Origin of the sequence: Fluviirhizobium alvei (genome assembly GCF_030551875.1) — a bacterium.
In the GTDB taxonomy this organism is placed as follows: domain Bacteria; phylum Pseudomonadota; class Alphaproteobacteria; order Rhizobiales; family Rhizobiaceae; genus Rhizobium_E; species Rhizobium_E alvei.
This window is the reverse complement of record NZ_JAUOZU010000008.1, coordinates 1-227,940: the sequence shown is the minus strand read 5'-3', so window position 1 is coordinate 227,940 and position 227,940 is coordinate 1. Positions and strand designations below refer to the sequence as shown.

At 59.0% G+C, this 227,940-nt stretch carries 215 protein-coding genes, 2 tRNA genes and 2 riboswitches (1 of these 219 only partly in view); of the genes, 107 read left to right on the top strand and 110 right to left on the bottom strand.

Annotation, left to right across the window (positions count from 1 at the left end; all coding sequences use genetic code 11):
- Positions 1-473: the 5' portion of an inorganic diphosphatase gene (gene ppa, locus Q4481_RS13010; RefSeq protein WP_304376806.1), read on the bottom strand. Its footprint begins 61 nt before the window's first position; the window shows 473 of its 534 coding nt (coding positions 1-473); the start codon lies at positions 471-473; its stop codon lies off the left edge, out of view.
- Between the two features lie 161 nt (positions 474-634).
- Here ppa and Q4481_RS13005 point away from each other — a divergent pair, with 161 nt between their 5' ends.
- Positions 635-1,267: a hypothetical protein gene (locus Q4481_RS13005; RefSeq protein WP_304376805.1), complete on the top strand. Its 633-nt coding sequence runs from the start codon at positions 635-637 to the stop codon at positions 1,265-1,267.
- 27 nt (positions 1,268-1,294) lie between these two features.
- On the opposite strand, the gene Q4481_RS13000 is transcribed toward Q4481_RS13005, so the two are convergent.
- From Q4481_RS13000 to Q4481_RS12960, 9 genes are all read right to left on the bottom strand, one after another.
- Positions 1,295-1,804: a GNAT family N-acetyltransferase gene (locus tag Q4481_RS13000; RefSeq protein ID WP_304376804.1), complete on the bottom strand. Its 510-nt coding sequence runs from the start codon at positions 1,802-1,804 to the stop codon at positions 1,295-1,297.
- Between the two features lie 237 nt (positions 1,805-2,041).
- Complete coding sequence (gene typA / locus Q4481_RS12995) at positions 2,042-3,877, bottom strand: translational GTPase TypA (RefSeq protein ID WP_304376803.1); 1,836 nt, start codon at positions 3,875-3,877, stop codon at positions 2,042-2,044.
- A gap of 154 nt (positions 3,878-4,031) precedes the next feature.
- Positions 4,032-5,504 (bottom strand): DHA2 family efflux MFS transporter permease subunit, encoded by a 1,473-nt coding sequence (locus tag Q4481_RS12990; RefSeq protein WP_304376802.1) that lies wholly within the window; start codon positions 5,502-5,504, stop codon positions 4,032-4,034.
- Between the two features lie 145 nt (positions 5,505-5,649).
- Positions 5,650-7,089, bottom strand: coding sequence for a radical SAM protein (locus Q4481_RS12985; RefSeq protein ID WP_304376801.1), 1,440 nt, complete (start codon positions 7,087-7,089; stop codon positions 5,650-5,652).
- Positions 7,090-7,106: 17 nt separating this feature from the next.
- Entirely contained in the window at positions 7,107-7,580 is a 474-nt protein-coding gene (locus Q4481_RS12980; RefSeq protein WP_304376800.1) for a hypothetical protein, read from the bottom strand.
- Positions 7,581-7,759: 179 nt separating this feature from the next.
- A complete protein-coding gene (locus tag Q4481_RS12975) occupies positions 7,760-8,476 on the bottom strand; it encodes a prolipoprotein diacylglyceryl transferase family protein (RefSeq protein ID WP_304376799.1) in 717 nt (238 codons plus the stop codon).
- 55 nt (positions 8,477-8,531) lie between these two features.
- Complete coding sequence (locus Q4481_RS12970; protein ID WP_304376798.1) at positions 8,532-9,020, bottom strand: hypothetical protein; 489 nt, start codon at positions 9,018-9,020, stop codon at positions 8,532-8,534.
- A 159-nt stretch (positions 9,021-9,179) separates the two neighbouring features.
- Positions 9,180-10,754: an alkaline phosphatase D family protein gene (locus Q4481_RS12965; protein ID WP_304376797.1), complete on the bottom strand. Its 1,575-nt coding sequence runs from the start codon at positions 10,752-10,754 to the stop codon at positions 9,180-9,182.
- Between the two features lie 106 nt (positions 10,755-10,860).
- The gene (locus Q4481_RS12960) at positions 10,861-12,924 is read right to left on the bottom strand and encodes a M3 family metallopeptidase (protein ID WP_304376796.1); all 2,064 of its coding nucleotides are present in this window, start codon (positions 12,922-12,924) and stop codon (positions 10,861-10,863) included.
- A 156-nt stretch (positions 12,925-13,080) separates the two neighbouring features.
- On the opposite strand from Q4481_RS12960, the gene Q4481_RS12955 reads away from it, so the two are divergent.
- Complete coding sequence (locus Q4481_RS12955; protein ID WP_304376795.1) at positions 13,081-13,566, top strand: MarR family winged helix-turn-helix transcriptional regulator; 486 nt, start codon at positions 13,081-13,083, stop codon at positions 13,564-13,566.
- Complete coding sequence (locus tag Q4481_RS12950; protein WP_304376794.1) at positions 13,563-14,798, top strand: multidrug effflux MFS transporter; 1,236 nt, start codon at positions 13,563-13,565, stop codon at positions 14,796-14,798. The genes Q4481_RS12955 and Q4481_RS12950 overlap by 4 nt, the downstream gene beginning before the upstream one ends.
- An 85-nt stretch (positions 14,799-14,883) precedes the next feature.
- Here Q4481_RS12950 and Q4481_RS12945 read toward each other — a convergent pair whose 3' ends face one another.
- Positions 14,884-16,107 (bottom strand): argininosuccinate synthase, encoded by a 1,224-nt coding sequence (locus tag Q4481_RS12945; RefSeq protein WP_304376793.1) that lies wholly within the window; start codon positions 16,105-16,107, stop codon positions 14,884-14,886.
- Between the two features lie 178 nt (positions 16,108-16,285).
- Here Q4481_RS12945 and Q4481_RS12940 point away from each other — a divergent pair, with 178 nt between their 5' ends.
- On the top strand, positions 16,286-17,149 hold the full coding sequence (locus Q4481_RS12940; RefSeq protein ID WP_304376792.1) for an SDR family NAD(P)-dependent oxidoreductase: 864 nt from the start codon (positions 16,286-16,288) through the stop codon (positions 17,147-17,149).
- Between the two features lie 4 nt (positions 17,150-17,153).
- A complete protein-coding gene (locus Q4481_RS12935; RefSeq protein ID WP_304376791.1) occupies positions 17,154-17,798 on the top strand; it encodes a LysE family translocator in 645 nt (214 codons plus the stop codon).
- On the opposite strand, the gene Q4481_RS12930 is transcribed toward Q4481_RS12935, so the two are convergent.
- From Q4481_RS12930 to Q4481_RS12880, 11 genes are all read right to left on the bottom strand, one after another.
- Positions 17,779-19,029, bottom strand: a complete 1,251-nt coding sequence (locus Q4481_RS12930) for an RNA polymerase sigma factor (protein WP_304376790.1) — start codon at positions 19,027-19,029, stop codon at positions 17,779-17,781. The genes Q4481_RS12935 and Q4481_RS12930 overlap by 20 nt on opposite strands.
- Before the next feature lie 8 nt (positions 19,030-19,037).
- Positions 19,038-19,391 carry a YciI family protein gene (locus Q4481_RS12925; protein ID WP_304376789.1) on the bottom strand — a complete coding sequence of 118 codons (354 nt, stop codon included), beginning with the start codon at positions 19,389-19,391 and terminating at the stop codon, positions 19,038-19,040.
- 120 nt (positions 19,392-19,511) lie between these two features.
- Positions 19,512-20,306, bottom strand: a complete 795-nt coding sequence (locus tag Q4481_RS12920) for an ABC transporter ATP-binding protein (RefSeq protein ID WP_304376788.1) — start codon at positions 20,304-20,306, stop codon at positions 19,512-19,514.
- The gene (locus Q4481_RS12915; protein ID WP_304376787.1) at positions 20,306-21,181 is read right to left on the bottom strand and encodes an ABC transporter permease; all 876 of its coding nucleotides are present in this window, start codon (positions 21,179-21,181) and stop codon (positions 20,306-20,308) included. The genes Q4481_RS12920 and Q4481_RS12915 overlap by 1 nt, the downstream gene beginning before the upstream one ends.
- Positions 21,182-21,267: 86 nt before the next feature.
- Positions 21,268-22,221: an ABC transporter substrate-binding protein gene (locus Q4481_RS12910; protein WP_304376786.1), complete on the bottom strand. Its 954-nt coding sequence runs from the start codon at positions 22,219-22,221 to the stop codon at positions 21,268-21,270.
- A 155-nt stretch (positions 22,222-22,376) separates the two neighbouring features.
- On the bottom strand, positions 22,377-23,975 hold the full coding sequence (locus Q4481_RS12905; RefSeq protein ID WP_304376785.1) for an MBL fold metallo-hydrolase: 1,599 nt from the start codon (positions 23,973-23,975) through the stop codon (positions 22,377-22,379).
- Between the two features lie 90 nt (positions 23,976-24,065).
- The gene (locus tag Q4481_RS12900) at positions 24,066-24,698 is read right to left on the bottom strand and encodes a DUF1287 domain-containing protein (RefSeq protein WP_304376784.1); all 633 of its coding nucleotides are present in this window, start codon (positions 24,696-24,698) and stop codon (positions 24,066-24,068) included.
- Positions 24,699-24,749: 51 nt separating this feature from the next.
- Positions 24,750-25,976, bottom strand: coding sequence for a dual-specificity RNA methyltransferase RlmN (rlmN, locus tag Q4481_RS12895; protein ID WP_304376783.1), 1,227 nt, complete (start codon positions 25,974-25,976; stop codon positions 24,750-24,752).
- Between the two features lie 131 nt (positions 25,977-26,107).
- Positions 26,108-26,611 carry an invasion associated locus B family protein gene (locus Q4481_RS12890; RefSeq protein WP_304376782.1) on the bottom strand — a complete coding sequence of 168 codons (504 nt, stop codon included), beginning with the start codon at positions 26,609-26,611 and terminating at the stop codon, positions 26,108-26,110.
- Positions 26,612-26,842: 231 nt separating this feature from the next.
- A complete protein-coding gene (locus Q4481_RS12885) occupies positions 26,843-27,217 on the bottom strand; it encodes a YkvA family protein (RefSeq protein ID WP_304376781.1) in 375 nt (124 codons plus the stop codon).
- 50 nt (positions 27,218-27,267) lie between these two features.
- The gene (locus Q4481_RS12880; protein ID WP_304376780.1) at positions 27,268-27,567 is read right to left on the bottom strand and encodes a 4a-hydroxytetrahydrobiopterin dehydratase; all 300 of its coding nucleotides are present in this window, start codon (positions 27,565-27,567) and stop codon (positions 27,268-27,270) included.
- Positions 27,568-27,595: 28 nt separating this feature from the next.
- On the opposite strand from Q4481_RS12880, the gene Q4481_RS12875 reads away from it, so the two are divergent.
- Positions 27,596-28,102, top strand: coding sequence for a low molecular weight protein-tyrosine-phosphatase (locus Q4481_RS12875; protein ID WP_304376779.1), 507 nt, complete (start codon positions 27,596-27,598; stop codon positions 28,100-28,102).
- Positions 28,103-28,124: 22 nt separating this feature from the next.
- Positions 28,125-29,003 (top strand): methyltransferase domain-containing protein, encoded by an 879-nt coding sequence (locus Q4481_RS12870; protein WP_304376778.1) that lies wholly within the window; start codon positions 28,125-28,127, stop codon positions 29,001-29,003.
- Between the two features lie 12 nt (positions 29,004-29,015).
- Here Q4481_RS12870 and Q4481_RS12865 read toward each other — a convergent pair whose 3' ends face one another.
- The 5 genes from Q4481_RS12865 to Q4481_RS12845 all read right to left on the bottom strand — a co-directional run bounded on the left by Q4481_RS12865 (position 29,016) and on the right by Q4481_RS12845 (position 32,771).
- Complete coding sequence (locus tag Q4481_RS12865; protein WP_304376777.1) at positions 29,016-29,333, bottom strand: hypothetical protein; 318 nt, start codon at positions 29,331-29,333, stop codon at positions 29,016-29,018.
- Positions 29,334-29,430: 97 nt separating this feature from the next.
- Entirely contained in the window at positions 29,431-29,847 is a 417-nt protein-coding gene (gene mutT, locus Q4481_RS12860) for an 8-oxo-dGTP diphosphatase MutT (protein WP_304376776.1), read from the bottom strand.
- Complete coding sequence (locus tag Q4481_RS12855; protein ID WP_304376775.1) at positions 29,847-30,626, bottom strand: GNAT family N-acetyltransferase; 780 nt, start codon at positions 30,624-30,626, stop codon at positions 29,847-29,849. The genes mutT and Q4481_RS12855 overlap by 1 nt, the downstream gene beginning before the upstream one ends.
- Positions 30,607-31,848 carry a bifunctional glutamate N-acetyltransferase/amino-acid acetyltransferase ArgJ gene (argJ, locus tag Q4481_RS12850; RefSeq protein WP_304376774.1) on the bottom strand — a complete coding sequence of 414 codons (1,242 nt, stop codon included), beginning with the start codon at positions 31,846-31,848 and terminating at the stop codon, positions 30,607-30,609. The genes Q4481_RS12855 and argJ overlap by 20 nt, the downstream gene beginning before the upstream one ends.
- Positions 31,849-31,916: 68 nt before the next feature.
- On the bottom strand, positions 31,917-32,771 hold the full coding sequence (locus Q4481_RS12845; RefSeq protein WP_304376773.1) for a peptidylprolyl isomerase: 855 nt from the start codon (positions 32,769-32,771) through the stop codon (positions 31,917-31,919).
- A gap of 227 nt (positions 32,772-32,998) precedes the next feature.
- On the opposite strand from Q4481_RS12845, the gene secA reads away from it, so the two are divergent.
- A complete protein-coding gene (secA, locus tag Q4481_RS12840) occupies positions 32,999-35,713 on the top strand; it encodes a preprotein translocase subunit SecA (RefSeq protein ID WP_304376772.1) in 2,715 nt (904 codons plus the stop codon).
- A gap of 68 nt (positions 35,714-35,781) precedes the next feature.
- On the top strand, positions 35,782-36,216 hold the full coding sequence (locus Q4481_RS12835) for a hypothetical protein (RefSeq protein ID WP_304376771.1): 435 nt from the start codon (positions 35,782-35,784) through the stop codon (positions 36,214-36,216).
- Positions 36,217-36,228: 12 nt separating this feature from the next.
- Here Q4481_RS12835 and ubiG read toward each other — a convergent pair whose 3' ends face one another.
- From ubiG to Q4481_RS12805, 6 genes are all read right to left on the bottom strand, one after another.
- Positions 36,229-36,972, bottom strand: a complete 744-nt coding sequence (gene ubiG, locus Q4481_RS12830) for a bifunctional 2-polyprenyl-6-hydroxyphenol methylase/3-demethylubiquinol 3-O-methyltransferase UbiG (RefSeq protein WP_304376770.1) — start codon at positions 36,970-36,972, stop codon at positions 36,229-36,231.
- A 44-nt stretch (positions 36,973-37,016) separates the two neighbouring features.
- On the bottom strand, positions 37,017-38,207 hold the full coding sequence (locus Q4481_RS12825; RefSeq protein WP_304376769.1) for a vWA domain-containing protein: 1,191 nt from the start codon (positions 38,205-38,207) through the stop codon (positions 37,017-37,019).
- Between the two features lies 1 nt (position 38,208).
- Positions 38,209-38,967, bottom strand: coding sequence for a hypothetical protein (locus Q4481_RS12820; RefSeq protein ID WP_304376768.1), 759 nt, complete (start codon positions 38,965-38,967; stop codon positions 38,209-38,211).
- Between the two features lie 15 nt (positions 38,968-38,982).
- Positions 38,983-39,924 carry a homoserine O-acetyltransferase MetA gene (metA, locus tag Q4481_RS12815; protein ID WP_304376767.1) on the bottom strand — a complete coding sequence of 314 codons (942 nt, stop codon included), beginning with the start codon at positions 39,922-39,924 and terminating at the stop codon, positions 38,983-38,985.
- Between the two features lie 44 nt (positions 39,925-39,968).
- A riboswitch (SAM riboswitch) is annotated at positions 39,969-40,046 on the bottom strand.
- Positions 40,047-40,123: 77 nt separating this feature from the next.
- Positions 40,124-40,966, bottom strand: a complete 843-nt coding sequence (locus Q4481_RS12810; protein WP_304376951.1) for an AAA family ATPase — start codon at positions 40,964-40,966, stop codon at positions 40,124-40,126.
- Positions 40,967-41,081: 115 nt separating this feature from the next.
- Positions 41,082-41,333 carry a hypothetical protein gene (locus tag Q4481_RS12805; RefSeq protein ID WP_304376766.1) on the bottom strand — a complete coding sequence of 84 codons (252 nt, stop codon included), beginning with the start codon at positions 41,331-41,333 and terminating at the stop codon, positions 41,082-41,084.
- A gap of 110 nt (positions 41,334-41,443) precedes the next feature.
- Between Q4481_RS12805 and Q4481_RS12800 the strand changes: the two genes are divergently transcribed.
- Together Q4481_RS12800 and Q4481_RS12795 are read left to right on the top strand one after the other, a co-directional pair.
- Positions 41,444-42,352: an HpcH/HpaI aldolase/citrate lyase family protein gene (locus Q4481_RS12800; RefSeq protein ID WP_304376765.1), complete on the top strand. Its 909-nt coding sequence runs from the start codon at positions 41,444-41,446 to the stop codon at positions 42,350-42,352.
- A complete protein-coding gene (locus tag Q4481_RS12795; protein ID WP_304376764.1) occupies positions 42,349-42,555 on the top strand; it encodes a DUF1737 domain-containing protein in 207 nt (68 codons plus the stop codon). The genes Q4481_RS12800 and Q4481_RS12795 overlap by 4 nt, the downstream gene beginning before the upstream one ends.
- Here the strand turns inward: Q4481_RS12795 and Q4481_RS12790 are convergent, their stop codons facing one another.
- The 4 genes from Q4481_RS12790 to Q4481_RS12775 form a co-directional block, all read right to left on the bottom strand.
- Positions 42,556-43,104 carry a GNAT family N-acetyltransferase gene (locus Q4481_RS12790; RefSeq protein ID WP_304376763.1) on the bottom strand — a complete coding sequence of 183 codons (549 nt, stop codon included), beginning with the start codon at positions 43,102-43,104 and terminating at the stop codon, positions 42,556-42,558.
- A gap of 64 nt (positions 43,105-43,168) precedes the next feature.
- Positions 43,169-43,915, bottom strand: a complete 747-nt coding sequence (locus Q4481_RS12785; protein WP_304376762.1) for a Bax inhibitor-1/YccA family protein — start codon at positions 43,913-43,915, stop codon at positions 43,169-43,171.
- Between the two features lie 198 nt (positions 43,916-44,113).
- Complete coding sequence (locus Q4481_RS12780; RefSeq protein ID WP_304376761.1) at positions 44,114-46,669, bottom strand: ABC transporter permease; 2,556 nt, start codon at positions 46,667-46,669, stop codon at positions 44,114-44,116.
- On the bottom strand, positions 46,669-47,349 hold the full coding sequence (locus tag Q4481_RS12775; RefSeq protein ID WP_304376760.1) for an ABC transporter ATP-binding protein: 681 nt from the start codon (positions 47,347-47,349) through the stop codon (positions 46,669-46,671). The genes Q4481_RS12780 and Q4481_RS12775 overlap by 1 nt, the downstream gene beginning before the upstream one ends.
- Positions 47,350-47,407: 58 nt before the next feature.
- On the opposite strand from Q4481_RS12775, the gene Q4481_RS12770 reads away from it, so the two are divergent.
- The 9 genes from Q4481_RS12770 to Q4481_RS12730 all read left to right on the top strand — a co-directional run bounded on the left by Q4481_RS12770 (position 47,408) and on the right by Q4481_RS12730 (position 54,358).
- Positions 47,408-48,034, top strand: coding sequence for an arylesterase (locus Q4481_RS12770; RefSeq protein ID WP_304376759.1), 627 nt, complete (start codon positions 47,408-47,410; stop codon positions 48,032-48,034).
- A gap of 96 nt (positions 48,035-48,130) precedes the next feature.
- Positions 48,131-48,706: an RNA 2',3'-cyclic phosphodiesterase gene (gene thpR / locus Q4481_RS12765; RefSeq protein WP_304376758.1), complete on the top strand. Its 576-nt coding sequence runs from the start codon at positions 48,131-48,133 to the stop codon at positions 48,704-48,706.
- A gap of 133 nt (positions 48,707-48,839) precedes the next feature.
- Positions 48,840-49,166, top strand: a complete 327-nt coding sequence (locus tag Q4481_RS12760; protein WP_304376757.1) for a hypothetical protein — start codon at positions 48,840-48,842, stop codon at positions 49,164-49,166.
- A gap of 9 nt (positions 49,167-49,175) precedes the next feature.
- A complete protein-coding gene (locus Q4481_RS12755) occupies positions 49,176-49,970 on the top strand; it encodes a ComF family protein (RefSeq protein WP_304376756.1) in 795 nt (264 codons plus the stop codon).
- 50 nt (positions 49,971-50,020) lie between these two features.
- A complete protein-coding gene (gene grxC / locus Q4481_RS12750) occupies positions 50,021-50,278 on the top strand; it encodes a glutaredoxin 3 (RefSeq protein WP_304376755.1) in 258 nt (85 codons plus the stop codon).
- On the top strand, positions 50,278-51,105 hold the full coding sequence (locus tag Q4481_RS12745) for a carbon-nitrogen hydrolase family protein (protein ID WP_304376950.1): 828 nt from the start codon (positions 50,278-50,280) through the stop codon (positions 51,103-51,105). Before grxC ends, Q4481_RS12745 begins: the two co-directional genes overlap by 1 nt.
- A gap of 18 nt (positions 51,106-51,123) precedes the next feature.
- Complete coding sequence (locus Q4481_RS12740) at positions 51,124-51,552, top strand: DUF1178 family protein (RefSeq protein ID WP_304376754.1); 429 nt, start codon at positions 51,124-51,126, stop codon at positions 51,550-51,552.
- Positions 51,553-51,665: 113 nt separating this feature from the next.
- Positions 51,666-53,078: an oligosaccharide flippase family protein gene (locus tag Q4481_RS12735; RefSeq protein ID WP_304376753.1), complete on the top strand. Its 1,413-nt coding sequence runs from the start codon at positions 51,666-51,668 to the stop codon at positions 53,076-53,078.
- A 5-nt stretch (positions 53,079-53,083) separates the two neighbouring features.
- The gene (locus Q4481_RS12730) at positions 53,084-54,358 is read left to right on the top strand and encodes a GNAT family N-acetyltransferase (RefSeq protein ID WP_304376752.1); all 1,275 of its coding nucleotides are present in this window, start codon (positions 53,084-53,086) and stop codon (positions 54,356-54,358) included.
- A gap of 27 nt (positions 54,359-54,385) precedes the next feature.
- Here the strand turns inward: Q4481_RS12730 and Q4481_RS12725 are convergent, their stop codons facing one another.
- Together Q4481_RS12725 and Q4481_RS12720 are read right to left on the bottom strand one after the other, a co-directional pair.
- Positions 54,386-55,312: a prephenate/arogenate dehydrogenase family protein gene (locus Q4481_RS12725; protein WP_304376751.1), complete on the bottom strand. Its 927-nt coding sequence runs from the start codon at positions 55,310-55,312 to the stop codon at positions 54,386-54,388.
- Between the two features lie 51 nt (positions 55,313-55,363).
- Entirely contained in the window at positions 55,364-56,125 is a 762-nt protein-coding gene (locus Q4481_RS12720) for a class I SAM-dependent methyltransferase (RefSeq protein WP_304376949.1), read from the bottom strand.
- Between the two features lie 103 nt (positions 56,126-56,228).
- On the opposite strand from Q4481_RS12720, the gene gloB reads away from it, so the two are divergent.
- The 3 genes from gloB (at position 56,229) to Q4481_RS12705 (ending at position 58,308) form a co-directional block, all read left to right on the top strand.
- Entirely contained in the window at positions 56,229-56,999 is a 771-nt protein-coding gene (gloB, locus tag Q4481_RS12715) for a hydroxyacylglutathione hydrolase (RefSeq protein WP_304376750.1), read from the top strand.
- On the top strand, positions 57,000-57,662 hold the full coding sequence (locus tag Q4481_RS12710; RefSeq protein ID WP_304376749.1) for a DNA-3-methyladenine glycosylase family protein: 663 nt from the start codon (positions 57,000-57,002) through the stop codon (positions 57,660-57,662).
- An 88-nt stretch (positions 57,663-57,750) separates the two neighbouring features.
- Positions 57,751-58,308, top strand: coding sequence for an HNH endonuclease (locus Q4481_RS12705; RefSeq protein WP_304376748.1), 558 nt, complete (start codon positions 57,751-57,753; stop codon positions 58,306-58,308).
- A 16-nt stretch (positions 58,309-58,324) separates the two neighbouring features.
- On the opposite strand, the gene Q4481_RS12700 is transcribed toward Q4481_RS12705, so the two are convergent.
- Together Q4481_RS12700 and Q4481_RS12695 are read right to left on the bottom strand one after the other, a co-directional pair.
- A complete protein-coding gene (locus Q4481_RS12700; protein ID WP_304376747.1) occupies positions 58,325-58,831 on the bottom strand; it encodes a disulfide bond formation protein B in 507 nt (168 codons plus the stop codon).
- A 9-nt stretch (positions 58,832-58,840) separates the two neighbouring features.
- Positions 58,841-59,431 carry a YqaA family protein gene (locus Q4481_RS12695; RefSeq protein ID WP_304376746.1) on the bottom strand — a complete coding sequence of 197 codons (591 nt, stop codon included), beginning with the start codon at positions 59,429-59,431 and terminating at the stop codon, positions 58,841-58,843.
- Between the two features lie 202 nt (positions 59,432-59,633).
- Here Q4481_RS12695 and Q4481_RS12690 point away from each other — a divergent pair.
- A tRNA-Leu gene (locus Q4481_RS12690) sits at positions 59,634-59,718 on the top strand.
- Positions 59,719-59,924: 206 nt separating this feature from the next.
- Here Q4481_RS12690 and Q4481_RS12685 read toward each other — a convergent pair.
- Positions 59,925-60,209, bottom strand: a complete 285-nt coding sequence (locus tag Q4481_RS12685) for a YMGG-like glycine zipper-containing protein (RefSeq protein ID WP_304376745.1) — start codon at positions 60,207-60,209, stop codon at positions 59,925-59,927.
- 294 nt (positions 60,210-60,503) lie between these two features.
- Between Q4481_RS12685 and Q4481_RS12680 the strand changes: the two genes are divergently transcribed.
- The 6 genes from Q4481_RS12680 to Q4481_RS12655 all read left to right on the top strand — a co-directional run bounded on the left by Q4481_RS12680 (position 60,504) and on the right by Q4481_RS12655 (position 68,686).
- Entirely contained in the window at positions 60,504-60,989 is a 486-nt protein-coding gene (locus Q4481_RS12680) for a (2Fe-2S)-binding protein (RefSeq protein ID WP_304376744.1), read from the top strand.
- Between the two features lie 102 nt (positions 60,990-61,091).
- The gene (locus tag Q4481_RS12675; RefSeq protein ID WP_304376743.1) at positions 61,092-63,431 is read left to right on the top strand and encodes a xanthine dehydrogenase family protein molybdopterin-binding subunit; all 2,340 of its coding nucleotides are present in this window, start codon (positions 61,092-61,094) and stop codon (positions 63,429-63,431) included.
- Between the two features lie 15 nt (positions 63,432-63,446).
- Positions 63,447-64,244, top strand: coding sequence for an FAD binding domain-containing protein (locus Q4481_RS12670; RefSeq protein ID WP_304376742.1), 798 nt, complete (start codon positions 63,447-63,449; stop codon positions 64,242-64,244).
- Between the two features lie 177 nt (positions 64,245-64,421).
- Complete coding sequence (locus tag Q4481_RS12665; RefSeq protein WP_377353746.1) at positions 64,422-66,080, top strand: methyl-accepting chemotaxis protein; 1,659 nt, start codon at positions 64,422-64,424, stop codon at positions 66,078-66,080.
- 201 nt (positions 66,081-66,281) lie between these two features.
- Positions 66,282-67,496, top strand: coding sequence for a 5-aminolevulinate synthase (gene hemA / locus Q4481_RS12660; protein ID WP_304376740.1), 1,215 nt, complete (start codon positions 66,282-66,284; stop codon positions 67,494-67,496).
- 74 nt (positions 67,497-67,570) lie between these two features.
- On the top strand, positions 67,571-68,686 hold the full coding sequence (locus Q4481_RS12655) for a serine hydrolase domain-containing protein (protein WP_304376739.1): 1,116 nt from the start codon (positions 67,571-67,573) through the stop codon (positions 68,684-68,686).
- Between the two features lie 280 nt (positions 68,687-68,966).
- Here the strand turns inward: Q4481_RS12655 and dxr are convergent, their stop codons facing one another.
- Both dxr and Q4481_RS12645 read right to left on the bottom strand, forming a co-directional pair.
- On the bottom strand, positions 68,967-70,142 hold the full coding sequence (dxr, locus tag Q4481_RS12650) for a 1-deoxy-D-xylulose-5-phosphate reductoisomerase (protein WP_304376738.1): 1,176 nt from the start codon (positions 70,140-70,142) through the stop codon (positions 68,967-68,969).
- Between the two features lie 93 nt (positions 70,143-70,235).
- Entirely contained in the window at positions 70,236-71,588 is a 1,353-nt protein-coding gene (locus Q4481_RS12645; RefSeq protein ID WP_304376737.1) for an MFS transporter, read from the bottom strand.
- A gap of 316 nt (positions 71,589-71,904) precedes the next feature.
- Here Q4481_RS12645 and Q4481_RS12640 point away from each other — a divergent pair, with 316 nt between their 5' ends.
- Both Q4481_RS12640 and Q4481_RS12635 read left to right on the top strand, forming a co-directional pair.
- Positions 71,905-73,740 (top strand): methyl-accepting chemotaxis protein, encoded by a 1,836-nt coding sequence (locus Q4481_RS12640; protein ID WP_304376736.1) that lies wholly within the window; start codon positions 71,905-71,907, stop codon positions 73,738-73,740.
- Positions 73,741-73,929: 189 nt separating this feature from the next.
- On the top strand, positions 73,930-74,178 hold the full coding sequence (locus Q4481_RS12635) for a hypothetical protein (RefSeq protein WP_304376735.1): 249 nt from the start codon (positions 73,930-73,932) through the stop codon (positions 74,176-74,178).
- A gap of 21 nt (positions 74,179-74,199) precedes the next feature.
- On the opposite strand, the gene Q4481_RS12630 is transcribed toward Q4481_RS12635, so the two are convergent.
- The 3 genes from Q4481_RS12630 to Q4481_RS12620 form a co-directional block, all read right to left on the bottom strand.
- Positions 74,200-74,276 (bottom strand) — tRNA-Arg (locus Q4481_RS12630).
- A gap of 200 nt (positions 74,277-74,476) precedes the next feature.
- Positions 74,477-76,300 (bottom strand): ABC-F family ATP-binding cassette domain-containing protein, encoded by a 1,824-nt coding sequence (locus Q4481_RS12625; protein ID WP_304376734.1) that lies wholly within the window; start codon positions 76,298-76,300, stop codon positions 74,477-74,479.
- 2 nt (positions 76,301-76,302) lie between these two features.
- A complete protein-coding gene (locus Q4481_RS12620) occupies positions 76,303-76,950 on the bottom strand; it encodes a thiamine diphosphokinase (RefSeq protein ID WP_304376733.1) in 648 nt (215 codons plus the stop codon).
- A gap of 438 nt (positions 76,951-77,388) precedes the next feature.
- On the opposite strand from Q4481_RS12620, the gene Q4481_RS12615 reads away from it, so the two are divergent.
- Positions 77,389-79,185, top strand: coding sequence for a methyl-accepting chemotaxis protein (locus tag Q4481_RS12615; protein WP_304376732.1), 1,797 nt, complete (start codon positions 77,389-77,391; stop codon positions 79,183-79,185).
- Between the two features lies 1 nt (position 79,186).
- Positions 79,187-79,660 carry a chemotaxis protein CheW gene (locus Q4481_RS12610; RefSeq protein WP_304376731.1) on the top strand — a complete coding sequence of 158 codons (474 nt, stop codon included), beginning with the start codon at positions 79,187-79,189 and terminating at the stop codon, positions 79,658-79,660.
- A gap of 80 nt (positions 79,661-79,740) precedes the next feature.
- Here Q4481_RS12610 and Q4481_RS12605 read toward each other — a convergent pair whose 3' ends face one another.
- The 7 genes from Q4481_RS12605 to Q4481_RS12575 form a co-directional block, all read right to left on the bottom strand.
- Positions 79,741-80,409, bottom strand: a complete 669-nt coding sequence (locus Q4481_RS12605; protein ID WP_304376730.1) for a DUF4167 domain-containing protein — start codon at positions 80,407-80,409, stop codon at positions 79,741-79,743.
- Positions 80,410-80,719: 310 nt separating this feature from the next.
- Positions 80,720-81,586, bottom strand: coding sequence for a peptide chain release factor N(5)-glutamine methyltransferase (gene prmC / locus Q4481_RS12600; RefSeq protein WP_304376729.1), 867 nt, complete (start codon positions 81,584-81,586; stop codon positions 80,720-80,722).
- Positions 81,583-82,668, bottom strand: coding sequence for a peptide chain release factor 1 (prfA, locus tag Q4481_RS12595; protein WP_304376728.1), 1,086 nt, complete (start codon positions 82,666-82,668; stop codon positions 81,583-81,585). Before prfA ends, prmC begins: the two co-directional genes overlap by 4 nt.
- 14 nt (positions 82,669-82,682) lie before the next feature.
- Entirely contained in the window at positions 82,683-84,950 is a 2,268-nt protein-coding gene (gene ptsP / locus Q4481_RS12590; RefSeq protein WP_304376727.1) for a phosphoenolpyruvate--protein phosphotransferase, read from the bottom strand.
- Between the two features lie 94 nt (positions 84,951-85,044).
- Positions 85,045-86,319: an aspartate kinase gene (locus Q4481_RS12585; RefSeq protein WP_304376726.1), complete on the bottom strand. Its 1,275-nt coding sequence runs from the start codon at positions 86,317-86,319 to the stop codon at positions 85,045-85,047.
- Positions 86,320-86,504: 185 nt separating this feature from the next.
- Complete coding sequence (locus tag Q4481_RS12580) at positions 86,505-87,851, bottom strand: GAF domain-containing protein (RefSeq protein ID WP_304376725.1); 1,347 nt, start codon at positions 87,849-87,851, stop codon at positions 86,505-86,507.
- On the bottom strand, positions 87,848-88,324 hold the full coding sequence (locus Q4481_RS12575; RefSeq protein ID WP_304376724.1) for a hypothetical protein: 477 nt from the start codon (positions 88,322-88,324) through the stop codon (positions 87,848-87,850). The genes Q4481_RS12580 and Q4481_RS12575 overlap by 4 nt, the downstream gene beginning before the upstream one ends.
- A 162-nt stretch (positions 88,325-88,486) precedes the next feature.
- Here Q4481_RS12575 and Q4481_RS12570 point away from each other — a divergent pair, with 162 nt between their 5' ends.
- Positions 88,487-89,194 (top strand): hemerythrin domain-containing protein, encoded by a 708-nt coding sequence (locus tag Q4481_RS12570; RefSeq protein WP_304376723.1) that lies wholly within the window; start codon positions 88,487-88,489, stop codon positions 89,192-89,194.
- A complete protein-coding gene (locus tag Q4481_RS12565; protein ID WP_304376722.1) occupies positions 89,191-89,835 on the top strand; it encodes a YceI family protein in 645 nt (214 codons plus the stop codon). Before Q4481_RS12570 ends, Q4481_RS12565 begins: the two co-directional genes overlap by 4 nt.
- A 45-nt stretch (positions 89,836-89,880) precedes the next feature.
- Here Q4481_RS12565 and Q4481_RS12560 read toward each other — a convergent pair whose 3' ends face one another.
- The gene (locus Q4481_RS12560) at positions 89,881-92,460 is read right to left on the bottom strand and encodes an Ig-like domain-containing protein (protein ID WP_304376721.1); all 2,580 of its coding nucleotides are present in this window, start codon (positions 92,458-92,460) and stop codon (positions 89,881-89,883) included.
- Positions 92,461-92,713: 253 nt separating this feature from the next.
- On the opposite strand from Q4481_RS12560, the gene Q4481_RS12555 reads away from it, so the two are divergent.
- The 3 genes from Q4481_RS12555 to Q4481_RS12545 are packed head-to-tail and all read left to right on the top strand — an operon-like array spanning position 92,714 to position 94,605.
- The gene (locus Q4481_RS12555; protein ID WP_304376720.1) at positions 92,714-93,463 is read left to right on the top strand and encodes an energy-coupling factor ABC transporter ATP-binding protein; all 750 of its coding nucleotides are present in this window, start codon (positions 92,714-92,716) and stop codon (positions 93,461-93,463) included.
- Entirely contained in the window at positions 93,438-94,043 is a 606-nt protein-coding gene (locus tag Q4481_RS12550) for an energy-coupling factor transporter transmembrane component T (protein WP_304376719.1), read from the top strand. The genes Q4481_RS12555 and Q4481_RS12550 overlap by 26 nt, the downstream gene beginning before the upstream one ends.
- A 10-nt stretch (positions 94,044-94,053) precedes the next feature.
- Entirely contained in the window at positions 94,054-94,605 is a 552-nt protein-coding gene (locus Q4481_RS12545; protein ID WP_304376718.1) for a biotin transporter BioY, read from the top strand.
- A 30-nt stretch (positions 94,606-94,635) separates the two neighbouring features.
- Here the strand turns inward: Q4481_RS12545 and tlpA are convergent, their stop codons facing one another.
- Positions 94,636-95,304 carry a thiol:disulfide interchange protein TlpA gene (tlpA, locus tag Q4481_RS12540; RefSeq protein ID WP_377353824.1) on the bottom strand — a complete coding sequence of 223 codons (669 nt, stop codon included), beginning with the start codon at positions 95,302-95,304 and terminating at the stop codon, positions 94,636-94,638.
- 32 nt (positions 95,305-95,336) lie between these two features.
- Between tlpA and argH the strand changes: the two genes are divergently transcribed.
- The 4 genes from argH to Q4481_RS12520 all read left to right on the top strand — a co-directional run bounded on the left by argH (position 95,337) and on the right by Q4481_RS12520 (position 101,065).
- Positions 95,337-96,737 carry an argininosuccinate lyase gene (argH, locus tag Q4481_RS12535; protein ID WP_304376716.1) on the top strand — a complete coding sequence of 467 codons (1,401 nt, stop codon included), beginning with the start codon at positions 95,337-95,339 and terminating at the stop codon, positions 96,735-96,737.
- Between the two features lie 135 nt (positions 96,738-96,872).
- Positions 96,873-97,073 carry an LPS translocon maturation chaperone LptM gene (gene lptM, locus Q4481_RS12530; protein WP_354542297.1) on the top strand — a complete coding sequence of 67 codons (201 nt, stop codon included), beginning with the start codon at positions 96,873-96,875 and terminating at the stop codon, positions 97,071-97,073.
- Positions 97,074-97,085: 12 nt separating this feature from the next.
- The gene (gene lysA, locus Q4481_RS12525) at positions 97,086-98,354 is read left to right on the top strand and encodes a diaminopimelate decarboxylase (RefSeq protein WP_304376715.1); all 1,269 of its coding nucleotides are present in this window, start codon (positions 97,086-97,088) and stop codon (positions 98,352-98,354) included.
- 152 nt (positions 98,355-98,506) lie between these two features.
- On the top strand, positions 98,507-101,065 hold the full coding sequence (locus tag Q4481_RS12520; RefSeq protein ID WP_304376714.1) for a TIGR02302 family protein: 2,559 nt from the start codon (positions 98,507-98,509) through the stop codon (positions 101,063-101,065).
- Positions 101,066-101,110: 45 nt separating this feature from the next.
- Here Q4481_RS12520 and Q4481_RS12515 read toward each other — a convergent pair whose 3' ends face one another.
- From Q4481_RS12515 to Q4481_RS12505, 3 genes are all read right to left on the bottom strand, one after another.
- Positions 101,111-101,470, bottom strand: coding sequence for a response regulator (locus Q4481_RS12515; protein ID WP_304376713.1), 360 nt, complete (start codon positions 101,468-101,470; stop codon positions 101,111-101,113).
- Positions 101,471-101,592: 122 nt separating this feature from the next.
- Positions 101,593-102,135, bottom strand: a complete 543-nt coding sequence (gene hpt / locus Q4481_RS12510) for a hypoxanthine phosphoribosyltransferase (RefSeq protein WP_304376712.1) — start codon at positions 102,133-102,135, stop codon at positions 101,593-101,595.
- A gap of 61 nt (positions 102,136-102,196) precedes the next feature.
- Complete coding sequence (locus tag Q4481_RS12505) at positions 102,197-102,832, bottom strand: hypothetical protein (RefSeq protein WP_304376711.1); 636 nt, start codon at positions 102,830-102,832, stop codon at positions 102,197-102,199.
- A gap of 140 nt (positions 102,833-102,972) precedes the next feature.
- Here Q4481_RS12505 and ftsE point away from each other — a divergent pair, with 140 nt between their 5' ends.
- The 4 genes from ftsE to Q4481_RS12485 all read left to right on the top strand — a co-directional run bounded on the left by ftsE (position 102,973) and on the right by Q4481_RS12485 (position 106,217).
- A complete protein-coding gene (gene ftsE, locus Q4481_RS12500; RefSeq protein WP_304376710.1) occupies positions 102,973-103,632 on the top strand; it encodes a cell division ATP-binding protein FtsE in 660 nt (219 codons plus the stop codon).
- Positions 103,625-104,626: a cell division protein FtsX gene (locus tag Q4481_RS12495; RefSeq protein WP_304376709.1), complete on the top strand. Its 1,002-nt coding sequence runs from the start codon at positions 103,625-103,627 to the stop codon at positions 104,624-104,626. The genes ftsE and Q4481_RS12495 overlap by 8 nt, the downstream gene beginning before the upstream one ends.
- A gap of 60 nt (positions 104,627-104,686) precedes the next feature.
- Positions 104,687-105,343, top strand: a complete 657-nt coding sequence (locus Q4481_RS12490) for a YdcF family protein (protein WP_304376708.1) — start codon at positions 104,687-104,689, stop codon at positions 105,341-105,343.
- A gap of 67 nt (positions 105,344-105,410) precedes the next feature.
- Positions 105,411-106,217, top strand: a complete 807-nt coding sequence (locus Q4481_RS12485; protein ID WP_304376707.1) for a lysophospholipid acyltransferase family protein — start codon at positions 105,411-105,413, stop codon at positions 106,215-106,217.
- Here the strand turns inward: Q4481_RS12485 and Q4481_RS12480 are convergent.
- The gene (locus Q4481_RS12480; protein WP_304376706.1) at positions 106,202-106,753 is read right to left on the bottom strand and encodes a gamma-glutamylcyclotransferase; all 552 of its coding nucleotides are present in this window, start codon (positions 106,751-106,753) and stop codon (positions 106,202-106,204) included. The genes Q4481_RS12485 and Q4481_RS12480 overlap by 16 nt on opposite strands.
- Before the next feature lie 37 nt (positions 106,754-106,790).
- Here Q4481_RS12480 and Q4481_RS12475 point away from each other — a divergent pair, with 37 nt between their 5' ends.
- Complete coding sequence (locus Q4481_RS12475; protein ID WP_304376705.1) at positions 106,791-107,795, top strand: DUF2125 domain-containing protein; 1,005 nt, start codon at positions 106,791-106,793, stop codon at positions 107,793-107,795.
- Positions 107,796-107,812: 17 nt separating this feature from the next.
- Here Q4481_RS12475 and Q4481_RS12470 read toward each other — a convergent pair whose 3' ends face one another.
- The 3 genes from Q4481_RS12470 to Q4481_RS12460 form a co-directional block, all read right to left on the bottom strand.
- Positions 107,813-109,498 carry an AMP-binding protein gene (locus Q4481_RS12470; protein WP_304376704.1) on the bottom strand — a complete coding sequence of 562 codons (1,686 nt, stop codon included), beginning with the start codon at positions 109,496-109,498 and terminating at the stop codon, positions 107,813-107,815.
- Positions 109,499-109,579: 81 nt separating this feature from the next.
- The gene (locus Q4481_RS12465; RefSeq protein ID WP_304376703.1) at positions 109,580-109,966 is read right to left on the bottom strand and encodes a DUF2794 domain-containing protein; all 387 of its coding nucleotides are present in this window, start codon (positions 109,964-109,966) and stop codon (positions 109,580-109,582) included.
- A gap of 108 nt (positions 109,967-110,074) precedes the next feature.
- On the bottom strand, positions 110,075-110,713 hold the full coding sequence (locus Q4481_RS12460) for a DUF1223 domain-containing protein (RefSeq protein WP_304376947.1): 639 nt from the start codon (positions 110,711-110,713) through the stop codon (positions 110,075-110,077).
- Between Q4481_RS12460 and Q4481_RS12455 the strand changes: the two genes are divergently transcribed.
- The 3 genes from Q4481_RS12455 to Q4481_RS12445 all read left to right on the top strand — a co-directional run bounded on the left by Q4481_RS12455 (position 110,619) and on the right by Q4481_RS12445 (position 112,731).
- Positions 110,619-110,870, top strand: coding sequence for a hypothetical protein (locus tag Q4481_RS12455; RefSeq protein ID WP_304376961.1), 252 nt, complete (start codon positions 110,619-110,621; stop codon positions 110,868-110,870). The genes Q4481_RS12460 and Q4481_RS12455 overlap by 95 nt on opposite strands.
- Positions 110,871-111,146: 276 nt before the next feature.
- Positions 111,147-111,602 (top strand): Lrp/AsnC family transcriptional regulator, encoded by a 456-nt coding sequence (locus Q4481_RS12450; RefSeq protein WP_304376702.1) that lies wholly within the window; start codon positions 111,147-111,149, stop codon positions 111,600-111,602.
- Positions 111,603-111,759: 157 nt separating this feature from the next.
- Complete coding sequence (locus tag Q4481_RS12445) at positions 111,760-112,731, top strand: calcium-binding protein (protein ID WP_304376701.1); 972 nt, start codon at positions 111,760-111,762, stop codon at positions 112,729-112,731.
- On the opposite strand, the gene acuI is transcribed toward Q4481_RS12445, so the two are convergent.
- The 3 genes from acuI to Q4481_RS12430 all read right to left on the bottom strand — a co-directional run bounded on the left by acuI (position 112,732) and on the right by Q4481_RS12430 (position 116,526).
- Positions 112,732-113,727: an acrylyl-CoA reductase (NADPH) gene (acuI, locus tag Q4481_RS12440; protein ID WP_304376700.1), complete on the bottom strand. Its 996-nt coding sequence runs from the start codon at positions 113,725-113,727 to the stop codon at positions 112,732-112,734.
- A gap of 61 nt (positions 113,728-113,788) precedes the next feature.
- A complete protein-coding gene (locus Q4481_RS12435; RefSeq protein ID WP_304376699.1) occupies positions 113,789-116,065 on the bottom strand; it encodes a xanthine dehydrogenase family protein molybdopterin-binding subunit in 2,277 nt (758 codons plus the stop codon).
- A 2-nt stretch (positions 116,066-116,067) separates the two neighbouring features.
- The gene (locus Q4481_RS12430; RefSeq protein WP_304376698.1) at positions 116,068-116,526 is read right to left on the bottom strand and encodes a (2Fe-2S)-binding protein; all 459 of its coding nucleotides are present in this window, start codon (positions 116,524-116,526) and stop codon (positions 116,068-116,070) included.
- Positions 116,527-116,584: 58 nt separating this feature from the next.
- On the opposite strand from Q4481_RS12430, the gene Q4481_RS12425 reads away from it, so the two are divergent.
- Together Q4481_RS12425 and ispG are read left to right on the top strand one after the other, a co-directional pair.
- The gene (locus Q4481_RS12425; protein WP_304376697.1) at positions 116,585-117,172 is read left to right on the top strand and encodes a TetR/AcrR family transcriptional regulator; all 588 of its coding nucleotides are present in this window, start codon (positions 116,585-116,587) and stop codon (positions 117,170-117,172) included.
- Positions 117,173-117,256: 84 nt separating this feature from the next.
- A complete protein-coding gene (ispG, locus tag Q4481_RS12420) occupies positions 117,257-118,510 on the top strand; it encodes a flavodoxin-dependent (E)-4-hydroxy-3-methylbut-2-enyl-diphosphate synthase (protein WP_304376696.1) in 1,254 nt (417 codons plus the stop codon).
- A 40-nt stretch (positions 118,511-118,550) separates the two neighbouring features.
- Here the strand turns inward: ispG and Q4481_RS12415 are convergent, their stop codons facing one another.
- Positions 118,551-119,189 carry a LysE family translocator gene (locus Q4481_RS12415; RefSeq protein ID WP_304376695.1) on the bottom strand — a complete coding sequence of 213 codons (639 nt, stop codon included), beginning with the start codon at positions 119,187-119,189 and terminating at the stop codon, positions 118,551-118,553.
- Between the two features lie 97 nt (positions 119,190-119,286).
- On the bottom strand, positions 119,287-120,021 hold the full coding sequence (locus tag Q4481_RS12410) for a helix-turn-helix transcriptional regulator (RefSeq protein ID WP_304376694.1): 735 nt from the start codon (positions 120,019-120,021) through the stop codon (positions 119,287-119,289).
- A gap of 65 nt (positions 120,022-120,086) precedes the next feature.
- Here Q4481_RS12410 and Q4481_RS12405 point away from each other — a divergent pair, with 65 nt between their 5' ends.
- Together Q4481_RS12405 and Q4481_RS12400 are read left to right on the top strand one after the other, a co-directional pair.
- Positions 120,087-120,413, top strand: coding sequence for an antibiotic biosynthesis monooxygenase family protein (locus tag Q4481_RS12405; protein WP_304376693.1), 327 nt, complete (start codon positions 120,087-120,089; stop codon positions 120,411-120,413).
- Position 120,414: 1 nt separating this feature from the next.
- Positions 120,415-121,536, top strand: a complete 1,122-nt coding sequence (locus tag Q4481_RS12400) for a DNA alkylation repair protein (RefSeq protein WP_304376692.1) — start codon at positions 120,415-120,417, stop codon at positions 121,534-121,536.
- A 3-nt stretch (positions 121,537-121,539) separates the two neighbouring features.
- Here Q4481_RS12400 and Q4481_RS12395 read toward each other — a convergent pair whose 3' ends face one another.
- From Q4481_RS12395 to Q4481_RS12370, 6 genes are all read right to left on the bottom strand, one after another.
- On the bottom strand, positions 121,540-123,102 hold the full coding sequence (locus tag Q4481_RS12395; RefSeq protein WP_377353726.1) for a M48 family metalloprotease: 1,563 nt from the start codon (positions 123,100-123,102) through the stop codon (positions 121,540-121,542).
- Positions 123,103-123,220: 118 nt separating this feature from the next.
- Positions 123,221-123,916, bottom strand: a complete 696-nt coding sequence (locus tag Q4481_RS12390) for a thiamine ABC transporter ATP-binding protein (protein ID WP_304376691.1) — start codon at positions 123,914-123,916, stop codon at positions 123,221-123,223.
- A complete protein-coding gene (gene thiP, locus Q4481_RS12385; RefSeq protein WP_304376690.1) occupies positions 123,913-125,502 on the bottom strand; it encodes a thiamine/thiamine pyrophosphate ABC transporter permease in 1,590 nt (529 codons plus the stop codon). The genes Q4481_RS12390 and thiP overlap by 4 nt, the downstream gene beginning before the upstream one ends.
- A 9-nt stretch (positions 125,503-125,511) precedes the next feature.
- Positions 125,512-126,519 (bottom strand): thiamine ABC transporter substrate binding subunit, encoded by a 1,008-nt coding sequence (gene thiB / locus Q4481_RS12380; protein WP_304376689.1) that lies wholly within the window; start codon positions 126,517-126,519, stop codon positions 125,512-125,514.
- A 44-nt stretch (positions 126,520-126,563) separates the two neighbouring features.
- Positions 126,564-126,677: riboswitch (TPP riboswitch) on the bottom strand.
- A gap of 94 nt (positions 126,678-126,771) precedes the next feature.
- Complete coding sequence (locus Q4481_RS12375; protein WP_304376688.1) at positions 126,772-127,128, bottom strand: ribonuclease E inhibitor RraB; 357 nt, start codon at positions 127,126-127,128, stop codon at positions 126,772-126,774.
- A complete protein-coding gene (locus Q4481_RS12370) occupies positions 127,128-128,105 on the bottom strand; it encodes a bifunctional helix-turn-helix transcriptional regulator/GNAT family N-acetyltransferase (protein WP_304376687.1) in 978 nt (325 codons plus the stop codon). The genes Q4481_RS12375 and Q4481_RS12370 overlap by 1 nt, the downstream gene beginning before the upstream one ends.
- 287 nt (positions 128,106-128,392) lie before the next feature.
- Between Q4481_RS12370 and leuB the strand changes: the two genes are divergently transcribed.
- Positions 128,393-129,505 carry a 3-isopropylmalate dehydrogenase gene (gene leuB, locus Q4481_RS12365; RefSeq protein WP_304376686.1) on the top strand — a complete coding sequence of 371 codons (1,113 nt, stop codon included), beginning with the start codon at positions 128,393-128,395 and terminating at the stop codon, positions 129,503-129,505.
- Between the two features lie 125 nt (positions 129,506-129,630).
- Here the strand turns inward: leuB and Q4481_RS12360 are convergent, their stop codons facing one another.
- The gene (locus tag Q4481_RS12360) at positions 129,631-131,511 is read right to left on the bottom strand and encodes an MFS transporter (RefSeq protein WP_304376685.1); all 1,881 of its coding nucleotides are present in this window, start codon (positions 131,509-131,511) and stop codon (positions 129,631-129,633) included.
- 466 nt (positions 131,512-131,977) lie between these two features.
- Between Q4481_RS12360 and Q4481_RS12355 the strand changes: the two genes are divergently transcribed.
- Positions 131,978-133,006, top strand: a complete 1,029-nt coding sequence (locus Q4481_RS12355; protein ID WP_304376684.1) for an aspartate-semialdehyde dehydrogenase — start codon at positions 131,978-131,980, stop codon at positions 133,004-133,006.
- Positions 133,007-133,200: 194 nt separating this feature from the next.
- A complete protein-coding gene (locus Q4481_RS12350) occupies positions 133,201-134,028 on the top strand; it encodes a lytic murein transglycosylase (protein WP_304376683.1) in 828 nt (275 codons plus the stop codon).
- A 115-nt stretch (positions 134,029-134,143) separates the two neighbouring features.
- Here the strand turns inward: Q4481_RS12350 and Q4481_RS12345 are convergent, their stop codons facing one another.
- Positions 134,144-134,812 carry a carbonic anhydrase gene (locus tag Q4481_RS12345; RefSeq protein ID WP_304376682.1) on the bottom strand — a complete coding sequence of 223 codons (669 nt, stop codon included), beginning with the start codon at positions 134,810-134,812 and terminating at the stop codon, positions 134,144-134,146.
- Positions 134,813-134,825: 13 nt separating this feature from the next.
- Entirely contained in the window at positions 134,826-135,701 is an 876-nt protein-coding gene (gene pdxY / locus Q4481_RS12340) for a pyridoxal kinase PdxY (RefSeq protein WP_304376681.1), read from the bottom strand.
- A gap of 163 nt (positions 135,702-135,864) precedes the next feature.
- On the opposite strand from pdxY, the gene Q4481_RS12335 reads away from it, so the two are divergent.
- Positions 135,865-137,229, top strand: coding sequence for an MFS transporter (locus Q4481_RS12335; protein WP_304376945.1), 1,365 nt, complete (start codon positions 135,865-135,867; stop codon positions 137,227-137,229).
- A 133-nt stretch (positions 137,230-137,362) separates the two neighbouring features.
- Here Q4481_RS12335 and purH read toward each other — a convergent pair whose 3' ends face one another.
- The 4 genes from purH to htpX form a co-directional block, all read right to left on the bottom strand.
- Positions 137,363-138,976, bottom strand: a complete 1,614-nt coding sequence (gene purH / locus Q4481_RS12330; RefSeq protein WP_304376680.1) for a bifunctional phosphoribosylaminoimidazolecarboxamide formyltransferase/IMP cyclohydrolase — start codon at positions 138,974-138,976, stop codon at positions 137,363-137,365.
- Positions 138,977-139,139: 163 nt separating this feature from the next.
- On the bottom strand, positions 139,140-140,774 hold the full coding sequence (locus tag Q4481_RS12325; protein ID WP_304376679.1) for a heparinase II/III family protein: 1,635 nt from the start codon (positions 140,772-140,774) through the stop codon (positions 139,140-139,142).
- A gap of 169 nt (positions 140,775-140,943) precedes the next feature.
- Positions 140,944-142,314 (bottom strand): RsmB/NOP family class I SAM-dependent RNA methyltransferase, encoded by a 1,371-nt coding sequence (locus Q4481_RS12320; protein ID WP_377353822.1) that lies wholly within the window; start codon positions 142,312-142,314, stop codon positions 140,944-140,946.
- Positions 142,305-143,339 carry a zinc metalloprotease HtpX gene (gene htpX, locus Q4481_RS12315; protein ID WP_304376677.1) on the bottom strand — a complete coding sequence of 345 codons (1,035 nt, stop codon included), beginning with the start codon at positions 143,337-143,339 and terminating at the stop codon, positions 142,305-142,307. Before htpX ends, Q4481_RS12320 begins: the two co-directional genes overlap by 10 nt.
- A gap of 95 nt (positions 143,340-143,434) precedes the next feature.
- Between htpX and Q4481_RS12310 the strand changes: the two genes are divergently transcribed.
- Genes Q4481_RS12310 through Q4481_RS12300 form a run of 3 tightly spaced genes read left to right on the top strand, consistent with a single transcriptional unit; the run spans position 143,435 to position 144,515 of the window.
- A complete protein-coding gene (locus Q4481_RS12310; RefSeq protein WP_304376676.1) occupies positions 143,435-143,641 on the top strand; it encodes a DUF1674 domain-containing protein in 207 nt (68 codons plus the stop codon).
- A 51-nt stretch (positions 143,642-143,692) separates the two neighbouring features.
- Entirely contained in the window at positions 143,693-144,163 is a 471-nt protein-coding gene (locus Q4481_RS12305) for a thermonuclease family protein (protein ID WP_304376675.1), read from the top strand.
- 55 nt (positions 144,164-144,218) lie between these two features.
- Complete coding sequence (locus Q4481_RS12300; RefSeq protein WP_304376674.1) at positions 144,219-144,515, top strand: excalibur calcium-binding domain-containing protein; 297 nt, start codon at positions 144,219-144,221, stop codon at positions 144,513-144,515.
- 44 nt (positions 144,516-144,559) lie between these two features.
- Here Q4481_RS12300 and acs read toward each other — a convergent pair whose 3' ends face one another.
- On the bottom strand, positions 144,560-146,515 hold the full coding sequence (gene acs / locus Q4481_RS12295) for an acetate--CoA ligase (protein ID WP_304376673.1): 1,956 nt from the start codon (positions 146,513-146,515) through the stop codon (positions 144,560-144,562).
- 220 nt (positions 146,516-146,735) lie between these two features.
- On the opposite strand from acs, the gene Q4481_RS12290 reads away from it, so the two are divergent.
- Positions 146,736-147,431, top strand: a complete 696-nt coding sequence (locus Q4481_RS12290; protein ID WP_304376672.1) for a DUF1013 domain-containing protein — start codon at positions 146,736-146,738, stop codon at positions 147,429-147,431.
- 202 nt (positions 147,432-147,633) lie between these two features.
- Positions 147,634-148,401 carry a TylF/MycF/NovP-related O-methyltransferase gene (locus tag Q4481_RS12285; RefSeq protein ID WP_304376671.1) on the top strand — a complete coding sequence of 256 codons (768 nt, stop codon included), beginning with the start codon at positions 147,634-147,636 and terminating at the stop codon, positions 148,399-148,401.
- A 303-nt stretch (positions 148,402-148,704) separates the two neighbouring features.
- On the opposite strand, the gene Q4481_RS12280 is transcribed toward Q4481_RS12285, so the two are convergent.
- Together Q4481_RS12280 and Q4481_RS12275 are read right to left on the bottom strand one after the other, a co-directional pair.
- On the bottom strand, positions 148,705-150,609 hold the full coding sequence (locus Q4481_RS12280; RefSeq protein WP_304376670.1) for a propionyl-CoA synthetase: 1,905 nt from the start codon (positions 150,607-150,609) through the stop codon (positions 148,705-148,707).
- Between the two features lie 124 nt (positions 150,610-150,733).
- Positions 150,734-151,393 carry a YggS family pyridoxal phosphate-dependent enzyme gene (locus tag Q4481_RS12275; RefSeq protein WP_304376669.1) on the bottom strand — a complete coding sequence of 220 codons (660 nt, stop codon included), beginning with the start codon at positions 151,391-151,393 and terminating at the stop codon, positions 150,734-150,736.
- Positions 151,394-151,542: 149 nt separating this feature from the next.
- Between Q4481_RS12275 and leuS the strand changes: the two genes are divergently transcribed.
- Genes leuS through holA form a run of 3 tightly spaced genes read left to right on the top strand, consistent with a single transcriptional unit; the run spans position 151,543 to position 155,726 of the window.
- The gene (gene leuS / locus Q4481_RS12270; RefSeq protein WP_304376668.1) at positions 151,543-154,173 is read left to right on the top strand and encodes a leucine--tRNA ligase; all 2,631 of its coding nucleotides are present in this window, start codon (positions 151,543-151,545) and stop codon (positions 154,171-154,173) included.
- Entirely contained in the window at positions 154,160-154,681 is a 522-nt protein-coding gene (lptE, locus tag Q4481_RS12265) for an LPS assembly lipoprotein LptE (protein WP_304376667.1), read from the top strand. Before leuS ends, lptE begins: the two co-directional genes overlap by 14 nt.
- A gap of 1 nt (position 154,682) precedes the next feature.
- Positions 154,683-155,726, top strand: a complete 1,044-nt coding sequence (holA, locus tag Q4481_RS12260; protein ID WP_304376666.1) for a DNA polymerase III subunit delta — start codon at positions 154,683-154,685, stop codon at positions 155,724-155,726.
- Between the two features lie 11 nt (positions 155,727-155,737).
- Here holA and Q4481_RS12255 read toward each other — a convergent pair whose 3' ends face one another.
- The 8 genes from Q4481_RS12255 to hemE all read right to left on the bottom strand — a co-directional run bounded on the left by Q4481_RS12255 (position 155,738) and on the right by hemE (position 164,475).
- Positions 155,738-156,619, bottom strand: coding sequence for a ParB/RepB/Spo0J family partition protein (locus tag Q4481_RS12255; RefSeq protein ID WP_304376665.1), 882 nt, complete (start codon positions 156,617-156,619; stop codon positions 155,738-155,740).
- Positions 156,620-156,650: 31 nt separating this feature from the next.
- Positions 156,651-157,445 carry a ParA family protein gene (locus tag Q4481_RS12250; RefSeq protein ID WP_304376664.1) on the bottom strand — a complete coding sequence of 265 codons (795 nt, stop codon included), beginning with the start codon at positions 157,443-157,445 and terminating at the stop codon, positions 156,651-156,653.
- Positions 157,446-157,449: 4 nt separating this feature from the next.
- The gene (rsmG, locus tag Q4481_RS12245; RefSeq protein ID WP_304376663.1) at positions 157,450-158,109 is read right to left on the bottom strand and encodes a 16S rRNA (guanine(527)-N(7))-methyltransferase RsmG; all 660 of its coding nucleotides are present in this window, start codon (positions 158,107-158,109) and stop codon (positions 157,450-157,452) included.
- A gap of 3 nt (positions 158,110-158,112) precedes the next feature.
- Positions 158,113-159,975 (bottom strand): tRNA uridine-5-carboxymethylaminomethyl(34) synthesis enzyme MnmG, encoded by a 1,863-nt coding sequence (mnmG, locus tag Q4481_RS12240; RefSeq protein ID WP_304376662.1) that lies wholly within the window; start codon positions 159,973-159,975, stop codon positions 158,113-158,115.
- A 79-nt stretch (positions 159,976-160,054) separates the two neighbouring features.
- The gene (gene mnmE, locus Q4481_RS12235) at positions 160,055-161,377 is read right to left on the bottom strand and encodes a tRNA uridine-5-carboxymethylaminomethyl(34) synthesis GTPase MnmE (RefSeq protein ID WP_304376661.1); all 1,323 of its coding nucleotides are present in this window, start codon (positions 161,375-161,377) and stop codon (positions 160,055-160,057) included.
- Between the two features lie 100 nt (positions 161,378-161,477).
- Positions 161,478-162,743, bottom strand: coding sequence for a transcription termination factor Rho (rho, locus tag Q4481_RS12230; protein WP_304376660.1), 1,266 nt, complete (start codon positions 162,741-162,743; stop codon positions 161,478-161,480).
- A 165-nt stretch (positions 162,744-162,908) separates the two neighbouring features.
- Positions 162,909-163,445: a protoporphyrinogen oxidase HemJ gene (gene hemJ / locus Q4481_RS12225; protein ID WP_304376659.1), complete on the bottom strand. Its 537-nt coding sequence runs from the start codon at positions 163,443-163,445 to the stop codon at positions 162,909-162,911.
- Position 163,446: 1 nt separating this feature from the next.
- A complete protein-coding gene (gene hemE / locus Q4481_RS12220) occupies positions 163,447-164,475 on the bottom strand; it encodes a uroporphyrinogen decarboxylase (protein ID WP_304376658.1) in 1,029 nt (342 codons plus the stop codon).
- 397 nt (positions 164,476-164,872) lie between these two features.
- Here hemE and Q4481_RS12215 point away from each other — a divergent pair, with 397 nt between their 5' ends.
- The 5 genes from Q4481_RS12215 to dnaQ are packed head-to-tail and all read left to right on the top strand — an operon-like array spanning position 164,873 to position 168,486.
- The gene (locus Q4481_RS12215) at positions 164,873-165,691 is read left to right on the top strand and encodes a pyruvate, water dikinase regulatory protein (protein WP_304376657.1); all 819 of its coding nucleotides are present in this window, start codon (positions 164,873-164,875) and stop codon (positions 165,689-165,691) included.
- Between the two features lie 29 nt (positions 165,692-165,720).
- Complete coding sequence (locus tag Q4481_RS12210; protein ID WP_304376656.1) at positions 165,721-166,320, top strand: Maf-like protein; 600 nt, start codon at positions 165,721-165,723, stop codon at positions 166,318-166,320.
- Positions 166,313-167,173 carry a shikimate dehydrogenase gene (locus tag Q4481_RS12205; RefSeq protein ID WP_304376655.1) on the top strand — a complete coding sequence of 287 codons (861 nt, stop codon included), beginning with the start codon at positions 166,313-166,315 and terminating at the stop codon, positions 167,171-167,173. The genes Q4481_RS12210 and Q4481_RS12205 overlap by 8 nt, the downstream gene beginning before the upstream one ends.
- A 1-nt stretch (position 167,174) precedes the next feature.
- On the top strand, positions 167,175-167,774 hold the full coding sequence (gene coaE / locus Q4481_RS12200) for a dephospho-CoA kinase (RefSeq protein WP_304376654.1): 600 nt from the start codon (positions 167,175-167,177) through the stop codon (positions 167,772-167,774).
- Positions 167,767-168,486, top strand: a complete 720-nt coding sequence (gene dnaQ / locus Q4481_RS12195) for a DNA polymerase III subunit epsilon (protein WP_304376653.1) — start codon at positions 167,767-167,769, stop codon at positions 168,484-168,486. Before coaE ends, dnaQ begins: the two co-directional genes overlap by 8 nt.
- Before the next feature lie 73 nt (positions 168,487-168,559).
- Here dnaQ and secB read toward each other — a convergent pair whose 3' ends face one another.
- A complete protein-coding gene (gene secB / locus Q4481_RS12190; protein ID WP_304376652.1) occupies positions 168,560-169,045 on the bottom strand; it encodes a protein-export chaperone SecB in 486 nt (161 codons plus the stop codon).
- Between the two features lie 166 nt (positions 169,046-169,211).
- Positions 169,212-169,730: an FxsA family protein gene (locus Q4481_RS12185; protein ID WP_304376651.1), complete on the bottom strand. Its 519-nt coding sequence runs from the start codon at positions 169,728-169,730 to the stop codon at positions 169,212-169,214.
- Between the two features lie 94 nt (positions 169,731-169,824).
- Here Q4481_RS12185 and Q4481_RS12180 point away from each other — a divergent pair, with 94 nt between their 5' ends.
- From Q4481_RS12180 to gyrB, 5 genes are all read left to right on the top strand, one after another.
- The gene (locus Q4481_RS12180) at positions 169,825-170,526 is read left to right on the top strand and encodes a Tim44/TimA family putative adaptor protein (protein ID WP_304376650.1); all 702 of its coding nucleotides are present in this window, start codon (positions 169,825-169,827) and stop codon (positions 170,524-170,526) included.
- Positions 170,527-170,531: 5 nt separating this feature from the next.
- A complete protein-coding gene (gene mltA, locus Q4481_RS12175) occupies positions 170,532-171,635 on the top strand; it encodes a murein transglycosylase A (RefSeq protein ID WP_304376649.1) in 1,104 nt (367 codons plus the stop codon).
- Positions 171,635-172,192, top strand: coding sequence for a Smr/MutS family protein (locus Q4481_RS12170; RefSeq protein ID WP_304376648.1), 558 nt, complete (start codon positions 171,635-171,637; stop codon positions 172,190-172,192). Before mltA ends, Q4481_RS12170 begins: the two co-directional genes overlap by 1 nt.
- Positions 172,189-172,569, top strand: a complete 381-nt coding sequence (locus tag Q4481_RS12165; RefSeq protein ID WP_304376647.1) for a helix-turn-helix domain-containing protein — start codon at positions 172,189-172,191, stop codon at positions 172,567-172,569. The genes Q4481_RS12170 and Q4481_RS12165 overlap by 4 nt, the downstream gene beginning before the upstream one ends.
- Positions 172,570-172,702: 133 nt before the next feature.
- The gene (gyrB, locus tag Q4481_RS12160; protein WP_304376646.1) at positions 172,703-175,138 is read left to right on the top strand and encodes a DNA topoisomerase (ATP-hydrolyzing) subunit B; all 2,436 of its coding nucleotides are present in this window, start codon (positions 172,703-172,705) and stop codon (positions 175,136-175,138) included.
- A gap of 64 nt (positions 175,139-175,202) precedes the next feature.
- Here the strand turns inward: gyrB and Q4481_RS12155 are convergent, their stop codons facing one another.
- Positions 175,203-175,802, bottom strand: a complete 600-nt coding sequence (locus Q4481_RS12155; protein WP_304376645.1) for a nitroreductase family protein — start codon at positions 175,800-175,802, stop codon at positions 175,203-175,205.
- 18 nt (positions 175,803-175,820) lie between these two features.
- Positions 175,821-176,108: a DUF2218 domain-containing protein gene (locus Q4481_RS12150; protein WP_304376644.1), complete on the bottom strand. Its 288-nt coding sequence runs from the start codon at positions 176,106-176,108 to the stop codon at positions 175,821-175,823.
- Between the two features lie 351 nt (positions 176,109-176,459).
- On the opposite strand from Q4481_RS12150, the gene Q4481_RS12145 reads away from it, so the two are divergent.
- The 8 genes from Q4481_RS12145 to Q4481_RS12110 all read left to right on the top strand — a co-directional run bounded on the left by Q4481_RS12145 (position 176,460) and on the right by Q4481_RS12110 (position 184,295).
- Positions 176,460-177,695: a polyhydroxyalkanoate depolymerase gene (locus Q4481_RS12145; protein WP_304376643.1), complete on the top strand. Its 1,236-nt coding sequence runs from the start codon at positions 176,460-176,462 to the stop codon at positions 177,693-177,695.
- Positions 177,696-177,903: 208 nt separating this feature from the next.
- Complete coding sequence (locus Q4481_RS12140; RefSeq protein WP_304376642.1) at positions 177,904-178,341, top strand: DUF2852 domain-containing protein; 438 nt, start codon at positions 177,904-177,906, stop codon at positions 178,339-178,341.
- Between the two features lie 93 nt (positions 178,342-178,434).
- Positions 178,435-179,196 carry a M48 family metallopeptidase gene (locus tag Q4481_RS12135; RefSeq protein WP_304376641.1) on the top strand — a complete coding sequence of 254 codons (762 nt, stop codon included), beginning with the start codon at positions 178,435-178,437 and terminating at the stop codon, positions 179,194-179,196.
- Between the two features lie 74 nt (positions 179,197-179,270).
- Positions 179,271-179,924, top strand: coding sequence for a phosphoribosylanthranilate isomerase (locus tag Q4481_RS12130; protein ID WP_304376944.1), 654 nt, complete (start codon positions 179,271-179,273; stop codon positions 179,922-179,924).
- 11 nt (positions 179,925-179,935) lie between these two features.
- Positions 179,936-181,156: a tryptophan synthase subunit beta gene (gene trpB / locus Q4481_RS12125; RefSeq protein WP_304376640.1), complete on the top strand. Its 1,221-nt coding sequence runs from the start codon at positions 179,936-179,938 to the stop codon at positions 181,154-181,156.
- A gap of 1 nt (position 181,157) precedes the next feature.
- Positions 181,158-181,997 (top strand): tryptophan synthase subunit alpha, encoded by an 840-nt coding sequence (gene trpA, locus Q4481_RS12120; protein WP_304376639.1) that lies wholly within the window; start codon positions 181,158-181,160, stop codon positions 181,995-181,997.
- Between the two features lie 38 nt (positions 181,998-182,035).
- Positions 182,036-182,914, top strand: a complete 879-nt coding sequence (accD, locus tag Q4481_RS12115; RefSeq protein ID WP_304376638.1) for an acetyl-CoA carboxylase, carboxyltransferase subunit beta — start codon at positions 182,036-182,038, stop codon at positions 182,912-182,914.
- A 37-nt stretch (positions 182,915-182,951) separates the two neighbouring features.
- Positions 182,952-184,295: a bifunctional folylpolyglutamate synthase/dihydrofolate synthase gene (locus tag Q4481_RS12110; protein ID WP_304376943.1), complete on the top strand. Its 1,344-nt coding sequence runs from the start codon at positions 182,952-182,954 to the stop codon at positions 184,293-184,295.
- A gap of 60 nt (positions 184,296-184,355) precedes the next feature.
- On the opposite strand, the gene Q4481_RS12105 is transcribed toward Q4481_RS12110, so the two are convergent.
- Positions 184,356-185,966, bottom strand: coding sequence for a phosphoenolpyruvate carboxykinase (locus tag Q4481_RS12105; protein WP_304376637.1), 1,611 nt, complete (start codon positions 185,964-185,966; stop codon positions 184,356-184,358).
- A 311-nt stretch (positions 185,967-186,277) separates the two neighbouring features.
- Between Q4481_RS12105 and Q4481_RS12100 the strand changes: the two genes are divergently transcribed.
- The 15 genes from Q4481_RS12100 to Q4481_RS12030 all read left to right on the top strand — a co-directional run bounded on the left by Q4481_RS12100 (position 186,278) and on the right by Q4481_RS12030 (position 206,559).
- Positions 186,278-187,006, top strand: a complete 729-nt coding sequence (locus tag Q4481_RS12100; protein ID WP_304376636.1) for a response regulator transcription factor — start codon at positions 186,278-186,280, stop codon at positions 187,004-187,006.
- Positions 187,007-187,047: 41 nt separating this feature from the next.
- Positions 187,048-188,838: a sensor histidine kinase gene (locus Q4481_RS12095; protein ID WP_304376635.1), complete on the top strand. Its 1,791-nt coding sequence runs from the start codon at positions 187,048-187,050 to the stop codon at positions 188,836-188,838.
- Positions 188,838-189,299, top strand: a complete 462-nt coding sequence (locus Q4481_RS12090; protein ID WP_304376634.1) for an HPr kinase/phosphorylase — start codon at positions 188,838-188,840, stop codon at positions 189,297-189,299. Before Q4481_RS12095 ends, Q4481_RS12090 begins: the two co-directional genes overlap by 1 nt.
- Before the next feature lie 148 nt (positions 189,300-189,447).
- Positions 189,448-189,849, top strand: coding sequence for a PTS sugar transporter subunit IIA (locus tag Q4481_RS12085; protein ID WP_304376633.1), 402 nt, complete (start codon positions 189,448-189,450; stop codon positions 189,847-189,849).
- Between the two features lie 8 nt (positions 189,850-189,857).
- The gene (locus Q4481_RS12080; RefSeq protein ID WP_304376632.1) at positions 189,858-190,130 is read left to right on the top strand and encodes an HPr family phosphocarrier protein; all 273 of its coding nucleotides are present in this window, start codon (positions 189,858-189,860) and stop codon (positions 190,128-190,130) included.
- Between the two features lie 276 nt (positions 190,131-190,406).
- Positions 190,407-191,807, top strand: coding sequence for an adenosylhomocysteinase (gene ahcY, locus Q4481_RS12075; protein ID WP_304376631.1), 1,401 nt, complete (start codon positions 190,407-190,409; stop codon positions 191,805-191,807).
- A 369-nt stretch (positions 191,808-192,176) separates the two neighbouring features.
- Positions 192,177-194,651: a sensor histidine kinase gene (locus Q4481_RS12070; RefSeq protein ID WP_377353819.1), complete on the top strand. Its 2,475-nt coding sequence runs from the start codon at positions 192,177-192,179 to the stop codon at positions 194,649-194,651.
- 7 nt (positions 194,652-194,658) lie between these two features.
- A complete protein-coding gene (gene tsaE, locus Q4481_RS12065; protein WP_304376630.1) occupies positions 194,659-196,176 on the top strand; it encodes a tRNA (adenosine(37)-N6)-threonylcarbamoyltransferase complex ATPase subunit type 1 TsaE in 1,518 nt (505 codons plus the stop codon).
- A 3-nt stretch (positions 196,177-196,179) separates the two neighbouring features.
- Positions 196,180-196,908 (top strand): nucleotidyltransferase family protein, encoded by a 729-nt coding sequence (locus Q4481_RS12060; protein ID WP_304376629.1) that lies wholly within the window; start codon positions 196,180-196,182, stop codon positions 196,906-196,908.
- The gene (gene addB / locus Q4481_RS12055) at positions 196,905-200,102 is read left to right on the top strand and encodes a double-strand break repair protein AddB (RefSeq protein WP_377353704.1); all 3,198 of its coding nucleotides are present in this window, start codon (positions 196,905-196,907) and stop codon (positions 200,100-200,102) included. The genes Q4481_RS12060 and addB overlap by 4 nt, the downstream gene beginning before the upstream one ends.
- Entirely contained in the window at positions 200,095-203,637 is a 3,543-nt protein-coding gene (addA, locus tag Q4481_RS12050; protein WP_304376627.1) for a double-strand break repair helicase AddA, read from the top strand. The genes addB and addA overlap by 8 nt, the downstream gene beginning before the upstream one ends.
- Positions 203,638-203,727: 90 nt before the next feature.
- Positions 203,728-204,048 carry a thioredoxin gene (gene trxA / locus Q4481_RS12045; protein ID WP_304376626.1) on the top strand — a complete coding sequence of 107 codons (321 nt, stop codon included), beginning with the start codon at positions 203,728-203,730 and terminating at the stop codon, positions 204,046-204,048.
- Positions 204,049-204,151: 103 nt separating this feature from the next.
- Positions 204,152-204,586, top strand: a complete 435-nt coding sequence (gene arfB, locus Q4481_RS12040; RefSeq protein ID WP_304376625.1) for an alternative ribosome rescue aminoacyl-tRNA hydrolase ArfB — start codon at positions 204,152-204,154, stop codon at positions 204,584-204,586.
- 92 nt (positions 204,587-204,678) lie between these two features.
- The gene (locus Q4481_RS12035) at positions 204,679-205,299 is read left to right on the top strand and encodes an alpha-ketoglutarate-dependent dioxygenase AlkB (RefSeq protein WP_304376624.1); all 621 of its coding nucleotides are present in this window, start codon (positions 204,679-204,681) and stop codon (positions 205,297-205,299) included.
- A 33-nt stretch (positions 205,300-205,332) separates the two neighbouring features.
- On the top strand, positions 205,333-206,559 hold the full coding sequence (locus tag Q4481_RS12030) for a glycosyltransferase family 87 protein (RefSeq protein ID WP_304376623.1): 1,227 nt from the start codon (positions 205,333-205,335) through the stop codon (positions 206,557-206,559).
- Here Q4481_RS12030 and coaA read toward each other — a convergent pair.
- The 7 genes from coaA to hisB are packed head-to-tail and all read right to left on the bottom strand — an operon-like array spanning position 206,545 to position 211,128.
- A complete protein-coding gene (coaA, locus tag Q4481_RS12025) occupies positions 206,545-207,540 on the bottom strand; it encodes a type I pantothenate kinase (protein WP_304376622.1) in 996 nt (331 codons plus the stop codon). The genes Q4481_RS12030 and coaA overlap by 15 nt on opposite strands.
- Complete coding sequence (locus Q4481_RS12020; protein ID WP_304376621.1) at positions 207,537-207,860, bottom strand: phosphoribosyl-ATP diphosphatase; 324 nt, start codon at positions 207,858-207,860, stop codon at positions 207,537-207,539. The genes coaA and Q4481_RS12020 overlap by 4 nt, the downstream gene beginning before the upstream one ends.
- Before the next feature lie 15 nt (positions 207,861-207,875).
- On the bottom strand, positions 207,876-208,652 hold the full coding sequence (hisF, locus tag Q4481_RS12015) for an imidazole glycerol phosphate synthase subunit HisF (protein ID WP_304376620.1): 777 nt from the start codon (positions 208,650-208,652) through the stop codon (positions 207,876-207,878).
- On the bottom strand, positions 208,649-209,383 hold the full coding sequence (hisA, locus tag Q4481_RS12010) for a 1-(5-phosphoribosyl)-5-[(5-phosphoribosylamino)methylideneamino]imidazole-4-carboxamide isomerase (RefSeq protein ID WP_304376619.1): 735 nt from the start codon (positions 209,381-209,383) through the stop codon (positions 208,649-208,651). The genes hisF and hisA overlap by 4 nt, the downstream gene beginning before the upstream one ends.
- A gap of 1 nt (position 209,384) precedes the next feature.
- The gene (gene hisH, locus Q4481_RS12005; RefSeq protein WP_304376618.1) at positions 209,385-210,035 is read right to left on the bottom strand and encodes an imidazole glycerol phosphate synthase subunit HisH; all 651 of its coding nucleotides are present in this window, start codon (positions 210,033-210,035) and stop codon (positions 209,385-209,387) included.
- 1 nt (position 210,036) lies between these two features.
- Complete coding sequence (locus tag Q4481_RS12000; RefSeq protein WP_304376617.1) at positions 210,037-210,513, bottom strand: DUF2628 domain-containing protein; 477 nt, start codon at positions 210,511-210,513, stop codon at positions 210,037-210,039.
- Between the two features lie 9 nt (positions 210,514-210,522).
- Entirely contained in the window at positions 210,523-211,128 is a 606-nt protein-coding gene (hisB, locus tag Q4481_RS11995; RefSeq protein WP_304376616.1) for an imidazoleglycerol-phosphate dehydratase HisB, read from the bottom strand.
- A gap of 190 nt (positions 211,129-211,318) precedes the next feature.
- Between hisB and hslV the strand changes: the two genes are divergently transcribed.
- The 4 genes from hslV (at position 211,319) to Q4481_RS11975 (ending at position 215,725) form a co-directional block, all read left to right on the top strand.
- The gene (gene hslV, locus Q4481_RS11990) at positions 211,319-211,879 is read left to right on the top strand and encodes an ATP-dependent protease subunit HslV (protein ID WP_304376615.1); all 561 of its coding nucleotides are present in this window, start codon (positions 211,319-211,321) and stop codon (positions 211,877-211,879) included.
- A gap of 28 nt (positions 211,880-211,907) precedes the next feature.
- On the top strand, positions 211,908-213,215 hold the full coding sequence (hslU, locus tag Q4481_RS11985; RefSeq protein WP_304376614.1) for an ATP-dependent protease ATPase subunit HslU: 1,308 nt from the start codon (positions 211,908-211,910) through the stop codon (positions 213,213-213,215).
- A 152-nt stretch (positions 213,216-213,367) separates the two neighbouring features.
- The gene (locus Q4481_RS11980) at positions 213,368-214,288 is read left to right on the top strand and encodes a DUF1402 family protein (RefSeq protein WP_304376941.1); all 921 of its coding nucleotides are present in this window, start codon (positions 213,368-213,370) and stop codon (positions 214,286-214,288) included.
- An 18-nt stretch (positions 214,289-214,306) separates the two neighbouring features.
- Positions 214,307-215,725 carry a cytochrome P450 gene (locus tag Q4481_RS11975; RefSeq protein WP_304376613.1) on the top strand — a complete coding sequence of 473 codons (1,419 nt, stop codon included), beginning with the start codon at positions 214,307-214,309 and terminating at the stop codon, positions 215,723-215,725.
- Here Q4481_RS11975 and Q4481_RS11970 read toward each other — a convergent pair.
- Positions 215,670-216,239, bottom strand: a complete 570-nt coding sequence (locus tag Q4481_RS11970; protein ID WP_304376612.1) for a hypothetical protein — start codon at positions 216,237-216,239, stop codon at positions 215,670-215,672. The genes Q4481_RS11975 and Q4481_RS11970 overlap by 56 nt on opposite strands.
- A gap of 114 nt (positions 216,240-216,353) precedes the next feature.
- On the opposite strand from Q4481_RS11970, the gene Q4481_RS11965 reads away from it, so the two are divergent.
- Together Q4481_RS11965 and Q4481_RS11960 are read left to right on the top strand one after the other, a co-directional pair.
- Positions 216,354-218,351, top strand: coding sequence for a hydantoinase/oxoprolinase N-terminal domain-containing protein (locus tag Q4481_RS11965; RefSeq protein WP_304376611.1), 1,998 nt, complete (start codon positions 216,354-216,356; stop codon positions 218,349-218,351).
- A gap of 108 nt (positions 218,352-218,459) precedes the next feature.
- The gene (locus Q4481_RS11960; RefSeq protein ID WP_304376610.1) at positions 218,460-220,613 is read left to right on the top strand and encodes a malate synthase G; all 2,154 of its coding nucleotides are present in this window, start codon (positions 218,460-218,462) and stop codon (positions 220,611-220,613) included.
- A gap of 120 nt (positions 220,614-220,733) precedes the next feature.
- On the opposite strand, the gene Q4481_RS11955 is transcribed toward Q4481_RS11960, so the two are convergent.
- The gene (locus tag Q4481_RS11955) at positions 220,734-221,396 is read right to left on the bottom strand and encodes a L,D-transpeptidase (RefSeq protein ID WP_304376609.1); all 663 of its coding nucleotides are present in this window, start codon (positions 221,394-221,396) and stop codon (positions 220,734-220,736) included.
- A 179-nt stretch (positions 221,397-221,575) separates the two neighbouring features.
- Between Q4481_RS11955 and Q4481_RS11950 the strand changes: the two genes are divergently transcribed.
- Complete coding sequence (locus Q4481_RS11950) at positions 221,576-222,076, top strand: MmcB family DNA repair protein (protein ID WP_304376608.1); 501 nt, start codon at positions 221,576-221,578, stop codon at positions 222,074-222,076.
- 32 nt (positions 222,077-222,108) lie between these two features.
- On the opposite strand, the gene Q4481_RS11945 is transcribed toward Q4481_RS11950, so the two are convergent.
- From Q4481_RS11945 to lhpI, 4 genes are all read right to left on the bottom strand, one after another.
- A complete protein-coding gene (locus Q4481_RS11945; RefSeq protein WP_304376607.1) occupies positions 222,109-222,678 on the bottom strand; it encodes an ActR/PrrA/RegA family redox response regulator transcription factor in 570 nt (189 codons plus the stop codon).
- A gap of 80 nt (positions 222,679-222,758) precedes the next feature.
- Positions 222,759-224,039 (bottom strand): ActS/PrrB/RegB family redox-sensitive histidine kinase, encoded by a 1,281-nt coding sequence (locus Q4481_RS11940; RefSeq protein WP_304376606.1) that lies wholly within the window; start codon positions 224,037-224,039, stop codon positions 222,759-222,761.
- Between the two features lie 13 nt (positions 224,040-224,052).
- On the bottom strand, positions 224,053-226,515 hold the full coding sequence (gene hrpB, locus Q4481_RS11935; protein ID WP_304376605.1) for an ATP-dependent helicase HrpB: 2,463 nt from the start codon (positions 226,513-226,515) through the stop codon (positions 224,053-224,055).
- 8 nt (positions 226,516-226,523) lie between these two features.
- Positions 226,524-227,483, bottom strand: coding sequence for a bifunctional Delta(1)-pyrroline-2-carboxylate/Delta(1)-piperideine-2-carboxylate reductase (lhpI, locus tag Q4481_RS11930; protein ID WP_304376604.1), 960 nt, complete (start codon positions 227,481-227,483; stop codon positions 226,524-226,526).
- Between the last annotated feature and the right edge of the window lie 457 nt (positions 227,484-227,940).

The following is a 227,940-nucleotide window of genomic DNA, read 5'->3' as shown; positions in this document are numbered from 1 at the left end:
TTCTGCCAGCCACCGATCTTGACCCACTTGCCGGGCTCAAGATCCTTGTAGTGCTCGAAGAAATGCTCGATCTGCTTGAGCGTGATCTCCGGCAGATCCGAATAGTTCTCGATCTTGTCGTAGCGACGGGTCAGCTTCGGAACCGGCACGGCGATGATCTTCTCATCCTTGCCGCCATCGTCTTCCATTATCATCACGCCGATCGGACGGACATTGATGACGCAGCCCGGCACCAGCGGACGGGTGTTGGCGATCAGAACGTCAATCGGATCACCATCTTCAGACAGGGTGTGCGGCACGAAACCGTAGTTCCCCGGATAGGTCATCGGGGTGTAAAGGAAACGGTCGACGATCAGGGCGCCGGCTTCCTTGTCCATTTCGTACTTGATGGGATGGCCGCCAACGGGAACTTCCACGATGACGTTGACATCTTCAGGGGGGTTCTTGCCGACGGAAATGGCGTCGATACGCATGCTGTGCCTCCGGGTGCATGATTTTGCACCGCAATAATCGAATTCACCCGCGCTGACAACCGATGTTTTCGAACTAGCCCTGCGCCCTTGGTCGAAGCTGCCGCGCAATGTAAGGAATAAGACCGAAGAGCCGAACGTTTCCGCATGAGGAGGACCTGACCATGATGCGATTGCGACCCGCCGTTCCCGCCTTGATACTGCTTCTGGCTTCCTTCGCTTCCACACAGGCAGCGGAAAGCACCTATACCGATCTCGATCTCGACAAATGCGAGACGCTGGCCCAGGGCTCACCGGACGAACCGGGTGGCGACTGGATTTCGCTCAAATGCGGCGGCTACAGGAACTATCCGGTCTATTTCGACGAGGGAGACCTGCGCCAGAGCGTCTATTTCGGCCATCTGAGCCAGAAGATCCTCGATGAGGCTAATGAAACCTTCGGTCCTTTCAATCATGTCGGCAAAAAGGTCGAGTGGCGCATCGGCGCCAACGGAAAGCCCTATGCTGCCATCCTTCGTTTCTTCATCGAGAATGTCGATGAAAACAGCGGCATGCCGACCAAGGCAAGCGAAGGTCAGGTTCTGGTGATCTCACGCGTCGGCCAGCCGGAGGACAAGACCGGTTGTGTGGTGGGCTATGTCGATGCGCTCGCCAATCCCGATGCCAATATTCTCGCCCGCGGCATCGCAGACGAGATGGCAGCGGGCTTTCGCTGCGGTCGCGACAAGCCGGATTATCATGGCGTGAAGGGCCCGAAAGCCGGCGAGCCGGCCTATGTGTTTCCGACGCAGGATTGAAACTGGAAATCGCAGCCGGCCAGGCTTTTAGCGCTGCCAGATAAAGCCGATCTTCTTCAGCGCGGTGCCGCCGAAATCTTCCATGCCTTCGGCGACATCGAGCCCGCCGGTAGCACGGAAGAACGTGGAGGCATTTTCGCTATCCTCCAGGCACCAGGCGGCAAGCCCCTGAAAGCCGAGACCGCTCAGCATTGCCCGGCACTGACGGAACATGTAGCTGCCTAGGCCGATACCCTGATATTCCGGCAGCAGATAGAGCTCATAGATCTCGCCATCGACCTTCAGGGCTTCCGTGCGGTTGAGCCCGATCGTGGCATAACCGGCAATCTTGGTACCGGTATCGAGAACCAGCAGCGTCGAGGTGCCATTGGCCGCCCTTCGCCACCAGTCTTCGCGACGACGCTCCAGCATGGTCAGAAGCGGCTTGTGTGGAATGAGGCCGCCGTAGGCATGGATCCAGGTCTTGCGGTGCACATCGGCAACAGCGTTGCAATCTTCGGGCTCAGCCCTCCGCACCTCTATCGACATCGTCTTCATGACGCGCATTACACCTGAGCCACTTTAAACTTCCAGACGAAATTCGGTTACGCTGCAGGTTTACCCACAGTTACATTCCGGCAGAACTAAGCCGAAGCGACAACTACGCTGACCGATTTCTCAGGGAGGTTAACGATTGTTAATGACTCATTGCAAGGGCAGTCTCAGTGTCATCCATAAAAAAAGCCGGCGCTTTGCAGCGCCGGCTTTGATATTCCCAAATCGGTACAGAACCGGTCAGCCGGCAACGGCAGCCTTGGCCTTTTCCATACGCTTGCGGTCGTTGGCATCGAGATACATCTTGCGCAGACGAATCGATTTCGGCGTCACTTCCACCAGTTCGTCGTCCTGAATCCAGCTGAGCGCGCGGTCGAGCGTCATGCGGATCGGCGGCGTCAACTTGACGGCTTCGTCCTTGTTGACCGAGCGGATGTTGGTCAACTGCTTGCCCTTGAGAACGTTGACCTCGAGGTCGTTGTCGCGGCTATGGATGCCGATGATCATGCCCATATAGACCTTCTCGCCCGGATCGATGATCATCGGGCCGCGGTCTTCGAGGTTGAACAGGGCATAGGCCACGGCTTCGCCCGGCGCATTGGCCAGCAGAACGCCGTTAACCCGGCCGCCGATCTGACCCTTGAAAGGCTGATAGTCGTGGAACAGGCGGTTCATGATCGCCGTGCCGCGGGTATCGGTCAGCAGCTCCGACTGGTAGCCGATCAGGCCGCGGGTCGGGGCAAAGAAGCGCAGGCGAACGCGACCGCCGCCGGAGGGGCGCAGCTCGACCATTTCGGCCTTGCGCTCGCTCATCTTCTGCACGACGACGCCCGAATGTTCTTCATCGACGTCGATGACGACTTCTTCGATCGGCTCCATCATGGCGCCGGTGGCTTCATCCTTGTGCATGACCACACGCGGACGCGACACGGCCAGTTCGAAGCCTTCACGGCGCATGGTCTCGATCAGCACGGCAAGCTGAAGTTCGCCGCGGCCGGAAACGTAGAAGGAATCCTTGCCCTCGGCTTCTTCGATCTTCAGCGCGACATTGCCTTCGGCTTCCTTGAACAGACGGTCGCGGATGACACGGCTGGTGACCTTGTCGCCTTCGGTGCCGGCGAGCGGGCTGTCGTTGACCAGGAAGGACATGGTCACGGTCGGCGGGTCGATCGGCTGGGCATGCAGCGCCTCGGTGACCGAGGGGTCGCAGAACGTGTCGGCGACGGTGCCCTTGGAGAGGCCGGCAATGGCGACGATATCGCCCGCATGCGCTTCCTCGATCGGCGTGCGCTCGATGCCGCGGAAGGCGAGGATCTTGGAGATACGACCGTTTTCGATCAGCTTGCCATCCTGGCCGAGCACCTTGACGGGCTGGTTCGGCTTGATCGAGCCCGAATGAATGCGACCGGTAATGATGCGGCCGAGGAAGGGGTTGGCTTCGAGGATGGTGCCGATCATGCGGAAGGCGCCATCTTCGTCGCCGACGCTCGGTGCCGGCACGTGCTTGAGCACGAGGTCGAGCAGCGGCGCCAAGCCTTCGTCGGTCGGGCCATCAGGATTGACGTTCATCCAGCCCGCGCGGCCCGAACCGTAGAGGATCGGGAAATCGAGCTGCTCGTCGGTGGCATCGAGATTGGCAAAGAGATCGAAGACCTCATTGACCACTTCTTCGTGGCGCGCATCCGGACGGTCGATCTTGTTGATCGCGACGATCGGCTTCAGGCCGACCTTCAGCGCCTTGCCGACAACGAACTTGGTCTGCGGCATCGGGCCTTCCGAGGAGTCGACGAGAACGATCGCGCCGTCCACCATCGAAAGGATGCGCTCGACTTCGCCGCCGAAATCGGCGTGGCCTGGCGTGTCGACGATGTTGATGCGGACGCCCTTCCATTCCACCGACGTTGCCTTGGCGAGAATGGTAATGCCGCGTTCCTTTTCGAGGTCGTTGGAATCCATGACGCGTTCGGCAACGCGCTGGTTTTCGCGGAACGAGCCGGACTGCTTGAGAAGTTCGTCGACAAGCGTGGTCTTGCCATGGTCAACGTGTGCGATGATCGCGATATTGCGAATGTCCATGTGATGATCTCTGAAGTTCTGGCGCGCAAGGAAAAAGGCGCGCTCATTTCTTTGCGCGCCTCATACCTGCTTTTTTGCAATTGCGAAAGGGGGAGGCCCGACAAAGTCGAAAATGTCAGGCTCTTGGTGAATCCCGGCCCGCTTTTGCGGCCAATCAGTGGCCAATTGCCCCATGCAACGCCGGACCATTGGGGCGCCGGACGAAGAAGGCGGCAATGATGGCGATGACGGATATCGCGGTGCAGTAGAGCATGGCCGTCGAGATACCACCCGACAAGGCTGTTACCGGTTCTGCGCCGTCGGCGGCAAACTTCGACGAGGAAAGCGTCATGATCGACACGAAAAGCGCAGTGCCTGCAGCCCCACCCACCTGCTGCACGGTGCCGATGACCGCCGAGCCATGGGAATAGAGGTGCGGCGGCAGCGAACCGAGGCTTGCCGAAAAGAGCGGCGTGAACAAAAGGCCCAAACCGCCCATGAACAGGAGATGCGATGCCAGAACGAGATACCATTGCGTCGTTGTTCCGAGGCTCGCGAGCGCCAGTGCCGAAAGCGTGAGCAGGATCGATCCAGCAATCACCAGACCGGTCGGACCATGACGATCGCTTGCCGCACCGACGAAGCGGGCCATCAGGCCCATGAGAAGTCCGCCGGGCAGAAGCAGAAGCCCCGTGGTCAGCGCATCGAAATGCAGCACATTCTGGGTATAGATCGGCAGAAGGATGATGACGCCGAACATGGCCATCATCGAGATCGCCATCATGATGGTTGCGACCGTAAACACCGGTGACAGGAAGGTCCTGAGATCGAGAAGCGCGCGGTTCTGTTTCTGCAATGCCACCTGGCGGAGCACGAAGAGGGTGACAAACGCAACTCCAACAATGATCGGCAGCCAGACGGGGTAAGCGCTTTCATGCCCGGCGACCGCACCTTCGCCAATTGTCGACAGGCCATAGACGAGTATGCCGAAGCCCGCTGCAGCCAGGGGCACGGAAATCAGATCGAGCGGGGCCGGACGCGGAGTCCCGACATTGCGGATCTTCGAAGCGCCCAGAGCAAGGGCTGCCAGCGCGATCGGCAACACGAGCCAGAACATCCAGCGCCAGTCGAACATTGACAGGATGAAGCCGGAAATCGTCGGACCGATGGCCGGTGCAACGGAAATGACGATGGTGATGTTGCCCATAGTGCGACCGCGCGTTTCCGGTGGCACGAGCGTCATCACGGTCGTCATCAGAAGCGGCATCATGATTGCGGTGCCGCTGGCCTGGACAATACGGCCGAGGATGAGCACTGTCAGACCCGGCGCGACGGCGCCAATCAGTGTGCCGATCGAGAAAAGTGACATCGCCAGGATGAAGACCGGCCGCGTGTTCAGCCTCTGGAGAAGGAACCCGGTGACGGGAATGACAACTGCCATCGTGAGCATGAAGGCTGTCGTCAGCCATTGGGCCTGACCAGCGGTCACGCCGAGATCCTTCATCAGATGCGGCATGGCAACGCCGATGATCGTCTCGTTGAGAATGACGACAAAGGCGGAGATGAGCAACAGACCGATGACGAGATTGTTGCGCGATTGCAGTTGGCGGGCATCAAGACCCGATGCGTCCTTACGGATTTCGCTCATAGGATAAATTCCCAGAAATGGATGCGCGCGAAAGCGCTGGCATTCGCGACGACGGCGAACGAAACTTGTGCGGTGCAGGATCAATCGGCTGTTCGCGAGGCCAAGTCAATTTAGAAAAATTGATGGCTGTCATTACGGTTGTCGATCAAACAACCGCCTCGCTGGTTTCGTTGCGGGCAGTTTTCGCGCGGAACGCCTCCACGGCCCCATTTCGATAGAGAAGATTATAGGTCTCGAACGGAATGATCTGACCGGCGGGTGTGACGAAATGAATGCAGGATCGCTTGACGTTACCGACGTCGAAATCGTGACGATCCATGAAATTGACGATCACAACCCGGAAGATGTTCTCGTAGGAAAGCCCTTCGGGCACCGGCACCTGCGGCAGACAGCACAAGAGATCGCCCAGCCGCCCGGCGACATTGGGCTCGATGGTCGAGAGCGAAAAAAGGTCAAAGATCTTCTGCTTGAGCGATGGATAGCGTTCGAAATTGACGGCGTTGGGCACGGCTTCGACGAGTTCATCCTTCGGGATCATCGACGTGACCGGCACCACGATCCGACCGTTGCGCAAACCATAGCCGATCGATATCGCAGTGGGATTGCAGGGGAGCGGAATCATGTCCGCTTCTCCGAAAATACCGGAATCTTCGACAATGCGTCGACGAATGTCCGAAAGCAACGCACGGTTGGTCCGCAGATCGTAATCCTCGTTGCGGCCTGTATCCTGGATCGGCTGGAAGGTGACGCCGCGGACGCAGGAAAAGCCGAGCGCATGATCGATGATGGCCGCCATCTCGTGATCGTTGACGCCCTTCTTGACGGTGGCGACCAGTGTCGTGGAAATGCCTCGCGCCTCCAGCGCTTCGAGTGCCTTACGCCTGACCTTGGAGAGATCGGCGCCGCGCAGGTTGCGGATTGCTTCCGGCTCGAGACTGTCGAACTGGAGATAGATCTCGAGCCCCTTGCGGCGCTCGGCCAGGGCATCGGCGAAGGCCGGGTCGGTCGCAATCCTGAGCCCGTTGGTATTGATCATCAGATGGCGGATCGGGCGTGCCTTCGCCATATCGATGATCGTCAGGATCTCTGGGTGGATCGTCGGCTCGCCGCCCGAAAGCTGCAACAGATCCGGTTCGCCCTCGCTCTTGACCAGAGCGTCCATCATCCGGCCGATCGTTTCGAGATCGCGATGGCTCGTCAGATCCTGTGACGACCCGGCAAAGCAGACCGGACAGGTAAGGTTACAGGCTTCATTGACCTCGATGATCGCAAGACAGGAATGCTGCTCATGGTCGGGGCAGAGGCCGCAATCATAGGGGCAGCCGTAATCGGTCCGGGTCTGGACATCGAGCGGCCGGTCACCGGGCTTCAGAAAGGAGAGTTCAGCCTTGTAGTAGGCGGCATCCGACGAAATGCGCACTTTCTGGACGCCATGCGTGCGACAGCGCTTTTCATAAAAGACGTCGTCACCTTCGATCAGGATCTTGGCCGGCACAACGGCAAGACATTTGGAACAGAGTGAACGGGTTTCGCCATAGAAGAGATAGGGCTTGGATTTGCGGACGGAATGGGCAGTCGCGGTCATGGATTCTATCGTCCGGATCAAAGTTCAGGCGGTTGGTGCGAAGAGCGGTTCGCCTGCCAATGCAGGAAAGGTGGCACGGCCGCGAGGCCGAGACCCGCAAGGCTGAATAACAGGAACATCAGAACATCGCCGACATTGCCGATTCCCAGTTCCGGGAGCAACGCAAGGCCGGCGACCGCGGTAACGGAAACCGCGATGATGGAAAGGACAAGGCTTGCCTGTGGCGCCGCTTTCCATGCGGCAAATCGCAGAAGAATGCCGAGGAGGAGGATGGAAAGCCAGATCGAGGGAACCGCGACGATCAGGAACGCGCCGGAATAGTTTTCATGTCCAGAATAGCTGAAACCACGACTGACCCAGTCCGCGAGCGAAGCCAGGTAGAAGAAACCGCCACAGAGACCGGGCAACAGGAAGATGAGAGCCAAAAGAATGCGCAAGGCAACCATGGCCTGATTGGGCTGCTGCTGGTTGCCGGCATTGTTATCGTACATTGGAACCTCCCACAAGAACCGCTTTACGGACCCTATATGTCACAGCAAAGCCAATGCCGTCCGCTTTGGCAAGGCGGAATGTTGAACCGATCACCAAACCGGTTCTCCGACAACATCTGTTCTCGGCACGCGAAGCATCAACTGTTCCATGTTCAGAAGCGACAGGCTTGCGCTACCACTCAGCGCCCAATGCTTTCGGCCGACCGGCTTTGCTTCCACGGGTTGCTCGCAATCATGGCCACGCCATAGGCCAATAACAGGATCGATAGATACTGGAAGACGCCGAGACCTGCCATCAGCGCCCCATAGGGCTTCAGGAATTCGAGCAGAAAGCGCTCAAAACCGTAGAAGCATACAAGAAGATAGAAACCGTTCTGGCGCCAATAGTCCGATCCCTGTCTGATCCGGTGGGCGTAGATCAGGGCAAAGGCAAACATCGCCACACTCTCATATAACGCGACAGGATGGCGATTTATTCCGTCACCAAAGTCCCAGCCCCAATTGGCACCGGTCGGAATGCCGTAGGTATTGTCCTCGAGCCCCGAGAGCAGGCAGCCGATGCGACCGACCGCAATACCGAGCGCGACCGGCAGCGCGTAGATAGCGCCGGTTCGGGCGCTGATGCCGTAGCTGCGCTTGTAGAGCTCGATCGACAGGATGGCACCCGCCAGGGCGCCCTCGATCGAGCGGCCGAATTCATGGATCCCCGAGACCCAGAGATTGAGCGTGCCGAACAGCCAGGCTCCTGTCGCGGCCCCAAACAGTACTGCGCCGAGATATCCGAACCGCAGCTTTTCGGACACCGGGCTGACAGGAAACCAGGTACGGCGGAGGATGAGGATCGTCGCCAGCGACGTCAGCCAGGCCAGGACGTCGAAGATCAGATGCAGCAGCATTCCGACCGGCCTTTCGACTTGGACGAAAACAGCAGCACCCTCGTTTCAGGCTTGGTCAAGATCCGGCCTCCGGTGCCTTCGTTTCTGCGGCGATTTTGAGCGCCGGGCGGCGGCCAGCTCTCAGCCAATGCAGGAAGGGCGGCAGCGGCATGACGAAGAGACAAATAAAGGCCAGCACCTGCACGACGAAGATTTCGATCGGCGCCAAGGCACCGTCAAGGCTGGTATAAACCTCGTATGTTGCCAGGATGAAAAGGGTCGAGATAATAGCCAGCACCAGGCTCAGCAGGGGCGCGCGCTCCCAACGGAGAAAGCGCAGGACGACGCCGATCACAATCATGCCCGATATCATGGCGCCGGCGCCGACCAGGCCAACGGTCCAGACAATCATCGCCAAACCCGAAAAGGAATAGGAGCCGTCGATCCATTGATCGATGCCCATAAAATAGAACATTCCGCCAATGACGATGGCGCCCGCAGCAAGGGCCGCGAACAGGGTCAAGATCACAATGCGGATCCAGCTGATTTCGGTTTTTTCGGTCAAGCGATCGGTCTCCCCTCCTGCTGACATAGCGGAGCTGGTTTTCTGTAGCATTTCCTTGCGGGAACGTGCAGCCGGGATCGCCTATTCACAGGGCTGTCAGAGGAGACAATATAAAGGCGCGCCGGGGCGCGCCTTTACCGAAGGTTGGGTGTCGAAAAATCAGGCCTGGCGGGTCGGGTCGAGCGTGACCTTCCAGAGTTCCTGATCGTCACGGTTCATGAGACGGACCGTCAGCTGCTCGGTCGAACCGTCGATATCGACAAGACCGAAGAACTGCAGACCGGCCGACGGTGGCAGGTTCTGACCCTGCTCCTTGGAGGGAGCCGCCACAAACTTCACTTCCGGGCCGAAGGTCATATCGAGATCGTTCGGGCCGAAGGTGCCGGCATGCAGCGGACCGGAAACGAACTCCCAGAACGGTGCGAAATCCTGGAACTGCGCCTTGGACGGATCGTAATAATGCGCGGCAGTGTAGTGCACGTCGGCGGTCAGCCAGACGGTGTTGGTGATGCCGGCATTCTTGATGTAGCGCAGAAGGTCCGTGACTTCGAGTTCGCGACCGCTGGCCGGACCGTTGTCGCCATTGGCAACGGCTTCCGAGCCCTTCATTTCCTTGTAGTTGTCCCAGACGATCAGGCCGATCGGCATGTCGCAGGCAATGATCTTCCAGGTGGCGCGGGAGTTGGCGAGTTCGCGCTTCAGCCAGTTGACCTGTTCGAGGCCGAAGATGCGGCTCTTTTCGCTCAGTTCCGGCTGCTTGTTGTCATCGTTCGGACCACGATAGGAACGCAGGTCGACGAAGAACACATCCACCAGAGGACCATAGGCGATCTTGCGGTAGACGCGGCCCGGCTCGGCAGGCGTATAGCGGATCGGCGTCATTTCATGGAAGGCGCGGGCGGCACGGGCCGATAGCATATGCACCGACTTTTCGGTGTAACGGTCATCCTTGGAGAGATCCTTGGAGTCGGACCAGTTGTTGACCACTTCATGGTCATCCCACTGGAAGAAGGTCGGACAGACGGCATTGAGCGCGCGGACATGCTCGTCCATCATGTTGTATTTCCACTGGCCGCGATATTCGGCAAGCGTCTCGGCAACCTTCATTTTTTCCGGCACCAGGACCTTGTTGACCCATTTGCTGCCGTCCTTGAAATCGACCTGTTCGACCAGCGGACCATCGGCATAGATTGTGTCGCCCGAATGGATGAAGAAATCCGGCTGGTGCTTGGCCATCGTGGCATAGGTCTTCATGCCGACCTCATCGATGCCCCAGCCCTGACCGGCCGTGTCACCCGACCAGGCGAAGCGGATATTGCGCTTGGAAGTCGGCGCCGTACGAAACCGACCGACGACCGGCTCGGACGTGACATTGATATCGGCAAGATCGGCGGCCACGAAACGGTAGAAGATTTCCTGGTCGGACGGCAGGTTCTCGAGCAGCATCTTGGCGGCGAGATCGCTTTCGGGAAGCGCGGTCATCGGCGGCAGCTTGACGGCATTCTTGAAGCTTTCGACGGTCGAATATTCGACCTGGATGCGCGAAGGGCGATCAACCCGCGTCCAGATCATCCCGGACGTGGAATCGACGTCGCCGGATTGCACGCCATGCGTGAAGGCCGGACGATTGGCCGCGCGGGCATAGAAGGGCATCGGCAAGACAGTGCTGGCAGCGAGGCCGGCAGTGCCGGCCAGCAGGCCACGGCGGCTGATGGTTGGCAATCGATAGGTCATGAATCTCTCCTGTTTATCCGGTGGCGATCGGTTCGCCGCCGCCGGAAATTTTCAGGGATTCATGTCAGGCTGATTGCGTGCCAATGACGGTTTGATGATGATGCCGTCAGGCAGCCAACCCCTTCTTGCGCAGCATCGCATCCGGGCTCGGCAGTTTGCCGCGGAAGGCCTTGTAGGCCTCTTCCGGATCGACCGAACCGCCCGAAGAATAGACGAACTGCTTCAGTTTTCCGGCCATGGAGGGATCGAACGCATTGCCGGTCTCCTCGAAGGCCTCGAACGCATCGGCATCGAGCACTTCCGACCACATGTAGGAATAGTAGCCTGCGGAATAGCCGTCGCCCGCGAAGACATGGCTGAAATGCGGGGTACGATGGCGCATGACGATGGACGCAGGCATACCGATCTCGGCCAGAACTTCCTTTTCGAGCACCAGCGGATCGCCGTCTGGCGTTCGTGTATGGAAAGCCATGTCGACCAGCGCCGACGAGGTGAATTCGACCGTCGCAAAACCGGTATTGAAGCTGCGCGCCGCCAGCACCTTGTCGAGCAGATCCTGCGGCATCGGCGCGCCGGTCTCGTAATGGACGGCATATTGCTTGAGAATTTCGGGAACCGTCAGCCAATGTTCGTAAAGCTGCGACGGGAGTTCGACGAAGTCGCGCGAGACACCGGTACCCGAAACAGACGGATAGGTGACGTTCGACAACATGCCGTGAAGCGCATGGCCGAATTCGTGGAACAAGGTACGCGCATCATCGAGCGATAGCAGCGCCGGCTTGCCATCCGCCGGTTTGGCGAAATTGCAGACATTGTAGATGATCGGGATTTCACCAACCGTACCATTCTTGAGCGGCAGCTTGTGCTGGCTCTGGAACGAACTCATCCAGGCACCCGAACGCTTGGAAGGCCGCGCGAAATAATCGCCCAGGAACAGGGCAACCAGCGCACCGGCGCCATCGCGGATCTCAAAGACGCGCACATCGGGATGATAGCCGGTCACGTCGGTGCGGCGCGTGGCGGTAATGCCAAACAGCTTGCCGGCGACGGCGAAGCAGGCCTCGATGATTTTCTCAAGCTGCAGGTAGGGCTTGAGCTCGCCTTCCGAGAAGTTGAACCGCACGGCCCGCAGCTTCTCGGCATAATGGCGCCAGTCCCAGGGCATGACCGGATGGTTCTTACCTTCGGCAGCGATCAGGCGCGCCAGTTCGCCCTCTTCCTCGAGCGCCTGCCGGCGGGCCTTTTCCCAGACCTGCATCAGAAGCGCGTTCACATTGGCCGGCGTCTTTGCCATCGTATCGTCGAGCTTGTAGGCCGCGTAGTTTTCATAACCGAGCAGCAGCGCCTTTTCATTTCTGAGCGACAGCGTCTCGCGAATGATTTCGCGATTGTCGGTCGCGCCGCCATTCTCACCGCGGGCGATCCAGGCCGAAAAGGCGGTTTCGCGCAGATCCCGACGATCGGAAAAGGTCAGGAACGGTTCAATGATCGAACGCGAAAGCGTAATGGCATATTTGCCATCCTCCCCGCGCGCGGTTGCTGCGCCCGCCATCGCATCGAGCAGAAAATCCGGCAGGCCAGCCAGTTCCTCGGGTTCTGAGAGATAGAGAACCCAGCCTTTTTCGTCGGCAAGCACATTCTGTCCGAAATTGGCACCGAGCCCGGCCAGTGCCTCGTTGATGCCGGCCAACCGCTGCTGCTGCTCCTTCGGCAACTTGGCGCCGGAGCGGACAAACCCTTTCCAGTGGCGCTCAAGCACACGCTTTTCCTCAAGCGTCAGGCCCAGCTTGTCCTTCTCGTCCCACAGCGTATCGATCCGCCGGAAGAGCACTTCGTTCTGGCCGATCTTCGAATAATGCCGTGACATTTTCGGCGAGATTTCACGCTCGAGTTTCTGGATATCCTCGTTGGTGTGGGCGCCGGCGCGGTTCCAGAACAGGGCAGAGACCCGCGAAAGATCATCGCCGGCAATTTCGAGCGCGATGATCGTGTTGGCGAAAGTCGGCGCCTCGGGATTGTTGGCGATCGCGTCAATCTCGCGCTCGTGTTCCGCCAGAGCCCAGTCGAAGGCCGGGGCAAAATCGCTGTCGGCAACGGTATCGAAACGCGGCAGACCGTGGGGCCCGTTCCAGTTGAAGATCGCGGAATTGAGGTCGGCGGGCAATGTCATTTCGGTTCCTGTCAGGCGAAAGCGAAGCAAAGAGTTCATTTGGCAATATAGGGTATGCGTCCATGGATGAAAGGGGCTCGACCGGAATTCCGATCGCCACGGTTGATTAATAAGTCAGGCTTATTATATACGGCACTTACTGAAAGGATGAAGCACATGTCTCTCAAGGTCGATCCGGACTCGCTCGGATTTTTGATTGCCGATATGGCCCGGATGATGCGTCTGGCGATGGAACGGCGGATTGCCGAAGCCGGGCTTGGCCTGACTGCGGGAGAAGCGCGCGCCCTGCTGCAGATTGCCGCTCACGAAGGTTCGAGACAGAACGTGATCGCAGAGCATATGGGCATCGAGCCCATGACCTTCTGTACCTATGTTGATCGCCTGGAGCGCGTGGGGCTTGCTGAACGGGTCGCCGATCCGGGTGACCGCCGCGCCAAGCTGATCCTCACGACAGCCAAGGCCGACGACATGATCGTGCTCATTCGCCAGCAAACCGGCGCCGTGCTCGAGGAAATCCAGGCCGGACTTTCCGCAGACGAACGCGTGATGCTGCTATCGATCATGAAAACCATGCGCGCTTCGATTTCCGCCATGGTGGGCAATGAAGCAACCGTTGCCGCACCGCAGGCTGCCAAGGCATGACAAAGCCGGTCATGTCCGAGCGCCGCACCAGCATGATCGGCGCGCTGCTGGTTGCGCTTGGCCCGGTGTCGATGGCGCTCTACACGCCGGCCATGCCGGAGCTCGCACATGTGTTCGCCACCACAGAACCACTGATCAAGATCACGCTGTCGCTCTATTTCGGCGGCTTTGCCTTCGCGCAACTGATCTCGGGACCGCTTTCTGATGCGCTCGGTCGACGTCGAGCGTCGATGATTTTCCTGTCGATCTTTCTCGCCGGCTCGCTCCTGTCGGCCCTCGCCCCGAATGTCTGGATTCTGATGGCGGGTCGCCTGATCCAGGGGATTGGCTCCTCGGTGGGCCTGACCGTTTCGCGCGCCATCGTCCGCGATCAGTATACCGGCCCGCAAAGCGCCAGCATCATGAACATGATCGGCATCATGCTGGCCATCGGGCCAGCCATTGCGCCGACAATCGGCGGCCTGTCGCTGGCGGCCTTCGGCTGGCAATCGATTTTCCTGATGATGATCGGGTTCGGCGCAGCCGCACTGGGCATCGTGCTTGCCTTCATGCCGGAGACGACGACACCCGATCCGGACCGCATGCATCTGAAACCGTTGCTATCGGCCTATCGCGATATCGTCACCAATGGTCATTTCGCATCAGCCGCGCTGACAATCGCCTGTTCGGTCGGAGCGCTTTACGCGCTTGCGACCATTCTGCCCTTCATCCTGATCCACACGGTGGGTCTGAGCCCTGCCGAATATGGCCTCGGAATGCTGGCACAGACCGGCTCCTATCTCGGCGGTTCGCTGGTCTTCCGGCAACTCCTCAAAAGTCATACCGCCGAAGCCCTCGTCCTTCCCGGGCTCGGCTTCATCGCGCTTGCAGCCGTCATGACCTTTCTTTCGGTGGCGCTGCTGCCATTCTCCTACCTGTCGATCATGATCCCGGTCGGTGTCTTCGCCTTCGGCATATCCTTCGTGCTACCGCATCTGACGACAGCGGCACTCGTGCCCTTTCCGCATATCGCCGGCTCGGCATCAGCGGCGATGGGCTTTGCCCAGATGGGGTCGGGCCTGGTGACCGGGTTGATCTCCGCTATCATCGGCGTTCCAAGCCTTGCCTTTCAGTATGTGATCCCCGGCATGGGCCTGATTGCAGTCCTGAGCTACGCCTGGCATCTCAGGATCGTGGCATCGACCAGACATGCGAGCGGCGACACCGCACCGATCGATCATCCTGGCGCATAGACCGAAAAACGCATTATCCCACATGCACATATGAAAACGGCGGACCCTGGGGCCCGCCGCTTTGACAGTCTGGATCAGGCCGCGCTCAGCCCTTGAGATTGCGCTTGGCGAGCGTGCGCAGACGCAGTGCGTTGAGCTTGATGAAGCCGGCCGCATCCTTTTGGTCGTAGGCACCCTGGTCGTCCTCGAACGTCACCAGCTGGTCGGAATAGAGCGACTTCGCCGATTCACGGCCAATGACCATGACATTGCCCTTGTAGAGCTTCAGCGTCACTTCGCCTTCGACATTCTTCTGGCTGAGGTCGATCGCGGCCTGCAGCATTTCGCGTTCCGGCGAGAACCAGAAGCCGTAATAGATCAGTTCGGCATAACGCGGCATCAGCTCATCCTTGAGGTGGGCTGCACCGCGGTCGAGCGTGATCGACTCGATCGCACGATGGGCGGCGAGCAGGATGGTGCCACCGGGCGTTTCATAGACGCCGCGGCTCTTCATGCCGACGAAGCGGTTCTCGACCAGGTCGAGACGGCCGATGCCATTGTCACGACCGAGATCATTGAGCTTGGCGAGAAGCGTTGCGGGCGATAGGCGCTCGCCATTGATCGAGACGGCATCGCCCTTTTCAAAACCGATCTTGATGATCGTAGCCTTGTCGGGGGCAGCTTCCGGCGAAATGGTGCGCATATGCACATATTCCGGGGCTTCCTGGCTCGGATCTTCCAGAACCTTGCCCTCGGACGAGGAGTGCAGCAGGTTGGCATCGACCGAGAAAGGAGCTTCGCCCTTCTTGTCCTTTGCGACCGGGATCTGGTTCTTCTCGGCGAAATCGAGCAGGTCCGTACGGCTCTTGAACGACCAGTCGCGCCAGGGAGCGATGATCTTGATATCCGGATTGAGTGCATAGGCCGACAGTTCGAAACGAACCTGGTCGTTGCCCTTGCCGGTGGCGCCATGGGCAATCGCATCCGCACCAGTCTTCTTGGCGATATCGATCAGATGCTTGGAGATCAGCGGGCGCGCAATCGAGGTGCCGAGCAGATAGACGCCTTCATAGACAGCATTGGCGCGGAACATCGGGAAAACGAAATCGCGAACGAATTCCTCGCGGACATCCTCGATGAAGATTTCCTTGATGCCCAGCATTTCGGCCTTCTTGCGGGCCGGCTCGAGTTCTTCACCCTGGCCGAGATCGGCGGTGAAGGTGACGACTTCGGCACCGAGTTCGGTCTGCAGCCATTTCAGGATGATCGAGGTGTCGAGACCGCCGGAATAGGCAAGCACGACCTTTTTAACGTCTTTGGGGAGCGCCATGGAATGTTCCAGTTCGTTGTAACCGTTGGGTTAGCGGTCTTTTAGCGCGATTGGCGACAGTTGCAAGTGCGCAAGATCAAACGGGTCCGCGATTGACGGCGAAATTGAAATCAGCCGACTGGATTGTCGCCGTCCGGAAGCGTAAAAGACCGCTCATAGTCGTATGGGAGAGGCAGACATGGCGAGTGACCAGATCCATCCGGTATTCAAGACAGGCAACACCGCTGTCATCACAGGTGCCGCCTCGGGCATCGGGCTGGCCGCTGCAGGCACATGTGCACGCCTCGGTATGAATGTCGTGCTGGCCGATCTGGCCGGCGAACGCCTGGATGAGGCGGCTCGATCGGTCGCATCCCTCAGCCCGCGCGGCGATGAGGCTGTGGCGGCCATTCCGACCGATGTCGGCCGGCTCGATGATATCGAAGTGCTGGCTGAAGATGCGGAAGCCCGCTTCGGCAAGATCCATTTCGTCATGAACAATGCCGGCATCCAGCCGGGAAGTGCGCTGTTCGGCCCCCGCGAAAACTGGGAGCGGGTGTTCGCCGTCAACCTCTGGGGCGTCATCGACGGGTCGCGGACCTTTGCGCCGAAAATGCTTGCGCATGGCGAACGTGCCGTGATCGTCAATACCGGCTCCAAGCAGGGCATCACCACACCGCCCGGCGATCCTGCCTACAACACGGCCAAATCCGGCGTGAAGGTGTTCACTGAGGCGCTTGAACATGAGCTGCGCAATGCACCGGGTTGCGCCGTCTCGGCCCATCTGCTCATTCCGGGCTTCGTCTTCACATCGCTGACCGCCAATGGTCGCAGCGAGAAGCCGGCTGCCGCCTGGACGCCGGAACAGACGGTGGATTTCATGATGGCGTCGCTGGCACGCGGTGATTTCTATATTCTCTGCCCGGACAATGATGTTCCCCGCGCGCTCGATGAGAAGCGGATTTTCTGGGCTGCCCACGACATTATCGAAAACCGCCCGCCCCTCAGCCGCTGGCATGCGGATTACGCCGACCGTTTCAAGTCATTCGTCGACAAGGATTGAGAGCATGTTCGAATTCCTGCCCAGCCTCGCCACGCTGATCACTTTCACGGGCATGTGCTGGATTCTCGCCATCACGCCCGGACCGGACATGACCATCTCGATCAGCCGTGCGCTTTCCGACGGCAAGGCTGGCGGCATCATGGTGGTGCTCGGCACCTCCTCAGGGATCGTCATTCACACGATGCTGGTTGCCTTCGGCATTTCCGCTCTCATCATCGCCTCACCGACTGCCTTCATGATCCTGAAAACCGGTGGCGCCGGCTATCTCGTCTGGCTCGCCATCCAGGCGATCCGCAACGGATCGAGCCTTTCGGTGAAGAAGGCCGATGGACCTGCCAAGTCGGGGCTCGCCAACTTCCTCTCGGGCTTCATGATCAACTTGATGAACCCGAAGGTCATCATCTTCTTCATGACCTTCCTGCCGCAATTCGTGAACGCGTCGGACCCGCATGTCACCGGCAAGCTGCTGTTCCTCGGCGGCTGGTTCATCCTGGTGGGCATGCCGGTCAATCTGATCATCGTGCTGACAGCGGAAAAGCTCGCGGTCTGGCTGGCGGCCAACCGCAAGGTCCTGCGTGGCATCGACTATACCTTTGCCGGTGTCTTTTCGCTCTTTGCCGTCAAGATCTTCATGACCCAGGCGCGGTGAGCGCGTCACGTTTGCGGCTGAGAAAGGCCTGCTCGGCCGGCGATGCGCTGAGCGCGATCGCCCGATCGTAGGCAGCGCGCGCTTCCTCCGGTTGGCCGGCGCGGCCGAAGAGGTCGGCCCTGACCGCATGATAGGGCTGATAGTCGGCAAGCGATTCTGCAAGCCCATTGAGCGCCTCGAGGACGAACCGGGGATCGAAGGCATAGGAGAGCGCCACGATGCGGTTGAGCCGGAAGACGGGGTTGGGCGAGAGTTCGAGCAACCGATCATAGATGAGCACGATCTGACGCCAGTCGGTCGAAGCGAAATCCGCCGCTTCAGCGTGAATGGCAATGATGGCGGCCTGAAGCTGATAGCTCCCGGCGCGGCCCCGGCGCAGCGCCTGTTCCAGCATCCGGATCGCTTCGGCAATCCTATCATGTTGCCATAGCGAACGGTCCTGTTCCTCAAGGGAGCGGAAGGCGCCATCGGCGCTCAGCCGGGCCGGGCGGCGCGCTTCGTGCAGCAGCATCAGCGCCAGCAATCCCTCGACTTCCGCTTCATCCGGACAAAGCGCCGCCAAAAGCTTGCCCAACCGGATCGCTTCGCTACAGAGTTCACCGCGAATGTAATTCTCTCCCGATGAAGCATAGCCTTCGTTAAAAAGGAGATAGATGACGCCGAGCACGCTTTCCAGCCGATCGGCCCAGCCCTCCGGACCGGGAACCGCATAGGTAATGCCGGCCTTGGCGATCTTGTGGCGAGCCCGGACCAGCCTCTGCGCCATCGCATCGGAACTGTCGAGAAAGGCATCGGCAATCTCATCCGTCGTCAGGCCGCAGACCGAACGCAAGGTCAGCGCCATGGCCGTCTTGCGGTCGATCGCAGGATGACAGCAGGTGAAGATCAGCTTCAGGCGCTCATCCTCGATCGGATCGGGATCGTCCCAGTCCGGCGCACTGTTTTCGATTTCAATCAGATGGGCGATCGCCGTCGTCTTCGACTGAAAGTTTGCAGCGCGCCGGAGACGGTCGATCGCCTTGCGCTTGGCCGTCTTCATCAGCCAGGCATGCGGTGCCACCGGAAGCCCGTTCCGGCTCCAGTGGCGCAAAGCTGATTCCAGGGCATCCTGGAGGCTGTCCTCGGCAAGCTGAAAATCACCGAGGCTGCCGACCAAACCTGAAAGCAGACGTCCCCAGTCATGGCGCGTGATGGATTCGATCGCCGCCTGTACAGAGGACGCCGCCGGCATAGCGTCACTCAACGGTCAAAGACCATCACCGGCCGGAGTTCGACAGCGCCCGATGCCGCACCCGGGATCAGCGACGCATAGCGGATCGCCTCATCGAGGTCCTTGCAGTCGAGAATATAGAAGCCCGCGAGCTGTTCCTTGCTTTCGGCAAACGGGCCATCCATGCTTTCGGTCTTGCCGTTGCGGACGCGAATGGTGGTGGCAGTGGAAGCCCCCTGCAGCGCATCACCGCTCACATAGACGCCGTCGCGATGGTAGGTCTCATTGGCAATGCGGTAACCCTCCATCATCTTGCCGAAATCCGGCGTGCCCGGAGGTGTCATGGTGGTGGGGTCGTTATAAATCAAAGCCATGAATTTCATGATCATTCCCTTCGTCAAGGCAATCGCGTGATTGCGATTGGTGACCGATAACGACCGGAATGCAAGCAGATCGACATGGTCCTCGAAAAAAAATGGCTCCCGACGGAGCCATTTTTCAAATCATCCGATCAGAAGCGCGTCATCATCGAGCGTCTGGCCGCGAATCTTGCGGAACATGGCAATCAGGTCTTCCACCTGCATGTCCTTGCGACTGTCGCCGGCAACATCAAGGACGATCTCGCCACCATGCAGCATGATCGTTCGGCTGCCGAAATCCAGCGCCTGCCGCATCGAATGGGTCACCATCATGGTCGTCATCTTGCGTTCGGCAACGATCGACTGCGTGAGTTCCATGATGAACTCGGCCATGCCGGGATCAAGCGCTGCCGTATGCTCGTCCAGCAACAGCACCTCGGATCCGGAAAGCGTTGCCATGACCAGCGACACGGCCTGACGCTGGCCGCCCGACAACAGATCCATCCGGTCCGCCATGCGGTTTTCGAGCCCGAGCTTGAGGGCTGCAATCCTGTCACGGAAATAATCGCGCCGTTTGCCGCCGAGCGACGGACCTAGCCCGCGCCGCTTTCCTCGCATATAAGCAAGCGCGAGGTTTTCCTCAATCGACAGCGGGCCGCAGCTGCCGGCGAGCGGATCCTGGAAAACGCGCGCCACGAGACCGGCGCGGCGAGCGGTCGGCTTGCGGGTCACATCCTGACCACCGATCGTCACCTTGCCTTCGCTCGGCAGGATATCGCCGGCTAGCACGCTGAGAAGCGTCGATTTTCCCGCACCGTTCGAACCGATCACAGTCACGAAGGAGCCGGTGTCGATGGTCAGGCCGACACCATTGAGAGCCGTCTTTTCGAGCGGTGTGCCGCGGCCGAAGACGACCTTGCATTTTTCGACGGAAATCATCAGGCACCTCCCCGACGCAGGCGCGGCAGAATGAGGGCGATCGCCACCAGAACCGCGGTCACGAGATTGAGATCGGAGGCTTCGAGACCGAGAATGTCGGTCGAAAGCGCCACCTGGATCGCGATACGGTAGAGGATCGAGCCCACCACACAGCCGATGAGCGCGACGAGCAGGCCGCGATTTCCAAACAGCGTTTCGCCGACGATCACCGCGGCAAGGCCGACCACGATCGTTCCGACGCCGGCCGTCACATCGGCAAAGCCATTGGTTTGGGCAAAGAGAGCGCCGCCGAGCGCCACCAGCGCATTGGAAAGCGCAATGCCTAGATAGATCTGGAAGCCGGTTTCGATTCCTTGCGCCCGCGCCATCCGCGCATTGGTGCCTGTGGCCCGCATCGCAAGCCCGGCATCGCTTTCCAGAAAACGCCAGATCACCAGCACAACGATAACGGCGAGAATGCCGATGAACAGCGGCCGCGTCAGATAATCGGGAATGCCCTGGCCATAGAAAGGCGTCAGCATGGTTTCCTGATTGAGAAGGGCCACATTCGGCTTGCCCATGACGCGGAGATTGACCGAGAAAAGCGCAATCATCGTCAGGATCGAGGCCAGAAGGTTGAGGATCTTGAATTTCACATTCAGCGTTGCCGTCACCAGCCCGGCCACCGAACCCGCGACCATGGCGATCGCAGTCGCAAGCCAGGGATTGAGCCCGGCGATGATCATGACGGCGGCCACAGCGGCGCCGAGCGGGAACGATCCATCGACCGTCAGATCGGGAAAATCGAGAACCCGGAATGCGAGATAGACGCCGATGGCGACAAAGGCGAAAACCAGCCCCAGTTCGACAGCGCCCCAGAAAGCGATTTGGCTCACGTCAGAATGTCCTATAGGTCTTTGCCGCATCCCGTTGAGAGATGCGGCAAGGGTCTGCCCCGGAGTTTAGAACCGGGCCATTCCGTTTATTCGATGGTGCTGGTGGCGCGCTTCAGCACGGCTTCCGGGAAGGTCACGCCCATCTTGGCAGCAGCCTTCTTGTTGATCACGAGATCGGTGCCTTCGGCAACGCGAACCGGGATCGAACCCGGAGCTTCGCCCTTGAGAACCCGCACCACGACGGCACCGGTCTGCTTGCCGATATCGAAATAGTTGAAGCCGAGGGCGGCAACCGCGCCACGCTTCACTGAATCCGTATCGCCGGCATAAAGCGGGATCTTTGCCTCTTCGGCAACGCCGACGGCAGCTTCGAGCGCCGAAACGATCGTGTTGTCGGTCGGGATATAGATGACATCGGCACGACCGACGAGCGAGCGCGTTGCTCCCTGCACTTCAGCCGATTTGGTCGCTACCGATTCGACCACCGTCAGGCCGGCCTTTTCTGCTGCCGCCTTGAAGGCAAGCAGGGTCGCAACCGAATTTGCTTCGGCGGAATTGTAGACAAAGCCCACCGACTTTGCGTTCGGGGTGATTTCCTTGATCAGCGCGACATGGCCGACGACCGGCGACATGTCCGACAGACCGGTGACATTGCCGCCCGGTTCTTCCATGCTCTTGACGAGCTGTGCGCCGACCGGATCGGACACTGCGGTGAAGACGACCGGAATGTCACGGGTGGCGGCAACGACGGCCTGGGCCGACGGCGTGGAAATCGGAACGATGACGCTCGGAGCCTCGCCGATGAACTGGCGAGCGATCTGCGCGGCGGTACCGGGGTTGCCCTGGGCCGATTCATAGACGAACTTCAGGTTTTCGCCTTCCTTGTACCCGGCTTCGGCAAGGGCTGCCTTGACACCGTCACGGGCGGCATCGAGCGCCGGATGTTCGACGATTGCCGTCACCGCAACGGTGACTTCCTCTGCCTTGGCCGGCATGATCAGTGCTGTCGCAGCGGCGAGAGCGATGAGCAAAGCGCGCATGTCAATTTCCTCCTGACGATTATTGCTTTGAATTCTTTACGGATGTCATAGGCAGGCGCACCGTCGAAAGCAATGCTCCGATCGATTGAACCACGCAGGCTGCGGCAATTTCGCCTGCCCTTTTCGCCCAACCCCCGTACGGTTGCCTGCGCTGGTCACTCCATCAAGGCCTTGCGGATCTTGCGGATGACTGCCGCCTTCGCCTTGTCGTCAGCGGCTCTTTTCAGCTGTTCCTGCAGATCGAGAAGCAGGTTCTGGTAATCGTTATGCCAATCGCGATGACCGGGCTGTCCGGGATCGAGGCGCGGCGGTGGCGCGAGTTCGGAAATGTCCCGGGCGCCGGTGTCGGTCAGTTCAAAAGCCGAATCGATACGGGGAATGAAGATGTGATCGGCCGGCAGGATCTCGGCAACGCGGGCGCGCATGGCCACAAGTGCCTCCTGTTCGCCATGGACGAGAAAGACACCCTTCCTGACCGGCATCCGTTGCCTGACCCATTGGGCCAGTTCGGGCCCATCGGCATGACCACTATAGAGTTCGAGCGTACGGATGCGGGCGCGGACCGTGATTTCATCGCCCTGGATGCGGACGGTTTCCGCACCCTGCTCGAGGATACGGCCAAGCGTGCCCTGCGCCTGGTAGCCGACCAGGAGCACCGTCCCCTCCTCACGCCACAGCCAGTTTTTGAGTCGATGCCGGATACGACCTGCCTCGCACATGCCGCTGGCGGCAATGACGATGTGGAAGCCCTTCATGAAATCGATCGCCTTCGACTGTTCGACAGATTCCGTGAAACGGACATTGCGGGAATTCATGGCGCGCTTGAGCAGACCGCCATCCTCAAGCTCGCCGGCATGGTTGAAGAAGATGCGGCTAGCCTTGGTCGCCAGGGGTGAATCGATGACGATCGGGCATTCGGGAATTTCATGCCGCTCCATCAGCCAGACGAGATCGGCAAGCAGTTCCTGCGTGCGTTCGACCGCAAAAGACGGAATGAGAAGCGCGCCGTTCGGTTTGAAGGCTTCGGAGATGACGGCCTTCAATGCGCGGCGGCGGCTGTCTTCGCTGGCATCGATGCGATCGGTATCGCCATAGGTGCTCTCGCAGATCAGATAGTCGATATCGGCGGGGGCTTCGGGATCGAGCTGAAGCAGTTTATGTTCCGGCCCGATATCGCCAGAGAACAGGAACCGCTTGCGGTTTTCGCCTTCTCCCAACTCGATCTCGACCGATGCCGAACCGAGAAGGTGCCCGGCATTCCAGAACCGGAAACGGAGACTGTCCGAGATCCGTGTCCAGCTTTTCAGTTCCGCCGGGCGGAAGAGAGTCAATGCCTCAACAGCATCATCGGCCGTATAGATCGGCTCCACCACATCGCGACCACGACGACGATTGCGACGGTTGAGCTGTTCGACTTCCATTTCCTGGATATGGCCGGAATCCGGCAGCATCACCGAGCAGAGATCGATCGTTGCCGGGGTCGCATAGATCGGTCCCGCATAGCCGGCTTTCGCGAGCTTGGGGATGAGTCCCGAATGATCGATATGGGCGTGGGTGAGGATGACCGCATCGAGTTCGGTCACATCATAGGGGAACTGGCGGTAATTCAGCTCCTTTTCCGTTTTCGAACCCTGAAACATTCCGCAATCGATCAGGATACGAAAACCGCCGCTCTCCAGCAGAAAGTTCGAGCCTGTCACAGTGCCGGAGGCGCCGTGGAAATGCAGTACGGTCTGGTTATTGTCGCTACCCATTGGACTGTCTCCTCACTCTTTCCACAAATCTAGCAGGCTTTGCGGAGGGGAAACAGAAAATCAGGCAGGTTCAGGCGCGACAAAGTTTCATTAGCCGGCGAACCGATAATGCCCCGTGATCGGAAAGGCTGGCAACACATCTTCGAGCCGAGCGCCCCAGCCGATATTGTGGATGGCGAGCGGGCCGGTTTCCTCGGCATTCATCTGATCCGAAACCAGAACGATATGGGTCTTGTTGCCGGGTAGCGACTGGGTGACGATATCGCCTGGGCGATAGTCCGGTCCCGGAGTTCCGGGCTTCACTTCCGCACCCTGCCGGGCAAGGAAAGTCCTCAGGTTAGGAACAAGTCGATGATCGATGTTAGGGTCTGGCGCTGCAAGACCCCAATTGCTCGGATAGGATTTGAAAGCGCGCCGCATATCGGCATGAACGAGCGCCTGCAGATCGATGCCGAGACCATCGCGATAGGCGCGGATGATCACATCGGTACAGACGCCTTTGATCCGCGGCACGTCGCCGCCGGGAAAAGCGATGCGCGTGTAGGCCGGATCATATTGGATTGTCACACCGATCTGGCTCTTGGCGGCATCCACCAGCTTTTGCGCCCAGGGTTCCGCCGCAAGCGTCGCGGCCGAAACCGGCTTTGCCAGTTTCGAAATGGAGACGCCACCGCCCGCCAGGGCAAGGGCTCCGATCAGGATCGCGCGCCGAGATACAACCATAAGAACAGTTTGCCCGAAATTGCGGCCAAATTTCGGGCGCTAGCGAGCCGATCAATCTTCGCCGTGATTGGCGATCATCATGGCTTCGAAAGCAAGTCGTTCGGTCTTGCGCATGCGTTCGGATTCCGATTTCAGCTGACCGCAGGCAGCAAGAATGTCACGGCCGCGCGGTGTGCGGATCGGAGAGGCATAACCGGCCTGATTGATGAAATCGGAGAAGGCTTCGATCGTCTCCCAATCCGAACATTCGTATTTCGAGCCCGGCCAGGGATTGAACGGAATGAGATTGATCTTGGCAGGCACGCCCTTGAGAAGCTTCACGAGATCGCGGGCATCGGCAAGCGAGTCGTTGACGCCTTTCAGCATCACATATTCGAAGGTGATCCGGCGTGCATTCGACAGGCCTGGATAGGCCTTGCAGGCTTCCATCAGTTCCTTGAGCGGGTACTTCTTGTTGATCGGCACCAGTTCGTCGCGCAGATCGTCGCGCACCGCATGCAGCGAAATTGCCAGCATGACGCCGATTTCCGAACCCGTCCGATAGATTTCCGGAACCACACCGGATGTCGACAAGGTCACACGACGGCGCGACAGCGACAGGCCGTCGCCGTCAGTTGCAATCAGAAGGGCGGCCTTCACGTTGTCGAAATTGTAGAGCGGCTCGCCCATGCCCATCATGACGATGTTGGAGACCTTGCGACCATCGAGCGGAACGATGGCACCCTGCGGCGTCTCCTTGTCCGGGAAGTCGCCCAGACGGTCGCGGGCCAGCAGCAGCTGCGAGAGAATTTCCTCCGCAGTCAGGTTGCGCACCAGGCGCTGCGTGCCGGTATGGCAGAAATCGCAAGTGAGCGAACAGCCGACCTGCGAGGAAATGCACAGCGTGCCGCGACCTTCTTCGGGAATATAGACCGTTTCGACCTCGACCGGCCGGCCGGCACCGCGCGGCGGAAAGCGGAGCAACCACTTGCGGGTTCCGTCATTGGAGATCTGCTCCTCGACCACTTCCGGTCGGGCGATCGTGAAATGCGCCTTGAGCAGCGCCCTGAGATCCTTCGAGACGTTGAGCATGTCGTCGAAATCGGAAATGCCGCGCACATAGAGCCAGTGCCAGATCTGCTGCACGCGCATCTTGGCCTGCCGCTCGGGCACGCCCTTTTCCACGAGCACCTTGGCCATGTCCTCCCGGCTCAACCCGATCAGGGAAGGCCGGTTCTCGAACGCCAGGTTCGGCGGCGTCGGTCTCGTCTCAATGGCGATGGCTTCTGTTGCCGTCATGGCCCTATCCTTCAAAACGCAAAAATCCGGACGGATGAACCGCCCGGCTTGCGATCTCTACTGTTGTTGGGCTCCCATATCATCATCAGGAGCCAAAGTCACCACGAACGCTCGGTTTGCGGTTCTTACGGTTACTTGCAGCCTTCGATCTTTTTCAGCGCAGCCGAAATGCCCGACAGGCTATATTCGTAAGACGTACCGGTGCCACGCTTGGAGGTGGCTGAGACGACCATCTGCTTGCCGGACTTCATCGATGCGACGAGAGCCGGTTCTTCGGCCGCATTCTCCAGCCAGGCAGACTTGCCCTTGACGAACATCGAAAAGGCACGCTCGTCGATCTTGATCGTGACCTTGGAGTTTGCCTGCAACTCGTAGCTCATCATGGCCTGCGGCTCATAGGAAATGTTCTGGCCGGGACGCTGGGACACTAGGAAGAAGATGTCACCGTGATCGACCTTTTCCGGCAGCTTCTTCACCGGAACGGACAGCACATAGCAGACCTTTCCATTGGCGCCCTGGTAGAAATAGGAGCCCCAAGCCTTGAACTGTTCGATCCGCGTCGGAGACTGTGCCTGGGCGGATGTAGCAACAGCCATGACGGCCAGGAGGGCGGCGGTCAGTTTTGTCTTGAACATGTTTTCCTTCCGGTCTCGGTCTGGCCAGCGCGTTGGGAGGCGGCCGCATTGTTCCGTTCATTCTGCCTTAATTGCGGTTACCAAATCGTCAACATATCCACGCTTTTGCAGGAATAGTCTCGCTTCAGAACAGAGTGAACGCAGAGGCAGCGCCGTTCATCCATGACGATTCAGGCGAGAATTTGGCACACGACCCGTCGCGGCGTCTCGAATGTTAGATAAGCCCGAAGCTTACGAATCTTGTTCAGCCAGCGCCGTATCGGCCTTGTCGTAATGCTCGGCTTTCAGATGCGCTCGCACGGTACCGATCGCAGCGGCGAGCACGGCAATATCGTCAGAAAAACCGACGAGCGCCAGAATGTCCGGAACAGCATCGAAGGGAAGTACGAAATAGGCAAGCGCGGCCAGAAGAATGGCCTTGACGCGGGTGGGCGTTGCCGGATCGAAAGCGCAGTAGTAGCAGGCCACCACATCGCGCGAGAACGGGATCTGCCGGAAAGCCTTGCGGAAAACCGGCCAGAAGCGTGACTGCACCTTTCGGGCGCTTTTTTCACGGTCGAAGTCCTCGCCCGGAAGCAGGATCTCACCAATCTTGACGTCGTCCATCTGTCGTTCCCAACAATACCGATTTCGATATGGTATCGGCGTCCGCAGATTCAATGCCGCCGCGCCACCTCTTCCATGTATTTCGCAAGATCCCGGTCAAGTTCGGTGATTCCATGCGCCGAATGCGTGGTCAGGCGCACCTCGACGGTCTTGTAGACATTCTTCCATTCGGGATGATGATCGATCTTGTCGGCAAAGATCGCACATTCGGTCATGAAACCGATGGCTGATGCAAAGCTCTCGAACCGGTATGTTCTCAAGAGCCCGGTTCCCGCAGCATCGATGGACCAGTCCGGGAGAGCTTGAACAATCTCGGCGATCTCGCTACTGCTCAGCCTCTGTCTTGCCATGGATTCCTCCGCCGGATCTCAATCGCTCATGGATCAAACACGAATTCTGTTCGTTTGTCTCGGCAACATTTGCCGATCGCCGCTTGCCGAAGGTATTTTGCGCCACCGCGCTGCGGAAGGCGGCTTCGGTGATCGCTTGATCGTCGATTCGGCCGGAACCGGCGGCTGGCATCAGGGCGAAGGTCCGGACCCGCGTTCGGTGGCAGCGGCGAGAGATAACGGCATCGATATTTCGGGCTTGCGGGCCCGGCAGGTCAAGACCGCCGATTTCAGCCATTTTGACATGATCTTTGCGATGGACCGCGCCAATCTGCGCGACCTCGTGCGCCGCACGCCGCATGATTCGTCTGCCGACCTCCACCTGTTCATGGATTTTGTCGGATCCGAGCCACGCGACGTGCCCGATCCCTATTACGGTGACGCGCAGGATTTCGACCGGGTCTTCCGCATGCTGGACGAGGGCTGCACAAAGCTTCTCGCGACACTCTTCCGCCGTCAGGGACAAGCTGGCGCACGGCAGAGCGAAACCAAGTGACGATGATGGGCAAAGGTAACCGATGGAACCACTGATCGACATCGCACTGGCCGCGAGCCGTCGCAAGCGTGCAGCAGCAGGCTTCGATCCTGCCAACGGCTTCCTGCTTGATCTCGCGGCAGAAGAGCTGGCGCTCCGGCTTTCAGCTATGGAGCGCCATTTCGATCAGGGTGTCGAACTGTTTGGCGCCGATGGCAGCGTCGGGCGCCAGTGTCTGGCGACCGGTCGCATCGGTACGCTCGAACGTGTCGAGATTGCCGGCCGGTTTGCTCCCGACATTGCGGTTGAGAGCTATGAGGACGTTCCGCTGGAACCACACTCGAAAAACATCGTTCTCGCGCCGCTTTACATGCATCTCGTCAACGATCTCCCGGGCTGCCTGATCCAAATCCGGCGGGCGCTCAAGCCCGATGGCCTTCTGCTTGCCGCCATTCCGGGAGCGGGAACCTTGCAGGAACTCGGTGAAGTGCTGATTGAAACGGACATCGCCTTGAATGGCGGCATGAGCCCGCGCGTGATGCCATTTGCCGATATTCGCTCGGTGGGGAGCCTTCTTCAGCGGGCGGGATTTGCGCTGCCGGTCGTGGATGTCGAGACCTACACCGTCCGCTATGGATCGTTGTTCTCGCTGATGCGCGACCTGCGCGCCTTCGGCATGACCAACATGCTGATCGACCGCTCGCGCCGGCCGCTCGATCGTCGCTTTTTCATGGAAGCCGCACGCATCTACCAGGACCGGTTCGGCGATCCAGACGGCAAGATAAGAACGACATTCTCGGTGATTTATGTCTGTGGGTGGGCACCGCATGAGAGCCAGCAGAAGCCCCTGAAACCAGGCTCCGCGAAAATGCGGCTCGCCGATGCGCTGAAGGCAGCGATCGACGACAAGCCGGTCGAATGACCGGCTTTCCAATCAGCAGCCGTTGCGGCTGCCGTCCGGATTGATGATGCAGACTTCGCCGGGCTTGTCCTGCAGGATGCTGCGGCGGATCGTATAGCGCTTCACCTTGCCATCCGGAGTCGGAATGGAGCCGGTGGTGATATTGTCGTAGTCAATCGTGCTCGCCTGCATCTGCCCGTCATCTTCCGGCGCCAGAACCGGTGTCAGGATCAGCGTGAGCGCGATTGCGGCGGTACCGAACAGCAACGCCATGTTGAGCGCCCCGATACGGTTGCGCTTCGAATAGGTGGGGGCAGGTTCGCCGGCCTGATTCCAGAACTCATCGTCCATTTTCGCAGTCCTGCTTAATCTTTTATTTTTCGTTTATGCTTTGATACTTGCCACAGTACCCTAAACGAAATCTTAACAGGACGTTTTTCCACAGGCCTCAGGGCAGGAGATCGACCAGAAATGGCACAAGCGGCTCGTCGGCCGGTGGCATCGCATAGTTGCGGAGATCCTTGGCGCGGACCCATTTGATAGCCTGGCCCTCGCGGCCATGGGCAATGCCTTCATAACGGCGGCAGATGAAAAGCGGCATCAGGAGATGGAAATCATCATAGCTGTGGCTGGCAAACGTCAGCGGCGCCAGACAGGGAACGCGGGTCTTGATGCCGAGCTCTTCCTCAAGCTCGCGCACCAGCGTTTCTTCCGGCGTTTCGCCCTCTTCGACCTTGCCGCCCGGAAATTCCCACAATCCGGCCAGTGACTTTCCTTCCGGCCGCTGGGCGATCAGAATGCGATTGTCGGCATCCACGAGCGCGCAGGCAGAGACCAGCACCATTCGTTTCTTCTGCTCGGACATCATGCCTCCAGGCGCCAGTAGCTGTAGGCGTAAGCTGGTTTGAAACCCATTGTCTCATAGAGCGCCAGCGCCGCGTCATTATTGGCGAGAACCTGAAGCCAGGCCTGCCGGGCATTGCGCACCCGCGCCCAGCGCAGCGACGAACAGACGATTTCGCGCCCAAGCCCCCGGCGTCGCATCTCTTTCGAAACGACAATCTGCTGCAAGCCGGCAAGATCATTGTCCTGCACACAGATGCCGACGGCGCTGGGACCGTTTTCCCCTTCCATAAGGAAAAGGCCCGCTGTGGGCTGGATGCGTCCGATAATGGAAGCGATCGTTGCGGCATTTGCGTCGCGACCATCATCGATGCGCGCACAGGCTTCCGCAAATCGTTCGACATCGTGGATCGGCAGATGATCGATCGACGTCCCGAACTCGACCTTGTCGAGATCGAGAACCAGGACCAAGGTGCGGTCCGCTTCCGCAAACCCCTTGTCCTTCAGTACATCGGGCAGGCCGGGCGGGCAAAGCGGCGACTGTTTGACTGTCGGCCGGATGCCCCTGGCGCGAAAGGTCTCGATCGCATTGTCGATCCGTGCGCCCATATCCCGGGCATCATGCGGATCGAGCGGAACAAGACTGTTGAGCCGTCGCGACGGATGGCCTTGGGTCATCCGCAGGAGCCAGCTGCCATCATAAACAACGGTTTCTGCCGGCCAGGCCCGGAAGCCGGCAGCTTCGAGCCTGCGAACAAGCGGCAGGAAGGGAACCGGCATATCAGCTGCGGTAATCGCCATTGATCTCGACATATTCCTTGGTCAGGTCGCAGGTCCAGACGGTTGCCGATCCGGATCCGAGACCGAGATCGACACGGACCGGAATATCCTGCTTCTTCATAACGGTCGATGCCGCCTCTTCCGAGTAATCCGGATCGCGTGCGCCTTCGACCGCAACACGCACATCACCGAACCAGATCGCCAGCCGGTCCCGATCCGCGGGTTCGCCGGCCTTGCCGACGGCCATCACGACGCGACCCCAGTTGGCATCCTCCCCGGCCACAGCCGTCTTGACGAGCGGCGAATTGGCGATCGACAACGCGATCCGCTTGGCGCTTTCGTCGCTGTCGGCACCCGTGACAGTCACTTCCAGCATCTTGCGGGCGCCTTCGCCATCGCGGGCGACCTGCTTGGCAAGATCCTTGAGAAGATCATTGAGCGCGAGCGCGAAGGCCGCAACATCGGCAGCATCCGCATTTTCGATCCGCGCCTGTCCCCGCGCCGCTGCTGCACCGGTCGCGAACAGGAGAAGAGTATCCGACGTAGACGTATCACTGTCGACCGTGACCGAATTGAAGCTCGGGCCAACGCCGCGCGCCAGAAGCGTCTGCAAGGCGGACGGAGCGATATCGGCATCGGTAACGACGAAAGACAGCATCGTCGCCATATCGGGGGCAATCATACCCGCGCCCTTGGCAATGCCGTTGATCGTCACGGTCACGGCGCCGATCTTGGCCGTGCGGGTCGCCACCTTGGGATAGGTGTCGGTGGTCATGATGGCCTTGGCCGCCTCGACCCAGAAATCGCCGGTCACGCGGCTGGCGAGATCCGCCATCACCGCTTCGATCTTGTCGGCATTGAGCGGCTCGCCGATCACACCGGTGGAGGCGAGAAACACTTCGCTCTCCTTGGCGCCGATGGTGGCAGCGGCAGCACGTGCCGTCTTCGTGGTCGCCTCGACACCCTTGCGGCCGGTGAAAGCGTTCGCGTTACCGGAATTGACGACGACGGCGCGAGCCACGCCATGCGGGAGATTGGCGCGGCAGAAATCGACCGGAGCCGACGGGCATTTGGAGCGGGTGAAAACGCCGGCAACGCTCGCCGGCCGGTCGAACACCATCAAAAGCACATCGGTACGGTTCTTGTACTTGATGCCGGCTTCGGCAGTCGCCATGGCAACGCCGTCAATGACCGGCATGGCAGGATAGGATGTGGGAGCGAGCGGAGAAACGCCGTGCGACATGATCACCTCGCAAACGAAACAACTGCGGAAAAGTGAAAACCGGTGGTCGCCCACCGGTTTCGTTGGAATTACTGCTGCGCCTTGTTGGCCTCGTCATAGGCCTTCTTGAGAGCCTCGTCGGTGATCTCGACCTTGGCGCCGCCCTTGGACGACTTCAGAAGCTCCATATACTTGTCGCGCATGACCATCTGGCGGACCTGGTCCTTGACCTGGTCGAACGGCGGCGGCGGTGCATCGCGCTTGTCCTCGACCTTGATCACATGGAAGCCGAACTGCGTCTTGACCGGAACCTTGCTGACTTCGCCCTTTGCCATTGCGAAGGCTGCGGCTTCGAATTCCGGAACCATCTGGCCCTTGCGGAAATAGCCGAGATCACCACCATCCGACTTGTTCGGATCGGTGGACTTGGCCTTGGCGAGCTCGGCGAAATCCTTGCCGGCGGCCAGTTCGGCGATCACAGCCTTGGCCTCATCCTCGGTCTTGACGAGGATGTGACGGGCGTGAACCTCTTCCTGCTTCGGCAACGCGGCAACTTCCTTGTCGTAGCGAGCCTTCACTTCCGCATCCGTGACGGTGTCGACGATGTGCTTCTTGAAATAGGCGTTGTGCAGTTCGCGATCGGAAAGGAACTCCATCCGGTTCTTGAAATCGTCCGTGCTTTCAAGACCTTCGGCACGAGCCTTGGCCGCGATCAGCTTGGCATCGATGATGGCGGTCAGCGCGGCAAGACGACGCTGTTCCGGCGGCAGCTGGGCCAGCTGCGGATCGATGGAACCTTCGGAGAGATCAAGGTCGGACTTGTTGATCGTCACGCCGTCGATGGTGGCAATGACAGGGTCCTTGGCATCCTCGGCGGCCACCGGGCCAGCGAGGCCCACGATAGCAATAAGCGCCGTAGCAGCAAACAAACGCGAACGAAGCATGAGGATCACCAATTCTGTTGAGTGGTCGAAATTCGGATCGGGATTTGCATTTTTCAAGCCAAAAGGCAATCGGAAAAGCGAGACTTGCCGTGCCTCCGGTTGACATGCATCTGGCCCACTCTTATCTGTCTCGCAACTTGAGCGCATGTCCGAAGGCCTGCGCCCTAGCCGCTTGCCTGACGAGGACTGGCGGTCAAAACAGGTCAAAATTTGGAAAGGACCATTCGATGGTCAGTCTCGGCGGGATCGCCCGTAAACTGTTTGGCTCGGCGAATGAGCGCCGCATCCGTTCCTATGGCAAGCGCATCGCGCAGATCAATGCGCTCGAGGCGGAAACCAAGGCCCTGACCGACGAACAGCTGCGCGGCAAGACCGCCGAGTTCAAGGCCATGCTTGCCGATGGAAAGACCCTTGAGGACATTCTGCCACAGGCGTTCGCGGTGGCGCGGGAAGCCGCCCAGCGCGCGCTCGGCATGCGACCGTTCGATGTCCAGCTGATGGGCGGCATGATCCTCAACGAGAATGCCATTGCCGAAATGAAGACCGGTGAAGGCAAGACGCTTGTCGCCACGCTGCCGGTCTATCTCAACGCACTGTCCGGCAAGGGCGTCCATGTGGTGACGGTCAACGACTACCTTGCCAGTCGCGACTCGGCGCAGATGGGACGCATCTACAGCTTCCTCGGTCTGACCACCGGCGTGATCGTGCATGGCATGGATGACGATGAGCGCCGCGCTGCCTATGCCTGCGACGTGACCTACGCGACCAACAACGAACTCGGCTTCGATTATCTTCGTGACAACATGAAGTACGAGAAGGCGCAGATGGTCCAGCGCGGCCATAACTATGCGATCGTCGACGAAGTCGACTCGATCCTGGTCGACGAAGCCCGCACGCCGCTGATCATTTCGGGTCCGCTTGACGACCGTTCGGACCTCTACAACACCATCGATGCCTTCATCCCGATGCTCGACGAGGGCGATTACGAACTCGACGAGAAGCAGCGTTCGGTGAACTTCTCCGAAGGCGGCACCGAAAAGCTCGAGAACCTGTTGCGCTCTGCCGGCCTTCTCAAGGGTGAATCGCTTTACGATGTCGAAAACGTCGCCATCGTTCACCATGTCAACAATGCGCTCAAGGCGCACAAGATGTTCGCGCGCGACAAGGACTATATCGTCCGCAACGGCGAGATCGTCATCATCGACGAATTCACCGGTCGCATGATGCCGGGCCGCCGCTATTCGGAAGGCCTGCACCAAGCACTCGAAGCCAAGGAAAAGGTTCAGATCCAGCCGGAAAACCAGACGCTGGCCTCGATTACCTTCCAGAATTATTTCCGCATGTATTCCAAGCTGGCCGGCATGACCGGTACGGCTTCGACCGAAGCCGAGGAATTCGGCAATATCTACGGTCTCGAAGTGGTGGAAGTGCCCACCAACTTGCCGATCGCCCGCAAGGACGAGGATGACGAGGTCTACCGGACGGTCGAGGAGAAGTTCAAGGCGATCATTCAGGAGATCATCGAGTCGCACAAGAAGGGTCAGCCTGTTCTCGTCGGCACCACCTCGATCGAAAAGTCGGAATATCTGGCCGACCGGCTCAAGAAGGAAGGCTTCAACAATTTCCAGGTGCTGAATGCCCGCTATCACGAGCAGGAAGCCTATATCGTCGCCCAGGCCGGTGTGCCGGGTGCCGTGACGATCGCCACCAACATGGCCGGCCGCGGCACCGACATCCAGCTCGGCGGCAATCCGGACATGCGCATCAGCCAGGAACTGGGCGACATGCCCGCCGGTCCCGAGCGCGACGCAAGGGAAGCCGAGATCCGGGCCGAAGTGAAGGTGCTCAAGGAAAAGGCGCTTGCCGCCGGCGGACTTTACGTTCTTGCCACCGAACGCCATGAAAGCCGCCGCATCGACAACCAGCTGCGCGGCCGTTCCGGCCGTCAGGGCGACCCCGGTCGCTCGAAATTCTACCTGTCACTTCAGGATGATCTGATGCGCATCTTCGGCTCCGACCGCATGGATTCCATGCTGGTGAAGCTGGGTCTGAAGGAAGGCGAGGCAATCGTCCATCCCTGGATCAACAAGGCGCTCGAACGGGCGCAGAAGAAGGTCGAAGCCCGCAACTTCGACATCCGCAAGAACCTGCTCAAGTATGACGATGTGCTGAACGACCAGCGCAAGGTGATCTACGAGCAGCGCCTCGAACTGATGGAATCGGAATCCGTCAGCGAGATCATCGAAGACATGCGCATGGAAGTGATCCAGGCGATCACCGGCAAGCATATTCCCGAGAAGGCCTATGCCGAACAGTGGGATGTGAAGGGTCTTCGCGAAGAGGTGCGCCAGCATCTGGCACTCGACCTGCCGATCGAGGAATGGGCCGCGGAAGAAGGCATCGCCGAAGACGATATCGTCGAGCGCATTCGCGCTGCCTCCGATGCACTCGCCAAGGACAAGGCGGAACGCTTCGGCCCCGAACTGATGAATTACGTCGAGCGCTCGATCGTTCTGCAGACGCTCGACAATCTCTGGCGGGAACATATCGTCAATCTCGATCACCTGCGTTCCGTGGTCGGCTTCCGTGGCTATGCCCAGCGCGATCCGCTGCAGGAATACAAGCAGGAAGCCTTCGAACTATTCCAGGCCCTGCTCGCCAACCTGCGCAACACCGTAACCGGGCAGATGGCGCGGGTCGAACTGGCGCAGGGCAACCAGGAATCCGAAGATCTGCCGCCGATGGAAGGCCATCACATCGACGCCTCGACCGGCGAGGACGATTTTGGCGAGGGTTATCCTGTCTCGGCATTCGCCGCGCAGGAAACCACACGCGACCCGAACGATCCGTCGTCCTGGGGCGAAGTGGGCCGCAACGAACCCTGCCCCTGCGGTTCGGGCAAAAAGTACAAGCATTGCCACGGCGCCTATGAGACGGCGTAAGAGATGCGCTGGAGTTCAAGAAGCCGCATATTTTAGCGTGTGACTTGTTTAAATTGCTGAGGTCTGGGTTGCATTTCCACAACCGAAGCTTCATTGAATATGGACGGGCGCAACAGCGCCCGTTTTGTATTCAGTGCGCGGAAGGCAACCCGAAAATGAGATTTTGGAAGATCGTCGTATTGTCCACGATAGCCCTGACACTGTCGGGATGCGTCATCAATGAAAAGAACTTCTATGCCAGCCGGTCCTATCTCCGGAAACATCCGGGAGAGCACGCCAAGGCAATAGCACAATGTGAAAGCAAGCTCCGCTATATGCATATCGAAGCAAAGCGGATGATGAGCGGCTACATGCACACCAATTTGGAATCGATGCCAACAGCGGCTTGCCGCCGACTGTTCAAGGGATATATCAGCGGCAGCATGCAGTGGAGCGATGTCAAGGCACTTGTAGAGCGCAAGATGTTTACACCGCGCATGACTCAGATTCTGAGAGGTAACTGATTAAGGCGGCCTTCAGCCCCGCTTGGCCAGCAGCATGTAGTTCACATCCATATCCTTGGACAGGTTCCACTGGTTCTGGATCGGGTTGAAGAAGACACCCGTGCGTTCGATGACCTGCATGCCCGCCCGGCCGAGCGGCGTTTCGATCTCTTCCGGTCGCACCAGCTTTTCATACTGATGCGTGCCGCGCGGCAACCAGCGCAGAATGTTTTCCGCCGCCACGATCGCCAGCGCCGCCGCCTTGAAGGTGCGGTTGATGGTGGCGATGAACATCAGGCCGCCAGGCTTGACCATCGATGCACAGGTTTCGATGAAGAAGGGTACATCGGCCACATGCTCGACCACTTCCATGTTGAGCACGATGTCGAACATCTCGCCCTCGGCCGCAAGCTGCTCGGCCGTAACCGCACGATAGTCGACCGGAACCCCGGTCTGCGCCGCATGGGTCGAGGCAATGCCGATATTGCGTTCGGACGCATCGGCACCCAGCACATTGGCGCCCATACGCGCCATCGGCTCGGACAGGAGACCGCCGCCGCAGCCGATATCGAGCAGACGTAACCCTTCGAGCGGCCGGTGTGCTTTCGGGTCACGCCCGAAATGCGCCGATGCATGGTCGCGAATATATTGCAGCCTGACCGGGTTGAACTTGTGCAGCGGCCGGAACTTTCCGGTCGGGCTCCACCATTCCGCAGCCATGGCGGAAAAACGGTCGACTTCACTCTGGTCGATGGTGGTCTTGGCGGCTTCGGTCATGGTCATGCTCCGGCTGTGTTCCGCTTCTATATAGGATCATCGCTTCAGCGCGACAATTCTTTTGCCGCAGCCTCAAGCCCGCCGAGGGTGAGCGGATACATGTGGCCCGCCATCAGATCGCGCATGATCCCGACGGACTGGGTATAGCCCCAATGGGCCTCCGGTAGCGGATTGAGCCAGGCCGACTTGCGAAAATGACCGGTGACCCGGTTCATCCAGATCAGCCCCGGTTCGCGGTTCCAGTGCTCGACCGAACCACCCGCCATCATGATCTCATAGGGGCTCATCGCCGCGTCGCCGACAAAGATCACCTTGTAATCGGGCCCATAGGTGCGCAGCACGTCCTCGGTCGGCATCATCGAGGCTCTGCGGCGGAAATTGTCCTTCCAGACGCCCTCATAGATGCAATTGTGGAAGTAGAAATATTCGAGCTGGCGAAACTCCGATTTGGCAGCGGAGAACAGCTCTTCGGCGATCTTGATGTGATCGTCCATCGAGCCGCCAATATCAAAGAACATCAGGAGCTTGATCTTGTTGCGCCGTTCGGGCCGTGTCTGAATGTCAAGCCAGCCATGTTCGGCTGTTGCGCGGATCGTATTGTCGAGATCGAGCTCCTCGTCGGCACCATCGCGCACCCAGCGTCTCAGACGCTTCAGCGCAACCTTTATGTTGCGGGTACCGAGTTCGACGCTGTCATCGAGATTCTTGAAGGCCCGTTCGTCCCAGACCTTGACGGCGCGACGGTTGCGGCTTTCATTCTGGCCGATGCGCACCCCTTCGGGATTGTAGCCATAGGCGCCAAAAGGCGAGGTGCCGGCCGTGCCGATCCACTTGCTGCCGCCCTGGTGGCGCTCCTTCTGTTCGGCCAGACGCTGTTTGAGCGTCTCCATCAGCTTTTCGAAGCCGCCAAGGCTCTCGATCAGCTTCTTCTCGTCGTCGCTCAAGTGCTTGTCCGCAAGCCGCATCAGCCATTCGGTCGGAATCTCCGCCACATCGACCGGGGATCCCTCGTTGCCGCCGATGGCACCGACACCCTTGAAACAATGGGAAAAAACGCGGTCGAATCGATCGATGAAACGCTCATCCTTGACCAGCGCCGCGCGGGCAAGGAAATAGAAAGCCTCGAGATCATAATCGGCTATATGCTGGTCCATCCCCTCCATCAGCGTCAGGAACTCCCGCAATGTAACGGGAACCTTGGCTGCCTTGAGTTCGAGGAAGAAGGGGATGAACATGTCAGTAACTCCAAAGCTGTGGAGTGTGGCGGAACCAGAGAAGCGGCATATACAGCGGTGTAATCTCGGGTTGCTTGATTCCACGCGCCCTGATCAATGGCCTCAGATCACCATCGTCCTCCGTTAGAATATCACGCAAGGCATGCAGCCAAACAAGAGTTTCATGGGCTACATCGCTCAGATCGGGACCAATGGCTTCAGCAACGGCCACCAAGGCGCTGATAACCTCAGAAAACTCGTCGGGGGAGGCCAGAATAAAGCCTATATGGTCGAGTTCATGAAGCGCAAAGCCAATTGCTGCGCCTATTCGAGTAAGTTCAGCGAACTGGCAACGTGGATTGTTTGGCTCCAGCATAAAGGCAATATCGGAGCGCCATTCCAGTTGGCCATGAAGTGGGTAAAGCCAGGCGTTGACGTTTTTTGGCTCTCTTTGGCGCCACTCCTCGAACATCGGAGAGACCAACTTTTGCTCAATGTTGCCCGGAAATAGCCAACCGCGCCCCGCTGGCCACGAGTCCCAATAGGGTTCGGTGCACCGGAACAATTCCCAAAAGACCCTTTGCCTGATCTCGAATGGATCATTCTTGTAGAAACAGACAAACTTTTCTGCGGAAGCGAGAGCTTGTTTCCTCAACCCCCGACGCCTCAAATCAAGATAGTGTATGTAGTCAGAGAAAAGGTCGGCCTGGGCACTTTTGGCAAGGTTCTCGAGTACGATCTCCAGCCGATCGTAACTGTCCTTTCGCCAGTAGTCGTCCAAACCAACCAATTTTCCTTACGCCTCTTCCTGCGACTGGACCTTTATCCCAACCTTGTCGAGGTCGTACTCGGTCGTCTGATAGACCTGGTTGATCCAGTTGCCGAACAGGAGATGCGCATGGCTGCGCCAGCGGTTGAGCGGCACCTTGGACGGATCGTCATCCGGAAAATAATTGGCCGGAAGCTTGATGTCGACATCGGCCGCCTTGTCGCGAAAATACTCATCCGCAAGCGAGGTCGAGTCATATTCGACATGGTTGAACATGTAGAGGCGATTGCCGCGCTTCTCATGCACAAGGCATACGCCGGTCTCATGTGAGGTCATCAGCACCTCAAGGCCACTCGACGGAGTGATATCCTTGCGCAGGATTTCAGTCCAGCGGCTCACCGGCACGGCGAAATCATCGGAAAAACCGAGCAGATAAGGCGATGCCGGGTTGAGGTTCCGGTGACGATAGACGCCGAAGGCTTTTTCCGTCAGCGTATATTTCGGCACCTTGTGGAAGTGATAGATCGCCGCCATCGCCCCCCAGCAGATGTTGAGCGTCGAATGGACATTGGTTTCCGTCCAGTCGAAGATCGCCTTCATCTCGTCCCAGTAGGTCACGTCCTCATAATCGAGCAGTTCGACGGGAGCGCCGGTGATGATGAAACCGTCGAACTTGCGATCCTTCACCTCGTCCCAGGTGCTGTAGAAGGACAGGAGATGGTCCTCGGACGTGTTTTTCGACCGATGACCACCGATCCGGATCAGCGACAGTTCCACCTGTAGCGGCGAAGCGCCGACAAGACGCGCGATCTGGATCTCGGTCTTGATCTTGTTGGGCATGAGGTTGAGCAGTCCGATCTGCAGCGGACGGATATCCTGCCGGATCGCAACGGAATCCGTCATGACAGGAACGCCTTCCTGCAGAAGGGTCTGGAATGCGGGCAACTGGTCGGGAATCTTGATGGGCATCGGGTTACTCCAAGAATGCCGGCGTCAAACAGATCGCGACTGGTCCCCGGATGCGGTGGCCCTATTTAGCGATTTGTTTAACGTGGCTGCAAGCCGGCCGGCAAATCACCACGGTTCTTCTCTATACCGGGTGAAAGCGAATATCAATCTGGTGGAAGCAACGCGTTACGGGCGAAAAGCTTGCTCAGGGCTCCCCGCCCTAGCGCATCTCGCGCCGCGCCATGAAGGCCAGGCGTTCGAACAGATGCACATCCTGCTCGTTCTTCAGAAGCGCACCATGCAGTTTGGGCAGCGCATTCTTGTCGGAGGCGGCAAGGGTCTCGGGCTCGACATCGTCGGACACGAGCAGCCTGATCCAGTCGAGCGCTTCGGATGTCGACGGCTTCTTCTTCAGCCCCGGCGTTTCCCGGATCTCGAAAAAGCGGGTCAAGGCTTCACTCAACAGACGCTTCTTGATGCCCGGATAATGAACCTCGACGATCGCCGCCAAAGTGTCGGCATCCGGAAAGCGGATATAGTGGAAGAAACAGCGGCGCAGAAAGGCATCCGGCAGTTCCTTCTCGTTGTTGGATGTGATGATGACGATCGGACGCACATCGGCACGGATGGTTTCGCCGGTCTCATAGACATGGAACTCCATCCGGTCGAGTTCCTGCAACAGATCGTTGGGAAACTCGATGTCGGCCTTGTCGATCTCGTCGATCAGCAGGACCACCTTGCGACCGGCCGCAAATGCCTCCCAGAGCTTGCCGCGACGGATATAGTTGGAAATGTCGTGGACGCGCTCGTCCCCCAGCTGGCTGTCGCGCAGGCGCGAGACAGCATCATATTCATAGAGACCCTGATGCGCCTTGGTGGTGGATTTGATGTTCCATTCGATGAGTTCGAGACCAAGCCCCTCGGCGATCTGCCGTGCCAGCTCCGTCTTGCCGGTACCCGGCTCGCCCTTGACGAGCAACGGCCGCTCCAGCCGGATGGCGGCATTGACGGCAATCATCAGGTCCTTGTCGGCAATATAGTTGGCAGTCCCCTGAAAATGCATCGTCTCGTATCCGTTAAGCATGGTCTGTCTTAGATCGGCGGCAAACGCCGGGCAACAAAAAAGGCGGCCCAATGGCACCGCCTTTCATCGGCCTGGGCGCACCCGGCCATGTCAATCACATGTCGATGATCGTGCCCTTGCCATCGTTCCAGACGCGCATGTCATCGCGTTGTGTCCGGCGGCTGCGAGCGTAAACGCGCACGGGACGCGCATCTCCGCCTGTCAGCACCGTCGACAGCCATTGACCGAGGATCAGAACCGAAACGATGCCGGCGATCGCAAGACCAAGCGAGGCAGTAAAGAGCGCGGTGACGGCAACGAATGTCAGGCCCGCAAGTGTCAGCAAGAAAGAACGTATGCTTTTCATGGGATTCACCCTTTCCATGACCACAATGTGGGACAGGAACGGCTCTTTTGCAAGAGGCTTGCCGCTCACTTATCCTTGAAGTCGGTCGAAAATCCGGCCATAGAACGGTTATGGTGACTTTTTCAGACATGCATCCCGCACGCCCGCGCCGCTCCGTGCTTTGCCTGCCGGCCTCCAATCCGCGCGCCATCGCCAAGCTGACGAGCCTTGAGGCCGATGCCGTGATCCTCGATCTCGAGGATGCTGTGGCCGAAGACATGAAGGAAGAGGGCCGACGCAATATCCGCGACTACTTCAGCAACCGGCAGGATGGCGACCGGGAAGTGATCGTCAGGATCAACGATGCCGCCTCCCCCCACTATCGGGCTGATTGCGAGCTGATCCTCGAGGTGCGCCCCGATGCGGTGCTGCTGCCGAAAGTCCGCGCGCGGGACGATATTCTCGACATGGCATCCTATCTAGCGGAGAACGATGCTCCGGAGACGTTGCGGATCTGGGCGATGATGGAAACGCCGCTCGCGATACTCAATGCCGGTTCGATCGCAGAAGCCGGTCGGACGTCGGGCGGGCGGCTCGATTGCCTGGTCGTCGGTCTCAACGATCTGCGCAAGGATACCGGCGTCCTGCCGGATCCGGCCCGCACCTATCTGATCCCCTACCTGATGCAGGTGGTGTTGGCGGGCCGCGCATTCGGCCTGACGGTTATCGATTCCGTATCGAACGAATTCCGCGACCTCGGCCCCTTTGAAGCCGAGTGCCTGCAGGGCCGCGCGATGGGCTTTGATGGCAAGATGCTCATTCACCCGGCCCAGATTGCCGGTGCAAACCAGCATTTCCGCCCGTCGGACCGCGAAATCGCCGAAGCGGAATTGATCGTTGCAGCCTTCTCACAGCCGGGTAACGAGAAAAGCAATGCAATCAACATCAACGGCAGCATGGTCGAACGGCTGCATTTCGAACAGGCGCTGAGATTGCTCGCGCGTGTCAGGCAAATCAACAAGGGGATGAAATCGGAATGAAAGTCTATCGGTTCCTGACCGGCCCGGACGATTCAAGCTTCTGCCACCGCATCACGGCAGCCCTCAACAAGGGCTGGGAGCTTCATGGCTCGCCGAGCCTGACCTTCAACAGCGTGACCGGCCAGATGATCGCCGGTCAGGCCGTGGTGAAGGATGTTCCGGGCAAGGACTATGATCCCGAAATGAAGCTCGCAGACCAGTGATCAGTAACCCTTGAGATCGGGTTCTGCCGAAGGGATGGTGGACGCCCCCTCGCCGAGTTCGATCTGCATGATAACCGTATCGAGCCATTGGCCGAATTTCAGCCCGGTAGCCGGCATGCGGCCGCAATGCTTGAAACCCGCCTTTTCATGCAGGGCGACAGAGGCGGGGTTGGGTCCGCCGATCACGGCCACCATCTGCCGCAGGCCGAGTGCTGCCGAGCGGCTGAGCAGGGCGTCGAGCAATTGTCCGCCGACATTCATACCGCGCGCATCCGGCGCCACATAAATGGAATCTTCCGCCAGATAACGATAGGCAGGGCGGGTGCGGAATGGCGATGCATAGGCATAACCCATGACCACGCCCTGATCGTTTTCGGCGATCAGATAGGGAAAATTCTGCCCGGTGATCGAGGCGAAGCGCTTTGCCATTTCAGCCTCGTCGGGTGGATCGAGCTCGTAGGTCCCGACACCGTTGAGCACCGATTCGCGGTAGATTGCAGTAATCGTAGCCACATCCGTGGCAGCCGCATCGCGGATATTGATCTTCATTGATCTGTTCCCATGCAAAAGGGCGGCATCGCTGCCGCCCCTGTAAACCATATCTTGTCGTAGCTTATTCGCGGTCGCCGAGGAAGCGAAGCAGGAACAGGAACAGGTTGATGAAGTCCATGTAAAGCGTCAGTGCGCCCATGATGGCCTTCTTGCCCATCGTCTCGGAATCATCCGATTCGAGGTACATTTCCTTGATCTGCTGGGTATCCCAGGCGGTCAGGCCGGCAAACACCAGCACGCCGATCACCGATACGGCGAAGTTGAGTGCCGACGACTGCAGGAAGATGTTCACGACCGAGGCGATGATCAGACCGAACAGGCCCATCATCAGGAACGTGCCCATGCCCGACAGACTGCGCTTGGTGGTGTAGCCGTAAAGCGACAGGGCGCCGAAGGAGGCTGCGGTCACGGCAAAGGTCTGCACGATCGAGGCGTTTGTATAGACCAGGAAGATGCTCGACAGCGATGCGCCGACCAGCGCCGCATAGATCCAGTAGGTGATCTGGGCGGCAGCCTCACTCATCGCATGCAGGCGGAAGCCCATGAAGAAGGCAAGCCCAAGCGGCGCAAGCAGGATGACCCAGCGCAGCGGGCTCATGTAGATCGCCTGACCGAAGGCGGTAAGGTTCGTGGCCGTTCCTGCCATTTCGGCGAAGGCATAGGCGACGAGACCGGTGAGCGCGACGCCAAGCGCCATAAGGTTGTAAACCTTGAGCATATAGGCGCGCAGACCCTGATCGATCTCAGCGGCACTGCGAATATCGATGCCACTCGTCGTCCGGGTTTGGAAATCCCTGAAATCAGACATGTTTTCCTCTCTCAAAGCCCCGATTGAACGCACGGAACAGGATCAGTGACCCGGAATTGCGGTCAGCACCCGTGTTGCCGCTGCGGAGCTCCAGCTAGCATGGACCGAATATGGGTCTTTGCAAACACGGTGGCAAGGGCTTTTGCATGACAAATGCGAAAGCAATTGCATCCCTGAATTGCCGTTCGGAACACTACATCAAAGTTCCCGGAGCATCGGCGCCGCCTTCTGTCCGAGAACCGTCCATGTTCCGGCAAGCCCCGTCCCCGCCGTAACTGCAAGCGCGATCACAAGCGTTACAAGCGCTGTCGCCGGCAGGAAGGTGAAGGGCAGATCCATGATTTGCGTCACCACATACCAGGATGCAGCCGTGGCGGCACCGAGCGCGAAGACCGATGCGGCGAGCCCAAGCAGGACATATTCGATGAGATAGGCGCGAACCAGCATGGATCGGCGGGCTCCGAGCGTTTTCAGCACCACCGCATCGTGAATGCGCGCCCGGTTGCCGGCAGCGATCGCACCCGCCAGCACCAGAACCGAAACCACCAGCGCCACCGTCGAGGCAGCCCGGATCGCCACAGCCAGCTGCCCGACGATGGTCGCCGCCACATCCAGCGCATCCTTGACGCGGATGCTGGTGATGCCGGGATAGGCATTGGCGACCGCGCGCATGACTTTGGCATCCTCCGCAGCTGTCGCGCCTGGGGCGGTCAGCGTCGCCAACCACGCATGCGGCGCGCCGCGGAACGTATTGGGCGAAAACACCATGACGAAATTGATCGACATCGACCGCCATTCGACATGGCGGAAATTGGCAATGCGCGCCGTGATGTTGCGCCCGAGGACATTGACCGTCACGGTATCGCCGACCTTGAGCCCGAGTTCTCCGGCTTCCTGGGCCGCAAAGGAGACGAGCGGCTCACCGCTATAGTCGGGCGCCCACCATTTGCCCTCGGCCAGCGAGGAATTGACCGGCATTGTCTCTGCATATGTAATGCCACGGTCGCCCTGCAGCACCCAGCGCGCTTCCGGCGGCACATTGCGCTTCTGCACATCCTGGCCGTTGAAAGCGAGGATACGGCCACGCAACATCGGCACTTCGACAATGTTGCCTTTGGGCGCGTTTTCCCTGACGAGCGTTCGGAAACCGTCGACATCCTTGCTCTGGATATCGACGAAGAAGAAGTTCGGTGCCTTCTCGGCCAGCGCACCAGACAGATTGCCGCGGAGATTGCCTTCGATGAGGGCAAGTGCAGCAAGCAAAGTCAGGCCAAGCCCAAGCGAAAGCACGACCGGCGCCGTCAGGGCACCCGGCCGGTGGATGTTGCCGAGCGCCAGCCGGAGCGATGGCGAGCGGGTCCGTGGCGCCCGGCGCGCGAGCAATGCCACCAGCATCGCCACCAGCCGGAGAACGATGAAGGCGAGGGCCGTCGAACCGATGAAAACAAGCGCGATGAACCGGTCGCCGGAGGTTACGACGGCAAGGCCCGTGATCGCGAGAAAAGCCATCGCCGCGGCCACATAGTAGCGTAGCGGCACACTGCGCCAGCCTTCATAGCCTTGAGCGCGCAGAAGTTCGGTCGCGCGGATGAGACGGGCGCGGCCGAGCGGCAAGATTGAAAAGGCAATCGCTGTCAGATAGCCGAAGAGCGCCGCAGCACCCAGTGCCGAAGGATAGATGGCAAGCCCCGTATCGACCGGCAGGTAGGAAGCAAGGAAGTAGCCCGCGACCGGCGCGATCATTGCTCCAAGCACCAGACCGATGAGAATCGCGATCGTCGCAATGGCCAGGATCTGGATCATATAGATCGACAGGATCAGATGGCCCGGCGCGCCGAGGCTCTTGAAGGAGGCAATGACCTGGCGCTTGCGATCGAGAAAGGCGCTGACCGCATTGGCGACGCCGACACCGCCGGCAGCAAGCGCTGCCAGGCCGACGAGGGTCAGGAAATCCGAAAAGCGGTCGATATTCTGCGTCAGCGACGGCGCCGCATTCGCAGCCGAACGGATCGACCATCCGGCTTCGGGGAATTTCTGGTTGGCCTCCTGCCGGATCAGCCGTGCCGGCAAGGCGGGGCTGTCGAGCTTGATACGGTAATTGTTATCGACCAGGCTTCCGGTTCGCACAAGTCCGGTCTTGGCAAGTGCTTCACGTGAAACGAGAAGCCTCGGGGCAAATCCGAAACCATCGGAAAGCTGGTCAGGCTCGTTGACCACCGTGCCGCGGATGACGAGTTCGAGGTCGCCCAGCAGGATCCTGTCACCGATCTTGAGGTCCAGACGGTCGAGCAGCATCGGCTGTGCGAGGGCGCCGAACGTGCCGTCCTTCTCGCCGATCAGCTCCTTCAACGGCTGGTTCGGCTCTGCCGTGAATGTTCCATAAAGCGGATAGGCCCCGTCAACTGCCTTCACTTCCGCGAGAGCCTGGTTGGTCTTGTCGGAACGACGAACCATGGAGCGGAGGTTGGAGGCGACGGCAACCTGGCCGAGACTGTCGAGCCAGGCCCGTTCATCGGCCGATGCTTCGCGCTGCTTCAGTTCGAAACGGATATCGCCGGCCAGGATTTCGCGGCCCCGCGAATCGATCGAGCTGGTCATCGAACGCGCCACGGAATTGACGCCGGCAATCGCTGCCGTTCCCAGCACGATGCAGAGAATGAAGATATAAAAGCCGCTGACCCCGCCGCGCATTTCGCGCAGGGCCAGTCTGAGCGCCAGCGGCAAGCTCGCAATGATCCGGATAAGCTGCCGCATCAGACACCCGCATCCACGATCTGGCCGGAACGGATGCGAATCTGGCGTTGGCAGCGCGCGGCGAGTGCAGGGTCATGGGTGACAAGAACCAGCGTCATGCTGCGCTCCGCCTGTTTGGAGAAGATAAGATCGGCGATTTGCCGACCGGTTTCGCCATCGAGATTGCCGGTCGGCTCGTCGGCGATCAACAGGGTGGGCGACGGTGCGAGCGCGCGCGCAATAGCGACGCGTTGCTGTTCGCCACCCGAAAGCTGGCCCGGATAATGGTCCAGCCGCTCGCCAAGGCCAACGGCTTCCAGTTCCTTGCGCGCAATCGAAAAAGCATCCGGAACATTGGCAAGTTCAAGCGGAACAGCAACATTTTCGATCGCGGTCATGTTCGGAATGAGATGGAACGACTGAAAGACGATACCGATATTGCGGCCACGAAAGGCTGCGAGCGTATCCTCATCGGCATCATGCAATGCCTGTCCTGCAATATGAAGCTCACCGCGATCGAGCCGTTCGAGGCCGGCAAGCACCATCAGAAGCGTCGATTTTCCCGAACCGGAAGGACCTGTGATACCGTTTGATGTCCCCTTGCCGACCGAGAGATCGATGCCCTTCAAGACATGAACGGCACTTGCGGCTGTGCCGAGCGTCAGATCGGCAGCCTTCAGTTCAATGACGGTTTCATCCACGCAAAGTCGTCCTATATAACCGGAATATCGATGGTAGTGGGAAGGTAGGAGAACCGGCATGCGATTTAAAGTTCTAGCGGCAGCTATATTTTCGGCCTTGCTCACGATTGGAACCGCTGAAGCCCGGACGTTCAACCTCGTCGGCTTCGGGGATTCGCTGATGGCTGGCTACGAGTTGCCGCCCGAAGAAGCCTTTCCAGCCCGTCTCGAAACATTGCTCAAGCAGAAGGGTCACGATGTCGTGATCGCGAATGCCGGCGTTTCCGGTGACACCAGCGCCGATGGGCTTGCCCGGATCGACTGGTCGGTGCCGGACGGCACCGATGGCGTGATCCTGGAGCTGGGCGCCAACGATGCCCTGCGTGGCCTTTCACCGGAAGAGAGCCGAAAGAACATCGAGGCCATGATCCTCAGGTTGAAGGAGCGCGGCATTCCGGTGCTCCTGGCCGGAATTCTGGCGCCACCCAACATGGGCAGCGAATACGAAGCCCGCTTCAACCCGATCTTCAAAGAGCTTGCCGAAAAACATAACCTCACCTTCTACCCGTTCTTTCTCGATGGCGTGACGCTCAAGCCTGAGAACCAGCTCAAGGATCGCATGCATCCCAACGGGGCTGGAACAGCCGTGATGGCCGAAAAATTCCTGCCGACGGCGGAAAAATTCCTGGCGACGCTCAAACCCTGATCGCCCTGCTTGCAGTGCAAAATAAATTTCGGGGATTGCGCTGCAGCAGGATCAATGATTCGCTGAAGGCTCAAGAAGCGATTCGAGGAGCTCGTCATGCCGAGATTGTTCATCGCCCTCGAAATTCCGCAGAGCGTGGCCATGAGCCTTTCGCTGTTGCGGGGCGGCGTGCCGGGAGCCCGGTGGATCGATCGCGAGAATTACCATATCACTCTCCGCTTCATCGGCGACATCGATCATCGGACGGCAGACGAAGTCGCCGCCGCACTCGACAGGGTCAACCGGCGGCAATTTTCGCTGACCCTCAGCGGCACCGGCTTTTTCGGCTCCAAGAAACCGCACAGTATCTGGGCTGGTGTGATGTCCTCGCCGGACCTGATGGCACTGCAGGGCGAGATAGAACGGATCTGCCAGCGGCTGGGTCTGTCGGCTGATCCACGCAAGTTCACTCCGCATGTCACGCTTGCGCGCCTCAAGGGTGCCCGCGTTGATGATGTGGTTCATTATCTGACCGGACGGGGAAATTTTGCCGCAGGCCCCTTTGTCGTTCCGCGGTTCGTGCTGATGTCCTCCCGCGATTCGGTTGGCGGCGGACCCTACGTCATCGAGGAAGCCTATCCCCTGGCGCCACCGGCTGCGCCAAAACCCATCGCACTCGAATTACATCCCTGACGGTCGCGTTTCCTGGAACGGGCCACCAATCAATTGCCGATTGCCAATTGCAAATCCCGACAAGGCGTGAAAAATGATCTGAACGCCCCTGTCTGGCGTAAGATCCTCTGTTCAGAAATTCGAGTTCGTTCTCATGAAGAAAAGCTTTCTCCTCCTCGCCCTGCTGGCGGCCGGTTGCGCCAAGATGCCGGATGATATCCAGGCTGTGGCAGTTTCAGCCGATCCGTACATGGCTATGGAGTGCCCGCAACTGTCGTCCGAAAAGGTCGCCGCGGCTGCCGAACTCGCAAGAGTCGAGGAAGCGCAGTTGCGCGCCGCCCAGCAGGATCAGGCTGCGATGGCCGTGATCCACGTGCCGGTGGCCTCCATGCGCGGCAAGGATCAGGAAGCCGCGGTGGCCTCTGCCAAGGGCAAGGTTGACGCTATCAACCAGGCTTATGCGGCCAAGGGCTGCAGCTAAACAGGATAAATGCGGCTGGACGGAGAAACCAAACAGAGCCTCGGATCTGGCCTGGCGGATCGGTTCCGCAAGAGCATCTCCTTTGCCGCCCATCCAATTGCTGATTTTCTGTTTCCGCCCGCATGTCCCTCCTGCGGGCGCATGCAGGCCCAACATGGCGCACTGTGTCCAACCTGCTGGTCTGGCCTGACGCTGATCGAGCGACCCTTCTGCGATGTGTTGGGTACACCCTTTCCCTATGATTACGGCGGCGGTGCGCTGTCGCCGGAAGCGATCGCCAACCCTCCGGTTTTTAGCCGCTTGCGCTCGGCTTGCCTTTTCGAGGGTCCGGCGCGCGAACTGGTCCATGCACTGAAATATGGTGACCGGACCGAACTCGCGCCAATGATGGCGCGGTGGATGCAGCGCGCCGGTACCGACATTCTGGCCGATTGCGACGGGCTTGTGCCCGTGCCGCTGCATCGAATGCGGCGCCTTTCACGACGCTACAATCAGGCAGCCGAATTGAGCCGCGCCCTTTCCGCTCTCACCGCCATTCCCGCGCTCGATACGGTTCTTTATCGTTCCCGCTCCACCGAACGGCAGGTCGGCTTGCGCAAAACGGCACGGCAGCAGAATCTCAAAGGCGCATTTTCGGTTCCGGAGCAAGCACTCCCGAACATCATCGGTCGTCGCCTTGTTCTTGTCGATGACGTCTATACGACGGGAGCCACAGCCTCCGCCGCAACCAAGGTTCTGCTGCGCGCTGGTGCAGCAAATGTCTCGGTCCTGACCTTTGCAATGGTCGCACCAGGGATTATATGACAGGTCGTGACAGGCTAAGGCCCATTGTCGCGGTCAAACAGGAAGGTCCTATGGCACAGGTGATCATCTATACACGCCAGTTCTGCGGCTATTGCGCATCCGCCAAGGCTCTTCTGGCGGACAAGGGCGTGGATTTCGTCGAACATGATGCCACGGGACGCCCGGAAATCCGCTCCGAAATGATCGAAAAGGCCCATGGCCGCAACACCTTCCCGCAGATCTTCATCAATGGAGACCATGTCGGCGGTTGCGATGACCTGCATGCGCTTGATCGCGCCGGCAAGCTCGATCCGATGCTGGCGAGGTAATCATGGTCAAAGTTGCTGCCGTTCAGATGTGCTCGGGTGTTGATCCCGAGATCAATGCCGATCGCATGGAAGCGCTCGTGCGCCAGGCAAAGGCCGAGGGCGCCCTCTACGTCCAGACGCCAGAGATGACCGGTGCCGTCCAGAAGGACCGCAAGGGACTGCTCGCGGTTCTGCGGTCTGAAAAGGACGATCTTATCGTCGCCCGCGCAGTAAAGCTTGCTGGTGAACTCGGCATCTATCTCCATATCGGCTCGACAGCGATCGCGCTTGATGACGGCAAGATCGCCAATCGCGCCTTCCTGTTTGCGCCCGATGGATCCGTGCTTTGCCGTTACGACAAGATCCATATGTTCGATGTCGATCTCGACAATGGCGAGAGCTGGCGCGAAAGCGCCGTCTATCGTCCCGGCGAAAATGCGGTCAGCATTGGGCTTCCCTTTGCCCGTCTGGCGTTTGCGATCTGTTACGACCTGCGCTTTCCGCAACTGTTCCGCACCGAAGCACTCGCCGGCAGCCAGATTCTCACAGCCCCGGCCGCCTTCACCCGTCAGACCGGTGAAGCGCACTGGCACGTTCTGACCCGGGCCCGCGCCATTGAAAACGGTGCCTTCCTGATCTCTGCGGCCCAGGCGGGTCTGCACGAGGATGGGCGCGAAACCTATGGCCATTCGCTGATCGTCGATCCCTGGGGCCGCATCCTGGCTGAGGCTGGAGGCACGGGTGAAGCGGTGATCACGGCCGAGATCGATCTGGCCGAAACCGCCGATGCGCGCGCCAAGATCCCCAACCTCAAGAATGCCCGCGATTTCAGCCTGCAGTCGCTCTGATCTGAACGGTACAGAACGGTGATTCATTATTCGCTTCAATGTGATCGCGATCATAAGTTCGAAGGCTGGTTCGCCTCGAGCGCCGATTACGATTCCCAGACGGAGCGCGGGCTGATCACCTGCCCCGCTTGCGGCTCGGCCTCTGTCTCCAAGATGCTGATGGCGCCGAATGTCACCACGGGACGCCAGAAAGAGGCAACGCAGGCCCTTGTGATGGACAATGCTCACAAGGAAATGATCGGACGCCTGCGGGAGATCGTCAACGAGATCAAGGCCAATGCCGAAGATGTCGGCGAGCGGTTCCCTGAGGAAGCTCGAAAAATCCATTATGGCGAAGCCGAAGCCCGCGGGCTGATCGGCAAGGCGACACCGGAAGAAGCCGAAGCGCTGATCGAGGAAGGGGTCGAGATCGCGGCCCTTCCAATGTTGCCCGACGATATCAACTGACCAGGTTTTCCGTTCGGGAACTCGCCCGTGGCACGCTGTCGAACCGTTTCTTAACTTCGATGTGGCAGAAGGGGACAGTCCTTTTTGCGTCAACGAATCGAGTATCGCGTATCATGACCGTGGTCCAGGCATCCGAAGCGGATCTGCCGGAGAAGAGCATTCGGCGAACCTTCGCCCTTGCCTCACGTCTGCGTGCGCGACTGGGCGCGAAGGACGCCAATGGCGCCGCCAGCCGCATGGCGCTGATCGCCTTCGTGATCCGGGTCATTTCAGCAGCCATTGCCTTCGTTTCGCAGATCATCATGGCCCGCATGATGGGCGAGCATGAATATGGCATCTTCGTCTTCGTCTGGGTTCTCGTCATTCTCGTCGGCAACCTGTCCTGCCTGGGCTTCCATTCAGCCCAGATCCGCTTCCTGCCAGAATTCGTCACCAACAACGATATCGATCAGGTCCGCGGGCTGACAACGACGGCGCGGATCTTCGCGCTGGTTTCGTCCAGCACCGTCGCGCTTCTTGGCTATTTCGCCCTGTCGCTGTTTGGCGAAACAATCGAATCCTACTATCTCATTCCATTGACGATCGGCCTCTTCATCCTGCCGATGATCGCGCTTGGCGATACGATGGAGGGCACCGCCCGGGCCAACTCCTGGGCATTGATTGCACTCTCGCCGACCTACATCATCCGTCCACTGCTCATTCTCGTCTTCATGATCGGTTTTGTCCATTTCGGCGAACCGAAGACTGCCGTGACGGCCATGACCGCGGGGCTTGCCGCAACCTACCTGACGACGGTCGTGCAGTTCTTCAACATCGATCACCGGCTGAGGAAGACCTTTGAAACCGGCCCGAGACGGGTGGAATTTGGTGCCTGGGTGCGGGTGGCCCTGCCGATCTTCCTCATCGAAGGCTTCGGCTTCCTGCTTACCAATTCCGACACTGTTGTCACTGGCCTCTTCCTACCGCCCGGCGAAGTGGGCATCTATTTTGCCGCCTCCAAGACGATTGCCTTCGTCCAGTTCGTGATGTTCTCGGTCAAGGCGGCATCGGGACCGCAGTTCTCCGCTCTCTATGCTGCAGAAGACCGCTCCGGGCTCGCAAGATTCGCGCTCAGCAGCACGCGCTGGACCTTCTGGCCGGTCCTTGCGGTGGGGCTAACGGCCCTGCTGTTCGGCAAATTCCTGCTCTCCATGTTCGGATCGGGTTTCGTGAGCGGTTTCGATGTGATGGTGATCCTGTTCCTGGGCGTGCTCGGACGATCGCTGGTCGGGCCGGCGGAATCGCTTCTCACCATGGCCGGTGAACAGATCCTCTGCGTCAAGCTCTATGCCGTCGCCCTTGCCGCCAACATCATCCTCAACCTTCTTCTCGTTCCGATGCTCGGGATCGAAGGTGCGGCTCTCGCTGCAGCAGGTGCGATGTGGATCGAGGCAATCATGCTCCATCTTGCGGTGCGCAACCGGCTTTCCATTACCCTCTTTGCCTTTGCCCGGCATCCTGTCGCGGCAGACGGTTCGAAGGAATAGTGCTCATGGCTCACGCTCCCACCTTTCACGAAGAAGCGTTCAATGCTTCGCTCGAATTGGCTCATGGAGAGATCGGCCGCCCCGAACCGCGTCCGATACCGCTGCAGACCCTTGAAACGACCAAGGCAGGCCGCACGCTTTCGCTCTATCCCGCTACCGCCGGCTATGGCCTGCAGGAAGAGCTGGACTTTCTCTCCAATCGTGCGGTGGAACCGAACGTGTTCTTCACCAGCCGTTTCCTTGCCCCGGCCATGCCGCGGCTCGAGGACAAGGATATCAACCTCGCCATCATCCGTGATGAAGACGGCGCCCGCAGCCGGCTGCGTTTGCTGATGCCGTATTCGATCGAAAAGCCGGGCTTTTCCATTGGAACACCGATCATCCGGGCCTGGGCCAACCCGTTCGGCCCGATCGGAACCCCACTCGTTGATGCGGAAAATGCCGCCGAAACCCTCGACAACTTCTTCGATGCACTCGGCAAGGCCGGCAACCGGCTGCCCAGGGTATTGGTTCTACCGGATATCCGTTTGGGGGGCATGTTCGCACGCATTGCCAAGGCGATCGCGATTTCGCGCAACATGCCGATCACGGTGACCAACCAGCATTGGCGGCCGATGCTCGAAAGCCTCGCGGATGGCGAAACCTATCTCAAGCGCAATGTTCGCTCGTCCCACATGCGAGAAATGCGGCGCCAATGGTCCCATCTGGAGAAGCTGGGGCGCACCGAATATGTCGTGGCACGCCAGCCGCAGGAAATCCGGGCGCGCATGGAGGAGTTCCTGCTTCTGGAAGCATCCGGCTGGAAGGGCAAGAAGCGTTCCGCCATGCTGTCTGATCGTTATCGAGCCGCCTTTGCCCGTGAGGCGGTCAACAATCTTGCCGAAATCGATGCCGCCCGCATTCATACGATCGACCTCGAAGGTCAGGCGATCGCCTCCATGATCGTGCTGATGATGAACGGCGAAGCCTACACCTGGAAGACGGCCTATAACGAAGACTATGCCAAATACTCGCCCGGCAAGCTTCTGACGGCGCATCTGACCGAATGGCATCTCGACGACGCCAATATCGTCCGGACCGATTCCTGCGCCGTGCCCGATCATCCGATCATGAGCCGGCTATGGTCCGAGCGCGAGGAGATGGGAACGTTGGTGATCGGGCTGACGCCGAACTCCGACCGCGACACCCGTCAGGTCGCAACCCAGCTGCACCTCTACAGCAACACCCGCAACATGGCCCGCCTCATTCGCGAAAAGATCATGTCGCTCGGCCGGAAATAACAAGAAAGCCGAACGCGCCCGGCAAAGTCAATTGCCGCCTTTGATGTGACGGCCGAAATCGGGAGCGGCAGTATCCTGCCCGGCCTCGATGATCGAGCGGCGCACGGCGCGCGTCCGGGTGAAGAGATCGAACAATTTGTCGGCTTCGCCCCAGCGGATCGCACGCTGGAGATAGGCGAGATCTTCCGAGAACCGGGCCAGCATTTCCAGGATGGCGTCCTTGTTGTGCAGGCAGACGTCGCGCCACATGACCGGATCGGAAGCGGCAAGACGGGTGAAATCGCGAAAGCCCGACGCGGAATATTTGATGACTTCGGATTCGGTCACCGTTTCGAGATCCGCTGCCGTTCCGACAATATTGTAGGCGATGATGTGGGGCAGATGCGAAACGATCGCCAGCACCTTGTCGTGATGCTCGGGCTCCATCTCGTCTACTTTCGAACCCAGCGTTTCCCAGAACAGCCTCAGCCTAGCCAGGGGTTCGAGCGCAGTACCGGCAACCGGTGTCAAAATGCACCAGCGCCCCTGGAAAAGATCGGCAAACCCGGCATCAGGGCCCGAATGTTCGGTACCAGCGATCGGATGGCCCGGAATGAAATGGACGCCATCCGGCACGTGCGGAAGCATCTGCTGGATCACCGATGCCTTGGTCGAGCCGACATCGGTCAGGATCGCACCCGGCTTCAGGGCGACTGCGATTTCGGCAGCCACGGCACCCGATGCACCGACCGGAACCGAAACGATGACGAGATCGGCCTCTTCGGCAGCTTCGGCAGCACTTGTGTGATAGCTCGTACCGAGCCCCAGTTCCTCGGCCCGCTTCAGCGTCTCCGAGCTGCGGGTTGAAATGGCAACCTCGCGCGCAAGCCCTTTCTCGCGAATGGCCCGCGCGATGGACGATCCGATCAGGCCGATGCCGATCAGGGCGATCTTTTCGAATTGCATGTCAGTCATGGCGCTCTGTCCGAGGTTTTTCGGTTGGCAGAGCCAATAGACAAGGCCATGCTATTTGTCGAGTGCCCCAAGCCGGGCCGAAGGGATGCCTTGCGGCGACAGGACAGGTGCAAAGACGCGGCGCGATGCTCGCGCGAAGACCGGCAGTCCCTGATAGAGGCGCTTTTCAGCCTCCACCGCAATGACACCCGAGAAAAAGGGCATGATCCGGCGACCGATCCGCTCCATCCGGAAGAAGAGATCGGGAAAGGGACGCGTCCGGTAGGGCGGAAAGAAAAGCGCATCCGTAAAGGCGCCCGGCGTAAAGTTGGTTTCCCTGAGCAGCGTCACCAGCTGACCGCGCGAATAGGGCCGCCCCGCCCCGAAGGGCGTATGTTCGAAACGGGCCCAGACGCCGCGCCGGTTCGGCACGACGATGACCAACCGCCCGCCGGGCGCGAGTGTTCGCCAGATTTCCTTCAGCATCTCGCGCGGATTCTCGGCAAATTCCAGCGAATGGACGAGCAGGAAACGGTCGATAGAGGCATCCGGCAACGGCAGTTCCTCATCGAACACCAGCGCCGTTGCCGAAAGCGAACCGGGCGGCCAGTTGATGGCACCCTGACCTGCCGGCATGAAGGCGAAAGTGCGTTCTGCGCCTGCCTTGAAATGTTCGAGATAGGGCAGAGCATAACCGAGCCCCACCAGCCGCTCTTCCGGCAATCGCGTCCAGAGCCGGTCGAGTGCGGCATTGATCGACGCTTCGGCAAAGCGGCCGATCTGGGAATTGTAAAACTGCCTGAGGTCGACAATATCGGTATGCATGGGCGGAATGTAGCCGTCGCGGGCTGGACTTCAAGTCTCGGGCCACTACTTTCAGGCCCCAACAATGAATCAATGCCGCCCTGGCCCTACGAACATATCAAGGATCGGAACGATGACGGAGCTTGCAATTGAACTCTTCCGCTGCCGCAGCGACAATTACGGCGTTCTCATGCATGATCCCGTGAGCGGGCGGACGGCATCGATCGACGCACCGGAAGAAGCGCCCATTCTTGCCGCGCTCGAGCGCCGGGGCTGGCATCTGACCGATATCTTCACTACCCATCATCATCCCGACCATGTCGAGGCCAATCTGGCACTGAAAGCGGCGTTCGGTATCACCATCACCGGGCCGGTCAACGAGAAGGACCGGATTCCAGGTATCGACCGGACTGTCGGTGACGGCGACCGCTTCGATTTTGCCGGTCATCCGGTGGATGTGATCGAGACTCCCGGCCATACGGCCGGCCATGTCTGCTACCATCTGCCGCAGGACGGGCTCCTCTTCTCGGCCGATACCCTGTTCGCCCTCGGCTGCGGTCGTCTGTTTGAACGCCCTGCCCGTGACATGTGGACGTCACTTGCAAAACTCGCAGCGCTGCCGGATGAAACGAAGGTCTATTTCGGCCACGAGTATTCGCTGTCGAATGCCCGCTTCGCCCTGACGATCGAACCCGGCAACCAGGCCCTTGTCGACCGTGCTGCCGCTATCGAAAGCGCCGTTTCCCAGGGTAACTTCACTGCTCCGACCACGATCGGGCTCGAAAAGGCAACCAGCCCGTTCCTGCGGCCGCAATCAGGCGAAATCCGGACCCTGCTTGGGATGGAGACGGCTGAAGACTGGGAAGTGTTTGCAGAGGTCCGGGCGCGCAAGGACCGCTTCTGAGTGGGCTCGACACTGATCCTGAACGAGACCGATCTGGCCGATGCGATTGATCGGCTGATTGCAGCAGTGCCCGAATTCCGCCATGTCGCCAACCTCGCAGGCACTGTCCCGCTGCGCAGCGCGCCGTTTGATTATGAAGGTCTGGCCTATTCCATCGTCGCGCAGATGGTGTCGCGAGCTTCGGCCGATGCGATCTGGCGGCGGCTGGTGGCAGCGGTCGCTACAGTTGCTCCGGGCGACATCCTTGCCCTCGATGATGGAGCGATGCGGGCGATTGGCCTGTCCGGTGCCAAGGCACAGGCGTTGCGCGCCTTGGCGGAAGCCTGTTCCGGCGCGATCGATTTCGACGAATTGCGTCATCTCCCGTCCGAGGCAGCCATTGCAAGATTGAGCGCCGTGCGCGGCATTGGCGCCTGGACGGCGGAAGTCTTTCTTCTGTTTGCCGGCGGCCACCCCGACATCTTCCCCGCCGGCGACGTCGCACTTCAGGCCGCCTACGGCCATGCCTTCACGCTGGAGAACCGACCAAACACTGCGGCAATGCGGAAGATCTCGGCCGCATGGCAGCCGCATCGTTCGGCTGCGGCACGCCTGCTCTGGGCCTATTACGCGACTTGCGTCCGTTCCGACGCAAGCCCCGTTGCAGCGCGACAAAAAACTTGAAACTCCGTTAACGTTCAGGGCTTCACAATCTTGTTGCAATACGCCTAGTATGAAGGGGCAGGGAATTCGAATCGTTCAGGAGACTGACTTGACGATTGCAGTATCACCCCAGTCTCTTCCGGCGTTGGTTCTGAATGCTGACTACCGCCCTCTGAGTTATTATCCTTTGTCTCTATGGTCTTGGCAGGATGCAATCAAGGCCGTGTTCCTCGATCGCGTCAACATCATCGCCGAGTATGACCAGTCGGTCTCCTCGCCGAGTTTCACGATGCGACTGCCGAGCGTTGTCTGCCTGAAATCCTATGTGCAGCCATCGCGCTTTCCGGCCTTCACCCGTTTCAACGTCTTTCTGCGCGACCGGTTCGAATGCCAGTATTGCGGCTGCGAGGATGATCTGACCTTCGATCACGTGACACCGCGTGCGCTCGGAGGACAGACAACGTGGGAAAATGTCGTGACGGCCTGTGCACCCTGCAACCTGCGCAAGGGCTCGAAACTGCCACGCCAGGCGGGCATGATTCCGCGTCAGACCCCATATCGGCCGACCGTGCAGGACCTGCACAACAATGGCCGGCTGTTCCCGCCAAACTATCTGCACGAAAGCTGGATGGACTATCTCTACTGGGATACCGAGCTGCAGCCCTGACTTCGACCCGGGTTTGTCAGACCTTGCGCCGCGCCGTCACGAAGGCATAGGCGGCCAGCGCCAGCGATGTCAGCACGTTCCAGCCGGCGAAGGAGAGGCCGAGCACCCGAAGGCTCGCTTCCGTACAGGACGGACCATGCTGGCTGGAGAGATCATCAAGCAATCCGCCTGTATCCTTGGCAATGGCATTGACCGAGGTCGAGCAGGTCACTGGTCCTTCCCAGAAGCCCCACTCGACACCAGAATGGTAGACGCCGAGCCCGGCTGAAACCACCATTATGATGGCAATCAGGCCGATAAGGCCGCGCACCACCACCGGCGGCGCGTCGAGACCGGCGGCAAGCGCCGCCGCGAGCCCGATCGGCACGCCGATATAGTAGGGCCAACGCTGCAGCAGGCAGAGCGCACAGGGCACATAGCCGCCGATATGTTCAAACCCGAGCGCCGAAAGAACAACAACGGCAAGGCCGGCTGTCAGCAGGAGTGCGGGAAGAAGCAGGGGACGCGATGATAGGCCGGACATGGCAGGATCTCAGTTCTTGAGGGCGAGATAGAGGAGATAGGCGAGGATCAGCGCCATGGCAGCGCTACCGGCAAGCAGGTTGAGGCGTTTTTCGATGAAATCGCGGATCGGCGTGCCGAATTTGGCGAACAGCCACGCAAGCAGCATGAACTTGCCGCCACGGGCGATCACGGCCGCAATGAAGAACATCAGAAGATTGACATGCAGGACGCCGGAGAGAATCGTCACGATCTTGAGCGGCGGCAGATGCGCCACGCCGGACGTGAACAGAAAGAGGGCGATCAGCTCCTCCGACACGGCGGACTTCAACTGTTCGAATTCGCCGAGCTTTCCATAGAATTCGAGCACGGGCCGGGCAATCGCCTCGAAGGCGAAATAACCGATCATCCAGCCAGCCACCCCACCCAGGATCGAGCCGAGCGAGGCGATCAGGGCATAACGCCAGACTTTCCTCGGATTGGCGATCGCCATCGGCAGGAACAGCACTTCGGCGGGAACCAGAAACACCGAACTTTCGATGAAGGAGATGATGAAGAGCCAGATTTCGGCTGACGGGCGTTCCGCGAGCCGCATGGTCCAGTCATAGAGGCGTTTGAGCATGAAAGCGTCCGCAATTCTTTTGAGCGTGTTTAGGCCGGGCCATTTCGTTTTGCAAATAGGCGTTTGGCCGCGGTCAACACAAGCGCGTGAACGCCGCCTGGCGGGGCAGGATGCTTTTGTGTTTTGAGGGCGGCAATTGCGAAAAAGAAATTGACCACCGCACCATCATTCGTATAGTCCGCCGCATTGTCTATTGCTGCTGGCCCCATTGGCGGAATTGGTAGACGCGCTCGACTCAAAATCGAGTTCCGAAAGGAGTGCTGGTTCGAGTCCGGCATGGGGCACCATCTTGTTTGCGCGATGCCGTCCACAAACCCATCGCTCAGGCGCACCACAACTCTTCATCGAAACATTACCCGAGACGCTGCCATTCCGGCAGACCGGCATCGTCATGCCTGCGCTGGCCTTTGAACGTTCAAGGCTAGGTGCGGCTCAAAACACAAACGGCCGCAGGCGGCTGCCTCCGGCCGTTTATACTATGGGTCAGGATGGGTTACATCCGGACGACGACACGAGCGCGCGGATGGCGATAGCCACGCGGGCAGGAATCGATATAGCGGCGGCCGAAGCGGTCGCGATAGTAGCACTGGCCCGGCTGGGCAGCCACAGCGCCGAGAACACCGCCAACAACCGCACCGAGGGCTGCGCCACGGACATTGTTCGTGAGAACGCCACCAATCACGGCGCCGGATGCGGCACCGAGCGTTACGGACTTTTCGGTGCGGGTGCAGCCGGCAACGGCCAGGCCTGCAAGAAGAATAGCGACAGCTTTGTACATACGTTTGCCTCCGTTAGGGACCCTTTTGGGAAATTGGGATCCGAACAACATGCGTCACGGTGAGTGCCAGACTGGATGATCCCCCGGCCCCCTGTCAGCCCTTATGGCGCAATATGGTTTAAAATATGGAAAATCCGGAGAGCGCCAGCGGGAGCCGGTCGGGGCCGGTTTTCTGGCACTGTCTCATTCATGCGTCAGTTGCCACTTCGCAGAAAAATATTTTCGAAGAGCAGGCTTGGAAGCGCTTTAAAAACTGGGCAACATCGTCGCGGGTTCTACCCTAGGGAGGATATGATGACGAAAGTAACTCTTACGGTGAACGGCCGTCGCGTGAGCGGCGAGTGCGAGGACCGTACGCTGCTGGTCAATTTCATTCGCAACAATCTTGGATTGACGGGAACGCATGTCGGCTGCGACACGACGCAGTGCGGCGCCTGCACCATTCACATGGACGGCCGCTCGGTGAAGAGCTGTTCCATCCTCGCCGTTCAGGCCAACGGATCCGAGATCGTCACGATCGAGGGACTGGCCAAGGACGGCGAACTGCATCCGGTTCAGGCTGCCTTCAAGGAAAATCACGGCCTGCAATGCGGCTTCTGCACGCCGGGCATGGTCATGACCGCTGTCGACATGATCAATCGTCATGGCGGCGAACTCGACGAGACAACGGTTCGCCACGAGCTGGAAGGCAATATCTGTCGCTGCACCGGTTACCACAATATCGTCAAGTCGGTGCTGAGCGCAGCCGACTCCATGAAGGTCAAGCAAGCTGCCGAGTGATCTGGTGCGCCTCTGGATGCCCCCGCCCTTTTCGCATGACGAAACGGCTGGGATGATCCGGGCGCAGGATTGATTGTTCGCTATTTATCGGAGGAGGAACCGATGGGCGTTGAAGGCATTGGAGCGCGCGTTGCGCGCAAGGAAGACAAACGGTTTTTGACCGGCAAGGGCCGGTATACAGACGACATGACCGCACCAGGCATGCGATATGCGTTCTTCGTACGCAGCCCGCACGCGCATGCCAAGATCAAGAGCATCGATGTCAGCGAAGCCAAGGCAATGCCGGGCGTGATCGATGTTCTGACCGGAAAACAACTGCTGGATGACGGTATCGGCAACATTATCTGCGGCTGGATGATCCATTCCAAGGATGGCTCGCCGATGAAGATGGGCGCCTGGCGCCCGCTGGCTGTCGATACCGTTCGCTATGTCGGCGATGCTGTGGCGATCGTGGTCGCCGACAGTGTCGGCGAAGCCCGCGATGCGGCCGAACAGGTCTCCGTCGATTACGAGGTACTCGATGCGGTGATCGAAGCAGTTGACGCCCTGAAACCCGGCGCCCCGCAGCTTCACCCGGAAGCGCCCCACAACCAGATCTTCGACTGGGAAATCGGCGATTCGGCTGCAGCCGATGCCGCGATTGCCCGTGCCGCCCATGTCACGGAAATCAGGATCGTCAACAATCGTCTGTCGCCAAACCCGATGGAGCCGCGTGCCACACTCGGCATCTATGACGAGTCGGAAGACCATTACACCTGCTATACGACATCGCAGAATCCGCATGTCGCCCGTCTGGTGATGAGCGCCTTCTACAATGTCGCGCCGGAAAACAAGCTGCGCGTCATCGCACCCGATGTCGGTGGCGGCTTCGGCTCCAAGATCTACATCTATCCGGAAGAGATCGTCTGTCTCTGGGCGTCGAAAAAAACCGGCGTGCCGGTGAAATGGACCTCGGACCGCACGGAAGCCTTCCTCACCGATGCGCACGGTCGCGACCATGTCTCGACCGTCAAGATGGCCTTTGATGCCAACAACAACATCATCGGGCTCAAGGTCGACACGATCGCCAATCTCGGCGCCTACATGTCGCTGTTTTCGTCGTCGGTTCCGACCTATCTCTATGCGACGCTGCTGTCGGGCCAGTATGCGATCCCGGCAATCCACTGCAACGTCCGGACCGTTTATACCAACACGGTCCCGGTCGATGCCTATCGCGGCGCAGGCCGGCCGGAAGCGACCTATCTTCTCGAGCGGACGGTGGAAACCGCGGCTCGCGAACTGGGCGTGTCACCGGCAGAGCTGCGTCGGCAGAACTTCGTCCGCACCTTCCCCTACCAGACCCCGGTCATCATGAACTACGATGCCGGCGATTACGAAGCTTCGCTCAATGCGGCGATGACAGCAATCGACTGGAACGGCTTTCCGGCCCGCAAGGCGGAATCGAAGGCGCGCGGCAAACTGCGCGGCATCGGCATGAGCTGTTACATCGAAGCCTGCGGCATCGCGCCGTCGGCTGCAGTCGGTTCGCTCGGCGCCGGCGTCGGCCTGTGGGAATCGGCTGAAGTGCGCGTCAATGCCGTCGGAACGATCGAGGTCTTGACCGGCTCGCACAGCCATGGGCAGGGCCATGAAACCACCTTCGCGCAATTGGTGGCGGAGCGGCTCGGAGTTCCGATCGAGAATGTCAACATCGTCCATGGCGACACCGACAAGGTGCAGATGGGCATGGGCACCTATGGTTCCCGTTCCGGTGCCGTCGGCATGTCCGCCATCGTGAAGGCGATCGACAAGGTCGAAGCCAAGGCCAAGAAGATCGCCGCCCATCTGATGGAAGCCGACGAGAGCGACATCGTCATTGAAAATGGCGAACTGGTGGTGGCCGGTACCGACAAGAAGCTGCCCTGGTTCCAGGTGGCGTTGGCGGCCTACACCGCTCATAACCTGCCGGCCGGCATGGAGCCTGGCCTCAAGGAAAGCGCCTTCTACGATCCGTCCAACTTCACCTTCCCGGCCGGCTGCTATATCGCCGAAGTCGAGGTCGATCCCGAAACAGGAAAGACCGAGATCTGCCGCTTCGTGGCTGCCGACGATTTCGGCAATATCATCAACCCGATGATCGTTGAAGGTCAGGTGCATGGCGGTATCGCCCAGGGTATCGGCCAGGCACTTCTCGAAGGTGTGCGTTACGACGAAAATGGCCAGCTTCTGACGGCAAGTTACATGGATTACGCCATGCCACGCGCCGATGACCTGCCGAGTTTCGAAGTATCGCATCAGTGCACACCCTGCCCCGGCAATCCGCTCGGCATCAAGGGTTGCGGTGAAGCCGGTGCCATCGGTTCGCCGCCGGCACTCATCAATGCGATCACCGATGCGATCGGCAACAACAAGCTCGACATGCCCGCGACCCCTGAAAAGGTCTGGGCACTGGCGAACGCCTGATTGGGGGGAGAGACCATGTACAATACCAACTACCACCGCGCGTCTTCCGTGGCCGATGCCGCCAAGCTCTTCGAGCAGGGCGACGAAGCCAAGTATCTCTCGGGCGGCATGACTCTGATTGCGACCATGAAGCAGCGATTGGCCGCGCCTTCCGATCTCGTGGATCTGCGCCATGTTCCGGAAATGAAGGGCATTACCGTCTCGGGAACCAAGGTTCGGATCGGTGCAGCAACGCCGCATTTCGACGTCGCGACCTCGGCGGCGATCAATGCTGTCTGCCCGGCGCTCTGCCGTCTGGCGAGCATGATCGGCGATCCGCATGTCCGGCATATGGGAACGATCGGCGGCTCGGTAGCCAACAACGACCCGGCAGCCGATTATCCCTCTGCCGTTCTTGCCCTCAACGCGACGATCATCACCAACCAGCGTTCGATCGCGGCGGATGATTATTTCCAGGGCCTGTTCGATACCGCGCTCGAACCCGGCGAAATCATCGTCGCTTTCGAGTTCGAAGCTCCCGCCAAGGCCGGTTATGCGAAGTTCCCGAACCCGGCCTCGCGATATGCAATGGCCGGCGTCTTCGTGGCCAAAGGTCAGGACGGGTCGGTTCGCGTCGCGGTAACCGGGGCCGGCTCCGAAGGCGTGTTCCGCCATGAGGCGATGGAGGTAGCACTCTCTGCCAATTGGTCGCCTGACGCCGTTGCTTCGGTGGAAGTCGATTCTTCCGACCTGATGGCGGACCTGCATGGTTCGTCGGAATACCGGGCGAATCTGGTCCGCGTGATGGCCAAGAGGGCAGTCGCGGCATCTTAAACGCCTGCCTTCGATCTCATCTAAAAACTGAAACGGTACCCGCGTCTTTGAAATGAGGCGCGGGTATTTTTATTTAAATGGATTTAAATCAATGGTTTCAGCATCTTTTATTTTAGATAATTGAAATTGACATTTAATAAATATTCATTCTTCGCCGATAGGAAAAGAGGACTATCGATGACTCAAAAATTTTCATCGCATACCCTTTTACGAGAGGCCCAAAGAATGAATTCCCCCCAATCCGTGAACCAAGCTGACATCGAGCGCCGACTGGAGTTCATGCAACTCGATTCTGCGAGCAGAGCCAGGATTGCAGCGATAAAGCCGATCGTCGAAGCAGAGCTACCGGTGGCACTGGACCATTTTTACAATGCTGTCCGCAAAGCGCCGGAAGTCAGCCGGTTCTTTCAGTCCGACAACCATATCGCCGGCGCCAAGAAAGCGCAGGTGGGGCACTGGGCCAATATCTCCTCTGGCAATTTCAACCAGGATTATGGCCGTAAGGTCCAGGCGATCGGCGCCATGCATGCCAAGATCGGCCTTGAGCCTCAATGGTACATTGGCGGCTATGCCATGATCCTTGATCACCTGGTGAAGGAGGTTATCAAGGCCCATGTGCCGAAGGGCGGCTTGTTCTCGAAGAAAACCTGTGACGCCGATGCTCTGGGTGAAAGTCTCGGCAGCCTGATCAAGGCTGTGCTTCTGGACATGGACCTGGCGATTTCCGTCTATATCGACGAGAAGGAAAATGCGTTGCAGGCCTCGCAGGCGCAGGTCATGGAAGAAGCGCGCACGGTTTCCAGCGTCTTCGGCAAGGCGATCACCGCGCTTGCCGATCACCGACTTGATCACAGGATCACCGAGGACCTGCCGCCGGCCTACAGCGCCATGCGCGATGAATTCAATCGTGCCTCCGAACAGCTTGCCAACACGATCGCCAATCTGGAAGAATCGGCCCGCGCCATTCATGGTGAAGCCGAAGACATTCGTTCCAGCGCAGCAGACCTTTCCCGCCGCACCGAAGGCCAGGCTGCATCTGTCGAACAGACCGCAGCGGCCCTGGAGGAAATCACCACCACCGTCAAACAGTCGTCTCAACGTGCACAGGAAGCATCCGAACTCGTGTCGAGAACGCGCGAAGGTGCGGAAAAGTCCGGAGAAATCGTCAAGCTTGCTGTCAATGCAATGAGCGGCATCGAGCAGTCGTCACAGTCGATTTCCAACATCATCGGCGTGATCGACGAGATCGCTTTCCAGACCAATCTTCTGGCTCTCAATGCAGGCGTCGAGGCCGCTCGTGCCGGTGAAGCCGGCAAGGGTTTCGCCGTCGTTGCTCAGGAAGTGCGCGAACTCGCCCAGCGGTCGGCCAAAGCCGCAAAGGAAATCAAGGATCTGATTACCCGTTCCGGCGAGCAGGTGAAAAACGGGGTCTCGCTGGTTGACCAGACCGGCAAGGCGCTGGGTGCGATCGTCGAGGAAGTCGGCGAGATCAACCAGCATGTCCAGTCGATTTTCGAATCTTCGCGGGAACAGACGATGGCGCTCGCCGAGATCAACTCCGCCGTCAACAACATCGACAAAGGCACACAAGAAAACGCGCTCATGGTCGAGCAGACCAATGGCGCAAGCCGCAAGCTTGCCGATGAAGCTGCCCATATTGCCCAGCAGTTGGGCCAGTTTACCACCGGAAGGGCGCGACCAAGCACGATCAGCGCGCGGCCGGTGGCAAAAATCCAACCTCCTGCCAAGAACCCGGCGCCCGTCAGGGCGCAGCCCAAACTCCGCACTGCAGGCAATGCGGCCTTGGCTGTCGATGCAAGCTGGCAGGAATTCTGACGAAATCGTTCAGAGACCACGTCTTTTTGCCCGGCCTTGATTTGTGTCAAGGCCGGGCAAGCTTGTTCCGGTAGGACTCTTTTCGAAGATCACTGTAAGGTGATGCGTTCTAACGCCGCGGCAAGGGGCAAATTTACCTGCCGGGGGTTGACGATTGGAATGATTCAAAACAGAACAGTCGTCGAAAGTCTGGAGACCGGAATGAATTTCGAAGCTTTTTTCAAGGACGCGCTGGACGGCCTGCATCAGGAAGGCCGCTATCGGGTCTTCGCCGAGTTGGAACGCCAGGCCGGCAAGTTTCCGAAGGCCGTTCGCCACACCGAAAACGGTACGCAGGAAGTGACCGTCTGGTGCTCGAACGATTACCTTGGAATGGGCCAGCATCCCAAAGTCATCGCGGCAATGAAAGAGGCGCTTGATCACTGTGGCGCCGGTGCCGGTGGAACCCGCAACATCTCCGGAACCAACCATTATCACGTGCTTCTCGAGCGCGAACTCGCCGATCTGCACGGCAAGGAAGCCGCGCTTCTATTCAATTCCGGCTACATGTCCAACTGGGCATCGCTGACGACGCTCTGTTCCAAGATTCCCGGCATGATCGCCTTTTCCGATGCCGGGAATCACGCTTCCATGATCGAAGGCATCCGCCATTCCAAATGCGAACGCGTCATCTGGAAGCATAACGACCTGCAGGATCTCGAAGCAAAGCTCGCAGCAGCCGATCCTTCCGCCCCGAAGATGATTGCCTTCGAATCGGTCTATTCGATGGACGGCGATATCGCCCCGATCAAGGAGATCTGCGATCTCGCCGATAAATACGGCGCCATGACCTATCTCGATGAAGTGCATGCGGTTGGTCTTTACGGGCCGCGTGGCGGCGGTATCGCCGAGCGCGACGGCCAGATGCATCGCCTGACGGTGATTGAAGGTACGCTTGGCAAGGCCTTCGGCGTCATGGGCGGATATATCACTGGCTCGACCTATCTCGTCGACTTCATTCGCTCTTTTGCATCCGGTTTCATTTTCACGACCTCGCTGCCGCCCGCGATTGCCGCCGGCGCACTGGCTTCGATCCGGCATCTGAAGGAAAGCCAGCTGGAGCGGGCCCGCCACCAGGAACGCGTCCGCAAGCTGCGGGCTGCACTGGACGCCAATGGCATTCCGCACCTCAACAATCCGAGCCATATCGTGCCGGTGATGGTGAAGGATGCGGCCAAGTGCAAGTGGATCTCCGATCTGCTCCTCGACAATTTCGGCATCTATGTGCAGCCGATCAATTATCCTACGGTTCCGAAGAAGACCGAGCGCCTGCGCATCACGCCAGCGCCCTATCATTCGGATGGCGATATCGAACATCTGGTCAATTCGCTTCATTCGCTTTGGGCCCAATGCGCCCTGGCGCGCGCCGTCGCCTGATCGGCGCAAACACGCTTGCCTTCTCAATGCGGATCATGGACACATGGTCCGCATTTTGATTTTGGGCATCGACAATGACACTTGAAGACCGTTTGAACCGCATCATTGATACCGCAATCGAAGCCGGGCGGATCGTGGGGACGGCAATTCTGGTGCGCAAGAATGGCGCGCCTGTCTTTACCCGAGCTGCAGGCATGGCAGATCGTGAGGCTCAGATCCCCGTCGAACTGGATACGATCTTCCGGTTTGCCTCCGTCACCAAGCCTCTGGTGGCAGCAACGGCACTGGCGATGATCGAGAAGGGCCTCTTTTCACTCGACAGCCTCATATCAGACCATCTGAACTGGTTTCAGCCTCCCAACCCCGACGGGACCCCGGCCCAAGTGACCATTCGCCATCTGCTGACTCATACGTCAGGAATGGCTTACGATCCGGAACTGGAGCGACTGCCGCCCGACCTCGCCATCAATTGCGGCCTGTCGAACACCGATCTCGATTTCGACACCAATTTCAGTCGGTTCAACAAACGCGGACTGGCTTTCGAACCTGGAAGCCAATGGGCCTATTCCCCCTCGACGGATGTGCTCGGCGCCCTGATTGCCAAGGTGCATGGCGGAACGCTGGAGGAAGCGGTCTCGCACTATATTACCGCGCCGCTTGGCATGGTCGATACCCATTTCCACGTCACGGACATGAAGCGGCTGGCAACACCCTATGCGGATGGTGAAACAGCAGCCATTCGCATGCCCGATCCCTGGGTTGGCCGTGATCCCGACGGCTGGACATTGTCCTTTTCCCCCGCCCGCCTGTTCAACGCTCGCGCCTATCAGTCGGGCGGCGCCGGCATGGTTGGCACGGCCGGGGATTTCATGACTTTCCTTGAGTGCCTTCGTACCGGCGGAGCCCCTGTTCTGGGCAACGAGATCGTTTCGGCCGGCATGTCGAACCAGATCGGCCTTCTGCCCTACGACCCCGGCATGCGCTTCGGTTTCTTCGGCGCGGTTGTCACGGATTCAGCCCTGTCTGGCCAGCCCTCTTCGCCCGGAACGGTGCGATGGGGCGGCGTCTATGGTAATAGCTGGTTCGTGGATCCGGCCAACGGGCTCTCTATGGTGCTGATGTCGAACACGGCGCTTGAAGGGTGCACCGGCGCTTTCCCGGTCGACATCACCAACGCAATCTATGCCTGATCCCGAAAAGGGATCAGGAAGAGCGGTTATACCAAGCGTCGATGATAGGAACTGATTGCGCCGGAGCGATTTTGGTTTCCGGCGAGGAGAAAACCACAGACGGACCAGAAGGTCCGGCGCGGATTTTCGACGACGTCCGGAGGGCAAAAGCGCCCGGTCCTTCGGATGGGCCGGACATCCTTCCCCGACTTTGTCGCAATCCTTGACCGATGCCTAAGCATCGCTCTCCGGTCTGCTCCGCGTCGGATGAAGGTGTCGGGTCCCACGCAATCGGTTTCTATCATCGACGCTTGGTACTAGCAATCGTTTGCGCGGCAATCCGTCGTGCTTCGGCATCGGCGGCGAAAACGGCCTCAATGTCAGTCGCCGCCGACCAATCGACCATTGCATCCATTGTCTGTTCGGTGACAACGGCCATATCCAGAAATCCGATCCTGCCGTCGACGAAAGCGTGGAACGAGGTCTCCTCAGCCGCGTTGAGGATCGCGCCTTGCAGACCGCCCCGCGCAAGCGCCAACCTGGCAAGCCGCAGGGCCGGGAAGCGCTCTTCGTCCGGCGCCTCGAAATCAAGCCGCGCCAGACGCGCAAAATCCAGCCGCTCGACATTCAGGTCGGGCCGCACGGGATAAGTGAGCGCATAACCGATCGCGGTCCGCATATCCGGCGCGCCGAGCTGGGCGATTACCGAACCATCGCGATAGCCGACCATCGAATGAATGATCGATTGCGGATGCACCACCACCTCGATCTGATCCGGTTCGACATCGAACAGATGCTTCGCCTCGATGATTTCCAGCGCCTTATTGAACATGGTCGCGCTGCCGATCGAGATCTTGAGCCCCATCGACCAGTTCGGATGCACCCGCGCAATGTCGGCCGTAACGTTGGCCATCTCTTCGCGGCTCCAGGTCCGGAAAGGCCCGCCCGAAGCCGTCAGCACGATCCGCTCGAGGGCGGCCCGGTTCTGTTGCTCCAGGCACTGGAAGATCGCCGAATGTTCGCTGTCGACCGGCAGCAGGCGTCCGCCCGCGGTTCTGATCGCCTCAACGAACAACGAGCCTGCCGAAACCAGGCATTCCTTGTTGGCAAGCGCAATATCGGCACCACGCGAGGCGGCGCGCAGTGTCGGCGCAAGACCGGCCGTGCCAACGATGGCCGCCATAACCCAGTCAGCCTCGAGATCGGCGGCTTCAAGAAGACCGGATGGGCCAGCGGCAACGGCAATGCCCGTCCCGGCAAGCGCGTCCTTCAGTTCGCCGTAGCGGGTCTCATCAGCGGTTACCGCCATGCGGGCACCTGCCGCGCGCGCCTGCTTGGCGAGGCGTTCGATATTGCCGGCTCCGGTGAGGGCGAGAATCTCGTACTGATCTTGTTGACTGGCTTGCGATAGCACATCGAGCGTGTTCACACCGATCGATCCGGTGGAACCGAAAATGCTGATCTTGCGCTTGCTCATTGTCTGTCCTGCCTGGTGATCCTGCGATGCTCTACAGAAGCTTCCGCAGGCCGGCAAGGCTGGCCGGCAAGTTTGTGCCGGCCAGCCCCGTTGTCATGCTTCGATATCGATATGCTGGGTTTCTTCACCCAAAAGCAGGGCCAGAAACGTGATCAGCGCCATCACTGTGAGATAGACGCCGACATAGAAGGGGCTGCCGCCGCCATAGCTCCAGAGAGCGACCGCGATGAAGGGGGCGACAGCGGCGCCGAGGATCGAGGAGACATTGTAGGAAATGCCGGAACCGGTGTAGCGAAGCGCAGCCGGAAACAGTTCCGGCAACAGCGCACCCATCGGCCCGAAGGTCATGCCCATCAATGCAAAGCCGATCACCAGCCAGGCCATGACGCCGACTGTGCCGAGCGAGAGCAGCGGCACCCAGGCCAGACCAAAAAGTGCAATGCCGGCGGTGACCCAGAGCAGCGTCTTGCGTCGACCCCAGCTATCCGCCCAGGGACCGGAGAGGTAGGTGAAGATGCCGAAGAAGACCACGCCGCCAATCATCATCAGCACGAATGTCCGGTAGTCGTAACCCAGACCGGCAACCGGTGCATCGATCGCCGCTCGCCCATAGGAAAGCGAGAAGGTCGTCATCAGATAGAACAGAACATAGGTTGCCAGCATATAGAACGTGCCGAGCAGCAGCTGCTTCCAATGGGTTCGGAAAACGGTTGCGAGCGGCAGTCTCTGGACCTTGCCCTGCGTAACCGTCTTTTCGAAAGCTGCGCTCTCGACGAGATTCAGCCGCACCCAGAGACCGACGACCACCATCACTGCAGAAAACAGGAACGGAATGCGCCATCCCCAGCTGAGGAAGGCTTCGGACGGCATCGACGGATCACCCGATGGCATCAGGGCAGCGATGATCAGAAAGAGACCGTTGGCAATGATGAAGCCGATCGGAGCGCCAAGCTGGGGGAACGTGCCATAGACGGCACGCTTGCCCTCCGGCGCATTCTCTGTTGCGACGAGAGCCGCACCCGACCATTCGCCGCCGAGCGCGAAGCCCTGTGCCAGACGCAGGATCACCAGAAGCAGGGGGGCAAGCCAGCCAACCATGGGATAGGTTGGCAAGGCACCGATCAGAAAGGTGGCAATCCCCATGGTCAGCAAGGCGCCGACCAGTGTTGCCTTGCGGCCCTTTCGGTCACCCAGATGCCCGAAGACGATCGCGCCGAGCGGACGGGCCACCATGGCCGCGCCGAAGATTGCAAAAGATGCCAGCAGTGCCGTCGTCTCATTACCCTTGGGAAAGAACAAGTGCGGGAACACCAGAACAGCGGCGGTTGCGTAGACGTAAAAATCGTAAAACTCGATCGTCGTACCAACCAGGCTGGCAAGAATGACGCGTGCACGCGAATTGGAGGGGCGACCGGCAGACGCGCCGGCGGACACAGAATTGGACATGGGAACTCCGTTTTTCTTGTTGGCCGGAGGCCTACACCATCTGGTTCCGCTGCAAAAGAATGAAAATTATCAACTTATCAAAAAGTATGACGACACAGCGTTCATCATCGCCAGTGTATCCACTTGGCTGACGGGATCAATGGGCACAAACAATGCCGTGCGACCGCATGGCCGCCAAACGGAAGCGACAAAAGTCATAGGAAACCAGTTGCTTACATTTTTCATTAATTTTCTAATTTTATAAAAACCTTGACGAATATTCGTCGCCCTCCCCAAAGCCGCAACCGGCTCCCTCCTGCTACATCATGGGTCTGTCGTGCAAAAACTGAAAATCTCCTTCCGGCTTTATGGTCTTGTCGGCCTTGCGCTGATCATCCTCGCCGGTACACTGTTGGTAAGTTTGGACGCAACGAAATCGGAAATGATCGCCGAACGTAAGAGCCAGCTCAGCGCTGTCGATGATTCTGCCGCCGCAATCGCCGCACATTTTTACGAACTAGAACAGAACGGCGCCTTGAGCCGAGCGGATGCCCAGGCGCGTGCCATTGAGGCCATCAAGTCGGTTCGATATGCAGACAGTGGCTATGTCTGGATCAACGATCTCGATCATAAAATGATCATGCATCCGATGAAGCCGGAGCTGAATGGCAAGGATCTGACTGACATGAAGGATCCGGATGGCAAGCAGATCTTTGTCGAATTCGTCAGCGTGGCAAAGGCCAGCGGCAAGGGCTTCGTCGAATATCAATGGCCAAAACCTGGTGAAAAAGGTTCTAGCCCGAAGCTCTCCCATGTCACCCTTTTTGCACCCTGGGGCTGGGTCATCGGTAACGGCGTCTATATCGACGATATCGATGCGCGATTTGCCGATATCGCATTCAAGGAAACCGCCATTGTGGCGAGCGGCATTCTGCTGATGCTCATCTTCGCCTTCGGCATCATTCGTAGCGTCACGCGTCCGCTCGCGGCTCTCGGTCAGGCCATGCGCCGCATCGCCGAAGAGGATTTTACGGCCCCCATTCCCGGCACGGCCCGCGGCGATGAACTGGGCGATATTGCCAGACGGCTCGAAATGCTGCGCGATTCCGTCAGCGTGCGCGTCCAGGAGCGCCTGGGCATCTCAGCCCGCCAGAGGGAAGAACTGGACAACGAACGCAGCCAGAACGAAGCGGAACGCGCCCGTCAGGCCGACAACCTTGCAATCGTGGTGGCACAGCTTGGCGCAGGTCTGCAACGTCTGGCGGATTGCAACATTCGCATGACGATCGACGAGCCTTTTGCCGAGGATTTCGAACGCATGCGGCACGACTTCAACAATTCGATTGCCGCTTTCCAATCCGCACTCGAACAGGTTCTCGAGAGCACGGCTCGCCTTCGGGCCGATGGCCTGGAGATGCGGGAGGCTGCAGACAATATGGCCAAGCGGACCGAACAGCAGGCCGCAGCGCTCGAACAGACTGCGGCAGCGCTGGAGCAGGTGACAACAACGGTCTCGAACTCCTCCAAACGCACGCAGGAAACCCGCAAGCTCGTTCAGGATGCCCGCGAGAATGCCCAATCCTCGGGCAAGGTGACCCGGGAAGCCATTTCGGCAATGGAGCGGATCGAGCGCGCTTCTGGCGAAATCAGCCAGATCATCAACGTCATCGATGAAATCGCTTTCCAGACCAATCTTCTGGCCCTTAATGCCGGTGTTGAGGCGGCGCGAGCCGGAGAGGCCGGCAAGGGTTTTGCTGTCGTCGCCCAGGAGGTTCGCGAGCTCGCGCAACGTTCCGCCAATGCCGCAAAGGACATCAAGAGCCTGATCGTCAAATCGGGTGAGGAAGTCGCCACCGGTGTTACGCTCGTTGGACAAACCGGCACAGCCCTGGCCAGCATCGAAAACTTCATCCTGACGATCGATGCGAATGTAGATGCCATTGCGACTTCTGCACGCGAGCAATCGACCGGGCTGCTCGAGATCACCCGCGCCGTGCAGAGCATCGACCAGATGACCCAGCAGAATGCAGCTATGGCGGAAGAGACCAATGCCATCAGCCATCGCTTGACCGAAGGTTCGGAAGAACTTTCCCAGCTCGTCCAGCGTTTCAAGCTCAATCGTCGCAAGACCATTCGCGAACCGGGCCAGGTCTATTCGCACAAGGCAGCGTAAACTTCCAGAACCAGAGCCAAAAGCGGAGGCGGGGCGATCCCGCCTTTTGCGTTTCAATGAGGGTCGCGGACCGTATTTTTCAGGTGAACGGCAGCTGAACAGCCGGTTCAGCGCCGGTTCGAAGAGCGCATGCTTTAATCACCCCAGATTGGCACCCATGGGCGGGGGCCGAATGTGGGGGCTTCCGGAATGCGGCACTATTTCTTCGATCTCGTGATGGAAGATGAACGCGTCGTCGATGAAGACGGTATCGACTATTTCGACGAAGGCTCGGCGCTTTACTATGGCCAGATGGTCGCTGACCGCCTCGCCCGGGATGACGCTGCAACCGCAATCAAGGTCCATGTCCTCACCGATTCCGGCGCCCTGCTCGCCGTTCTTGACGCGCGACCAAGTCGTCCGATCCAGCGTAAGACGGTGCCGGCACGGCTTTATTGAAGACTATTCGCAAACGAAAAATGGTGATCCCGACTGGATTCGAACCAGTGGCCCCCAGATTAGGAATCTGGTGCTCTATCCTGCTGAGCTACGGGACCCTCGGTTTTTCCATACAGAATGACCGACCGTTCGCCAAGCGGTTTCTGACGCGTTGACGGGCTGTCCTTCCGCTGCAAACGCCAACGTCGAGAAGAGAGAAACCCGATCATTCCGGAATGCGGCCTTGCCTCTGATCGCGATGCCGGCTTAACCGGCGCTCGAGGACAAACGCGGGCGCAATGGCCGAACCGGCTTGTCTTTAGCCTTCCAGTTCTTCCCGCAGCATTTCGAGTTCCAGCCATTCCTCTTCCATGCGGCCAAGATCGGCGCGCAGCGATTCGAGCTTGGCGGCAGCCTTGGAGAAGCCGTCCGGGTCTTTGGTGAAAAACGCGGGATCAGCCATCCGCTTTTCGATTACAGCGATTTCCGCTTCTTTCGCGGCCATTTCCTTCGGTAGGTTTTCAATGGCGAATTTCTGTTTGTAGGATAGCTTTCCTTTACCCTTGCTCGCCTCACCTGCGCTATTGTTTCGTTCTGCAGGCTTTTCGCGGCTCTCGCTGCGACGCCGTTCCTCGACCGCCTCGCCCTTGCGCTGGGCCAGCATATCACTGTAGCCGCCGGCATATTCGATCCAGCGCCCATCCGGCGCATCGGGATTGGCCGGTGCGATCGTCGAGGTCACGGTGCGATCGAGAAAATCGCGGTCATGGCTGACGAGAATGACGGTGCCTTTGTAGGAGGCGACGATTTCCTGCAAGAGATCGAGCGTCTCGATATCGAGATCGTTGGTCGGCTCGTCGAGGATGAGCAGATTGGAGGGACGCGCTAGGATGCGCGCCAGCATCAGCCGAGCGCGCTCGCCGCCCGACAGGTCGCGGATTGGTGTTCTTGCCTGCTCGGGCTGGAATAGGAACTCTTTCATATAGCCGGTGACATGTCGCTGCACCCCATCGACAAGCAGGTTCTCGCCGCGGCCATCGGTCAGATAATGGGCAAGCGTGTCATCAAGATCGAGGTCTTCGCGCCGCTGATCAAGGGTTGCGATTTCGAGCTTGGTGCCGAGCTTGATCGTACCGCTATCCGGCTCCAGTTGGCCGGTCAGCATTTTCAGCAGGGTCGTTTTGCCCGCACCGTTCGGCCCGACAAGACCGATCCGGTCACCGCGATGGATGCGCATGGTGAAGGGCGCCACGATCGCGCGGTCACCAAAGGTCTTGGTGATCTTGTCCGCCTCGACCACGAGCTTGCCGGATTCTCGCGCTTCGGCAACGGTTGCCTGCGCCGAACCAAGCGCTCCCCGGTGACCGCGATGGCGCTGCCGCATGTCCTGCAACTCACCCAGCCGGCGCATATTGCGCTTGCGTCGGGCGGTAACGCCATAGCGCAGCCAATGTTCCTCGCGCTCGATCGCCTTGCCAAGCTTGTGCTGCTCCAGTTCCTCTTCTTCCAGCACGCGATCGCGCCAGGCCTCAAACTCGCCGAACCCGCGATCAAGTCTACGAGAGAAGCCACGATCAAGCCAGACTGTGGCCGTCGACACTTTTTCAAGAAAACGGCGATCGTGCGAAATGACGATAAGCGCGCTCTTGGAGCGCACAAGTTCGCCTTCGAGCCATTCGATCGTCGGCAGATCGAGATGGTTGGTCGGCTCGTCCAGCATCAGGATATCGGGCTCCGGTGCCATGACCTTAGCAAGTGCGGCACGCCGCGCTTCGCCACCCGAAAGCGTCGAAGGATCGGCGGAGCCATCGAGCCCGAGATGTTCCAGCAGATAGGTGACCCGATAGGGATCATCCGACGGGCCAAGGCCGGCTGCAGCATAGGCCTCGACGGTCTGGAATCCGTCGAAATCCGGCGCTTGCGGCAGATAGCGCAAGGTGGAAGACGGATGCCGGAACACTTCGCCCGACTGCGCTTCGGCAAGTCCGGCGGCAATCTTCATCAGCGTCGATTTGCCGGAGCCGTTGCGTCCGACGAGACAGATGCGATCACCCGGCTCCACCTGCAGGCCGGCGCCTGCAAGAAGCGGCGTACCGCCGAAGCTCAGATGGATATCGTCGAGTTTGAGAATGGGCGGTGCCAAGGTCACACTCCTGAAAAATCATAGGGTCTGGCAAGGATGATCGCGCGTCCGGATCCAAGACGGAACCGAACGGTTCCTCGAGCGACGTTCGAAATGGTGCGCGATGATCCGAAAGGCAGGCTGAAGTTCGTCAGCGGATAGCGGACATTCTCGATCGTCAGTCCTTCGAGATCGTCAAATCCGATGATCGAGAGCAACGAGCGATCCGGTAAATCGAGGCTCATCAGTCCAGGCAGCAGGGGGTAAGCCTCTTCGTCACCGGAGGTCAAGAAGATCGGCATGCCGGATCGGGCCAGGCTCAAGGCATGAACCAGATGCGCCAAACCATGATCGGTCCTTGCACCGCCCATGGCACCTGCCAGGATCAACCGATCTGCCCCCGCTTCGCGGCGGGCGGCCTCGATGGCGATCTCGCCATCCGTCAGCGCTTTCTCGGCCGGATAGACCTGTCGCGGAACGGAAGAATAGCGATCGAGCAAAGTTTGATCGGCGGAATCGAAATCGCCCACCCAGAGTTCGGGTGTAACACCGAGCAGGTCGGCATGACGAATGCCGCCATCCGCAGCGATGAAACGGGCTCCATCCAGCTGCGAAATCAGTCGGTCGGTGCGGCTCAAATGGCCACCGAGCAGGATCACGAATGAGGTCATGCGCAGGCTTTAGAACAAAGTCGGCCCGAAGGAAATGTCTGCATTGTCGATTTGCGGGGCGACGCGAACCTGAATCCAAGCACCAGGTATCAATTGCGCATCCGCGACAAAGAAGACGGCGATCGGGGAGGCATGCAGATCTCACCTCATGACCTTAACTTGGCATTTCAACACTGAAACCAGACAACCAAAAATCGAACTTTCGCAGATATCTGGCAATATTTCAATTTTCAAGCTCCATTTTCGCAATTTATCCGGATCGACAAGTTATTAAACCGTTCGTTAATACTAACGCAGTATTTTTATCGAGTAGTTTCTTTCGGGGGAACTTCAGAGCTTGTTCAAAAAAGTCATACCTGAGTTGAGGCGCGTAGAGAAGCGAATAACAAGCTTATCTTTTGTATTTCCTGATAATTGAAAAATTCCGGAGGGATTGAAATGGTCGCATTTTCGTGGTCTGGGAACAAGAATGCCGCCGCTATCATTGCGGCCCTGGATAAATCAAATGCAATAATAGAATTTAATCTGGACGGTCAGATCCTCAATGCGAATGAAAACTTTTGCAATGCGCTCGGTTACAGGCGCGAGGAGATTATTGGCAAGCATCACCGGATCTTTGTTGATCCCGCAGACGTGGCAAGTCCAAGCTATGCCGAATTCTGGGCGCGCCTCCGCGATGGCAAATTCGATCGCAACCAGTATCGGCGCATTGGCAAGGACGGTCGCGAAGTCTGGATCGAAGCATCCTATAATCCTGTATTTTCAGGCAACAAGCCTTTTAAGGTGGTGAAGATCGCCACCGATATAACCGCCCAGAAGATGAAGTCCGCCGAAGATGCCGGCAAGATCGATGCTCTCTCACGCGCTCAGGCGGTGATCGAATTTTCGCTCGACGGAACGATCCAGACCGCCAACAAGAACTTCCTCGATGTCATGGGCTATCAGCTCTCTGAAATCGTGGGCAAACATCACTCGATGTTCTGCGATCAGAAAATGATCGCATCGGAGCAATATCGCCAGTTCTGGAAAGATCTGGCCAGCGGCCAGTTCAAGGCCGACGAATTTCTGCGCATCGGCAAAGGTGGCAAGGAAGTCTATATTCAGGCCAGCTACAATCCGATTTTCGATCCGATGGGCCGCGTCTTCAAGGTCGTCAAATTTGCAACCGATGTCACCGCGCGTGTCATGGCCGTCAAGAGCCTTGCGACCGGCCTGACGGAACTCGCCCACGGCAATCTCGAGCAGCGGATCACGACCCCGTTCCCGGATAATCTCGAGCAACTCCGGAACGATTTCAACGAATCCATCGACAAGCTGCGCGCCGCCATGCAAAGTGTTGCGGAAAATGCTCGCGCAATCGCCGCTGGTGCTGCCGAGGTGCGGACGGCCTCAGACGACCTTTCCAAGAGAACGGAGCAACAGGCAGCCTCGGTGGAGGAAACAGCCGCAGCATTGGAAGAGATCACGACGACGGTGGCCGATTCAAGCCGCCGTGCCGAGGAGGCGGGCCAGCTCGTGGCGCGAACCAAGGATGGCGCCGAACAATCCGGCATGGTCGTGAAGTCGGCCATATCCGCCATGGGCGCGATCGAACAATCCTCGCACGAAATCTCCAATATCATCGGCGTGATCGACGAAATCGCCTTCCAGACCAATCTGCTGGCTCTGAATGCTGGTGTTGAAGCGGCACGAGCCGGCGAAGCTGGCAAGGGTTTTGCCGTCGTCGCGCAGGAAGTGCGGGAACTGGCCCAACGCTCGGCGGGCGCCGCCAAACAGATCAAATCGCTGATCAATACCTCTGCCGAACAGGTGAAAGTCGGTGTCGAGCTCGTCGCCAAGACTGGCACTTCGCTTGAGCGGATCGTCTCTCAGGTGCAGGAAATCGATATCAATGTCTCTGCCATCGTCGAGAGCGCGCGTGAACAGGCCGGCGGTTTAAAAGAAATTAACCAAGCAGTGATAACCATGGATCAGGGCACCCAGCAGAATGCCGCCATGGTCGAACAATCGACCGCCGCCAGCCACGGCCTAGCCAGTGAGGCGGAAAGCCTGAATCGTTTGCTCGCGACCTTCAAGACGGGCGCAGCGGTTCAGAAGCCGGTGGTGGCAATGCAGAGCGTATCCCGGCCGGCCGCGTCACCGGCGCCAAAACTGATGAAGAACACTGCAAGGGCATTGGTCTCGCGGGGCAATGCTGCAACAGCGCCGAGCGCCGACAACTGGGAAGAGTTTTGAGATGACAGCCCCCACCTCAACCGCCATTTTCGAGACGGATACGATCGAGATCATCGCGTTTCGCTTGCATGACCAGGAATTCTGCGTCCGGACCACCACGATCCGTGAGATCCGCGGTTGGGCGCCGTCCACCCCAATCCCGCACTCTCCGAAAGAAGTCGTCGGGGTAATGAACCTGCGCGGCACGGTGATCCCGATCATCGATCTCGCCTACAAGCTCGGCATGCCTGGAACCGCTGCCAACGAGCGTTCCGCCATCGTCGTCACCGAAGTCAAGAACATGATCATCGGCATGCTGGTCGATCGCGTCTCCGACATTCTCACGATCAAGAGTATCGAAGTTCAGCCGGCTCCGGAAATCACGACATCGTTCGATAAATCCTTCACGGAAGGTATCATTGCTCGCGAGAACGGCATGATCTGCTTTCTCAATCTTGCAAAGATGTTCCAGGACCAGGAAGCCCTGGCTGCCTGAGCTTGAAAACGAAATAAAAGCCAATAAAAAACCCTCGAAACTTTCGCTTCGAGGGTTTTTTCATTCTTATCGCGTAGCGCCTATTCAGCCGGCTCTTCGGCAGGCGCTGCAGATTCGGACACAGAAGCCTCAGCACTGTCACCGGATTTGCGCGGCGGACGACGCGACCGGCCGGAACTGCGGCGACGCGACGATGCCTTGCCCTGTTCGCCAGCGTCGCCAGACGCAGTTTCCTGCTCAAGCTGCACTTCCACCGGCGTACCTTCGATCACCGGCTGCGGTGTCGAGGAATCGATGACGGGCTGCGGAACCTCAGGCTGCGGCGCAATCTGCGCGACCATTGGCTGAGCGATCGTTTCCTGTTCGTCCTCGTCGCGATCGACCTGATCCTGACGATCATTGTAGTCATTGCGATCGTTGGGCTCGTTGCGATCATCGCGCTGATAACGCTCCTGATACATCGCCTGTGCAGCGGCAATGATCCGGTTGTAATGTTCGGCATGCTGCAGATAATTCTCTGCCATGACGCGGTCACCAGAGCTGGTGGCATCACGAGCAAGTGCCATGTATTTTTCAGCAATGGTTTGCGCGGTTCCGCGAATCTTCACGTCCGGGCCTGAGCTGTCATAGGTCCGTGTAAGCGGATTCTGGCCCTTGCGCTGGTTATTATTGTTATTGTTGTTGGGATTGCTGCCACCGCCGTTGCTGCTGCGTCCGCGGCTGCGCTGCTTCTGTTGTCCAGACCTCATTAAACATTCACCCGAAAACGACCGATCCCTTACCCGGCGGCCAGAGTCCTCATCGAGCCGGGCTTCGGCACACACCGAATCCCGGCACACTCGTTGCCGGACACCGCTGATCCCGGATCAAATCCAAAAATCCAGAGTCCTGCACCAGGGCTGTTAAAACCGGCGATTTGTCTTGAGAAATCAAAAAGCCCGACAGGTTAATCGCGAATCTACTCAATTCGGTGTCTGTCGCCCGGTGCTTGCCTCGGAAACTAGACTGCTTTGCTGGGGATTCCAAGAGCTTTCTTGCCACATGCAAAGAAAAATGCCGCTATTGCTTATCCATTGGGCGCTCGAAGACAAGAACACGGTCATTTCCACCGAAATCCTTGCGTTCAACACGAAAGATCCAGCCATTTTTCTCAAAAAGCGCTTTGACCGCAGCATTCTGGTCATAACCGATTTCCACCGCAAGAAGCCCACCGGGCGCCAGATGCTCTGCCGCATCTGTCGCCAGGATCCGGTAGGCATCGAGCCCGTCCGGACCGCCATCGAGAGCAAGAAGCGGATCATGCTCGCGCACCTCGCGATCGAGAGACGCGATGATCGCGGTGGCAATGTAGGGCGGGTTGGAGACGATGACGTCGAACCGACCCGAGACATGGTCAAACCAGTTGCTTTCAACGGTCTCGAAACGGTCCCCCAACCCATTCGTAACGGCATTGCGTCGCGCAGCGTCGAGCGCTCCTGCCGCCAAATCGACGCCGGTTCCGCGGGCGGCTGGCAGGGTAGACAGCAAAGCAAGGCAGATTGCGCCCGTTCCCGTACCAAGATCAAGCACCGAAAGCGGCTCCTTCCGCCGTTCCGCCAGAATGTCCAGAACCGTTTCGACCAGAATCTCGGTATCGGGACGCGGTTCGAGCGTATGGGGGTTGAGCGTCAGATCGAGACCGAAAAAGCTGCGCATACCGAGAATGCGGTGGGGCGGCTCACCCTGCAGGCGCCGGTCGACCGCAGCTTTGATCCGCTCCTCATCCTCTTCCGACAGGAAATCACCGTCGCGTGTCAGAAGCCCGGTGCGATCAAGCCCCAGCAATCCACCAACGAGAATGCGCGCTTCGGCCGCGGGGTCTTCGATGCCGCCCTTGCGAAGAGCATCCCGGACAGAGACCAGGACTGCGCCAACCGTCTTGGTCACAGGGCACCGTCTTCAGCCAGACGCGCGAGCTCGGCAGCCTGGTGGTCGGCAATCAGCGCATTGACCACCTCATCGAGCTCACCTTCGATGATGCGATCAAGCGAATAGAGCGTCAGATTGATCCGGTGATCGGTGAGCCGGCCCTGCGGAAAGTTATAGGTGCGAATGCGCTCGGACCGGTCGCCCGAGCCGACCTGGCTCCTGCGATCGGCAGAGCGGGAGCTTTCCGCCTTCTGCCGCTCGATGTCGTAAAGCCGGGCCCGCAACACCGCCATTGCCTTGGCGCGGTTCTGGTGCTGGCTCTTCTCTGAAGAGGTGACAACCAGCCCGGTCGGCAGATGGGTGATGCGAACGGCCGAGTCGGTTGTGTTGACATGCTGCCCGCCGGCGCCGGAAGCGCGCATCGTATCAATGCGGATATCCTCGGGGCGGATGTCGATGTCGATCTCTTCGGCTTCCGGCAGGACGGCGACGGTGGCAGCCGATGTATGAATGCGTCCCGAGGCTTCGGTTGCCGGCACGCGCTGGACCCGATGAACGCCCGATTCGAACTTGAGCTTGGAAAAGACGCCACGTCCGGTGACATTGGCGACAATTTCCTTGTAACCGCCCGCCTCGCCTTCGCTTTCGGACAGGATCTCGACTTTCCAGCCATGCTTGGAGGCAAACCTCTCATACATGCGGAAAAGATCGCCAGCGAACAGGGCAGCTTCGTTGCCGCCGGTGCCGGCGCGAATTTCCAGAATGGCGCTCTTTTCGTCGGCAGCATCCTTTGGCAGCAGCAGGATCAGCATATCCTGCTCCAGCGCTTCGATCCGTTCCTCGAGCTCCGGGATCTCAAGCGCGGCCAGATCCCGCATTTCCTTGTCGGTTGTGCTGTCGGCCAGAAGCAAGCGCAGGCCTTCGAGATCACTTTGCGCCCGCGCCAGATCGCGTATCTTGGTCACGACCGGCTGCAACTCGGCATATTCTGCAGCCAGGCGAACATAGACGTCCGCCGCCGGTCCTTCGGACATGCGCGCCTCGACCTCGCCGTAACGGCGTTCGAGTTCGCGCATCTTTTCAATGGGAAGCTTGGCCAAGATGAGTGTCCGTATCAGAGCGGGATATTGTGCGTTTCGGCGAAACGATTGAGGATTTCCCGCATCGGAACCTGCGACACCGTATCATCAAGCGCCTCGTCCATCACCTGGCGCAGCACACCGGTGTCGAGCCCGAGCAGCATCGCCTTGACCGGACCGATCGAGGCTGGCGACATCGATACGGACCGGAAACCGAGGCCGAGAAGCGCCATTGCCGACAGTGGCTTGCCCGCCATTTCGCCGCACAATGTCACCGGCGTTCCTGCCCTTTCGCCTGCGCGAACAATATCGCGCAGGATGCGCAGGAACGGGCGTCCAAGAATATCGAACCGATCAGACACCCGCGCATTGCCGCGATCCACCGCCATTGCGAACTGGAACAGATCGTTGGACCCGACCGAAACGAAATCCGTTTCCTCCATCAATTCGTCGAGCTGCCACATCAGTGACGGCACTTCCAGCATGGCGCCGAACTGCAGCTTATTGGGCAGGGAATGCCCGAACTTGGAAAGATGCTGAACCTCTTTGGTTAAAAGGGCGCGCACCTGCCGGAGTTCCGAAACCTCGGTGACCATCGGGATCATGATCTTCAATTCGGTGCCGGCGCAGGCCTTGAGCAGTGCCCGCAGCTGCGTGCGCAGCAAGCCCGGCCGGTCGAGCGCCAGGCGGATTGCCCGCCAGCCAAGGGCCGGATTCTCTTCCTTGATCGCCTGGAAATAGGGAACGACCTTGTCCGAGCCGATGTCGAGCGTCCGGAAGGTTACGGGCCGTCCACCAGCCTGCTTCATGACACTGCGGTAGAAGGCTTCCTGCTCCTCACCCTTCGGCATGGTCGAGGCGATCATGAATTGCAGTTCGGTGCGGAACAGGCCGATGCCCTCGGCGCCCGCTTCGGAAAGCTGCGGCAGATCGACGAGCAGGCCGGCATTCATGTTGAGGCTGATGCGGCGTCCGTCGCGGGTCACCGGCTCGACCGAGCGCAGGGCACGGAACTGCTCCTGCCGGCGCGCGCGGAAGCGAGCCTTTTCCTCATAGGCCTTCTGAACATCCTGGGCGGGCCGCAGATGCACTTTGCCGTCATCGCCATCGATGATGATGGCATCGCCCTTTTCCGCCAGCGAAACGGCACTTTCCGCCTGCCCGACCACCGGGATGCCCATCGCCTTGGCGACGATCACCACATGACTGGTCACGGCGCCTTCCTCGAGCACGAGGCCGCGCAGGTTGGCACGCGGATAATCGAGCAGTTCTGCCGCACCCATCGCACGCGCAATCACGATGGCGTCTGCAGGAAAGCCATCGCCTGCCGCATGGGCACCATATCCGGCCAGCTGGCGCAGAAGCCGGTTGGCGAGATCGTCGAAATCATGCATCCGCTCCCGCAGATAGGGATCGGTCAGACGCATCATGCGGGCGCGGGTTTCGCTTTGTACGCGTTCCACCGCCGCTTCTGCGGTCAGACCGTTGCGGATCGCTTCCTCGAGCTTGCGCACCCAGCCACGATCGTGGGCGAACATGCGATAGGCCTCGAGCACCGCGCGATGCTCGCCTTCCATCGACACTTCGCGGCGCGAGAGCATGTCATCGATATGGATGCGAAGGGAGCCGAGCGCCTCGCCGAGACGGTTAAGTTCGAGATCGGCATCGTCATTGAGCAGGTTGGTCACGACCACGCGCGGATCATGCAGCACGACATAACCGAGCCCGATCCCATCGCCATAGGGCTCGCCGGAGATCGTCACCGGTCGCGAAAGATCGAGTTCCTGGCCCGGTTTGGTGAGTTTCTTGAGTTCGCCCGAAGCCACCATCTCGGCAAGCAGCATGGCAACGGTTTCGAGCGCCTCGAGCTCGTCGTCAGAATAGTGGCGCTGGGCTCGGTTCTGCACGACGAGAACGCCGAGCGCGCGACCAGCGCGAAGGATCGGCACGCCCAGGAAGGAATGAAACAGTTCTTCGCCGGTTTCAGGCAGGTAAGCGAAGGCCGGATGGCTCTGGGCGTCGGAAAGATTGAGAGGCTGCGCGGAAGCCGCAATGGTACCGACGAGACCTTCGCCCATCTTCAGTTGGGCGAAGTGGACCGATTCCTTGTTCAGACCCTCGGTGGCATACAGCTCGAGAACACCGTCGGCACGCAACACGTAGACCGAGCAGACCTCGGCAACCATGTTGCGCGCAATCTGACCGACGATCCGGTCCAGCCGCTCTTGTGGTTCCAGCGGCTCGGCCGAGAGTTCTCTGAGCCGCCGCAGGAGAATGCGCGGTCCGGCAGCAATGTCTCTCACCACTTCGGCGCCCTTTCGACAAACCTATCCCGAAAGAAGAGCGTCCGCAGAATCGTCAGAGAATCACCGGGCCGCCAGCCCCTCCGGGCAATGATTATTTCTTATCCAGTCCGTAGGCGGAATGCAAAGTGCGAACTGCCAGTTCTCCATAGGCACCATCGATCAAAATAGAAATCTTGATTTCAGATGTCGTGATCGCCTTGATGTTGATGCCCTTGCCAGCCAGTGCCGAGAAGGCGGTTGCCGCAACGCCGGCATGGCTGCGCATGCCGATACCGATGACGGAAACCTTCACCAGACCCGATTCGGACTGGATCACGTCAAAGCCGACGGTCTGCTTTTCGCCTTCCAGCACCTTGAGTGCCTTGTCGAGATCGCCCGATGGAACCGTAAATGTCATGTCGGTGCGCGAACCATCTTCGGAGATGTTCTGCACGATCATGTCGACATTGATGTGGGAGGCCGCCAGCGGCCCGAAAATGGCTGCCGAAACACCAGGGCGGTCCGCCACACGGCGAAGAGAGATCTGCGCCTCATCCTTGGCGAAGGCGATGCCGGTTACGACTTCCTGTTCCACGATTTCTTCCTCATCACAAATCAATGTACCGGGCGGGTTCAAGAGGTCGCCCATGCCCGGCGCATCGGGATCCTCGAATGACGAACGAACGAAGGTGCGCACCTTGTGCACCATGGCGAGTTCCACCGAACGAACCTGCAGAACCTTGGAGCCAAGCGAGGCCATTTCGAGCATTTCCTCGAACACAACCTTCTTGAGGCGGCGTGCCTTCGGCTCGATGCGCGGATCGGTCGTATAGACGCCATCGACATCGGTATAGATATCGCAGCGATCGGCCTTCACCGCGGCAGCGATCGCCACGGCCGAGGTATCGGAACCGCCACGACCGAGCGTTGCAATGCGATTGTCCGGCCCGAGACCCTGGAAACCGGCGACCACGGCCACCTGACCCTCACCCATGCGGCGGATGATGTCTGACCCGTCGATTTCCATGATACGGGCAGCGCCATGGGCATTGTCGGTACGGATCGGGATCTGCCAGCCCTGCCAAGAGCGGGCATTGATGCCCATCGATTGCAGCGCGATCGCCAGCAGTCCGGAGGTCACCTGTTCGCCCGATGCCACTACCGCATCATATTCGCGCGCATCGTAGAACGGGCTCTCGGAACCATTCGCCTTCGGCGTGTCCTGAACCCAGGCGACGAGTTCGTTGGTCTTGCCCGACATGGCCGAGACGACGACCGCGACTTCGTGGCCGGCATCGACTTCACGTTTCACGTGGCGCGCGACATTATGAATGCGTTCAAGATTGGCGACCGAAGTGCCGCCGAATTTCATAACGATGCGTGCCATGCCAGTCTGTTCCGGTTGCAGCGGACGGCAGGAAAGCCAGCCCGCGTCATTGTTGCTTCCGCCGTCGGGACGACGGATTTTGGCGGTCTCTTAAAGGAAGTGGCGGATGGTTTCAATGGGGCGTTGCGAACAGGATCCATTCGCCGGAATCGAGACGCTCCGTCCGGCGCCAAACAGATGCCCGATCAACTCTGGACGACGTCGATCTGCGGAACGCCACGGATTTCAAGCCGGATACGGCCGCGCTCGGGTCTTTCGATCCTGATCGGCCCACCCTTTTCGTCCAGCCGCCGCTTGAGCAGGATCAGTCGTGTTTCGAGATTGTCCTTGAAATCGGGCAAGGCGATCGCCCTGTTGCGGCGGATTTCCCGGTTCGAGAAATCCTGCTGACCGTGAGCCAGGTAACATTCAAGGAAATGATGGAGCAGGCGCCCGGGCACACCGCGGATGACATAGTCATCGTCGATGAACAGGCTTCCGTCATGGGCAAAATAGCGCACGAGGAAGCGGCTGGCTGGCCGTTCGATCTCTGGCGGAGATGGAGGAACGACAGCGGGCTCGCCATCGTGGGAATCGCGTTCGGCAAGCAGCAAACCGGTCGCCAGTTGCGTCGCAATGATGGTCAGCGCCTCTTCATCGCGATAATCGAAGGCGAAATTCCGTTCAGACTCAACGAACAGAACCCCCATCAGACGCCCCCGCACCATCATCGGCACGGCAAGCTGGCTGAGCGGTGCAATGAGAAGCGGTAGCGGAATGACGGCATCCGGCATCGAGCCCGCAGTGGCCTGGACTGCCGTGACGTAGCGCAGTCCCCGACTGAAATCGGAAATCCTAACCGGTTGCCGCGAGACCGCAGCGACACCGATCGCCCCCTCGCCGAAGGGGATTTCAGAGCCGAAACCATAGTCTCGATAGCCCATGCTGGCGATGGTGACGAGCTTCTGTTCATCTTCGTTGGGAATGGAGACGAGCGCGTAGGGATAGCCAAAGCGCTGATTGAGACCTTCAAGCGCCGTGTCGAACATCCTTTCCGGATCCAGTTCTGCGCCGATGTCACGAACGATAAGGGCGGCGCGCGAAAGATGATCGCAACCGGGATCCTCTTTGGCCGGATCCGGCAATTCCAGGGGCGCAACCGGCGTCACCAGCCTACAATCCTCAACATGAAAGATATCGATGGCGCGCAAGCGCATCACCTCCTCCATGCCTGCGGCATGGCCCATGGCCTTCAGATGCGCCGACAGCCGGTCAAACAGCGGGCCTGCCTGCAGTGACTCTTTGAATGTGATGTCGAGAATGTGCTGGACACCCGTCCGGCCACTGACCACCATCGCACTCGCCCGGTTCGAGTTGCGGATATTCTCGGAGGTCTTGGAGAAGAACTGGTTGGAAAGGGCGACATGCCGCTCATCGATGTAATAGATGTGCGACAGATAGGAGATGTTGGGTTGTCCGGACGCATCCATCGTTGCGATGACGGACGGAATGACCCCTTCGAAACTGTCGCGGATGCTGCTGAGCCGGATCATCGCGGCTCTCCCATCGGCAGGCGCTGGCCCGCAAGTGGCCCCGGGGTCTGCGCGAACAGATCGGTAGGCCAGAAACGAATGCGCTGCAGATCGCGATCACAGAGCGTGCTGGAAAGCTGGATCCGGCTCACGCCCAGAGTGCGCATTTCTTCCAACATGTCTTCGACATAGCGGGTTCCCCGGGCGGCTTCTTCCGCATTGGCCGGGCAGACCTCGGCGATCACGCCCTTGATCTGGTAGGCGCGATAGTCCGAGGGGCGAACATAGGTGCTGGCGATCTTTCGTCCAGGCAATGCATAGCGAGAGACTTCCGGCCACTGGCTGGCCGAAACCAGGAGCTCGACCTGGCCGATTGCCGCGTTGAACCTGGCCCCGGTAGCGCGTCCGATCGTCGGGCGCGCGCCCATGCCCGGGGTTGAGACAAGTATCATCACCCGCGATTCAAGAATTGATGCGACTTCCTGTTCGATCATGGTTCCCTTCCGCCCCACCGTGACTTTTATGGCGTTAGGATATTCTTAGCAACGGGGTCGAAGGCTTAAGAGCCATTTAGGAAGCAATGGCCCAGCCGTGACGATACATGCCTCGCAAGCCGAAGGGAAACCGGCCGGCTCATCACAATCGAGGAAACCATCATGTCTCATCATATCGCTTTCGATCAGGTCCCACCGACCAACGGTCGTTATGATCTTTACGGCGCCGTTCACAAGGGGCTGCGTCGCGCGCAATGCGACCTTCTCGGTCGATTGGGCGCCGCCGATCGCAACAACGCCACAGAAATCGCCGATCTCATGTCCGAGCTTCGCGGTCTGCTCAGGCTTGCCGCTGCCCATGTCGTGCACGAGGATCGTGAAATTCACGGACGCCTCCAGAGCCTTTCCGTTTCGACCGCGACACTGGACGACCAGCACGAGGATCACCGCATCGCTTTCGGCAAACTCGAAGCCATGATCGTTGACGTCGAGAAGGCACCCGCTGAGCGCAAGCAGGAAAAGCTGCGACATCTCTATCTCGCTTTCGCTGCCTATGTCGCAGAAGATCTGGAACACATGCATGAAGAAGAAACCGTCACCGCACCGGCTCTATGGGCCAATCTCGATGACCAGGCGCTGGCCGAAATCGAAATGCGGATCGTTGGCTCCATGGCGCCGGACATGAACATGGCTTTCATGCGGATCATGATTCCGGCGATGAATCCGGACGAGAGGTTGGCGCTGCTTGCCGGCATTCGGAAAGTCGCGCCGCCGGAAGCTTTTCACGCCGTGCTCGAATTCGCCGCCCGTCCCAGCCTCAGCGTCGAAGCGTTTCGCAATCTCACCAATTCGCTGGAGCAGGCAGCATGAGCAATCAGAAGACCCCTTTCGGATTTCAGGCCGCCATCTCCACCCTTCGCAACAGCCTGCTTATCCTGACATTTCTGGCAACACCGACACTGGGCGCCGACAGACCCGAGCCGGCTCCCAGCGGCCACTATATCGCCGATATTGCCCATACGAGTGTGACCTGGAAGATTTCACATTTCGGCCTGTCCAACTATACGGCCCGCTTCGTGATGGCGAAAGCAGTCCTCGACTGGAACGCGGAAGAGCCAACCCAGTCGAAGCTGGAAGTCTCAATCGATCCATCCTCCGTCCGGACCGATTTCCCGGCGCCGCAGGAAGAGGATTTCGACCGCAAGATCGCGACCGACAAGGCTTTCCTCGCTGGCCAGCCGATCACCTTCGTCGCAACGTCGATTGAGAAGACCGACGATAGAAATGGCCGCGTCACCGGCGATCTCACGTTCCGAGGCCAGACCCACCCGGCCACGATGGAGGTGACCTTCAACGGCTCTTTTGCAAAGCATCCGATGGAGAAGGTTGCCAAACTCGGCTTTTCCGGCACGCTCGTGATCGACCGGACCAAATGGGGTCTCGATTTCGCCCTTCCGGCGCTCGGTCGCGATGTTTCGGTAACGATCGAAACCGAGTTTTCGCAGGAGTGATTTCTCGTGGCGACGGCCTTCCGTCGCCACGGCTCCAGGCGACGATCAAATCATGACGTCCGCCTTGTCCAGTGTCCGGATCCAGAGGTCCGAAAGCGTAATCGTCGCACCGGAGCCGGCATCGATCACCACATCGTCACCGACCTGCCGCATATGGTGGCTGGTGAGGTCATTCCAGCTGGTGATCGATTTGATGCTGCTGATGTCGAGAAGATCGTGGTCGGATCCGACCGCGTCAAAATCGGTAATCGTATCCTTGCCGAACGAGCCGGAGAAGACAAACCGATCGCTATCACCACCGCCGGAAAGCCGGTCATGGCCGGCCCCACCGTCGATCCTGTCCTTGCCGGCGCCACCTGAAACCCGGTCGGCGCTGTCAAGCCCCCTGATCACATCGGCCCCCATGGTTCCCGTTAAGCGATCGCTGGCCGAAGTTCCGATGAACCGGTCGACGCTGTCGGTCACATCGATCCGGAGTGTTGCCGAAGAAAGGCTGCGATTTTCACCATCGTGGCTGCGACCGCCGTCATCGATGACCTGGTAGGTGAAGGATGCAAGGTTTTTTCCGCAGGCATTGACGGCTGGCATGTAGATGAGTGATTCGAGATCCGCTACCGCCACTTTCTGACCAGCCGTAACTGCGGCACCGTCGAAGGTGAGACTGCCGGATGACGGCAGCGCCGAAATTACCACATAGGCCAACTGATCTCCGTCGGTATCGCTGAACCCGAAATCATCGGACGAGAAGGCCCTCGCCTGGTCTTCGCTGATCGTAATGGTCTTTCCAGTAGCAGAAGGTGCATCGTTGACATCCTCGACATCAAAGGAAAGCACATAGTCGGATGCAGAAACCGCGCCACTATCGTCGTGGACTGTAAATTTCAGCTGCGCGACATCCTCACCGCTGAGATCGGCATCAGGGGTCCAGACCATATGCGCGATATCTGCGGCGAGGATGTCGTCACCCTCCTGGATCGCAACCCCATTGAGGGTGAGGCTTCCAAGGGTAGGCAAGGCGGTGATCGTGATGGAAGAAAGGGCGTCACCATCGGCATCAGAAAAGCCGAAGTCCGCAATCGAAAAGCTGTAAGACAGGTCCTCGATCAGCGAGACAGTTCGGTCCGTCGCTTTCGGCGCATCAGCTTCGGCTGAGAGATCGAACGTGATCTTGTGGGTCTCGCTGGACGTGGTTCCATAACTGTCGGTCACGGAAAAGGCAAGGGATGCAGCGGCGACGCCGTTCTGATCCCGATCTGGCGTCCATTCGAGCCCTACTATATCCGCGGCCGCTATGGCCTGCCCCTTGCTCACCGAAACGCCGTTCAGCGTCAGGGATCCGCTTTCCGGAAGCGCCTCGATCGTAACGAAGGCGAGTGTGTCTCCATCGGCATCCGAAAAACCGAAATCGTCAACCGAGAAGGTATGGGTATGATCTTCAGCGAGGGCGACCGTTTCATTGGACGCTTCCGGCGCCGTGATCGAAACCTTTCCGCCATCGGCATTGTACCGCTGCATATACACATCGAAGGAAGAGCCGCCCTGGTAAGACCGCCAGGTAACCACCCACCCGCCATCGGCAAGAGCGGTGACCGTCGAGTAAGACTGCTCGCCCGTCTTTGTCGTGTTGACGAGCGTGGCTGCACCCATTGCTTCTCCGTCGGCATCGAACCGCCGCATGCGAACCCCGATCGACGTGTCTCCCGCGGCTCCGTCAGACCATGTCATGACAAACCCGCCATCCTCCAGAACCGCAATCGAGAGGTTCGCGGCGTCGCCAATGTCCGATGCGGCTGTCACCGTGCCGATAGCGACCCCATTGGCATCAAAACGACGAAACAGGTTTTTCCCGGACAGATAGTCCATGAAGCCGACGATGAAACCACCATCGTCGAGCGGCACGACAGTGCTCTTGATCTGTTGGGAGTCGGTATCGACATTGACCCGCGACGGGATGCTTCGTTCAGCACCGGAGGCATCATAGATCCGCATGTAGATGCCGAAGCCGTAGCCGTCCTGCCCATTGCTGGACCAGGTGACCACCCATCCCCCATCAGCAAGGCCCGTCACACTCGCATCGCTCTGGCCATTGGTCGTATAGTAGTTGACTTGGGTTTCGTTGCCGACAGTGTTACCGTACTTGTCGTAGCGCTGCTGGTAGACGCCGAAAGAACTGCCATCCTGCAGATAACTGGTCCAGGCAACCACGAAACCGCCATCTTCCAGCGCGGTCACTGCAGCACCCGATTGCTCTCCTGTCGTATAGCTGTTGACCCGAAACTCGTTGCCAACCTGAACGCCATCGGCATTGAAACGCATGCCGTAGATGCCGAAACCGCTGCCATCCTGGCCATCGCTCGCCCAGCAAATGATAAAGCCGCCATCGTCAAGCGCGGCGATGGTCGGTTCATACTGGTCCGAAGGAAGGTAGGAGTTGACCAGAAACTCGTCGTCCACGAGGCTTCCGTCAGCCGCATAGCGCTGGGCGAAGATGCCATAGCCATTGCCATCCTGATCGGCGCTCATCCATGTGATAACCCAACCGCCATCGGCTAGTGCTGCTATCGCCGGTAGATTCTGGTGATTGTTGGTCTGGGTATTGACGAGCGTTTCGGTATAGCTGGTCATCTCAGATCTCCTTTGCGTTTCGCCAATGGCTGCAGAGTGGCGATTGACTTGTAGCGATGCGGGGATCGGTGAAAACTGCAGAAATTTGGTTCACCTCGTCGAGTGTCGGCCATGCCGCCGACCGGATTTCGGCTTGGGCAGAGCCGGCAAAGCCGAAATCCGCTTCGAAATGCGATAGACGATGCATCGCTCTTGCGGCTAATGAGACAGAGAACCCGCTTGAAGTCTTGAACTAGAGGAGCACACTCCGTCCTTGTCGAACGAATTGCGCCATACGCCGAACCAGCAAGGCATCAGTCTCGACAGGGCCGCCTACGCGGTGGCGGGCAAATTGATCCTGTCGGACCTTTCCTTTGCGCTTTCGGAACGGCGGATCGCCATCATCGGACGCAACGGATCGGGCAAGACGACGCTGCTACGGCTGATGGCCGGGCTGGTTGCGCCGACATCCGGATCCGTCCTCGTCGACGGCATCGATCCGGCCAGGGATCGCAAGGCGATGCTCGATCGCATCGGCATCCTGTTCCAAAACCCGGACCACCAGATCATCTTTCCGACCGTTGCCGAGGAGCTCGCCTTCGGCCTTCAGCAGCAAGGCCGGACCAAGGCGGAAGCCGCTTCCATGGTGGAGGATTTGCTGGCCCGCCATGGACGCAGCCATTGGCTGACAGCAACCGTTCATTCGCTCTCGCAGGGCCAGCGCCATTTTCTCTGCCTGCTTTCTATCCTCGCCATGAAGCCGGATAGCATTCTGCTCGATGAGCCGTTTGCGAGTTTCGATCAGCCAACGGTCACGCGGATGGCACGCATTTTCGATCAGCTGCAGCAACGCCTCATTTTCATCACCCATGATGCGAGGACAGCATCAAGCGCACAAAGGGTTCTATGGCTGGAGGCGGGGCAGATTCGCGCCGACGGGCCACCGGCGAGGGTGCTGCCGGAATTCGAAGCCGAGATGCTACGGTTGGGTTCGATCGATGCTGACACTGACATCGCCTTTTAAAACGCGGTATCACGCCATTCAGGCCGGGGCGAAACTGGCGCTCCTTGCTGCAGCCACGCTTGTGGTCATGCCTCTGTCTGCGCCGGTTCCAATCCTCTGTGCCTTTGGAGCGGCGGCCGCACTTTATCTTGCGGAAGGGTGGCGCTTTGCCGTCCATGGGCTGAAACATCTGCGGCCGCTCTGGCCATTCGTTGTCGTCCTCCTTGTCTGGCATGGACTTTCCTCCGGCTGGCAAGGGCTCTGGGCAGGCATCGCCATCAGCGTCAAGATGCTGACGGCTGTGGCCCTGGCAAACCTCGTTACCATGACGACGCGGCTCGATGACATGATCGCGGTGATCGAGCGCCTTGCGGCGCCTTGCGCCCGGCTCGGCCTGTCGCCGCGCGTTCTCGCGATTTCGATAGCACTTGTCATCCGCTTCGTTCCCGTGCTTATGCAGCGGGCAAACCAGCTGGCGGAAGCCTGGCGGGCACGCAGTTTTCGACGGCAGAACTGGCACATCCTCGTACCGATGACGCTCGCCGCCATTGATGACGCTGAACAGATTGCCGAAGCGCTGCGGGCGCGCGGCGGCTTATAGGAGAGATCCCATGGAACGTAATGTTGCCCTGATCGCGCTTTTTGCGGCGCTGATTGCCCTTCTCGGACTGGTGCCGAAGATCGATCTCGTTTCTGGCGTTCCGATCACCGCCCAGTCGATGGGCGTGATGATGGCCGGAATCATTCTCGGCGCCAAGCGCGGCTTCCTGGCAGGCGCCTTGTTGCTGGCGTTGGTTGCCGTCGGCCTGCCGCTTTTGGCCGGCGGTCGTGGCGGCCTGGGTGTCTTCGTGGGTCCCACGGCCGGCTTTGCCATCGGCTTTCCCTTCGCTGCCTTTGCAGCCGGCTGGCTGATGGAGCGTATGAAAGCGCCGATTGCGATTTCCGCTTTCGTATCGGCCCTGTTCGGTGGCGTCGTGGTTCTCTATGCGATGGGCATCGTCGGCATGTCGCTGGTGCTCGGCAAAAGCCTGTCCGAAGCAGCGCTTCTTTCAACACCGTTCCTGATCGGTGACGTGATCAAGGCTGCAGTGACCGCACTCGTCACAGATCAGCTGGCGCGCCTGCGTCCAGGCGCGGTTCTGTCGCGCAACGCGAGCCGCTAACGTTCAGGATTGGGGGAGAGGCGCGGATATCTACGCGCCCTCTCCTATCGCGGCCTTGATCAGCGCCTGGGCATCGTCGCCCTCCCAGGCCGCCGGTCCATTGAGCGAACCGAGCATGCAACCTTTGCCGTCGAGCAAGACCGACGCCGGCAGGCCGAAGGCGACGCCAGCGGCCTTGAGGGCGTTGAAGCTCGATAATGTTGCGTCGTGATAGAGCGGCAATGCATCGATCTTCGTTTCTTCGAGAAATTCCTTCGGCTTTTCGTCACTGCCGGTATCGAGATTGATGGCGGTGACCTGGAACCTTTCGCCGCCGAGTGCCTTCTGCAGCCCGTTCAGGGCCGGCATTTCCTCACGGCAGGGCACGCACCAGGTGGCCCAGAGATTGACGAGCTGCACCTTGCCCGAAAAATCCTCGAGCCGCGCGTCTTTCCCGGTCGCCGTCTTGAAGGCTGGCAGCGACAGAGCCTGTGGATCCTTGTTGACGATGAAGGCCGCAACATCACCGCGGGCAAACGGTGTCAGCCGGGCTACGGTTGCCTTGGCGGGCGTGCAATCGACGGCCACCGTCTGCTCTTGCCCATTGCCTTTTGCCGCCTCTTTCAGGTAAACGGCCACTGCACCGGCAATGAGGCCCGCTCCGGCGGCAATTGCCACCAGCTTCATCGAGGGGAAGAGGGATCTTTTCTTTTCCTGCATCGTCTCACTCATTCACCGGTCAGGGCATGGTCATGGCAGAAGATTCTTCGAATTCCTCTTCGAACCAGATGTGGGGCGGCCGTTTCGCCGCCGGTCCCGCCGCGATCATGGAGGAGATCAACGCCTCGATCGGGTTCGACAAGAAGCTTTACGCCCAGGATATCGAAGGCTCGATTGCCCACGCCACCATGCTGGCAGCCAACGGCATCATTTCCGAGACCGATCGCGACCAGATCATCACTGGCTTGAAGCAGATCAGGCAGGAGATTGAAAGCGGCGCGTTCGAATTCTCACGCAAACTTGAAGACATTCACATGAATGTCGAGAGTCGTCTTGCCACGCTTATCGGCGCCGCCGCCGGCCGTCTGCACACGGCGCGTTCGCGCAACGATCAGGTGGCGCTCGATTTTCGCCTCTGGGTCAAAGCCGAACTCAAGAAGACGGAAGCCATGCTGACGGCCCTGATCGGCGCCTTCCTCGACAAGGCCGAAAAGCATGCCGATACGGTCATGCCGGGCTTCACGCATCTGCAGACTGCCCAGCCGGTGACCTTCGGCCACCATTGCATGGCCTATGTCGAAATGTTCGGCCGCGACCGGTCGCGCGTTCGCGATGCCATCGAGCGGCTCGATGAAAGCCCGATCGGTGCTGCGGCACTGGCCGGCACTCCCTATCCGATCGATCGCCACATGACGGCAGCCGCACTCGGCTTCCGCGAGCCGACCCGCAACTCGATCGACACCGTGTCGGATCGCGATTTTGCCCTCGAATTCCTGTCAATTGCCGCAATCTGCGCCGTTCATCTGTCGCGCTTTGCCGAGGAAATCGTCATCTGGACGACGCCGCAGTTCGGCTTTGTCCGGCTTTCGGATGCCTTCTCGACCGGCTCCTCGATCATGCCGCAGAAGAAGAACCCGGATGCCGCAGAACTGGTGCGCGCCAAGACCGGCCGCATCAATGGTTCGCTGATCGCACTCCTGACGGTAATGAAGGGCCTGCCGCTCGCCTACTCGAAGGACATGCAGGAAGACAAGGAACAGGTTTTCGATGCCGCCGAAAATCTCGAACTCGCCATTGCTGCCATGACCGGCATGGTGGCCGACATGACGGTCAATGTCGACAATATGAAGAAGGCCGCCGGTTCGGGCTATTCGACCGCGACCGATCTTGCCGACTGGCTGGTGCGCGAACTCGGCCTGCCCTTCCGTGAGGCCCATCACGTCACCGGTCGCGTCGTGGCGCTCGCCGAAAAGAATGCATGCGATCTTTCGGCCCTGCCGCTCGATCAACTGCAGGCTATCCATCCCGGAATCACCGACAAGGTCTATGATGTGGTGACCGTCGAAGCTTCTGTTGCCTCGCGCAAGAGCTACGGCGGCACGGCACCTGACCGGGTCCGCGAACAGATCGCGGCCTGGCGCAACCGGCTCTGATCACGGCGATTGATGCCGGCTTCACCAGAATCTGGGTGCACAAGCCGCAGGATTTTCGCTAAGAAGCGATAAAGAAGAGCATCGCCGTTGCAGATACGGCAGGGCGTTGCTGTCGATACTCAGGGAAAGATGACCGTGAACCTGTCGAAACAGCAGATCCTGCCCGTTGCTGCTCTCCTGGCAACCGCGCTCCTTGTCTCCGGCTGCGGTCGCAAGGGTGATTTCGATACGCCGAAACCGGCATCGACAGACGTGACCGTTAAGCCGGGCGATCCGGTCCAGCCGAAAAAGCGCACCGTCAGCGATCGCCCCTTCTTTCTCGACCCGCTGCTTTGACAGGATGATTCCGTGAACCATTTCGAATACAGGGATGGCGTTCTTTACGCCGAAGGCGTGGCAGTGCCGGAAATTGCCGAGAAGGTCGGCACACCTTTTTATTGCTATTCGACTGCCACGCTCGAGCGTCATGTGAAGGTTTTCCAGGAAGCCTTCTCCGATGTCGATTCGCTCGTCTGCTATGCGATGAAGGCCAACTCCAACCAGGCGGTTCTGAAAACGATCGGCCGTCTTGGTGCCGGCATCGACGTCGTTTCCGAAGGCGAGCTGCGCCGCGCGCTTGCGGCTGGCATCCCCGCCTCCCGCATCATGTTCTCCGGCGTCGGCAAGAAGCCGCGCGAGATGGACCTGGCTCTGGAAGCCGGCATCTATTGCTTCAATGTCGAAAGCGAGCCCGAGCTTGAAGTGCTCAACCAGCGCGCCCTCCTCAAGGGCAAGCGCGCGCCGGTCTCCTTCCGCATCAACCCCGATGTCGATGCCAAGACGCATGCCAAGATTTCGACCGGCAAGAAGGAAAACAAGTTCGGCATTTCCTACGAGCGGGCCCGTGCCGTCTATGCCCGTGCGGCCAAGCTGCCGGGCATCGAAGTAACCGGCATCGATATGCATATCGGCAGCCAGATCACCGATCTCCAGCCTTTCGACGATGCCTTCCGCCTGCTCGCCGAACTGGTCGAGACGCTGCGCAAGGACGGTCACCTGATCGAACATGTCGATATCGGGGGTGGTCTGGGCATTCCCTACAAGCTCGACAATGATCCGCCGCCGCATCCGGAAGAATATTCCCGCGTGGTGAAAAACCAGCTGCGCGGGCTCGACTGCAAGATCGTGACCGAACCGGGCCGCCTGATCGTCGGCAATGCCGGCATTCTGGTCACCGAAGTCATCTATGTGAAGGATGGCGGCGAAAAGACCTTCGTGATCGTCGATGCGGCGATGAACGATCTCATTCGCCCGACGCTTTATGAAGCCTGGCACGAGATCATGCCGGTGCGGATCTCTGCCGCCCACGAGCCGCGCATTCGCGCCGATGTCGTCGGCCCCGTTTGCGAAACCGGCGACTATCTGGCGCTCGACCGCGAAATGGCGATGCCGAAACCCGGCGATCTGATGGCGGTCGGCTCCGCCGGCGCCTATGGCGCCGTTCAGGCCGGCATGTACAATTCCCGCCCGCTTATTCCGGAAGTGCTGGTTCACGGCGATCGGTTCCATGTCATCCGCGCCCGCCCGACCTATGATGACATGATCGGCATGGACGACCTGCCGGATTGGCTTGACTGACCATCCGGCCAGTGCTTGCCTCAATCGATTGTGATGGGGCGGGGGCTTGCTTGCCTCGCCTTTGCCCAAAAGCATGCTAAGGTTCTGCTTCGATTTATCCGCAAAGGCAGGGTATGGACGATTCTGTGAGGCAGGACCCCGATCTGGAGAGATTGCGTCGGCGTATCGGACGGATGCGGGGCCTCGCATTCCTGGTGCTTTCGGCTGAGAGGCTGATCATCGCAGCGCTTCCGGCGCTCGCCGTGCTTGCCCTAACCGCGATTATTGCCTGGTTCGGCCTTGCCCGTGAACTCGGCACCTATGCCAGGATCGCGATGCTCGTCGTCCTTCTGGCAGCCTTTCTCGCAAGCCTCCTGCCGTTCCGTAAGTTCCGCTGGCCGGATGGGAACGAGATCAATCGCAGGCTTGAAAGCCGAAGCGGCGTCGCCCATCAGGCCATCGCTGTTCAGACCGAACGGCCCGCAGGTGACGATCCCTTTTCGCTGGCGCTCTGGCAATTGCACCGCAAGCGCATGGCTGCCGAGATCGGCATCCTGTCGGCGGGCCTGCCGGAACCGGATCTCGTGCGCCGTGATCCCTATGCCTTGCGGGCGCCGATCGTGCTGCTTTTGGTGATTGCGGCAAGTTTTTCGCTCTCCAACAATGGCGGCAGGCTTGGAGATCTCTGGTCCTTTTCCACGCCCCAGAATGGCGAAGAGCCGCTGCGCGTCGATGCCTGGGTGACGCCTCCTGCCTACACCGCCCTTGCACCGGTCTATCTGAAGACGGTCGATCCGGGCGCGACGATCCGGGTACCGCAAGGTTCGGAACTGACCATCCGCATGAGCGGAACCGATGCGGGCGATCGCGTGACCTTCAAGTCGGCAAGCGGCAACGAAACAATCGCGCTTGCCGCCGACAAGCCGGTTGAGCCGCAGAGCAATGCAGCCGATAAGGCCGCCAGTTTCCGCTTCAAACTTGTCGCCAACGGCACGATCACCATCGACGACCTTGCCTATGATTTTGACCTGATCGAGGACAAACCGCCGTCGATTGCCTTTTCCAAGGAACCGAGCCGGGCCGTCAATGGCGCCCTTGAGATCGCCTTCGAAATCAAGGACGATTATGGTGTCGGGGAAGCCAGTGCAGAGATCGTTCCGGTCGCCAAGGACGACAAGGCCATACCGCTCTTCGATCCACCAACCTTCAGGCTCGATCTTCCGGGAAGCGATGGCAAGTCGATCAAATCCACCGTCAGCCGGGATCTGACCGAACATCCCCTGTCGGGCAAGAAGGTCAAACTGACGCTGATTGCCAAGGATGCCGCCGGCCATGTCGGTCGCAGCGAGACGAAGGAAATCGTGCTGCCGCAGCGCTTCTTTTCCGAACCGCTTGCGGGCTCGATTGCCGAGCAACGCCAGGTCTTCGCGCTCGATGTCAACCGGATCCCGCATTCGCTGGCGCTCGCAGACGCAATATCCATGCGGCCGGAGGAACAGATCCCCAATCTCGCCCATTTCCTGATGCTGCAATCGGTCACCAACCGCTTGAAAATGGTGGGCAATTTTCAGGATCTCGAAGAGGTTGCCGCCTATTACTGGGATGTCGCCCGCTTCATCGAGGATGGCGATCTGTCCTCTGCGGAAAAACGCCTCAAGGATGCGCAGGACCGCCTTGCCAAGGCGCTCGATCGCAATGCATCGGACAAGGAAATTGCCGCACTGATGAAGGAATTGCGCGATGCCATGGACCAGTACATGGCCGAGCTTTCCAAGCGCATGCAAAATCCCGATGCGAACCGCATGGCCAACCAGAATATGCGGATGCTGCGCAGTCAGGATATCGAGAACATGCTGAGCCAGCTCGAAAATCTGGCGCGCTCCGGCAACAAGGATGAGGCTCGCCGACTGCTCTCCGAAATGCAGCGGATGATGAACAACCTGCAAACCGCGCGTCCGCGCAACAACCAGCAGCAACAGCCGAGCCCGATGCTCGAGCAGATCGACAAGCTCGGCGAGCTGATGCAGAAGCAGCAGAAGCTGATGGAAGAGACGCATAAGCTTGAACAGGCGCTGCGCGACCGCATGCAGCGCGGCGATCCGCTCGATGAGGATGGGCTGGCACCCGGTGAAGATCCGTTCGCGCAGGAAAACCCGCCGGTGACCGAGGATCCGGAACAGGGCCAGAAGCAGGACCAGCCCGGCAGCGAGCAGGACGAGATGACTGCCGACCAGTTGCGCGAAGCGCTGAAGGAACTGCGCAGCCGCCAGGACCAGTTGTCGAAGGATCTGCAGGCATTTGAGAAGGGTCTCAAGGATCTCGGCATGAAACCGGGGCCGGGTTTCGGCGATGCCGGCAAGGAAATGGGCGAATCATCGCAGGCGCTCGGCAAGGCGCAGGGACAACGGTCGGCGGATGCGCAAGGCCGCGCACTTGAAGCCCTGCGCAAGGGCGCCGGCGACATGATGCAGCAGATGATGCAGCAGGCAGGCCGCAACGGCCAGCAGGGCATGCCGATGCCGGGCGACATGCAGGCGCAGGGCAACGATCCGCTCGGCCGCCGCAGCGGCGAGGTTGGCAACGAGATCGACGAGCAGGTGAAGATCCCCGGCCAGATCGATATCCAGCGTGCCCGCGAAATCCTCGAACAGATCCGTCGCAAACTGGGTGACGGTCCGGCGAGCCTGATCGAGCGGCAATATCTGGAACGTCTGCTGGAGAATTTTCAGTAACGGAGTGAAGAGCGCCGTGACCGGCGCAAGCCCTTCATCGGCGGATCAAGCCGCCAGTGCCAGCGCCACCGCCTTGCGGATATCAGGTAGCGAGAAGGGTTTGGAGACGACGTCGACGATCTTTTCCATGAGGTCGTCGGCGCGCTCGCGCTGTTCGGCATAGCCCGTCATCAGCAGGATCTTGAGGTTGGGATGATTGGCCGAAGCGCGATGCGCAAGCTCGATCCCATCCATAACCGGCATACGGATATCGCTGAGAAGAAGATCGAAAACGCCTTCGCCGAGGGCTTCGAGCCCTTCGGCGCCATCCGCCGCCTCGACAGTGTCATGACCGTCCAGCCTGAGTGCGCGCGCCACGAAGGAGCGCAGCGAGTCCTCGTCTTCGGTAATGAGAATGCGAGCCATATTGTTTACCTCGAATTAATCCGTGTCCCACCTAACAACGGCGGCGGTTTTGGAAGGGTAAACAAGGCGGCAAGCAATAGCCCTATCTCGAACTATGCTTGCTCATTCCTTTACGGAGCGCGTCACGCCTCGCCGGTGACGACCCCCACGAAGGGTAGTTCGCGGAAGGCATAGGCCACGTCCATGCCATAGCCGACAACAAAGTGATCGGGACATTTGAAGCCGACGAAATCAGCCTCCAGCGCTGTCTGCCGCTTGTCGTGCTTGTCGAGCAGAACCGCGATGTTGACGTTGCGGGCACCGCGTTCGATCATCAGCTCCTTCGCATAGGTCAGCGTCCGTCCGGATTCGAGAATGTCGTCGATCAGGAGGATATCGCGATCCTTCACTTCGCTGTCGATGTCCTTGATGATTCGGACGCCCTGCGACACGGTGCCGGTACCGTAACTGGACAGCGTGATGAATTCCACTTCCGGCGCAAGCCCGACATGATGCAGAGACCGGATGAGGTCCGCGGCGAAGATGAACGATCCCTTGAGGACCGCGATCACCAGCAGGTCCTTGACCGGACCGGCAGCAATTTCCTTTGCCAGTTCGTCATTGCGCTTGGCAATCATGTCCGCCGTAAACAGGGGCTCGATGGTTTTTCCGCGAATGACATGCATGTCCGGACTCCGCTTTCAGTGGGTTGAGCGAGAGCCCTAGCACATGGTTTTTGGCCTTGCATCAGTCGCTTTGCGCCAGAACGGTGATTTTAGGGGTTTTCCCGCCTTCAAACCGCAAGCGTCCGGCAAAGCGCATGGCGCCGCCGGCTGGAACCTCGATACCGGCCAGTCGAACCGTTCCGATTGGCGCGCCGCCTTCGCGTGAGAGGACAACGAGATCGGGCGCAGGCAAGCTGTTTCGGGTGGCATTCTCAAGGCGCCCGCGCACCTCGAGAACGGACAGACCGTTGCTTTCCATCCGGCTCGCCGACACGTTCTCGATCCGGAAAGGTGTGGCCGGTTCCTGGACGGGACCTTTGGCAAACAGGCCGGACAGGCCGCCGAACATCCAGAGATTGAGAAAGAACAGAGCACCGACAAGCGTCATCAGAGCCTGGGGCGACAGCGCAGCGATCCATGCCAGTACCGGGCCCGGCGATTTCGACGCCGGCGCCTTGCGGTTGGGCCGGGTGCCAAAACTGTTGTTGTCATTGTCGCGCCGCAATCGGGTTGCTGGAATCTCTTCGAAAACGGCATCCTCTATGTCGGAGGAACGGGGCGCGCGATCGAAGGCAGACCCTCTACGGGCGCCGCGTTCAGGCAGGAGCAAGTCCTCGGCGTCATAGATACGATGTACGTTTCCGGCCTTACCCTGCATCGGTCCGCCTCTCGAATGCGGGCCGCATCTCGCGGCCATTGAACTTGCATCGGAGCAGAAGTAAACTGATATGGTTAATGCTTTGCAAATCAGTCAGGAACCGCTTTTCGTCAGAAGATCGCGCGAACCAGGACAAGCCCTTGATTCATTTTGAAAATGTTGGACTCCGATACGGAATGGGTCCGGAGATCCTGCGCGATTTGACCTTCGACATTCCCAAGAAGTCGTTCCAGTTCCTGACCGGCCCGTCTGGAGCGGGCAAGACCAGCCTGCTCAAGATGTTGTTCATGTCGCTGCGTCCCACGCGCGGCCTCATCCGCGTGTTCGGCCGTGAGATGGGCGATATTCCGCAGGCGGAATTGCCGATGCTGCGCCGGAGAATCGGTATTGTCTTTCAGGATTTCCGCCTCCTTGACCATCTGACGACCTATGAAAATGTCGCCCTGCCCTTACGCGTGCGCGGCAAGGAGGAAATCAGTTATCGCAATGACGTGATGGAACTGCTCAAATGGGTCGGGCTCGGTGATCGTATCAATGTCCTGCCACCAGTCCTCTCGGGCGGCGAAAAGCAGCGCGTGGCGATTGCGCGCGCGCTCATTGACCAGCCGGAACTGTTGCTCGCTGACGAGCCGACCGGCAATGTCGATCCACCCATGGCGCGCCGCATTCTCAAACTCTTCATGGAACTCAACCGCTTCGGCACGGCTGTCGTCATTGCCACCCATGACCTGACCCTGATGGATCAGGTCGAAGCGCGTCGCATGATCCTTACTTCCGGGCGGCTCGATCTCTATGACTGAGGGGCGCAAAGGAGCAAGAAAGCAGGCTTCGCCGCTCCGCCGCGGCCTGACGCTGCGCAAGACCGCATCCATCGTTCCGCAGCAAAGCGTGCAGGGCAGGGCGCTGCTTGCCGTCATCGTCATCATGTCTTTCCTCGCCTGCCTGACCATCGGCGCCGTCTCGATGATCCGCTCGACCGCCTCGGCTTGGGCCAGCCAGATCTCCCGCGAGATCACCATCCAGATCAAACCCGACGAAGCCATCGACATCGAGAAATCACTGCTGGAAGCCCGCCAGCTGGCCCTCAATTTTGTCGGCACCCGCAGCGGCAAGATTATGGACAAGGATGCGACGGCACGCCTGCTCGAACCGTGGCTGGGGCCGGGCCTCGATATCGATGAGCTGCCGGTGCCGCGACTGGTGATCATCACCATCGACGAACAGAATCCGCCCGATTTTGCCGCTATGCGCGCGGAATTGTCGAAGCGAATTCCTCAGGCCTATCTCGACGATCATCGCACCTGGGTCGATCGGTTGGTTTCAATGGCGCGCACCACCGTCGTCATCGGTTCGGCCGTTCTGGGCCTCGTCTTCTTCGCCATGGTGCTGACGGTGATTTTCGCCACCCGCGGTGCCCTTGCGGGTAACCGTCACATCGTGGAGGTGCTGCATTTCGTTGGCGCCGAATCGGCCTTCGTCGCACAGGAATTCCAGAAGCATTTCCTGATGATCAGCCTCAAGGGATCGCTCGCCGGCGCGGCCATGGCCGCCTTCTGCTTCGCAGGTGCTGCCTGGTGGCAATCGCGGACGCTTGCCACACCCGAGGCCGATCAGGCAGCAGCCCTCTTCGGCACCTTCTCGATCGACTGGACCGGCTATCTCGGCATCTTTCTGACCATGCTGGTGATTGCGGCGCTGACGACGTTGACAGCGCGCTTCACGGTGATGCGCACCATCAACGAAATCGACCATATCCGTTCGGATCCCGGTCGCATGGACCAGTTTCAGGCATGAAAAATCTGCGATCCTGGCCGCCCTTCGGCCAAAAAGCGCGGCTATGATACCGGAATGATGATGAGTGAAACGAGGATGAGCGAGGAGCTTGACGACGAAAAGCCGGCACGCGGTCGTCTGCGCCGCCTTGCGAGCTACGTCGCCCGGTTGCTCTTCATCATCATCGCCGCAGGTCTTTTGGCCTTTGGCGGTGGCTTCCTCGTCTTCTACCAGCATGTCGCCACAATGCCGGTACCTGACGCGCCGCAGGCGGATGGCATTGTCGCGCTTACGGGTGGTTACCAGCGCATCGACCAGGCTGTGCTTCTTCTCGGCAAGGGTGCAGGAAAGCGGCTGTTGATTTCCGGCGTCAACCCGGCGACCACAGGCAACCACATCCGCCTTCTGACGCGCAGCACCACCAATCTCTTCACCTGCTGCGTCGATATCGGTCACGACGCAGTGGACACGACCGGCAACGCGGTTGAAACCGCGCGCTGGATCGACCAGCAGGGTTTCGCGAGCGTCATTCTCGTTACCAACAATTACCATATGCCACGCAGTCTGGTGGAACTCGAACACGCTTCGCCATCCACCACCTTCATTCCCTATCCGGTGATGACGCCGCTGGATCTTTCCGCAATTGCGGCCAATCCGCTGGTGTTGCGAACGCTCGCCTCCGAATATGTGAAATTCCTGGCCGTTCATATTCGCAACTGGTGGGACCATCCGGCCTGATTCGCCGGCTTTCCTCCAGCCGGTCTTTGCTCTACAGAGAAGCGCTCACATCCTTGCGGACTTTCTGATGGCCTATCTTCGTTCCGGTCTTTTCCATATTGCCTTTTACACCAGCTTCATCGTTCAGATGCTGGTCTTCACGCCGATCTACTTTTTCCTGCCACGCAAGACAGCCTATTTCGTCCCGAAAAACTGGGCGCGGTCCAATCTCTGGATCGCCAAGACATTTCTGGGACTGACCTTCGAAATCGAAGGGCTTGAGAAGCTGCCGAAAAGCGGTTTCATCCTGTCACCGAAGCATCAGTCCTTCTGGGATACGTTTGCGCTCATTCCATCGCTGGATGATCCGGTCTACATTCTCAAACGGGAGCTTCTTTGGATTCCGCTCTTTGGCTGGTACGCCGCCAAGCAGAGGATGATCCCGATCAACCGCGCTGCGAAGAGCCGGGCCATTCCGGAAATGCTTGCCCGCGCGCGCGAGGAAATGGATGCCGGTCGTCAGCTGATCATCTACCCGGAGGGCACACGCAAGGCGCCCGGTGCACCGCCGGACTACAAGATCGGCATCGCGCGGCTATATAGCGATCTCAAGGTTCCGGTCGTTCCGGTGGTGATGCATCCCGGCCTGTTCTGGCCACGGCATGGCTTTCTTCGCTTCGGCGGCCACTTCAAGGTCCGTTTCCTCGATCCGATCGAACCCGGACTGTCGACGGATGCCTTCTTTCGCCAGCTGGTGGAAACGACAGAGCGGGAAAGCGACCGTCTTCTGCTTGAGACGGTGCGTGCCAACCCGCATGTACCTCTGTCGCGCGTCACCGCCCAAAAGGTAGCCGAGCTCGAACTGGCCGAACGACACGCTCAGTCGGCGGCCTGAAGCAGATCGATCCGCTCGGCGACAGCTTCCATCCAGCTGTCGCGGATGCCGAGTTCGCGAAGATGGGCAACGGTGTTGCGCAGATAGTCCGTATTGGGTCCGGATTTTCCCTGAGCGCCCACCACCGTTTCAGCCGCATGATCGACCGTCAGGCCCGACACATACTGATGATGGTGCCGATCAGCGGTATAGGTCAGTGCCGTTTTGCGGGAACCGTCAGAAAATCTCACGGGAATGAGACGTTCGACATAGACATTGGTGACAAGCTCGCGTTCGCGGAGATAGGCAACCACCCACTCCCACTTCTCCGGCGCAATGCGAAACGCAACACCGCGACAGGCGCCGCCACGATCCAGACCGAGAACGAGACCCGGTCTTTCCTGTGTTCCCCGATGCACCCAGGAGCGGATGCATAGCGCGCGATGGAAGCCATGGGCGGTCACGATCTGTCGTTCGAGATAATCGAAGCCCGGATTCCACATCAGCGATCCGTAGCCAAACACCCAAAATTCGTCCATATCCGCAGGCACTGGCATGTTCATGTTCGGTTTGATTCTCGAAAAGGATTCCTGAATGGCAGCCCCCGCAAGTGGAGCCACATCCACCGCGTCGCGCAAGATCAGACGGCTGGGAATCGGTGTGATCCTCGTCACCGCGCTCTACTCTGCCGGTTGGTATTACGCCGCAAACAGGATCGAATCAACGTTGCACGACATGCTCGGCAGAGGCGGCTTCGGCTCGCTCGATATCGCTTGCAGCAACCTCAAGACCGGGGGCTTTCCATTCCTGATCGGCTTCACCTGCGACAAGACTGCGGTCGAGGAGCCGGCGATGGGCCAGACGCTGGAAGCCGGCGCCCTCAATGTCGCTGCCCGGGTTTACAATCCCGGCACCGCCCTCATCGAACTCGAAGGGCCGAGCCGGCTCCAGCTCGAAGACGGCTCGACGATTGAAGCCAGCTGGAAACTGTTACGCGCGAAAATCGACGCAGGCTTTTCGGGCCTCAACAGCCTTTCCCTTTCCGGCAACGAGGTGAAGGCGGAAGCTGTCGTCGCGGCACTGTTCCAGTCATTTTCACTGCAGGCGAAGGCCGCCGAAGCTCATTTCCGCACGGATGGCGACGCACTCGATAGCGCCCTGCTTCTTCGCGAATTCCAGTGGCAGGAGACGGGCGGTGAGCCACTTCTCCCGCCGCTTTCTGCCAGTGTTGAAGCGGTTCTGAACGAGCGGGCGGGACTGCTGAAAGGACGGCCGCCAGTCGGAAAGGCGATGACCGGGATCATCACCAGCCTGAAGTTCGAAATGCCGGGCGGCCTCTTTGGCGAATTGTCCGGACCCTTCAGCATTAATGATGCCGGATACATGACCGGTACGTTCAAGACGAGGCTGGAGAAGCTTGGACTCTGGGAAGAAGTTCTCAACAAGGCCTTTCCCGAGGCGCAGTCGACCATTTCAGGCATGAAGGCGATGCTGCAGGGCTTGGCTTCGGGAGGCGATGCGGTCGATGTCCAGCTTCAGGTCACCGATGGGCTGATTACGCTTTCGATGATGCCGCTCGGCCATATTCCACCGATCTGACGGGTCAAATCTCTCGCCTAACCGACCAGTTGCGATCTCGGTTGATCCGGCAGGATTTCCTGGCGCGCCGCGTCGCGCAACTGCCGACGGATCACCTTTCCGGTCGTTGTCATCGGCAGATCGTCGACGAAAGCCACCTCGCGGGGATATTCGTGCATCGACAGCCGTTCCTTGACCCAGTCGCGGATTTCCGCAGCCAGTGCGTCCGAAGGGCTGAAGCCATCGGCCAGTACACAATAGGCCTTGACGATCTCGGTTCGTACCGGATCGGGCTTGCCGATGGCGGCTGCAAGCCGCACGGCCGGATGGGAGATAAGGCAATCCTCAATCTCTGCCGGACCGATCCGATAGCCGGATGAGGTGATGATATCGTCGTCGCGGCCGAAAAACTCGACAAAGCCCTCCTGGTCCATCACACCCTGGTCACCCGTCAGCATCCAGTCGCCGATGAACTTCTTCGCGGTCGCTTCCGGATTGTTCCAGTAACCGAGAAACATCACGGGATCCGGACGGCGAACGGCGATCTGTCCTGCGCGCCCGCGCGGTAGTTCGCGACCGTCCTCATCGATGATCGCGACCCGGTGGCCCGCCGTGACCTTGCCGATCGCACCGGCCCTGGTGACACCAAGACCGGCAATCGACCCCAGCACGATGTTGCATTCGGTCTGGCCGTAAAACTCATTGACCGTGATGCCCAGTTCCCGGCGCGCCCAGTCGTAGGCCTCGCGGCCGAGCGTTTCACCCGCAGAGCCGATCGCTCGCAACTTGAGGGCAAACCTGTCCCGCGGTCGAGCCACGGCCAGCATCAAACGCAACGCCGTCGGCGGAATGAAAGCATTTGTCACCCCGGTTTCCGCCATGATCCGGAAAGCGAGCAGGGGATCAAATTTCTGAGCCGGCGAACAAACGACCGGAACACCCATCATCAAGCCGGGCAGAAGACAGTTCAGGAGACCGCCGGCCCAGGCCCAATCTGAGGGCGTCCAGAACTTGTCACCCGGTTGCGGCATGAATTCCTGCGCCATTTGCACGCCCGGAACATGGCCGGCGAGAACGCGGTGCGCATGAAGCGCGCCCTTGGGCGGACCCGTGGTTCCCGACGTATAGATCATCAAGGCCGGATCGTCCTTGGAAGTGTCGGCTGCGACAAGAACAGGCGACGAGGCTTCCACGAGCGCATCGAAGACAAGCGCATCGTCAGTTCCGGAAGGCGTCGACGTATCGTTGCCATCCACCACGATGACATTGAGAAGGTCGGGAAGAGCAGATCGTAACGGAGCCAGCTTCGCCAGACCGAACCTGTTGGTTACGACGAGCCTGGAGCCCGAATCCCTGAGCCGGTATTCCAGCGCGTCCTCGCCGAACAGGAGTGCGAGTGGCAAGGCAATGGCGCCGATCTTGTAGATCGCAATATGGGCAATGACGGTTTCGAAAGATTGCGGCAGCAGCAACGCCACGCGGTCTCCGGCATGAATGCCGAGCGATATCAGTCCATTGGCAAAACGATTGGAACGGTCACGCAATTCGCCGTAACAGAGCTTTGCGTGATGTCCATCGGGCGAATAGGCTTGAAGTGCAATTCGATCCGGCTCTCGGTCGGCCCAGTCATCGGCAACCGCACGGCCCATGTTGAAACGATCCGGGATCGCCCATTCGAAATCACCGATCAGGGCTTCATAGTTGTCGCGGATGGGCAGAAACATCGATGAACCTCGAAACTTTCGCGCCGCAATAGCATTTTTCCGCAATGCGGAAAAGCACTTTGCTCGAAAGCGCCCTCATGGTCAGTCGTAGAGTTTCTGGATCTTGTCGAAGAACTTGAGGACCTGTGCGAGTTCATGGCCGCGTTTGAGGATGCGTCCCTGCGTGTTGACGATCGAAAAGGCACCCTGTTTGGCGGCCAACTTGGGGTTCTTTTCGATCTGGTAGAGGGGAAGATCGCCCGAACGCTTGAAGACGGAGAAGATCGCCTTGTCCTTGAAATGGCCGATCGCATAATCGCGCCATTCGCCCTCGCCGACCATGCGCCCATAAACTCTCAGGATCTGGTTGAGTTCAAGCCGGTGAAAGGTAATCGGCATGGCATCGCGCGGTTCGCGATAATCCTTGATGTCCACGACGATTCGGTTCGATTTCGTAGCCGTCTCGTTCTGTTCGATCTGATCCGACATGTGACCCCATTCGCCCACTGCGATGCTTCGTCGCGAAGCATGACGGTTCGATGACAGTGTGCCCGATCATCAAGGAATTGCAAGATGGCTTCGTCTCGCCTCTAGCGCTCAGAGGGCTGCAGCGCCGAGAATACGACCAGGATTTCCGGCCTTGTCATGGGTCTGGAGAAGGATAGCGCAGCCATCATAACCGCGTTTGGCGAGCATGGCCGATGGCAGTTTCACCGTCAGCGATTTTCCATCCCACATGCCCACAGTCTCGAGACTCGTGACTGCATTGCGGTAGGTGACCGTCCGCCCCTTGTTTTCACCGCGGTCGATATCGACGATCGTTTCGCGTCGGAAATAGGCAATCACCACATCGGCCTTGCCCTGCCCGGCACCGATCTTGATCGTCAGGTCGTCACTCGAAAGCGTGGCGTCGACGGGGACGGTAACGCCCTCTCCCTGGTTGCGCATGGTCTCCAGCCTGGAAACCAGCGATTCCTGATTGGAGAACTTGATGTCGCGAATGCCATTGAGAACAATCTGGGGCGTATAGACATTGCTGTTACCCAGCGAACGCGCGTAATTATACTGGCGATCGGTGTTTTCTTTCGCGCTCAACGTGTCTTGCCAGCCGAGATAGTTCCAGTAATCCACATGGTAGGCAATGGTGACCAAGTTGGGTTCCTCGGACAGCTTTTCGAAAGCGGCATCAACCTTCGGGCAATTCGAGCAGCCTTGGGATGTGAACAATTCGATCACGCCGACGGGCACGGACCTGCGCAGCTCTTCCGCCCAGGAAGAGCTTTTCATTGCAAAGGCCGCTGCGATAAAAGCCGCTCCAATGATCCAGGGTCTGATTGATCTCATGATCCATCCTGCATGGCTTGCAAGGGCGCGGAACAGCACCCCTTCATGATGCTTATAGTCGAAGGACCCTTCACATATAAATCAAAATCCGTTGAGCGGTACGATAACACCCATCCGGATCACTCAGCGATGGCGTCGTGTACCGAGGCTGAAAACTCCACGCCCATCCCTATGGTTTCATGAGTGAATCTTTATTTTATCTTAAGGTGCATTTTTCTCTGAATAAGTTTGAAAAGATGCCTTGAATTGTCAATATTCGCACTATCGATGTATGATTTTTATCATTAGACCTATGCAGATGCATGACACAGAGAAGCGGGGAAGAATGAGCATTTTGGACGAAACGGATCGCGGGCTCCTCGCCCTGCTTCAGAAAAATGACAGGCTTTCGCTTGCAGAAATCGGTCAGGAACTGAAGCTTGCACCTTCGACCGTGAATGACCGTATCAAGCGGCTCGTTCGCAACGAAATCATTTCAGGCTTTCACGCGAAGGTGAACCCCGAGAAGGTTGGCCTCGATCTGCTTGCCTTCGTCTTCGTCGGCTGGAACGAACCTCAGGTGGAAACGGCCTTTCTCCGAAAGGTTGCAGAAAGCGACGCGGTTCTGGAATGCCACCATGTCACGGGCGCCTGGAACTACCTGATCAAGGTGCGTCTGGCCAACACACGCGATCTCGAGAAATTCCTCGCACAGGAACTCAAGAGCATCGATGGGTTGATGCGGACGGAAACGCTGATCGTATTGTCCTCCGCGAAGGAAGTTTCATCACTCGGCGTCTGATCCCATTTGAAAAAAATGCGATCGCTTCGAATAATCTGCCGAGCTGAAGCGTTTTGACTTCGTAGGCCGTTTCTATGGGCTGTAACCTGGGGAACGGCAATGCTGCGCGCGGTGCCATAGAAGAAATCCATCGAAACACATTCCGACGGAGGCCGACATGGCAACGACGATCAGAGGCACGAACCGCAACGACACGCTCCAGCAGAACGGCCGGCCTGAGGTCCGCATTTTCGGGCTCGACGGCAATGACAAGATCGGACTGGATCGCGACGACGATCTTGGCGGCAACAATTTCGTCGATGCCGGCAGAGGCAGGGATCTGGTGGCAAATGCATTCGAAGGCGGCAACCGCATCCTTCTCGGCGCGGGCGATGACAAATATGTCGGCCTGGGTTTCGATTTCAATTTCGCCGACCGTGTCGAAGGCGGCGATGGGAATGATCAATTCTTTCTGACCACCAATATCAGCACTTATGTGGGTGGAAAGGGCAACGACATTTTCCACTCCGAAGGCCACAAGAACGATTTCATCGGCGGCACGGGCATCGACACCATCTCCTACAAGTTCCGCCATGAGAGCAGCGTTGTCGGCGACGAAGGCGTGACGATCAGCCTTGGGGAAAACGCGGCTCAGACCGGATCCAACTCACTTGAAGAGTTGATCTCGATCGAGAATGCCATCGGCTCTCTCAATAGCGATATCATCGGCGGATCCAATGGAGCCAACAAACTGTCGGGCCTGGCTGGTGATGACGATGTTTTTGGCTTCGGTGGAAACGATGTCCTCGATGGCGGCGCCGGTATCGACTTTCTGTTTGGCGGGGCCGGTGCGGATCGGTTCGTGTTCTCCAGCCTCTCGCACAGCCAGTTGAACCGCCCTGACGAAATCAAAGACTTCTCGCAGACCGAAGGCGACAGGATCGACCTCTCTGCCATCGATGCCAACCCGAACCTCGTGGGCAATCAGGCGTTCGAGTTCATCGGCTCTGATTTCTTCTCTGGCAACGGCGGCGAAGTGCGCTTTACCAAGGGCATGCTGCTGGTCGATATCAGTGGCGACGCTGATTCCGAAATGGCATTCAGGGTCTTTGGTGTCTCCGACCTGCAGCAATCGGATTTCATTCTGTGATCATCTCGAGGGATCGATCACCACCCGGCCTTTGACCTGGCCAGCCAGAATGGCGCGGCCGAGTTCGGGCAGCTCCGACAGGCCATGTTCGGTGACCATCGCTTCGAGCATGCCAAGTGGCAGGTCGGTGGTGATCCGGTTCCAGGCTGCCACGCGCTCCGAATAAGGCCGCATCACCGAATCGATCCCGAGAAGGCTGACGCCGCGCAGGAGAAACGGGATGACCGTAAAGGATGGAACCGCCGCGCTCGCTGCCAACCCGATCGAGGCAACCGCGCCATCATATTTCATCTGCTTGAGCACCCGGCCCAGCATTTCGCCGCCAACGGAATCAACGGCACCAGCCCAGCGCTCGCTTTCGAGCGGCTTGGGGCTCGGATCGGCAATGTCGGCGCGGGGAATGATGTCGGAGGCACCGAGCGAGCGGAGATAGTCAGCGGTTTCCGGCCGACCGGTGACGGCGGCCACCCGGTAGCCGAGCCTTGCCAGAATGGCGACCGCAACCGAGCCCACACCACCAGCAGCACCAGTGACCAGCACCTCACCCTTGTCGGGCGTCAGCCCCGCCTTCTCAAGCGCAATCACGGCCAGCATGGCGGTGAGGCCGGCAGTGCCCACGGCCATGGCCTGCCGTGCCGTCATGGCATCGGGCAGGGGCACAAGCCATTCGGCCTTGACGCGGGCGCGGGTCGCATAGCCGCCCCACCAGGCCTCACCGACGCGCCAGCCCGTCAGGACCACCCGGTCGCCGGGCTTGTAGCGACTGTCGGCAGAGCTTTCGACCGTGCCGGAGAAATCGATCCCCGGCACATGCGGATAGGTGCGGACCAGACCACCCTGGCCGGTGAGGCAAAGGCCGTCCTTGTAATTGAGCGTCGAATAGTCGACGCGGACCGTGACGTCGCCATCGGGCAGGCGCGAATCATCCAGCTCCTGAATGCTTTGCGAAATCGCGCCCTCGGCCGATTTCTCGACCAGCAATGCCCTGAATGTCATGTCCTGCCTCCCAATGCCGTGTTTATGTGCCGACTTTAGGGATTCGGAACGACCGAAGCAATCAGACGAAGGTCACTTCATCCGCCAGCGGCATCCGCCTTACCCGTTTCCCGGTCAAGGCGAAGACCGCATTGGCAAGCGCCGGCATGACTGGCGGCGTACCCGGTTCACCCGCCCCACCCATATGTTCGGAATTCGCGAGAAAGGCGATCTCGATCGCCGGAGTCTGGTACATGCGCAGTCCGTCGTGATCGGAGAAATTCATCTGCTCCACCATTCCATCGGCAAAGGTGATTTTCTGCCCGACGGCGGCGGAAAGGCCAAACACGATGCCTGACATCAGCTGGGCACTGAAATTCCGCTCGTCAAGCACAAGGCCGGCATCGGCTGCACAGAACACTTTCTCGATGCGGATGCCGGCTTCTTCCTGCGCCACCTGCACGACCTGGGCAACCCAGGTTCCGAAAGCCACCGTGAAGGCAATGCCGCGCGCCTTGCCTTGCGGTAGCGGCGTCGACCAGCCGGACATGTCCGCCACCTTGTCGAGCAGCGCGGTTGCCACGGGGTAGGGCGCCATCAGCTTGCGACGCAAGGCCAAAGGATCAACCTTACCCGCAGCCGCAATCTCGTCGATGAAGCTTTCATGCATGAAGGCGTTGTAGGAATAGCCAACCGAACGCCAGAAGGTCATTGGAATTGGCAGTGCAACGGCACGACCGTCGATCCTGTGGTTTTCAATCGCATAGGGCTGGTTATAAGCGCCGTCGATCATCGTATTGTCGGGGCCGCCAGCAGGCAGGGACGGAAAGAAACGACCGAGAACATTCTGGGTGAGGGAAGGCGAGGCGACGGATCCCAGAACTGCCTTCGGACTGCCATCCTTGTCGAGCACAGCGCGATATTTCGCCTTTGCCACCGGGCGGAAGGGGCTGTGGGTCATGTCTTCTTCACGGGTCCAGATGGTCTTGACCACCTTGCCCGGCATCGCAAGCGCCAGCCGCACTGCATAATCGACAAAATCGAGTTCCGCCCGGCGACCGAAACCGCCGCCAAGGAAAGTCACATGAACGCGGACCCGATCCTCTTCGAGACCGGCAATCGAGGCGGCCAGGGTTCGGGCCAATGTCGGTGCCTGGTGGGGGATCCAGAGATCCAGCCAACCATCCTTGATCCGTGCCGTCGCATTCATCGGCTCCATCGCCGCATGCGACAGGAACGGCGCATAATAGTCCGCCTCGATGATCTGGTCCTTGGATGCTTCGGCGAAAGCCTTTTCCGGATCGCCCAGGGTGCGCAGCACGAAACCGGTCTCGCCAGCCAGTGCCACGTCGAGCTGCTTCTCGATGGCTTCGCTGGTTTCCGGGTAGGTGGCTTTGCCCCAATCGGCGACGACAGCATCCGCAGCCTGGAAGGCGCGCCATGTATTGTCGGCAATCACCCCATAGCCCTCGCCGAGCGGGCTTCGGATTTCGATGATTTTCAACACACCGCGCATCGATTTTGCAGCAGAGGAATCCAGCCCGTTCAGCTTACCACCCAAATGTGGGTTCATGCGCACCGTTGCGTGAACCATATCGGCGCCTGCGACATCCATCCCGAAGATCGGTGCGCCGGTAACTTTGGCCAGCATATCCTTGCGCGGCTGGCTCTTGCCGAGAATCTTCCAGTCCCTGGCATCCTTGAGCTTCACCTCGTCGGGCGGAGTCAGGACTGCCGCTTCCGCTGACAATTCTCCATAGGTGAAGCTCTTGCCGCTTTTGGGATCGGTGACCTTGCCGTCCGCCGTGGTGAGCGATGCCGCATCGACAGTCCAGCGCTTGGCGGCGGCACTTTTCAACATCTCGCGCGCCGCTGCACCGGCCAACCGCATCTTTTCGAAATGGTCGACTGTGGATTGCGAACCACCGGTGAGCTGGATCGCGACGAACTTCGCGACCACACCGATTGCGGCCCTTGTCGATTCCGCCATCATACTGTCATCGAACAGCGGGAAAGGCGCACCTTCCTTGAGCGAAGCGGTGTTGTAGTAGGCGGCTCCCGGCGGACCATGTTCGATGGCGATCTGATCCAGCGTGACGTCGAGTTCCTCGGCCAGCAACGCGCCGAGCGTGGTAAAAATCCCTTGGCCCATTTCGGCGCGCGGCGCGATGACCGTGATCCTGTTGTCCGATCCGATCTTCAGATAGGGATTGAAGGTCGATTCACCCTCGGCCAGATCGTCCTCGAGCGGATTTTCAAATGGCTGCCTGTACTTGTAATAACCGAAAGCAACGCCACCGGCCACGGCCACGGCGCCGAGAAGCAAGGTGCGACGGGTAATCTTGGCAATCGTTCCCATGATCAGGCTCCTGCAATGTCGGCGGCGGCACGCTTGATGGCGGCCCGAATGCGGGGATAGGTTCCGCAGCGACAGAGATTACCGCTCATCGCCTCATCAATGGCGGCATCATCCGGGTTCGGGTTCTTTGCCAACAGGGCCGCAGCGCTCATGATCTGGCCGGCCTGGCAGTAACCGCATTGCGCAACCTGCTCTTCGATCCAGGCCTTCTGCACCGCATGCAGGCTTTCGCCGGTCGCAAGTCCGTCGATCGTCGTGATCGCGCCGGCAACAGTGCCGACCGGCGTGGCGCAGGAACGCACCGGCTCACCGTCGATCCACACGGTGCAGGCGCCGCATAGGGCCTGACCGCAGCCGAATTTCGGCCCCTTGATGTCGAGTTCGTCGCGCAGCGCCCAGAGGAGGGGCATTTCCTCCTCGACTTCGAGCGTGTAGGCTTTGCCATTGACGGTGAGTTGCATCCGACTCTCCTATTGTATGATCCTTGACAAAATAACGAATAATGTCAGAATGTCAAATATGAGCGAAGCAGAAAATTCCAACCGTCGCAGTACCATTCTCGATGCCGCCTTTCGAACCTTCGTTGCTTACGGTTTCAAGCGCACCACCATGGCCGATATCGCCGCGGCAGCCGGGATTTCGCGGCCAGCGCTCTATCTCGAATTCAAATCAAAGACAGATATCTACCGCGCCGAGTTCGTACATCTGCTGGACCGAGCGAACCAGGCGACGCGAGATGCGCTGATGGGCGAGGGTGATTTTTCGAGCCGCCTGACGCGCGCTGCCCTGGCTGGTACCATCGATGCGCTGCGGAATATCGTCGATACACCGCACGGCGCCGAACTGTTCGATGTCAAACAGGAGATCGCCGAGGATCTTGGCCGTTTGTGGTTCGACCGCATGGAAGACGATATCGCCCGCGCGCTGGTCGATGCGGAAGCGAAAGGGGAAATCACACTGGCATCCTCAAAGATGGATCCGACAACCTTTGCACGTTTGCTTGTCTCAGCAATCGAAGGCATCAAGCTGCGCATGACGGATTGCGATAGTGCCGAAGCCGATATCCGGCGCCTGGTCTTTCTCATGACGCGACCGCTCATCAATTGAGCGTCATCAAAAAGCCTAAGGATTGACATTGCACTGAGGCTGCGTCACCTCCATCTCATTGCCATGTTCGACCAAGAGGCTTCCATGACTTCCCCTCGCTCCTATGATCCCAAGCCGCGCCGCGCCTCTGTCGCCGTCGAAGTCGGCGGTGTCATTGTCGGCGGCGGTGCGCCTGTGGTGGTTCAGTCGATGACCAATACCGATACGGCCGATGTCGATGCGACGGTCAAGCAGGTTGCCGATCTGTTTCGATCCGGCTCCGAACTTGTCCGCATCACGGTCGATCGCGACGAAAGTGCCGCTGCCGTGCCGAAGATTCGCGAGCGACTGCTCCGCCTTGGCATGGATGTGCCGCTGATCGGCGATTTCCACTATATCGGTCACAAGCTCCTGGCCGATCATCCGGCCTGTGCCGAGGCTCTGGCCAAGTATCGCATCAATCCCGGCAATGTCGGTTTCAAGGACAAGAAGGACAAGCAGTTCGCCGATATCATCGAAATGGCGATCCGCTACAACAAGCCGGTTCGCATCGGCGTCAACTGGGGGTCGCTCGATCAGGAACTTTTGACGCGCCTGATGGATGAAAACCAGAAGGCAGGCTCGCCGCTCTCCGCCCGTGATGTTACACGTGAAACGGTCGTGCAATCGGCACTTCTTTCGGCAGAACTGGCCGAGGAGATCGGGCTGCCGCGCAACCGCATCATCCTGTCGGCCAAGGTCTCGCAGGTGCAGGACCTGATTGCGATCTATTCGATGCTATCGGAAAGGTCTGATCATGCCCTCCATCTCGGCCTGACTGAGGCCGGCATGGGCTCGAAGGGCATCGTCGCTTCGTCCGCGGCCATGGGCTATGTGTTGCAGCAGGGGATCGGCGACACGATCCGCGTCTCATTGACACCGGAGCCGAATGGCGACCGCACCCGCGAAGTGATCGTGGCGCAGGAATTGCTGCAGGTTATGGGCTTCCGCCAGTTCCTGCCCGTTGTCGCCGCCTGCCCGGGCTGTGGCCGGACCACCTCCACCGTCTTTCAGGAACTGGCCCAGAAGATCGAGCAGGATCTGCGCAAGAACATGCCGGTCTGGCGCGAGAGATATCCCGGCGTCGAAGCGCTCAATGTCGCCGTCATGGGCTGCATCGTCAATGGGCCCGGTGAAAGCAAGCATGCCGATATCGGCATCTCTCTGCCCGGCACCGGCGAAACACCAGCCGCCCCCGTTTTCATCGATGGCCAGAAGGCATTGACGCTACGTGGTCCGAAGATCGCCGAGGAATTCGAAAGCCTCGTGATCGACTATATCGAAAAACGGTTCGGTAAGGGTGCCGCTGCGGCAGAGTGAGGCTTTGCCTTTCCCCCGCAAGGGGAGAAAGAGACCTGGATCACGCCCGCAACAACAAGAGCTTCAAGCCGGCAAAAGCGAAGAAAGCGCCCATGGCGCCCTCGATATAGCGCCGCGCCTTGCCATAGCCCCTGACCACCGCCGAAGCCGAGAACATCAGCGCCATAAGATTGAGCGTGATCAGGCCGATCAGCTGGCAGCCGAGAATGAAGATCACCATGACGCTTGTCGGTGCGCCGACGGGCAGGGCCAGCGAGACCATGGAGATCCAGACAAAGATGGCCTTTGGATTGGTGACATGCAGCAGGAAGCCCTTGAAATAAAGGCGTCCCAGGCTTTCGGTGGTCGTTGAGACCTGAGCCATTGTCGCGTCGTTCGCCGAAGATGCGGCCCTGAAAGCCTTGTAGGCGAGGTACAGTAGATAGAGCCCACCCGCGATCCTGATAATGATCAGCAGTTCCGCATAGGTGGCAATCACCGCCGCAAGTCCGATGGCCGACAGGGTGGCCCAGACCAGCGAACCGGCCATGATCCCGGTCGCAAAAGCCACCCCCGCCTTGCGGCCTCTTGTCATTGATGTGTTGATTAGTGCCACCACAGCAGGGCCGGGGCTGGCCACGGCAATGAAATAGGCCATCCAGGCGACGACTAGATAAGAGAGATAGGAGCTGTCGGACATGCTGGCCTCGCCTTTTCAAGTTGCAAGATAGACAGGAAAAACAAAACGAAAAGTGACATTTGTTGAAGAGCCGATCACGGGAACTGATATCTGGCCATCAGGGGCGGATGGCATCGATATCGGCGATCGCATCGGCGAACACAGCGGCCGGACGCAGGAAGAAATTTTCGTCGGCCACCGAAGCTTTCTGAATCCGATCACAGCGAAAACTACGGACCGCCTGTCGGCCATGATCCCAGGCGATGACATACCAGACCGGCACATTGAGCAGCAGCAATTGCGGTTCGATCCTGCGATGCGACAGGCGGCCTTCGACGTCGCGATAGCTGAACTCGACGATCCGCTGCTCGAGAAATCCGGACAGCACGGCATCGCTGACAGTGTCATTCAGCCCGGAGAAAGTCTGCAGCACCGAAGTCGATGCCGCATTGCCGATCAGAATCCGGCTACGGAGGCTGGAAATCCTGTCCTTGAAGGAGGGCGAAAAGGAAGCCGCAATCTTGCTGCGGATCGAGGAAAGACTGGTGATCAGCCAGGGGAACGGCAATTGCTCGGCGATTGCGAGGCTGATCAGCAGTTCCACCGCCTCCCGATGGGTAAGGCTCAGACGACCGACACCCCAGTGACGCGGCAGACGAATGCCGCCGCCGCGCCCACGATCGGCTTCAATCGGCAGGCCCCGCTCCCGCAACAATGCGATATCGCGCGCGATCGTGCGGATGCTCACGCGCATCTCGCGCGCCAGATCCTCGATCGTCAACGGATCGTCGCCCTTCAACCGGGCCGTTATGATATCAAGCCGCGCAAGGCGGGTGCTATCGGACTGTTTCATCTGACAAATATGACACGAAATGGCTTATTTTCCGATAGGTCTTGTCACGTGAAAAGGAGCCACACATGCAAGACACAATCATTGAACTGGCGCGGATCAAGCTCAAGGACGGCATTGACGAGGCCAGATTGGTCGAAACATCGGAGCGATTTCAGCGCGCGTTCCTCGATAGGGTCCCGGGCTTTCTCGGTCGCGAACTGATGAAGGCGGATGACGGAAGCTATATGGACCTCGTTCACTGGCAGAGCAGCATCCATGCGGATGCCGCGATGAAACAGGCTTCGGAATCAGTGGAATGTAGAGATTACTTCGGCCTCATGGACATGTCGGACGATGATCCGCATTCCGGCGTGCGCCTGTTCCAGCTGCTCGCAGACTATCCGGCGCACTGAGATGGAGCCGCTCAAAAACCTCTTTTCGGAAGAACTGGTTCGCTGGATGGTGTACCACCTGGCGCGGCAGCTACCCGCAACCGATTCACACCGTCTGTTCCATTCGATCATCGATGCATTTCCAGCACTCGAACTGAAGGCACGTGCGCAATGGATCGCCGACCGGCTTCACGAGGTCTTGCCGAACGATGCAGGCGAGCGTCTGGCAATTCTTGAGGCGATGCTTCATCCGGACGGGCTTGACCATCATGACGAGGGGTCCGACGAAAAGGGTCTCTGCGGCTGGGCCGTGATGCCGCTGACCCTTCTGGTTGGTCAGCGCTGCCTGACGAACTTCGATGCGGCGATGCATTCGCTCAAGGTGATGACACAGCGTTTCAGCTCGGAATTCGGCATACGCTACTGCCTCCGTCAGGATCCGGAACGGGCCATTTCCATCATGGCCGGTTGGACAGGCGACCCGAACCGGCATGTCCGTCGGTTAGTGTCTGAAGGAGCGCGACCGCGATTGCCTTGGGCGATGCAATTGCCGAGCCTGATTGCCGATCCTAGCCCCGGTCTCGATCTGCTCGAACGGTTGAAAGACGACCCGGACCAATATGTTCGCCGATCCGTCGCCAATCATCTCAATGATATCTCGAAAGATCATCCAGATCTGGTCGTCGAAAGGGCAGAGGCCTGGATGGCGGGAGCGACCGACGAACGGCGATCCCTCCTGCGGCACGGCCTGCGAACCTTGATCAAGAAGGGCGATCCGCAGGCACTCGCCCTGTTCGGCAAAGAGCCCGGACAGGTGCGGTACGGCCCGCTGGAACTCAAGGGCACCCTTGTCCGGTTTCCCGGCAATCTGGATTTTGCGATCGAGCTGCAATCCATCGCCGACCGCCCGGCCAGCGTGAGTGTCGATTACGTCATCCATCTCCGTAGGGCGAATGGGAGCCTCTCGACAAAGGTTTTCAAGGGCGGAGAATGGACCCTCGCACCCTTAGAGAAACGGTGCTTTCGCCGCAGCCATGCGTTCCGGCCGATCACAACCCGTCGATACTATCCCGGAGAACACCAATTGCAGATAAGGATCAACGGCATCGATACGCCAGCCGTGGTGTTCGAACTCGAAATCTAGACGTTACTCGGCGACGATCTTCACCCGGTCGCCGGGTTTCAGGCTCGCTGCAATCGGCAGGCCGTTGAGCAGACGGAACAGTTCGACCTTGCGATCGGTCCCCAGCATCTTGTCCGCCAGCGTCTGCAACGTATCACCGGGCTTGACCACGACGACACGGATGCGCAACGGCTTCAGATTGGCGGCTTCCGTCGGGCTCATGCGCCGGAAAGAGCCGCGAAGCTGATTGGCGGTCGCCTCAAGCGCCGCAATATTGCCTTTCGGCACTGCTGTCAGGAACCGGTAGATCTGCGGTCCGCTGCGGATGACCGTCACGTCGAAATCCCACTTGTCGGCGGAAGCGTTGGCCACCGCCGCCGGCATGCCGTTCACGAAAGTCGAGCGGATCGTTTCGGGTCGCAACCCGGTAACCCAGCCGCTGGCGATGTAGTCGGTCAGGCTGCCGCCCGCCTTGTCATCGACGAGGTCGAACCGCACCGCGATATCGTTCGGACCAGTTGCCATGACGGCTTCGGCCTTGTTGTCGATGCTGAAGCCCTGCGGAACCTCGAACCGGATGCCGAGATTGCCGTGCAGGAACGTGCGTCCGCGGACATAGCCTTCCTGCGGGCTGTCGCCGAACAGCAATCCGTCGATACCGTCGAGATAATAGTCGCGACCCCGGTCGCCGGCTTGACCTTCCATGCCGAACTGGCGCGCATGGCGGCGCGCAAGATCGACACGCTGTGGCGTGGACGGATGGCTGGACAGGAAGTCCATTGTCGGATCCGCATCCAGGTCGGCCGCCATGAAGCGGCCATAAGCGCCCATCGAATCGAGGAAGCGCGCCGCTGCATAGGGATCATAGCCCGCTTCGCCCAGCATCCGCACGCCAATGACGTCGGCCTGGAGCTCCTGGTTGCGAGAGAAGGCAGCGAGCCGCAGTTTCGAACGTGCAAGTGCCTGCTTACCGGCGAGCTCCGAAGACAGAACTTCGGTGACGACGCGGCTGGCAATCACTTCGGCTTCCTCGCGCTGCTGGCGCTCGATACCGTGATTGGCCGTCACATGCGCCATTTCATGGCTAAGCACGGCAGCCACTTCGCTGGCATCCGTCGCGAGCGCCAAAAGACCGCGGGTGACGTAGACATAGCCCCCCGGCAGCGCAAACGCATTGATTGCCGGCGAGTTGAGAATGGTGATGCGATAGGATTGTGCGGGATTTTCCGAAACAAGCGTCAGCGCGCCGGTGATGCGCGCAACGAGTTGTTCCGTCTTGAGATCGCGATATTCGCCGCCGTAGCTCGCAACGATGCGCGGATGTTCGCGTGCACCCATTTCGGCGCGCGGATCATTCTTCTGCACCTCATCAACGATCTGTGGCGATTTTGATGGCGCGATCTCGGCTTCATAGCTCTGATCAAGCAGCGACTGGCAGCCGGCGAGAAATATAAATGCCAAGCCTACAGAGGCGACTCGGGCGGGAAATTTCAACCACGGATGAACGCGCCGCCGGGCTGGCCCCAGTGGAGCGAGGCCGGCAGCGGAAACGGTGGCGCAGTGGTTGCCTGAGATTGCGTCCTTCATCCGTCTCGCCATGATACTCTAGCGCGGCTCACCCTTATCCGATTTCGTCGGATTTTGCATAGCACAAATTGGCGCCGGAATGAGGCAAAGATCGTTCTGAAATCAGTCTATTTCAAGATCAACTTTCCGGTTCCGGCGGTTCGCCTGGCAAATACCAGGCCGCTGTCGGTCCGCAATAGGTCACTTTTCCGTCCTCGATCGCGATCACATGGTCGGCAAACCGGCGCACTTCGGTTCGATCATGCGAGATCATCAGTGCCAGCATGTTTCCATCGCGGACCATATCGAGAAGCAACGATCCCATCGAAAGCCTGAGGTCCGGATCGAGACTGGCGAAGGGCTCGTCGAGCAGAAGAAGGGGGCGTTTGCGGACTAGCGCGCGGGCAAAGGCCACACGCTGCTTTTCACCGCCGGATAGCGCTTCCGGCATACGTTTGGAGAATCCGCCTAATCCGACACGGTCAAGCGCTGCCTCGACCGCCTCTTTCTGTCCGGCTCCGAGCCTGAGATCAGGTGCCAGGCCAAGCGCGACATTGGTAAAGACATCAAGATGGGCAAACAGGTTATGATCCTGGAAGACGAGCGTGACCGGCCGTTTCCCGGGCGGCAAATCTGTCAGGTCCTGCTCGCCAAAGCGGAGGGTTCCGGTTTCCGGCGTCGCAAATCCGCTCAGGATCTGGAAGAGGGTCGATTTTCCCGCACCGGACGGACCGGTGACCGCCACCAGCCCGGGAGACGAAACCGAAAAGCTGTAACGGAAAGCACGACCTTCATAATGAATGGTCAGATCGTCGGCTTTGAGGGCAGGGCTCATCGGAATTCTCCGGGTTTTGTACGTTCGCGCATCAGGGCCGGCACCATCAGGAGCAGGCTGAGGCCGGCGAGGATCAGCGACAGACCTGCAGCATCACCGGAACGGTAGCTTCCGAGTCGCGCATAGAGGAGAGAAGGAAGCGTGATGAAGCCATCGCTGGAAAAGAGCGCGATCGCGCCAAGATCACCGAGCGACAGCGCCATCGCAAAGCCGAGACCTGCCAGAACTGGTTGGCGCAGCACGGGCCAGTCGATAATCTTAAGCCGGCTAACACCACGAATGTCGAGGCTCTGCGCCAGGCGATCCGTGCGTTCGAGATGGGTGGCGATTGCCGGGCCCACAAGCCGCATGGCAAAGGGCATCGCCATCAGCGCGTTGATCACCAGCACGACCAGCGGCGCCAGATGATCTGCGAGATCGACCGCCAGCAGGATGAGGAACCAACCGGAGCCGAGCGCCAAGGGCGGCAGCACCAGCATCAGATCCGGTAAACGATAGAGGAGAACGAGGGATTTTGCCCATCGCATGCGCGCATCCTGCGCCGCATAGGCGATCGCCACGGTCAGGGATGCCGATAAAAGTCCGGCACCGAGCGCAATCGTCAAGCTGGTGCCAAGCGCCTGCCAGAAGACCGGCTGCGTGAACAACGATTGCAGGCCCGATCGAAGGCCGAAAAAGAAAATCGCGAGCAGGGGTGCCGCTACCAGACCCACAAATGCAACGAGCACGGTTGTGAAGCCTGTGCGTTCGACCCACCCTGCAGGAAGGCCAATGAAAGAAGCGCCGGCCTGCGCCACCTTTTCTGTCTCCGGTCTCGAAAACAGCGCCAGCAGCCGGAAGACGGCGATTGTCAGGACCAGTTGCAACAGAATGAGGATTGCGGCACGCGCCGGATCAAACTCGAATTTCAGCGCCTGATAAAGCGCCACTTCGAGGGTCGAGGTCGAGGGTCCGCCACCGAGCGTCAGGACAATGGTGAAACTTGTCATGCAGAGCATGAAGATAAGCCCGGCAATACCCGGCAACACCCGCAGCATGGCTGGCCACTCCACGAAACGGAACAGGCTCAGGCGCTGGAGATCAAGGCTGGCGGCCAACCGCCATTGCTGCGCCGGGATCGCATCGAGCGCCACAAGAAGCAATCGCGCCGCCAGCGGCAGGTTGAAGAAGACATGCGCCAGCAGAATTCCGGAAAGCCCGTAGGGAGAGAAGGGGGGCAGGCCGAACGCCTGAAGGAGCTGGTTGAGGCTACCCTGCCGGCCCCAGATTTCCAGAATCCCGAAGATGCCGGGCAAAACAGGCAAGCCGAGTGGCACGAGCATCAGTGCGATCACCAGACCCCGACCAGGAAAGTGCCGGAACCGGGCCATCGCGAGCGCCACAGGCAGAGCCCCGGCCACTGACAGCAGCACGGAAAGACCAGCCTGTTTGAGCGTGAAGCCGAGGATACCACCGAGATAGGAGAGGGGAGGCAAGGCATCGCCACCGCCGGTGCGCGCCAGCAAGGCGGCAAAGGCGAGGCCCGCAAAGCCGATCATGAAACCGACGGCCAGAAGACCAAGAATCTGTACTGGCCGCCGAAGCATAGCTTCCTCTTACTTCTTGGCCAGTGCGGCCAGCCATTCATCGATCCAGGCCTTGCGGTTGGCCGCAATGGTTTCGGGATCGATGGTCAGTGTCTTGGCCGGGTGGACGAGCGCATCAAAGGCAGCGTTGAGCGGCGCGCTTGTTTTGCCCGCCGGCATCATCCAGTTGTTTTCCGGAATGATATCCTGAAAGGCCGGGCTCATCATGAAGCTGAGAAAGTCCTTCGCAAGATCCGGATCGTGGCTTGACTTGACGATACCGGCCACCTCGATCTGGATCGGATGCCCCTCGGCAAATTCGGCCGCCTTGTAGGTTTCCACCTTCTCGGCAATCACATGGTAAGCCGGCGATGTCGTATAGGAGAGCACCATGGACGCCTCTCCACGGGTGAAAAGCCCATAGGCTTCCGACCAGCCGGGCGTGACGGTAAGAATGCGCCTGGAGAGTTTCGTCCAGGCCTCGCCCGCCTTGTCACCATAGACCGCCTTCATCCAGACGAGCAGACCGAGACCGGGGGTCGAGGTCCGCGGATCTTCAATCACGATCTTTTGCTCCGGATCACCTTCGACCAGTTCGGCAAGGCTCTTCGGCGGGTTTTGTAGCGCCGATGAATTGTAGATCACGGCGAAGTGGCCATAGTCGTATGGGATGAAGACCGGATCGGCGAAACCACCGGGGATCGTGAGGCCTTCGGTCGTCAGTCCATGCTCGGCAAACAGACCGGTTTCCTTGGCTTCGGCGATCAGGTTGTTATCGAGCCCAAGCACGATATCGGCCGGCGACTTTTCGCCCTCCATCTTCAGCCGGGTCAGAAGTGCGACGCCATCGGCGAGGCTGACGAACTTGAGATCGCAGCCGCATTCCTTTTCAAACGCAGCCTCAACCTTGGGACCCGGGCCCCATTCCGAGGTGAAGCTTTCGTAAGTATAGACCGTCAGAACCTTGTCAGCCGATAGGGCTGGCGAAACGGTTCCAAGAGCGACGAGCAGGGTGGAATAGAAAGATATCTTGCGCATCAGCGCCTCCTTGTTTCAAAAAACGGGAATAGGGCGCTGAATGACTTCATTTGCCGTCTAATCCCTCCGCCGGTACGAGCCGGATCAGGTTCTGCGGGTCGGTTTAAAACCTCTCAGCCAAGCACCGTTTCCGGCACAGGGCACCCCGTTAGAGCAAGGCGATATTTAGCCTCCTGTCATGAAAATGACAAGCGGTAAAGAATGCGCTTCCGAAAACGACGACGAGCGGGAGGCGCGGTCTGTTTGCGGACGCTACTCGGGCTGGCCTTCGTCGATACGAAAACAACCCCAACCATCGATCTCGCCGCCAAGCGGCTCGGCAAGAGATTGAAGGTGATCCTCGACGGCAACGATATCTCCATATCGGGGCACCATGTGCCGGGTTGCCGTGACATCCCAGGGAAGACGCTCATCGACGTCGGATTTTCGATAGCGAGGCACGAAGCCTTCCCGATCGACCTGCTCGCAAAAGGAGATCGCTGCGCTCTCTTCAGGAAAAATGACGGAAAAATCGATGTTGCGCGGCGACGTCAGACGGTCGCCGCTCGCCAGCATCCTGCGCAGCGCAGCGCCGGTTGCGTCGCCTGGAATATCTTCACCGTCGGTCATCACACTCTCCTTACGAACCGCTGTTCCGGCAGTTCGAAACCCCATTGCGCCCCGACCCATTCCTCGGCCAGTTCGAAACCGAAGGATTCGTAGAGTTTTCGGGCCGCGTCCAGCCCCCTGAACGTCCAGAGATGGATTTCCGCAAAACCGTGGTCGTCGCAGAATTTCACCGCTTCCGCCACCAGCCGTCGCCCCGTGCCCGTCCCACGCAGGTCGTGCTCGACGATCACCCATCTCAGATGCGCTCTTCCGCCGCCGAGATCCTCGCCGTCGATGGCCGCCGAGCCCTTGATCTCGCCGTTCTGCAGCGCGAGCCACAGCCGGTTGGCCGGCCGCTTGAGCCGCGGCACGAAATCGGCGAGGCCTGCTGCGACCTTCGCCTCGAAGATCGGCGGAAAGCCCCATGCGCGCGCATAATACCGGCCGTGCATCTCGGCGATCCGCCCGATCGCACCCGGCAGAAAGCCCTCGAGAATCTCCGAATCGGCCACATTATTTGTCGGCCCGTTCCCCGGATGATACAATTGCGCGCCGCCTCGCATTTGCGCGAGCGCGCAGGCATAGGCATCAAGCCCCTCGACGACGACCTGGCGCTTGTCGGCATTCAGGGAATGCAACGCTCTTCCGACCTGCAGATTGGCGAACCGGTCGATATCGGCGAGCAGTGCAAGACCGGCCTCTGTCAGGGAAATCAACTTCGAGCGACCGTCGCCGTCATGGACGCTTTCGGCGATCAGGCCGCGTTCCAGAAGACGGGCCAGCAGCCGGCTTACCGTCGATTTTTCCAGCAGGAGGATCTGCGCGAGGCGGTTGGCGGTCAGCGATCCGGAGGCGCCGATCTCGATGATCGCATGTACCGCCGACGGCGAAAGCTCGGTCCCGGCCAGCGTTTGCTGCATGAAGCCGAGGTGACGGACCATGCGACGCGACGCATCGCGTACCGAATGAATATCGGAATGCTTGAGCGACGCTGACATGAAATGCCCCTCTATATGGTTGCATATTGCAACTATATGCCAAAACGGAGGGAAGAAAAGCCCTGATTGTCGGTATCATCAAACGGCACATGACTGTGGATCCGTTAGGCCGAGCATAATCCCGTCCTGACCCCTGGCAGGCGCCGGCAACCACGCCCGCCAGTTTGCCGACTCGACCACCTACCCACCAACTTGCCGTACCGGATTGCGGCGGAATGGCTTGAAATGCAGGCATTCGGGCTTTATGGGATCTGCAACTTCAACCCTCTTGATTGGAAAGTTTGGCTATGTCGGTACGCAAGCTCTTTCTGTTGCCCGGGGATGGCATCGGCAAGGAAACCATGGCGGAAGTCCGCAAGTTCATCACGGCGATGAACGAAAAGTTCGGCTCGGGCTTCGAGACCGAAGAAGGCCTTGTTGGTGGCTCGGCCTATGACGCCCATGGCGTTGCCATTTCCGAAGCGGATATGGAAAAGGCGCTTGCTGCCGATGCTGTGCTCTTCGGCGCCGTTGGTGGCCCGAAGTGGGATAGCGTTCCTTACGAGCACCGGCCGGAAGCCGGCCTCCTGCGCCTGCGCAAGGATCTTGCCCTGTTTGCCAACCTGCGCCCCGCCATCTGCTATCCGGCGCTCGCCAATGCGTCGTCGCTGAAGCCGGAGATTGTCGAGGGTCTCGATATTCTTATCGTCCGCGAACTGACCGGTGGCGTCTATTTCGGCGCCCCGAAGGAAATCATTGATCTCGGCAATGGCCAGAAGCGCGGTATCGATACCCAGGTCTATGACACCTACGAAATCGAGCGCATCGCTTCGGTCGCCTTCGAACTTGCACGCACGCGCAAGAACAAGGTCTGCTCGATGGAAAAGCGCAACGTCATGAAGTCCGGCGTTCTCTGGAACGAGGTCGTCACCGCCACGCACAAGGCAAAGTACTCTGACGTTCAGCTCGACCACATGCTTGCCGATGCCGGCGGCATGCAGCTCGTCCGCTGGCCGAAACAGTTCGACGTCATCGTGACCGACAACCTGTTCGGCGACATGCTTTCGGATATCGCCGCCATGCTGACCGGTTCGCTCGGCATGCTGCCATCCGCGTCACTCGGTGCACCGGATGAAGTGACCGGCAAGCGCAAGGCCATGTACGAGCCCGTCCATGGTTCGGCGCCCGACATTGCCGGCCAGGGCATTGCAAACCCGATCGCCATGATCGCCTCCTTCGCCATGTGCCTGCGCTATTCGTTCAACATGATCAAGGAAGCCGACGATCTCGAAACGGCAATCGCCAATGTGCTGGAACGCGGTATCCGCACCGGCGACATCATGGCCGAAGGCTGCACCAAGGTCGGTACGGAAGCCATGGGCGACGCCATCCTCGCCGAGTTCCTGGCACTCGCGGCCTGAACCGAAAACCCGGTAAAGCCAAGATCGAGCCCGCCTTGAGCGGGCTTTTTCGTGTCCGGATCTCAGCGTCAGACGCAAAAAACCCGGCGCTTGAGGCGCCGGGTTCTGTTTCCGAACGAGGCCGATCAGGCGTCGTGGATGCTGTTGTTCTTGGTTTCCCGCAGGAAGATCATGCCGATGATGAAAGTGATCGCGGCAATGATGATCGGGTACCAGAGACCGTAGTAGATGTCGCCCTTGGCTGCGCTGAGAGCGAAGACCAGCGCCGGGAGCATGCCACCGAACCAGCCGTTGCCGATGTGATAGGGCAGCGACATGCCTGTGTAGCGGATGCGGGTCGGGAACATTTCGACCAGCATGGCGGCGATCGGGCCGTAAACCATGGTCACATAGATAACCAGCACCGTCAGGATGGCGATGACCTGGAACCAGTTGACCTGGGCCGGATCGGCCACGATCTTGAAGTCACCGCCGCCGGCAACCTTGTAGACCGGCATTTCGGTTGCGTCGCCGAGATCCTTGGCGGTCGCATACTTTTCGCGGATGATCTTGGCGGCAGACATCGCTTCCGGAGCGTTGGCACGAACCGCCGCTTCATCGAGGCCGAGTTCAGGATTACCAGCGATAAAGGCCGCAACCTTGACTTCCGGCACGAAGGCAGCGCCACGAGCGAGCGGATAGCCGGCATCCTTCAGCGCGAAGAAGGTGCTCTTCTGGAAGGCGGCTTCGAGTGCCTTGCCCTGATCGCCTGCCTTAACAGTATCGACGCTTTCGATGACCTTGTCGCCAACCTTCACCTGCGCAGTGGAGCCCGGAGCGCCAGCGACGAAGGTGTAGGGGATGGAGTTCTTGGTCAGGAAGGCGGTCGCCACGTCGCACGAAGTGGTGAACTTCGATGTGCCGGTCAGGTTGAACTGGAAGTTACAATCGGCCGGGTCGGCGGTAACGGTCGCCGAGATGGTTTCCTGTGCCTTGGCAAGTGCTGGGTTACCGGCCCAGGTGAGCGCCTTGAACAGCGGGAAGTAGGTCAGCGCTGCCAGAAGCAGGCCGGCCATGATCACCGGCTTGCGGCCGATCTTGTCGGACAGCCAGCCGAAGACAACGAAGAACAGGGTGCCGATGGCGAGCGAGATCGCAACCATGATATTGGCATCCTGAAGGTCGATCTTCAGAACGTTCTGCAGGAAGAAGAGCGCATAGAACTGACCGGAGTACCAGACGACGGCCTGACCAGCGACGGCACCGAAGAGTGCAAGAAGCGCGATCTTGGCGTTCTTCCATTGACCGAAGGCTTCCGAGATCGGTGCCTTGGAGGTCTTGCCTTCTTCCTTCATCTTCTTGAAGGCCGGCGATTCGTTCATCTGCATACGGATCCAGACGGAAACGCCGAGAAGACCAACAGAGATGAGGAACGGAATGCGCCATCCCCATTCTGCGAATGCGTCCTTGCCCAGCATGAGCTGAACGCCAAGAATGATGAGAAGCGACAGGAAGAGACCGAGCGTTGCGGTGGTCTGGATCCACGATGTGTAGAAACCACGACGACCCTGCGGTGCATGTTCTGCGACGTAGGTCGCTGCACCACCATATTCACCGCCGAGCGCCAGACCCTGCAGGAGGCGAAGGCCGATCAGGATGATCGGAGCGGCAATGCCGATCTGCGCCGATCCGGGAAGGATACCGACGAGGAAGGTCGAAAGACCCATGATGAGAATGGTCACGAGGAAGGTGTACTTGCGACCTACAAGGTCACCCAGTCGACCGAACACAAGCGCGCCGAACGGGCGAACCAGGAAGCCGGCCGCGAATGCGAGCAACACGAAAATGTTACGCGTTGCTTCCGGATAGGAATTGAAGAATGCGTGACCGATATAGACCCCGAGGGAGCCGTAAAGATAGAAATCGTACCACTCGAACACGGTGCCGAGCGAAGATGCAAAAATAACCTTGCGCTCTTCCCCGGTCATCGGACGCGACGAGCTTGAAGACGCTGCGACGTCAGCCATTGAAGTCCTCCACATTTTGACAGCCACTGCGGCACCCCTCCTCAAGGGCCCTCACCGCAGGCTTGAGCATGAAAATGACAGAATTCATCTGTGCGCCACAGAGCTTCTTTGGATTTATGACTAAGGTATTAGGTGCGTCGCAGCAGAAACAAATGCGGCCCAGGCGATGGAAAGTCTTGACTCGGCGGCAATTTTGGCTAGAGCAGGGGCCGTCAAGGGAAATTCGTGATGCGCGCTTGCCTTCCAGCCCGATCCGTCATGAACCGTCCGGATGTTTCATCCGGCGCGGGCCTCTCCTTGTCTCCTGAAATCAAAACCAGGGCCACCAAAACGAAGACGAAAACCGTCTGAGTTCTCGGCCCGCCGCTCTCTCCCCGGCTTGAGGCCGGGAACGAAACCCGCGCGGTTAGCCGCAAAGGGTTCTCCTCCAAGCAATCCGCGGAGAGAAGAAAGAGACGAGATCACAATGGGTTTCAAAGTCGCAATCGCAGGCGCTACCGGCAATGTCGGTCGTGAAATGCTCAACATTCTCTCCGAACGCGGATTCCCCGCCGACGAAGTCGTGGCGCTGGCGTCCAGCCGTTCGACAGGCACCGAAGTCTCGTTCGGCGACAAGGTGCTGAGCGTCAAGAATCTCGAGACCTACGACTTCTCCGATACCGATATCTGCTTGATGTCTGCCGGCGGCGATGTTTCGAAGAAGTGGTCGCCGAAGATCGGTGCGCAGGGTTGCGTCGTCATCGACAATTCTTCCGCCTGGCGCTACGATCAGGACGTGCCGCTGATCGTTCCGGAGGTCAATCCTGATGCGATTGCGCAGTTTACCCGCAAGAACATCATTGCCAATCCGAATTGCTCGACAGCCCAGCTCGTTGTGGCGCTGAAGCCGCTGCACGACAAGGCAAAGATCAAGCGCGTCGTCGTTTCGACCTATCAGTCGGTCTCCGGTGCCGGCAAGGAAGGGATGGACGAACTGTTCAACCAAACCCGCGCCGTCTTCGTTGCCGATCCGATCGAAGCCAAGAAGTTCACCAAGCGGATCGCCTTCAACGTCATTCCCCATATCGATGTCTTCATGGAAGATGGCTATACAAAGGAAGAATGGAAGGTTCTGGCTGAAACGAAGAAGATGCTCGATCCAGCCATCAAGGTCACCTGCACCGCCGTTCGTGTGCCGGTCTTCATCGGCCACTCGGAATCGGTGAACATCGAGTTCGAAAACGAGATCACTGCTGATGAAGCGCGCGAGATCCTGCGCGAAGCACCGGGCTGCCTCGTTGTCGACAAGCATGAAAACGGCGGCTATGTCACGCCGTACGAATGCGCTGGCGAGGACGCGACCTATATTTCCCGCATTCGCGAGGATGCGACGGTCGAAAACGGTCTCAACATGTGGGTCGTCTCCGACAACCTGCGCAAGGGTGCAGCGCTGAACGCAGTGCAGATTGCCGAACTTTTGATCAATCGCGGCCTGATCAAAGCAAAAAAGAACTGACAAGCCATCAGCTCTCGTAAATTGAATAAAGACCCCGCTTCAAACGTTCGTGAAAGCGGGGTCTAATATTGAGCATCCTGAAAAAATACTGGTATAGGCCAGAAAGAAGTTGATTCCGGTTCGGTTGCGCCAACGTCGGCGGCCCGCCGGAGCGAGCGGAAACCATATCGAAGCGATAAGGCCGAGAGGGAAAAATGAAGGCTGTGCGTCCATTCCTTGCAGTTCTAGCCGTCGGATTGTCGTCGCTTGCGATGACTGTTCAGGCCAACGCCGCCTCTTGCGGCAAGACATCGGCCGGCTTCGAGGCCTGGATCGATGAATTCAAGGCTGAGGCGGCGACCAAAGGCATCGCGCCGAAGGTTCTCGACAATGTCTTCGCATCGGTCTCCTACAACAAGGCAACCATTCGCGCTGACCGTGGCCAGAAAAGCTTCAAACTCAGCCTGAACGAATTCCTCAACAAGCGCGGCGCAACCACCATCGTTTCGCGCGGACGCAAGATGAAATCCGCCAATGCCGCCCTTTTTGCGCAGATCGAAAGCCGGTACGGCGTTCCGGCCGGACCGTTGATCGCCATCTGGGGCATGGAGACCGGTTTCGGTTCGTTCATGGGCAAGGAACACACCCTTTCGGCGGTCGCCACCCTTGCTTACGACTGCCGGCGCAGCGACTATTTCACCGATCAGCTCTATGCTGCTCTCAAGCTCGTCGAACGGGGCGATCTGGGTATCAATGCCCATGGCGCGGCGCATGGCGAAATCGGCCAGACGCAATTTCTGCCCAAGAACGTGCTGCTCTATGGCGTCGACGGCGACAATAGCGGCCATGTCGATATGGTTCGCTCCCGCGCTGATGCTTTGATGTCGACCGCCAACTTCCTCAAGGGGCACGGTTGGCGTGCTGGCGCCGGCTACCAGGTCGGCGAACCGAATTATTCCGCCATTCAGGGCTGGAATGCCGCTTCGGTCTATCAGCAGGCAATTGCCCTCATGGGCGCCCAGATCGACGGCATTTCCAACTAACCGTCACCACTTTAAAAACATAAACCGCCGAACGGATCGTTCGGCGGTTTTTTATTGGCATTGCCAATCAAGGGCGAGACAACAGTCGACCCGAGCCGATGTTTACCGGTAGCGCTCAGCCCTGCTCTTCGGGCGCCTCAACAGCCATGTTCGGTCGGATGAAATCGCCGGTCTTGGAATCCATGACCCAGAGCTCGCCGGTCGAAATGTCGAACCAGGCACCGGACAGGGTCAGCTTCTTGGCTTCATGCAGGATTTTGACACAAGGGAACGTCAGCAAATTGTTGATCGAGTGGCGGATCGAGATGCGCTCCAGTGCGCGCTGACGTTCGGCCGGCGTCATCGACTTGTACTGCGTCACTTCCTCGGCTGCAGGGCGCACCATGCTCATCCATTTGCCGATGAAGTCGCCCGGCGACAGCGGATTGCCGTCATTGTTGAGCGCGGCATGGATGCCGCCGCAGCGACCATGGCCCATGACGACGATTTCCCGGATTTTCAGCCCCTGGACGGCAAATTCGAGCGCCGCAGACGTTCCATGATAGTTTTCGTCCGGCGCATAGGGCGGCACCAGATTGGCAACGTTGCGCACGACAAACAGTTCGCCCGGGCCGCAGTCGAAAATGGTTTCAGGTGCCGAGCGGCTGTCACAGCAGGCAATCACCATCGTCTGCGGCGTCTGGCCTTTTTCGGCCAGCGTGCGATAGCGGTCGGATTCGTGCGAGTAGCGGTTGCGCATGAAATTGCGGTAACCGTCCAGAAGGTGGGCGGGAAACATATCCATCTTTTCTCCTACTCTACTTCTTGGTTCTGCGTGACGGATGCAGCAATTGCCGCATCTGCACCATCGCCATCGGCGTCATGAAACTTGCGTGATCTTCATGCAGCATCAATTCATCGGAACCGCGCTTGACCGAGCGGGCGAGGATCTCGAACACGGCCGCGGTCGCCATCTGCAGCGCCCGCTCCTCGCTTTCGCCCTTGACCAGACGTGACAGGAAGAGAGAAGCCGTCAGATCACCAAGACCGTTCGGCGCATCTTCAACCAGCCGATGTTCGGCCAGAAGGGCCAATCGTTCGGTCAGCAACAGGTTACCGGTTCCACCCGCCATCATGGGAATGGCGGAAGTTACGAGCATGCGGCGTGGACCAAGGGCCAGAGCCGCATCGATGATCTGCTGGTTACTCTCCAGTGGCGCACCGCTCAACCAGCCGAGTTCGAACCGGTTCGGCGTCGCAATATCGGCAAGCGGCAGCAGACAGTCGCGGATCGCTATCGCAATCTCCTCGCGCACATAAAGCCCGCCGCTGTCTCCGATCACAGGATCGCACAGATAGAGGAAGTCCGGGTTGGTTGCCTTGAAGCGGGCAATCATTTCGGCAACCGCCTTGACCTGGGCGACGCTGCCGAAATAGCCGGTAATCGCGGCCTTGACGGTGGATTTCCAGCGCGAACCGGCCAGATCCATGAGAGCCGAGGCAAAGGCCTCTTCCGGCAACGAGATGCGCGTCGATGGGCCATGTCCCGGATGCCATGGAAGGATCACCGTCGGAACCGACCAGACCGGATGCCCCATCGTTTCCAGACTGAAAACCACGGCACGATTGCCCACCGATCCGCGCGCGACATGGCTGGAAATGGCGATAATCGCCCCCGGACCTTCAATCTTCATCGTGCCGTCCCTGGCAAAACCCGCCCCTTGTTTGACGCAGTGCGGAAGAAAGTCAATCAAAATCCCGCCGAATGCACCGGCCAATCCCGTCTTGAAACTGTCAAGTCAAAGTGCAACAGTGCTGCAAACAGCATAAGGGGTGGGGCAAGTGGCTGAAATTGCAATGGTTCCGAGACCGACCGTAGCCCGACGCGCCATCTTTGGCTGGATGATGTTCGATTGGGCCGCGCAGCCTTTTTTCACCGTCGTCATTACTTTCGTCTTCGGCCCCTATTTTGCCGCGCGGATGATCGCAGATCCGGTGGCAGGCCAGGCCGCCTGGAGCAATGCCAACACCATCTCCTCCTTCGTCATCGCCATCCTTTCGCCCGTGCTGGGATCGATCGCGGATGCGACCGGCAACCGCAAACGCTGGATCGGGTTTTTCGCGATCATCAAGATCCTCGCACTCCTCGGCCTCTGGCAGGCGGCACCAGGCAGTTCGGCGGCCTATATCGGCGGCCTGATCATTCTGGCCTCGATCGCAGCCGAATTCTCGATCGTCTTCAATGACTCGATGATGACCAGGCTGGTGGACAAACGCAATGTCGGCACCATTTCCAACATTGCCTGGGGACTTGGCTATGTCGGCGGTCTGATCGCGCTGTTTTTCGTGCTGCTTTACCTGGCTGCCGACGTAACAAGCGGCAAGACACTTCTGGGCAACGCGCCGCTGTTCGGACTCGATCCGGCACTCGGCGAGGATGCCCGTGCAACAGGACCGCTTTCGGCGATCTGGTACCTCGTCTTCATCCTGCCAATGTTCTTTTTCACCCCCGACACGCCGACCGGAATGCCGATCGGCAAGGCAGTTCGCTCAGGCCTCCGCGAACTCGGACATACGATCGGACAGCTGCGTCACCGCAAAGCCATTCGCCGGTTCCTGATTGCCCGCATGATCTATCAGGATGGCGTCAACGGACTTCTGATCCTCGGTGGCGCCTTTGCGGCCGGCATGTTCGGCTGGCAGACAACCGAGATCGGCATTTACGGCATCATCCTAATTGTCGTGGCGATTTTCGGCTGCCTCGTCGCGAGCTTTCTCGATTCGCTGCTGGGGTCAAAGCGGGTGGTCATCATATGCCTGATCATGCTGACGGCCGCCACGATCGGCGATATTTCGACCGCGCCCGGCTCGACACTCTTTGGTCTGGTCCCGCTCGCGACCGAAGACAGCGGCGGCCTGTTCGGCACCATGGCCGAGAAGGTCTATGTTCTCTACGGACTTCTGATTGGCCTTGCCTTCGGCCCGGTTCAAGCTTCTTCACGCTCCTATCTCGCGCGTAGCGTCACCGATGCCGAGGCAGGTCGCTTTTTCGGCATCTATGCACTTTCAGGCCGTGCAACGGCATTCGTAGCCACCGGCTTGAATTCCATCCTGATCTGGTGGACGGCATCGGCACGGATCGGCATGGGATCGCTGATCCTGTTCTTTATCCTCGGTCTGATGTTGCTCCTGGTAACGCCCTACCCGGCAACAGATGAGTGATTGCGAGAAGCACGCAGCGATAGGAGCCTGACTGTCAGCGGCAGTCCGGTGGCCGGAAAGCGCATTTCAACGGCAAGACCGAAGGATCGTTGGAACCAGGCTGCGCGCATTGCCCGCAGCCTGTCTTGCGTGATTAGTGCCGGAAATGACGCATGCCGGTAAAGACCATGGCAATGCCATGTTCGTTGGCTGCGTCGATCACTTCCTGGTCGCGCATGGAACCACCAGGCTGCACCACCGCCGTCGCTCCGGCAGCAACAATCGAGAGAAGCCCGTCCGCAAAGGGCAAAAACGCTTCCGACGCCGCGGCTGAGCCCTTAGTGAGCGGCTGCGGCCATCCGGCAGCACGCGCAGCATCCTCAGCCTTGATGGCAGCAATGCGGGCCGAATCGACCCGGCTCATCTGCCCGGCACCGATGCCGGCCGTCTGTCCATCCCGCGCATAGACGATCGCATTCGATTTGACATGCTTGGCGACGGTATAGGCGAATTTCAGGTCTTCAAGCTCGCGATCGGTGGGCGCCCGCTTTGTCACCACCTTAAGCTCAAGATCGGCGATCCTGCCATTGTCGCGCGCTTGAACCAGAAGACCACCAGAAACGGTCTTGGCCATCAGCCCAGGCTGGGCGGGATCGGGAAGACCTTCGGTCACCAGCAGGCGAAGGTTCTGCTTGGCGCCGATGATCGCTTGCGCTTCTTCGGTTGCGCCTGGCGCAATGATGACCTCGGTGAAGAGTTTTACGATCTCTCGCGCCGTCTCGGCATCGAGTTCGGAATTGAGCGCGATGATGCCGCCGAAGGCCGAGGTGGAATCACAGGCCAGCGCCTTGAGATAGGCTTCCCGAAGGCTCGTGCCGGTGGCAACCCCACAAGGGTTGGCATGCTTGATGATGGCACAGGCAGGCCCCGTGGCGGGCGAAAATTCTGCCACCAGCTCGAAGGCGGCATCCGTATCGTTGATGTTGTTGTAGGAGAGCTGCTTGCCCTGCAGAAGCCGGGCATTGGCCACACCGGGCCGCTGTTCGCCGGTCACATAAAACGCGGCCGACTGGTGCGGGTTCTCGCCATAGCGCAGCGCCTGGCGCAGACTGCCGCCGATGGTGCGGTAGGCCGGCGTCTCGATCTTGAGCTCATCCGCCATCCAGTTGGAGATGGCCGTGTCATAGGCGGCGGTCCGTGCAAATGCCTTCTGGGCCATCTGCTGGCGGAACGGATAATCGGTCTGACCATCCTTGCCGAGCCGTTCTGTGAGGGCGGCATAATCGGAAGGATCGGTAACGATGGTGACATAGGCATGGTTCTTCGCCGAAGCCCGGATCATCGCCGGTCCGCCGATATCGATATTCTCGACGCTTTCGGGATAATCCTCGCCACGTGCGCGAACGGCTTCGAACGGATAAAGATTGATCACCACGAGATCGATCGCACCGATGGCATGTTTCTCCATCGCTTTGACGTGATCGGCGTCATCGCGGATGGCAAGAATACCACCATGAACGGACGGATGCAGCGTCTTCACGCGGCCATCCATGATTTCCGGAAAGCCGGTGACGTCGGACACGTCCGTCACCGCAATGCCTGCATCGGCGATTGCCTTGTGGGTGCCACCGGTCGATAGAAGCCGCACACCCAGACGATTGAGTTCTCTTGCCAGTTCCACAATACCGGTTTTGTCGGAGACCGACAGAAGTGCGGTCTTGACGGCGACCTGATCCGGAACGGGAATTCTCTTGGAATGAACGGCCATCGCAGGCTCCTTTCGGGGATCGGAATTTGCTGCAGCCGTTAGCACAAGCCTTCGCGGTCCGAAACCGAAAACAGGCCGTTTGACGGAGCAATTCAACCTTCTGCTGATGGATGCATCCGGGGCAACGCGGCGGGCCCGTTTTCGGGCCGCGATGGAGCCTTGATTATTGTGGGCCGGATGGCTTGCGCGTTAGCACCCACTGCAACTCGGGCAGATCATCGATATCGATCACCATTTCGAGCTGGCTGGATCCGCGAATTCCGCTTGGGTCGGCGAAAAAGACATCATCCTCGATCGAAATCCGGCCATCCAGCGTCGATAATGTCCATGTCTCGCCATCGGGAGCCACGAGATCGACTTCATTGTCCTCGATTTCATGGATGGCGATCTGCGGATGGATGTGAAAGCGAATGACAGCGATAGCGCCCGTGCCGGCAGGCGGATCCTTGCGATCTTTCGTCATCAGCCGGTCACGACCGCGAACAAGACTGCCCGCCGCATTCACATAGAGACTGCGCTCATGGATGAGGCCGAACGGTTTCAGGTAGCCATCATGGCTGGCAATCAGCGTATCGGCGCCGTCATGGCTTTCCTTCCGATCCACTGAAACCTGCTCCACCCCCTCGCCAAACATCAGGCTGCCATTGTTCGACAGGACCCTGCTGGAGGACGTGTCATTGACCGTCACCGTCGAATGGGCAGCCGTTGCACGCGCCAGCTGCCGATAATGGTCGCCGGCAAAGCGGGGTGAGCCGGAATTGACGATGAACCGGTGCTTTCCGGATGACATTTCAAGCGAAAGACAGCCGGCATGAGCCGTGCGGGACAGTTCCCGCGTCAGCGGCAATCCTGTGTCGACCAGGATGACCGTATCGCCGATGGCCAGGCGTTGATATTGGGTGTGAGGCAGGGCCTTGAAAGGTTTGCCGGAGGTTTCGTCATATCGAAGGATAGACAGAAGCTCGTTGGCATGGGTGGACGTGGCGCCATTGAACAATGCAAGTTCACCGCCCTGATGCCGGAAGAAGCGCAGGGCGGGATACATGCGATCGATCGTCTGGACGAGGCGCGAAGGCAGGTCCTGGCCAAGATTGACGTAAGTCTGGCGTAACGGAAGCAGGTCGAACAGCAATTCGAGACCTGCCCGCGGATTGCGGGAAACATGCCCCCCATCAGGCAGGATCTGCGCCTCGAGTTCACGATCGAGAAGCCCTGCGGCCTTGCTTATTTTTCGGGCGGAAGCCGGCAGCGCAAGCGTTGCCATCGCGAGCGCTATCCGGCCCCTCAGGCGACGTTCGTCATCGCGAATGTGCGTCACCGTGCTCTCGAGAAATCGAATCTGGGCCGAAAGGCTGCGGAGAAAGCGCTTGTAGAAGCCGATTTCGGCATTCTTGAGCAGGATCGTGGAATGCGAAATCCAGGCAATGATCCGCTGGGCAACGATGTCGGGATCCCATGCAATACCGCCCGGTCTGCGACCGTGGCTGACAATCCAGTCTTCTGTCAAAAGGCGGGCCGCATCAAAAATCAGGTCGGATTTGCTGGCGCGTACATCCCTGAGCCAGGTGAAGGCATGAAGACGAGAAGCGAAATCGCGAGACGGCATTTCGAGCGAAAAGGGTGACCGATCGCCCGCCTCCAGCAACCGTCCGGCGAGATGATACCGACCTTCGAGAATCTGTTCGGCAACAAAGGGATCCGCGGAACGAAGATCGGTCGGAGCAACGATCAGCCGGTCGGGAACCGGCGAAAAGGGCTGGAGCACTATCAGCCGCAAACCGGCAAGCCGGCGCGACATCTGTCGACGGGCATCTCCGAGATAGCTGGATGAGGTCCTTGGCCGTCGGGTCACATTCACGCCGCTAATATAGTCAACTATTGAATAGGAGTTAGCTACAATTCAAAGTCAGGGTCAATTGATGGCGGCACTCAAAAGGCGCTCATCCCCGGTAGATTGCCCCGCCTTGTTATTTGCGTCGAATGACTGCGGCGTAAAAACCGTCCATGCCACCGAGCATCGCTGGCGTCGTGCGCATCTCTCCGCGGCCTGTTACCGCAGTCTCAAGACCCGGCCAGTCTGCAGGATCAATCGCGACCAGTTCGGCCTCAGCATGCTCGGAAAGAAAGACTGAAATGAGATTCTCGCCTTCGATCGGATCGAGCGAGCAGTTGGAGAAAACGAGTTTCCCGCCTGTTGGCAAACGCCGGAAAGCCTGTTCGAGCAGACGGCGCTGAACGCCGGCCAGCTTTTCGATATCCTCTGGTCCCTTGCTCCACAGCACATCCGGATGGCGGCGGATTGTACCCGTCGATGAACAGGGCGCATCGAGAAGAATGGCGTCGAGCGGCTGGTCCGGCTCGAAATCCTCGAGCTTCGAAAGATGCGTCGCACAGGAGAGACCGAGGCGGCCGAGATTTGATTGCAGTCGCTTGAGCCGGCTTGCCGACTGTTCGACGGCGGTTACCTGCGCACCCTGCAGCACGAGCTGCGCGGTTTTGCCACCCGGTGCCGCGCAGAGATCGGCAACCTTTTTTCCGCGGATATCGCCCATCAGGCGGGCCGGAATCGCGGCCGCGGCATCCTGAACCCACCATTCGCCTTCTGTAAAACCCGGAAGAGCGGTCACAGAGCCTTCGAACGTTCCAAGCCGGACCGTACCGGTCGCCAGCACCGTCCCGCCCAGACGTTCCGCCCAGCCCTGCGGATCCGATTTCACGGTCAGATCGATAGGGGCCGGCGTTGCGCAAGCTATCGAAATCGCTTTGGCAGCCTCGATTCCGTAAGCAGAAACCAACCGTTGCATGAACCAGCCGGGCAGAAGATCCACCTCCTGCGAAACGGCAGCGAGAACGGAATCCTTTTCGCGCCCAAGCCGGCGCAGAAGCGCATTGACGAGATTGGCAAACCGGGCCGAGCGTGGATCGCGGCGTGCCTGCTCGACGGCAAGATCGACGGCAGAATGATCCGGGATATCGAGAAACAGAATCTGTGCGGCGGCGATGGCGAGGATATGGCGAAGATTGCGGGCGCCATCCGGCAGGGGCTTGTCGAGAAAGCGTGCGAAAATCGACTCGATCCAGGTCAGGTGCCGAAGGCAGGAATGGAGGATGGCCTTGACCATCGCCCGATCGGTAGGATTGAGCGCGACAAAGGCCGGATTGCCGTGATCCTCATCCAGAAGCCCGTCGAGCGATGCCTTCTGCTCCAGAACCGCCGCGAGAAGCTTTGTCGCTGCCATACGCGCCGAAAGGCCCGGCTTGTCGGAGTGGCGGTCGATAATCGGGCGCGGTTTCTTGTTTTGTTTGGCCGGGCGTTTTTCGGATGGAGTCAAGACCAGGGTCCTTCAGGCGGTTTGCGGTCGCCACGGCCCCATCGGACATCCGGTACGCTGCGGCCTTTGCGCGTCGCTCTATCAGGCTCCGACGGCGGGGTCGAGGGCATAACCGGCGTTTCTCTCCGTTCGGGCGAGGGAGAATGTTGACGCCCCTGCTGCGGCTGCGCGGGATTGGACTGCCATTGATGTGCCAGATCCTGCAGCGCCTGGATCCGGTTTTCTGTGTTCGGATGGGTCGAGAAGAGATTGTCCATCCGTTCACCCGAAAGCGGATTGATGATGAACATGTGCGCGGTCGCAGGATTGGCCTCAGCCCGTTCCATCGGAATGCGATGGGCTGCAACGGCAATCTTTTCAAGCGCTGACGCAAGCCAAAGCGGATTGCCGCAAATTTCTGCGCCCCGACGATCGGCTGCATATTCACGCGTGCGGCTGATGGCCATCTGAACGAGCATCGCGGCGAAGGGCGCGACGATCATCGCAACCAGAACGCCGATGAAGCCCAGCGGGTTGGACCGTTCTCCATCGCGGGAACCGCCGAACAGGAAGGCAAAGTTGCCGAGCATGGAGATCGCACCGGCCAGCGTGGCGGTGATGGTCATGGTCAGCGTGTCGCGATTCTCAATATGGGCGAGTTCATGCGCCATCACGCCCGCAACTTCTTCGGGCGTCAGGCGCTGCAACAGGCCGGTGGAGGCCGCAACGGCAGCGTTCTGCGGATTGCGACCGGTGGCAAAGGCGTTCGGCTGATCCGAATTGATGAGATAGACGCGCGGCATCGGCAGCCCGGCCCGCGTTGTGAGATCGCGGATCATGCGGTAAAACTCTGGCGCATTGGCCTCGTCCAGCTCCTGGGCATCATAGGAGGCCAGAACCATATTGCCGGAATTCCACCAGGAAAACAGGTTCATACCCGCGGCAACAACCAGGGCAATCATCATGCCGCCGCGTCCGCCGATCAGGTACCCGACCACCATGAAGAGGGCTGTCAGGAACGCCAGCAGCATCGCTGTACGCATCACGTTCATCAATTTCTCCCGTTACCGAGGCTTTGGTCTGTTCAAATATCTCCTAAAATGGATATAAGCGGCAATAAGTTCAATATTTCCCGGAGTTTCCGGATATGGATCCGACCGAGCAGAACCAAGAAACATCCCCTGAGCCCAAGAAAGAACTGTCGCCTGCAGCACTTCGTGCACTTCGGGAAGCTGAGGAAAGACGCAAGGCCAACCAGGCGGCGTCGATGCCGACCGAAATCGGTGGCCGTGGCGGAGCAGACCCGGCCCGATTCGGCGACTGGGAAATCAATGGCCGCGCCATCGATTTTTGATCGGAAATAATTCCTATTTTATTCTGCGGTTTCATGGAATATATTCCTTTCATGAAACCGATTCAGATAGGTACGACGATCTTTGCTCTGCTGGTCTTCTGGCGTCCCATGCCAGCGGAGGCCGCAAGTCTGGCCCGCGAGGAGATTGCCGGTCCGATTCCGGCTGAGCTGGTTTCGGTTGTCGACGGCGATACGCTTCTCGTAACGGCGCGGCCCTGGCCGCAACATCGTATTGCGGTGCTTGTCCGAATTCGCGGCATTGATACGCCGGAACTGAAATCGAAATGCAATGGCGAACGCGCGCTTGCCGAACTGGCGCGCAAACGGCTCACCGATTTCCTTGCCGAGGGCGAAGGGCGGGGCTTGGCACTCAGCCAGATATCGGGCGACAAATATTTCGGGCGCGTTGTGGCGGATGTATCGAGATCCGATGGAAGCGATGCCGCATCGATGCTTTTGAGCGCCGGCCTCGCTGTGACCTACCAGGGCGGAAAAAAATCGAGACCCGTCTGCACGGATTGAACCAGCAAAACCGTGTGCACCGGTAATTATACATCCTTTGGATGCAGCCGGTTCGTTGACCGGTTCGACCGGAATATCGTCCAACATCGCAAAAGCGATGATTGGAGTGGTGATGTTGGAGTTCATTTTGGCGGCAATGATGGCTGGTCAGCTATCGCTAGTGCCACCGAGGCAGGGATTTTTGCCGATTGTCGCACGCACCTGCAAGCAGGTTTCCAGTTGCGAGGAGGCTGTTGAACTCTGGTGTGACGGATACAAACGCGCTGATGGCGATCAGGACGGCATTCCTTGCGAGAATGTGTGCGACAGCGTCGCCGAAGTCGATGCCATTCGGTCCCGGATCGGGTGCTGAGACCGCAGATGGCCCGGCTTTGCCGGGCCATGTTGTATGTGGCGTCAGGCCTTTTTCTTGTTCTGACGGTTCTCGATCAGCTCATCGACCACGGCCGGATCGGCGAGTGTCGATGTATCGCCGAGCGCCCCGAAATCATCTTCGGCGATCTTGCGGAGAATGCGGCGCATGATCTTGCCCGAACGCGTTTTCGGCAGGCCGGCAGCAAACTGGATCTTGTCCGGCGTCGCGATCGGGCCGATTTCGGTGCGCACATGCGCAACCAGCTCCTTGCGCAACTGGTCGGTTCCTTCGACATCCGCCATCAGGGTCACGTAGCAATAGATGCCCTGGCCCTTGATGTCATGCGGATAGCCGACAACGGCGGCCTCGGAAACGAGATGGTGCGAGACCAGCGCCGATTCGACTTCCGCCGTCCCGAGACGGTGGCCAGAAACGTTGAGAACGTCATCGACGCGACCCGTGATCCAGTAATAGCCGTCCTCGTCGCGACGGCAGCCGTCACCGGTGAAATACTTGCCCTTGTAAGTGGCGAAGTAGGTCTGGATATAGCGGTCATGATCGCCATAGACCGAGCGCGCCTGGCCAGGCCAACTGTCGGTGATGCAGAGATTGCCGTCCGTCGCACCTTCGAGCGTCTTGCCCTCGGCATCGACCAGTTCCGGTTTGATGCCGAAGAAGGGCCGGGTTGCAGAACCGGGCTTGAGATCGGTCGCGCCCGGCAGCGGCGTGATCATGATACCGCCGGTTTCGGTTTGCCACCAGGTGTCGACGATCTGGCAGCGAGCCTCGCCGACCGTGTGGTAATACCATTCCCAGGCTTCCGGATTGATCGGTTCGCCGACCGAACCGAGCAGCCTCAGGCTGGTCCGTTCCGAGCGCTTGACGAATTCGTCACCGGCACCCATCAGCGAACGGATCGCCGTCGGCGCCGTATAGAAGATATTGACTTTGTGTTTGTCGATGACTTCCCAGAACCGACCCTGGTCCGGGAAGGTCGGAATGCCTTCGAACATCAGGGTCGTCGCACAATTGGCGAGCGGCCCGTAGACGATGTAGGAATGGCCGGTGACCCAGCCGACATCGGCGGTGCACCAGTAAATCTCGCCATCGTGATAATCGAAGACATATTCATGTGTCATCGAGGCATAGACGAGATAGCCGCCCGTCGTATGCATGACGCCCTTCGGCTTGCCGGTCGAACCCGACGTATAGAGAATGAAGAGCGGATCTTCGGCCTTCATCTTCACCGGCGGGCAATCCGGCTTCACGCTGGCCATTTCCTGATGGTACCAATGGTCGCGGCCCGGCGCCCAGCCGATCTTGCCACCGGTGCGGCGAACCACCAGCACATTGTGGACGATCACATAATTCTTGGCGGCGATATCGATAGCGATATCGGTGTTTTCCTTGAGCGGAACCGGCTTGCCGCCGCGCACGCCTTCATCGCAGGTGATGACGAAGGTTGATTCACAGTCGACGATGCGGCCCGCCAGAGCTTCCGGCGAGAACCCACCGAAAACGACCGAGTGGATGGCGCCGATGCGGGCGCAGGCGAGCATCGCATAGGCCGCTTCCGGGATCATGGGCATATAGATGGTGACGCGATCGCCCTTCTTGACGCCATGCTTCTTGAGCACATTGGCGAGCCGGCAGACATGATCGTAAAGCTCGTTATAGGTAATCTTCTTGTCGATATAGGGATTGTCACCTTCCCAGATGATCGCAACCCGTTCGCCGTGCGTCTTCAGATGGCGGTCGATGCAATTGTAGGAAACGTTGGTCAGACCATCCTCGAACCACTTGATCGGGATGCGACCCTTGAAGGAGGTGTTCTTGACCTTGGTATAGGGCTTGAACCAATCGATTCGCTTGCCATGCTTGCCCCAAAACTTGTCAGGGGTCTCGATGCTTTCCTCGTACCACTTCTGATATTTATCGCTGTCAATCAACGCACGGGTCTTGGCGGATTTCGAGACAGGGTACACTTTTGAAGACATGATTTTCCTCCCATGCCACGCAGAAATAAGCGCTCCTCACGCACTCATGGTGCGAACATAGCAGCTTGCATTGCACCGGCAATGAGACTTTGGTCAATTGATTCGTGAAGAATTGCAATTACGCGACAGATCCGTTATAAGGGCGCCGAATTCCCGGACATTGTGGATCTAAACCACGGCCTGCGGCACCGGTGCAGGCGGTAAAGAAGGACTCGTATCTATGGCCCAGCAGCTTCTCATGCCGAAAGCAACCGCCGTCTGGCTCGTCGACAACACGGCGCTGTCGTTCGACCAGATTGCCCAATTCTGCAAGCTGCATCCGCTCGAGATCAAGGCCATTGCTGACGGCGAAGCTGCCCAGGGGATCAAAGGTCTCGATCCGATCGCTACAGGCCAACTGTCGCGTGAGGAAATCGCGCGGGCCGAATCCAACCCGATGCACAAGCTGAAGATTTCCGAGCCCAAGGTTCGGGTTCCCGAATCCAAGCGCAAGGGTCCGCGCTATACTCCGGTTTCGAAGCGCCAGGATCGTCCGAACGCCATTCTCTGGCTGGTCCGCAATCATCCGGAACTCAAGGACGCGCAGATTTCGCGCCTCGTCGGCACCACAAAATCGACCATCCAGCAGATCCGCGAGCGTTCGCACTGGAATTCGGCCAATCTGGCTCCGATGGATCCGGTAACGCTCGGCCTCTGCTCGCAGATCGATCTCGACATGGAAGTGGAGAAGGCAGCCAAGAGCCGTCCGTTCCAGACCGCAGAAGAGGCCGGCGCCACCCTGCAGGCTGCGACCGAAACCGAGCGCCTGCACAACGAGCCGGAAGAATTCAAGGAAATCGATGCCGACGCCGTCTTCGCAAAGCTGAAGTCCATGAGCGCCAAGCCGGTGGACGAGGACGAAGACGACCGCTACTGAGCCAAAGAACAGCTCTACGACGAAGGCCTGGAACGAAAGCTCCAGGCCTTTTTATTTGGAACAAGATGCCGCGTCATCTCACATCGAAATCCACGATCGGGTAGGTTGTCAATGCAAATTCACGTTTTGGCTGTGGTAAGTTCCTCGACAGGTTACGGTCGCAATAGTCATTGGCACAGTGATTCGATGTCAGGAGAGCATGATGAACACGACAAACGGAACATTCTTCTATCCGTCCGGCGGTGAGGAACGCTATTTTGACCGTCTCAACGAGATTATCCAGAAACATCCTCACGACATCCGGCATTATCTTGATCTGTTCACCGTTTATGCCAGTCGCCGCAGTTTCATACGCCAGCTGGCGCATTACGAACTCTTTAAGCTGACAATCGATTTGCCCGGTCACTATCTGGACTTCGGCGTATATTTTGGAAAATCATATTTCAGCTGGCATAAATTCTTGGAAGTTCTCACTCCAACCGCCACTCATAAGAAAGTGTTCGGTTTCGACACCTTTGCCGGATTTCCGGAACTCGCGGCAGAGGATGGTGCCGAGGATGAAGCCGTTCAAAAGAAAGCGGGCGGACTGAACTCGGCTAGCTTTCTTGATGAATTCCGGCTCCTGCTGGATCTCCACAATCAGGATTCGGTAATCCCCGCCAATCGCGGAGCCATTATTGTCGGCGATGTTACGCAGACGCTGCCGGATTGGTTAAATGTCAATCCTGAAGCGAGATTTTGCCTCATCAACATCGATGTCGATATTTATGATCCGACCACAGCCATCTTGGAGCATTGTTGGGAGCGGCTGGTTCCCGGCGGGGTACTTGTGCTTGACGAGTATGGGACGAGCAAGTGGCCAGGCGAAACCCGTGCATGGGACGAATTCGCAAAGAGGAGCGGTATTTCAGCGCAAATCAAGCGCTTCCCATGGGCAAATGCGCCCGGCGGCTACGTCGTCAAATCATAGAGTAGCAGGGCATTGTCAACTTAACGGATCGCCGATTTCGATGTGAGATGCCGGGGTATGACAAACCGTATCCCGCTTTACTGCGACCACTATTTTGCCTTCTCCAGCAAGGTCCGACACCGGTCGGCTCACAAACAGGCGGCCAAGTGTTTGATGCGAAAATCGCTGAAGGGCCACGGTCGCGGCCCGAGGGCGTAACGCTTGAGCACGGGCTTACCCGATGTAACTGCCGGACCGGCCTTCCGGCCTGATCCGGCAGTTCGCGGATTGGTTCTGCGATCAGCTCTCTGTCACAGGCACTGGTTAGTGGCCATGAGCACGCAGTGCTTCGGTGATTTCGTCGAGAATGGCAGGATCGTCGATGGTGGCCGGCATCTTCCATTCCTGGCGATCGGCGATCTTCTGCATCGTTCCGCGCAGGATCTTGCCGGAGCGGGTCTTCGGTAGCCGCTTGACGCACATGACCATCTTGAAGGCGGCAACCGGCCCGATTTCCTCGCGCACCAGCCTGACCACTTCCTTCTCGATCTCCTTGGCTTCACGTGAAACATTGGCCTTGAGAACAAGGAAGCCGCAGGGAATCTGGCCCTTGAGTTCGTCGAAGACGCCAATCACGGCACTTTCGGCGACATCCGGATGCATGGCGCAGACTTCCTCCATCGCACCGGTCGACAGGCGGTGGCCGGCGCAATTGATGATGTCATCGGTGCGCGCCATGACGAAGACATAGCCTTCCTCATCGAGAATGCCGGCGTCCGCCGTCTTGTAGTAGCCCGGGAATTCTTCGAGGCAGGATTTGCGGAACCGTTCGTCGGCATTCCAGAAGCTGGTCAGGCAACCCGGGGGCAGGGGAAGCTTGACGACGATATTGCCGAGCGTACCGGCCGGCACTTCGTGGCCGGCATCATCGAGGATCTCGATCTTGTAACCGGGCATGGCGTGCGTCGGTGAGCCATATTTCACAGGCAAAAGTCCGAGACCCGCGGGATTGCCGGCTATCGCCCAGCCGGTTTCCGTCTGCCACCAGTGATCGACAACCGGAACGGCGAGATGATGTTCGGCCCACTTGATTGTTTCAGGATCCGCCCGTTCCCCGGCGAGAAACAGAGTGCGGAGCGATGGCATCGGATATTTCTTCACGAACTCGCCATCGGAATCGTCGCGGCGAATAGCCCGGAATGCCGTCGGCGCAGTAAACAGAACCGAGACGTTATGTTCTGCGATGACCCGCCAGAAGGTCCCGGCATCGGGCGTACCGACCGGTTTGCCTTCAAAGATGACAGTGGCATTGCCATTCAGGAGCGGGCCATAGACGATGTAGGAATGGCCAACGACCCAGCCGATATCGGAGGCGGCCCAGAACACCTCGCCAGGCTTCATGCCATAGAGATTTTCCATCGACCATTGCAGGGCAACCATATGGCCACCATTGTCGCGCATGACGCCCTTGGGCTGGCCGGTGGTGCCGGATGTATAAAGAATATAGAGCGGATCGGTGGCTTTGACCGTCACGCAACCATTCTCTGCGCTGCCTGTGGCGCGGGCCTGCTCGAGCGCCGTTCTAAAATCCACATCGCGATCGGCATGCATGTCTGCCTGCAACTCCGGACGCTGCAAGACGAGGCATTTCTCGATCTTGTGATGCGCCATCTCGATCGCATGATCGATCAGCGGCTTATAAGCAACGGTGCGGCCGGGCTCGAGGCCACAGCTTGCGGTCACGAGCACCTTGGCGGAGCAATCGTCGATGCGGGTCGCCAGTTCGTGGGCGGCAAAGCCGCCGAACACGACGGAATGGACTGCGCCAAGACGGGCGCAAGCCAGCATCGTGAAAACAGCCTCTGGGATCATCGGCATATAGATGATGACCCGATCGCCCTTGCCGACGCCAAGATCGCTCAGAGCACCGGCGATTGCCTTGACCTCGCTAAGGACCGCATCGAAGCTGTAATCGCGCTTCTCGCCGGTCATCGGACTATCGTAGATCACGGCCGTCTGACTGCCGCGCCCGGCTTCGACATGGCGATCAAGACAATTGTAGCAGGTATTCGTTTCGGCATCGGGGAACCATCGACCATAGACACCGGCCTCGGCATCGAATGCCTTTGTCGGCGCCTGTGTCCAGTCGATCTTCTCCGCAGCCTTCATCCAGAAGGCTTCAGGATTCGCTTGCCATTCGGCATAAACTTCAGGATACCGCGATGCCATGTTCCTGCTCCTCCCGCATGATGAACTGCAGCCCACTATCATTGTTGGGCGAAAAGGTTCAATCAGACCAAAGCGTTAGGTGCAGCGCAATACAATCGGTTGAAATTGGAATTCGTCAATATCTTCAGCGGGATCCGAAAATTGCTGACCCGACGCGCACGCTGGTGGCCCCAAATTCGATTGCCGTTTCGTAATCGCCAGACATGCCCATTGAAAGTTTCGTCAGCCCGGCTTCCTTCGCAAGCTTGGCCAAAAGCGCAAAATGGGGTCCCGGATTCTCGTCCGCCGGCGGAATGCACATCAATCCCTCGATCACAAGGCCAAGCTCGTTTCGGCAGAAATCGACGAAGGCGAGCGTGTCATTCGGGGCAATTCCTGCCTTTTGCGGCTCGAGGCCGGTATTGACCTGAATGTAGCAACGCAAAGTGCGATCCGCCTTCTCCATCGCAGCCTTGAGCGCGCGCGCGATCTTCTCGCGATCGACGGTTTCGATCACATCGAAGAGGGCAACCGCATCCTCGGCCTTGTTCGATTGCAGAGGACCGATGAGATGCAATTCGATATCATTGAACTCGCTCCGGAGCGCCGGCCATTTCTGTTGCGCTTCCTGGACGCGATTCTCGCCGAATAGGCGGTGCCCGGCTTCGATAACCGGCCGGATATGATCGACGTCAAAGGTCTTGGTGACCGCAACCAGATGCACATCCTCCGGCTTCCGCTTCGCAGAGCGAGCTGCCTTGTCCATTTTTGCCCGTATTTCGCGGTATTGTTCGACGACCGACATGACACACTCCATTTCTCAGATTCGCGGCTCGGCGGGAGCCAGCCATTGAGCGCCGGGCAGGGCCGATAACCTTGACGCAAGGGCGCTTTCGTGGTGAAGGTCTGGCCACATTTTGATCGGGAATTCAAGCTCCGGGAACGGTTAGTCAGATGGCAACAGAACGCTACAACCCGCGCGAAGTCGAACCGCGCTGGCAAAAACAATGGACTGAAGACAAGATCTTCGAAACCCAGAATGACGACCCGCGCGAAAAATATTATGTCCTCGAAATGTTCCCCTATCCGTCGGGACGCATTCACATGGGCCATGTGCGCAACTATGCCATGGGTGACGTGGTTGCCCGCTTCAAGCGCGCGCGCGGCTATAATGTCCTGCATCCGATGGGTTGGGACGCGTTCGGCATGCCGGCTGAAAATGCGGCAATGAAGAACAAGATCCATCCCAAGAACTGGACCTACGAAAACATCGCCACCATGCGCGGCCAGCTGAAAAGCATGGGCCTGTCGCTGGACTGGTCGCGCGAATTCGCAACCTGCGACGTCGAATACTACCAGCATCAGCAGGCGCTCTTCATCGACATGATGGAGAAGGGGCTCGTCTATCGCAAGAATTCCAAGGTCAATTGGGATCCCGTCGACATGACGGTTCTGGCCAACGAACAGGTCATCGATGGTCGCGGCTGGCGCTCCGGTGCCTTGGTAGAACAGCGTGAACTGACGCAATGGTTCTTCAAGATCACCGATTTTGCCCAGGATCTTCTCGACCAGCTCGACCATCTCGATCAATGGCCGGAAAAAGTGCGGCTGATGCAGCGCAACTGGATCGGCCGTTCGGAAGGTCTCACCCTGCGTTGGGCTGTGGTTGCTGAAACCGCGCCCACCGGCATTGACGAAATCAGCGTCTATACGACCCGGCCGGACACGTTGTTCGGCGCATCGTTCCTGGCCATTTCCGCCGATCATCCGGCAGCAAAGGCTGCCGCAGAGAAAGATCCGGCAATTGCTGCCTTCTGCGAAGAATGCCAGCACGCCGGCACCTCGCTCGCGGCTCTCGAAACAGCCGAGAAAAAGGGCATGGACACCGGTATCCGCGTGACGCATCCCTTCGATGACAACTGGCAGGTCCCGGTCTATATCGCCAACTTCGTGCTCATGGACTATGGCACCGGCGCCATTTTCGGCTGCCCTTCGGGCGACCAGCGCGACCTCGATTTCGCCAACAAATACGAACTGCCGATCGTGCCCGTCGTGCTGCCGACGGGCATGTCAGAAGATGCGTTCACCGTGACGACCGAAGCCTATGCCGGCGACGGAACCATGATCAACTCGCGCTTCCTCAATGGTTTGGACACCGAAACCGCCTTCCAGACGGTGGCGGACAAGCTGTCATCCACCCTGTTGAACGGCGCGCCGCAGGCCGAGCGCAAGGTCAATTTCCGCCTGCGTGACTGGGGCATTTCGCGCCAGCGCTATTGGGGCTGCCCGATTCCGGTCATCCATTGCGAAGTCTGCGGTGTCGTGCCGGTGCCGAAGAAGGACCTGCCGGTCAAGCTGCCGGATGATGTGACTTTCGATGTGCCGGGCAATCCGCTCGATCGCCATCCTACCTGGCGCCATGTCGGCTGCCCGCAATGCGGCAAGCCTGCGCGGCGCGAAACCGACACGATGGACACATTCGTCGATTCCTCCTGGTATTACACCCGCTTCACAGCGCCGTGGGAGACGCAGCCGACCGATGTGGCGGCGGCGAACGCCTGGTTGCCGGTCGATCAGTATATCGGCGGTATCGAACATGCGATCCTACATCTGCTCTATTCGCGCTTCTTCACCCGCGCCATGCGTGAAACCGGGCATGTCGGGCTGGCAGAACCTTTCAAGGGTCTCTTCACCCAGGGCATGGTGGTGCACGAAACCTATAGCCGCGGCGAAGGTGCCCAGCGCGAATGGATCGAGCCGGCGCAGATCCGGATCGAGGAAATCGACGGCAAGCGGCGCGCGCTTTTGCTCGACGGCGGCGATGAGGTCGCGATCGGCGCCATCGAGAAAATGTCGAAATCGAAGAAGAATGTCGTCGATCCGGACGACATTATTGCGTCGTATGGCGCCGATACGGCACGCTTTTTCGTTCTTTCGGATTCTCCGCCCGACCGTGATGTGATCTGGACCGAAGCAGGTGTTGAAGGTGCCCATCGTTTTGTCCAGCGCGTATGGCGTCTCGTCTCGGAATCCGCCGAACAAATGATGTCGGTCGTTTCGAATCCAGCTAAGGAAGGTGAGGCGCTTGCGCTTTCGCGTGCAGCGCACCGCACACTGATGCAGGTCCAGGGTGACTATGAGCGCCTGGCCTTCAACAAGGCTGTCGCGCGCATCTATGAACTGGTGAATGCGCTGGCACAGCCCCTGACCACCATAGCAGCCGGCAAGGCCGACCAAGCTATGGTCGAGGCAGGAAAGAACGCCGTCGAAATCCTGCTGCACATCATTGCCCCGATGACACCGCATCTGGCGGAGGAATGCTGGCGCGTGCTGGGCAATAGCGGCCTCATCGCGCAGGCGACTTGGCCCAGCTATGATGAGAGCCTGGTTGCGGAAAACGAGATCACGCTTCCGGTACAGATCAATGGCAAGAAGCGGGCGGATTTGACAATCGCGCGCGATGCGGGTCAATCTCAGATCGAAGAGGCCGTTCTGGCCCTCGACAGTGTCAAGGCTGCGCTCGATGGCAAGGCGCCGCGCAAGATCATCGTCGTGCCGCAAAGGATCGTCAATGTCGTGGTTTAGGCCCAGCACGCCGTTCCGTCTCGCAACTGCTCTGGCCGGCAGCCTTTTGCTGCTCGGCCTTGGCGGCTGTCAGGTGAGACCGCTTTATGCTACCGATTCCAATGCGCGTGCAGCACTGTCATCGATCGAGTTTTCCGATGCGGATGACAGGGTCGAGCAGGAAGTCCGTAACCAGTTGATTTTCATGACATCCGGTGGCGCAGGTGAGCCCGCTAAGCCGGATTATTATGTCGATCTGGACGTAACCACCCGCAATATCGGTGTGTTGCTCGAGCTTTCCTCCGATACGCCGCGCGCCGGCCGGATCGAGGTGAAGGCACAATACACGCTCAAGAAGGTCGCAACCGGCGAGGTTCTCAGGACAGGCAGACGGATGTCTGTCGCATTGGTCGATTTTCCGACCCAGGAATTTGCAAAAATCCGGGCGACGCGTGATGCCGAAAACCGGGCGGCCCGGGAACTTGCAGAGTTGATCCGCGCCGATCTGGCGAGCTGGCTCGGACGCTGACATGGCCGAGATCAAGGCGCATGAATTCGACGCCTTCCTGAAACAGCGGGCGCAAACCTACCGCTGTTTTCTCATCTATGGGCCAGACCGTGGCCTTGTATCGGAACGGGCATCGGCAATCGCAGCCATGACCGGTATCGCCCAGGATGACCCTTTTTCCTTTCTCAGGCTCGACGCGAGCGATCTTGCCGGGGATCCCGGCCGGTTGTTTGATGAGGTCAATTCTCCAGGTCTCTTTGGCGGCGGCAAGCTGATCTGGCTCAAGGGAGCGGGGGCAGACAAAGGTCTGGCGGATGCGTTCTCTGCCCTGTTCGAAAAGCCGGTTGAGGAAAGCTATGTCATCGTCGAGGCTGGTGATCTCAAGAAGGGAGCCAATCTCCGAAAGGTCTTTGAAACCGAACGCGCGGCCATTGCGGTCCCTTGCTATGCCGATGACGCGCGTGCCCTCAATGGCTTGATCGACAGTGAAATGCAGGCGGCAGGCCTCCGTATCACCCCATCAGCGCGCGCATTGCTGCTGTCGAGCCTCGGTGGCGATCGTATTGCCTCCCGCAACGAAATACAGAAACTGGCGCTTTACGCTCGTGGCCTTGACATCATCGAAGATCATCACGTCACCGAAATCATCGGCGATGCGAGCGCCATTTCGACCGATGACGCCGTGGATGCCGTGCTGACCGGCAACCGCGCCCAGCTTCTACACGCTGTACAGAAGGTAACGGCATCAAAGACACCGATCTTCCTCATCCTGCAGGGATGCCTGCGGCAGTTTCAACTCATCGATCAGATGCGCGCCGAGATCGAGGAAAAGAACAGTTCTGTCACCGATGTGATGGGTTCTATGGGCCGCCATATTCATTTTCGACGCAAGCCGATCATCGAGGCGGCTTTGCGATCCTGGAACGCCCAGGCCATCAGTCGCGAGATGAACAGATTGCAATCGGCAATTCTCCAGAGTCGCCGTCGGGCTGCCTTGGAGGACTCGATTTCGATGCAGACGTTGCTTTCGATCACGCTCCAGGCGGCTAGGCTTCGGAAGGCCTGAGTGGCTTCGCCTTAACGGCGCTCCAGGAGACGGCAAATCTCTTCCAGCTGCTCGATCGACCGGTAGGAAATCGTCAGTTTGCCGCCTTCACCCTTGTGCGCCACCTTTACTTCCAGGCCAAGACTATCGGTAAGGCTACGCTCGAGCGCCAGCGTGTCCGCATCCTTTTCTGGGCGCAATGAACCGGGCTGCGGATTGTCGCGTGCCCTGATGTCATTCTGGGCGATTCGCTCGGCATCGCGCACAGACATTCCCTTGGCGACGATGGTTCGCGCCAAGGCGACAGGATCCGATGTCGGAATAAGCGCGCGGGCATGGCCAGCCGAGAGCGTGCCGGAGGAAATCATTTCGCGGACAGGTTCCGGAAGTTTCAGCAAACGCAATGAGTTCGCAACATGCGACCGGCTCTTGCCAATGATTTCTCCGAGATCGTTCTGTGTGTAACCATGTTCGGCAATCAGCTGATCGTAACCCAGCGCCTCTTCAAGCGGATTAAGATCCGCCCGCTGCACGTTTTCGACGATGGCGAGTTCGAGAGCAACACGATCGTCGACCTCACGAACCAGCACCGGAATATCGACAAGGCCCGCCAGCTGCGCTGCGCGCCAGCGTCGTTCGCCGGCAATGATCTCGAACTTGCCATCAACCACGGGGCGAACCACAACTGGCTGCACGATTCCATGTTGCCGAATCGATGAAGCCAAATCCTGCAATTCCGCTTCGGCGAAATGCTTGCGCGGATTGCGCGGATTGCGGAGAACCATTTCGATCGGAACCCGGCGATCGGCCGAAACGGCCGGGCGGGCGGCCATCGCATTGATGGGCTGGTCCATTTCTCCGATCAACGCAGCTAAGCCGCGTCCGAGACGTCGCTTTGAGGGATCATCGTTCATCGCATCGTCCAATTGTTACGCCTTCGAAATATTATGCAGCACAAGCCTGTCGCTCGCGCTGTATCACTTCAGAGGCGAGTTGCAAATAGGCCTGGCTTCCGGCGCATTTCAGATCATACAGGATCGCCGGCTTGCCATAAGAAGGCGCTTCGGACACCCGCACGTTGCGGGGAATCAGTGTTGAATAGACCTTTTCGCCCAGATGCTCACGAACATCGGACACGACCTGTTGCGCGAGATTGTTGCGAGAGTCGAACATGGTGAGCACGATACCCTGAATATCGAGCGACGGATTGATCGTTCTGCGCACCTGATCAACCGTTTCCAACAACTGGCTCAAGCCTTCAAGTGCGAAGAACTCGCATTGCAGGGGCACCAACACGGATTGCGCAGCTGCCAATGCATTCATGGTCAGAAGATTGAAAGAGGGCGGGCAATCAATCAGGATATAGTTGTAGCTGGATGCATCGCTGCCTTCCAATGCCTTGCGCAGCCGATAGACACGGTCGCTTTCGCGCCCGATTTCCATCTCGACGCCCAGAAGGTCCATGGTTGATGGTGCGATAAACAAGTTCGGAACAACGGTTTGCATGGCCACATCCGCAACGCCATGGGTTCCGACCAGCAAATCGTAGGTCGACATCTTGCGTTCGCGGCGCTCGATACCGAGGCCTGTCGAAGCATTCCCCTGGGGGTCAAGGTCGACGATCAGAACGCGTTCGCCAATGGCAGCCAAAGCGGTTGCAAGATTGATGGCAGTGGTCGTCTTACCGACGCCGCCCTTCTGATTGGCAATGGTGATAATACGGTGTTTTGGCTTGTTCATGCCTTTACCCGGGGAGAGTTGTCTTCGCCTGAAGCCCACAGATTTCCAGGATAACGGAATCTGGCTCAATGGAGCTTGGATGTTCTACCAGATCGAATTGCCAACGCCTATGGCTATTCGCCAACTCGCTCTGGTAATCCCGGCCTTTATGCAGGAAGGCCTTGAGTTCCGGGTTGCGAAGGGACCAGGGATGGATAAATTCCAAGAGTTTCGAGAGATCCGCCAGAGCGCGCGCCGAGACATAATCGGCGTGATCGATCTTGCTGGGCATAATTTCGATCCGTTCGCAATGAACGCTGGCGCGAGCGCCGGTTGCAAGGATGGCAGCCCGCAGGAACGAGGCCTTCTTGTTGTTGCTTTCGATCAGATGGACCCAGCCAGTACCCTGCTCAGCAAGAAAAATCGCCGTGACGAGGCCAGGAAAACCGGCGCCACTACCCATATCGATCCAGACACCGGGCTTGGCCCCCAGTTGATAGATCTGGGCACTGTCAGCAATATGCCGTTCCCAGAAATCGCCCTTGGTGGAGTTCGCAACCAGATTGATTCGGCGTGACCATTGAACGAAAGTTTCCTCAAAGGATTCCAATCGCTCCATCGTTTCACGTGAAACATCCTTGCCGTTCAGGTTGCGAACGGGACTCTTCAAACGCGAATCAGTCATAGCTCAAGTTCCCGTCCTGGGACGATCCTGTTTGCGCAGATGCACCAGCAACAATGCGATGGCCGCAGGTGTCATCCCATCGATTCGTTCCGCCTGGGCAATGTTTTTAGGACGCTTCTGCACGAGTTTTTGCTGCAGCTCGATCGAAAGTCCCGGGAGCATCGAATAATCGAAATCCGGTGGAATTTCGTGGCTCTCTGCCCGCTGCATGTCAGCGATATCTGACTTCTGACGCTCCATATAGACCGCATATTTCGCTTCGATTTCGAGTACGTCCCGATCCTTAGTGGAAATCGCCGCGAGATCAGGCCAGATGCGCATCAGATGGCTGAAATCGATCGTCGGATAGGAAAGGAGTTCGTAAGCGCTCCGTCTTTTGCCATCCTGGTTCACCTGCAGCCCGTGGTCCTTCGCTGCTGATGATGTCAGAACATTGCCATTGAGAACGGATCGCGCCTCTTCAAGCCGATCCATCCAATTCGTAAAGCGTTGGCCACGGTCAGACCCAACGAGGCCCAGGGATAGGCCCAAGGGAGTCAACCTCTGATCCGCATTGTCCGCACGCAAGGACAGCCGGTATTCCGCGCGCGAAGTAAACATGCGATATGGCTCATCGACACCGCGGCTCGTCAGATCGTCGATCATGACGCCAATATAGGAATCGGTGCGGCTAAAAACATGAATGTCCTGGCCGCCGGCGCGGCGCGCCGCATTCAAACCGGCAACCAACCCCTGTGCAGCTGCTTCCTCATAGCCGGTTGTTCCATTGATCTGGCCAGCCAGAAAAAGACCCGGTATCTTCCGAACCGCCAAGCCAGCATCAAGCTCGCGTGGATCCACATGATCATACTCGATCGCATAACCCGGCTGCAGGATCCGAACATCTTCAAGCCCCGGAATTGTTCGAATAAACGCATCCTGAATGTCCGCCGGCAGAGAAGTGGAGATCCCGTTCGGATATACCGTCGAATCATCGAGTCCCTCGGGTTCCAGAAAGATCTGATGCCCATCGCGCTCACCAAACTTTACAATCTTGTCCTCCACCGATGGACAATAACGTGGGCCGACACCTTCAATCTGGCCGGAATACATTGCGGACCGGCCAATATTGTCACGGATGATTCTGTGTGTTTCCTCTGTTGTCCGTGTCACTCCACAATCGATCTGCGGAGTCGTGATCCGATCTGTCATAAAGGAAAAGGGGATTGGATCTTCATCGGGGCCCTGGCGTCCAACGCGGTCCCAATGGATCGTTGTTCCATCCAGACGCGCCGGAGTCCCGGTTTTCAGGCGCCCCAGGCGCAAGCCGTAGTGGGCAAGCGTGTTGGACAGACCCAAGCTCGGAGCCTCACCCATGCGACCGGCTGGTATCTTGACGTCGCCAATATGTATCAAGCCGCGCAGAAAGGTACCCGTTGTAAGCACGACAGCGCCACTCTCGAGAACTCGGCCATCTGCCAGTTTCAAGCCGGCAACATGATCATTCGCGATAATGAGGTCGACTGCGTCACCCTCAACAATCGATAGATTTCCAATGGCGCTGATTTCTTCCTGCATCGCTTCGCGATAGAGCTTTCGGTCGGCTTGCGTCCTTGGGCCTCGAACCGCCGGGCCCTTGCGGCGATTGAGCATTCGGAACTGGATGCCACCTCGGTCCGCTACCCGCCCCATGAGCCCGTCCAACGCATCGACCTCGCGGACCAAATGACCCTTGCCCAGGCCACCAATGGCCGGATTGCACGACATGACGCCAATGGTCGATCGTTTGTGCGTCACAAGTGCAGTTCGGGCACCAACACGTGCCGCCGCAGCTGCAGCCTCGCAACCGGCATGTCCGCCACCAATCACAATCACATCAAACTTCATCGGTTTGCTCATATTGTTCCAGAGACGAATCGTTTCGTCTCTATGTTTCACGTGAAACGCCAGACTCTTTTCGCGTGTGTTATTTGCCGATACAAAATTCGGAAAAAATCACATCGAGCAGATCTTCCGTATCCACAGAGCCGGTCAATCGTCCAAGAAAGCTACCAGCCTGCCGCAAATGCTCAGCTATGATTTCGAGACTGTCCCGATCTTCGGTTAGGGCCAGGCCTATCGCTACCTTTGTCTTCCGAAGCAAATCGACCTGTCTTTGCCGAACCGCGGTGGGTCGGATAACACTCGTCGTCGACAATTGAATGCTCTCAGTGATTCGTTTCGTTAGAGAATCGAATCCCATTCCGGTCCTAACCGATAGTCCGATCTCGCCAGTTTCGACCGTTGTATCAGGCAAATCCAGCTTGTTGGCAACCCGAATCGTCGGCTTCAGGATCGGGATATCGGCATATCCCTGAGCTTCTCGAGCATCACGAAGCAGGATCACGAGATCAGCTTCATCAATACTGTTTATAGCACGACGAACGCCTTCTTTCTCGATCGAATCGTCGGTCTGCCGCAAACCGGCTGTATCAGAAATATGAACCATAAAACCGTCGAGATCGAGATCGACAGACAGAACGTCGCGTGTTGTTCCAGCCTGCTCTGAAACGATCGCAATATCACGTTTGGCAAGCGCATTCAGGAGGCTCGATTTCCCTGCATTCGGTTTTCCGGCAATTACGATATGATAGCCATCGCGGATAAGCGCGCCTGAGGCCGACGCTTCGATATGAGAACCAATGCTCTGGACTAGGTCCTCGAGTTGGGGAAAAATCTGCGCAGACACCGAGCCTGGAACATCGGCCTCGTCCGCAAAATCGAGTTCGGCCTCCAGAAGTGCGCGATAGCGCGTCAAACGAAAGGCCCAATCTTTGTACGTATCGGAGGCTTCACCAGATGCCTGTTGCATCGCCAACCGGCGCTGCATTTCCGTTTCGGCAGAAAGGAGATCCGCAAGCCCTTCCGCCTCGACCAGATCGATCTTGCCATTGCGGAACGCACGCTGGGTGAACTCACCAGCATAGGCTTGGCGCGCGTTACCGTTCTCAGCGAGCGCCCGCTGCAGTTCATTCACGACAGCTCGGCTCCCATGGCAATGAAATTCGAGGCAATCTTCTCCGGTAAAGGAATCCGGCGAAGGAAAATAGAGTGCCAGCCCTCGATCGATGATCGTGCCACCGGAATTGCGAAAATTGGTGAGAACCGCCTTCCTTGGCGCTGGGAGCGATCCAAGAATAGCCTTTGCAATCAACGCAACCATACTTCCGCTCACCCGCACAACCGCAATTCCGGCCGGAACCTGTCCGGATGAAAGGGCATAGATCGTATCAGTGGTCAGAGAAGCCATGGTTCAAATCCCAAAAGCCTATAGATCGGAAATGAAATAGCCCGTTCGTCCTTGCGGTCGAATCGGGCTAAGAATCCGGCTTACGAAAAAACACCCGTTATCAGGTGTTCATCGAATCGAAGAAGTCGCCATTGTTCTTCGTCTGCTTCAGCTTGTCGATGAGGAACTCGATCGCATCGGTCGTGCCCATCGGCCCAAGTATCCGGCGAAGAACGAAGACCTTCTGCAGATCCTGCCGCGGAACCAGGAGGTCTTCCTTGCGCGTGCCGGATTTGAGGATATCCATGGCTGGGAAAATGCGCTTGTCGGCAACCTTTCGATCAAGAACGATTTCCGAGTTGCCCGTACCCTTGAACTCTTCGAAAATAACTTCGTCCATGCGGCTGCCGGTATCGATCAGCGCTGTTGCGATAATCGTCAACGAGCCACCTTCCTCGATATTGCGGGCGGCGCCGAAAAAGCGCTTCGGACGTTGCAGCGCATTGGCGTCGACACCACCGGTCAGAACCTTGCCGGAGGAGGGCACAACCGTGTTGTAGGCTCGACCAAGACGGGTGATCGAATCGAGCAGGATCACAACGTCACGGCCATGTTCCACCAGGCGCTTTGCCTTTTCGATCACCATTTCGGCCACCTGCACGTGGCGCACAGCCGGCTCATCGAAGGTAGAGGAAACCACTTCGCCGCGAACCGAGCGCTGCATGTCGGTCACTTCTTCTGGCCGCTCATCAATCAGAAGCACAATCAGATAGCATTCCGGATGATTGGCCGTGATCGAATGAGCAATGTTCTGGAGAAGAACGGTCTTACCGGTGCGCGGCGGCGCCACGATGAGGCCACGCTGGCCCTTGCCAAGCGGGGCAACAAGATCGATCACCCGCGGCGACATGTCCTTGCTGGTGGGAACATCAAGTTCCATCTTGAAGCGTTCATTCGGGTAGAGCGGCGTCAGATTGTCGAAATGCACCTTGTGGCGGATCTTTTCAGGGTCATCGAAATTGATCGTATTGACCTTGAGAAGAGCGAAATAACGTTCACCTTCCTTGGGGCTGCGGATCGGTCCTTCAACCGTGTCGCCGGTCTTCAGCGAGAACCGACGAAGCTGAGAGGGTGAAATGTAGATATCGTCAGGTCCCGGTAGGTAATTCGCATTGGCAGAACGCAGGAAGCCGAAACCATCCTGAAGCACTTCGACAACACCTTCACCAATGATCTCGATATCCTGGGAAGCAAGCATCTTCAGGATTGCGAACATCAGCTCCTGCTTGCGCATGACGCTTGCATTTTCAACGCCGAGCGATTCGGCAAAGGCTAGGAGATCGGTCGGCGTTTTATTCTTGAGTTCTTGGAGCTTCATTTCAGCCATGAAGGAAACCACTATCCGTGCTGTATGAGGAGAAACCTGTACCGGGAAACAGAAGGGCAGGTCGGAGGGGATGGGACATGCCGCAAGTCTCGACGCATCCAGAAACCTGTTCGAACGCCGTCTGAAAAGCGCTCTGCCAGAATTCCCGCCGTTTGGCAAGATATATCAGAAAGGCTTCAGAACAACCATCAAAACGATGACGATCATCAACACAGCCGGCGCTTCGTTCATGATCCGCCAGTGGCGTTGGCTTTTTGGGCGTTCGTCGCGATTAAAAGCCTTGGCGGCGCGACCGTAATAGACATGCACGATCGTCAGCAGGACGACAGAGAGAAGCTTGGCATGCAACCAGCCTCCCTTCATTTCAAAACCGGTCCACGCCAGATAGAGACCGAAAGCCCATGCCATCATCATCGATGGATTCATGATCACCCGATAGAGCCGCTGCTCCATGATCTTGAACAGGTTCGAAGCGTCCGAACCCGGTGCGACATCGAAATGGTATATGAACAGGCGCGGCAGATAGAAAAGCCCAGCCATCCAGGCGATCACCGCCATGATATGAAAGGCTTTGAACCAGGAATAGACATCGTCCGACAGAAAAAAGACGCTGCCGGCAACAAGGAGAAAAACCGCAATCGCTGTTGCCGCCCGTCTCCAGGCCTTACCTCCCGATGACGATTTTTCGATCGACTCTGACATCTCAGCGGGCCCGAATATGATCGACGAGGAAGCGGACATTGTCGGGAGATGCTTCCGGTGTGATCCCGTGTCCGAGATTGAATATCAACGGTCCATTGCCGAGTCGATCCAGAATCCGGTCGATGCCTTCTTCAAGGCTCTTGCCACCAGCAATCATCAGAAGCGGATCGAGATTTCCCTGGACCGCCCCTTCCTTCTGCAATTCGGCCGCAAAACTCAAGGGCACCGTCCAGTCAAGGCCGATGGCATTGGCATCCGTCCCAGCGCGGTAGCTTTTAAGGTTTGCGCCTGCACCCTTGGCGAAGGCAATGATCTTCGCACCCGGCCGCTGGCGGCGCACGCCATCCACGATACGACGCACCGGTGCCACGGCAAACCGTTCGAATTCCGCTTCACCAAGAACACCAGCCCATGAATCGAATATCTGGACCGCATCGGCCCCAGCATCAAACTGGGCGACCAGATATTCGATCGACGCATCCGCTATGAGATCGAGGAGCCGTGCGAATTCCGTCGGATGACGGTAGGCGAAGAGACGGGCCGGCGCCTGATCCGGCGTGCCGTGCCCCGCAATCATATAGGTGGCAATCGTCCAGGGCGCGCCACAAAAGCCGAGCAGCGTCGTCTCCTCCGGCAGTTCGCGACGAAGCCGTCCCACCGTCTCAAGGACCGGCGCCAGCTTTGTCTGAACATCTGGAATGTTGAGTTTCAGAATCCCGTCGCAATCGATCGGATCGAGAAGAGGGCCTTCACCCTCCTTAAAGCGAACATTCCGATCCATCGCATCCGGAATAACGAGAATGTCTGAAAACAGGATTGCTGCATCAAACGCAAATCGTCGGATTGGCTGTAGCGTCACCTCAACGGCCAGGTCCGGCGTATAGCAGAGATCGAGAAACCCGTTCGCGGTTGCCCTTGTCTTACGATATTCCGGAAGATAGCGGCCAGCCTGCCGCATCAGCCAGATGGGTGGAGGGGTTATGGTCTGTCCTTCGAGGACCTTCATCACCTTGCGTTCAGACTTACCCACAGGCCACCTATTAAAAGAAATTCAAAGCGCAGCTTTTTCTATTTCTTAAGAGTCGGTGAGATTCAAGGATTAATCCCCATCCCCAAATAATCCCCATCTTTCGGCAGCAAGAAACTGAAAGGGATAAAGATCGCGATTTTTGTGCTCTTTTGTGGATGGTTTGAATTTATTGTATGATATCAATGAAATAATGTGACCACCAGCCGCACTGTGAAATGAACAGGATGTGGACAGAGCGGGAAAAGACAAGCGCACCGAACTTTTTCCACATGGCGGCGCTTTCCCTTTCCCGTCATGCTAACACTGTGGATAAATCGAGGGTTTTCCCAGGACGCCGGGTCGATCGGTCCGAAATGTGGTCTTTATCCACCACCGTCAACAGGGCAGGCATTCGAACGTGGAAAACAGGAAAAAGTTCTTTCACCTCCATCTCATTTCCGATTCGACCGGTGAAACACTGATTGCCGCCGGGCGAGCCGCGGCATCGCAATTTGGTGATTCCGTCGCTGTCGAGCATGTTTATCCCTTGGTTCGCAATCGAAAGCAGGTCTCGGACGTTCTGGCCGAAATCGACAAGGCACCCGGAATCGTTCTTCACACAGTCATCGACCAGGATCTTGCGGCTACGATCGATGAGGCTTGTGGACAGATGGGTGTCCCTTGCGTTTCGGTGATCGAACCGGTGCTTCAAATCTTCCAGTCCTATCTCGGGGCACCGACCCGGCGGAGGGTCGGGGCGCAGCACGCGCTGAATGCAGGCTATTTTGCCCGCATCGAGGCACTGAATTTCACCATGGATCATGATGACGGCCAGTTGCCACACAATCTCGATGAAGCGGATGTCATTCTTTTGGGTGTCAGCCGCACATCGAAGACGCCGACCTCGATCTATCTGGCAAATCGCGGCATCAAGACGGCCAATGTCCCGATTGTCGCCGGCATGAAGCTGCCGGAGAAACTGTTGATCGCCAAGAAACCTCTGATCGTTTGCCTGATCGCATCAGTCGATCATATTTCCCAGGTTCGGCAGAACAGGGTGCTCGGCTCGACGGTTGGCTATCAGGAAACCTATACGGACCGATCGATGATTGCCGAGGAAATCAAATATGCGCGTCAGCTCTGCGCGCGCTACAATTGGCCAATGATTGATGTCAGCCGTAAATCGATCGAGGAAACGGCAGCCGCCATCGTTGCCCTGAGGCCGAAGCTCAGATAGTCCTCGCTTGTTCCAATCGGAAGACAAAGATGCAGAAACCCCTCATTCTGGCCTCGGGCAGCCAGTCACGTAAAGTGGTGCTTTCGGGCGCTGGTCTCCAGTTTTCGATCGAACCGGCTCGTATCGATGAACGCGAAGTGGAAGAATCGCTTGAAGAGAGCGATCAGAATCCAGCTAATATTGCCCGTTCGCTGGCTATGGCAAAAGCGTTGGATGTCTCATCGCGCAATTCCGGTGCCTATGTGATCGGCTCTGATCAAACCCTATCGCTCGGCGCACATATCTTTCACAAACCGAAAGATATGGTGGAAGCCGCCAATCATATCCGCGCCTTTTCAGGCCAAACGCATCATCTCAATTGTGGCTTGGCGATCGCTTTCAATGGTTTGATCGTCTGGTCCGGCGTTTCGATCGCGGCCATGACGATGCGCGCGATTTCCGAGGACTTTCTCGCCCGGTATCTCGAAATGGCGGGACCGGGTATTCTGCAGTCCGTGGGCGCCTATCAGTTCGAAGGTCCGGGCATCCAACTGTTTGAGAAAATCGATGGCGACTATTTCACCATCCTCGGTCTGCCGCTTCTCGATCTCTTGAAGGCGTTGCGCGCATTGGGAGCCATCGATGCATGATTCACGTGAAACACTGTTAACGAAAGCTTTCGTCACCGGCTTTCCGGTCAAGCATTCACGCTCGCCAAAGATCCACAATCACTGGCTCAAGGAATTCGGAATCGCCGGAGACTATAGCGCCGTCGAAGTGGCACCGGATGATTTTGCCGCATTCATTGCGGGAGTGAAGAGCGGTGCAAGCGGGTTCTCTGGTGGCAACGTCACGATACCGCACAAGGAAAAAGCGTTCCAACTGGCTGACCAACCGGACGAACTAGCGCTAGAACTTGGCGCGGCCAACACGCTCTATCGCCGGGATGGACAGCTTTTCGCCACCAATACGGATGGATATGGCTTTCTGGCCAACCTCGATGATCGGGCACCCGGTTGGGACAGTACGAAACGCCAGGCGCTGGTTCTCGGCGCAGGTGGTGCCAGCCGTGCGATCATCCAGGCTCTGCGAGATCGCGGTTTTGCAGAGATCCATGTCATCAATCGCACGCACGTCAAAGCACAGGAACTAGCCGACCGGTTCGGCGAGCGCGTCCATGCCGCGGGTATGGATGCTCTTTCCGAACGACTTTCAGGCGCCGATCTCTTCGTCAACACCACATCGCTAGGTATGGATGAGAGCGATGCTCCGGACATCGATTTCAGCATTATGGCCAGCGGCGCCTTGGTCACCGACATCGTCTATGTCCCGCTCGAGACGCCCTTTCTCGCCAAGGCAAAGGAGCAGGGACTGCGCACCGCCGATGGGCTTGGCATGCTGCTTCACCAGGCTGTTCCCGGGTTTGAGCTCTGGTTCGGTAAGCGGCCGATCGTAACGGAAGAATTGCGATCACTGATTCTGGCCGACATCGGAGCGCACTAAAATGATCAGACTCGGTTTGACCGGTTCCATCGGAATGGGGAAGTCGACAACCTCGGCCATGTTCGCCGAACATGGCATCCCGGTGGTGGATGCCGATGCGATCGTCCATGCTCTTTACAGAGGTGCCGCTGTCGCCCCGATCGAGCAGGCCTTTCCGGGATCGACGAAGGACGGAATGGTCGATCGTGCTGCACTTTCTTTATTGTTAGCCAGAGACGAATCCGGCTTCAAAAGATTGGAATCGATTGTCCATCCTTTGGTAAAGGCTGAACAGGAACGTCTCGTTGATGAGGCAAGACACAACGGTGCGCCGATTATCGTTCTTGATATCCCGCTCCTGTTCGAGAATGGTTCGGAGGGACGTGTCGACAAGGTTGCGGTGGTCAGCTGCGATGCTGATATCCAGCGGCAAAGAGTGCTCGCCCGACCGGGCATGACCGAAGCAAAGTTCGAGATGATTCTGGCGCGCCAAATGCCCGATGTGGAAAAGAGGCGGCGGGCGGATTTCATCATCGATACCGGCAAGGGGCTTGATCATGCGAGAAGCCAGGTCGAAGCAATCATTGCAGCATTGAACGAGGAGGCTCGTGGCCATGCGTGAAATCATTTTCGATACGGAAACCACTGGTCTTGATCCGCGAGAAGATCGAATCATCGAACTTGGGGGAATCGAGCTCAAGGACCATTTCCCGACCGGCCGCACCATCCACCTCTATATCAACCCGGAGGGAAAGAAGGTTCATCCCGATGCCCTCGCTGTGCACGGTATCAAGGACGAGTTCCTAGCCGACAAGCCCGTCTTCTCTTCTGTCGTCGATGAGATCCTGGCCTTTTTCGACGGCGCCAAATGGATTGCCCACAACGCGACCTTCGACATGGGTTTCGTCAATGCTGAACTGGCGCGGCTTGATCTTCCGCCAATTCCCAACAGCGAGGTGATCGACACGTTGCAGATGGCGCGTCGGAAACATCCGATGGGACCGAATTCGCTCGATGCGCTCTGCCGTCGGTACGGGATCGACAATTCGCACCGGCTGAAGCACGGCGCTCTTCTCGACTCCGAGCTTCTCGCCGAAGTCTATATCGAGATGATCGGGGGCCGTCAGACGGCGTTGGGACTGGCAGGACCCGAGATAAAGCGCGCTGTGAGCGAGGAAGTTGAAGTCGAATTCGTGGCCACCGTCACCAGAAGCCGGCCCCTGCAGTCGCGGTTGACCGAAGTCGAACGGGCTGCCCATGAAAAGCTGGTCATGGGGATAGGCGATAAGGCGATCTGGAAAAAGTACGGTTTAGCGGCAGGCGAGAAACAGTAACGGTTGCCGGTCGCTAAAATGCAAAAGGCCCGCATCCGTGATGCGGGCCCTTTTTGATAGAGGATCGAAGTGATCAGTTGTTGGCGGCGACGCGAGCCTTGGCCTGTTCTTCGGCCATGCGCTGGGCAAACATCTGGGCAAAATCGATCGGGTCGATCATCAGCGGCGGGAAGCCGCCGTTACGGGTGGCATCGGCAACGATCTGGCGCGCGAAGGGGAAAAGCAGTCGCGGGCATTCGATGAACAGTACCGGGAGCATATGTTCCTGGGCAAAGCCCTGAATACGGAAGAGGCCACCATAGGCCAGTTCGGCATGGAAGACGACCTTGTCGCCATCCTTGGCGGATGCGTCGAGCGTCAGAACCACGTCGAAATCGGTTTCCGACATCGGATTGGCATTGACGTTGACCGAGATGTTGATGGCCGGAGCCTTGTCGCGCGACTGCAGCGAACGCGGTGCGCCCGGATTCTCGAAAGAGAAATCCTTCACATATTGCGCAAGGATATTGATTGCGGGCTGCTTGCCGGCTTCGGCGCCGTTGCCATTCTCGTTTGCCATTTGGGTTCCTCTCGGCGGGGCAGACTGCGACTGGATCGGATGGTATCTGCCAATTGGAATTGATCGTCTCGGAAAGCCATCGGCAAGGCGGGGCCTTTGATTGGGCGACGTCCGGCCGGAGCGGCATGCACCGAGGGTCCTGCCCTCTAGCATTTCGCCGATACCCTTACAACCCTCTCGGATCGCGTGGCTCGCCATCGTCGCGCAATTGGCGATCCGGCCCGGTTGGCTCGCTTGTTCTCTGATAATCCTCTTCCGTCAGATCGATCACATCGTCTGGCCCCGACCGACGAGGTTGGCGAAATCCGCGCGCCGAATAGCTCGCCGAGACTTTGACATGGCGGCGGATGCTTCGACGCAGCAATGCCCGGACGGGTGGAAGCAAAAGGCAAAGACCGACAAAATCACTGATGAAGCCGGGTATGATCAGCAAGATCCCGGCAATGGCTATGAAAAGACTATCGGCGATTTCGGCCCCGCCGGTTTCGCCCCGGTTGAGGCTCTGGCGGATCCGGCGCACGCTCGAAAGACCGCCGACGCGCAGCACAAGAAGGCCGAGCACCATCGAAAGCAGCACCAGTCCCACGGTCCGGAACGCGCCGAGCCACTGTCCCACATAGATGAATCCGAAAATCTCGAGAATCGGAAACAGCAGGAACAGGAGGGGCAGAATTGGCAAGGGCATGTGGTTCCTCGATTTCCGACATTTGAATGCTGGGCAATTCGCGACTATATGGGTTATTCATCTGCTTTGTTAAGAGACAAGCCAAGGGCATCTTATGAGTACGGACAATATCGTTACGCTCTTCTTCCTCATCGTTGCGGCGCTGATCTTCCTCAATCTGCGCAGCGTTCTGGGGAAACGGACAGGGCATGAGAAGCCGCCTTATGATCCCTTTTCTCCGCGCCCGGGCGAACCGGTCCGGCCGCCGATGGACGATGGCAAGATTATCACGCTACCCAAGCGCGGTCCGGCACCGGGTGAGAATCGCTATGAAGTGATCGACAGTTTTGCCGAACCGGGCACACCGATGAACGGCTCTCTGCGCAGCGTCTTCGATGCCGATCCGACCTTCAATCCGAAGGAATTCGTCGACGGCGCAAAGATGGCTTACGAGATGATCGTGCTTGCCTTTGCCGAAGGCGATCGCAAGACGCTTCAGAACCTGTTGTCCGCAGAGGTGTTCGATGGCTTCAACCGGGCCATCACCGAGCGCGAAAAAGCAGGCGAGAAACAGCAATCGACCTTTGTCGGCATCGAAAAGGCCGACATCGTTTCGGCCGGTCTCGAAGGCAGCGAAGTCTCGATCACGATGCGTATCGTCAGCCAGTTGATTTCGGCAACCTTTGACAAGGCTGGTACACTGGTCGATGGCAATGCCGAGGAAGTGGCCGAGGTGAAGGATACCTGGACCTTCGCTCGTGACATCCGCTCGCGTGATCCGAACTGGAAGCTCGTGGCGACCCAGGCCGAGGCCTGATCGCCATGGATTTCCGCCTGACCCCGGTCGATTTTGCGCAATTGCCCGGTTGGGCTGAAGATGATCCATCGGTCCTGTCCGGGCCGATGGCACGCTGTCTGAAACAGATCAGAGACGTCAAACCCTACAAAACCGGGCGGTTCGGCCTTCAGGCTTCGGAGTTGGCCGATCTCTTTTCTGCCGCCGCCACAGCCGATTTTTCAACAGCAATCGCGGCGCGTACATTCTTTGAACGGCATTGCCGGCCATTCAGAGTTCAGCCAGTCGGTGCCGAACATGGGTTCGTCACGGCCTTCTACGAGCCCGAAGTCGAGGTCGACAGCACACCGTCTGCCGAGTTTGCCTACCCATTTTATGCGCGACCCGCCGATCTCATCGATATCGATGACAGCAACCGCCCGGAGGGATTCGATCCAACATATGCATTCGGTCGGTCCACACCGAACGGGATCGAGCCCTATCCTGACCGGAAGGCAATCGAGCAGGGCTTTCTTGTCGGTCGGGGTCTCGAGATTGCCTGGGCGCGATCCCGCGTCGATCTTTTCTTCGCCCAGGTTCAGGGGGCGGCAAGGCTTACCTATCCCGACGGTTCGATGAAGCGGATCACATATGCCGCAAAAACGGGCCACCCCTTTACCGGTATCGGACGGCGGTTGGTGGAGATGGGCGAAATCCCGCTCGAGTCCATCTCCATGCAGGCGATCCGGGATTGGTTGGCGCACCATCCGGAGCGCGCCGACGAGATCATCTGGCAGAACCAATCCTATATCTTTTTCCGGGAAGCGGAGGTCGATGATCCTGCTCTCGGCCCGATCGCGGCCGCGAAGGTGGCACTGGAACCGATGCGGTCGATTGCGGTCGACCGGCTCATCCACACATTCGGCTCGCTGTTCTATATCGATAGCCCGTCATTGAAGCAGCTTTCGAACGGCAATTCGTTTCGCCGGTTGATGATTGCGCTCGACACCGGTTCGGCGATCATTGGTCCGGCACGCGCGGATATCTTTACCGGGTCCGGTGCGCTTGCAGGTGATCTCGCGAGCGCCGTCCGAAATGCGGCCGACTTTTACATCCTCATTCCCCGATCCGCGGCGGAGCGGTATATCTGATGGCGGATGGGCGTAAACTTTCCGGCGAAGACCGCATTCTCTGGGGCAAGGTTGCGCGTTCGACGCGACCCATGCCGGGGCGAATGGACGAGCTTTACGAACTCGAAGCGGAAATGACGGCCATCCTCGACGCGCGCGAAAAGGCCAACGCAACAGCCCAACCCGCCAAGGTTCACAGTCCGGAAGATAGGCCGGCACCGAAGCCCGCGAGCCGACATCATCCGCTGGAGCGGCCGGTCAAGAAAAAGCTGTCCCGCGGCAAGCTCGCGCTCGAAGCCCGTCTCGATCTTCATGGGCTGGTTCAGTCGGAAGCGCACGCGCTTCTGCATTCCTTCCTTGTCCGGGCCCATGAGCGAGGCCTCCGCCATGTGCTGGTGATTACCGGCAAAGGCTCATCCATGGGCAGCGACGGCGCGCTCAAGCGAGCCGTTCCGATGTGGTTTGCCAAGCCGGATTTTCGTCCGCTCATTTCTTCCTATGAGACTGCAGCGCAAAACCATGGTGGCGAAGGGGCGCTCTATGTCCGGCTCTCCCGTGTGCGGGGAGAGGATCGATGACGACGCCGTTCGGAGAGGCCGTGCGCCGGATCCGGCGTGAAAAAGGTTTGACCCAGAAGGCAATGGCCAAGGCCCTGAACGTTTCGCCAGCCTACCTCTCGGCACTGGAGAGCGGCAAGCGCGGACAGCCACGCTTCGATTTTCTGCAAAGGGTGGCAGGCTACCTGAATATCATCTGGGACGAAGCGGATGAACTCTTTCATCTCGCAGCAATTTCGCATCCGCGTGTTGTTCTGGACACGTCCGATATGCCGCCCGAACATACAGCATTTGCCAATCGCCTGGCGCGTGAAATCCGGCTGGTCGACTGTGAAACCATTCGCGAACTCGACCGTGTTCTGCAAGAGGCGAGCAAAGCACTGGATAACCGCCGCTGAAGGCCGGTTTTATGCCGCATTCTCCTGCCAGTCTTTGGCGTTCTGATCAAAAAACCTATAGTTATGTTGGCTTGATCGCATTGATTCGCCAAACAACGGCCAATGCCCCCACGATGAAAAGAGAAAACGACAGATGAGCGGATCTCCCGAGGAAACCTCTCAGCCGAATACCGAATATGGTGCCGATTCCATCAAGGTCCTGAAGGGGCTGGATGCAGTGCGCAAGCGCCCCGGCATGTATATCGGCGACACCGATGATGGTTCGGGTCTGCATCACATGGTCTATGAGGTCGTCGACAATGCGATCGACGAGGCGCTCGCCGGACATGCCGACCTTGTGACCGTGACCCTCAATCCGGATGGGTCTGTCACTGTTACCGACAACGGGCGCGGCATTCCGACCGGGATGCATGACGAAGGCGTGTCAGCCGCCGAGGTCATCATGACCCAGCTTCATGCCGGTGGTAAGTTCGACCAGAATTCCTACAAGGTTTCCGGCGGTCTGCATGGCGTCGGCGTTTCGGTCGTCAACGCGCTGTCGGTCAAGCTGCAGCTGAAGATCCGCCAGAAGGGCCAGATCCATGAGATGAGCTTCACCCATGGTGTCGCTGATGGGCCGCTGACGGTGACAGGAAGCTGTGCGGTTGAGGAAACCGGCACCGAAGTGACCTTCCTGCCGAGTACCGAAACCTTCACCAAGACCGAATTCGACTATGCCACCCTTGAGCATCGTCTTCGCGAGCTGGCCTTCCTGAACTCCGGTGTCCGTATCGTTCTGACCGACCGCCGCTCCGCCGATCCCCGCATCGAAGAGCTGCTCTATGATGGAGGGCTTGAAGCGTTCGTGCGCTACCTCGATCGTGCCAAGAAGCCGCTGGTCGACAAGCCGATTGCCATCCGCGGCGAAAAGGACGGTATCACGGTCGAAGTCGCGATGTGGTGGAACGACAGCTATCACGAAAACATGCTGTGCTTCACCAACAACATTCCGCAGCGGGATGGCGGCACGCATCTGGCCGGCTTTCGCGCGGCGCTCACCCGTCAGGTGACGTCCTACGCCGATACGTCCGGTATCCTGAAGAAGGAAAAGGTGTCGCTTACCGGCGATGACTGCCGCGAAGGTCTGACGGCCGTCCTGTCGGTCAAGGTGCCCGATCCGAAATTCTCGTCTCAGACCAAGGATAAGCTGGTTTCGTCGGAAGTCCGACCTGTCGTTGAAAACCTCGTTAACGAGGCGCTCAATCAATGGCTGGAAGAACATCCGTCCGAATCCAGGGTTCTGGTCGGCAAGGTCGTGGAAGCGGCCGCGGCACGCGAAGCCGCGCGCAAGGCGCGCGAACTGACTCGGCGCAAGGGCGCACTGGACATTTCCTCGCTGCCGGGAAAACTGGCGGATTGCTCTGAGCGCGATCCTTCCAAATCCGAACTTTTCCTCGTCGAGGGTGACTCGGCAGGTGGCTCGGCCAAGCAGGGCCGTTCGCGTGAAAACCAGGCGATCCTGCCGTTGCGAGGCAAGATTCTCAATGTCGAGCGCGCGCGGTTTGACAAGATGCTGTCAAGCCAGGAAATCGGCACCCTGATTACGGCGCTTGGCACATCGATCGGTAAGGACGAGTTCAACGCCGAAAAGCTGCGGTATCACAAGATCATCATCATGACCGATGCTGACGTGGACGGCGCCCATATTCGCACCCTGCTTCTGACTTTCTTCTTCCGGCAGATGCCGGAACTGATCGAACGCGGCCATCTCTATATCGCCCAGCCGCCGCTCTATAAGGTCACGCGCGGAAAGTCCTCGACCTATCTCAAGGATGAAAAAGCACTCGAAGACTATCTCGTGACCGCAGGTCTCGAAGATGTAACGCTGACCTTGTCGAATGGTGAGGTGAGGGCGGGGCAGGATCTGCGTGAAATCATCGGCGATGCGATCCGTCTGCGCACGCTCGTTGATGGTCTGCATTCGCGCTACAGCCGTTCGCTGATCGAACAGGCGGCAATTGCCGGTGGCCTGAACATTGAAACCATGAGCGATCGTTCCCGTGCCGAGCCGGTGATCGGGGAAATTTCCCGACGTCTGGACCGGATTTCGGAAGAGACCGAGCGCGGTTGGGGCGGTATCTTCGGTGAAGATGGCGCTCTGCGTTTCGAGCGCACCGTCCGTGGTGTGAAAGAATCGCTCTTGATCGACATGGCCCTGATCGGCTCGGCGGATGCCCGCCATATCGATCAGATGAGCAAACGTCTCGGCGAAATCTATGGCATTCCGCCGGTGTTGACCCGCAAGGATGGTGGCACCGAGATTTCCGGCCCCAAGGCATTGCTGGATGCAATTTTCACGCTCGGCCGCAAGGGCATTTCCATGCAGCGCTACAAAGGCTTGGGCGAGATGAATGCCGACCAGCTTTGGGAAACGACGTTGGACCCCAACGCACGTTCGCTCCTGCAGGTCAAGGTCAGTGATGCTGTCGATGCCGATGGTCTGTTCGCCCGTCTTATGGGCGATGAGGTGGAGCCGCGGCGCGACTTCATTCAGGAAAACGCGCTCAGCGTCGCCAATCTGGACATCTAACGCTAGGAGGAATCCAGCTAACGCCGACTTCTTAGTCGGCGTTAACGATGATTCACGTGAAACATCAGGCCTTGAAATTGCCGTCGAAGGTGATTTCGCCAAGGTCCATGCGCGGGGACGGCACCTCACGAGTACGGAAGTTTTCAGGCAGATTGTCTGCCGGCGCAAGATGCCCGATCGCGATTGCCGACTGCACTTCGTAACCTTCGTGCGGGATACCGAAAATCTCCTTGGCCTTGTCGCCCTCGATGCCGCCCATCGGGTGGGCCTGATAACCAAGATTGTTGGCCTGCAAGATCAGGCTCAGGGTCGCAGCCCCGGTATCATGCGCATGCCAGCGGGCAAATTTGGCCTCGGTCTGGCCGGGTGCTGCGATATGCGTCTTTGATACTGCAATTACAAGCGCACCGGCATTCGGGGCCCAGGCCTGGTTAAACCCCATGAGGGTTGAAGCGATCCGGTCGAACTGTTCCGTTCCCTTGATACCGTAGATGAAACGCCAGGGCTGTGTGTTGTTTGCAGAAGGCGCCCAACGTGCGGCTTCAAGGATCGTTAGAAGATCTTCAAGCGGCAGTGCCTCACCGGTAAAACTACGCGATGACCAGCGTTCGATGAACATCGGATCAATGGGATGGGCGGCCTTGCGATGGGCAGTCTCGGTCATTCTCTTCCTCGTTATGATTCAGGATCGGGTCCAGTTGAATTCAAGCGTCTCGCGAAAAGCAAAACGCGCGATATGTTCGGCCACCACGCCCTCGAGCCTGTCGAGCATGGCCGGGTCGTCGTGTTCTATGGTCAGCAAAAGAACGGCAGGCTGCGCTTCAAGGTGCAGGACCGCGCCTGAGGGAAACTCGACCCGGCCTCGTTGCGGATCGAATTCCGTCGCCATCTTATGCGTCCAATGTTTGCAAAGCTGTTGCAGATATTTGCTCGCATGTTCGGTGCTGACATCTGCGCTTGATGACGCCATTGGTTGATTCCTTCAATGTTGGTTTGCCAGATAGGGTCGTTCGGAAGTGATTTCCAGAATCCACGAGGAGGACACTCTGTTCATCTGGAGCGCCCGGTCCCTTCGCATTCGCTCTAACATAACGTCACCGCCCCTTCCCAATTGGCATTTCGGATGCCAGCTCACCGGAAATCTGGTCAGCTTGCCGCAATGCACATCCTGTTAGCTCGTACGAATATTCCGATCTGTCCGACGGACACGCTACTTTTTGGGGCCTTGTTAATCGTGGCGTGTCAGGATCAGATACGAAATCGGTAAGCGCAGGCCTGGGAGAGGGCTGCTTTGCCGACATGGGAAGGAGACCCGCCAGCCATGTTCTATCAGTTCTATGAGCTCAATCATGCAATGATCGCGCCGTTTCGGGCTGCGGCGCAGTCCATGCGTCTTGCCACCGAAAACCCGTTCAACCCGTTTTCGCGCACCACCGCCGGGCGATCCTTTGCAGCCGGTCTCGAAGTGTTCGAGCGCGCGACGCGTCGTTATGGCAAACCGGAGTTCGGCCTGACGGTGATTGTGGATGGCGAGAAGGTTCCCGTTGGCGAAAGGGTCGTTTGGTCCAAGCCGTTCTGCGATCTTCTGCATTTCGAGCCACCGGTAACGGCAGTCGCCGCCAGAAAGCCGAAACTGCTGATCGTGGCGCCGATGTCAGGCCACTATGCCACGCTGCTGCGCGGCACCGTCGATACGCTGCTGCCGGAAGCGGATGTTTACATTACCGACTGGAAGGACGCGCGCATGGTGCCGCTCGCCGATGGCCGGTTCGATCTCGATGACTATATCGATTATGTGATTGCGATGATCCGCCATCTTGGTCCGGATACGCATGTGATGGCCGTCTGCCAGCCCTCGGTTCCCGTTCTGGCGGCTGTTGCGGTCATGGAACAGGATGGCGATCACCTGTCGCCGTCTTCCATGACATTGATGGGCGGGCCGATCGATACCCGCATCAATCCCACCGCCGTCAACCAGCTCGCGCAAACGCGACCGCTGAAATGGTTTGAGGACAATGTCATCATGAATGTTCCCTGGCCGCAGCCGGGCTTCATGCGGCCGGTTTATCCGGGCTTTTTGCAATTGTCGGGTTTCATGTCGATGAACCTTGATCGCCATGTCATCGCTCACAAGGATTTCTATCTCCATCTGGTCAAGAACGATGGCGACTCAGCCGAAAAGCACCGCGACTTTTATGACGAATATCTCGCGGTCATGGATCTGGCAGCCGAATTCTATCTGCAGACTGTCGATACCGTCTTCATCCGTCACGCCTTGCCGAAGGGGGAAATGACCCATCGCGGTCGCCTCGTCGATCCCGGCAAGATCGTCCGGACAGCGCTTTTGACCGTCGAAGGCGAGAACGATGATATTTCGGGCCTCGGCCAGACCCATGCCGCACAGACGCTCTGCAATGCCATCTCCGATGAACGCCGTCTGCATTATGTTCAGCCGGATGTCGGTCATTATGGGGTTTTCAACGGCTCGCGTTTCCGCCGCGAAATCGCGCCGCGCATCATCTCCTTCATGAAGGCAAATGGTCGTAGCAACGGCTAGGGAGAAGGTCCGAACGACCGATCGACGGCGAAATTGTGACGCGGGGCAGGGGATTATCTTCGCCAGACGAGAAAAGGCTCCGAAATAACAGAGCATATCCAGACGCATATCCGAATATCCAAGGGAAATGCTTGATCGCGGAAAAATGCATCCCACATCGATTCCACCGGCTCGCATAGGGCGAGACGGCTTAACAAGGATCGAAAAGATGTACCGCACTGCACTCATACGGCCTGACTGGACCCCGGCCACCATCGCTTTGATGGTGCTTGGCTTCATCGTCTTCTGGCCGCTTGGACTGGCGATGCTCGGCTATATCCTGTTCGGTGAACGGCTGCATGCCTTCAAGCGCGAGGCGAATGAACGGATGGATGGTTTTCAGAAGAGCTGCCGCTCGCACGGCTGGCGTCGCCATCACCATCACCATTTCTCGACCGGCAACATGGCCTTCGACGACTGGCGCAAGGCCGAGCTCGATCGCATCGAGGAAGAACGCCGCAAGCTGGATGAAATGCGCGCCGAGTTCGATGGCTACATGCGCGAACTGCGTCGGGCTCGTGACCAGGAAGAGTTCGATCGTTTCATGCGCGAACGCGAAAGCCGCCGCAACATGCCGACTGACCCGCAGAACGGTTTCAGCGGCTGATCGTGGAACGGACCGGATCGCTTTGACAATGACCCCGGCGCTGCAAGGCGCCGGCTTTTGCAACCGGCCTCGAATCGGTTAGATCTCTCGGACATGTTATCCCGGCTCACGTTCCTGCAGAAACCTGTCCGTCCGTCGGATCCCAAGATCCGGACGATCGATGTATCGGGGAAAGCCGTGCCTCTGACCATAAGGCCAGATGCGCGCGCCAGACGTATGACGCTGCGGATTGTTCCGGGTGGTCAGGCGTTGACATTGACGGTTCCCAAAGGACTGCGCCAGCGCGAGATCGATGATTTTCTGTCGCGGCACCAGGGCTGGCTCGAATCCCGCCTGTCTCGTTTTCCATCGGTCACCAAGCCCATGTCCGGGCGCTATCTGCCGATCAGGGGTGTGCCACACCGGATCGTTTCCACCGGCAAGAGCCGCGATCGAACCGAAATCATGGAGATCGGCGGCGAAGCAGTTCTCAGCGTTGGTGGCGAGGAGATCCATCTCGGGCGCCGAATCCGCGATTTTCTGAAGCGGGAAGCCAAGCTCGATCTTGAAGAGGCGGCCAGACGTCATGCCGCGACTGTCAACCGCAAGGTCAACGCGATCGCGCTCAAGGATACCAAGAGCCGTTGGGGCTCCTGTTCGCATGATGGAAACCTCTCCTTCTCCTGGCGTATCGTGATGGCGCCGCCCTATGTGATCGATTATCTCGCGGCACATGAGGTCGCCCATCTGGTGGAAATGAACCATTCGCCTCGCTTCTGGTCGATCTGCGAACAGCTCAGCCCTTCGATGCTCGAGGCCAAACATTGGCTGAAGCGCAATGGCGCCATGCTGCACGTTCACGATTTCGGGTCCTGAACTGGCGCGTATCCTCCGATCGATGGCGCAAAATCACTCGACTCAAGCGGCGTTTCATGTCAGTTGGGCAAGCCATGACGCTCGATATTAAAATCTGTGGCCTGACGACGGTGGAGTCGGTGGAACGTGCCGTGTCTCTCGGTGCGACCCATGTCGGATTCATTTTCTTTGCCAAGAGCCCGCGCCATATCGAGCCTGCCGATGCCGGTCGAATTGCTGATCACGTGCGTGGCCGTGCCAAGATCGTATCGGTCTCCGTCAATGCCACCAATGACGATCTCGACGAGATCATCGATGGCCTTTCGCCCGATATCCTGCAATTGCATGGCAGTGAAAGCGCTGAACGGGTTCTGACGGTCAAGGCAGTGACCGGTCTGGAGATCTGGAAGGCGCTCTCGATTGGCGATGCAGACGATCTCAAGCGGATCGACGCCTATGAGGGCATTGCCAACCGCTTCCTGTTCGATGCCAAACCGCCGCGCCATTCGGAGCTTCCGGGCGGAAACGGTGTTTCGTTTGACTGGTCTTTGCTCGACGGTCTCGACGAACGGATCGACTATCTTCTGTCGGGCGGCTTGAACAAGGACAATGTCGGCGAAGCGCTTGCTGCGATCCGCCCCGCCGGAATAGACGTATCATCAGGTGTCGAGAGCGCCCCCGGCGTCAAAGATCTACAGATGATGGAAGAGTTTTTCGCAGCCGTGCGCCGTGCCCGGCAACCGGCTTGAAGGAGATAACTGTGAACGAGGCACTGCTACCCAATTCCTTCCGCTCAGGACCAGATGAAGATGGTCGTTTTGGCATTTTTGGCGGACGCTTTGTCGCCGAAACGCTGATGCCCCTCATTCTTGATCTTCAGGATGAATGGAACAAGGCCAAGACGGATGCGGAATTCCAGGCGGAGCTGAAATCGCTCGGCACGCACTATATCGGACGGCCGAGCCCGCTCTATTTCGCCGAGCGGCTGACGGCCCATCTCGGCGGTGCCAAGATCTATTTCAAGCGCGAAGAGCTCAACCATACCGGCTCGCACAAGATCAACAACTGCATCGGCCAGATCCTGCTTGCCAAGCGCATGGGCAAGACCCGCATCATCGCTGAAACCGGCGCAGGTCAGCATGGCGTTGCCTCGGCAACCGTGGCCGCCCGCTTCGGCTTCCCCTGCGTGGTCTATATGGGCGCCACCGACGTCGAGCGTCAGGCCCCGAACGTGTTCCGCATGAAGCTGCTCGGTGCCGAAGTGGTTCCGGTGACCTCCGGTAACGGTACGCTCAAGGATGCGATGAACGAAGCGCTGCGCGACTGGGTAACCAATGTCGACAGCACCTATTACCTGATCGGAACGGCCGCCGGCCCGCATCCCTATCCGGAAATCGTCCGCGACCTGCAGTCGGTCATCGGTTCGGAAGCCAAGGCGCAGCTGATGGAAGCCGAAGGCAAACTCCCCGATCTCGTGATTGCGGCTGTGGGCGGTGGTTCCAACGCGATCGGGATCTTCCATCCGTTCCTCGATGATCCGTCGGTCAAGATTGTCGGCGTTGAAGCTGGCGGTCGCGGTCTGCAGGGTGTCGAACATTGCGCCTCGATCACTGCAGGCTCGCCTGGCGTCCTGCACGGCAACCGGACCTATCTCCTGCAGGATGGCGACGGCCAAATCCTCGAAGGCCATTCCATTTCCGCCGGTCTCGATTATCCCGGCATCGGTCCTGAACATTCTTGGTTGAGTGATATCGGCCGTGCCGAATATGTGCCGATCATGGATGATGAAGCTCTGGAAGCCTTCCAGCTGCTGACCAAGCTTGAAGGCATCATTCCGGCGCTCGAGCCGAGCCATGCCGTGGCTGAAGTGATCAAGCGCGCGCCGAAGATGGGCAAGGACGAGATCATCCTGATGAATCTCTCCGGCCGCGGCGACAAGGACATTTTCACCGTCGGCAAGATTCTGGGAATGGGGCTCTGACATGACCGCACGTATGGACAAGAAATTCGCGGATCTGAAGGCTGAGAACCGTCCCGCGCTGGTCACCTATTTCATGGGTGGCGATCCGGATTACGATACGTCGCTTGCGATCATGAAGGCGCTGCCGGGTGCCGGTGCCGACGTCATCGAACTCGGCTCGCCCTTCTCTGACCCGATGGCGGACGGTCCGGCGATCCAGATGGCGGGTCACCGCGCGCTCAAGGCGGGCCACAGCCTCGCCAAGACGCTTCAGATGGTTACCGAATTTCGCGAGACCGACGACACGACGCCGATCGTGATCATGGGCTATTACAACCCGATCTATGTCTATGGTGTCGATCGTTTCCTCGATGAGGCCGAAAAGGCGGGCGTTGATGGTCTGATCATCGTCGATCTGCCGGCGGAAATGGATGACGAGCTGTGCATCCCCGCACGCGCCAAGGATATCAACTTCATCCGTCTTGCAACGCCGACGACCGACGACAAGCGTCTGCCGAAAGTGCTGACCAACTCATCGGGATTCGTCTATTATGTGTCGATGAACGGCATCACGGGCTCTGCTCTGCCGGATCCGTCGCTGATCTCTTCGGCCGTCAAGCGGATCAAGGGACATACATCCTTGCCGATCTGCGTCGGCTTCGGCGTCAAGACGGCCGAACATGCGCGCCTGATCGGTGCATCCGCAGATGGCGTCGTGGTCGGTACCGCGATCGTCAATCAGGTCGCGACATCGCTCGACAAGAACGGCCAGGCGTCTGCCGATACCGTTCAGTCGGTCGTGACCTTCGTCAAGGGGCTTTCGGCCGGCGTTCACGCTGCACGCCTTGCGGCAGCAGAGTAACGTTGCCATATCATCCGGATAACGGAGTTTAGAAAACCATGAACTGGATCACCAATTTCGTCCGCCCGAAAATCAACTCGATGCTCGGTCGGCCCACATCCGATGTTCCGGAAAACCTCTGGATCAAGTGCCCAGAGACCGGGGAAATGGTCTTCCACAAGGAACTCGAAGCCAACAAATGGGTCATTCCGGGTTCGGGCTATCATATGAAGATGCCGGCGAAGGAACGTCTCGCCGACCTTTTCGATGGCGGCCAGTATGAAGCTTTTCCCCAGCCGAAGGTGGCGCAGGATCCGCTCAAGTTCCGCGATTCGAAGAAATATACCGATCGCCTTCGCGATGGTCGCGCAAAGACCGGGCTCGAGGACACGATCGTCTCGGGTCTCGGCACGGTTCGTGGTGTCAAGATGGTCGCTGTCGTCCATGAATTCAATTTCATGGGTGGTTCGCTCGGCATCGCCGCCGGAGAAGCGATCATCAAGGCCTTTGAACGCGCGATCGCCGAACATTGCCCGCTCGTCATGTTCCCCGCGTCCGGTGGCGCGCGCATGCAGGAAGGCATCCTGTCGCTGATGCAGCTGCCGCGGACGACCGTCGCGGTGGAGATGCTGAAGGAAGCAGGCCTTCCCTATTTCGTCGTTCTGACCAATCCCACCACCGGTGGCGTCACCGCCTCCTACGCGATGTTGGGTGATGTCCATCTGGCAGAACCGGGTGCCGAAATCTGCTTTGCCGGCAAGCGAGTGATCGAGCAGACGATTCGCGAAAAGCTGCCGGATGGCTTCCAGACATCCGAGTATCTTCTTGAGCACGGCATGGTCGATATGGTGATCGACCGTCGCGAGATCCCTGAAACGCTCGCCCGCATGGCACGGATGATGTTGAACCTGCCGCCGCAGGCTGCCATCGCAGCCTGAGACCTGCCGGACAGCGAGCGCCTCGAAAGACGATATGATGACAGACCTTGGCGCCAGCCCGGCAACGCGGGAAATCGAACGGCTTCTCGGCATTTTTCCGCGCGGGTTCGACCTGTCGCTGGATCGCATTCGCCGGCTTCTCGACCAGCTGGGTCGTCCGCAGGACCGGATGCCGCCGATCATCCATGTCGCCGGCACCAATGGAAAGGGATCGGCGACAGCTTTCAGCCGGGCCCTGATCGAGGCCGCGGGCCTTTCGGCGCATGTCCATACATCGCCGCATCTCGTGCGCTGGCACGAACGCTACCGCCTCGGCGTTGCCGGTGGCAAAGGCCAGCTGGTGACGGACGAGGTGTTGCTTGAGGCGATCCTGCGAGCCGAAAAGGTCAATGCCGGTGAAAAGATCACCGTATTCGAACTTCTGACGGCGGTGATTTTCATCCTGTTTTCCGAACACCCGGCGGATGCGGCCATCGTCGAGGTCGGTCTGGGTGGGGAATTCGATGCCACCAATGTCATCGAACAGCCCGCCGTTTCGCTGATCATGCCCATTGCCATGGATCACCAGTCCTGGCTTGGCGCGTCCATTCAGGACATCGCAAAGGCAAAGGCCGGGATCATCAAGCGAGGTTGTCCGGTGGTGATCGGGCGCCAGGATTTCGAAGAGGCGCGGCAACTGCTTGTCGATATCGCTGAACGAATGGGAGCGCCCGCTCTTGTCTATGGACAGGATTTCCTTGCCTACGAGGAAAATGGCCGGCTGATCTATCAGGATGGCGATGGGCTGATGGATCTGCCCCTGCCGGCCTTGCCGGGGCGTCATCAGTATGCCAATGCGGCTGCGGCGATCCGTGCTGTCAAATCAGCAGGTTTCCGGCTGGATGACGAGATCTGCGCCAGGGCCATGCGTTCGGTTTCCTGGCCGGCGCGGTTGCAGCGATTGAAGAGCGGCTCTCTGGTGGATCTGGCGCCGAACGGATCGGAAATCTGGCTCGACGGCGGCCACAATCCGCATGGCGGCAAGGCGATCGCCGAAGCGCTCGCCAATTTCGAAGAAAAAGATCCGCGGCCACTCTATCTCGTGACCGGTATGATCAACACAAAGGACCCGAAGGGCTATTTCGACGCGTTTCGCGGCCTGGCTCGCAAGGTCTTCACTGTGGCCATCCGCAATTCGGATGCGGGTCTTGATCCGGTCGCGCTTGCGCAGGATGCGGCGGACGCCGGTCTCGAAGCCGCTCCCTGTCTCGATACGGCGGAAGCGCTTTCCCGGATTTCTGACGATGTTCGTCCAAACGAGATCCCACCGCGTATCCTCATTGGCGGCTCGCTTTATTTCGCCGGCGATGTTCTGGCCGAAAACGGCACCATTCCCGAATAAAAAACCCGGCGCTGGAGTTCGCCGGGTTGCAATCTTTTGCCAAGGAAGTGGCGCTGCGGATTACTCCGCAGCAGCCTTGATGCCGGGTGCTGCATCGAGCACCGAACCATCGACATGTTCTTCGAACTTGGCGAAGTTGGTGACGAACATGTCGACCAGCTTCTTCGCCTGTGCATCATAGGCAGCGCCATCGATCCAGGTCGAACGCGGATCCAGGATCTTGGTGTCGACGCCATCGACGGCAACCGGCACTTCGAAGCCGAAATTCGCATCCCTGCGGAACACGGCCTCATTGAGCTTGCCGGAAAGGGCAGCCGTCAGGAGCGCGCGCGTGGCCTTGATCGGCATACGCGAACCGGTGCCATAGGCGCCGCCGGTCCAGCCGGTGTTGACGAGCCAGCAATTGACGCCATGCTTGGCGATCAGCGCCTTGAGAAGGTTGCCATACTCGGCCGGATGACGCGGCATGAACGGTGCGCCGAAGCAGGTCGAGAAGGTTGCTTCTGGCTCGGTCACGCCCTTTTCGGTGCCAGCCACCTTGGCGGTGTAGCCACTGAGGAAGTGGTACATTGCCTGTTCAGGCGTCAGGCGGGCGATCGGCGGCATGACGCCGAAGGCATCGGCCGTCAGCATGATGATCGTCTTGGGATGGTTGCCGGTGCCGGTGTCGGATGCATTCGGAATGAAATGCAGCGGATAGGCGCAACGGGTGTTTTCGGTCAGCGACGCGTCATCGAAGTCCGGCATTCGGTTCACATCGAGCGGAACGTTTTCGAGCACGGTGCCGAAACGTTCGGTCGTTGCGAAGATTTCCGGTTCGGCTTCGCGCGACAGGCGGATGGTCTTGGCATAGCAGCCGCCTTCGAAATTGAAGACGCCGGTTTCGCCCCAGCCATGTTCGTCATCGCCGATCAGCGTGCGGTTCGGATCGGCCGAAAGCGTGGTCTTGCCGGTGCCCGACAGGCCGAAGAACACGGCGGTATCGCCTTCCTTGCCCATGTTGGCCGAGCAGTGCATCGGCATGACGCCCTTTTCCGGCAGCAGGTAATTGAGGACGGTGAAGACAGACTTCTTCATTTCGCCGGCATAGGAGGTACCGCCGATCAGAACCAGACCGTTGGTCAGGTCGCAGGCAATCACCGTTTCCGAACGAACGCCGTGACGAGCCGGATCTGCCTTGAATTCCGGCAGGTCGATGATCGTCAGTTCCTGGATGAAGTCGGTGAGCGTTTCGCGGGCCGGACGGATCAGGAGGTTGCGAATGAACAGCGAATGCCAGGCATACTGGGTGATGACCCGCGTCGGCAGGGCATTGGCACGATCGGCGCCGCCGATCAGGTCCTGAACATAGAGGGATTTGCCGCGGGCATGTTCCAGCATGTCGGCCTTGAGGAGAGCGAACTGCTCTGGGCTCAGAGCCTTGTTGTTGTCCCACCAGATGCGGTTCTTGGTATTGTCGTCGCTGACGACGAACTTGTCCTTCGGTGAACGGCCAGTATGCTGACCCGTCAGTGCCCGCAGTGCGCCATGGGCGGTCATAACGGCTTCGCCGTTGCGGATCGCCTCTTCATAGAGCTCCGCCTCGGTCAGGTTATAGCGAACCGAAACAAGCTCCTGAAAGCCCATTGCTTCCAGACGATTGTTCGGGTTCGTCGTACCGAGCTCCTCCATGGTGTGTCCTTTCTCCGTTAGACCAAGCCAAGTTTCGCGGGACATAGACATAAAATTTTTTAAAAAACAAGCGCCATTTTCCCGATTATATTAATAGTATCAATGTATTAATCGATTTAACCGGATGGGCGTCAAATTTAATCGTTTAAACCGGCAGGTGTTTTATACCCTTGTTACGCGGCCAGGCTCCGAAACTGCCGATTCGGCAAAAAACAACCACCTGGGCTCTTTGCCACAATTTGTTCCACCTTTATACTCATAGGGGGCAATGCGCCGTTCCGGCGCATGAGGACCCCGTCGGAGATTCACTTATGCAGACAATTGCTCTCGTCGATGACGACCGCAACATCCTGACTTCTGTTTCCATCGCGCTCGAGGCGGAAGGATACAAGGTGGAAACCTATACTGATGGAGCCTCGGCGCTGGATGGCCTGCTGCAGCGACCGCCGCAACTGGCAATCTTCGACATCAAGATGCCGCGGATGGATGGAATGGAACTGCTGCGCCGCCTGAGGCAGAAGTCGGATCTGCCGGTCATCTTTCTGACGTCGAAGGATGAGGAGATCGACGAGCTCTTCGGTCTCAAGATGGGGGCCGATGATTTCATCACCAAACCATTCTCCCAGCGCCTGCTGGTCGAACGGGTCAAGGCCGTCCTGCGCCGCGTCGCCAATCGCGAGGCGGCCGCATCGGGAACGGCACCGGCCAAGGGCAGCGTGGTGCAGACAAAATCGCTCGAGCGCGGCCAGTTGGTGATGGATCAGGAACGCCACACCTGCACCTGGAAGGGCCAGCCGGTCACGCTCACCGTCACGGAATTCCTCATTCTTCATGCGCTTGCGCTGAGGCCCGGCGTGGTCAAGAGCCGCGATGCGCTGATGGATGCCGCCTATGACGAACAGGTCTATGTCGATGACCGCACGATCGACAGCCACATCAAGCGGCTGCGAAAGAAGTTCAAGATGGCCGACAATGATTTCGACATGATCGAAACGCTTTATGGTGTCGGTTATCGCTTCCGGGAAGCGGCAGGGGCCTAATCTTGCCCCGCCTCGGGCGAGGCGGGTCCGAAGGATAGAGAATGAACGCAGTCGACTCCGGGATCGCTCCATCCAGAGAAGCATCCGGTCGCAATGGCAAGGGCCGACGCCGGTCCCCGTTCAGCCGCGCACTGACCTTCGTGCGACGGATTTTCGGTCATGCGCTTTTTTCCAGCCTGACGCGGCAGATCCTGTTCTTCAACCTCGTGGCGCTGGTCATTCTTGTTGCCGGTATCATGTATCTCAATCAGTTCCGCGAGGGGCTGATCGATGCCAAGGTCGAAAGCCTGCTGACCCAGGGCGAAATCATCGCTTCGGCCATCTCGGCCTCCGCTTCTGTCGATACCAACTCGATCACTATCGATCCGCAGAAGCTGCTGGAGCTGCAAGCGGGCCAATCCATCACGCCCGTCCCCAACGACGAGGATCTTGAATTTCCAATCGATCCGGAGCGGGTGGCGCCGGTGATGCGACGGCTGATTTCGCCGACCCACACCCGCGCCCGAATCTTCGATCCCGATGCCAATCTCATCCTGGATTCGCGCTTTCTCTATGCGCGGGGCCAGGTGCTGCGCTTTGATCTGCCACCGGTTACCGGAGAGTCCAAGCCCTTCACGGACCGGGTTTCGAGCTGGATCAACCGGATGCTGCAGCCCTCCAACCTTCCGGTTTACAAGGAAAGCCCCGGTGGCGACGGCATGATCTATCCGGAAGTCAAGAATGCCTTGACCGGGGTTCGCGGCGCCGTGGTTCGTGTCACCGAGAATGGCGAACTCATCGTTTCGGTGGCAGTGCCGGTCCAGCGTTTCCGCGCTGTTCTCGGTGTCCTCCTCCTGTCGACCCAGGCCGGCGACATCGACCAGATCGTCCATAGCGAGCGGCTCGCCATTCTGCGGGTGTTCGGCATTGCAACACTTGTGAACGTGGTCCTGTCGCTTATTCTCTCCTCGACAATCGCGAACCCGCTCCGGCGCCTGGCGGCCGCTGCAGTTCGTGTCCGCCGCGGCGTCAAATCGCGCGAGGAAATCCCGGACTTCTCGTTCCGCCAGGATGAAATCGGCAATCTTTCGGTGGCGCTGCGCGACATGACCAACGCGCTTTACGACCGGATTGCCGCGATCGAGAGCTTTGCCGCCGATGTCAGCCATGAGCTCAAGAACCCTCTCACATCGCTCCGCAGCGCCGTGGAAACCTTGCCTCTGGCCAAGAGCGATGAGTCCAAGAAGCGGCTGATGGATGTCATTCAGCATGATGTCCGCCGGCTGGACCGCCTGATCTCGGATATTTCGGATGCCTCCCGCCTCGATGCCGAACTGGCGCGCGCCGATTCCAAGCCGGTCAATCTCGAGACTTTGCTGACCGACCTCGTCAATATCGCCGGTGAAGTCAGATCGCGCGGGAAGACGGTTGCCGTCGATCTGGAGATCGAACGAAAGGGTGCGGCCAAGAACAATTTCGTCGTCAATGGTCACGACCTTCGCCTCGGGCAGATTGTTACCAATCTGATCGAGAATGCCCGTTCCTTCGTTCCGGTACAGGGCGGCCATATCGCGGTGACGCTGCGTCGTACCAAGAAGAACTGCATCATCGAGGTCGCCGATAACGGTCCCGGAATCGATGCCGAGAATATCGATCGCATCTTCGAGCGTTTCTATACGGATCGTCCCGAAAGCGAGGGCTTCGGGCAGAATTCCGGTCTGGGCCTCTCCATCAGTCGGCAAATCGCCGAAGCCCATGGCGGCACGCTCAAGGCGGAGAACATTATCGATGAGGAAGGCCGCCGCAAGGGCGCACGCTTCATCCTGACCTTGCCCGAAAAGGGCAAAGCCTGATGGAACCCGAACTGGTCCATGCCACCGCGATCGTTATCGGGTCCACCGGCCTGCTTCTGGTCGGCCCATCGGGAAGCGGAAAATCCACAAAGGCGCTGCAGCTCATGAGTACGGCTCGCCGGGCTGCGCATTTTGCCGCACTTGTGAGCGATGATCAGGTTTTTCTCGAGATCCGGAACGACAGGGTGATTGCAACGGCCCCAGCAACGATCCGGGGCAAGATCGAGGTCCGCGGAACCGGAATCGCGGCGATCCCATCCATAGACCTGGCCGAATTGAATTACGTCGTCCGTTTGGAATTCATCAATGCTTCCAACCGGATACCGAACGACGATGCGATCTGGACCTCCGCGGGGGGAATTTCGCTGCCCCTCATCACGCTCGATCGCTCGACGCCGGATCCCTATGCGGTGCTTGAAGCATTCCTGCCCGGATTTCCGGTCCTGACACCCAATTCATGACCAACCTTAGGCCTAGGGAGAGCATTTTGTGCTTGAACTTCCGCCTTTCCTTGCCATGATGGCCGCCCGGACAGTGGACGAGGCAGGGGAATTGGGCTAACAGCAGCGCCCAATCGTCACCTGAGGGAATTGAGGAGCTCACCCAAGCATGATCGGACTGGTGCTGGTAACGCATGGCCATCTGGCCGACGAGTTCAGATCAGCCTTGGAGCATGTGGTTGGGCCGCAGAAGGCGATCGAAACCATTTCGATCGGCCCGGAGGACGATATGGATGTCCGCCGGCAGGATATTCTCAATGCCGTCACCGCCACGGATGACGGCAATGGCGTCATCATTCTGACCGACATGTTCGGTGGAACGCCGTCCAACCTCTCCATTTCGGCCATGTCGCGCGGCAATATCGAAGTGATTGCCGGCATGAACCTTCCGATGTTGATCAAGCTTGCCGGCATTCGCGGCGAGAACAACATGCAGAAGGCGCTCGTCGATGCATCCGAAGCCGGTCGCAAATATATCTATGTCGCCAGCCGCGTGCTGAACGGAAAGTAAGACGAACGATGCGTTTGGAACGCGAAATCCCCATCATCAACAAGCGCGGCCTGCATGCGAGAGCATCGGCAAAATTTGTCCAGACCGTCGAAAATTTCGATGCGGAAATCCAGGTCTCGAAAGACGGGATGACCGTCGGTGGCACGTCCATCATGGGACTGATGATGCTGGCGGCGGGCCCTGGATCCTCTATCATGGTGTATGCATCCGGCAACCAGGCTGAGGAAGCGCTGGATACGATCACGGCACTGATCGCCGACAAGTTCGGCGAAGAGATGTAGTCGCCGGCCGCATCTTAAGCGGCTGGATGGCCACCGACGATCCAAACAAGAACATAGAAGACAAATCCGGCGATCTGAACGGAAGGTCAGGCCGAGTAACGGCGCCTGCCATGCGTTGACCCTTGGCATTAACCGACGGTTCAGGACATATAAAGACTTCTTTATGTCCTTATTGCCTATCCATGAATTTCCTGATAGATGAGGCCATCCCGCATTCTGGGGCGCTTCAGGCTGCGCCCGGCGAACTTGTCCCTTGGGACCATTCTGGAGATTCACATGACTGCAAACAAAGACTATCTGGTCGCCGATATCGGTCTTGCCGATTTTGGCCGCAAGGAAATCGACATCGCTGAAACCGAAATGCCGGGCCTGATGGCCGCTCGCGCCGAATATGGCGAGAAGAAGCCGCTCAAGGGCGCCCGCATCACCGGTTCGCTGCATATGACGATCCAGACCGCCGTCCTCATCGAAACGCTGGTTGCGCTCGGTGCGGAGGTGCGCTGGGCCTCGTGCAACATCTTCTCGACCCAGGACCACGCCGCTGCAGCGATTGCCGCTGCCGGTATCCCGGTGTTTGCCGTCAAGGGTGAAACGCTCGAAGAATACTGGACCTACACCGACCAGATCTTCCAATGGGCCGATGGCGGCTTCTCCAACATGATCCTCGATGACGGTGGTGATGCCACCATGTACATCCTGCTCGGCGCTCGCGCCGAAGCCGGTGAGGATGTTCTCTCGAACCCGGGTTCGGAAGAAGAAGAAATCCTGTTCGCCCAGATCAAGAAGCGCCTCAAGGCTTCGCCGGGCTGGTTCACCAAGCAGCGCGATGCGATCAAGGGTGTGACCGAGGAAACCACCACCGGCGTTCATCGTCTTTACCAGCTTTCGGAAAAGGGCCTGCTTCCTTTCCCGGCCATCAATGTCAACGACTCGGTCACGAAGTCGAAGTTCGACAACAAGTATGGCTGTAAGGAATCGCTGGTTGACGGTATCCGCCGCGGCACCGACGTTATGATGGCCGGCAAGGTCGCCGTCGTCTGCGGTTACGGCGATGTCGGCAAGGGTTCGGCAGCCTCGCTGCGCGGCGCCGGCGCCCGCGTCAAGGTCACCGAAATCGATCCGATCTGCGCGCTTCAGGCCGCCATGGACGGTTTCGAAGTCGTCAAGCTCGAGGATGTCGTCTCGACGGCCGATATCTTTATCACCGCAACCGGCAACAAGGACGTCATTCGTCTCGACCATATGCGCGAGATGAAGGACATGGCGATCGTCGGCAACATCGGTCACTTCGATAACGAGATCCAGGTCGCAGGCCTGCGCAATCTGAAATGGACCAACATCAAGCCGCAGGTCGACATGATCGAGTTCCCGAAGGGCAACCGCATGATCCTGCTTTCGGAAGGCCGTCTCCTCAACCTTGGAAACGCCACCGGCCATCCGTCTTTCGTGATGTCGGCATCGTTCACCAACCAGGTTCTCGGCCAGATCGAGCTGTTCAACAACACCGGCGAATACAAGAATCAGGTCTATGTTCTGCCGAAGCATCTCGATGAAAAGGTCGCGCGCCTTCACCTTGAAAAGCTTGGCGTAAGCCTCACCGAACTTTCGGACGAACAGGCCGGCTATATCAATGTCGAAAAGTCGGGTCCGTTCAAGGCGGAACACTACCGCTATTAATTCTGTCGATAACAGATACAACATATTGACGGCCGCGCAGAATCGCTTCTGCGCGGCCGCTTTTTTAGGTCAATGCCTTCCCGCTCCCGGGGCAAGATAGTATGGTTTTAACCATGATTCGAATGGCGCCATCATCCGTGGGCGAACGGAGATGGTGCCAAGCCCGAACGAGGCGGGACGGAATCATCAGCCCGTGAATGAGTTGCGAGGCGAACGGGATGACGGTTCATGAAGCCGTCGTGGAACGCGTTGAACCAGCGCTTTTCGATCCCGGTCAGGACGATTGAGCAGATGGCGGACAATGCGGGGACTGGCCTGATGAATTCGGGATGCGAACAGGATTCGGCACAGCGAAACCGGGTGGATTGCATGGGCAATCGCACGATTTCACAAAAGACCGGACGACTTGCATGGATGCGAGCGCTGATCGGCGCGAGCGCCTTGATGCCGTTGCCCGCTTTGGCGGCTGAACCTGCAGCGCGCCGGTGGTTCTCCACCATCGATATTGTCGGCATGGCCACGGCAGCTGGGCTGCTGTCGGTATCCGTCATCGCGGCCTTCGTCTTTCTCCGTAAACGCAACGTCGTCGAAAACCAGAATCGCGAGATCCGTTCTGCCCTTTATGACGCCCAGTCGCGGATTTCCCGCTATGAGGCCCTGATCGCCGACAAGAACCGCCGCATTGTCATCTGGGACGCGGTCACCAACCAGCCTGAACAGATCGGCCAACTGCCCCTGGAAACCGGCGCTCCGGCGGGCGAGAGCGAATTTCTGGCCTTCGGCCGCTGGATCAAGCCACGCTCGGCCGGCGAACTGGAAAATGCCATCGAGAAGCTCCGCAGCAACGCGACGGGTTTTGACCTGATGGTCGAAACGCAGCGCGACGAAGTGCTGGAAGCGCAGGGCTGGGTCTCGGGTGGCCGCGCCTTCGTTCGTTTCGTCGCACTCAACAATCTCCGGGCTGAGGTTGCCGAACTGCAGATCGAATGCGGGCGTCTGAAATCCTCCATCCGCAGCTTCGAGGCGCTGCTCGACACCGTCGATATGCCAAGCTGGCAGCGCAATGGCGAGGGCGAACTGGCCTGGGTCAATGGCGCTTATGCCGAGGCGGTGTCCGCAGCCAGCCCGGGCGAAGCCGTCGCGGCCCGCAAGGAACTGCTCGAAACGGCAACGCGGGAGAAGATCCGCGCCCTCAGCAACCCCGTTTCGCCCTTTCACGACAAGGTCGCCACCGTCGTTCATGGCAATCGTGCCTTCTTCGATGTTGTGGATGTGAAGACTCCCACCGGCTCGGCTGGACTGGCCGTCGATGTCACGCAGTCGGAAGCCGTGCGCGACGAACTGAGCCGTACGATCAAGAGCCATGCCGAGACGCTCGATATGCTTGCCACCCCGGTTGCGATCTTCGACGATCGGCAGGTGCTGCAATTCTATAACCAGGCGTTCCGGGAATTATGGTCGCTCGACGCCGCTTTCCTTGATTCGCGCCCCGGTCATGGCGAATTGCTCGATCGACTTCGCGCGGCATCGCGCCTTCCCGAACAGTTGAACTGGAAGAGCTGGAAGGAAAACATCCTCTCCGTCTATCGCTCCTTCGAAACGCTGACCGATGTCTGGCATATGCCGAACGGCCAGACGCTTCGGGTGTTCGCGACGGCAAGGCCCCAGGGTGGCGCTACCTGGGTGTTCGAAAACCTCACCGAGCAGGTCGATCTCGAGACGCGCTACAACACGCTTCTGAAAGTCCAGGGTGAAACGATCGACCACCTCGCCGAAGGCGTGGCGGTGTTCTCGCCCGATGGCCGTATCACTTTGTCCAACCCCGCCTTCCGCGCCATCTGGGGCGTGACGGCGAAAGAAGCCGAACCGGGCACGCATATTCGCGATATCGAAGTGGCTTGCCAGGCTTCGCATGACGGGCCGGACGGATGGAAATATTTCTCCCGTATCATCACCTCCTTTGACGACGAGCGGGTGCAGTCCTCCGGCAAACTCGAACTCAAGACCGGCCTGGTGCTCGATTTCGCCGTTATTCCGCTGCCGAATGCGCAGACGATGCTGACCTTCGTCAACGTCACCGATTCGGTTCTTGCCGAGCGGGCGCTCAAGGACAAGAATGAGGCCCTGCGCAAGGCGGACGAACTCAAGAATGCCTTCGTGCAGCACGTCTCCTATGAACTGCGGTCCCCGCTCACCAACATCATCGGCTTCACCGATCTGTTGCGGACACCGGGCATGGATCCGCTGACCAACCGGCAGGCGGAATATCTCGACCATATCTCCAACTCGTCGTCGGTCCTCTTGACGCTGGTCAATGATATTCTCGATCTTGCAACGGTCGATGCCGGCATCATGGAACTCAACTACGAAACGGTTCGTATCGGCGATCTGCTCGATGAAGTCTCCCTGCAGATCGCGCACCGCCTCCAGGAAAATGACGTCACGCTCAATATCCTCGCGGACAATGATCTCGGCACCATTCTGGCCGATCATCAGCGCCTCAAGCAGATCTTCATCAAGCTCCTCACCAACGCGGCGAACTTTGCCCCCGATGGTTCGATCATCGGCCTGCGCTGCTGGCGCGAGGACGATGATTTCGTCTTCAGCGTTTCCGATTCCGGTCCCGGTATGACACCGGAAATGCAAGCCAAGATATTCAATCGATTTGAATCCGATGGACGCGGCGGTCGCAAGTCCGGCGCCGGACTGGGGCTTGCAATCGTCGAAAGCTTCGTCAACCTGCACCGTGGGTCGATATCGGTCGATTCGGCGCCGGGTCTCGGCACCCGAATCACGTGCCGGATTCCGGCCCTGGGAGGCCTGAGGGCTACGGCAGCTGAATGAGTTTTGGATGACGCGTTTTTCGATTTTTCTGGCTGATGAAGCAGCCACCATCAATCTTGGCGAGGATCTGGCCCTGACCGTTGGGGTCGGGGATTGCCTGGCGCTCCATGGCGATCTCGGTGCCGGCAAGACCACGCTGTCGCGTGCGCTGATCCGCGCGATGGCCGGCGATCCGGCTCTCGAAGTTCCCAGTCCGACCTTTACGTTGGTTCAGACTTACGATGCGCGCATTCCGATTTCGCATTTCGATCTTTATCGCATCGGCTTTGAAAGCGAACTCGATGAATTGGGTCTGGACGAAGCGCTCGAGCGTGGTGCCGCTCTCATCGAATGGCCGGAAAAAGCCGGTTCGCGACTGCCGGCAAACGCAATCCATGTCGAGATCGTGCACGAGGGCGCTGGTCGCCAGCTGACAATCACCTGCAATGCCGGTCGATTTGCCGAGCGGTTTGAACGCGTGCAACTCATTCGCGCCTTCCTCGATCAGCATGGCATGAAGGGCGGTCATCGGCGGTTCCTGACCGGCGATACCTCGTTCCGCTGTTACGAGCGATTGACGAGTGTCGATGGAAAGCCGTTCGTTGTCATGGATTCGCCGGCCCGCCCCAACGGACCGCCGATCAGGGATGGCAAGCCCTATTCGCAGCTGGTCCATCTCGCAGAAGATGTGAAACCATTCATCGCGGTTGGCAATTATCTGCGTTCGATTGGGCTTTCGGCGCCCGAGATTCATGCGACCGACATCGATCAGGGGATCATGCTGATCGAAGATCTCGGATCCCAGGGCGTGCTCGACGCCGAGGGTCGGCCCATTCCGGAGCGGTATGAGGAATCCGTCCGCTGCCTTGCGGATTTCCATCGCCGTCAGCCACCGGCCGACTTGCCGGTCGAAGGCGGGCTCATGCACCCCTTGCCGCATTTCGATCGGACCACTCTGAAATTCGAGGCTGAGGTGCTCCTGGACTGGCATCTGCCCTGGCGCCGCGGAACGCAGGCGACCGAAGCCGAGAAACAGGAATATCTGGCAATCTGGGACCATCTGATCGACGAGCTCTCGGATGTGGAAACCAACCTCGTCCTGCGCGATTTCCATTCGCCCAACATCATGTGGCTTGCCGAACGGCAGGGGTTCGACCGCGTTGGTATCATCGATTTCCAGGATGCGATCATCGGCCCATCGTCCTATGACGTGGTTTCCATCGCACAGGATGCCCGCGTGACCGTCGAACGTTCATTGATGGACCGCCTGCTTGAAACCTATCTTGCAACGCGCGAAGCGCAGGGCCAGGGTTTCGATCGCGCACTGTTTCTCAAATCCTTCGCGATCATGTCTGCCCAGCGCGCCTGCCGTCTCAACGGTCTCTGGGTGCGCCTGAAGGAACGCGACGGCCTGAACGGCTATATGCGCCATATGCCGCGAACGCTCTGGCATCTCGGTATGGCTTTCGAACATCCGGTGACAGCACCGCTCAAGGACTGGTGCCAGAAGGTCGGCATTACCACCAACGCCACGCCGGAAGGCTGAACCATGGTGGTCGAAAACGCCATGGTTCTGGCAGCTGGTCTGGGAACGCGCATGCGCCCGATCACGGACAGGATGCCTAAGCCGCTGGTGCCGATCGCCGGAAAGCCTCTCATCGACTATGCGCTTGATCACCTTCGCGAAGTCGGTTGCCGGCAGGTCGCCGTCAATGTCCATTACTTTGCCGAGCAGATGGAAGCGCATCTTAGCGCCATCGATGATCTCGACATCGTCATTTCCGATGAACGTTCCGAGCTCTTGAATTCCGGCGGCGGCCTGGTGAAGGGTTTGAAGCTGCTGCCCGTTGGCCCGACCTTTGTTATGAATGCGGATCTGTTCTGGGTCGGCGAAGCGCGAGGTGAGCCATCCAACCTCGCGCGGCTGGCTTCCTTTTACGATCCCGCGACCATGGATATGGCCATGCTCGTGGTTCGCAACGAAGACACGACTGGGCATAATGGCAAGATCGATTTCTCGATGGATGTCGACGGGCGGTTGCGCCGTTACGACGGAAGCGGGGAAGGCGTTATCTATGCCGGCGCCATTCTTCTTGATTCCGGTCTGTTTGCCGATGCGCCTGAGGGGGCGTTCAACCTAAATATCTATTTCGACCGCGCAATTGCGGCCGGGCGTCTCTATGGCTTGATGCTGGAGGGGCATTGGATCACGGCCGGTACACCCGATGCCATCGGTCCCGCCGAAAATGCCGTCCGACGCTTTGGCCGGAGTGGATGATCATGGCTGCGGGCAGGATTTTCACGATCGGCCCAAGCGAAGATTTTCTCGCTGTGCTGGCGCGCTCCCTCCTCGATGGGCGTCTGGTGAAGGGGTTTCGCTACGATCCAAGCGATCCGCTTCAGCTCGCAAAGGTCAAGATATACTTACCTACACGACGAGCCGCCCGTGTGCTGCGCTCAGAGTTCGTATCCCTGCTGGGTGGTCGTTCGGCTATCTTGCCGGAAATCCGGCCGCTCGGCGAGGTCGATGAAGATGCGGGCTTCTTCGATGAAACCTCACTCAGCGATGATCTTTCGCTGCCGCCGCCGATTTCGCCTTTGGCAAGGCTGGTTGAACTCGGCGTGCTGGTTCTCGGCTGGCGCAACAGCCTGCCCGATGCCATTCGCGATATCCATCAGGATTCACCGCTGGCGGCCCCAGCCAGTCCGGCCGATGCGATCTGGCTGGCCAAGAGCCTTGCCGATCTGATCGACGGTATCGAAACGGAAGAAACCGGCTGGCAGGGTCTTGATGCGGTCTCCTATGACAATCAGGCCGTCTGGTGGCAGTTGACCGACCGGTTCCTCCGGATTGCGCGCGACTATTGGCCGGCGCGCCTGGCGGAACTCGATCGTTCTTCGCCTGCCTTTTACCGCAATGCCCTGTTGCGGGCGGAAGCGGAGCGTCTGCGCAACCTGCCGGCGATGGGGCCGACCATCGTTGCGGGCTCGACAGGCTCCATTCCGGCGACCGCGGATCTGATGGCCGCCATCTTCGGCCACGAGCAGGGAACGATCGTTCTGCCCGGCCTCGATCTGACACTCACGGAAGCCCAGTGGAGCCTCGCGGGCGCGCTTCAACCCGATGGCAGCCGGAACGGTGATCCATCGAGCCGCAGTCATCCGCAATATGGCCTGCATCAGTTGCTATCGAAGCTAAAGGTCACGCGTGCCGATGTCGTGGATCTCGGTACATCTCTTTTCGATATGGCTTACAGAGAAAACGCACTGTCGGTCGCTTTTCTGTCAGCCGATGCGGCAACCAATCAGCATGAATGGCGAACCTCGCTTCCCGAAAAAGCACTGGAAGCCGCAAGTGCCGAACTGGCTCTGGTCGAGGCTGCCAATGAGCGTGAGGAAGCGTTGGCGATCGCCATTGCACTCAAGCTGGGTCTTGCTGCCCGCAAGGATAGCCAGGTGGCCCTGATCACGCCGGATCGCGATCTGGCTCGACGGGTCTCCGCTGAACTGCGCCGTTTCGGAATCGAGGCTGACGATTCAGCCGGTGCACCGCTCATGACCTCGCACCATGGCAATCTGGTTCGGCTGGTTTTGGAAACCGTATTGCGGCCGGGCGATCCGGTGGCTCTTGCAAGCCTGATCAAGCATCCGCTCGTCCGCCTTGGCAGGCCGGCGGAGGAAATGTCCAGATTGGCCGACAGACTGGAATTGCTCTGCCTGCGCGGCGGCACAAGCCCGGCAGAGATTGCCGATCTGCAGCAGCTCGTGCGCGATTCCCATCAACGTCTGACCGAGGCAAGTTACAGCAAGATCTGGCAACAGCCGCTCAAGGATCCCGAGACGTTTGAAAGCATCCTCGCGCTCGCCCAAGATATCGAAAGTGCCGTCGAACCGCTCGCAAGCAAGCTTGCCTCCCTTTCAGGTCTTTATGTTCGTCCCGACTTTCCATTCTCGGAATGGGCGTCCGCAACGGGTAGGGTGCTTGAAGCTCTTTGCCGGGACGAATTCGGTAATCTCGCCAATCTCTGGGCCAATGAGGCAGGTGATGCTCTCGCTTCGATGCTAGGCGAGCTGATGGACAATGGTGGTGCCATGACGGCGACGGGCCCGCAATGGGTGGATGTCATGACGGCGCTTCTTGCCGGCCAGGGCATCAAGCCGAAAGCGATGTCGCATCCGCGCGTCTTCATCTGGGGGACGCTTGAGGCGCGCCTGCAACGTGTCGATCTCCTCGTGCTGGGTGGTTTGAACGAAGGCATCTGGCCCGCAAAGACCGCCAACAATCCGCTGCTGTCGCGGACGATGAAGACGGGAATCGGTCTTGAACCGCCGGAACGCCGTATCGGCCAGTCGGCCCATGATTTTGTCATGGCCCTCGGGACGGAGAATGTGGTTCTGACCCGCTCGCTGCGCCAGTCCGGCGCCCCTTCGGTGGCCTCTCGGTTTCTGCAGCAGCTGTTGTCCGTGTTCGGCGATGATATCGCAAAGGCGATGAAGCAGCGTGGCCAGCTTTATCTCGATCATGCCGAACAGGTCGATATCGGCCCTCGGCAGGAATTTGCAACAAGGCCGGATCCTCGCCCGCCGGCTGAAAAGCAGCCGACGCGCTATTCCTTTTCGGAAGCCGGTAAATTGCGCCGCGATCCCTATTCCATCTATGCCCATCGGGTGCTGCGGCTCGATCCGGTCGATCCCTACAATGTCGATCCCGGCGCTGCCGAACGCGGCACGATATACCATGCCATCGTCGAGCGTTTCATCAAGGAGGAGCATGATCCGGCTTCACCGCAGGCGATGGATATCATGCGGAGGCTGGCCGAAGAGGTATTCTTTGAAGCCGCTCTTCCAGCCCATGTCGAAGCGATCTGGAAGCCGCGTTTTCTGGACGTTGCTGCCCCCTTCCTCAAGGCTGAACGGGAGCGGCATCCGACCATTTCCAGAAGCGTCGTCGAGGCGCGTGCGGGAATTGCGCTGGCTGGCGGACAGATTTCCCTGACCGGTCGTGCCGACCGGATCGATATCCGAGAGGATGGCAAGGCGGATATCATCGATTACAAGACGGGATCTTCGCCATCCTCCAAGGAGGCGCGCACACTTCTCGATCCGCAACTCTCTCTCGAGGCGGCAGCGCTGAGACTGGGTGGCTTCAAGGATCTACCCGCGCTCGAGACCGAGGACCTTCTTTACTACCGTCTGCGTCCCGGTGCCGGCTTCCGGATCGATACGGTCAACAATGAGAAAAGTGCGCGAACCAAGGAAGAGGATCGCCGCTCTGCCAATGATCTCGCCGATCAGGCCCTTCTGCAGATGATCCGGCTGACGACGTCCTTGCGGGAAGGCAAGAATGGCTTCAAGTCGCGCGTTGCTCCCTTCAAGGATCGCGACTATGGCGGCGAATACGACCATCTGGCGCGCGTTTCCGAATGGTCATCGGCAGACAGCGATGAAGCCGGGGAGGGCGATGATGTCTGAACCCGGTTCAGCCCCGCCAATGCAAAAGGACGAAACGGCGCGCTTGCAGAATCTCGCGTCCGATCCGCGCCGCTCGGCCTGGGTGTCGGCCAACGCCGGCTCCGGCAAGACCCATGTTCTCACCCAGCGCGTCATCCGTCTGATGCTTGCCGGTGCCAGACCCTCGTCCATCCTCTGCCTCACCTATACGAAGGCCGCGGCGTCTGAAATGTCGAACCGGGTCTTTGATCGCCTGTCGCACTGGACATCGCTCGACGATGTTGCGCTGGGTGCCGAGATTGCGGCCATGGAAGGGAATGAGGCGACTCCGGCTAAGATTGCCGAGGCGCGCCGCCTGTTCGCGCGCGCACTGGAAACGCCGGGTGGGCTGAAGATCCAGACCATTCACGCTTTCTGTGAATCCCTACTGCATCAGTTTCCGCTCGAAGCCAATGTGGCCGGGCATTTTGAAGTGCTGGATGATGTGCGCCAGCAAAGCCTTCTCGCCGAAGCGCGCCGCACATTGCTCACGGCAACGCAGATGGAGACCCATAAAGCGTTAGCCAAGGCTTTCCATGAAGTCCTGTCGATCGCCGATGAAAGCGGGCTCGAGCGGCTGCTCGATGATATCGTTGGACAACGCAGCGCGATTTCGGGATTCCTGGGCTGGGCGCGGAAGCAGGAGAGTCTCAAGTCCGCGTTGGCGCGCGCGCTTGGCCTTCATCCGGACGATTTGTCCGAGGAGGCAATCGCGGTTCGCGCTTCCAGTCTTCCTGGTCTCGAGGATCACCGGCTTCAGGCCTATATTGCTCTGTGCGAGGAGAAAGGCGGCGCTAAGGTCAAGGAAACGGCAACGAAACTCGCTGCCGCGCAAAGAGAGCCTGACGCGGTTTCCCGTTTTCTGATCCTGAAGGACGCGTTTCTCAAGAAAACGGACGAACAGCCCTATGCGGACGGGTCCCTCTTTTCCGCCGCGATGGCGAAAGCGGATCCGTTGCTCTGCGAAACGATCGGTGCGCTGCGTTATGCGATCTTCGACCTCTGGCAGTCTTTCAAGACGGCGCGAATGGTCAAGGCAACGGAAGCAGCCCTCGTTCTGGCGGATACGTTAATTTCCGCTTACGAAAAACTGAAACGCGAACGTGCCTTCCTCGATTTCGACGATTTCATCGCCAGTACCGTGGCTCTGCTCGCCAAGCAGGATATTGGCACCTGGGTCCATTTCAAGCTCGACCAGGGTATCGACCATATTCTTGTCGATGAGGCGCAGGATACCAGCCCGCCGCAATGGGACATCATCCGCTCGCTTGCGTCGGAATTCTTTGCCGGCGAAGGAGCAAGGCCTGTCAACCGCACGATCTTTGCTGTCGGTGACGAGAAACAGTCGATCTATTCCTTCCAGGGAGCCCGGCCGGAGCGTTTCGCGCTCGAGCGCGCGGGCATGGAGGCGAGGGCACGCACGGCCGAGAAGCCGTTCGAACCGCTCAATCTGAGAATATCCTTTCGCTCGACCGACGACGTCCTGTCGGCTGTCGATGGCGTTTTCGAATCCCCCGATCATGCCCGTGGTCTCAACGCGCTGGGTGAACCGATCCAGCATGTCTCCAACCGCATTGGTCACGCCGGCGCGGTGGATATCTGGGACATCATCGCCGAGGAGGCCTCCGATGAGGAGGACGAGGATTGGCTGGCTCCTTTCGACCGGTTGCCCGAGACCTCTTCCGCAAGCGAGCTTGCCCGCCGCATGGCGGCATGCATTGGCGAGATGGTTGGCCGGCAGGTGATCGCATCGCGCAAAGGGCCAAAACTGGTTTCCGCCGGCGATATTCTTGTACTGGTGCGAAAGCGGGATGCCTTTGCCGCAGCGCTTGCCAAGGAACTGAAGCGGAGCACCAATGTACCGGTCGCCGGAACCGACAGACTTGTCCTGTCGAGCCATATAGCGATCCAGGATCTGATGGCGCTTGGGCGTTTCGTCACGCTGCCGGAAGATGACCTTTCACTGGCCGCCCTCATCAAGAGCCCGCTTCTCGATCTGGGCGAAGCCGATCTCTATGAACTCGCCGCCGAACGTCAGGAAGACGAAACCGTCTGGCAGGCGTTGACGCGGCTGAGCGAGGGTTCAGAACCCTGGCAACGCGCCTTTGTGCGCCTCAATCGCTGGAAGGTACTGGCGCGCCTGGCTAGGCCGCATGATTTCTATGCCGATCTTTTGGCGAGGGATGGCGGACGCCGGCTGTTTCTCGCCCGTTTCGGTCACGAAGTCAGCGATGTGCTCGATGAATTTCTCAATTTCGCGCTGGCTCATGAACAGGCCGGCCTGCCGGGACTTACGAGTTTCATTGCCACGCTCGAAACCGAATCGCCCGAAATCAAGCGCGAACAGGACAAGGGACGCGAAGAAGTCCGCATCATGACCGTTCATGCCTCCAAGGGGCTTGAGGCGCCGGTCGTTTTCCTTGTCGATGGCGGCTCAAAACCGTTCGACAAGACCTTGTTGCCGAAGCTGCGCGTGGTGAAGACAAAAGGACCGATCAGCGAAATACCGCTCTGGATTCCGGGAAAATCCTACCAGAATCCGATCAGCGACGAAGATGACGAACGGTTGAAGGCAAGCGCCGAAGAAGAATATCGCCGTCTTCTCTATGTCGGCATGACGCGAGCATCCGATCATCTCATCGTCTGTGGCTATCGCAAGAAGCGCGACAATGAGGGAACCTGGGCCAAGATGGTCACAACCGCACTTTCGCAGCGGTCTGATGTTTGCGAGCCAGTGGAATTCACGGCAGGCTCGCATTGTTGGGCAGGCTGGAAATGGCGTAAGTCGAGGGTGACAGATCAGGGTGCTGTTCAAAGCGAGACGAAAACGGCACTCCGGACCCCCATCGACATCAAAGCCCTGATGGCACCCTTGCCGAAAGACCGGTCGCTGCCGCGTCCGCTGGCCCCGTCCGGCTCTGGGCCGTTTGTCGACGAAACCAGCGGCGACATGATTGTCGGTTCGCCGCTTTTCGATTTCAAGCCGCGATCCACCGGTTCCTTCGTTGCCGGACGAATCACCCATCGTCTTTTTCAGACCTTGCCGGATCTTCCGGAAACAAAACGGGCCGCAGCGGCAGAAACCTATCTCAAGCGCGCGCTGCCGCTCTGGCCGGGGAGGGAGAGGGAGGCGCTTGCGACGCGGATCCTTTCGATTCTCGCAGACCCCCTGCTTTCAGCACTGTTCAGCGGCCCGGCGCGATCGGAAGTCTCGATCATGGGCACCGTCCATCTGGCCGGACAGGAATTTGCTGTTTCCGGTCGGGTCGACCGGCTGGGACAGAACGAGAAGGACGTGTTCATTCTCGACTACAAGACCGGGCGGCAGCCGCCGCGCGACCGTTCCACGATCCCTCTGATGCACAAGTCGCAACTTGCGCTCTACCGCGAGGTATTGCGTCCTATTTATCCGGGCAAGGAGATCCGTTGCCTGCTGCTCTATACCGCCGGCCCGGATCTTTATTCTCTGAACGATGACGAACTTGAAAAAGCGCTGCTTGATATTTCGCGGGATTGATTTACCCCATTGAAAAACGGCATCCGCATACACACATAGCAAACTACCGATATTTCAAGCGCCAGGCGCAGGATCGAAAGGAGCATCCCAATGGCAACTGTAAAGGTTGACAGCAACAATTTCCAAACCGAAGTTCTCAACTCCGCCGAACCTGTCGTGGTTGATTTCTGGGCCGAATGGTGCGGCCCCTGCAAAATGATCGCGCCGGCGCTCGAAGAAATCTCCAACGAACTCGGCGGCAAGGTGAAGATCGCCAAGCTCAATATCGATGAGAACCCGCAACTGGCTGCCCAGTTCGGTGTTCGCTCCATCCCGACGCTCGCCATGTTCAAGGGCGGTCAGGTTGCCGATATCAAGGTCGGCGCTTCGCCGAAGACGGCTCTGTCGGCCTGGATCAACGGCGCGGCCTGATACGTCGCCCGAAATGCTCTCTCTTCAGAAAGCCCGGATTCCGGGCTTTCTTTTATGGTGATCCTGGCCGATAGACGGAGAGATTGTTTTTTGGGAGCAAGCCGTGGCCTCCGACCCGCTCTATATCGATGACAGGATCGTGATCGCCGGTTGGGAACTGACCGAGTCCTTCGTGTTGGCCTCCGGACCGGGCGGCCAGAATGTCAACAAGGTTGCCACCGCCGTCGAATTGCGTTTCGACCTGCGCAACTCCCCCTCGCTCAACGAACGAATCAAGTCCAATGCCAGTCGCATTTTCGGCTCGAAGCTCACCAAGGACGGTGTCGTCGTTCTCTTTTCGGCGCGCTTCCGTTCCCAGGATCGAAACCGGGACGATGTGCGCGAGAAGCTCAGGGATCTGATCACCAAGGCGAACGAGCCACCGCCGCCACCGCGCAAGAAGACCAAACCCACGCGAGGTTCTGTCGAGCGACGTCTGAAAGCCAAGTCGGGTCGCGGCGAGGTCAAGAAAATGCGCGGCAAGATCGAATCGGATTGAGCGATCCATCGCAATGTCGAATCCGTAAGCATCGAGGGCGAAAGTGATTCGCCACATGATCGTTACGAACCCATCACTGAAACGGTGTTGCCATGCTCGTGCTGCCGAAGGGAATCCGCCATATTCCGGGTCTGCTTGCCCGTGATGACCAGGAAGCCCTGCTTGCCGATATCCGACAGGTGGTTGCCGATTCCCCGCTTTTCACGCCTGTCATGCCGAGAAGCGGTCAACCGATGTCGGTCCGGATGACCAATTGTGGGTCGCTCGGATGGGTGACGGACAAGGAACGCGGCTATCGTTATCAGCCTACCCATCCGTTCACCAACAGGCCCTGGCCGGCAATCCCCGATCGGCTGCTGAAACTCTGGGAAGACTATTCCGGCTGCGATCTCGCGCCGGAGGCCTGTCTTGTCAATTATTATGGGCCCGAAGCCAAAATGGGCCTGCATCAGGACCGCGACGAAAAAGAACTGTCGGCGCCGGTGCTGTCCATCTCGCTCGGCGATGCATGCCTCTTCCGGGTCGGTGGCTTGCGCCGCGAGGAACGCACGGTTTCCTTCCGGCTGGAAAGCGGCGATCTCGTCCTGATCGGCGGCGAAAGCCGTCTCGCCTTCCATGGTGTCGACCGGATCTATCCGGGCACCTCGGCGCTCCTCAAGGCGCCAGGCCGGATCAACCTGACTTTACGACGTGTCAATCCATCCTCCGTATAAGTCTCCTCATGCCGATGCCGCTGAGGAAGACCCGTGCAAGAAAGTGACTGGAAGGGCGATTTTGAAACGCTGCCCCGTTTGCGCAGCAGCGCCGACATCCGTTTCGCATTTCTGGTTGTGCTTGCTGGCCTTCTGATCGGCATCCACTATCACATCGGCCTGTGGACCTTGCTGGACAATGGCTTCTCCGAAATGTCGGAGCGGCTTCCCTATTGGGATTTCACCAATCTCTGGGCTGGCGGCCTGATGGCAAGACAGGGCCATGCCGATTGGCTTTTTGATGTCGAGCAATACCGCTCCGCGCTGCGATCCATGTTTTCTCCGGATCTGCCGAATCAGGAATGGAGTTATCCGCCTTCGATTCTCCTGATTGGTGTTCCTCTGAGTTATCTGCCTATCGGCTGGGCCTATATTGTCTGGATCCTCGGCAGTTTGATCGCACTGGCATTTGCGCTACAGTGCCTCAAACTGGACTGGCGCCTGTTGCTTGTAGCCCTTCTGTCGCCCGCCGCTTTCATGAGTGCTCTTTTTGGCCAGAATGGAATTGTCACGGCAGCCCTTCTGATTGGCTGCTTTCACTTCGCCGATCGCCGTCCCATCCTTTCCGGAATCCTTGCGGGCCTGCTCACGGTCAAGCCGCAACTCGGCATCCTTATTCCCTTTGTCTATATTGCCAGCGGAAATCTGCGCGGTTTTCTCTCTGCCTCCGTGACCACCATCCTGCTGGTTCTGATTTCGGGGTCGATTTTCGGTTTCGCGATCTGGCAGGGCTTCTTTCTGGAAACGCGGCCGTTGATGTCCATGATCATGGAGGCACCCTATCCGCAGCTATACCACGCCAACGCACTGACATTCTTCATAATGGCGCGCTCACTTGGTCTGGACCTCTTCTGGTCCTACACATTTCAGGCGTTGATCTCGCTCGTTGCCATTCTTGCTGTCTGGCGGCTTTGGAGTATCAATCCGCGGGATAATCTGGCGCGACAGTCTCGAATCGTCTTCACGGCGCTATTGGCCCTGCTCGCAACACCCTACGGCTACACCTATGATGCGGTCCCATTCTCCATCGCGGTCGCATGGTGGTTCCTGATCGGACGCTCGCCCAACCGCATTCTCTTCTGTCTTCTGTGGCTGTTTCCCGAATTCACCCATCTGGCCAACTATTTCGGCATCGGTCTTGGAATTCTGTTTCCAGCGGGACTGGCTCTTTATGCCTGGCACGACATGCGGAAAGAGACACCTGTGCTACAACTTGCGTAGCGATACCTTCTCGACCAGGTGATTCTCACCTTTCTGCAGGATGAGGTCGGCGCGCGGACGTGTCGGCAGAATGTTCTGCCTGAGGTTCTTGAGGTTGATGTTCTGCCAGAGCCCTTCGGCAATCGCACGTGCCGATGTCTCGGAGATCGTCGCATAGCGATTGAAGAAGGATTGCGGGTTCTTGAACGCAGTCTGCCGCAGGTCCATGAAACGCTTGACATACCAGTTGTGGATCAGTTCCTCCTCGGCGTCGATATAGATCGAGAAATCGAAGAAGTCCGACACCATCGGCACGATTTTGCCATCGGCCGGCAGATCACGCGGTTGTAGCACGTTGATACCCTCGAAGATCAGGATATCCGGCCGGTCGACGATCTGGAACTGGTCTGGCAGCACATCATAGGTCAGGTGGGAATAGAGCGGTGCCGGCACCAGCGCCTGACCGGCCTTGATCGCCGACAGGAATTTCAGCAGCGCCGGCATGTTGTAGCTCTGCGGAAAACCCTTGCGATCCATCAGGTTTTCCCGTTGCAGCACGGCATTGGGATGCAGAAATCCATCGGTGGTGATGAGATCCACTTTCGGGCTTGATGGCCAGCGCGACAGAAGTTCCTTCAGAACGCGGGCGGTCGTCGACTTTCCGACGGCAACCGATCCGGCAATGCCTATGACAAAAGGGGTCTTCTGATCGTCGGCCAGATTGAGGAATCGCTTTCGCTGTTCGAACAGGATCTGCGAACTCTCGACATGGGCCGACAAAAGCCGCGACAGGGACAGATAGATGCGCCGCACCTCGTCCAGATCGATCGGGTCGTTGAGCGAGCGCAGGCGCCGGACTTCGTCTTCCGAAAGCGTCAGTGGTGTGTCGGCGCGGAACTTGGCCCATTCATCGGCGGAGAAGAACCGGTAGGGTGAGTAATCCTCGTTCTGAAGATGATCCAGCGGAATGCCACTCTCTTTCAGTTTCGTTTCCCTGTTCATGACGGTGTCCGGCTGTTCTTCTCGGCAATACCGGATTGGCCGGTTCGCCGGGCAAGTTCGTCCATCACATCCGAAAGCGGGATTTTGGCAATCCCGAGAACGACGAGCAGGTGATAGAGCAGGTCTGCGGCTTCTGCCGTCAGATTGGAACGGTCATCCGCAATCGCTGCGATCACTGCTTCCACGGCCTCTTCGCCAAGTTTCTTTGCGGCCCGTTGCTGTCCCGCAGCATAGAGTTTCGCGGTCCAGGATTCCTCCGGCGATGCCTTCGCACGGGAGGCAACGATCGCTTCGAGGTCGGCAAGGCTGAACTGGCTCATTCGCAGACTTTCGCGTTAGTCGAGACGCATGGCGATGCCGTGCTCAGCCATGTATCGCTTGGCTTCGCCGATCGTATAGGTTCCGAAGTGAAAAATCGAGGCTGCAAGTACAGCCGTTGCATGGCCATCGCGGATGCCTTCAACCAGATGGTCAAGCGTTCCGACGCCGCCCGAAGCGATGACCGGCACATGCACGGTATCGGCGATCGTCCGCGTCAGGCCGAGATCATAGCCGGTCTTCTGCCCGTCCTGGTCCATCGAGGTCAGGAGCAGTTCGCCGGCGCCGCGCTCCACCATCTTGTGGGCAAACTCCACCGCATCGATGCCGGTCGGATTGCGACCGCCATGGGTGAAGATCTCCCACCGGTCCGTCTCGCCCGGCTTGGAAACTTTCTTGCAATCCAGTGAGGCGACAATGCACTGGTCGCCGAACTTGTCGGCGGCTTCGGCAACGAAGTCCGGGTTTTTCACCGCAGCCGAATTGATCGATACCTTGTCGGCACCGCAGAGCAGCAGCTTGCGAATATCGGCAAGTGTGCGGACGCCACCGCCCACCGTCACCGGCATGAAACAATGGTCCGCCGTGCGGGCGACAACGTCGAAGATGGTCTCGCGATTGTCGGAAGAAGCGGTAATGTCGAGAAAGCAGAGCTCGTCAGCGCCGGCGGCATCATAGGCGATCGCCGCTTCGACCGGATCGCCGGCATCGATGAGATTGACGAAGGAGACGCCCTTGACGACGCGACCGTCCTTCACATCCAGACAGGGAATGACGCGGGCCTTGAGTGTCATCCTTTGCCTCCCTTGAGAATGTTCAGCGCTTCGGCCGGATCGATACGGCCATCATAGAGCGCCCGGCCGGAAATGGCGCCTTCGAGGATGGCGGCATCCGGTTCGGCAAGCCGGCGAATGTCATCGAGCGAAGCAAGCCCACCCGAAGCGATGACCGGAATGGAGACGGCGCGCGCCAGCTCAAGCGTCGAGGCCCAGTTGATGCCGGCCAGAATGCCGTCGCGATCGATATCGGTATAGATGATCGCTGCAACGCCGGCACCTTCGAACCGTTTTGCCAGTTCGATCACGCCGAGTTCGGAGGCTTCTGCCCAGCCTTCGACGGCGACCTTGCCACCCTTCGCATCGATACCCACGGCCACGCGCCCCGGAAAGGCCTTGCAGGCTTCGATGACAAGCGCCGGATCACGCACGGCGACCGTGCCGAGAATGACGCGGGCAAGGCCTTTCGACAGCCAGGCCTCGATATGATCGAGGCTGCGGATGCCGCCGCCGAGCTGAACCGGGTTGCGCGTCGCCTTCAGGATGGCTTCGACCGCAGCACCGTTAACGCTTTCGCCGGCAAAGGCACCGTTGAGATCCACCACATGCAGCCACTCGAAACCCTGATCCTCGAAAGCCTTTGCCTGCGCGGCCGGATCGGGATTGTAGATCGTTGCCTGTTCCATATCGCCGAGCTTGAGGCGAACGCACTGGCCGTCTTTGAGATCAATTGCCGGAAAGAGGATCATGTCAGGGCGTCCAGGTCAGGAAGTTGCCGATCAGGCGAAGGCCAAGTGACTGGCTTTTTTCGGGGTGGAACTGCGCGCCGGCCATATTGTCGCGCGCAACGAAGGCGGTCACCGGCCCACCGTAATCGGTGGTCGCCACGATATCGGCGGCCTGTTCGGCGGCGAGGTGATAGGAATGGACGAAATAGGCATGCAGGCCCGCTTCGCCGGTGGTGATCCCGTCAAACAGCGGATGCGGCCGCTTGAGGTCCAGAGTGTTCCAGCCGATTTGCGGAATCTTGAGCGACGGATCGTTGGGCTGCATCAGCACCACGTCACCCTTGATCCAGCCAAGGCCTTCGGTGACGGTCTTTTCGAGGCCGCGGCTCGACATCAGCTGCATGCCGACGCAGATACCGAGGAAGGGGCGTGCCTTGTTTTCGACCACGTCCCGCAGGGCTTCGACCATGCCCGGCACGGCATCGAGGCCACGGCGGCAATCGGCATAGGCCCCGACGCCGGGCAGCACGATCCGGTCGGCACTTGCCACGCGCTCGGCCTTGTCGGTCAGTTCGACTTCATAGTTGAGGCCTGATTCACGTGAAGCACGTTCGAAGGCCTTGAGCGCCGACCGCAGATTTCCAGATCCGTAATCGATGATTGCCACGCGCATGTCAGCGTCCTCCGTAAGGCCCGATCAGGCCAAGAGCGAGCGAGGGTCTGTCCGTGCCACTGGGCGACCGGCCCTTTTGTGTCATTGCCGGGGCGGCTTCCTCGCTTTCGCTTTCCTCAACGCGGCTGAAATAGGAAAGTTCGGCGTCATCGAGCGACGGCGCCAGCACGACATCATCGAGGATCCAGCCCTTGCGGCGCAGGACTTCGGCCCGGATATGCCCACCTTCAAGACCGACCCAGAGACTGATGATTACCGAAAAGGCAAGCGGCAGGATTTCCATATTGTAGAGGTCGGCCGCCACGATGGAAAAGAGGTAGAGAAGGAAGACAAACGCTGCCGGCCACCAGAGCCGTCGGAACAGGAGCCAGGGCAGCGGCAGAAGAAACCGGATCCAGGAGAAGCCATCGCGAATGAATTTCGTCTCAAGTTCCTTCCGCCAGGATGCGGTCGGAACGAGCACATAGTAACGCTTCATCGTCACCTCCTAGAGGGTGCCCTTGGTCGAGGGAATCCGGTCCGCCTGGCGCGGATCGATTTCGGTCGCGGTGCGCATCACGCGCGCTACTGCCTTGAAGCAGGTTTCGGCAATATGGTGGTTGTTGGCGCCGTAGATATTCTGCACATGCAGGGTGATGCCGGAATTCATCGCAAAGGCCTGGAAGAATTCGCGCACCAGCTCGGTGTCGAACGTCCCGATCTTGGGAGCGGAAAAGGCAACGTTCCAGACCAGGAACGGTCGACCGGACACATCCACGGCCGCGCGCGTCAGCGTCTCGTCCATAGCGAGATCAAGCGAGGCATACCGGGTGATGCCACGCCGGTCGCCCAGCGCCTTGGCAAGGGCGAGCCCGATCGCAATACCCGTATCCTCGACCGTGTGATGGTCGTCGATATGCAGATCGCCGCGCGCCGTGATTTCCATGTCGATCAGCGAATGGCGCGAAAGCTGTTCCAGCATATGGTCGAAAAAGCCGACGCCGGTCGAGATCGTCGATTTTCCGGTTCCGTCAATGCGGACGCTGACCGAAATCTCGGTTTCGTTGGTCTTGCGGGTAATCGTGCCCATGCGCTCGGAACCGGCTACAGCCATATGCCCTTACTCCGTCAATCTCGGCATCTGCGGGCTCATTATCAGGGACGATCGCAAATATCCAGCTTCGCGCCTGCGAAAAAGCAACCGAAATGGCAGCTTGCGGGCCGGTGATTGTATTTCGCCGGCGACGGCCTACATAATCCCCAACGAGCCGGACAGGACGGCAATTCTAATTCAGAGACATGGAATGAGCGAACACGATCCCTATGGAACTATGCATGCCACCACGATCATCACCGTCCGCAAGGGCGGCCAGGTGGTCATGGCCGGCGATGGTCAGGTCAGTCTTGGCCAGACAGTCATGAAGGGCAATGCACGCAAGGTGCGCCGTCTGGCGAAGGGCGAAGTGATTGCCGGTTTTGCCGGCGCCACCGCCGATGCCTTCACGCTGCTCGAGCGGCTCGAGGCCAAGCTCGAACAGTATCCGGGCCAGTTGCAGCGCGCCTGCGTGGAGCTTGCCAAGGATTGGCGCACCGACAAATATCTCCGCCGGCTCGAAGCCATGATGCTGGTCGCGGACAAGTCGATCACTCTGGCCGTGACGGGCAACGGCGATGTGCTGGAACCTGAACATGGCACGATGGCCATCGGTTCGGGTGGCAATTATGCCTATGCAGCGGCACGCGCCTTGATGGACAGCGATAAATCGGCAGAGGATATTGCGCGCAAGGCGATGCAGATCGCCGGCGATATCTGCGTCTATACCAATCACAATGTGGTCGTCGAAACCCTCGACGCCGTCAATTGAGCCGGGCGAACCGGCTGGTGGAATCCTGATGAGTACTTTTACACCCAGAGAAATCGTTTCCGAACTCGATCGCTATATCATCGGTCAGAAGGACGCCAAGCGTGCAGTCGCAATCGCGCTCCGCAACCGCTGGCGCCGCCAGCAGCTCGATGGCGAGTTGCGCGACGAAGTGATGCCGAAGAATATCCTGATGATCGGTCCGACGGGCGTCGGCAAGACCGAAATCTCCCGCCGTCTCGCCAAGCTGGCAGGAGCGCCTTTCATCAAGGTCGAAGCAACCAAGTTCACCGAGGTCGGCTATGTCGGCCGTGACGTCGAACAGATCATTCGTGACCTCGTCGAAGTCGGCATCGGTCTGGTGCGCGAGAAGAAGCGCGCCGAGGTCAAGGCCAAGGCCCATCTGAATGCCGAGGAACGTGTTCTCGACGCTTTGGTCGGGTCGACGGCGTCGCCGGCAACCCGCGACAGCTTCCGCCGCAAGCTGCGGGACAACGAGCTCGATGACAAGGAAATCGAGGTCGAGGTCGCTGATTCGGGCAATTCCGGGCCGGGATTCGAACTGCCCGGGATGCAGGGCGGCACGGTCGGCGTCTTCAATATCGGCGATCTGCTCGGCAAGGCGATGGGCGGACGCACCAAGAAGGTCAAGACAACGGTCAAGGACTCCTACGGCCTGTTGATCGCCGACGAATCCGACAAGCTGATCGACAGCGATCAGATTGCCCGCGAAGCGGTCAGGTCGGTGGAAAACGATGGCATCGTCTTCCTCGATGAGATCGACAAGATTGCGGCTCGCGATGGCGGCGTCGGTGCTGGCGTCTCGCGTGAAGGTGTCCAGCGCGATCTTCTGCCTTTGGTCGAAGGAACAACGGTTTCGACGAAATATGGCCCGGTACGCACCGATCACGTCCTTTTCATTGCTTCCGGCGCCTTCCATGTCGCCAAGCCGTCGGACCTGCTTCCGGAACTGCAGGGCCGCCTGCCGATCCGCGTCGAGCTCAAGGCACTGACGAAAGAGGATTTTCGCCGGATTCTCACCGAAACCGAAGCCAGCCTCATTCGCCAGTATATCGCGCTGATGCTGACCGAAAACGTCAATCTCAGCTTCACTGAGGACGCGATCGACGCGTTGGCGGATGTGGCGGTGAAGCTCAATTCGACGGTCGAGAATATCGGCGCGCGTCGCCTGCAGACCGTGATGGAGCGGGTGCTCGATGAGCTGAGCTTTGAGGCGCCCGACCAGCCGGGCCGCGAAGTGCTGATCGATTCGGCCTATGTCGAAAGCCATGTCGGCGAACTTGCGGCCAATACCGACCTGTCGCGTTACATCCTCTAGCACAAGCGGCCGCTAAAAAATCGGGAGCCGGACAAGGGCCGGCTCTTGATTTTGACACGATTGCGGGCCATTCGCTACCAACGATTTCCACCCTGTTCGATCGGGAAATGCCCGCCTTGTTTCGTTTCACCTCGCTCGCCCTGCTCACGCTGATGATCGGCTTGTCGCCAGCCATGGCGGAAGCCGTAACCAAGGTTCCGGCAGGCAATCGCCATGTCGAGCAACCGGCGGTTCCCGGCGCATCGAAGCGCCGGACCAAGGCAGGAAAGACGACGTTCGAAAACAAATATGCCAAGGTTCGCGATCTGCTCGCCAACGACACGGCGTTGATCGGCAAGATCAAGTCGATTTCCCGTCAGTATGGCATTGCACCCATTCATATGCTCGGTGCCATAGTCGGTGAACATACCTACAATGTCGATGCCTACGACCGGCTGCAGAGCTACTATGTGAAAGCGGCTGCCTATGCCGGAAATTCCTTCCGGTTTGCCCATGAGGGAATGTCCGTCACCGATTTCGTTACCCGGCAGGAGTTTTCTTCCTGCGAGGCCAAGTCCGGTTCCTATGCGATCTGGACATGTCGCGAGCGCGTCTGGGACCAGTCGTTTCGTGGAAAGTCGGTCGATGGGATCGACTGGCCGAACAATCGCTTTTCGGCCGTCTTCTTCCAGCCTTTCTATGCCGGTCAGACATTCGGCCTTGGCCAGATCAATCCGCTGACGGCGCTGGAATTGTCGGATCTCGTCTCAAAGGTTTCTGGATATCCCGCCCTCGATGCGGCCGATGCCAACGGTGTCTATGAGGCGATCATGGATCCGGATAAATCGCTTGCCTTCATGGCTGCCTCGATCAGGATGTCGATCGATGATTATCGGAAGATTGCGGGCATGGATATTTCCGGCAATCCGGGTTTGACCGCCACACTTTTCAATGTCGGCAATTCTGCCGATCGTGCGGCAGCGTTGGCCGCCAAAAACCGAGGGCGCTCGGGAGCCGATCTCATTCTGCCGGAAGAAAACTATTACGGCTGGCTGGTGAACTACAAGCTTGCCGAACTGGAAAATCTGCTTTGACGGAGAAGGGGTTCGGGCATGCAGGAAGAGAGCAGTTCCGAACCGTTTGAAGCGCCGGCTCCTATCCCGAGAACAGTGCCGCCATCGCGGCTCGAAATCATTCGTGTTCTTTTCCGCAATCCGCTCGAACTCTGGGGCGAACCGAGCTACACGCTCCCCGTCATCCAGATCAGCTTCTTTGGCCAGAAGACCACGATCGCCAACCATCCGGGTCTGATCAAGCATGTCCTGGTTGACAATGCCTCCAACTACGGCATGCAGACTATTCGCCAGCTGGTGCTGCGGCCAATCCTTCGCGATGGATTGCTGACGGCCGAGGGCGATACCTGGCGCCGTTCGCGCAAGGCGATGGCACCTGTTTTCACGCCCCGTCACGCGCGTGGGTTCGCCTCGCAGATGCTGCGCAAATCCGAGGAGTTCTCCGCCCGCTATGAGAAGGCGGCGGCCTCTGGCGCGACGGTCAATATTGCGACTGACATGACCGAGCTTACCTATGAAATTCTCGCCGAGACGCTATTTTCCGGTGGTATTACCACCGGAACCGAGGGCTTTGCCGATAAGGTCGACCAGCTTCTGCATTCGATGGGCCGCATCGATCCGATGGATCTGCTGCAGGCTCCGAGCTGGGTTCCGCGGTTTACCCGGCTACGGGGCCGACGCTCGCTGGCCCTCTTCCGCGGCATCGTTGCCGAGACGATGGCCGCACGAAAAGCGAAAATGGCCACAGGCGAAGCGGTGCCGGATGACTTTCTCACCCTGCTCCTCAATCTCGAGGGTGACGACGGGCTGAGCCGCGACGAGATTGAAGACAATATCCTGACATTCATCGGGGCCGGGCATGAGACGACGGCTCGCGCTCTTGCCTGGACATTCTATTGCCTTGCCGAGACGCCGGCTTTCCGGGCGAAGATGGAGGAGGAGATTGATAGCGTGATCGGGACCGGTGCCGAGCCGGTCGAATGGCTGGAGCGCATGCCGCATGTGCGCGCCGCTTTCGAGGAGGCGCTACGGCTCTACCCGCCAGCGCCTTCGATCAACCGGATGCCTTTGAAGGACGATCGCTGGACCGACGAGAATGGTCGTGTGTTCGAACTCGCCGCGGGCACGTCAGTGCTGATCATGCCTTGGACACTGCATCGGCATAAGCTCTATTGGGATCGTCCGCGTCATTTCATACCCGAGCGTTTCCTGCCCGAAAACCGTGATCGTATACACCGCTTTCAATATCTGCCGTTCGGTGCCGGACCCCGGATCTGTATCGGCGCGACGTTTGCCCTGCAGGAGGCGGTCATTGCGCTGGCGGTGCTGATGCATCGCTATCGCTTCGATCTTGCGGGCGATCAGAAGCCCTGGCCTGTCCAGAGGCTGACCACCCAGCCGGTCAACGGGATTGACCTGAAGGTGTCGGCGCGGAAAGCGTCCCCGTCGGTTTCTTGATCGACTTGATGCGGGCGCAGGTCGATTCGCCGACATTGTCGCAAGGCCGGTAGGTAACGATCTCGCTGCCTGAACCGTCGGCCCACACCACCTGGATCGAAATCGTCTTCGCCTGTTCGTGCTTCAGGTCGAGATAGATATATTTGTTTTCAGGATCATCGGCCGGAATATTGAACGGTTGTTGCGGATCGCAACTGCCCAAGGGAAAGCGCTTGTCGAGCGCATCGGAATTGATCGAGTAGCGGATTTCCGACAATCGGCAGCGCATCGTCTGCAACGCCGTGAAATAGACGAGCTGGCGGTTGTCATAGTTACGGAACTGGATCCAGCCACTCTGCTTGTTGGCATCCAGCATGGCCTGATAGATGGCCATGTCAGGCAGCTGCGGCGCATATTCGTCCTCTTCGGCTGATGCCGCCGTGCACTGGGCAAGCACTGCAAACCCGATGGAAGTCAGGACCTTTAGCCCAGATGCACGCATGCCATGCCTGTCATTCGTCAATTTCCGCTTCATTCTGCCGCTTCCTGCTCTTTCTATTCGTTTGTGAATACCATAATCCGAGGGTCGGTGCGCCCTGTCTCGAAAAGCGTGCCAACATCGACAGGTTGTTTCATCAGGTATAACGGCGTGGCATCCCAATTTCTTCTCGGCATCGATACTGGCGGAACCTATACCGACGCAGTGCTGTTCAGCCCCGCAGAGGGCGTTACCGCCCGGGCAAAGTCTCTGACGACCCGCCACGATCTCGCCGAAGGGATCCGGGGTGCCGTCGACAATGTCCTCAGGGACACGGGAACGGACCCGAGGGATATTCGCCTCGCCTCGCTTTCGACGACGCTGGCCACCAATGCGCTTGTGGAAGGGCAGGGCGGTCGCGTCTGTCTGGTCATGATCGGTTTCGGACCCGAGGATCTCGAGCGCGACGGATTGAAGACTGCGATCGGCAGCGATCCGGTTCTGTTTCTGCCGGGCGGCCACAATGTCCATGGTCATGAGAACCCGCTCGTTATGGCCGGGCTTGAAGCCGAAATCGATGGCCTGTCGCAGTCGGTTTCCGCCTTTGCGGTCGCGGGCTATTTTGCCGTCCGCAACCCCGAGCATGAGTTGCGGGTGCGCGATTTCATCCGTTCTCGCACCGGATTGCCGGTCACCTGTAGCCATGATCTTTCCTCCAAGCTCGGCGGGCCGCGTCGTGCCCTGACGACTTTGCTCAATGCACGGCTTGTCTCGATGATCGATCGGTTGATCGGCTCCTGCGAGGATTTCCTGCGCAATCGCGGTGTCGATGCTCCCCTGATGGTCGTCAGGGGTGATGGCGCGCTGATCTCATCCGGCGAGGCGCGCTTGCGCCCCATCGAGACCATTCTGTCCGGCCCCGCAGCAAGCCTTGTCGGCGCCCGGTTCCTGACCGGCCTCGACAATGCCGTCGTCTCCGACATCGGTGGTACGACGACCGATGTCGCTATTCTCGACAATGGCAAGCCGCGGCTTGATGAGAATGGTGCCGTCGTCGGCGGCTATCGAACGATGGTGCAGGCGGTGGCCATGCGTACCTACGGCCTTGGCGGCGATTCCGAAGTGCATGTCGATATCCGCAGCCTTGATGGTTCCCTCAATCTCGGTCCGCGCCGCATCCTTCCCTTGAGCCTGATCGCCCATCTGCATGGCGATGGCGTGGTCGAGATGCTCGATCGCCAGCTGAAGGCGGCCCATGCCGGCCGGTACGATGGACGCTTTGCCGTCCGCTCCGGCCTGCCGGACCGGTTTGCGAGCGGCCTTTCCAATCCCGACCAGGCGCTTTATGCCCGCATCGGCCAGGAACCCATTGCCCTCAACGATCTGCTGACGACGTCAATGCAGAAGGCCTCGCTCGATCGTCTCGTCGCGCGCGGTCTCGTGCATCTTTGCGGTGTTACCCCCTCCGATGCGATGCATCTTGTTGGCCGCCAGGGCCAATGGCGCAAGGATGCTGCCCGGCTGGGGCTCGAGATCCTGGCGCGCTCCCGCGATGCGAGCGGCAAGCCGATTGCCGATACACCGGAAGAAATGGCGGCCAAGATCGAAGCCCGCATGACGCTGCAATCATCGCAGGTCATTCTCGCGGCCGCTCTTGGTGAAGATGGGGTCGAGGGCGTCGATCCCGCCCGGTCCGTCCCTGTGGCGCGCTCGCTCGCCCGGACACCGGGTGTCGTGCGGTTTTCGATGGCACTCGACCGGCCCCTGATCGGTCTCGGAGCATCGGCGCATGTCTATTACCCGGCGATTGCCGCAATGCTTGCAGCCGAATCGGTCATTCCGTCGGATGCCGGCGTGGCCAATGCGATCGGTGCCGTTGCCGGAGAAATCAGCCAGACGGTGACGGTTGTCGTGACCTCGCCGGAAGAGGGGATCTATATCGTTTCCGGTGGTGGCGAGACCCTGCGGCGAACCGGTGAGGCGCAGACCCTGGCCATGGCACGCGAGCGAGCGCTTGAAGCAGCCCGGTCCCTTGCGATCGCGAGTGGGGCCGAAGAGCCGGTTCTCTCGATGAACGAGGTCATCGAAGCGCCGGAGATCGAAGGCAGCCGCAAGCTGGTTGAGGCACGTTTCGTGGCTACAGCATCGGGTCGACCAAAAATCACCTGAGATTTGTTCCAGAAGGGAACAAATCTTTGCCGATCGCGCGGAATTGACTGTGATCGGCCGCTATCGCAGTGTCGTCCCGACATTCGATAGATGCGGGAGACAAAGATCATGGCAATGATCGAAAAGAACGGCCTCAAGATCGACAGCGAGCTTCACAATTTCATCCTGACGGAAGCATTGCCGGGAACCGGCATCGATCCGGAGCGGTTCTTTTCCGGGATGTCGGACATCATCCATGATCTGGCGCCGAAGAACCGGGCTCTGCTGCAAAAACGCGACGCGCTGCAGCTGCAGATCGACGATTGGCACCGCAAGAACGGTGCGCCGACCGATCTTGCGCGCTATGAGGCGTTCCTTCGCGAAATCGGCTATCTGCTGCCCGAGGGCGATGCCTTTTCGGTTTCCACGGACAATGTCGATCCGGAGATTGCGACGATCGCCGGTCCGCAGCTCGTCGTTCCGGTGATGAATGCACGCTATGCACTCAACGCCGCCAATGCCCGCTGGGGCTCGCTCTATGATGCGCTCTACGGCACCGATGCGATTGCGGAAAGTGATGGCGCGGAAAAGGGCAAGGGCTACAATCCGGTGCGCGGCGAAAAGGTCATCGCCTGGGCGCGCGCCTTTCTCGACCAGGCGGCACCGCTCGCCGGCGGCAGCTGGGCGACGGTCCAGTCCCTGACGGTGAAGGATGGTGTCCTGCACGTGACCAACGCCGAGGGCGCGACCGGATTGAAGGATCCGGCCCAGTTTGCCGGCATCAATCAGGATGGCCAGGGCATCTTCCTCGAAAACAACGGCCTCCTGGTGGAAATCCGCCAGGATCCCGAGAGCGCGATCGGCAAGACCGATCCGGCGCATATCTCCGATGTTCGTCTCGAATCGGCCATCACCGCCATTATGGACTGCGAGGATTCGGTGGCGGCTGTCGATGCCGAGGACAAGGTGGTCGTCTATCGCAACTGGCTCGGCCTGATGAAGGGCGATCTCACCGAGGAGGTCTCGAAGGGAGGCCGTACCTTTACCCGCAGCCTCTCCGATGATGTCGCGATCACCCGGCCAGACGGCAGTTTGGCAGCGCTCAAGGGCCGTTCGCTGATGCTGGTGCGCAATGTCGGGCACCTGATGACCAACCCGGCGATCATCGACAAGCACGGCAACGAGGTTCCGGAAGGCATCATGGATGCCTGCGTGACAGCGCTCATTGCGCTGCATGATGTCGGCCCCGGTGGTCGGGCCATGAATTCCCGCAAGGGGTCCATGTATGTGGTCAAGCCGAAGATGCACGGTCCAGAAGAGGTGGCCTTCGCCGTCGAGATCTTCACCCGTGTCGAATCGATGCTTCAGATGCCGCGCAACACGATCAAGATGGGCATCATGGACGAGGAGCGGCGCACCACCATCAATCTCAAGGAGTGCATTCGGGCCGCAGCCGAACGCGTCGTCTTCATCAATACCGGCTTCCTCGACCGGACCGGCGACGAGATCCATACCTCGATGGAAGCCGGGCCGATGATCCGCAAGGGTGACATGAAGCAGGCGGCCTGGATTGCAGCCTACGAGAACTGGAATGTCGATATCGGGCTCGAATGCGGCCTGTCGGGTCGGGCGCAGATCGGCAAGGGCATGTGGGCCATGCCGGATCTCATGGCCGCGATGCTGGAACAGAAGATCGCTCACCCGAAAGCGGGCGCAAACACCGCCTGGGTCCCGTCGCCGACGGCCGCCACGCTGCATGCCACCCACTATCATCGCGTCGATGTCGCCGAGGTCCAGAAGGGGCTGAAGAGCCGGGCGCGGGCAAAACTCTCCGATATCCTCAGCGTCCCGGTCGCCGTGAGGCCGAACTGGACAGCCGAAGAGATCCAGCGCGAGATCGACAACAATTGCCAGGGCATTCTTGGTTATGTCGTGCGCTGGATCGATCAGGGCGTCGGTTGCTCGAAGGTTCCGGACATCAACGATATTGGCCTGATGGAAGATCGCGCCACCCTTCGCATCTCCGCCCAGCATATGGCCAACTGGCTGCATCACGGCATCATCAGCGCCGATCAGGTCATGGAAACGATGAAGCGCATGGCTTCGATCGTCGACAAGCAGAATGCGGCCGATCCGCTCTATCGCCCGATGGCTGCAGATTTTGATGGCTCGATCGCCTTCCAGGCGGCTCTGGATCTTGTATTCAAGGGTCGCGCGCAGCCGAACGGCTACACGGAGCCGGTGCTGCACCGCCGTCGCCTTGAACTGAAGGCTGCCAGCTGATCGTTGGCCCATAATCATTGCCGGCTATGGATCGCCGGCAATGAATCTCTCCGTTGGATTTTGAGACACGAAAAAGCCGCTGGTATTCCCAGCGGCTTTGATGTTTTCGGTCCGGAAATCTCAGAGAACGATGACGCGCGCGGTCTTGCCCGGGCGGACGCGCGAATAGAGATCGATCACGTCCTGGTTCATCAGACGGATGCAGCCCGAAGAAGCCGCAGTCCCGATCGAGTTCCATTCGGGCGTTCCATGCAGGCGGAACATCGTGTCGCGACCCTTCTCGTCGAAGAGATACATGGCGCGAGCGCCGAGCGGGTTGCGCAGGCCAGGTTCCATGCCCTTTTCGACATATTTGGCGACTTCCGGCTTGCGATCGGCCATTTCTGCCGGCGGATGCCAGGTCGGCCATTCCTGCTTCCAGGCCACATAGGCCTCGCCCTTCCAGGCAAAACCCTGCTTGCCGACGCCGATGCCGTAACGAACAGCCTTGCCGCCGCCCAGAATGTAATAAAGGAAGCGCTTCTTCGTATCGACGATGATGGTACCGCGACGCTCGCTGGTCTCGTAGTTCACGATCTGACGATGAAACTGCTTGTCGACCCGTTTGATCGGAATGGCCGGAAGGGCATAACCGGAGTCGGTTACCTTGCCGTAGGCGTCCGAAAAGATCTGCGTGGTTTCGACCTTGCTGTCCGTCGAGGAGCTGGTCGTGGTCGTGGAGCAGGAGGCGAGTGCAATGGTCAGCAACAGGCCGGCAGCTGTTGAGGCGTGGCGGAGGCGCATGTGTTTCTCTTGATCTGTAGGCGAATTACACTGGATGGTTCGACCATCGACAATTATGGTTTATTTTCGATTAACAGCTGATTTGCAAGCATATGCGCTGCAACATCGGCGACCTGCAGGGCAATTAAATTCGGCATGACTTTTTTGCAACAATATCCGCGAGCTGGCGAAAGGTTATCATGGGATTAATTTCGATTCATGGTGACCATCCTCTTAAGGATGGACGCCAGTCCGAGCGCGCACTCGCTGTCAGACGCGGCATGCAGCGGCTTCTTGCCGATATGCGGCATGTCTCGCTTCCGGAATTAAGCCTGCCAACCGGAAGGCGGGCGGATCTGGTGACAATTTCCGACAAGGGCGAGATCTGGATCATCGAAATCAAGTCTTCGATCGAAGACTTTCGCGCCGATCACAAATGGTCGGATTACCGCCCCCATTGCGATCGTCTGTTCTTCGCAACGCTGAGGGATGTTCCGGCGGAGATCTTTCCGGAAGAATGCGGTCTCTTTCTCTCCGATTCCTATGGCGCCGAAATGATCAGGGACGCCCCTGAGCACAGGCTGCCGCCCGCGACCCGCAAATCGATGACCCTGAATTTCTCGAGGATAGCAGCAACCCGCCTGATGCATGCCGAATGGGCCTCAGTGACGCTCGGTCTCGAAAATCCGAACCAGGATTAATACCAAGCGTCGATGATAGGAACCGATTGCGCCTATTTCGGTGCCCGTTTGGCTAGAATACGTTGCAGCGTGCGCCGATGCATGTTGAGCCGCCGTGCGGTTTCCGAAACATTGCGCTCGCACATTTCATAGACGCGCTGGATATGTTCCCAACGCACCCGGTCTGCCGACATCGGATTTTCCGGCGGATCGATCTTCTCATCCCCGCGTCGGGTCAGCGCCGCAAACACTTCGTCCGCATCGGCCGGCTTGGCGAGATAGTCGACCGCACCCAGCTTGACCGCCGTCACCGCGGTGGCGATGTTGCCATAACCGGTCAGGACGATCATACGGCTATCGTCGCGCTTGGTGCGAATGGTTTCGATGACATCAAGACCGCTGCCATCGGCCAGACGCAGGTCCACCACGGCATATTTGGGTGGATTGGCTTTCGCCTTGGCAATGCCTTCGGCCACCGATTCAGCGGCCTCGACGCGAAAACCACGCCCCTCCAGGGCACGGGCCAGACGTTTGAGAAACGGCGCATCATCTTCCACGATCAACAAAGACGCGTCCGGTCCAATCAGGTCCGCTGATCCTGCTTTCGTCTCCAACTCAGCCATCTCTCCGCCTTCCCTGCCTTTGCGGCTTACAGATTACACGTCTTTAATATAGAAAGCCGGTGCGATTGACCAATATGAAATCAGTCCTTCGCCTCCATGTTTTCCCGATCCCAGGTCACGCAGATACGGGCGCCGGGCGCATTTTCAAAGCTGATCGTCGCACCGGACCGTTCGAGAAGTGTTTTGGCAATGAACAATCCGAGCCCGAGCCCACCGGCCTTCGCCTGCGGTGAGCGCCGCGTCACATAGGGATCGCCGATTCGCTGCAAAATGTCGGGCGCGAAACCCTCTCCATCATCCTCGATGCAGATGCGGACGCGATCAGCCGTATGTTCGACCGAAATCGTGACAGTCGAACGGGCATAGTCGACGGCGTTTTCGATCAGATTGCCCAATCCGTAGATGATTCCGGCATTGCGCTTGCCCATCGGCTCGCTCTGACGCGGGCTTTTTTCCTCGATCCGGATATCGATGCCGAAATTGCGGTGGGGCGCCACCACTTCCTCGATCAGGGAGGAAAGGGAAAGAAGCCGCAGATGCTCTTCATTGCCGCTCGAAAGCGTCGTCAGGCGTCGCATAATATCACGGCAGCGTTCGCTTTGGCTGATCAGGAGCTGGACGTCGTCGCGGAGCGGATGTTCGGGCCCGATCTCATGGGCCATTTCCTTGGCGACCAGTGAAATGGTGGCGAGCGGCGTGCCAAGTTCATGGGCAGCTGCAGCCGCCAGGCCATCAAGTTCGGACAGGTGCATTTCCCGCTGCAATACCAGTTCGGTGGCGGCAAGGGCATCGGACAATTGCCCGGCTTCAAGCGAAACGCGGTAGGAATAGAATGCGGCAAAGGCGGTGGTCGAAACGATTGCGAGCCACATGCCCATGAGCAGCAACGGGTCATAGGGAACCGAAATCCCCGGATACCAGGGAAGCGGAAAGGGCGAGAAAGCGAGCGCCGTGATGCAGAGCATCGAGATTGCCACCAGCCCGAGACTGTAGCGCAGCGGCTGGGCGGCACTCGAAATGATGACAGGGACCGAAACAAGCGGTGCAAACGGGTTAGACAATCCGCCGGTCACGAACAGCAATGCCGTCAGTTGCAGAAGGTCGAAACCAAGCATGGCAAGGGCAGCTTCCGGCTCCAGTCGCCAGCTCGCGGGGAAGGAGAATTGCAGCCAGGCATTGACGCCTGCAAGGGCGGCAATGAAGACCAGGCACAGCCACAGGGGCAGTTCGAAGCCCAGGAACCCGGCAACGATCAGCACCGAGACGGCCTGACCGCCCACGGCAAACCAGCGCAGCCGGACGAGTGTCTGGTTGCGAAGCTTGCGGCTTTCCGCAACGCTGCCGGTCATGTCTCTGGCCATGTCATTCCTCCCGTCAGGTGCCGCGCGGCTTGGCGCGACTGGTCGGTATAGCGTCGGCCGGATCCTCCGGCCAGGGATGTTTCGGATAGCGGCCGCGCATATCGGCTCGCACATCCTTCCAGGACCCTGCCCAGAAACCGACGAGATCGCGTGTCGTCTGGATCGGTCGATGGGCCGGTGATGTCAGCTCAAGCAACAGAGGAATACGCCCGCCGCCAATGGATGGATGTGTCTTCAGGCCAAAAAGTTCCTGCACCCGCACCGTGAGCACCGGTTCATCGCTGCTATAGTCCAGGGCATGACGATTGCCCGCCGGCGTTTCGAAATGTGTCGGTGCCAGACGGTCGAGGTCGCGGCGAAGATCGTAAGGCACGAGGCTCATCAGTCCCTCGTAGAGCCCGCCCGGATCGATCTCCGAAATGGAACGGACACCGCTCTGGTAGGGTGTGAACCAGCTTTGCATCGATCCAAGCAGCTGTTCGTCACCGACATCCGGCCAGGGGTCACCGAGGCTGCGATGGAGGAAACCCAGCCGTTCGCGCAGTTGCAGCGCCGCCTTGGAAAAAGGAAGAACGGCAAGGCCGAGATTTTGAATTCCCTCAATGAGAGCCGCTTCCGCTGCTGGTCCGGATGGACGGGGCAGCGGAGCCTCTTCGAGGATGATCGCGCCCAGCCGGGTGACGCGACGGGCCCGAACCTGGCGGCTCGCGGCATCAAAGAGGCACTGATCCTCCTTGACGATCGCATCCGGCAATTCCTCTTCGATTGCGGCGCGCGAAATTTCGGCGGCGGAGAGAATACGCTGTGCGCCTGCCCGTCCGGTCAGATCGGCAACCACCAGCATCTCCGCATTGGCCAGTCGTTCACTGTCCGGCAGTTCGCCGCCGCGACCATTGGCGAGCACGAACCGGCCGCGACCGCCGCGACGAAAGGCAATTCGGTCCGGAAAGGCATGCAGGAGCAGGCGTCCGGGCAGCGCGGCGGCGGCCTCCCTTTGCTGGCCAGGCAGATTGGCCGCCATGGAACGCGCGAGGCGCCGCGCCTTGTCCGCCCGTTCGCCGCGCTCGTGGCGAAACCGGCTCAACCGTTCCTCGATATCGACGGCATTGCCGCCCAGCCCCTGTTCGGTCAAGAGAACGGCAATCTCGGTTGCTGCGAGACCCTGTCCCTGATGCGATGCAGCGACGGCCATGGCGGCCAGTCGCGGCGGCAGGCCGAGCGCCCGGATCGCGCGCCCATCGTCCGTCAGACCACCTTGTGCATCGATCGCGCCAAGCGCTTTCAGCAGGTTCCGGGCTTCACTGATGGTCGATTCAGGCGGATGATCGAGCAGTCTGAGATCCTGCGGTGACGCGACGCCCCAGGAGAGAAGATCGAGAAGGAAGCCTGAAAGATCGGTCGACAGGATTTCCGGTGGTGTGAAGGCTTCCATCGCCGCATTCTGTCCCTCGTGCCAGAGACGAATGGCGATGCCGGGTTCTGTGCGGCCGGCGCGGCCGGCGCGCTGGTCGGCCGACGCCCGCGAAACCTTTCGGGTTTCCAGCCGTGTGATGCCGGTGGCGGCCTCGTAGACGGGCAATCGCTGCAGGCCACTATCGATGACAATCCTGACCCCATCGATGGTGATCGAGGTTTCCGCGATTGATGTCGCAAGCACGACCTTGCGCTGGCCAGCGGGCGGCGGCCGGATGGCCTGATCCTGGCTCTTCTGATCAAGATTGCCATAGAGCGGCACCACGAGCGTATCGGCACCGAGACTGGTTCCGAGCAGCTCCACCGTGCGCTGGATTTCGCGCTGACCGGGCAGGAACGCGAGAATCGAACCGGCTTCCTGTCGATGGGCAGCCGCAATCGCGCGCACCATGCTGACCTCGATTGGCTCGGAGGCCTCGCGTGGTTGATAGCGATAGTCGATCGAAAATGACCGCCCGAGGCTGCGAATGACAGGCGCCTGCTCAAGCAGGGCCGCAATCCGCTCGGTATCGAGCGTTGCCGACATGACGAGAATTCTCAGATCCTGCCTAAGCGCCCCCTGCACATCAAGTGCCAGCGCCAGGCCGAAATCGGCATCGAGCGACCGTTCGTGGAATTCATCGAAGATCACGCATCCAATATCTGAAAGTTCCGGATCGTCGAGGATCATGCGGGCAAAAACCCCTTCCGTCACCACCTCGATCCGGGTCTGGCGCGAAATGCGATTGTCGAGCCGCATCCGGTAACCGACCAATTCGCCGACCGACTGGCCGAGGATCGACGCCATGCGGTTGGCGGCAGCACGCGCCGCCAGCCGGCGCGGTTCGAGCAGGATGATCCGCTTATCCTGACGCCAGGATGCGCTCAGGAGATGAAGTGGGACGATCGTGGTCTTCCCGGCCCCGGGTGGAGCGGAAAGCACCGCGACATTGCCCTTGTCGAGCGCGACCGAAATCTCGTCCAGAACCTCGCTGACGGGCAATGGCGGCAATGGCATCGGCATAATCGAACTCAGCCCTCGCCGTCAGGCTGCAGACTATGGCTCTCAAGTGCGAAAATCGCACCGGCCAAATCTTCGAGGCTGGCGCCAACCGATTTGAACAGCGTCATGGTGTCTGGGCTTGATCGTCCCGGGTGCCGCCCGCTGACGAGATCCGCAAGGTCCGCCCTGATGTCGACTGCGCCGATGATGCCGGCTGCCATCGGCTGTAGCAGGTCGCCGGCTTCCGAAAGCGCCCCGGCGCGCGTGTCGACGAAAATGTCGGAGCGCTGAACGGCATCATCATCGCTTTCGCGCATGGTCGGCTTGTAGGCACCGATAAGATCGAGATGCGTACCGGGTCGCAACCAGGCCCCATGGATGAGCGGTTTTGAGGAGAGAGTCGCGCAGGAAATGATGTCGGCACGACCGGCCGCCTCCGCGAGATCGGTCACGACGTCTGCTTTAAGCCCGAGGGCTTCGGCGCGCAGGGCAATCGGTCGCGCCTTTTCGGCATCGCGCCCCCAGACGAGAACATGCTTGATTGGCCGTACGGTTCTATGGGCTTCGATGAGGTTTGCTGACAGCCGACCGGTTCCGCATACGAGCAGGGTCGAGGCGTCGGAGCGCGAAAGATATCGGCTCGCAAGCGCTGATGCCGCTGCCGTTCTGCGGGCGGTCAGTTCACCGCCATCGATGACGGCGAGCAATTCGCCTGTCACGCCCGAAGAGAGAAGATAGGAGCCATAAATTGAGGGAAGACCGCGCGCGCCGTTGCCCGGAAACACCGACACCATCTTCAGACCCACATAGCGACCCGGCAACCAGGCCGGCATCAGAAGAAGCGTCGCATCGGCTTCGCCAGGAACCGCCACATCATGATGGTGGCGCGGCGGCGCCACGCATTCCGATGCGAACATTTTTGCGAGCGCATCGATCAGCCCGTCGAAGGCCAGCGCCTTGCGCGTTTCAACTTCATTGAGAACCAGCATACCATCACCATTAAGAGAGAAATCGATCGGAAGAGATGTCTTTCCCTTTCATAAACCATGCCGAAAGGCGAACGCAGCCAATTCCACCCGCAAAGGCCGCAAATTCCACGAATTTCAGCATCGAAACAGGAGCCAACAAGCCCCGCTTCACATTTACATCCATATTTTCAATAACTTAGAGAAAAAATGAATTTCTTGAAAAAAAGCGCGTTGACAAGGCCGAGACCCCCGGCCTATAAGCTGCGTCAAGACGAGGGCGGCGGGCGCTGCTGGCGACCAAAGAACTCGCTCTTGAGATTGACGAAAAAATTGACCGGTTTCGGTTGATCCTAGTCAACGAAATTTTGGCCTTTTGGGCTAATGTAATGGACAGAATTTCTGTCAGTTCTTTGAGATTGTAGGATAGGAAGAAAGAGAGACGTGGACGGCGGGTGTCTGCGGTGGCTTTAGGCTTTAG

Bases quoted from the DNA above. Each gene is read 5' to 3' on its own strand.
- Q4481_RS13005 (WP_304376805.1), top strand. From the start codon at position 635: ATGATGCGATTGCGACCCGCCGTTCCCGCCTTGATACTGCTTCTGGCT.
- Q4481_RS13000 (WP_304376804.1), bottom strand. From the start codon at position 1,804: ATGAAGACGATGTCGATAGAGGTGCGGAGGGCTGAGCCCGAAGATTGC.
- typA (WP_304376803.1), bottom strand. From the start codon at position 3,877: ATGGACATTCGCAATATCGCGATCATCGCACACGTTGACCATGGCAAG.
- Q4481_RS12990 (WP_304376802.1), bottom strand. From the start codon at position 5,504: ATGAGCGAAATCCGTAAGGACGCATCGGGTCTTGATGCCCGCCAACTG.
- Q4481_RS12985 (WP_304376801.1), bottom strand. From the start codon at position 7,089: ATGACCGCGACTGCCCATTCCGTCCGCAAATCCAAGCCCTATCTCTTC.
- Q4481_RS12980 (WP_304376800.1), bottom strand. From the start codon at position 7,580: ATGTACGATAACAATGCCGGCAACCAGCAGCAGCCCAATCAGGCCATG.
- Q4481_RS12975 (WP_304376799.1), bottom strand. From the start codon at position 8,476: ATGCTGCTGCATCTGATCTTCGACGTCCTGGCCTGGCTGACGTCGCTG.
- Q4481_RS12965 (WP_304376797.1), bottom strand. From the start codon at position 10,754: ATGACCTATCGATTGCCAACCATCAGCCGCCGTGGCCTGCTGGCCGGC.
- Q4481_RS12960 (WP_304376796.1), bottom strand. From the start codon at position 12,924: ATGACATTGCCCGCCGACCTCAATTCCGCGATCTTCAACTGGAACGGG.
- Q4481_RS12955 (WP_304376795.1), top strand. From the start codon at position 13,081: ATGTCTCTCAAGGTCGATCCGGACTCGCTCGGATTTTTGATTGCCGAT.
- Q4481_RS12950 (WP_304376794.1), top strand. From the start codon at position 13,563: ATGACAAAGCCGGTCATGTCCGAGCGCCGCACCAGCATGATCGGCGCG.
- Q4481_RS12945 (WP_304376793.1), bottom strand. From the start codon at position 16,107: ATGGCGCTCCCCAAAGACGTTAAAAAGGTCGTGCTTGCCTATTCCGGC.
- Q4481_RS12940 (WP_304376792.1), top strand. From the start codon at position 16,286: ATGGCGAGTGACCAGATCCATCCGGTATTCAAGACAGGCAACACCGCT.
- Q4481_RS12935 (WP_304376791.1), top strand. From the start codon at position 17,154: ATGTTCGAATTCCTGCCCAGCCTCGCCACGCTGATCACTTTCACGGGC.
- Q4481_RS12930 (WP_304376790.1), bottom strand. From the start codon at position 19,029: ATGCCGGCGGCGTCCTCTGTACAGGCGGCGATCGAATCCATCACGCGC.
- Q4481_RS12925 (WP_304376789.1), bottom strand. From the start codon at position 19,391: ATGAAATTCATGGCTTTGATTTATAACGACCCCACCACCATGACACCT.
- Q4481_RS12920 (WP_304376788.1), bottom strand. From the start codon at position 20,306: ATGATTTCCGTCGAAAAATGCAAGGTCGTCTTCGGCCGCGGCACACCG.
- Q4481_RS12910 (WP_304376786.1), bottom strand. From the start codon at position 22,221: ATGCGCGCTTTGCTCATCGCTCTCGCCGCTGCGACAGCACTGATCATG.
- Q4481_RS12905 (WP_304376785.1), bottom strand. From the start codon at position 23,975: ATGGGTAGCGACAATAACCAGACCGTACTGCATTTCCACGGCGCCTCC.
- Q4481_RS12900 (WP_304376784.1), bottom strand. From the start codon at position 24,698: ATGGTTGTATCTCGGCGCGCGATCCTGATCGGAGCCCTTGCCCTGGCG.
- rlmN (WP_304376783.1), bottom strand. From the start codon at position 25,976: ATGACGGCAACAGAAGCCATCGCCATTGAGACGAGACCGACGCCGCCG.
- Q4481_RS12890 (WP_304376782.1), bottom strand. From the start codon at position 26,611: ATGTTCAAGACAAAACTGACCGCCGCCCTCCTGGCCGTCATGGCTGTT.
- Q4481_RS12885 (WP_304376781.1), bottom strand. From the start codon at position 27,217: ATGGACGACGTCAAGATTGGTGAGATCCTGCTTCCGGGCGAGGACTTC.
- Q4481_RS12880 (WP_304376780.1), bottom strand. From the start codon at position 27,567: ATGGCAAGACAGAGGCTGAGCAGTAGCGAGATCGCCGAGATTGTTCAA.
- Q4481_RS12875 (WP_304376779.1), top strand. From the start codon at position 27,596: ATGGATCAAACACGAATTCTGTTCGTTTGTCTCGGCAACATTTGCCGA.
- Q4481_RS12870 (WP_304376778.1), top strand. From the start codon at position 28,125: ATGGAACCACTGATCGACATCGCACTGGCCGCGAGCCGTCGCAAGCGT.
- Q4481_RS12865 (WP_304376777.1), bottom strand. From the start codon at position 29,333: ATGGACGATGAGTTCTGGAATCAGGCCGGCGAACCTGCCCCCACCTAT.
- mutT (WP_304376776.1), bottom strand. From the start codon at position 29,847: ATGTCCGAGCAGAAGAAACGAATGGTGCTGGTCTCTGCCTGCGCGCTC.
- Q4481_RS12855 (WP_304376775.1), bottom strand. From the start codon at position 30,626: ATGGCGATTACCGCAGCTGATATGCCGGTTCCCTTCCTGCCGCTTGTT.
- argJ (WP_304376774.1), bottom strand. From the start codon at position 31,848: ATGTCGCACGGCGTTTCTCCGCTCGCTCCCACATCCTATCCTGCCATG.
- Q4481_RS12845 (WP_304376773.1), bottom strand. From the start codon at position 32,771: ATGCTTCGTTCGCGTTTGTTTGCTGCTACGGCGCTTATTGCTATCGTG.
- secA (WP_304376772.1), top strand. From the start codon at position 32,999: ATGGTCAGTCTCGGCGGGATCGCCCGTAAACTGTTTGGCTCGGCGAAT.
- ubiG (WP_304376770.1), bottom strand. From the start codon at position 36,972: ATGACCGAAGCCGCCAAGACCACCATCGACCAGAGTGAAGTCGACCGT.
- Q4481_RS12825 (WP_304376769.1), bottom strand. From the start codon at position 38,207: ATGTTCATCCCCTTCTTCCTCGAACTCAAGGCAGCCAAGGTTCCCGTT.
- metA (WP_304376767.1), bottom strand. From the start codon at position 39,924: ATGCCCATCAAGATTCCCGACCAGTTGCCCGCATTCCAGACCCTTCTG.
- Q4481_RS12810 (WP_304376951.1), bottom strand. From the start codon at position 40,966: ATGCATTTTCAGGGGACTGCCAACTATATTGCCGACAAGGACCTGATG.
- Q4481_RS12805 (WP_304376766.1), bottom strand. From the start codon at position 41,333: ATGAAAAGCATACGTTCTTTCTTGCTGACACTTGCGGGCCTGACATTC.
- Q4481_RS12800 (WP_304376765.1), top strand. From the start codon at position 41,444: ATGGTGACTTTTTCAGACATGCATCCCGCACGCCCGCGCCGCTCCGTG.
- Q4481_RS12795 (WP_304376764.1), top strand. From the start codon at position 42,349: ATGAAAGTCTATCGGTTCCTGACCGGCCCGGACGATTCAAGCTTCTGC.
- Q4481_RS12790 (WP_304376763.1), bottom strand. From the start codon at position 43,104: ATGAAGATCAATATCCGCGATGCGGCTGCCACGGATGTGGCTACGATT.
- Q4481_RS12785 (WP_304376762.1), bottom strand. From the start codon at position 43,915: ATGTCTGATTTCAGGGATTTCCAAACCCGGACGACGAGTGGCATCGAT.
- Q4481_RS12780 (WP_304376761.1), bottom strand. From the start codon at position 46,669: ATGCGGCAGCTTATCCGGATCATTGCGAGCTTGCCGCTGGCGCTCAGA.
- Q4481_RS12770 (WP_304376759.1), top strand. From the start codon at position 47,408: ATGCGATTTAAAGTTCTAGCGGCAGCTATATTTTCGGCCTTGCTCACG.
- thpR (WP_304376758.1), top strand. From the start codon at position 48,131: ATGCCGAGATTGTTCATCGCCCTCGAAATTCCGCAGAGCGTGGCCATG.
- Q4481_RS12760 (WP_304376757.1), top strand. From the start codon at position 48,840: ATGAAGAAAAGCTTTCTCCTCCTCGCCCTGCTGGCGGCCGGTTGCGCC.
- Q4481_RS12755 (WP_304376756.1), top strand. From the start codon at position 49,176: ATGCGGCTGGACGGAGAAACCAAACAGAGCCTCGGATCTGGCCTGGCG.
- grxC (WP_304376755.1), top strand. From the start codon at position 50,021: ATGGCACAGGTGATCATCTATACACGCCAGTTCTGCGGCTATTGCGCA.
- Q4481_RS12735 (WP_304376753.1), top strand. From the start codon at position 51,666: ATGACCGTGGTCCAGGCATCCGAAGCGGATCTGCCGGAGAAGAGCATT.
- Q4481_RS12730 (WP_304376752.1), top strand. From the start codon at position 53,084: ATGGCTCACGCTCCCACCTTTCACGAAGAAGCGTTCAATGCTTCGCTC.
- Q4481_RS12725 (WP_304376751.1), bottom strand. From the start codon at position 55,312: ATGACTGACATGCAATTCGAAAAGATCGCCCTGATCGGCATCGGCCTG.
- gloB (WP_304376750.1), top strand. From the start codon at position 56,229: ATGACGGAGCTTGCAATTGAACTCTTCCGCTGCCGCAGCGACAATTAC.
- Q4481_RS12700 (WP_304376747.1), bottom strand. From the start codon at position 58,831: ATGTCCGGCCTATCATCGCGTCCCCTGCTTCTTCCCGCACTCCTGCTG.
- Q4481_RS12695 (WP_304376746.1), bottom strand. From the start codon at position 59,431: ATGCTCAAACGCCTCTATGACTGGACCATGCGGCTCGCGGAACGCCCG.
- Q4481_RS12685 (WP_304376745.1), bottom strand. From the start codon at position 60,209: ATGTACAAAGCTGTCGCTATTCTTCTTGCAGGCCTGGCCGTTGCCGGC.
- Q4481_RS12680 (WP_304376744.1), top strand. From the start codon at position 60,504: ATGACGAAAGTAACTCTTACGGTGAACGGCCGTCGCGTGAGCGGCGAG.
- Q4481_RS12675 (WP_304376743.1), top strand. From the start codon at position 61,092: ATGGGCGTTGAAGGCATTGGAGCGCGCGTTGCGCGCAAGGAAGACAAA.
- Q4481_RS12670 (WP_304376742.1), top strand. From the start codon at position 63,447: ATGTACAATACCAACTACCACCGCGCGTCTTCCGTGGCCGATGCCGCC.
- Q4481_RS12665 (WP_377353746.1), top strand. From the start codon at position 64,422: ATGACTCAAAAATTTTCATCGCATACCCTTTTACGAGAGGCCCAAAGA.
- hemA (WP_304376740.1), top strand. From the start codon at position 66,282: ATGAATTTCGAAGCTTTTTTCAAGGACGCGCTGGACGGCCTGCATCAG.
- Q4481_RS12655 (WP_304376739.1), top strand. From the start codon at position 67,571: ATGACACTTGAAGACCGTTTGAACCGCATCATTGATACCGCAATCGAA.
- dxr (WP_304376738.1), bottom strand. From the start codon at position 70,142: ATGAGCAAGCGCAAGATCAGCATTTTCGGTTCCACCGGATCGATCGGT.
- Q4481_RS12645 (WP_304376737.1), bottom strand. From the start codon at position 71,588: ATGTCCAATTCTGTGTCCGCCGGCGCGTCTGCCGGTCGCCCCTCCAAT.
- Q4481_RS12635 (WP_304376735.1), top strand. From the start codon at position 73,930: ATGCGGCACTATTTCTTCGATCTCGTGATGGAAGATGAACGCGTCGTC.
- Q4481_RS12620 (WP_304376733.1), bottom strand. From the start codon at position 76,950: ATGACCTCATTCGTGATCCTGCTCGGTGGCCATTTGAGCCGCACCGAC.
- Q4481_RS12615 (WP_304376732.1), top strand. From the start codon at position 77,389: ATGGTCGCATTTTCGTGGTCTGGGAACAAGAATGCCGCCGCTATCATT.
- Q4481_RS12610 (WP_304376731.1), top strand. From the start codon at position 79,187: ATGACAGCCCCCACCTCAACCGCCATTTTCGAGACGGATACGATCGAG.
- Q4481_RS12605 (WP_304376730.1), bottom strand. From the start codon at position 80,409: ATGAGGTCTGGACAACAGAAGCAGCGCAGCCGCGGACGCAGCAGCAAC.
- Q4481_RS12585 (WP_304376726.1), bottom strand. From the start codon at position 86,319: ATGGCACGCATCGTTATGAAATTCGGCGGCACTTCGGTCGCCAATCTT.
- Q4481_RS12580 (WP_304376725.1), bottom strand. From the start codon at position 87,851: ATGATCCGGCTCAGCAGCATCCGCGACAGTTTCGAAGGGGTCATTCCG.
- Q4481_RS12575 (WP_304376724.1), bottom strand. From the start codon at position 88,324: ATGATCGAACAGGAAGTCGCATCAATTCTTGAATCGCGGGTGATGATA.
- Q4481_RS12570 (WP_304376723.1), top strand. From the start codon at position 88,487: ATGTCTCATCATATCGCTTTCGATCAGGTCCCACCGACCAACGGTCGT.
- Q4481_RS12565 (WP_304376722.1), top strand. From the start codon at position 89,191: ATGAGCAATCAGAAGACCCCTTTCGGATTTCAGGCCGCCATCTCCACC.
- Q4481_RS12560 (WP_304376721.1), bottom strand. From the start codon at position 92,460: ATGACCAGCTATACCGAAACGCTCGTCAATACCCAGACCAACAATCAC.
- Q4481_RS12550 (WP_304376719.1), top strand. From the start codon at position 93,438: ATGCTGACACTGACATCGCCTTTTAAAACGCGGTATCACGCCATTCAG.
- Q4481_RS12545 (WP_304376718.1), top strand. From the start codon at position 94,054: ATGGAACGTAATGTTGCCCTGATCGCGCTTTTTGCGGCGCTGATTGCC.
- tlpA (WP_377353824.1), bottom strand. From the start codon at position 95,304: ATGCAGGAAAAGAAAAGATCCCTCTTCCCCTCGATGAAGCTGGTGGCA.
- argH (WP_304376716.1), top strand. From the start codon at position 95,337: ATGGCAGAAGATTCTTCGAATTCCTCTTCGAACCAGATGTGGGGCGGC.
- Q4481_RS12515 (WP_304376713.1), bottom strand. From the start codon at position 101,470: ATGGCTCGCATTCTCATTACCGAAGACGAGGACTCGCTGCGCTCCTTC.
- hpt (WP_304376712.1), bottom strand. From the start codon at position 102,135: ATGCATGTCATTCGCGGAAAAACCATCGAGCCCCTGTTTACGGCGGAC.
- Q4481_RS12505 (WP_304376711.1), bottom strand. From the start codon at position 102,832: ATGCAGGGTAAGGCCGGAAACGTACATCGTATCTATGACGCCGAGGAC.
- Q4481_RS12495 (WP_304376709.1), top strand. From the start codon at position 103,625: ATGACTGAGGGGCGCAAAGGAGCAAGAAAGCAGGCTTCGCCGCTCCGC.
- Q4481_RS12490 (WP_304376708.1), top strand. From the start codon at position 104,687: ATGAGTGAAACGAGGATGAGCGAGGAGCTTGACGACGAAAAGCCGGCA.
- Q4481_RS12485 (WP_304376707.1), top strand. From the start codon at position 105,411: ATGGCCTATCTTCGTTCCGGTCTTTTCCATATTGCCTTTTACACCAGC.
- Q4481_RS12480 (WP_304376706.1), bottom strand. From the start codon at position 106,753: ATGCCAGTGCCTGCGGATATGGACGAATTTTGGGTGTTTGGCTACGGA.
- Q4481_RS12475 (WP_304376705.1), top strand. From the start codon at position 106,791: ATGGCAGCCCCCGCAAGTGGAGCCACATCCACCGCGTCGCGCAAGATC.
- Q4481_RS12470 (WP_304376704.1), bottom strand. From the start codon at position 109,498: ATGTTTCTGCCCATCCGCGACAACTATGAAGCCCTGATCGGTGATTTC.
- Q4481_RS12465 (WP_304376703.1), bottom strand. From the start codon at position 109,966: ATGTCGGATCAGATCGAACAGAACGAGACGGCTACGAAATCGAACCGA.
- Q4481_RS12455 (WP_304376961.1), top strand. From the start codon at position 110,619: ATGGTGACCAAGTTGGGTTCCTCGGACAGCTTTTCGAAAGCGGCATCA.
- Q4481_RS12450 (WP_304376702.1), top strand. From the start codon at position 111,147: ATGAGCATTTTGGACGAAACGGATCGCGGGCTCCTCGCCCTGCTTCAG.
- Q4481_RS12445 (WP_304376701.1), top strand. From the start codon at position 111,760: ATGGCAACGACGATCAGAGGCACGAACCGCAACGACACGCTCCAGCAG.
- acuI (WP_304376700.1), bottom strand. From the start codon at position 113,727: ATGACATTCAGGGCATTGCTGGTCGAGAAATCGGCCGAGGGCGCGATT.
- Q4481_RS12435 (WP_304376699.1), bottom strand. From the start codon at position 116,065: ATGGGAACGATTGCCAAGATTACCCGTCGCACCTTGCTTCTCGGCGCC.
- Q4481_RS12430 (WP_304376698.1), bottom strand. From the start codon at position 116,526: ATGCAACTCACCGTCAATGGCAAAGCCTACACGCTCGAAGTCGAGGAG.
- Q4481_RS12425 (WP_304376697.1), top strand. From the start codon at position 116,585: ATGAGCGAAGCAGAAAATTCCAACCGTCGCAGTACCATTCTCGATGCC.
- ispG (WP_304376696.1), top strand. From the start codon at position 117,257: ATGACTTCCCCTCGCTCCTATGATCCCAAGCCGCGCCGCGCCTCTGTC.
- Q4481_RS12415 (WP_304376695.1), bottom strand. From the start codon at position 119,189: ATGTCCGACAGCTCCTATCTCTCTTATCTAGTCGTCGCCTGGATGGCC.
- Q4481_RS12410 (WP_304376694.1), bottom strand. From the start codon at position 120,021: ATGAAACAGTCCGATAGCACCCGCCTTGCGCGGCTTGATATCATAACG.
- Q4481_RS12405 (WP_304376693.1), top strand. From the start codon at position 120,087: ATGCAAGACACAATCATTGAACTGGCGCGGATCAAGCTCAAGGACGGC.
- Q4481_RS12400 (WP_304376692.1), top strand. From the start codon at position 120,415: ATGGAGCCGCTCAAAAACCTCTTTTCGGAAGAACTGGTTCGCTGGATG.
- Q4481_RS12395 (WP_377353726.1), bottom strand. From the start codon at position 123,102: ATGAAGGACGCAATCTCAGGCAACCACTGCGCCACCGTTTCCGCTGCC.
- Q4481_RS12390 (WP_304376691.1), bottom strand. From the start codon at position 123,916: ATGAGCCCTGCCCTCAAAGCCGACGATCTGACCATTCATTATGAAGGT.
- thiP (WP_304376690.1), bottom strand. From the start codon at position 125,502: ATGCTTCGGCGGCCAGTACAGATTCTTGGTCTTCTGGCCGTCGGTTTC.
- thiB (WP_304376689.1), bottom strand. From the start codon at position 126,519: ATGCGCAAGATATCTTTCTATTCCACCCTGCTCGTCGCTCTTGGAACC.
- Q4481_RS12375 (WP_304376688.1), bottom strand. From the start codon at position 127,128: ATGACCGACGGTGAAGATATTCCAGGCGACGCAACCGGCGCTGCGCTG.
- Q4481_RS12370 (WP_304376687.1), bottom strand. From the start codon at position 128,105: ATGTCAGCGTCGCTCAAGCATTCCGATATTCATTCGGTACGCGATGCG.
- leuB (WP_304376686.1), top strand. From the start codon at position 128,393: ATGTCGGTACGCAAGCTCTTTCTGTTGCCCGGGGATGGCATCGGCAAG.
- Q4481_RS12360 (WP_304376685.1), bottom strand. From the start codon at position 131,511: ATGGCTGACGTCGCAGCGTCTTCAAGCTCGTCGCGTCCGATGACCGGG.
- Q4481_RS12355 (WP_304376684.1), top strand. From the start codon at position 131,978: ATGGGTTTCAAAGTCGCAATCGCAGGCGCTACCGGCAATGTCGGTCGT.
- Q4481_RS12350 (WP_304376683.1), top strand. From the start codon at position 133,201: ATGAAGGCTGTGCGTCCATTCCTTGCAGTTCTAGCCGTCGGATTGTCG.
- Q4481_RS12345 (WP_304376682.1), bottom strand. From the start codon at position 134,812: ATGGATATGTTTCCCGCCCACCTTCTGGACGGTTACCGCAATTTCATG.
- pdxY (WP_304376681.1), bottom strand. From the start codon at position 135,701: ATGAAGATTGAAGGTCCGGGGGCGATTATCGCCATTTCCAGCCATGTC.
- Q4481_RS12335 (WP_304376945.1), top strand. From the start codon at position 135,865: ATGGTTCCGAGACCGACCGTAGCCCGACGCGCCATCTTTGGCTGGATG.
- purH (WP_304376680.1), bottom strand. From the start codon at position 138,976: ATGGCCGTTCATTCCAAGAGAATTCCCGTTCCGGATCAGGTCGCCGTC.
- Q4481_RS12325 (WP_304376679.1), bottom strand. From the start codon at position 140,774: ATGTCGCGCCGGCTTGCCGGTTTGCGGCTGATAGTGCTCCAGCCCTTT.
- htpX (WP_304376677.1), bottom strand. From the start codon at position 143,339: ATGAACGTGATGCGTACAGCGATGCTGCTGGCGTTCCTGACAGCCCTC.
- Q4481_RS12310 (WP_304376676.1), top strand. From the start codon at position 143,435: ATGGATCCGACCGAGCAGAACCAAGAAACATCCCCTGAGCCCAAGAAA.
- Q4481_RS12305 (WP_304376675.1), top strand. From the start codon at position 143,693: ATGAAACCGATTCAGATAGGTACGACGATCTTTGCTCTGCTGGTCTTC.
- acs (WP_304376673.1), bottom strand. From the start codon at position 146,515: ATGTCTTCAAAAGTGTACCCTGTCTCGAAATCCGCCAAGACCCGTGCG.
- Q4481_RS12290 (WP_304376672.1), top strand. From the start codon at position 146,736: ATGGCCCAGCAGCTTCTCATGCCGAAAGCAACCGCCGTCTGGCTCGTC.
- Q4481_RS12285 (WP_304376671.1), top strand. From the start codon at position 147,634: ATGAACACGACAAACGGAACATTCTTCTATCCGTCCGGCGGTGAGGAA.
- Q4481_RS12280 (WP_304376670.1), bottom strand. From the start codon at position 150,609: ATGGCATCGCGGTATCCTGAAGTTTATGCCGAATGGCAAGCGAATCCT.
- Q4481_RS12275 (WP_304376669.1), bottom strand. From the start codon at position 151,393: ATGTCGGTCGTCGAACAATACCGCGAAATACGGGCAAAAATGGACAAG.
- leuS (WP_304376668.1), top strand. From the start codon at position 151,543: ATGGCAACAGAACGCTACAACCCGCGCGAAGTCGAACCGCGCTGGCAA.
- lptE (WP_304376667.1), top strand. From the start codon at position 154,160: ATGTCGTGGTTTAGGCCCAGCACGCCGTTCCGTCTCGCAACTGCTCTG.
- holA (WP_304376666.1), top strand. From the start codon at position 154,683: ATGGCCGAGATCAAGGCGCATGAATTCGACGCCTTCCTGAAACAGCGG.
- Q4481_RS12255 (WP_304376665.1), bottom strand. From the start codon at position 156,619: ATGAACGATGATCCCTCAAAGCGACGTCTCGGACGCGGCTTAGCTGCG.
- Q4481_RS12250 (WP_304376664.1), bottom strand. From the start codon at position 157,445: ATGAACAAGCCAAAACACCGTATTATCACCATTGCCAATCAGAAGGGC.
- rsmG (WP_304376663.1), bottom strand. From the start codon at position 158,109: ATGACTGATTCGCGTTTGAAGAGTCCCGTTCGCAACCTGAACGGCAAG.
- mnmG (WP_304376662.1), bottom strand. From the start codon at position 159,975: ATGAAGTTTGATGTGATTGTGATTGGTGGCGGACATGCCGGTTGCGAG.
- mnmE (WP_304376661.1), bottom strand. From the start codon at position 161,377: ATGGCTTCTCTGACCACTGATACGATCTATGCCCTTTCATCCGGACAG.
- rho (WP_304376660.1), bottom strand. From the start codon at position 162,743: ATGGCTGAAATGAAGCTCCAAGAACTCAAGAATAAAACGCCGACCGAT.
- hemJ (WP_304376659.1), bottom strand. From the start codon at position 163,445: ATGTCAGAGTCGATCGAAAAATCGTCATCGGGAGGTAAGGCCTGGAGA.
- Q4481_RS12210 (WP_304376656.1), top strand. From the start codon at position 165,721: ATGCAGAAACCCCTCATTCTGGCCTCGGGCAGCCAGTCACGTAAAGTG.
- Q4481_RS12205 (WP_304376655.1), top strand. From the start codon at position 166,313: ATGCATGATTCACGTGAAACACTGTTAACGAAAGCTTTCGTCACCGGC.
- coaE (WP_304376654.1), top strand. From the start codon at position 167,175: ATGATCAGACTCGGTTTGACCGGTTCCATCGGAATGGGGAAGTCGACA.
- dnaQ (WP_304376653.1), top strand. From the start codon at position 167,767: ATGCGTGAAATCATTTTCGATACGGAAACCACTGGTCTTGATCCGCGA.
- secB (WP_304376652.1), bottom strand. From the start codon at position 169,045: ATGGCAAACGAGAATGGCAACGGCGCCGAAGCCGGCAAGCAGCCCGCA.
- Q4481_RS12185 (WP_304376651.1), bottom strand. From the start codon at position 169,730: ATGCCCTTGCCAATTCTGCCCCTCCTGTTCCTGCTGTTTCCGATTCTC.
- Q4481_RS12180 (WP_304376650.1), top strand. From the start codon at position 169,825: ATGAGTACGGACAATATCGTTACGCTCTTCTTCCTCATCGTTGCGGCG.
- mltA (WP_304376649.1), top strand. From the start codon at position 170,532: ATGGATTTCCGCCTGACCCCGGTCGATTTTGCGCAATTGCCCGGTTGG.
- Q4481_RS12170 (WP_304376648.1), top strand. From the start codon at position 171,635: ATGGCGGATGGGCGTAAACTTTCCGGCGAAGACCGCATTCTCTGGGGC.
- Q4481_RS12165 (WP_304376647.1), top strand. From the start codon at position 172,189: ATGACGACGCCGTTCGGAGAGGCCGTGCGCCGGATCCGGCGTGAAAAA.
- gyrB (WP_304376646.1), top strand. From the start codon at position 172,703: ATGAGCGGATCTCCCGAGGAAACCTCTCAGCCGAATACCGAATATGGT.
- Q4481_RS12155 (WP_304376645.1), bottom strand. From the start codon at position 175,802: ATGACCGAGACTGCCCATCGCAAGGCCGCCCATCCCATTGATCCGATG.
- Q4481_RS12150 (WP_304376644.1), bottom strand. From the start codon at position 176,108: ATGGCGTCATCAAGCGCAGATGTCAGCACCGAACATGCGAGCAAATAT.
- Q4481_RS12145 (WP_304376643.1), top strand. From the start codon at position 176,460: ATGTTCTATCAGTTCTATGAGCTCAATCATGCAATGATCGCGCCGTTT.
- Q4481_RS12140 (WP_304376642.1), top strand. From the start codon at position 177,904: ATGTACCGCACTGCACTCATACGGCCTGACTGGACCCCGGCCACCATC.
- Q4481_RS12135 (WP_304376641.1), top strand. From the start codon at position 178,435: ATGTTATCCCGGCTCACGTTCCTGCAGAAACCTGTCCGTCCGTCGGAT.
- Q4481_RS12130 (WP_304376944.1), top strand. From the start codon at position 179,271: ATGACGCTCGATATTAAAATCTGTGGCCTGACGACGGTGGAGTCGGTG.
- trpA (WP_304376639.1), top strand. From the start codon at position 181,158: ATGACCGCACGTATGGACAAGAAATTCGCGGATCTGAAGGCTGAGAAC.
- accD (WP_304376638.1), top strand. From the start codon at position 182,036: ATGAACTGGATCACCAATTTCGTCCGCCCGAAAATCAACTCGATGCTC.
- Q4481_RS12110 (WP_304376943.1), top strand. From the start codon at position 182,952: ATGACAGACCTTGGCGCCAGCCCGGCAACGCGGGAAATCGAACGGCTT.
- Q4481_RS12105 (WP_304376637.1), bottom strand. From the start codon at position 185,966: ATGGAGGAGCTCGGTACGACGAACCCGAACAATCGTCTGGAAGCAATG.
- Q4481_RS12100 (WP_304376636.1), top strand. From the start codon at position 186,278: ATGCAGACAATTGCTCTCGTCGATGACGACCGCAACATCCTGACTTCT.
- Q4481_RS12095 (WP_304376635.1), top strand. From the start codon at position 187,048: ATGAACGCAGTCGACTCCGGGATCGCTCCATCCAGAGAAGCATCCGGT.
- Q4481_RS12090 (WP_304376634.1), top strand. From the start codon at position 188,838: ATGGAACCCGAACTGGTCCATGCCACCGCGATCGTTATCGGGTCCACC.
- Q4481_RS12085 (WP_304376633.1), top strand. From the start codon at position 189,448: ATGATCGGACTGGTGCTGGTAACGCATGGCCATCTGGCCGACGAGTTC.
- Q4481_RS12080 (WP_304376632.1), top strand. From the start codon at position 189,858: ATGCGTTTGGAACGCGAAATCCCCATCATCAACAAGCGCGGCCTGCAT.
- ahcY (WP_304376631.1), top strand. From the start codon at position 190,407: ATGACTGCAAACAAAGACTATCTGGTCGCCGATATCGGTCTTGCCGAT.
- Q4481_RS12070 (WP_377353819.1), top strand. From the start codon at position 192,177: ATGGGCAATCGCACGATTTCACAAAAGACCGGACGACTTGCATGGATG.
- tsaE (WP_304376630.1), top strand. From the start codon at position 194,659: ATGACGCGTTTTTCGATTTTTCTGGCTGATGAAGCAGCCACCATCAAT.
- Q4481_RS12060 (WP_304376629.1), top strand. From the start codon at position 196,180: ATGGTGGTCGAAAACGCCATGGTTCTGGCAGCTGGTCTGGGAACGCGC.
- addB (WP_377353704.1), top strand. From the start codon at position 196,905: ATGATCATGGCTGCGGGCAGGATTTTCACGATCGGCCCAAGCGAAGAT.
- addA (WP_304376627.1), top strand. From the start codon at position 200,095: ATGTCTGAACCCGGTTCAGCCCCGCCAATGCAAAAGGACGAAACGGCG.
- trxA (WP_304376626.1), top strand. From the start codon at position 203,728: ATGGCAACTGTAAAGGTTGACAGCAACAATTTCCAAACCGAAGTTCTC.
- Q4481_RS12035 (WP_304376624.1), top strand. From the start codon at position 204,679: ATGCTCGTGCTGCCGAAGGGAATCCGCCATATTCCGGGTCTGCTTGCC.
- coaA (WP_304376622.1), bottom strand. From the start codon at position 207,540: ATGAACAGGGAAACGAAACTGAAAGAGAGTGGCATTCCGCTGGATCAT.
- Q4481_RS12020 (WP_304376621.1), bottom strand. From the start codon at position 207,860: ATGAGCCAGTTCAGCCTTGCCGACCTCGAAGCGATCGTTGCCTCCCGT.
- hisF (WP_304376620.1), bottom strand. From the start codon at position 208,652: ATGACACTCAAGGCCCGCGTCATTCCCTGTCTGGATGTGAAGGACGGT.
- hisA (WP_304376619.1), bottom strand. From the start codon at position 209,383: ATGATCCTCTTTCCGGCAATTGATCTCAAAGACGGCCAGTGCGTTCGC.
- hisH (WP_304376618.1), bottom strand. From the start codon at position 210,035: ATGCGCGTGGCAATCATCGATTACGGATCTGGAAATCTGCGGTCGGCG.
- Q4481_RS12000 (WP_304376617.1), bottom strand. From the start codon at position 210,513: ATGAAGCGTTACTATGTGCTCGTTCCGACCGCATCCTGGCGGAAGGAA.
- hisB (WP_304376616.1), bottom strand. From the start codon at position 211,128: ATGGCTGTAGCCGGTTCCGAGCGCATGGGCACGATTACCCGCAAGACC.
- hslV (WP_304376615.1), top strand. From the start codon at position 211,319: ATGAGCGAACACGATCCCTATGGAACTATGCATGCCACCACGATCATC.
- hslU (WP_304376614.1), top strand. From the start codon at position 211,908: ATGAGTACTTTTACACCCAGAGAAATCGTTTCCGAACTCGATCGCTAT.
- Q4481_RS11980 (WP_304376941.1), top strand. From the start codon at position 213,368: ATGATCGGCTTGTCGCCAGCCATGGCGGAAGCCGTAACCAAGGTTCCG.
- Q4481_RS11975 (WP_304376613.1), top strand. From the start codon at position 214,307: ATGCAGGAAGAGAGCAGTTCCGAACCGTTTGAAGCGCCGGCTCCTATC.
- Q4481_RS11970 (WP_304376612.1), bottom strand. From the start codon at position 216,239: ATGAAGCGGAAATTGACGAATGACAGGCATGGCATGCGTGCATCTGGG.
- Q4481_RS11960 (WP_304376610.1), top strand. From the start codon at position 218,460: ATGGCAATGATCGAAAAGAACGGCCTCAAGATCGACAGCGAGCTTCAC.
- Q4481_RS11955 (WP_304376609.1), bottom strand. From the start codon at position 221,396: ATGCGCCTCCGCCACGCCTCAACAGCTGCCGGCCTGTTGCTGACCATT.
- Q4481_RS11950 (WP_304376608.1), top strand. From the start codon at position 221,576: ATGGGATTAATTTCGATTCATGGTGACCATCCTCTTAAGGATGGACGC.
- Q4481_RS11945 (WP_304376607.1), bottom strand. From the start codon at position 222,678: ATGGCTGAGTTGGAGACGAAAGCAGGATCAGCGGACCTGATTGGACCG.
- Q4481_RS11940 (WP_304376606.1), bottom strand. From the start codon at position 224,039: ATGGCCAGAGACATGACCGGCAGCGTTGCGGAAAGCCGCAAGCTTCGC.
- hrpB (WP_304376605.1), bottom strand. From the start codon at position 226,515: ATGCCGATGCCATTGCCGCCATTGCCCGTCAGCGAGGTTCTGGACGAG.
- lhpI (WP_304376604.1), bottom strand. From the start codon at position 227,483: ATGCTGGTTCTCAATGAAGTTGAAACGCGCAAGGCGCTGGCCTTCGAC.